We start from the raw sequence: 230,686 nt of genomic DNA, 5'->3' as shown, positions 1-230,686 counted from the left end.
CGCTCCAAGCCTGGCCGGATTCCAAACGGAATCAAGCCGTTAATCCAGTCTACGGCTTCCGCGTAAGAACGCAGAGGGTTAGTTATGTCGTCTTGCATAAGAGAACCTGCTCCTTTTATTGGGGGGTGGTACCCTCCCAAACCCTCCCTAGAAGGGAGGGCCCCAAGGGCTTCGCCCTCTGGACACCCGAAATTTTCGGCGGGGGGGCGGGGGTGGTGATCACCTGATCTACTACGGCGTGTGAGCCGCTTGTCACCCCCGTTGGGGGTACGCTTTACTTTGGGTGCTCCTGCTGTAGAGGGCGCCCCCGGTTGTGCTTCTTTCTGCTACGACCTGCCTAGAGCGCTCTCCCTGCGGGAATCGCTGCTCCTTCGGTGCAGGGCGTTTGGGGCGCCTCTTGTTGTGCTTCTTCCTGCTACAGCCTGCTGGGGGCGCTCTCCCTTCGGGAGTCGCTGCTCCTTCGGTGCAGGGCGCTTGGGGCGACCCGGTTGGGCTTCTTCCTGCTACGGCCTGCCTAGAGCGCTCTCCCTTCGGGAGTCGCTGCTCCTTTGGTGCAGGGCACTTGGGGTGACCCGGTTGGGCTTCTTTCTGTACGGCCTGCCTAGAGCGTTCTCCCTGCGGGAGTCGCTGCTCCTTCGGTGCAGAGCACTTGGGCGCCCTAGGTTGGGCTTCTTCCTGCTACGGCCTGCCTAGAGCGCTCTCCCTTTCGGGAGTCGCTGCTCCTTCGGTGCAGGGCGCTTGGGGTATCAGCTCTGGGAGTTATCCCTTCAACTCTTCGATGCGGGCCTGCACTTTGGCGCGCTTCTCGGAGTAGTCCTGCATCTTCGCTTTTTCCTCTTCGATCACCTTGGCCGGAGCCTTGGCAACGAAGCCTGCGTTACCCAGCTTCTTCTCTACACGCTCGACCTCTTTGGTCAAGTGCTCATATTCTTTTTGCAAGCGGGCAATTTCTTGTCCGATATCAATTAATCCGGCCAGCGGGAAGTACAGCTCCGCCCCGGTTACAATAGCACTCATCGCTTTATCCGGTGCTGTCGCATCCATGGAGATAGAGAACTCCGAAGTGTTGCAGAATCTGCGGATGTAATTCTCATTGCGCTGAATGATTCCATTCGCTTTCTCAGAGCTTGGCTTCACGATCAGTTCAACCTTCTTGCTCATAGGAACATTCACCTCGGCCCGTACGTTTCGTACCGCACGGATCAAGTCAATCAGCAGGTTCATCTCTTCTACGGCATCCGGAGCTTCCAACGCGGCGTCGTATTTAGGCCACTCCGCCAGAGTGATGGTTTCGCCCTGATGCGGCAGATGCTGCCAGATCTCTTCAGAAATAAACGGCATGAACGGGTGAATCAGGCGCTGCGTGCGGTCAAGCACATAAGCAAGAACGGATTGGGTCTTGCTTTTCGCTGCCGCATCTTCCCCATACAGGGACAGCTTCGCGAATTCAATGTACCAATCACACAGATCATCCCAGATAAAGTTATACAGCAGGCGGCCCGTTTCCCCGAATTCATAGGAATCGATAAGCCGGGTAATATCACGGGCGGTTTCATTGAAGCGGTGCAGTATCCACCGGTCCGCGGTGCTCAGGTCGCCGCTGATATCGATATCCTCATATTGTACGCCTTCAAGATTCATAAGCGCAAAACGGGAAGCATTCCAGATCTTGTTGGCGAAGTTGCGCGCCTGCTCCACCTTTTCCCAGCGGAAGCGCAAATCCTGCCCTGGTGTGCTGCCGGTTGAGACCATGTAGCGCATAGCATCAGCGCCGTATTTCTCGATAACCTCCAGCGGATCAACGCCGTTGCCCAGCGACTTGGACATCTTGCGTCCCTCGCTGTCGCGGACCAGACCATGAATCAGCACGTCCTTGAACGGCTTCTGTCCAGTAAATTCAAGAGCGGTGAAGATCATCCGGGCTACCCAGAAATAAATAATGTCATACCCAGTTACGAGTACGCTCGTTGGGAAGAAGCGTTTGAAATCCTCACTTTCCGTATCCGGCCAGCCAAGCGTGGAGAACGGCCACAGCCCCGAGCTGAACCAGGTATCCAGCACGTCTTCATCCTGGCGCCATTCTTCGCCCTCAGGAGCTTCAGTACCTACGTACAGTTCCCCGGTAGTCTCATGATACCAAGCCGGAATCCGGTGCCCCCACCAAAGCTGGCGGGAAATACACCAGTCACGGATGTTCTCAATCCAGTGCAGATATATTTTCTCGAAACGGTCCGGCACGAACTGCACACCGTCCCCTGATTTTTGAGCTTTGATCGCTTCCACAGCCAAAGGCTCCATCTTCACGAACCACTGAGTGGATAAATACGGCTCAACCACTACACCTGTCCGCTCGCTATGTCCCACTTGATGTACATGATCCTCGATCCGAATAAGCACCCCTAGCTCCTTCAGATCATTCACAATCTGCTTGCGGCACTCGCTGCGATCAAGTCCTTGATACTTGGCTGCCGCCTCATTCATCTTGCCGCTCTCATCCATAACCGTAATCTGGGGCAGATCATGACGGAGGCCCACCTCAAAGTCATTCGGATCGTGAGCCGGTGTGATCTTCACAGCCCCGCTTCCGAATTCCTTCTCGACATACTCATCCCCAATGATTGGGATTTCCCGGCCCACGATTGGCAGCACCAGATATTGGCCGATTAGATGGGCATACCGTTCATCCTCTGGATGAACCGCCACAGCCGTATCTCCCAGCATCGTTTCAGGACGGGTAGTCGCAACTGTAATATGGCCGCTTCCATCTTTCAACGGATACTGAAGGTGGTACAAATGACCGTTTACCTCTTTATAATCCACTTCAATATCCGAAAGCGCCGTACGGGCTGCCGGGTCCCAGTTAATAATGCGTTTGCCGCGGTAGATTAAGCCCTTATTATACAGCTTAACGAATACCTCACGAACCGCCTTGGACAATCCTTCATCAAGGGTAAAACGCTCGCGTGAATAGTCCAACGAGAAGCCCATTTTGGCCCACTGCTCATGAATCGTTTCCGCATACTGGTCCTTCCATTCCCATACCTTCTCCAGGAACTTCTCCCGGCCCAGATCATATCGGGTAACCCCGTTCTCCCTAAGCTTTTGTTCGACCTTAGTCTGTGTGGCAATCCCGGCATGGTCTGTGCCCGGAAGCCAGAGTGCATCATAACCCTGCATGCGTTTGGTCCGGATCATAATGTCTTGGAGTGTAAAATCAAGCGCATGTCCAATATGCAGCATACCGGTTACGTTAGGCGGCGGGATTACAATAGTGAACGGTTCCGCATCCTTGCGCTCTCCAGCCTTAAAATAGTTCCCTTCCTTCCAATAACGGTACCACTTCTCCTCAGCGGATTTTGGATCATACGTCGTCGGCATGTTTACCGGGGACGACTCTTGGTTAATTTCTGACATTACACATACCTCCAATAATTTAGGGGTAATTGGTCATCATTAAGATTTTTTCTACAATTATTCCCAATTAACGCCTGGAATAGGTGAAAAAACAAAAAAAGCCCTTCGTCTCAAAGGACGAAAGGCTTTGACTTTCGCGGTACCACCTTTGTTTCGCAAAAACAGGTTTCCAATAGCAGGGGATTCCGATAGAATTTGCGACACTCATACAGATAACGGCTGTGACCGGTCCATTCTAACACAAGAGCTGCTCAAATGGACGACTCCCGGGCGACTTCGGTCAGCTGCAACCTGCGAAACCTCACAGCAACAGTAATTCCGCTCTCTGAAGGGCACTCTGCCTACTATTCCCGTTCCATGTCTTTAAGCTTTGATCCCTATAATAATAACGTGGATAACAGAGTTAGTCAATAATAGGCGTTTTACATACTTTTTCCTCAGACCGCAGCTAAGCCCCTGCGCGGGGCACAGGGGCTTAGTGAAACTCCAAACAATTAAGGGATATATAGAATTTGCCCTTCCTCCAGGCTCTGTTCAGAGAGCCGGTTATACAGCAAAAGCTCACGGGGATTGATCTGATAGCGGTCGGCAATCACATCAATCGTCTCCTCCCTTTGCACGATCACAAGCTTCACCTGCCGGAAAGGAGTCTGGTCCTGAACATTGGAAATAAACAGACTTTTCCAGCGGACGTCTTCCCTGTCCTCCTTGTATTCTGTCCCCGTATCCTGCTGTGCTTCTTCCACAACTTCGGCTTCTTTTGGAGGCCGGCTGGATTGTAAAAGAGAGCTTAAAGGCACAGACTCCTGCACATCCACTTGGGGAGTTTTTTTGCTGCCAAGGGCAATTTTGAGCTCGGGCTTTTCTTCAACTGGTGCTTGGATCTCCGCATCAGCTGGAACAGCTTCCCCTGATGTAGGCTCCTGTACCTGATCGAGGTACTCTTCGGCGGTATAGATGCGGTCCCCTTCCTCCGGCGCTGCCGGGGCAGAAGCAGGCTGCTCAAACTGCCATACGGCAGCAGGTTCGGCAGCTGAGTCTTCGCCGTTTGGTTTGGCTGCCACCGGTTTGGCCGCTACCGGTTGAGCTGCTGGCTCTTCAGCGTCTTGTTTGGCTGCCACCGGTTCATCCGCTGACTCCACTTTGGAGGAAATTCGCTCCCCGGCCAGACTCTCCTGGGTACGGGGTTGTTCCACATTCCAGGTAATATCCTTCGCTTGGGGTTGTTCCACATTCCAAGCAATATCCTTCGCTTGTGTTACATTTTCCTCGGATTCCTTGTCCGCCCATTCGGAGTCCGCTGAGGCTGTAAAAGCCTCCTTCTCTTGAACAGATACCGGCTCAACCGGATTCTGTTCCTGAATCTCCGGAAGCGACCAATAAGTCTCGGCTGCTGGTTCAGAGAACACAGGAACTGAAGGTTCGGACTGACCAGGTTCCTGAGCGGCGAACGTCTCCTGCTCCTCCCGGCCTGCTTCGTGATGTGCGGTATACTCCTCATCGCTCCATGCCCCAGCACCAGAGACAAAAGCAACCGTCTCAATGCCTCTCAGAGATAACACACCGGTGATATTAAGGCTATGGGTTCCGAGCACATCCACATCGAAATTCTCAATTTCCACTGTGATATCTTCCAGACGGTTCACCCGGCTCAGAGGAATCGTAATTTCTACCGGAATCAAATGAGAGAGCTCCTGCGTCTCACCTTCCCCACGATACAATCCGGTTACATGCAGATGTCCACGGAGCGCCGCATATTCATTACCTGGAATGACTTGAATTTTCGGAAGGATTTCCAGTTCAACCAACTCTTGAATACCGGCCGTCTCTTCCGCCAAGTGCACTCGTTCGTAAATATCAAACCTCAATCCATAGGATTGGTCCGTCAACGGTATAACCTCCTTTTTACGCATATCCAAACAAGGTTTCATTACTCGTTTAATCTATATGCTTCAAAAAGGAGAGCATGCCATTCTTTTTGTGGTCCGTACAGTTTTTACAGCCGGGGATTCCCAGAGAGCTTGTGATATAAATCTACAAACTGTTTTGGCCACGGGTCCTGAATCACCAGCTGCTCACCGGTCAAAGGGTGGGGAAAAGTAAGGCTCTCCCCATGCAGAGCCTGATAGCTCGTAAATGTATTGCTCCCTCCGTAGAGGGTATCACCAACCAAAGGATGGCCAATATAGCTCATATGAACCCGGATTTGATGCGTTCTGCCGGTCTCCAGCTCAAGACGGACCAAGCTGAAAGAACCAAAAGACTCCGCCCGTATCACCCGGGTAACCGCAGGCTTCCCACCGGGGGATACCCTCTGACGCTTAGCATGGTGCCGGTCCCTGCCAATTGGCGCGTCAATCCGGTGAATAGAAGGGTCCAAGATTCCTTCCACAATTGCAGCGTAAGTCCTGTCAATTCCTTTCGCACGCATGGACTCGTCCAGGATCAGCTGGGCATATTCGTTCTTGGCATACAGTACCGGTCCGGAAGTAAACTCATCCAGACGATGGATATGACGTACAGCAGCTTGTTCCCCTTGCCCCGCGTAATGGGCAGCCACTAGGTTGGCCAGCGTGAGTCCCTGTCCGTCCCCAGCCGGATGAACCTTCAGGCCAACCGGCTTATGCACAACAAGACAGTAATCATCTTCATACAGCACATTTAATTCATCCCAGTGAGGCTCAAATCCGTAGTCCCTTTTCGGAAACAAGCGTACCCGAATCCGGTCGCCTGCGACTTTAATTTCGTCATTCTGCTTAAGCCGAAACAGAAGTTTGGAGGGCACCTGAAGCGTGCCCTCCAACCATCCAATTGCTGCGGTATATGGATCTTGATCCGTCTGCCCTACTTTGCCGGGCATAAGCTCCAGCCACTCGCCGCGTTTTACCGCACTGCCTTTGTAGCTCATAGCTTCTGCAGCGCACGGCGGTTGGCTTCAATGGTGGCGTCGATATCTTCCTCCGTATGAACGCCGGATACAAACATCCCTTCAAATTGGGAAGGAGGAACGCTGATACCTTCGTCGATCATAGCGGCGAAATACTTGTTGAATTTGTTCAGGTCACTTGTCTTGGCTGTGTCGTAATTTGTTACTTTCTCTTCGGTAAAGAAAGGACACACCATCGATCCCACACGGTTAACCGAGATTGCAACTCCCCGCTCCTTGGCATTCTGCAGTAGTCCTGCCTCAAGCCTTGCTGACAGAGCTTCAAGGCGCTCATACACTTCAGGTGTCAGCAGGGACAAGGTCGTATATCCCGCGGTCATAGCCAGCGGATTCCCACTTAGCGTGCCTGCCTGGTAGATTGGTCCGGTCGGAGCAATCTGCTCCATGATCTCCCTTTTGCCGCCATACGCGCCAACAGGAAGGCCGCCACCGATAACCTTGCCTAGACAGGTTAAGTCCGGAGTAATACCGAAACGTCCTTGGGCACAGTTCATATGCACACGGAACCCGGTCATAACCTCATCAAAGATCAGCAGGCTGCCATACTTGCTTGTGATCTCCCGCAGGCCTTCCAGGAATCCGGGAAGAGGCGGAACCACGCCCATGTTTCCAGCTACAGGCTCCACAATTATACCGGCAATTTCCTCCCCGAATTTCTCAAACGCCAGCTTCACGGAATCCAGGTCGTTATAAGGCACAGTGATGGTATTAGCTGCAACCCCTTCGGGAACTCCCGGGCTGTCCGGCAGCCCCAGGGTCGCCACTCCAGATCCAGCTTTAATCAGCAGGCTGTCCGCATGGCCATGATAGGAGCCTTCGAACTTCATGATTTTGTTGCGGCCTGTGTACCCGCGGGCAAGCCGGATCGCACTCATGGTCGCTTCGGTTCCCGAACTCACCATACGCACGATATCGATGGACGGAACCCGTTCCGCCACGAGCTTGGCCATTTCCGTTTCCAGCAGCGTTGGAGCCCCAAAACTTGTTCCTTTGGCAGCAGCCGCCTGAACGGCCTTAACGACCTCAGGATGGGCATGTCCCATAATCAATGGACCCCATGAGCCGACATAGTCAATAAAGGTGTTACCGTCAATATCATAGACGCGTGGGCCTTCGCCGTGATCAATATAGATGGGGGTCAATCCGACAGATTTAAAGGCACGAACCGGACTGTTCACACCGCCCGGAATATATTTTTTAGCCTGATCAAAAGCCTCCCGTGACCGTTCATCATTACGAACAGAGGAATTTGTACTCATTAAAAGACACTCCCTACCTGATAATTTGTGAGATCAGCTTGTTCAGTTACCCTCGCGCAGCCAGCGCGCCATATCTTTGGCAAAATACGTGATAATGATATCAGCTCCCGCACGCTTCATGCCTAGCAGCATCTCGGTGACAATCGCTTTCTCATTGATCCAGCCCTGAAGGGCTGCCGCTTTCACCATAGAGTACTCACCGCTCACATTGTACGCTACAAGCGGAAGGTCAAACTGCTCACGCAGCAGGCGGATCACATCCATAAAGGCCAAGGCCGGCTTGACCATCAGCATGTCCGCCCCCTCTTGAACATCGGATTCGGCCTCGCGAAGAGCTTCACGGACATTAGCCGGGTCCATCTGGTAAGTCTTGCGGTCCCCGAATTGCGGAGCAGAATCAGCCGCTTCACGGAACGGTCCGTAAAATGCGGAAGCATACTTCACCGAATAAGACATAATCGGCACGTTCTGGAATCCGGCTTCATCCAGCCCTTGGCGAATGGCATGTACGAAGCCATCCATCATATTGGAAGGAGCAATAATGTCAGCTCCCGCTCGGGCTTGGGATACTGCCGTACGTGTCAGCAGCTCAAGCGACTCGTCATTGAGCACATCTCCGTGCACATGACCATCCCGCTCAAACGTATGAACCATTCCGCAATGACCATGGTCTGTGAACTCACACAGGCAGGTATCTGCAACAACCAGCATATCTGGATATAAAGACTTGATTACCCTTGTAGCTTCCTGTACAATCCCGCTCTCTTCGAAAGCCGAGGTGCCCACAGGGTCCTTTTCCGAAGGGATACCAAACAGCAGCACGGCGGAAATCCCCAGGTCCACAATCTCCTTCAGTTCATCCTTTAAGGTATCCAGGGAGAAATGGTATACCCCAGGCATGGAACTGATCTCATTTTTCACTCCGGTACCATAAGTCACAAAGATCGGTTGGATGAAGTCATCCACCGTAAGTACTGTTTCGCGGACCAATCCGCGAATAGCCGCATTCTGCCGCAGGCGGCGATGCCTAACAATTGGAAATGCCATAATAAAGCTGCCTCCTTGTTCTCTGTAGCTAATAAGTCATTCACAACTTGACTTCAATTTTTCTAACTTCCATTGGCACAAGGCCTCAACAAGACTATCCAATGTGGACTCTTCAGCCAGAACGGAAACTTTCAAGCCTGCTTCTTCAGCCGTCTTGGCAGTGACCGGCCCGATGCACGCGATTGCGGAGTCTTTCAAAGTCTCCGCCGGGTCCTCAATCCCCATCCGTTTAAGAATATCGAGCAGATTTCTTACTGTGGAAGAGCTGGTGAAGGTAACCGCGTGGATTTTGCCTTTTTCAATCAGCTTAAGAAGCTCATCGTCGTCCTCACCAGTAGGAACGGTCTCATACAGAACAGCTTCCGTCACCTCAAGCCCCTTTGACTTCAAAAACTCAGGAAGCCATGCCCGGGCCAGATTGCCTCTCGGAAGAAGTACGGTCTGCCCAGGCTTTAGAAGCTCATCGTACGCCTCGGCCAACCCTTCCGCCTGAAAACGCTCAGGGAGAGCCTCGGCACGAAGCCCTCTGCGCCCCAGCTCCTCTTTAGTCGCCGGGCCCACAGCAACAATCCTTGCTTTATGAAGGGCACGGATATCCAGACCCAGCCGGTTCAAATGCTCAAAGAAGTATTCGACCCCATTCACACTGGTAAAGAACACCCAGTTATACTTGTGAAGCTCGCCAAGAGCCTCTGAGACCGCCTGAAGAGCGGCCGGCTCCTTCGGAATTCGGGTCTCTATGACGGGGAACTCATAGGGTTCACCGCCAAGATCCTGGATCTGCTCAACCAGGCGGCTCGCCTGAGCCCTGGATCTGGTGACAAGAACTCTGGTGCCGAACAGTGGCAAGGCTTCCGCCCACTTCAATTGGTCACGCTGAAGCACGACCTCACCAACCACAATGACCGCAGGAGGCTTGAAGCCGGACTCCAGCACCTTCTCTTCAATATCCGCCAACGTTCCGATTAAAGTAGCCTGCTCGGCCCTTGTTCCCCATCGGATCAAAGCAACAGGCGTATCAGGCGAACGTCCGTACTTGACCAGCTGGCGGCTGATATATCCGATCTTCGCCACACCCATCATAAAAATAAGCGTTCCCGTGGCGTTCGTTACTTTATCCCATTGGATTGAATGATCCAGCTTATCGGGACTTTCATGCCCGGTTATAATTGAAAGTGACGAAGCATAGTCCCGGTGTGTAACCGGAATACCCGCATAGGCGGGCACTGAAATAGCCGCGGTAATCCCAGGCACAATCTCATAAAAGATTCCGTTCTTTCTAAGCAGTTCAGCCTCTTCCCCAACCCGGCCAAATATGGTGGGGTCTCCGCCCTTAAGCCGGGTTACGGTCTTCCCTTCCAAAGCCAGGTCGACCAGAAGCTGATTGATGTCTTCCTGCTTCATCGTATGCCGGTCCGTACGTTTGCCGACGTATACCTTCTCGGCTCCCGGCTTCATAGACTTCAACAGACTCGGATTAGCCAATCTGTCGTAGACGACAACATCGGCTTTTTGAATGCATGCAAGACCTTTTACCGTGATCAGCCTGGCATCCCCAGGCCCGGCTCCAACCAGATATACTCTCCCCGCCATGCTTCTCTCATCCCCTAACGTCTGACAATATCTCTTCCGCACCTCTGGATCTTAGCAGGTCGGCCACTTCTTCGCCCAGCCGGTCCGCATCTGTGCCATCTAGGCTTTCTTTAAGAATTACACTTCCATCTGGTGAACCAACCAGTCCGGTGAGCCGGATTCTGTTTCCTCCAGTTTCAGGCTTCGCATCTTCCAATGAGGCAAATGCTCCTATGGGAATCTGGCATCCTCCGTTCAAAGCCCCCAGGAAGCTCCGTTCAGCAGCCACGGTGAGGGCAGTCTCGGGATCATTGTATAAGGAGAGGAGATGTCTGACTTCTTCATCGTCTTCCCGGCATTCAATCCCCAGTGCCCCTTGTCCCACTGCAGGCAGACATACATCCACCGGCAGATACGAAGTGATTCTGTCCTCCCATCCCATCCGGTACAGTCCAGCCGCTGCTAATATAATCGCATCAAAACCTTCGGTCTCTAGCTTCTTCAGCCGGGAGTCGATGTTTCCTCTGATCGCCTCAATCTGAAGATCCGGGCGGTATGCCTTAAGCTGACTGGCCCGGCGCAGGCTGCTTGTTCCTACCTTGGCTCTTTGCGGCAGATCGTCTAAGGTATGACCGTGCTTTGAGATCAAGGCGTCCCTGGGATCTACACGCCTTGGCACCGCGCCGTTCATCAGCCCTTCCGGCAGTTCAGAAGGCATGTCCTTCATACTGTGAACGGCCAGATCAATCTCCTTGTCCAGCATCGCCTGTTCAATTTCTTTTACGAACAATCCCTTACCTCCGACCTTGGAGAGAGTCACATCCAAGATGCGGTCCCCCTTGGTCACAATCTTGCGGATTTCGAATTGAAAAGGGAGGGCGTGCTGGGCACACAGTTCCTTAAGAGCCTCAATAACCTGATCTGTCTGAGTCAGGGCGAGCTGGCTTTGTCTTGTTCCTACTACAATCGTGCGCATGGCATAAGCTCCTTATGTAACAAATTTATGTACCATAACTTCGGATCCAATCCTTGATTTGCTGCTCATTCCACATCTGGAAGCTTCCGCCGCGGATATCATCCAGTATGTTCAATTCAGCTGCGGCCCTAAGCAGCTCATGCCGCCTGCGGACACTGCTGACCTCCCGCTTCACAATGTCTCTGATTCTGCTCAAGAAATCGATATACACCTCATACTCTCCTCCGTATCGGTCTCCAAGCTCCTTTGAAATACTAAGGGCTGCTGCCGGGCCAGCGCCTGATGTGCTTACGGCGATCAGGAGCCCACCGCGCCGGACTACAGCAGGTGAGATAAAATTCCCTCCCTGTCCCGGTCCAGACACATTTACTGGTATATGAAGCTGCCGCGCCTCCTCGGCCACCAATTCGTTGATAGCAGGGAGGTCTGTAGCCGCATACACCAGATCAGCTCCGGCCAGGTCACCTGTGAGATACTCCCTCTTATGCCAAATCAAGCTGCCATTTTGGGCAGCTTGATGAAGCGGCTCGGTAACAGCCGGACTTATGAGTTTGATCGATGCTCCTACGCTGAGCATATATTCGGTTTTCCGCTGAGCCACAGGTCCACCGCCCACAATAACACAGAGAAGCCCTTTGGCCTTGAGCATGATCGGAATATAATGATCCATCTGTCAATCTACCTCCCTGTCCACTGATGAAAGGCCGACCAGGAATTCAGCAGGAAATTGGCAATCGTTACGACATAACCGATGATCGCCCAATTCGCCATCACCTTTCCACTGTACCGCTGCATCCTTCTTCCGGCAAAATATACCGTATAGATGACCAATGCCACGAAAGTGAAGGCAACCTTCATATCTGCCAGCAGCTCCCACCGTTTCTCCGCAACAATAGCAGAGACACCTACAATCAGGGATACGGCCAACAGTGAGGTTCCCCAACGCATAGAAATGTTGATATATTTCTCAAGCGCCTCAAGGCTCGGAAGCCTTCTTACGGTATCGTTCCACTTCTTGCGTTTCAGCTTGCGGTGAAGGAACAAATACATGATCGCAAATACAGCAGACAATGTAAGTGCCGCATAACTCACAACAGCCAGGGCAATATGAAGGCTTATGAGTCCGTTAAAAGTCTGTGAATGGTGAATTGAATAGTCCACCGCCCTGTAACTTAACCGGTTTAGAACAGTCAGCACGAACCCAATCAGACTGATAAGCAGCACTGTGAACTCGGTTCTTTGCCTAAAAGTCAGCACAAATGCGGCCGTTACAAGGCTTAAACAGATCAAAAGCACATAGTTATAATTAGAAAGCAGGATATTGGCGCCATCCTGCCACAGACGTATGCTGATGCTTGCCAGCTGAAGAACAAACACACAAGCAAGAAGCCCTGCGCCCATTCGCTTTGCACTCCCGTTGCGGCGAATGCAATCCGAGAAATAAAACAGAAGGCTCAGGGCATATATATAAATTATCGCGTCATAGATCCCGCTTAGCAGCGCCAAGGCTGATCACCGCCTTAAATGGACACCTGCGCTATTGTGAGCGCTTTGTCCCGAATAGCTCCCTTGGAGGCATTAGACTGTTCCACAATGTCAGCATCCCGCAGGTTGGCTTCTTTGGCCTTAGCTTCTTCCAGCTGCTTTTCCAATGCAAAAATCTGAGTGAACATCTCCAAAGCCTGTTCACCGCGCTTCTCTCCAGCCATTTCCTTGATCCGGTTAATGGGATCATGCATCATTTGATTCACAATGCTCTTTGTGAGGCGGCGTATTACTGTGCGCTGATGTTCATCCAGCTCAGGCAGCTTGTTGAACATGCTCTGCATCGTATCTTCATAGATGGAGGACGATTTCTCCTGGAGAGCCCGGATAATCGGTTTCACTCCAAGTGTCTGCAGCCAATTCGCAAACACATCCATCTCATGGTCAATCATAGCTTCAATCTTAAGCGCCTCAGCACGTCTCATTTCCATATTGCTCTCCACGATTCCTTCCAGATCGTCAATATCATACAGGAATACGTTAGGGAGTTCGGAGATCGAAGGGTCAATATCCCTCGGCACCGCAATATCAATCATAAAGAGCGGACGGGATGGGCGCTTCTTCATGCTCTGGGACACTTGCGACGAGGTCAGCACGTAGCCTTCGGCCCCCGTGGAACTGATAATAATGTCCACGTCCTTAAGCTGGTCCATAGCTTCCTGCATCGTGCAAGGCGTTCCGTTGAACTTGCCGGCCAGTTCCTGTGCGCGGGCAAACGTCCGGTTGGCCACAAGAACCTGTTCGGCACCACTGGAATACAGATGCTTAACTGTAAGCTCGCTCATCTTTCCGGCCCCGAGAATCAACACTTTCTTCCCATAAAAATCACCGAAAATCCGCTTGCCCAGCTCTACAGCCGCATAGCTTACTGAGACCGCGCTCTCCCCGATCGAAGTCTCGGAATGAGCGCGCTTGCTCAGGGTAATTACCTGCTTAAACAGCATATTAAACCAGGTGCCGGTCGCTTTTTCACTTTGAGCCTGCAGGAAAGCCTGTTTAACCTGGCCCAGGATCTGTGTCTCTCCCAGAACCATGGAATCCAGTCCGCAGGCTACCCGGAACAAGTGCCGAATCGCCTGATCATCTTCGTACATATATAAATGCTGGGTGAACTCCTGACGGGAGACCCCAAACCATTGTTCAATAAAGCTGCGGATGAAGTACCCGCACATATGCAGCCGATCCACGACCACATAAATCTCCGTGCGGTTGCAGGTGGCGATAACAACGCCTTCCAATACACTCTTGGTACGTTTCAACTCCGACAGCGCTGCCGGCATATCTTTGTCTGCGAATGTAAAGCGTTCCCTAACCTCCACAGGCGCCGTTCGATAGTTCAACCCGACTACGACGATGTGCATTGCAAGTCCTCCTGCCTTTAAATGAATGAGTAAGTTTAGTATTTCTTACATTGTTAATTATATCACAGTCCATTTCGGCTGCTTTGAGATTTTTATGAATTGTTTATGAAGTTCTCATGTACACGGCGGTCCCATATAGTAAACAGAATAGACAATTATTAAAACAAATAACCATGGAAGAATCCATGGTTACTTCATTGTCCCGCATCAAGTAAAGAATGCGAAGTACATGCAATGTAAATATTAGCGTAAAAGGTTCTGCTCCGGTTAGACCAACTCAGCTTGCTGCTGGAGCTCAGGAGTCTCGACTTTAAGCTCTCCGAGTCCGCGAATCAGCTTCTTGGCATAAGTCTTCTCCGGTTTCAAAATGGACACCAGGTAATCAATGGCGAGCTGTGGATCAACTGTTTCTCCACATGTGTAACAATCAACAGCTGCAAAACCTCTCTCAGGATAAGTATGAATCGAGAGATGGCTCTCTGACAGCATTACAAGGACCGTAGCTCCTTGTGGTTCGAACTGTTTGGCTTGCACCGACAATACGGTTGCACCGCACGCCTCGGCAGCTTCCACCAAGTGAGCCTGCAATAGCTCCGCGTTGTTCAGTACCTCAAAATCGACTCCCCAAGTATCAACAGCAACGTGTCTTCCGAAAGTTGAATATTCCACCTTCCGGTTCCCCCTTCCTAGGAATAAAATGTTTGAAAAATTTCATCCGCTAGGACCTACGTCATTCACTTCCCGAGGGAAAAATCTCTCGTAACATAATGTCCTGAGTGAATCCTGGTTCCTATATTCTTTTCAACGAGATTAAAAATAACATCTATTCAGGACAATTGCAATACTTTTTAGAACTTTATTCAAAAAAAAGACCGCCCATTTTTCAGGGCAGCCTTCCTTAAGCCTCTAATGCAAACAATCGTTGTGTATACAGACGAAGCTGGGTATCAATCTCGTTAATAGAAGGTTCGTCCTTAACCGAGATCCGCAGATCGAGCAGCTCATTGATGCCCCGTTGGATACGATGGATCTCCATCTCCACTTCATTGGAGCGGTACAATCGCTGAAGCTCCTCCACCGTATTCTTGTATTCAAATACAATCTTCGGTGTATCTCCATTATACTCGGTGATCTTGCGTACCCGGCCTTCTTCATAGTGATACATAACCACAAATCCATTATAAATGCGGTTGACGATTCCTGTCCCTTTATAGGCTGCGAACAATCGGCGCATAACATTCGTGATCGGGGGATTTACCAAGCGGAAAGACGCTTCACAGATATAATAACCATCCTTACGATCAAAAGGCAGATGCAGTTCCTCGCCCTGGTCATCTTCCAGGACCACTTCTTGTCCTCCCCCGTCAAGCACCTTAATCCGCTGTCTGACATGAGGATCGCCTATCCTGTGAACAAATTCGGCCATTTGAACTTCCGACAATCGCAAACTGGCTTTAATATACTCTGTGGCTAACCGCTGAGCCATAAAAATCTCCTCAATTCTTTTAATCCTTTGTAGTTAATTATACACTACACATTAAAACAATTGCGCGGTATTCCAATCATGATTTTTCAGCGTATTTTAGAAAAAAACGGAATTTGGCTAGTTAAGAAGCGACAATCCCTTAACATACTCACTTTCCTGCTGAAAGTTCTCCCGTTCCCTCTCATTTTCACCGAATCCACGTTCATCCTACTCAAGGATGGCTGTCTCATCATGCTCCTCTTCCGTCCTGATGTGGCGGCTAATCAGACTCCACAGCTCATCTTTGCCAATCCCTGCTTCAGACGAAAACATAATCAGCTCATCACCCGCCCGCATCACAAGCGCATCCTTAATAATTTTAATGTGCTTCTGCCAACGGCTCTTCGGAATTTTGTCCGCCTTGGTGGCCACAACCCCTACAGGAATATCGTAATGCTTCAGCCAATCGTACATCAGCTCGTCATCTTTGGATGGCGGATGTCTGAGATCAATGACAAGCAGGACGAGCTTCAGCGGCTCCCGGTTTGTCAGGAATTCCTCAATCATTCTGCCCCAGACCTGACGCTGGACCTTCGATACCTTGGCATACCCGTAACCCGGAAAATCCACAAAATATAAAACATCATTAATCCGGTAGTAATTCAGGTGTTGGGTTTTGCCGGGGGTGGAGCTTGTCCGTGCCAGATTCTTCCGGTTGATCATCCGGTTGATCAGCGAGGACTTTCCCACATTGGAACGACCTGCCAGAGCAATCTCTGGCAAGCCGTCTTCAGGATATTGATCAGGCCTCACGGCACTGATGATAAATTCGGAACTTGTTACTTTCATTCGTGTTATTCCTCTCTAATGCACATCACTTTGTTCAATGAGTGCATGCTCCAAGACTTGATCCATATGGGAGACCGGTACGAATTGCACATCGCTCCGCACACTCTCCGGAATATCGGTCAGATCGCGCTCATTGTCTTTGGGCAGCAAAATTTTCTTGTAACCGGCACGGTGTGCCGCGAGCGATTTTTCTTTGAGTCCGCCAATCGGCAGCACTCTGCCGCGAAGGGTGATCTCGCCGGTCATTGCAACATCCTTGGACACATGGCGGTTCGTAAGGGCCGAGATCAGAGCCGTGGCAATCGTAATTCCGGCGGAAGGACCGTCCTTCGGAATGGCTCCTTCCGGAATATGGATGTGAATATCGTTCTTCTCATGAAAGTCGGACGGTATTCCAAGTTCCTTGGCCTTTGATCTGGTATAACTAAAGGCTGCCTGCGCGGATTCCTTCATGACATCCCCTAGTTTACCCGTTAAGGTCAGCTTGCCGGTTCCTGGGACAACAGTCACTTCGATGACCAGGGTCTCGCCGCCAACTTCGGTCCATGCCAAGCCGGTGACCGTACCAATCTGATCTTCAAGCTCAGCCATGCCATACCGGAATTTCGGAGCTCCGAGGTAGTCCTTGATGTCATCAGGCTCGATTACGATGGACTCAATCTCCTCAGAGACGATCCGTTTGGCTGCCTTACGGGCCAAAGCGGCTACCTGCTGCTCCAGATTCCGGACACCAGACTCCCTTGTATACTCCCGGATTGTCCGCAGGAGGGCATCTTCGCCAACCGTCAGCTGCTCAGGCTTAAGCCCATGCTCTTTGCGCTGCTTCGGAAGAAGGTACCGGGTTGCAATCTGAAGCTTCTCAAGCTCGGTGTAACCCGGGATGTAGAGCATTTCCATACGGTCCAGCAGCGGACGCGGGATGTTATGGACAGCGTTAGCTGTTGTCACAAACATAACGTTGGACAGATCAAAGGGAACCTCAATGAAATGATCGCTGAACGTGTTGTTCTGTTCAGGGTCAAGAACCTCCAGCAATGCTGCGGACGGGTCTCCACGGAAATCAGAAGCCATTTTGTCAATTTCGTCAAGCAGGAAGACCGGATTGAGTGTCCCTGCCGTCTTCATCCCTTGGATGATACGGCCCGGCATTGCCCCCACATACGTTCTGCGGTGGCCGCGAATCTCAGCCTCATCCCGCACCCCTCCGAGGGAGATGCGTACGAATTCACGGCCGAGCGACCGGGATATCGAGCGTGCCAGGGATGTTTTCCCCACACCCGGAGGTCCTACCAGACACAGAATAGGCCCTTTCAGCTTCTTAACAAGCTTCTGCACAGCCAGGTATTCAAGAACCCGCTCCTTCGGCTTCTCCAGACCATAGTGATCTTCATCGAGCACCTGCTCGGCCTTTTGCAGATCAAGATCATCCTCGGTTTCTTTGGTCCAAGGCAGGCTCAGCAGCCAATCCACATAGTTGCGGATCACGCCGCCTTCAGCGGAGCTTGCCGGCATTTTCTCAAGGCGGTCAATTTCCTTCTCGACCTTCTCCCGGACCTTCTCAGGCAGCTGCTTCTCCTCCAACTGGGCCCGAAGCTCCTCTACTTCACCGGCACGGCCTTCCTTCTCGCCAAGCTCCTTCTGGATCGCCTTCATCTGCTCACGCAAATAATACTCTTTCTGCGTCTTCTCCATCTGTTTCTTCACACGCTGGCTGATCTTCCGTTCCAGCTCAAGAACTTCCCGTTCATTATTCAAAATATCCAGCAGCTTCTCCAGACGCTTCTGAACATCCACCGTCTCCAGAATATCCTGCTTATCCTTGATCTTAAGGGACAAGTGGCTGGTGATGACATCCGCGAGCCGCCCGGGCTCATCGATATCCGAGACAGCTGCAAGCGTCTCCGGAGTAACCTTCTTGGACAGGTTAATATAATGTTCGAATTGGGTCAGAACTGTGCGCATTAATGCGTCAACTTCCGGATCGGAAGTCTCCTCTTCCGGCAGCTCTTTCGCCATGACCTCATAGTACTCTTCGGTATCCAGGTACTGAATGATTTCAGCCCGCTCCATCCCCTCGACCAGCACACGGATCGTGCCGTTCGGAAGCTTCAGCATTTGGCGGACTTTCGCTACGGTACCGACTCTAAATATGTCTTCCTGGGTTGGCTCTTCAATGTTCACTTCAGATTGAGAACAGAGGAGAATTAAATTATCTTCAACCATCGCTTTTTCCAGTGCCTTTACGGACTTCTCTCGTCCGACGTCCAAATGCAGGACCATGCTGGGATAGACCAGCAGCCCTCGCAGCGGCAGCAAAGGAAACCGACGGCCTTTGCCCGATTTATGGGTTCCCATCGTTGTCGCACCTCCAATGGTTCTCAGCTTAAAATCTAACCTCTGCCTGATGTTATCCCTCAAAAGACTCAGAGTTATCAGGAGATATTATTCCTATTTTAGCAAATGTTACTTTAAAACACCAACGAAGAGCGGCTGCTCTGCAGCCGCTCTATTCATTGCCTGGGACTAGTTATGCGGGGAATCCGCCTGGAAGAAGGAAGCCGCCGGAGGGGAGAATACTTCCCCCGCGACAGTAAGGCCAAAGGTCCTTTCCGCTTCAAGCCCAAACACATGCTGGAATGCTTCCTTCAGCGTTTCTACAGGGATAACTTTGACACCTTCAAGCCCCTCAAACAAGGACTGCCAATTCTCTTTGGGGATAAGCACCGTGGATGCCCCAGCCTGAAAAGCGGCCTCTACCTTAGCAACCACTCCACCAATTGGCTTCACTCTTCCGTGAATGCCGAGCTCTCCAGTCATCGCGATGCGGTTGTCCACAGCAACATGCCGAATAGCTGATGCGATAGCCGTTGCAATAGCGAGCCCAGCCGATGGTCCGTCGATTGGCGTGCCGCCCGGAAAGTTAATGTGCAGATCATAATGAGAAGGGTCAAGCCCAATGCTTTTGAGTACGGTGAGCACATTCTCGACGGAGCCCTTAGCCATGCTCTTACGGCGCAGAGTCCGGTTCCCGCCCCCAATTTCCTCTTCGTCCACAACGCCTGTAATGTTGCAGCTTCCCAAGCCGTTCTCAACCGGAACAGCAGTAGCCTCGATCTCAAGCAGAGTTCCCATGTTAGGTCCGTAGACCGCGAGCCCATTTACGACACCCACCTGCGGATGGGCATATATTTTGCGCTCAGGTCTCGGAACAAGCTGGCTGCTCGTCGCTACCCATTCCAAATCTGAAGCCGAAAGCTGATTGCGTTTCTCCGTCAAAGCCAGTCCTGCAGCCAGCTGCACCATATTCACTGCCTCGCGGCCATTCGTAGCGAACTTCTTAATCACTTCAATAGCCTCCGGACAAGGCTCGAGCCCAATTCTCTTCACAGCATCCCCGGCAATCTGAGAAATTTCCTCCGGCAGCAGCGGACGGAAGAACACTTCCATACAGCGCGATCTGAGCGCTGGTGGCAGCTCCTGCGGTGAACGTGTGGTTGCCCCGACAAGCCGGAAGTCAGCCGGAAGACCATTTTGAAATATATCATGGATGTAAGCCGGCGTTCCGTTGTCCTCGGAGTTATAATATGCGCTTTCCAGGAATACTTTCCTGTCCTCGAGCACCTTAAGCAGCTTGTTAATTTGGACCGGGTGAAGCTCTCCTATTTCATCTATAAAAAGAATCCCGCCATGAGCCTTGGTCACCGCGCCGGGCTTGGGTTGAGGAATACCGGCAACCCCCATCGCGCCAGCCCCTTGATAAATCGGGTCATGCACCGATCCGATCAATGGATCTGCTATGCCCCGTTCATCAAATCGCGCTGTGGTTGCATCGATTTCCGTGAATTTGGCATCGGACCTGAAGGGGGACAGCGGATTCTTCTTCGCTTCTTCCATAACAACCCGGGCTGCGGCCGTCTTCCCAACGCCAGGCGGTCCATAAATAATGACATGCTGGGGATTGGCACTGCATAGGGCCGCTTTGAGTGCTTTAAGGCCATCCTTCTGACCGACAATGTCGCTCATGGTCGCAGGCCGGGCACGTTCCGCAAGAGGCTTTGTCAAGGATACCGCCCGCAGCTTGCGCAGCTTATCCATCTCCTTACGGGATTCGCGGTCCACTGCGCTGCGATTCCCCTTCTGGCTGCGGAGCAGGTTCCAAAAATATATCCCGATAACTACAGCAAAAAACAACTGTACCGCCATAATAATGACACTCAAATCCATGTTGACCATACCTCCCATTTTGTGAACCTATTACATGGTAGTATAGCCTTTTTGCCCGAGGGTAAACGCCGCAGACTAGGTTTTTTCGGGAAGTGTGTATTTTGCCCTATACATGAAAAAGCCGCAGCCGGATGCACATATCCGGTGCGGCGTATTCCTATCTCAAGCTGTGCTCTTTGCGGCCCGGGATTTCACCGGTAGCTTCAAACACCTCGACAATATGATCGATTTCCTTCTTAAGCTCAGTCAGCAGTTCTGCTTCCGGGACTTTACGGATCATCTCTCCATAACGGAAAAGCATGCCCTCACCACGGGCGCCTGCAATTCCAATATCAGCTTCCCGTGCCTCACCAGGGCCATTCACAGCACACCCAAGTACTGAAACTTTGATTGGCACTTTGATCTTCGATATATATTCCTCTACCTCGTTAGCGATGGAGAATAGATCGATATCAAGCCGCCCGCAGGTCGGACAGGAGACCAAAGTCGCCGCATTGGAGATCAGGCTGAACGTCTTAAGCAGCTCACGCGCAACCTTAACTTCCTCAACCGGGTCCGCGCTGAGCGAGATACGAAGGGTGGAACCAATGCCCATCGACAGCAGGGCACCGATACCCGCGGCACTTTTGACAGTACCCGAGAACAAGGTTCCCGCTTCGGTGATTCCAAGATGCAGTGGATACGGGATTACCTCTGCTGCTTTAGAGTATGCGGCAATCGCCATAGGAACATCCGAAGCCTTAAGCGATACGATGATATCGTGGAAATCCAGCTCCTCGAGAATCCCGATATGATACAGTGCGCTTTCAACCATTGCTTCAGGTGTAGGATATCCGTATTTCTCAAGCAGGTGGTTCTCCAGCGAGCCCGCATTTACACCGATACGAATTGGAATGCCACGTTCCTTACAAGCTTTCACAACAGCTTCTACCTTCTCACGGCGGCCAATATTCCCCGGATTGATACGAACTTTGTCAATCCCGTTCTCAATCGCCTGCAGTGCCAGCTTATAGTTGAAATGAATATCCGCTACGAGAGGAATATGAATTTGCTTCTTAATCTCTTTGATTGCAGCAGCTGCTTCTTCATTATTCACTGTTACACGGACGAGCTGACAGCCTGCTTCTTCAAGACGTAAAATTTCAGCTACTGTGGCCTTCACATCTGCAGTTTTAGTTGTGCACATACTTTGAATGAGCACTTCGTTGCTGCCGCCAATCGTCAGATTGCCTACCTTAACCGGCCGTGTATCTTGTCTCAAGAATGTCATTTTCAGGTCTCTCCCATAACGCCAAACTCCACCCGCAGTTGGCATCTATAAAGCCAAAACGGGTGGAGACTCAGCATATATTTAGTCGAGCACTTGCAGCTTTGCTTTAGGCGCTCTCTTCTTGTTTATTGTTCTTTTGAACTTGAAGTTCAGGAATAACCTTCTCTTCAACCACTTTCTCCGTAATTACGCAGGTCGTGATATCATCGCGTGAAGGCACTTCATACATGACATCCAGCATAATTCCTTCGATAATGGCGCGAAGACCACGGGCACCTGTATTACGCTTAATCGCTTCGCGGGCGATCGCTTCAAGCGCCTTCGGTTCGAATTCAAGCTTCACATTGTCAAGCTCAAGCAGCTTCTGGTACTGCTTCACCAAAGCATTCTTTGGCTCAGCAAGAATCCGCACAAGCGTCTTCTCATCCAGCGGCTCCAAGGTAGAGATTACTGGAAGACGGCCTACAAATTCTGGAATCAAGCCGAACTTCAGCAGATCCTCTGGAAGAACCATACCGAGGTATTCGCCTGGCTTCAGGTCCTTTTGCCCGTCTGCCGCAGCATTAAAGCCAATCACTTTCTTACCTACGCGGCGTTTGATCATTTGCTCCAGGCCGTCAAAGGCACCACCGCAAATGAACAGGATATTTGTTGTATCGATTTGGATAAATTCCTGATGCGGGTGCTTACGTCCACCTTGTGGAGGAACAGAAGCTACCGTGCCTTCAAGAATTTTAAGAAGGGCTTGCTGAACCCCTTCACCAGATACGTCGCGTGTAATGGATGGGTTCTCGGATTTGCGGGCTACTTTATCAATTTCGTCGATATAAATAATTCCGCGCTCCGCCTTCTCCACATCATAATCTGCGGCTTGAATCAGCTTCAGAAGGATGTTCTCGACATCTTCCCCTACATATCCTGCTTCAGTCAAGGAAGTCGCATCCGCAATCGCAAAAGGAACGTTCAGAATCTTGGCCATAGTTTGAGCCAACAAAGTTTTACCTGAACCTGTAGGACCCAGAAGCAGTATGTTACTCTTCTGAAGCTCAACATCTTCAATCTTACTTTGGGTATTTACACGTTTGTAGTGGTTATATACGGCAACGGAGAGGGATTTCTTAGCTTGATCCTGACCAATAACATACTGGTCGAGAATGTCACGAATTTCACGAGGTTTCGGAATTTCCTTAAGATCCAACTCCTCTTCATGACCGAGTTCTTCCTCTACAATCTCCGTGCAAAGCTCGATACATTCATCGCATATATAAACGCCTGGTCCGGCTACAAGTTTGCGTACTTGCTCTTGTGACTTACCACAAAAAGAACATTTGAGTTGTCCTTTTTCTTCGTTAAATTTGAACATATATGGTATACACCCCTTTAAGATTTAATGGGTTTGGTAATGACCTGGTCAATAATCCCGTATGCCTTGGCTTCCTCTGCGCTCATGAAGAAATCGCGGTCTGTATCCCGTTCAATCTTATCAAGGGTTTGACCGGTGCGTTCCAGATATATTTGATTAACCTTCTGTTTGGTCTTAATAATCCATTCTGCGTGAATCTTAATATCTGACGCTTGGCCCTGCACTCCACCAAGTGGTTGATGAATCATTACTTCACTGTTCGGCAGCGCAAAACGCTTGCCTGGAGCCCCTGCCGTAAGAAGCAATGAGCCCATACTCGCAGCCATGCCCACACAGATCGTAGACACATCCGGCTTAATGTACTGCATTGTATCATATATACCCATACCCGCTGTAATAGAACCACCAGGAGAATTGATGTATAAATGGATGTCCTTCTCAGGATCTTCAGCAGCCAAAAACAAAAGCTGGGCAATCACAAGATTCGCAACCTCATCATCAATTGCATTACTGAGAAAGATAATACGATCTTTAAGAAGTCTCGAATAAATATCGTAAGATCGTTCTCCGCGACTCGTTTGCTCAATAACCATAGGTACGATACTCATACGACCAACCTCTTTTCTCCTACGCATTATCCATACAGATGGAAAGAAACACACTTTACCATTCTGTAAGTTACATTTTCTATTTTACCATGTTCCAGGGTCCCTGTCATTTTTCATGCAGGAGCTTTGTAATATGGAAGAATATGTATCTCCCTCATGTGAAAAATAAGGCACGCATTTTACAATACGTGCCTTAGTTTATTCTTCTAGCTAGTACCGCTTATTCAAATACTAGAACCGCTTATATGTCGGAGAGTAATTACTCTTCGGAAGCTTCTTCTTTCACTTCTTCTTTAGCTTTTTTCGATTCTTTTTTTGTTTCTTTCTTGGTGTCAGCAGCCGGCTTCAGCTGATCAGCCGGAACTTCCTTGCTGTTCTCAAGAAGGAATTGAATCGTTTTGCGAAGCAGAACCTCTTCACGCATGCTGCCCAAAGAACCGTTAGCCGCAAGAATGTCGCGGATTTCTTCAGGGGTACGTTTGTAAGTTTCAGCCATTGTGTTCAATTCTTCATTCAGCTCGTCCTCAGTAACCTCAATCTTCTCTTCTTTGGCGATTTGCTCAAGAACCAGGTTGTTGCGAACGCGTTTCTCAGCGTCACCTTCCATTTGTTCTTGCAGCTCAGTCAGCGATTGTCCAGAGAAGCTCAGGAACATTTCAAGGTTCATACCTTGAGTGCGGAGACGGTTGTCGAAATCGCGAACCATGTTCTGTACTTCGCCTTGAACCATGGATCTTGGAATTTCAACTTCCGCATTTTCGCCAACCTTGTCCACCAGGTAAGTTTCACGAGCAGCTTCGTTCTCCTTAGCTTTGCGGTCTGCAAGCTGTTTCTTCAGATCTTCCTTGAACTCGTCAAGTGTATCGAATTCGCTGACATCTTTCGCGAACTCATCGTCAAGCTCAGGAAGCTGCTTGCGCTTGATTTCGTGAACTTTCACTTTAAACACAGCTTCTTTACCCGCAAGCTCTTCTGCATGATAAGTCTCAGGGAAAGTTACCACAACATCTTTGAAGTCGCCTGTTGCCAGACCAACCACTTGGTCTTCAAAGCCAGGAATGAAAGTGTTGCTGCCTAGCTCAAGAGAATAACGCTCGGACTTACCGCCTTCAAACGGAACTCCATCCACAGATCCGTCAAAGTCGATTACGACAGTATCGCCGTTCTGTGCAGCTTCTTCGTCGATAACAACAAGCTCAGCATGACGCTGCTGCAGACGCTCAAGCTCTTGGCTTAACTCTTCTTCAGTCACTTCCACGCTTTCAGCGGCTACTTCGATGCCTTTGTAATCGCCAAGCTTAACTTCAGGCTTAACGGTTACTTTAGCTTTGAATTTGAAAGGTTGTCCCTTTCCGAATTGCTCAACATCCACTTCAGGACGGTCTACCGGAAAAATATCCGTTTGCTCAACAGCTTCGGTATATACTTCAGGGAGCAAAATATCGATCGCGTCTTGGTAGAGGCTTTCAACCCCGTAACGCGCTTCGAAAATCGGCCGTGGCACTTTACCTTTGCGGAATCCAGGTACGTTTGCTTTCTTTACTACTTTGTTAAAAGCTTTATCCAGTGCAGCAGATACACGATCCGCATCCACTTCGACCTCGAGAACGCCGAGGTTCTTCTCTATTTTTTCCCAAGTTGCTTTCATTTTATGCTTTCCCCTCCAAAATAAGTTCACATAAATTGAATCCTGATATGTATCCGGCTTCAATATGATTTATATATTACTTTCGTTCATAACTCGAACAACCATTACATTATAAACAACAATACAGCTTTTTACAAGTGTTCCAAGGCTGGTCGTAACAGGAAAAACCGCCTCGTCCCCCTTCATCTGCCCTGAGCGGTGCCGACAAACTGTTTCATGGATCGGTATGCCTGCTCAAAACGGAGGCGGAGCGAGTCCGTAATTCCGTATGCGGCTCTAATATCCTGATCACTGTTTCCATCGGGCAGGCTTTCAGAAATCGTTTGATGAAGGGCCGCAGCCCAAATATCGGCCGTGCTGTCCTCTTCCTCCAGAATCGAATTGTAATCGCGGGTTCCATATACCCCCATTACAAATTGGAACCAGAACTCCTCGGCAAAGTAAAACAAGGTTGGGTTATGAACCTGTGCCTGGTCGCCAAGCCGTTCTAAGATCCGGTGTACCTGCTGCGGGAAATCCGCTGATTTGAGTGGGACCGTATCAATCTCAATATCCACCTGCTCTTGGCCACGGAAGAAAACAGCACTACCCTGGCCCCCTCTGCGGCGAAGCGTCTGCAAAATATGAAACTGAATCAGCGGGTGGGTGCCGCGGCGGTCAAGCCAGCTGTGCAGCGCGCCGTCAATTTCCGGCATATCGATATAAGCAAGCTGTTCAAGAGCGAGGAGCGAGTGCTCGGATACAGGGCTCTCCATAGCGGCCTTCAGCAGCTTATGCCCGTAGTCCTTATCCATGGCAAGCTTGGCTTCGATATGCTGCCGGGCTAAGGTTTCCTCATCCTCTGGCTCAAGCTCCGGAGCCTTCCCTGCCACTGAAGCGGGAAAGGCGTCTCTCAGCCAACCGAGCAGTGCCCCCCACTCGTCATACTGCCGCTGCTCTTGGCCTTGACATTGAAGCAAGAACTCCAGCAGTTCACCTGCCTCACCATATCTTTCGGTTTCGAGCATTCGTGTTAATTCCATTTGATAAAAGTCGAGTGTCTTGGGAAACAGTACCACGTTATCCCTTCCGTCGGGTCCATGCGTGTTAATAAATGTCCCTCCTAACCTCCGTGCGTAATTATCCGTTGATTATAGCACAGTGAAGCGCAAGATGAAAAAATGGAGGCCTAAAAAAGCAATATTTTTTACTTGCTTAGTAACCCGGCATGTGATAAAATCATTTTTGCTTGAAATTTTTACATTGTGTCCCAGTAGCTCAGCTGGATAGAGCAACGGCCTTCTAAGCCGTCGGTCGGGGGTTCGAATCCCTCCTGGGACGTTAGCAAAAGCTCTCCTATTGGAGAGCTTTTTTGCGTCCCTTAGCGAGGGATTGGAACCCCCGGAAGGGGGTTCGTCGAAGCTAAGACCCTTAAGCCGATTGGCTAGGGGCTGCGCGGAGTCTCGAGCGCAGCGAGAGTATCCCTCCTGGGACGTCACAAAAGTCTCTCCAAAACTGGAGAGATTTTTTTTCGTCCCTTGGTAGAGGGATTGGAACCCCCGGAAGGGGGTTCGTCGAAGCTAAGCCCCTCAGGCCGATTGGCCAGGGGCTGCGCGGAGTCTCGAGCGCAGCGAGAGTATCCCTCCTGGGACGTCAGCAAAGGCCCTCCACAAGGAGAGCCTTTATCATCTTATACCGTCTCAGTTAACAAATTGAGAAACTGGGCCGCGCGCGGGCTTCGAGGATTCTCCAACACATCCTTGGGCGGGCCCTCCTCAATGATTCGGCCTTTATCCACCATGATCACCCAGTCTGCTACCTCTGCAGCGAACTTCATCTCATGCGTTACCACGATCATGGTCATTCCCCCGGCCGCAAGGCTCTTCATTACCCGCAGCACCTCGCCAACCAGCTCTGGATCAAGCGCCGAGGTCGGCTCATCAAACAGCAGGACCTCCGGGTCCATAGCCATGGCCCTAGCTATGCCCACCCGCTGCTGCTGCCCTCCTGACAGCTGATGAGGATAGGAATCCGCCTTATCCCCGAGCCCCACTTTAACCAGCATCTCCAGCGCATATGCCCTGGCTTCAGATTTGCTTTTCCCCTTAACCGTAACCTGAGCTTCCATTACATTCTCGAGGGCAGTCATATGAGGGAACAGGTTATAAGACTGAAACACCATACCGCTCTGCCCGCGCAGCTTGAGGATCTGATCCCGTTTCAGCTTGCTTCCTCCCTTGAACTCCAAGGTCACTCCGCCGATGCGCAGAAAGCCTTCGTCCGGCTGCTCCAGCAGATTAAAACAGCGCAAAAGCGTGGTTTTGCCTGATCCTGAAGGGCCGATAATAACCAGCACCTTCCCCTTCTCCAACTTCAGATCAATCCCTTTAAGCACCTCCAGGGAGCCGAACGATTTGTGCAAATTGCGGACCTCGATCATCGTTCCACCTCCTTACCTCGCTGAGAAACGATCAAGCCGCTTCTCCAAATAATTTTGCAGACTGGACAGTATAGTGCTTAAAGCCAAATAGAAAAGACCCGCCTCACAATAAAGCAGCAAAGGCTCAAAGGTGGTGGCCACAATCTGCTGCGCAGTTCTGAACATCTCCACATACGTAATGCTCGCAGCCAAGGAGGTGTCCTTGACCAAGCTGATGAACGAGTTGGCCAGCGGAGGCACGGAAACCCGGGCCGCTTGGGGCAGCACAATTCTTCTCAGAGCCTGAAGCCGCGTCATGCCAAGTGAATAGGCTGCTTCCCATTGCCCCTTATGAATGGAAAGAATGGCCGCTCTTACAATTTCCGACCCATAAGCCCCCACACTGAGCGAGAACCCGATCACTGCAGCATAAAAGGGGTCCAGAGTCACACCTATCGACGGCAGCCCAAAAAAGATAATAAATAACTGCACCAAAAGCGGGGTTCCCCGGATAATCCATACATAGAATCTTGCGATCAGATTGAGAATCTTCCACTGAGACAACCTCGCGAGTGCGGTCAATATGGCAAGCAGCAGACCGATAGCAAAGGAGATCAGGGTCAGGGGAACGGTAAAAGCCACCGCTGACTTCAGCAGCGGCAGCAGGGAATCTATAAATATTTGCAGTTTGCGGTCATCCATAAGGCAGACATCCAATCTGTTAGTTCAACTGTTTATTTTGAAACGTCTTCTCCAAAATATTTCTGGGATATCTTCAGGTAAGTGCCGTCGCTCTTCATATCCGCCAACGCTTTGTTAACTGCAGCGACAAGATCGTCAGCGCCTTTGCTGAACAAGCCCGCGCTTTGCGAAGCATTGCTTGACGTATCCACAACCTTGATCGGAACATCCGGCTTCTGCTTTTTAAAATCAAGATAGGACAACTGGTCGTTCACGGTTGCGTCAATCCGTTTGGAGGTCAGCAAATCGATTGCCTGGTTGAAGCCTTCAACAGCTACAATCTCCGCTCCATTATCTTTGGCAATCTGGGTCAGATTGCTTGTAAGGGATTGTCCTGATTTCTTGCCTTTCAGATCTGCAAATTTCTTGATATCCGTATTATCTTTTCCGACGATCAGTACAGCTCTAGACACGATGTAAAGGTCTGTAAAAAGGTACTTCTGCTTACGCTCGTCCGTCATGGACACTTCATTAAATACTGTGTCAAAACGCTTGGCATCCAAACCAGCGATCAGACTGTCCCACTGGGTCTCCACGAATTGCGGCTGAACCCCGAGCCGTTTGCTTACTTCCTCAGCAATCTCTACATCAAATCCGGTCAATTTCCCGCTTGGATCGTGGAATGTGAATGGCGCATAGGTGCCTTCTGTTCCGATTCTAAGCTTTCCGCTGGCTTTTACAGCTTCTAAGGCGGTCTGCGTTTTTGTCCCTGTTGATGTATTCCCTTGCCCTGGAGCTGCCGAATTGTTTTTATTGTTATTGCCACAGGCAGCGGCCACCATGGACACGATAAGCACCATGATCAGCAGGCTTAATTTTCTCTTTGTCATAAGATAACCCCTATCCTAATTGTTGTACTTCCACAAAAGCGTCCTTGGTTGTGTTCTTGATGATCCATTGAATGGATACGATTAATCCATGCATTTCACCCACGATTCCTATTAAATTTCTTTAAGCATCTCTGGATTTATGTGGTAAAATGGACTGCGTCAGGGAACTACTTTATCTTCTGTAACTCCCCAAGAAAACATTCCTCTGAAGCTAAAAACATACCTGTTCGTGTTCGAGTTGAGTTGGGCGCTTGACAGCTGTACAATATTATTTAGTTGGTATCCAACAATTGGAGGAGGAGAACCATGTCAATTTATGATTTCAAAGTTACTACCATAGACGGCACAGAAACTACCCTAAGCGAATATAAAGGCAAAACGTTGCTGATCGTTAACACAGCCAGCGGCTGCGGGCTAACCCCGCATTATAAGGGGCTGCAGCATTTATACGAAACTTACAAGGATCAAGGCCTTGTGGTGTTAGGCTTCCCATCCAACCAGTTCGCAGGCCAGGAGCCTGGGACCAATGAAGAGATCAAGCAATTCTGTGAGCTGAATTATCAGGTCACCTTCCCTCTTTTCGCCAAAATAGATGTAAAGGGTGAGCATGCCCATCCACTGTTCGTACATTTGGTTGAGAACACCCCGGCCCCTTACCATACCGGAGATATTGAGTGGAACTTCGTTAAATTCCTGGTGAACCGGGATGGAGAAGTGGTTAAACAGTTCAGCGCACGCACCGAACCGGAGGCCATTGAAGCTGATATCAAGAAAGTCCTGGCCGAATAGATCGGACTAGCCTTGCCACCGTCAAAAAAACACAAAAAACCAACCTCTTAAGCCCCCAGGCTCAAAAGGTTGGTTTTTTAATTGGCTAATTACTGTTCTTATGCTTACCGCTTCATCTTCCGGTTATTGAACCAAAGCGGCACACGGAACAGCAGGTTGATAAATAGAACTACAAAGACGAGCACAGCGGCGGATTTATCCGCGATTTGTCTAGCATCTTCAACAATCGCTTCAGATTGCACGTACCACAGATGAACGGCAAGCGTCTCACCCGGCGAGAACAGGTTGAAATCCCACATTTCCCCGGAGGTGCTCAGCCCCGCTGTCAAAATAATAACGGCGGACTCCCCGAATGCGCGGCCTGCTACCAAGCAAATACCGGTGATGATCGCATGCAGGGACACAGGCAGTACCACCGTGCGGATGGTCTGGAACTTGGTTGTCCCAAGCGCATAAGAAGCGTTGCGAAGATCGGAAGGAACGGCCCTTACCGCTTCCTCCGTTACCCGGGCCAAGGTAGGAAGATTCAAGAATGCCAAGCTGACAGAAGCCCCGAGAATCGTCAGACCAATATCGAAGTACTCTGCAAAAATAGCCAAGCCCAGCATTCCGAAAACGATGGACGGTACGGAGGACAAAGTCTCCACACACATCCGCAGCGCTTCCGTGAATTTATTCTTGGGGGCGTACTCGGCCATATAAATCCCTGAGCCTACGCCAATCGGAATCGATATGATCAGAGACAGGATCAAGATGTAGAACGAGTTGAACAGGACCGGACCGATCCCTCCGCCTACATCAATCTCTTCTGGCAGCTTGGTTAGAAATTCCAGATTAATGCCCGGCAGCCCTTTGCTGAGAATCGTATACAGCAGCCAGAAGATAAACAGGAGGATACATGCGCCAAGCGCATAGAAGAGGCCTGTAGCCGCTTTATCCCATACCAGCGCCCGTTTATTCTTGCGTGTAGGTGTGAAACTGCTCATGCGGCCTCGTCTCCTCTCTTCTTGCTGATTAAGCGGATAATTAAGATCAAACCAAACGAAATAACCAGCAGAAGGAAGGCCATCATGTGAAGGGCATAGTTCCAGGTCGAATCAAATTCGACGTTGGAAATCTGCATCACAATATTACTCGTTAACACCGAAGCTGGGGTGAAGAGCGATTTAGCCAGCTGCGAAGTATTCCCAATAACCATGACTACGGCCATGGTCTCACCGATCGCCCGGGTCATGCCCAGAATAATCGCCGCGGCAATCCCCCGGCCTGCGGCCGGAAGAACAACCCTCATGATCACCTGAAGCCGGGTGGAACCTAGAGCATAGGCTGCTTCACGGTATTTTTTGGGCACAGCGCTGATGGCATCGTCACTGATCCGGCTTACTGTCGGCAGAATCATAATCGTCAATACCAGTGAAGCAGCTAGCAACCCGTCCCCAAGGTTTTCTCCGCTTACACTGCGTATGATTGGAATCAGAACCGTGAGTCCCAAATAACCGTAAACAATAGACGGAATTCCGACCAGCAGGTCGAGAATTGGGCGTATGAACGATTTCAGCCATTTAGGCGCTATTTCGGCAATCAGAATCGCCATGCCAATGGACAGCGGAACAGCAAACAGCAGCGTGAGTGCAGTCAACGAAAATGTATTTACGATAAATGAGGCTGCACCAAATTCCCCTTCTTCCGGGGTCCAGTCAAATGACAGGAAGAACTGTGACAGTGAAATCTCGTTAAAGGTCAGAAATGCGGTTTTGCCAATAAAGAAAATGACCAGGGCCAGCACAAAGCAAAGCGCAAGGATGCTGAATAAAAAATAATATTTAAATAGTCCATTGGTTATCCGGACTCTGGTGCCACGGCTCCGCTTCCATCTGGATGGATGGGCAGGCTGCTTCTTCATGGCCCCCTGTTGCGCCGGTAAATCGTGAACTGGCGTACTCATCGTGTTCTGGTTCCTCCCATACAGCAACCAGCCCCATTGCGGGGCTGGCCGGTTAGCATTTACAAATAAATTGTGATAACTTCAAAATTATTTCATAGCGGAAATCGGAATGAATTTAAGCTTTTTCAGTGAACCTTCTTGGAACTTTTTGCTTTGTACATAATCAATGAACGCCTTAGTAGCACCCGTTGGCTGGCCTTTAGTCATGTAATAACCGTAAGACCATACTTTATAAGTTCCTTTGATTACGTTCTCTGTAGTAGCAGCCACACCGTTGTGTTTAACAGCTTTCAAATCGCCGCTTACATATACCAAATCGATGTATCCGATCGCATTCGGAGTTGTGGAAACCGCTGTTTTCATATCTCCGCTTGAACCTACTTCTTTATAGTTCTTAGCTTTCTTTACGATGTCTCCACCGCCAAGAGCTTTGGCTTGATAGTTAACACGTGTTCCGGAACCGAATGCGCGCGTGATCACCACGATGTCTGCGTCGCTTCCGCCAACGTCTTTCCAGTTGGTGATTTTGCCGCTGAAGATTCCTTTAAGCTGCTCTGTAGTCAGGTTATCCACACCAACGTTTTTGTTAACTACTGTAGCAAATGGAATCACAGCTACTTTGTTGGCTACCTGTCCAGCAAAAGCCTTGAATCCAGGAACGTCTGTGCTGGCATCCCAGTCACAGGCACCGATTTGTGCGATCCCTTTATTTACAGCTTGAGGTCCTGTAACGGAACCTTTACCGGAAGCGGCGATTTTCACCTTCGGATTTAAACGTTGGAATTCTTTAGCTGCTTGCAGGGAAAGTGGTAGAAGCGCAGTGGAACCGTTAATTGTAATTTTGCCAGATACCGAACCTGCGGCTTGCACAGATGATCCTACACCTGCGGAAGACAGAATGAACGCGGCAGCTACAGCTACCAAAGAGATTTTTTTAAATAATTTCATGATTGAATTACTCCTCTCGAATTTAAATTACTTAGTCAGCTCAGTGCCTTTACCGCCTTGAACCATAACCACTTTACCGCCGCTGATCACAGCGATTTTACCGTCTTTGGAAACAGCTACTTCTGTAATGCCTTCTGGACTGCTGTACAGTTCTGTTTTTGCGCCGTTAGCAACTTCAAACAGCTGTGAGCTTCCGTCTGCCTTGATTCCAGCTACAAGCAGTTTGCCTTCTTTTGTAACCAGATCGAAGTTCACATCGATATCCGCAACCAGATCGGTTGTTTTGGAGCCATCAGCGGAAATGCTCTTAAGAACACTGTTTACGTCTTTGCCATCCGGGTCAGCACTGATATAAACAAGACTTCCGTCAGACAGGAATGAAGGCAGAAGTTTATTGTCTGTTCCTTTAGTCAGCTGTACCGGTTTAGCACCTTTAGTAACCAGATCCAGGGAATAGAGCTGGGCTCCGGCACCCGTGTAGTCAATTGTAAGAGAGTCCTCTGTGCTGTCCGCATCGTTCTTGGCAACACCTGTTACGTTAACGAAATAAGCGATTTTCTTATCGTCATTCGTTACTTGGAGGTCGGATTTGTTCTCCACTTTATCGGCAAGGACTTCGGTAATTTTGCCGCTGTCCAGCGTTATGTAGGAAATCTTCTCCTGCTTATCTCCTTGAATGAAGTACAGCTTCTTGCCGTCTGCAGACCAGGTCAAATCCGTCTTAACCGAAGTATCGGAACCTACAGGATTCACATGCCCCGTGCCAAGATCGTAAACAAACAATTGGCCGTTCTCATCTGTGAAAGCACCCAGCTTGTGATCCGGAGATACTACTGCATTTGCAGCTCCTTCGTTGGAGTTGAACACTTGGGACGGGGTCCCGAGGGACGTATTAATTTTGAAGACTTGTGGAACTTCCCCATCTTCTTTGGTTACAAGAAGGTTGCTCTGCTCATCAAAGATCGGAGCCGTAAAGCTTCCTTCAAGCCGTTTCATTTTGTATACTCCGCCGCCAGATACACTCTCGGCACCCAGAGCATCCAACGTAGGACCTAGCTCGACATAAATATTGCCATCCTGCAGCTTCGGAGCTACCGTAAATTCCTGGGAGGCGCCATCCACCTGCAAGCTCTTGATGTTAGGTTTAATGGTTACGTTGTGATAACCGTATAGATCGTTCAGCACTACGCTGCCATTATCCAGCTTCAAGCCAGCACCCAGCGCGTCAGCCAGATCACGGACAGAGTAAAGCTTGGTTCCATTTACTTCGATAGCTCTCAGGACAGCGTTCTCGCCATCAACTGTAAGCCCTGAATTAATCACCTTGAATTTAGCTGCTGTTTGTTTTGTTGCCGCCGGCTTAGCCGGTTTTTTGTCGGCTGCAGCCCCTGCAGTTCCTGCCGCCAAAGCGGAGGTTACAACTGCGGAAGCAACCAGCATACTGAATACTTTACTCTTCTTCATCAGCTCACCCTTTTCCTAATACATAAGTGCTATAGTGTCATTTTCGTATAAGATTGTTAAACCAATTCAGCTAGTTTGTAATGTATTGTTAAAATATTGAAAAAACTAATGTGGATTTAGGAAATTTGACCCGTGTCCTGCGAAATATACTTAAAATATGATATATAAATATTTTCAAAGTTTAAAAGAAGGCAAATTTTAGCTATAATTAAAAGGCATACCGAAATTGCGGAGGTCATATGAGCGATAATAATAGAAAGGAACCGTTCAGATACTCTATGGAAGTTCCCATGAGTTGCTGGATTCGGATTTCCGAGATCAATGGAACGACCTTAAACAGCAGACTGGCAGAAGTGGACCTTATCGATATCAGCAAAGGCGGATGTAGAATCCGGACACAGCTTGACCTGCATGCCTCATCCAATCTCATTAAAGGGATGTTGCGCCTTAAACTGAGCGAGGAGGAGTATGAATTCGAGGCCCAGATCCGCTGGCAGCGTCAAATTGAGCCCCCTTTCTTCCACTACGGCTTATCCCTCCACTTAGAGGATACTGAGAAGGAAAAGATCAATGCCGAGCTAAGGGCCCTTGCCGGTGCCCGAAAAATAAAAGTGTTGTAAGAAATGAATGGACTGCCTCCTGGCAGTCTTTTTAATTTTCACATTTACAAGGAAGATGGACTTCGTTATACTCAAAATAAAAGTGAGTACTCACTCATTATCCGAGGAGAGTGTAATTATGTGCAATTCAACTTCGGTTATTACGGCCACGGATGTAGGCAAAAGCTTCGGCCCCAAAGTCGTCCTGGACAGCATTTCGCTTCAAGTAAACGAGTCAGAAACCTTCGGGCTCCTTGGGCCCTCCGGCTCCGGGAAGACCACCTTGGTCAAGCTGTTCACGGGGACGCTTGAGGCTACCCAGGGGGAAATCCGGGTGCTTGGCACGCGAATGCCAAAGCTGTCACTTCTTCATCAAATCGGTTATATGGCTCAGGCCGACGCCCTGTATACCGAGCTTACCGCGAAGGAGAATCTGGAGTTTTTCGGATCGCTTTACGGTCTTAGAGGCGCACAGTTAAAAAAACGGATTCTTGAAGTGATTGAAATTGTGGCTCTGGGGGATCATCTGTCCAAGGAGGTGCACCAATACTCTGGAGGCATGAAACGGCGCTTGTCCCTGGCTTGTGCCCTGCTCCATAACCCTAAAGTTTTGATTTTGGATGAACCTACCGTTGGGATCGACCCCGTTCTGCGGCAGTCGATTTGGAGTGAGCTGAAGAACCTGAGCAATCAAGGGACGACCATCGTGTTAACCACCCATGTTATGGATGAAGCTGAGAAATGCGACCGCCTTGGCATGATCCGAGAGGGCCGGCTGCTTGCTGTGGATACACCGGAAGCCTTGATGGAACAGACTGGCTCGGCTTCTATCGAAGAGGCATTTATCTATTATGGAGGTCATCAATCATGAGAACATGGGCTGTTGTCATCCGGATTCTAAGACAATTCCGCCGGGATAAACGCACATTGGCTTTAATGCTGATCGCACCGTTATTTGTCCTGACCCTCATGAACCTTGTCTTTAACGGCAAGGAGTATAAGCCTAATCTTGGACTTCTGAACATACATCAGGTACATGGACTGGACACAAGTCTAAAGGCAGAAGGGGCAGTGACCTATACCTTCAGCAGTCTGAATGAGGCACAGGATGCTCTGGAACAGCGGAAAATCGATGCGCTAATTACATTAAATGGGCCAATTCCTCACATTGAGCTTGAAGGCAGTGATCCATCGATTAACCGGGCCGTGCTTCAGACCACACAGAAAGCGGCCAGCCATCTGCTGAAAGACAGCCCTTCCTTCAATCCCGTCATCACCTACCTGCACGGATCGGCCGATATGACAAGCATCGATCAGTTCGGGCCTATTCTGATCGGCTTTTTCATCTTCTTTTTCGTATTCCTGATTGCAGGTGTATCCTTCCTCAGAGAACGAACAACTGGAACTCTGGAGCGTCTGCTGTCTACCCCGCTGAAGCGCTGGGAGATTGTGCTCGGTTATGTAGCCGGGTATGGAATTTTCACGATAGTTCAAGCTCTGTTGATCTCCTGGTACTGCATTCAAGTGCTTGGGATTATGATGGTAGGTTCGTTTGGTTGGGTTCTTCTGCTGACCCTGCTGATGTCACTGACAGCCCTTACGCTTGGAACCCTTATCTCCGCTTACGCAAACAACGAGCTGCAGATGATTCAATTCATCCCCATTATTATTGTGCCGCAGCTGTTCTTATCAGGTCTCTTCCCTTTGGATACGCTGCCCGAGTGGCTGAAGAAGCTTGAAGTCATTATGCCGCTTGCGTATGGGGCCAAGGGACTCAGTGATGTAATGATCCGGGGCAAAGGATGGGATGCTATCGCTTCGGATGTCATTGTACTGGCAGCCTTCTCGATTACCTTCATCCTGCTTAATATTCTCGCCCTGCGCAAATACCGCAAAATTTAAGCCTGATATGAAATATGATAGAATACAAAGAATGATCCAACCCATTTTGCACAGGAGGGTGACTTATCATGCCGCAGCCGTCTGAGCCGCTTGAGCCATGGCTGGAAGAACTACTCCAATCCGGGGAAGGGCGGAAGCTTACCGCCAAGCAGCTGAAAATTCTGGAGTCGGCCGTAGAGGTTTTTGCAGAGAAGGGTTATGCCGCCGCATCCACAAGTGAGATCGCCCAGATGGCCGGAGTCGCTGAAGGAACCATCTTCCGCCACTATAAGACCAAGAAAGAGCTTCTTCTGTCCATTGTGACCCCTATGATGGGCAAGCTGCTTGCTCCATTCATACTTAACAATTTCAACGAGGTCTTGGAGCAGGATTATCCCACATTTGAGGACTTTCTAAGAGCGGTGCTTCACAACAGGCTGGCTTTCGCCCGCAAGCACCTCAAAATTATTAAGATTCTTCTGCAAGAAATTCCGTTCCAGCCTGCCCTAAAGGAACAGTTCATAGAGCACATTGGCGTCAAAATTTATGACCGCTTTGAATTAGTGATCAAGCATTTCCAAGATAAAGGCGAGTTGATCGAGGTTCCCTCCTTCACCGCTATCCGCTTTACCGCTTCCTCAGCCGTTGGTCTGTTTGTCATGCACCTTATGCTCGCTCCCGATATGCCTTGGGATGAGGAGAAGGAAATTGAGATGACCATCCAGTTGATCATGCACGGACTTGCTGCCAAATAGCAGGATACAAGTTTCATATACTTTTTCCACAATTCTCCCATTAGGCTCTCATAAACCCTTGATAAGATGAAATCAATCTTATGAAGGAGTGATAAACATGTTGAATTGGAAAAAGAGTCTAGTGTCCATCCTTACGGTAGTGAGCCTTGCAGGAGGTGGAGCTGCCAGTGCATTTGCGAACCCTGCGCCTGCTGCCAAGCCTGCTGTTAAAGCGACTCCGGCCGTCACAGTAAAAACCGGGGTTAAAACCACTGCTAAGAAGCAGACCGAGACCAAGAAGGCTTCCAAAACAACAGCGGCAGCCAATAAGTCGGCTGTGAAAGCTTCAGCCAAAAAAACGGCGGCTAAACCAGCCGTTAAACCGGCAGTGAAGAAAGGCACCAAAAAAGCGCCAGCTAAAAAAACTCATGCCGTGACAAAACATCATGCGAAACATCATATCAAACACAAACATCATCATAAAGCTGTTAAAAAAGCTCATCATAAAAAATCTGTAAGCAAGGCTCCAGCTAAAAAGAGCACAAAAAAATAAGCTGAGATCACGGGAGGGTAAATCAGCCTTCCCGTTTTTCTTTGTTTTTGCTAAATTAGTACAAGAATAAGGTTTTTTCTGGAAGAGGGGATTCTTAGCAGTGACACATATATTTGTAGTGGATGATGATCCTTCCATCCTTCGCCTGATCTCGGAGTATTTAAGGAAAGAAAACTTTGAGGTGACGGAGTATGCGGATGGCCAAAACCTGGTTGAGCAGGTGCGGCTCGGACGGCCGGACTTTCTGATTCTTGATATTATGATGCCGGGGGTTAACGGTTTGACGCTGCTGACGGAGCTGCGGACTTTTACTGAAATGCCAATCATTATGGTCTCGGCCCGGGGGGATGAAATGGACCGGATTATCGGTCTGGAACTGGGCTGCAACGATTTCTTGTCTAAACCCTTTAACCCGCGTGAGCTTGTTGGCCGGGTGAAATCGATGCTCAGGCTGGTAAGACTGGGCTCAGATCAGGATAGTGGAGCCGCTGCCAAGCTGGTCCATGCCGGAAATTTGCAGGTAAACGAAGAATACCGCAAAGTATCAGTTAATGAGGCCGAGATGGCGTTAACCTCAAGAGAGTATGAGCTGCTGATTTTTTTTGCCAAGCATCTGGAAAGGCCGTTTACCCGCGAGCAGCTGATTCAGCAGGTGTGGCATTTTGACTATCTGGGGGATGTCCGGGTGGTGGATGACCTGGTAAAACGGCTGCGGAAGAAGCTGGTGGAATCCGGAGCGACTTTTCAAATTGATACACTTTGGGGATTCGGCTATAAAGCCCAGGTCAAAACCGGATGAGATCACTCCGCGGACGGCTGCTGTTCTCTCTGATTGCCGGGATGTTCATTACCGTGGGCATCACGGTGTTTTTATTTGTCCAGCTCATTCACAGCCTTACGATTGATCAGGCAAAGACCGAGCTTCACAGTCAAATTGACAAAGCCATTCAAATTCTGGATGACGGCGATATCCATGACATTGATGATAAGGACTTAAAGCTGAAATTCAAGGACAGGCTGTACTATGCCGACTTTTTTATTTTGAATGAGCAGCACAAGATTGTTGCCGCAAGTGACGCCAAAAGGATCAACGCTGTAATTCATGTCCCTCTGGAGAAGGAAGACGGAATTATGGAGCTGGACCACCGCAAAATGCTTTATGCGACCAAGACCCTCGATGAGGATGAGAAGCTGCAAATCGTGGTGTTCGCTCCTCTCTCCTCACTTCGTACGATTGTCGGCCAGCTGCTGGGTACCACCATTATCGCGATCCTGGGCAGCTTCCTATTTGTGTTAGGGATCGGCCTGCTCGCCATCTGGAAAACGACCCGGCCGCTCAAAAAGCTGACTGCGGCTGTAAGCCAATATGAGCCTTACCGTTCTCACCATCCGGTCCTGCCCAAGGCTGACCGCACTGAAATTGGCGAACTTATTGACACCTTTCAGGAGATGTCGGAACGGATTAACAAGCACCACGGCTACCAGATCGAGTTTCTTCAAAATGTGTCCCACGAGCTCCGTACCCCGCTTATGTCCATTCAGGGCTACGCCTTGGCCATTAAGGATCAGGTGGTTACGGTGGACCAGGGTCTGGACGTCATTCATAAAGAGGCCCAGCGGATGGTTCATATGGTAGAGCGGCTGCTGCAGCTCTCCAAGCTTGAATATGTAGAGGATGTCTGGACATTCAGCCAGGAGGATCTCAGAAATATGGCCGAACAGGCGGTAGATCTTCTTACCCCTGCTGCGTCGGAGAAGGGAATTACCCTGAGCATAACGGGAAGCTCCTCCATTAACACGCTTCTCCCTGCGGAACAGATATTTCAAGTACTGCTCAACCTGCTTCAAAATGCGGTCCGGTATGCACGCAGCCAGGTCGTCATCGAGCTTAATGCCGGGCCAGCCGGAAGCAGCTCCGAGTCCCTCCTGCAAAAAAGTTGGAGCTTTCACATCGACGATGACGGGGAGGGTGTGGCGGAGAAAGATTGCGAAGCGATCTTTGAGCGCTTCTATAAAGGGCGCGAGGGCGTTACCGGCTTAGGGCTGGCCATCTGCCGCCAAATTGCAGAGCGGCTGGGCTCGACCATGAGCTGCGAGCGTTCCGCTCTCGGCGGCGCACGCTTCAGCTTTGTGTACCGGGCGGAGTAATGCCGGGGAGGGGAACTCCGCTCTGCCCCCGGCCATCCGGCCCAGGGGACCTTGCTCCGACGAACCCCCACCGGGGGTTCAAATCCCTCTACTAAGGGACGTAAAAAAGCTCCCTTAATTGGGAGCTTACTTTTAACGTCCCAGGAGGGATTCGAACCCCCGACCGACGGCTTAGAAGGCCGTTGCTCTATCCAGCTGAGCTACTGGGACATATGTATAACAACCTGCTGCGGTGAAGCTAGAAAAAAACGATGCGTTATTTATTATAACGCATCTTGGAAGAATGTCAAAGGGATTTTTTTGAGGAACCTCAACAATAGGATATAACCTCAAATACTTTGGTCCGCAAATGGGTAATATACTGGCAAGTCCTCTATATTAAGGAGCGTGATCGCATATGCGGCCTGTCCTGGCTTCGCTTTCCTACTTCAGCATTTTCTTTGCTCCCTTTCTGCTGCCTGTGGTAGTGTGGTTTGTCAGCAATGACGCCTATGTCCGGAGGCATGCGGGAAAGGCCCTATTTTCCCACATCTTCCCGATACTTGCGGCAATCCCCATGTTTTATTTTATGTTCACGGCTCAACATCCCGCCTCTATCCTGCTGTATATTATTCTCTTCGCCGTGATCTACTTCGGCTCGTTTCTCTACAATATTGTCCAAGGAATTCGCGTGCTGTCCAATGGCGGCTGGCCGGAGCCTTATTAAAATACTTGCAACCGCAAAAACACCTCCTATTTATAAAGAAGGTGTTTTTGTTATATGGATGGATCGACTAACGCTTTGTTCTTTCCGTCTATCCCTCAGCCGGCAGCGCCTGCTCCAGCTGGGTCAGGATGCTGCCCGATTGCAAGAGGCTCTTTCGGAACTGTTCTCTTTGCAGCGGCGCATCCAGTTCCCCTGCATCCCCGAAATTTTCCTCCGCAATTTCTTCATAGGCATTATGCAAATTGTTGTTATACCAATCGATCGCGAGATCCGATTCGTTACGCACCATGCGGATTATTTCGAAATCCTGGCCATCTGGGGTTCTCGCGATAAAGGCCAGTAAACCGGGTTCATGCTGGGACGCCAGGTTAATTTCGATTTCTGCACATGGCTTTCCATTATATTCTGTCATTCTTGTCAATTTGGCATTTTTAATCTCATACATGTCTATCGCTCCTTATTAAGCAAGTTATAGTTCTCCATGCAGCAGACGGCCCTGCTCCATCTGGTTTCGGGTAGCCGGAGACCCCAAGCGGTAGATCTCCCCAAATACCCGATTTAAAGAATCCGAGTATGCCGCGTTAACTCTGCCTTCTGGTGAATCCGGCCAAGGATAGACATAACTCATGAAGCTATCCTCCTCGGCCTCCTGAACTGAAGACAGCCGTCTTCTCAACTCTTCCGCCTCCTCCGGTTCCGCTTCAATTACCCATTCGTAGGATGCCGCCTTGGGGTCTTCCAATACCGAGCGGCCCTGAACCGATACATAAAACGTCTTTTTCACGACCAAGCTCCTTTCATGCTTCCACAGCATAGTTTTCCATAAAGGACAGACATTTTATGCCCTTGTTCGGCATAATTTGTTATCACCAGCGGAGAACCATATAGATGAGAGAAAAGATTAGAGAGGATGGATCCATACATGTGCGGAATTACCGGTTTTATCGAATGGAATCGTGATTTGACCCAGGATTCGGCCCTTCTGCTCACCATGACCGAAACGCTGGGCAAAAGAGGGCCCGACGCAGGCGGAACCTGGATTTCCGGTCCCTGCGCTTTTGGCCACCGGAGGCTGAGTGTCATGGACCCGGCCAATGGGGCGCAGCCCATGGTGATTGAGGAGGAGAATCATGTCTATACCATCGTCTACAACGGGGAAATATATAATGCCCCCGAGCTTAAGCAGGCTCTTCAGCAGCGCGGATATCACTTCCGCACACAATGTGATACTGAGGTGTTGCTGCAAGCTTATATCGAATGGGGGCCTGACTGCGTCTATAAGCTGAATGGGATTTTTGCCTTTGCCATTTGGGACAGTGTAAGGGAGCATATATTTCTGGCCAGGGATCGGCTGGGGGTTAAGCCCTTATTCTACAGCGAAATAGACGGGGCACTAATCTTTGGCTCCGAACCCAAAGCGATTCTGGAACATCCAAAAGTAGAGCCGGTAGTAGACGCGGAGGGACTGGCGGAAGTATTTGTTGTTGGACCCGCCCGCACACCTGGCCATGGGGTGTATACACAGCTAAAGGAACTGCGGCCCGGCCACGCCATGATTTTCAGCCGAAGCGGTCTCCGCAAATATACGTACTGGCAGCTCGAAAGCTACCAACACGAAGACGATGTCGACACCACCGCCTCCAAGCTGCGGGAGCTGCTCCGGGATACAGCCGAACGGCAGCTTTTGTCCGATGTGCCCGTGTGCACTCTGCTCTCAGGGGGACTCGATTCAAGTGCCCTGACGGCGCTTGCGGTGGATTATTACAATCGGAGCGGACAGGGTCAGCTTCATACCTATTCCGTGGATTATGTGGATAACGACAAGTATTTCCAGGAGCACAGCTATCAGCCTGGTGCGGATGCTCCATGGATTCAGAGAATGATTGACGAACTCGGTACACAGCATCACTGGATTCACTTTGATACGCCTGAGCTTGTCGAGGCGCTTAACGCATCCACTGAGGCCCGGGATCTGCCGGGCATGGCCGACGTGGACTCCTCCCTCTATCTGTTCAGCCGGGAAATCAAAAAGAATGCAACCGTAGCCCTTTCTGGAGAGGCGGCCGATGAGATCTTTGGCGGGTACCCGTGGTTTCACCGGGAAGAGCTTCTGAATTCGGGAACCTTCCCATGGTCCGTTGCCACCGATCTTCGTTCCGACCTGCTTGCACCAGAAATCAAGGATTGGATTAGACCCGAAGAATATATCCATGACCGTTACCAGGATGCGGTCAACGAAGTGCCCAAACTGGCCACAGAGACGGGGAGAGAGGCCCGGATGCGGATCATGTCCTACTTGAATATCACCCGCTTCATGCCTACACTGCTCGACCGCAAGGATAGAATGAGCATGGCGGCCAGTCTGGAGGTCCGTGTTCCTTTCTGTGACCACCGGTTGGTTCAATACGTGTGGAATATCCCTTGGGAGACCAAAACGGCTGGAGACAGGGAGAAGGGCATCCTCCGCAAAGCCCTGGAAGGAGTTCTCCCCCAAGATGTGCTGTACCGCAAGAAAAGCCCTTACCCCAAAACACACAATCCGGCTTATTTAAATATGGTCAGGCAGCAGGTTCTGAACATATTAGATGATAGTTCTTCCCCGATCCTTCCTTTAATCAACAGCACTAAAATACGAGAAATCGCTGCATCTCCAGAGGCTTCATCAAATCTTCCCTGGTTCGGGCAGCTGATGTCCGGTCCCCAGCTGTTTGCTTATCTGACCCAGGTAAACCATTGGCTCAAAACGTACAAAGTGACTATTCGTTAGGCTGCTTGGCAGCAGCACATCCGATCAGCCAAATTAGCATAATAGATATAAACTATAAGCTTGATATCATTTATATATTTCATGTATAACTTCCACTGTGCCATAATGGGGCTATCCCATTTAAGGAGCTGCATGCCCATGAGTTCAGTAAACACGTGGAAGCCCGATTCTTATGATTCGAAACTTGCTTTTGTCTCGGAGTATGGAAAAAGTCTTGTTGAGCTTTTAAACCCGAAAAAGAACGAATTAATTCTTGATCTTGGCTGCGGCACTGGAGATTTGACCTATGAGATCAGCCAATCCGGTGCCGAGGTTTCAGGTGTTGATTACTCGGAAGCTATGATCGAGACGGCCCGCAGGAAATACCCCCAGCTTGCATTTCAGGTGGGAAATGGGGAGACCCTGAGCGATGATACATCTTATGACGCGGTATTCTCCAATGCGGCCCTGCACTGGATGAAGGATGCCGCGGGTGTCGTTCGCTCTGTTCATAGAGTTCTTAAGCAAGATGGGAGATTTGTTGCTGAATTCGGGGGAAAAGGAAACGTGAATACGATCCTCCAGGCCATCTATGAGGTCCTGGGCAATGAATACAGCCTGGATGCAACCAAACTCAATCCCTGGTACTTCCCCAGTATTGGTGAATACTCTTCCCTGCTGGAATCCGAAGGTTTCCGAGTCGAGTACGCGCGGCTTTATGAACGCCCTACCCAGCTGCCGGATGGGCAGGAGGGATTAGCGAGCTGGCTCGCGAACTTTGGCGGTGATTTCTTCCAACAGTTCTCAGCGGCGGATCAGTCCGCAATCTACGCCAAGCTTAAAGCGAAGCTGATTCCCAAGCTGTGGAGAGACGGCTCTCTGTATGCAGATTACGTAAGGCTTACGGTAGTAGCGATCAAAAACAGCTGATATGCCTCAAGTCTGAGCCATCCGTATAGCCTGAGCTTGTTGCAGGCTGCTGCTATCAAACAAGATTATGGATATCTCAACCTTGGCTATGCAGGCATATTATCTTTATTGGCTTTAGAGTTAAACAAGATTATGGATACCTCAACCTCCTGATGGATGTCGGTAGAATAACAATAGGGCGGCTCCTTTCAAAAAGGAACCGCCCTTATTTTTGCCGTCGGGTGAAATTATTACTGGTTGTGGTCTTTAAGTTTTATTGGGATAAGCCCAATTTCTCCTGAAGCTGGCGCAGTGCTGCGCCCCGGTGACTGATGGCCTGCTTCTCTTGTATGGTCAGCTGGGCCATTGACTTCTCGTAAGCCGGCAGGTAGAACAGAGGATCATACCCGAACCCGCCGCTGCCGGCCGGCTCAGCCATAATCATGCCTTCCACGGAGCCTTCAGCTTCCGTAAACTCACCTGTAGCGGGATCATACAGCGCCAAGTGGCATACAAAGCGGGCTGGGCTGAGCAGCGGCTGCTCGGTGTCCTGCCCTTCCGAAAGCTTCTCCAGCTCACGGATAAGCTTCTCATTATTCTCCTGATCTGTGGCATTCTCGCCCGCATACCGTGCCGAGTATACTCCAGGAGCCCCTTCAAGCTTATCTACACATAAGCCGGAATCGTCAGCGAGCACCGGCTTGCCAAGCGCATCTCCAACAGTCTTAGCTTTCTTGCGGGCATTAGCCGCAAACGTATCCCCGTCCTCCACCACCTCAGGAAGCTCGGGATAATCATACATGCTCCGCACCGTCCCGAGAGCGGACAGCGCGTGAGCGAACTCCTTCACTTTTCCTTGATTCTTGGTGGCTACGATGATCACTTTATCCAGGCCTGCCGTCATACCTTCTTCCCTGCCTGTCCTGAGCCAATCTTCAAGGCAATCGGCCCAAGCACTTCCTGCTGCTGAGCGATCATTTCACGGATTCCCTGCTCGGCCAGCTCCATCATGCCGTTCATTTCTTCGCGGGAGAATGGGCTCTCCTCACCGGTTCCCTGGATCTCCACAAATTTACCTTCCCCGGTCATGACCACATTCATATCAACCTTCGCTTTGGAATCTTCCTCATAGTTCAAATCCAGCAGTAGCTCTTCGCCAACTACTCCTACACTAACCGAGGCCAGGTAGTCCGTAACCGGAAATACCGGAAGGTTATGCTTCTGGGCAAGCTTGTTCACAGCCATGGACAAGGCTATGAAAGCCCCTGTTATGGACGTTGTGCGTGTTCCGCCATCCGCCTGAATGACATCGCAATCCACGATAACTGTGCGCTCACCAAGAGCCTGAAGATTCACAACTGATCTCAGCGCACGGCCAATCAGACGCTGAATCTCCATCGTTCTCCCGCTCAGCTTGCCACGGGCAGATTCACGCTGGTTCCGCGTCTGTGTTGCCCTTGGAAGCATGGAATACTCGGCCGTAACCCAGCCCCGCCCCTGTCCTTTCATAAAAGGAGGGACCTTCTCTTCAACCGTTGCTGTGCACAGTACCTTCGTGTCACCGACTTCGATAAATACGGAGCCCTCCGCATATTTATTAGGGTTTACCGTCAAATTCATGGGCCTGCGCTCATCTGCCAGGCGTCCGTTTATTCTCATAACCATGTGCCTCCTACATTTCATCCTGTCTAATCTTCCCCTATTTTACCAAAGTGATCCCCCAAAAGCACCCTAAGGGTCATTTTCGCTCCAGAATAAAAAAAGGAGCCTCCATCAGCAGGCCCCGAAACCGTATTAAATTGGGATGTTATTGATCAGCTCTGGCCGGGATACAGGCTCGCTGTACTTCTGATCGTCATCACCAACCACATCCTTGCTCCCGTTCATCCAAATTCTAACCTTATCACTTGGCGCGTTCTCCGTTACGGTCAGCACAAGGGACTGAAGGAACTCTGACGGAACCTTCTCACCCGACTGAAACATATCATCCTTGAGAGATACGGTAACCACCCCATCCTTGGCGGTCTCCACAGAGTCAATAGAGGTATTCGCGGTCAGCACCTGCTGCAGGCCGTCTCCCTGTACCGGACCCTGGATCAATTGGCTAAGAGCCGCTTTGACCGTATCCTCTCCTGCAGGAACAAGTCTCGTTACAGGCACAAAATAAGGGACACCCTGTTTCGTAACTGCGGAGAAGTATACGGTTACTGGGCTTGTCTGGGATACTGCTGCTCCTGCAGTCAATTCAAGATTGATCCCAACCGTACGGTTGAGCGGCTGGCTGAGCGGCGTATGACCTACCGGCATTTCTGTCAGCTTCTGCCCGTCCACCCACAGTTGAACATTCTGAACGTCCGGATCTCCGGTCAAAGTCCAGGTTATAGCCTCCAGAATTTTGCGCTCATCCTTCGTGTCATACTTGGCAAAAGGCTTCGTAAACTCAACAACCGCCAGCTTCTGTTTTTTGTCCACAGAGACCTGGGTGACCTCAGTCCCTTTAGGAAGCACTCCGGTGAACCCTTGCGGGAACGAAGACGCATAAGCACCATCCTGAACGAGAGACTCCATCAGTCTGTTCAGCTTGCCCTCCTTGCCTCCTTGGGGAAGATTTAACGTTACCGGGGCAAGCATCCCCTGTTCATTCTTGAGATACACGGTAGCATGCTCCGTGTTGGCCGGGCTTGTCTTGCCTAAGCTTGTCTTACTGGCCGGATCAACCGTCTGCAGCATTTGGGATTCCACATCGGCTGGCGGAGGATCAATTTGTGCCGCACCTTGCGATCCGAAGAGACCGCACCCCGATAATAATAAAGGGATTGCCACGAGGCCAACAGCAGCGGAGGTCTTTACTTTTGGTAATGATTTCATAGGTTTTTCGTTCCTCCCTAACATTTTCTAACGGTTTGTATTACTATATATACGAGCCCCCCACTGGGAAAATAACTAGAATTTGCGGGAAATGGACACACTGCACATAACACACACGGACTGAATATGTTAGGAGTTGAGGTGAAGGTCATGGAACATTCGAAAATCCCTTACAGCTTGAACAGTAAAAAAGTGGCCGACGCCACAAGAGTGTGGCTTGATAAGCGGGGCGTCAAAATTGAGGAGATTGCCGAGCTTGTCATGCTGCTCCAGCAGAAGTACTATCCTGATCTGACCATGGAAGAATGCATCCATAATGTGGAGCAGGTGCTGACGAAGAGAGAAGTCCAAAATGCCGTACTCACCGGTATCCAGCTGGATATTCTGGCGGAGCAGGGCCTGCTCATCCCTGAGCTTCAGGATATGATCTCTAATGATGAAGGATTATATGGGGTGGACGAAATCCTCGCCTTCTCCATCGTCAATGTGTATGGGAGCATTGGTTTTACCAATTATGGATATGTGGATAAGCTGAAGCCCGGCGTGCTTGAGCGCCTAAATGACAAATCCTTAGGACCGGTTCATACGTTCCTTGATGATATTGTCGGTGCGATTGCAGCTTCAGCCAGCAGCCGGATTGCCCACCGCAAGCAAGCCGAACGCGAAATTGAAAAGGGCGAAGAATCCGCAGATCAAGCCAAATAGACACAGCAAAAGAAGGGTGTTCCCGGCTGCCACAGCATGGCAGTTGGAGAACACCCTTCTTTTATACTAAGTTGAACTATTGATCTACAAGTCAGATTTACTTCACATTGCTCCCAAATACAAGCACATTGCTGAGCGGCCGTCCAGCCTGAGTAAGCACCTTGCCGCCAGCATAAAGCGCGGAAGAGGCGCCTCCGTCAAGGTTCATGGCCTGCTTCGCTCCAAGTGCTTTCATAATTCCGGCCCATTGCTGCATGGTCGCTCCCTGTACGGTCGCAAGCAGAACAGAGCCGTCTGGCATAATGGCAATGCCGCTCCGGGCGGCAGCGCTTGTCAGGATTTTCGGATCATTGAAGCCTTCCGCTTTGGCGTTCAGCTCAACTCTGCCGTCATGCACAAGGCGGGGCCCCGCCCCAACCGCAGTCACAACGTTCTCCCAAGGGATAGAGTTGCCCTTGGCGTCTTTGTAGACCAGCTTCTCCTCAACCGAATTCCCCACGTGGAACCGGTCAGAGCTCTTTTTCTCAGTTCCTGTGAATACGAGCACATAACCATCCTTCGGAATCAGGCTGTTTGCATTTACTTCTTTCTTGGTAACTTTGCCGTTCACAATAGTAACGGCGATTCCGCCTGTGAACCCAACCCGGCTGCCCCGGTCCGGCGTGTATTTAATAATCGTGCTCGCCCCATCTGCAGGTGTCCGGTTCATAAACACGGCATACCACCCCATCGAATTGCCCTTATCATCCGTAACCTTACCTGTAAGAGAATGATACAGGGAAGACATGAGCGCTGTCCCATCCATCAGAAAGCCTATCGTCGTTCCATAACCGCCGAAATGAGCCGTGCGGCCTTGAATAATAAAAGCTCCATAAGGATCAGCCGGACCTCCATAAGCATTGAAGAAGGCACCGTTAATCGCAGCCTCCGCGTGATAATTTTTGACGATGCTGGTGAATGCCTCCGTCTGTCCTACCTGACGCTTGGCCAGACCGAGAGTTACCGGAGTACCTTTAGGAACGGATACGGTCTGAACGGTAAAGGTTCTTCCTCCCACCTTCACCTTGTTTACCGAAGATTTGATCACCGCTTTGGCTTCTGCCGGCTGTATGCCAATGCTCCAAGTCACCGCCAATAGAACCGCAAGGGCTGTAATAAAACCTTTAAACCAAGTTAATGTATGATTGCCTGATCCTGATCTCATCTAACTGATTGCAACTCCCATCCATGAACAGATACTTTTCATTTCCAGCTCTTCAAATTTTGAAGCGATTACGGCATGATTAAGCTCAAGCAGACAGTCTTCGATCGGACAAGCCAATTCGACGTCACACTTGATCGTGGCCAGTTCCCTGGACAGGTGCAGCATCTCCAAGTCCGTCTCAATTTTGGTCCGGACTCCCTTGGAAAGGTTGTCCAGATTGGCAAGAATACCTTCAACATCATGATACTCCTGCACCAGCTTAATCGCAGTCTTCTCCCCGATCCCGCGCACTCCCGGATAATTGTCGCTAGGATCGCCCATCAGTCCCTTAACGTCTATAATCTGACGTGGGGTCAGCTGTCTCTCTTCCATCAAGCTCTCAGGCGTATATACCATGTAGTTGCCATGGCCCTTCTTCATAATAATTACGCTTGTACATTCATTAACAAGCTGCAGCATATCATGGTCTCCGGTCAGCACCAGCACATTCATATCCCCACAATAGATCGAGGCCAGGGTGCCGATGCAGTCATCCGCCTCATATCCTGGCGCACTGACATTCGGAATTCCGAGGCTGTCCATCACCTCCCGGATCACGGCAAACTGGGGAATGAGCTCATCAGGAGCATCGGAACGATTCCCTTTGTACGCGGCGAACTGCTCCGTCCTGAAGGTCTTGCTTCCCAAATCCCAACAGCAGGCCACATGGGTAGGAGAGAACTTCTCCACCGCATCCCAGAAATACCGCATGAATCCGTATATCGCATTCGTGGGCAGGCCGGCTTTGGTCCGCCGGATATAACCGCTGGCTGCCGAGGCATAATAAGCCCGGAACATCAGTGCCATACCGTCTACCAGCAATAAAGTTTCTCTTCCACTAGTCAAATTTCTCTCTCCTTAATTGCTTCCTGGCCCAGCATAATCAAACTGGGCGTATATACTTCAGTATATCATACAAGCAGCAGGTGTTCGATGGCTATTGTTGACTCCATACATCTTGATAGGCAGCCTCTTTGAAGCCCACCGTTACTTTCTTCCCGTCAGTTACGACAGGTCTCTTAATCAACCGGCCGTTCGATGCGAGAAGGGCAATTTGCTCCTCTTTCGATAGCGAAGGCAGCTTGTCCTTTAAAGCCATTTCTTTGTATACCTCGCCGCTAGTATTGAAAAATTTCTTGACCTCAAGTCCGCTCAGTTTAATAAGTGATGCCAGTTCCTTCTCACTAGGAGGCGCATCAAAGATATGATGCAGCTCCAGTTCGTGGCCTGCCGATTGCAGCCATTTCACCGCATTGCGGCAAGTCCCGCACTTGGGATATTGATAAACGGTAAGTTTACTCATGATGAACCTCCTGTTTCTTAACATATATTGAATAGTTTAATATCCAGGTTCGGCATTTGAAGCCGGTAAGTGTCGCCTGGATCGCTGCTCTATTAGGATTAATTTTTTTATCCCGTGGCACCATCGGGCAGCATGGACAAATGCTATTTCTTCACCGGAGACATTTAACGCTCTTGTTCAGACCGGTCTCGTGTTAATTCCGTAATAAGCCTGGTTATATCCTCAGGCAGCGGGGCTTCAAACAGCATGTCTTGCCCTGTTAGCGGATGCTTTAGGCCAAGCTCGGCAGCATGAAGTGCCTGCCTGCCCATCATGTTATCCAGCATGCCTGAGGCCTCCCGCTTATCTTCAGAGAAAGTATCCCAGTCAGGGTGAACATACATCTTATCGCCAATTAACGGACAACCGATTGAAGACATATGAACCCGGATCTGGTGGGTTCTGCCCGTGCCGAGCCGGATTTCCACCAGGGATGCGTCCCGGAACTGCATAGTTGTCTTATAAAAGGTAAGGGCCGGGTATCCCGATGAAGTGACAATCCTCCGATGCGGCTCGAGCGGGTCGCGGTCAATTGGTCCATCCAGCTTGCCTTCCAAGGGGTCAGGAACACCATGAACAAGGGCTTTGTACCGTTTGGTTACCTGCCCGGCAATCAGCTGCTCGGAAATATGCTGATGGACATAAGCGTTCTTGGCAATCGCCAACACACCACTGGTCTCTTGGTCCAGCCTGTGTATCGGCCGGAACCGGAATTTCTGGTTGCGCTCCTTCCAGTAGTGGACTACCCCATTGGCCAAGGTCTCCGTGTAATGTCCATGTGTTGGATGAACAATAATCCCTGGGGCTTTGTTAACCACAAGCAGCGCTTCATCCTCGAACAGAATGTCAAAAGGAATAGGCTGAGGCAGAATATCATCCGACTCCTCCTGCTGCATACGTATCGCAACAAGATCTCCTTCTTGAACAGGTACACTGATGTACACACGCTTCCCGTTGAGCGTGATTCCCTGTTCAGTAAGCTTGATTTTGGACATGAGCTTGCGCGACACACCCAATCTCCGCTGCAGCACGGTCTTCAGCAGCATCCCGCTGTCCGCTGCCTTTACTTCATAAATGATCGGATCATAATAAGTTGTCATCAGCCACGGAACACCTTTGCACTTCGTTCATATTCTATATCGGACAAGTTCATTCTGGCATTAGCCGTACGTGCAGCAGAGAAGAAGAAATCAGAGAGACGGTTCAAATATCGGATGACCTCCGGATTGATCTCATGTGTGGCACCCAAAGAGACTGTACGTCGTTCCGCACGCCGGCAGACAGTACGGCAGATATGCAGTGTTGAAGCAAGCGGGGTTCCCCCTGGCAGGATAAACCGCTCCAGCTTCGGGTTCTCCTCCTCATATTGGTCAATCCACTTCTCCAAAGCCACAACCATCGGCGCAGTCACCTTATACCGCCTCTCACTTAAGTTTACAAATGCCAGATCTGAACCACAATCGAACAATTCATGCTGGATCTGAAGCAGATGCTGTCTCATATCAGCAAACTGCTTGGAATCAGCCTGACTAATCGCCTGTCCTACAAAGCAGTTCAACTCATCTATAGTCCCGTAAGCCTCGATCCGCTCATCATCTTTCATCACCCGGCCGCCAATAACAGACGTTTTGCCTTCGTCCCCTGTTCGTGTATATATGGACATTCCCGAATACCTCCTATTAATCGTAGTAGCACAGTCCCGAAAAAAGGAGACCCTCTGGAGGATCTCCTTTAATAAGTGTACATTATTATTTCTTATTACTCTTCATAAATTCATTGATCTTCAAATCAAGAAGACTGCTAACCTCAATCACAATATCTGAGGTGAATGATTGCTCTTGCAGGAAGAGTCTTTCCATTTGGTTTCGGAGGACCAGGATTTCATCTTCCAAGGAGCCGGAATCTGATGAAGCGGGGCTATTCTCTTCCGTTGTCCATGATTCATCTTTATCGTCTTCGGCAATATAATATCCGTATTGGTTAGACAGGCTGTAATCTCCGCTCCGCACCCTTTGATCCCTCCTTGTAAAGTTGGAAGTCAGGCCTCATTACCACGAAATGTCATGTTTGGTCTCTTCCAAAGCAAAATTATACCATGGAAAGTCTTCAATAATCAATTAGATCATGAAAAATTTGTTAATTATCCCTGTTTCAGCTTATTCACGAATTCGCCCATTCGATGAATCGCCTCATTCAGCTGGGCTACCGACGTAGCATAAGAGCATCTTAGGAAGCCCTCTCCACCAAGCCCGAACACATTTCCGGGCACGGCAGCAACCTTGGCTTCAACAAGCAGACGCTGTGCGAATTCATCGGATGAGAGCCCTGTGGAAGCAACGCTTGGGAAAGCATAAAAGGCCCCTTGCGGTTCATGGCAATCCAATCCGATATCCCGGAGCCCTTGAACTACGAGTCTTCGGCGCTGATTGTAGGAATCAATCATGCGGTCCTTTTCCTCGAGCCCGTTCGTCAGTGCTTCCAATGCTGCCACCTGGCCCATAACCGGCGCACACATTACCGTGTATTGGTGAATTTTGAGCATCGCGTAGATAAGATCCGGGTGTCCGCAAGCATACCCCATCCGCCATCCTGTCATGGCAAAGGCTTTTGAGAACCCGTTAACCAGAATGGTGCGGTCCTTCATTCCTGGAATTGAAGCAAAGCTCACGTGCTTCTGCCCATAAGTAAGCTCAGAATATATCTCGTCTGATATTACGATCAAATCGTGTTCCTCGACGATCTTAGCAATTGGCAGCCAGTCCTCATAGGTCATAATGCCGCCGGTCGGATTGCTCGGATAATTAAGGATCAGCACCTTGGTCTTTGGTGTAATCTTGGCTGACAGATTGTCGGCCATCAGCTTGAAGTTATCCTTAGCGAAGGTCTCTACCTCGACAGGAATACCACCGCCAATTGCGGTAATCGGAGAATAAGAGATGTAACAAGGAGCTGGGACCAAAATTTCATCGCCCGGTGAGATAAGCGCCCGAAGTGCCAAATCAATAGCCTCGCTTGCCCCTACCGTAACGAGAATCTCATCTTTGGGTTCATAAGCAACTTCATAATTATCATACAAGTATAACGCAATAGCTTCGCGTAATTCCGGCGTACCTGAGTTCGAGGTGTAGCTGGTATATCCTCTTTCAAGGGCATATACCGTAGCTTCGCGAACATGCCATGGAGTAATAAAATCCGGCTCGCCCACGCCAAGTGTAATAATATCTTTGTTCCCGCTTGCTAAATCGAAGAATTTCCGGATTCCTGAGGGCTGAATTTCCTGCACCCGGGGTGCCAAGTACGAGTTCATCGACTTGCCCACTGCCTGCTCTGATCTCTGACCTGGTTTTGATATCATGACATGACTTCCTTTACGGCGAAATCACAAGGCGGTGATCTTCTTCATGATCTTCAAAGATAATCCCGTCCTGTTTATATTTTTTGAGAATAAAATGAGTCTTGGTAGACAGTACTGAGTCAAGCGGAGACAGCTTGTCAGAAACAAAGCTCGCCACTTCCTTCAGGTTCCGTCCCTCAACTTCAACTAGTAAATCGTAAGCACCCGACATCAAATATACCGATTTGACCTGAGGGAATAAATAGACTCGCTCGGCGATGGCTTCAAAGCCCCGCCCACGCTCAGGTGTAATTTGAACCTCGATCAATGCCGTTACTTTCTCGTCATCAATCTTGCTTGAATTTACCACGGTCGCATATTTAACAATGACATGATCTTCTTCTAGCTCATGAATCGCCGTCTTCACTTCTTCCAATGAGGCTCCTAGAAGAGTTGCAAGCAGTTCAGGATTGCGTCTCGCATCCTCTCTAAGAAGATCCAGCACTTTCAGCTTCAGTTCATTCAACGCTTTCATTTCATACCTCCAGTGCCTGTTTTCCCGCAATAACTACCCAAGTGGAGCAGCCGGGAAATCAGAAGTTCGTTGTATCTATATTACATGATTTTATGGCTCCTGCAAACAAAAACCGTCCTTCCGTGTAAGGTTTCACGGCAAGGACGGCGCTTGGAAAGTCTTTCCTACCAAGGGTTTGTGCCTGGCAGTTAACTGAGGGGCGTTACATTGGGTTGATGCTGCATCACGTTAGACTGTTGTAATGATGAGCCTATCTGGATGCCACTTTGCTGGGCGAACTGCTGGATTTTCTGCTGGGTTTGGGCTGCATGCTGCACCAGCTTGTCTACCTCTTGACGCGGCGCATGTGGGGGAGCCTGGTAAGAGCTGTTCTGCTGCATTAATTGATATAGTTCTCCTTGCAGACGAAGAGTGCTGTCCGTAAGCTGAGAGAACATTTGACGGACAGATGGACAGGCAGACTCTGTGGTCGCCGTAGTATACTCACGGGCCGTTCTTCTAAGGTCCGCCAGAATCGTATTCAGGATATCCTGTTCGGGTAAATTCACCTGATTGGTCACGGTTAGGTCCTCCTTAATTATTGGGTCTGAGAAGGGGCTACATTCTGATGTGCTTTAAGAGATTCCTCCAGCATGGAAAGATGCTTCTGATGCGTTTGAATATACTGGTTCAGCGCCTGCTGTACCTGATTACTGTGAGATACAGCCGCAGCGGCTACACTTTGCTTAATCAGAAGGTCCTCATTCATGATGGAGTCGGCAATATAATTGAGTTCCTTGGTTGTGAGCGGCTGGAGATTGCTTTGATTCATATGTGATCTATCCCTCCTGCTGTATGTTTTTGCAATCATAGTATGACCTGAACCCTCCTGTTTATACGAATAAAGCCCCGCTCAGAATCCTGAGCAGGGCATAATCTTTCTAGGCTTGTTTGCCACTTTCCGTGATAGTGCGTATAAATTGAAGCCTGTCCTCCTCAGCCAGGAACCGGCTGACCGAGAAACAGGAGGAACACACATATACATTAAGGGTGTACGGCATCTGTAAAAGAGTCCCCTTCTGGGCAGCAGATTGAGTTCCATCTACCTGCTCCTGTCCTGCAAGAACCATATATTCCCGGCAGTGCGGGCATTCAGGAACCTCATCCTGCGAATCCAGTATCCGCTCTACCGCCGACTCGTATTCCAGCAGGTCAGCACCCGCCTCGGCAAATGAATGGATACGTCTTACCGTTCCCAAATCGCCGCCATCCTGCTCGTCCCAGAAACCAAGGGGATCCCGGCTATCCTCAAGGTCTTCGTCCTGCTCCTGCTCTTCATCCTCCCCAAGGTTAATCTGAAGGGTACGGTAACCTTTCAGTTCGTTCTGGCAGTGTGGACACTCTTCCTCAGGTCCGATTTCCTCATCCCATACAATCTCGGTCTGACACCAAGGACATACAGTAGTTTCCATAATCACAAGTTCCTTCTTTCAACAAAATTTAAGAGCGCATTAAAAAGATAATACCCGCTATTATAAAAAGCACTGCGGCTGCAAACAATACGCGGACCAAATTTTTGATCATATGTCCTCCGTTAGCGATATACGTGTATTCAGGGCAAATCTCATTATTTCAGACTAGCTCCAATCACAAACGATAACGAGACCGATATTCCGAGAGCAATGATTCCCACCGCCCGGTTATCCTCAGCGATCTCACGATCAATCCGGAATACAGGGGTTACGAATTCAAAGAGAAGGTACGAGACGAACAGCAGCGCTGTCCCAATGCTGGACCAGATCATGAAATCATAGATGGAACCATAGGAGGCCGCATACCGGAAGATGTTGCATATTCCGAAGATTTTGCCTGCCGTCGCAAGCGCAGCCGCCATGTTCCCCCGTTTGATCTCCTCCCAGCACCGGTAGCGGGCCGCCAGTTCGAAACAAGATAGAAATACGATCAGCTCCAAAATAGCTACCGAGAACAAGCCCAAGGTCATCCCTATAGGATGCTCCAGCAGCGGATCAACGGATTCCAACAACACGCATTCTCCTCTATCGTTATTTCAATTCGGCTACGGTTACCCCGGTGCCTCCCTCGCTGTAATCTCCTGTACGATAGCTCTTTACGTTCTTATGCTTACGAAGATATTCCTGAATGCCGGTGCGCAGAATTCCCGTGCCCTTGCCATGAATAATGTACACCTGCCCAAGGTTACTGAGAAATGCTTCATCAATGAACCGGTCGGCTTCCATTAACGCTTCTTCCAGATTCGCACCTCTGAGATCCAGCTCGGTACGTGTCCGGTCGTCACGTGTCCTCTTAAGCGTTGTGACCGTGCGCTGCTGCACCGCTGCGGCAGGCGCCTGCTGAATCAGCTCCAGATCGTCCAGCGACACCTTCATCTTCATGATGCCGAGCTGAACCACAGCCTCTTTACCGGAAAGTTCAACCACATGCCCTCTCTGATTCAGGCTGTGTACCTTAACCTCATCGCCAGGTTCAATGGAGCGTGCCTGCTTGGCTGCCTTACGCACAGCGGCGGCCTTCTTGCGCTTCGCAGGTTCGGCTTCATCGAGCTGCTTACGGGCGGCGATCAGCTTATGCTCCTTGACCGAGGCCCCTTCCTCAAGCGCAAGCTTCCGCAGATCATCGATAATCTTCTCAGCTTCACTTCTAGCCTTGTCAATGATTGCCCGGGCATCTTCCTCCGCCTTCTCGATGCGCCGGTCCCGCTGCTGCTCCAGCTTCTCAAGCTCTTCTTCGTGACGGCTGCGAAGCGCCTCCATCTCCTTGCGGAGCCTCTCGGCCTTCTCACGCTCCTGTTCGGCGGTAAGCCGGTTCTCTTCCAATGAAGCAATCATATGCTCCACGCGAAGATCCTCTTCCTTGACTTCGCCACGTGCGAATTCCAGGATGCTCGAAGGCAGTCCGAGGCGCTCCGCGATGGCAAACGCATTGCTTCGCCCTGGAACCCCGATCAGCAGGCGGTATGTTGGGCTTAACGTATTCACATCAAACTCCATGCTTGCATTGATGACTCCCTTGCGCTCATAGGCATAGGCCTTGAGTTCGCTGTAGTGGGTGGTGGCGACCATACGGCATCCAAGAGCATGAATATGCTCCAGGATGGCCACTGCCAACGCGGAGCCTTCGGCAGGGTCTGTTCCGGCTCCCACCTCGTCCAGAAGCACCAAGCTTTTAGGTGTCATTTTGCGAAGAATCGAAATAATATTGGTCATATGGCTGGAGAACGTACTCAGATTCTGTTCAATGCTCTGCTCGTCGCCGATATCCGCGTAAATGGCATCGAACACACACAGCTGGCTTCCATCTTCAGCTGGGACGAACAAGCCGGACATCGCCATCAGGCTGAGCAGACCAATCGTCTTCAGGGTTACCGTTTTCCCACCTGTATTGGGACCTGTCACAATAATGGAAGAGTACTGATTGCCAAGCTCCACTTCGATAGGAACCACTTTATCCATCGCAATCAATGGATGACGGCCTTTCTTCAGCTTCATAAAGCCGCGGTCATTCATCATCGGAAGTGTGCCTTTAACTTCACGGGCAAGGCGGGCTTTGGCAAAAATAAAATCGAGCTGGCCCAGCACATCACAGTCGTACTCCAGGAGTTCTGTCTGCTCGCCTACAAGAGCGGTCAGCTTCTGAAGAATCACTTCGATCTCCCGCTCTTCACGCAGCCGCGTCTCCCGCAGCTTGTTGTTCATGGCTACGATGGACTCTGGCTCTATGAACAAGGTAGCCCCGGAGCCGGATTGGTCATGCACAATCCCGCCGAAATGAGCGCGGTATTCCGCCTTAACCGGAATAACAAACCGGTCTCCCCGGATCGTAATCAGCTGATCCTGAAGCATTTTGGATACTGACGTGGAACGGATCATGGCATCCAGCTTCTCCCGGATTCTGACCTCGCCCCCACGAAGCTCCCGCCGGATCTGAGCCAGCTCCGGACTCGCCGAATCCATCACTTCGGCGCTCTCATTAATGCACAGCTTGATTGCATTCTCGAGCGGCTTCTGTTCGCTGAGCTCAGTGCATAAATTGTACAAGAGAGGCACTTCGTCCTCCTCGTGGATGGCCAGGATGTACCGTTTCAGACGTCGTGCCCCATAAAGCGTGGTAGAGATCCCCAGCAGCTCATGCGGATTTAAGGTTCCGCCAATACGGGCACGCTTAACCGGCATCGTAATGTCGACAATTCCACCAAAAGGAGGTGCTCCCTTCAGCCGGTCTATCTTGAAGGCTTCATCTGTAGCCTGTAGAAGCTGCTTGACATCTTCAAGCCGGGTAACCGGTCTCAGCTTGCCGGCACGCTCCTTCCCAAGTTGGGTTTGGGCAAAGCCCGTCAATTTATCTATAATTTTCTGATATTCTAGGGTATGCAGAATTTTCTCGTCCAAGGACGTTCACAACTCCTCTCGGGTATGCATATATTATAAACGATCTGCTGCGCTTAACGCCATTTCATACGCCAGTTCAAGTGTAGCCCAGACACATAAACTTAAACTTGCGTGTATATCCTAAAGCCGGAGATTAAGACTGATTCTTAGGAAGGAGGCTCATTTTCACATGCGTTTCTTGGGACATCTCATCCGTTTTATTGTATCCGCCTTGGTATTAATGTTTGTAGGCTGGCTGGTTCCGAACTTTACGGTAGGCGGATTTGGAAGCGCGCTGCTGCTGGCTGTAGCCATTGCCTTGATCGGATGGGTCATTGAACTCGTGGTTGGAACCAAGGTTACCCCTTTTGGACGCGGCATCGTTGGCTTCCTTACCAGCGCGCTTGTCATCTGGCTTGCGCAGTTCGTTATTCCGCACGTCTCGGTAACCATTATCGGCGCTTTGCTCGCAGCTCTGGTTATCGGCATTATTGACCTGTTCACCCCGCTGGCAACGCCATTCAATGACTCACGCCGGGCTTAAGCCCCTGCACTCATCAAAGGAGGCCCTCAGTTCATAACTGGGGCCTCCTTTTGATCGTTGACCTTTCACTAGTCTGCAGACTCATACAGCACAACCTTATTCTTCCCCGAGCGCTTGGCCTGGTATAAGGCATCATCCGTGTTGCGGAACAAAGTCTCCTTGCCCGAACCTGGCCTATAGCTGCACAGGCCAATACTTACAGTCACAGGATGCGCCCGGCTATGCGTTAACGGCAGGTCCTCAATCGCCTTGCGAATCTGCTCGGCTTCCTCTGCCGCTTGCCTTGCGGATGTGTCAGTAAAAATCACCGCAAACTCCTCCCCGCCATAACGGGCTGCAAAATTATTCGGGCTCAGCAGCTCAGTAATACATCCTGCCACATCCTTCAGAACCACATCTCCAACCCAATGGCCATACGTATCGTTGACCTTTTTGAAATTATCAATGTCCAAGAGGGCCAGATGAAGCGGCACACCGTTCGTATCGCAGTGCAGGATCAGATTCTCCAAATACTCATGGAAGGTTTTATGGTTATACAAGCCGGTCAGAGCATCCATCTTGAGCAGCTTGTCTGAGATCGCTTTCTCAACAATCAGTTTCTGTTCGGATTTGACCAGAGACTCCATGCTGCTTCGCAGCTCCTGAGAGCGCTCCAGAATCGCTCGTCCAACCAATACCCCAAGCAGTATATAAATGACAGCCATGCCAAAGCCTAACCAGTCTATCCTTGGGTTATTAGAATGGGCGGATAAATACGTCAAACTGAGAAACAGAATGCTGGAAAGGCCCGATATATACAGGACTGCACGGCTGAAGTGTACCAAAGCAAGCAATACAGGCAGAATGAGGATAATTTCCGCTCCATTCACAAACGGAAACAGATCGTAGAATCCAAGGTAGCTGATTACAAGTCCGGAGACGAGCACCAGATTATGTGAATATCTATAATTCAATCTTAACCATACTTCTGTCCCGGCAAGGAACAGAACAATTAAGAAATCGGATACAAGATAAGGCAGGTCAAATGTGGATACATAGGTCTCAGGGGAGAAGAAAGCATGTCCGGAACTGGGCAGTAAGCATTGGGCAGTCAGTAATGCCAGGAACGAAGCCCAATATCCATTCATCAATCTTCGGTTCCAGGACAATCTGACTCTGTGCTGTTTACGACCACTGATGAGAATCCCCTACTTTGATGTGTTTTGAAAAAATTATATCTCTTAATCCTCCGCCATGTCCAGCTTACTAATTTTTTGAGTCAAACTGTACCAAATGAAGCTCCGGCAGGCACATCCGAAGTTCACGAATCCTTCAAACCCTAACTGTCCGTCTAGTGCCGATTTGTATTATGATATTGTAATAGAATATTGCTAAGAAAAGGGGATAATGATGAAAAAGACTATTGCACTTGTGCTCTCATCGGTGCTGCTTGTAATACTCTCCGCCTGCGGTGCTGCAAAGGACAGCAGTAACTCGCAAGGGGAGACCAATGTAACTCCAAAAGCGGAGCTTGTGATTAAAGCCTCAAATTATAAATTCGACCAACAGGTCTACCATTTGAAGAAAGATGTTCCGGTTAAGATTGTATTCGAGAATGAACAGGGAAATCATGGTGTTCTGATTCCTAAACTGAACCTTCAGCTGGACAGTGAGCATAAATCCGCTGTGGTTACTCCGAAGGAGACCGGTGAAATTGAAATAGCCTGCTCTGTTATGTGCGGGACCGGTCACAGTCAAATGATTTCCAAGATTGTGGTAGAATAACTAACTCACTAGCTCTGAGCTTCATTCCTTATTAATGAAGTTCGTCACAGAAGCAAGTAAGCTTACAGCATAGTAAATGGACTTTTTTGCAAAAAAAGTAAGCAAAGCGTCAGTCCAAGGGGGTGCCCTTGGGCTGGCGCTTTGTTAATTAAGACGTAGTTTTATTCCCCGCCATAGCCGGTTGGCCTGTGCCACAATCGTTTTTCGAATGGCCCCTTTCTTACATTCTCACGGGGTAGATGGCAGCGCTAAGGTGGTTGTTGTGCTACCGGTCAGACGCCATTTCTGCCGAGAGGAACCAGGGACAACCTCTCCAAGCTCCAGCTTCGTTCCCTCTTCGGAGACTTCCAAAGCTTTGCCGTTATGTGCGGAGAGTATTGTTACTGTTCCATCGGCGTTCTCTGATTTAGTCCAGCGCTGGTTGTCAAATCCAAGGTAGTTATACAGCTGAATCCGATTCTGTCCAGTATCGAGATCCAAAGCTCTGTCTCCCGTGTTTCTGATGGTATAAGTTCCATCACCAACAGGCACAAAAACCCATACCTGATTTGCAGAATTAGCATCATCATCCATAACAGTTACGGGCGCACCGTTAGTTGAACTTCCATAGTATAGGGATTTGCCTGAGTTCTCATTCTTGATATGCACCTTAGCAAGATCTGCATCGGATGTATGAGTCGCCATGACATTCTGGTAATACGCCTGTCCTCCAAACACATTAACCCCGAAATGTCCCTCGGCGAATGTCCCATCCTTCAAGTCCATAACCCGTTCCCCATCAAGATCGATCTGAAGATGAGGACCATCTGCTACGATCTTCACATGATACCTTCTCTCACTCTGAATAAACCGGCTCACTTTGGCAAGCACCTGGCGTTCCTCAAACCGGCCTTCTACTTTATAAAACAATCGGATAGATTTCATATTTGGATCTAAATTAAAGTAATATCCGCTATTCCCATCCGCACTGGCCCTGAATAGGATTGACCCTGCCCCGCCGTTCTTGGCCAGTGTCATGTCCGCTTCATAAGTGAAGTTTCCTGCTCTCTCGGCTGCCATATAATTGGCATCACTGGTATAGCTGCCGCGAATCCCCTCAGGTGTTAATGTCCACAGCGAGGAGGAAGGCTGCGGCTTCCATCCGGTAAGATTCGTCTTGAACTCTCCGCTGCTTACGGTAATACGGGTGATCCCGGTAATCGCTTGGCTTGAAGCGGCCGTAATTGCAGCTTCTCCCGCCGCGACTGCCCGGATTACAGCAGTTTCATTGTCTGAAGAAATAATCTGTATCACATTCGGGTTACTTGACTTCCAGGTGAGCGGCTCTTTCACTCCCTTGGATTTCTCTAAACTGGCAAATAAAGTTGTTGTTTGTCCGCTTGTCAGTTCCATTTCTGGACGGTCCATTATAACCCTGGGAGCAGATGATTCGGTAACCCTCCAGATATTATCCAGCGCATGCACCTTCAGAGAGATGACTTTCACAGCACCACCCTTAGTAAAAAAACTCATTCCTCTTCGGGCTGAATCCGGCAGAATGACATCAGAGATTACAACTTCTCCATCCTTGCCGAAGACTTCTACCGAGGATTCATCCACGAATATACGCATGTTCACCTGATTACCAGATGGGACAAGCGGTGCTTCATGAAACGTGGTGAACAGATTAGAGAAATCCGTTGCTCCAGATGCTGACCGGTCTACATACATCTTTTGCTTGTCTTTGTTATAACCAACTACAGTACGTTGATCTCCACCTGTTCGTAGATTAAATCCGAACTCTGAGGCAGCATCCTGTTCGGGCAGTTGGATGACGGCCTCGATTTCATAAGCGCCTGAGCCCACGCCTTCAAGCAGGTTCTCCTGTGCTTCTGTAACTATACGATTCTTGACGGTGGCAAGAGGCTTACGAAGCGGAGTTAATTCAGCTATCGGCGTCTGAACCAGCCGGATTCCCGAGTCCGTTGATTTCAATGATAGTTCTCTTGGGATCGTTAATTCCCCTTTCCAAGGAGTCGTAGGGAAGCTGAATGGATAATCCCAGTTCGTCATCCAGGCCATCATGATCCTGCGGCCTCCAGGAGCATCCGAGAAAGACATCGAAGCGTAAAATTCTTTGCCCCAATCTACTTTTAATACCTTCCCGGCAGGATTATCATTCTTAAACTTTCCGTCCGCCGTAAGATCGCCAATAAAATACTCCGCATCCGAGCCGCCCGTCTTTGGATTCGCTCCCGTGCTGATCATCAATACCCACTTGCGGGCTCCATTCCCATCCACCGGAAGCTGAAAAAGGTCAGGGCATTCCCAAATTCCGCCGCGGACATACTCTCCATAACCGAAGCTGTCCGTGAAGGTCCAGTCGATTAGATTGTTGGAGGTGAAGAATCGAATGTGATCCCCGCCGGATACAACCATGATCCAACGATTATTGGCCTCATCACGTACAACTTTCGGATCCCGGAAATCCCATCCACCCGGGTCGACCCCATTCTTGCCGGGATTCTGAATAACAATGGGGTGTTCCTGCGAATAGGCCCATGTTCGGCCTGCATCTGTACTGTAGGCCAGTCCGATCTTTTGGTTCCCATTCTGCATGTCAGGTGTATAAGAAGTATAATAAGCAATCAAGCCTTTTCCGCCTGTATTAGTGAACAGTCCAGAGGCATTGGTTAGATCCGCAACAGCAGATCCAGACCAAACATGGCCTAGATCATTCCAGGCCAGAGCAATCGGGAGCCTTTTCCAATGAATCATGTCCTTGCTAACTGCATGGGCCCATTGTCCGCCATCCTGGTGAAATAAATGGTATTCTCCTTCATAATATACCAGGCCATTGGGGTCACTTGCCGATCCCCTTGCTGGGGAATAATGATACTGCGGGCGGTATCTCTCGGTATAATAATCAGACGCCTGCGTCAGATAGACGTCTTGAAAATAAGCGGTGCCTTGATTAACAATCATTCCAGAATTACCGCCCGTATAGCTCTTATCTCTAATATCAATTGCTGCGGGTGTATAGCCGTCCATAAATATCTGTATATGATCGCCCGAGGCATTAACCTCAAGATGATGCTTGCTGCCACGCTCTCCAGGATACAGGCGTGCAGACTTGCTAACGATCGTGCCATTAGCCTTCATTAAGAGAACTTGGATCTGGTCTCCCTGACCCACAATAGAAGCTACATATCCTGTTGAACCATCCTTATTCGCCCTGAATAATAGCCCCGCGTTGGTATTTGAAGATCCAGCATGAAGCGTGACATCTCCCTCCATCTCAAAATCATTTGCTGTGGTGCCATAGACTTTTACGGCCTTTTCCCCGCTCTGGGCTGTTGCTTTGTATCCCTTTAAATGTGGCAGCCACTCCCCATGTGTCAAGATCTCATTATTCAGGTTGGTGTGCAGGTCACTGACCTGAATATTCTGAAATAATGCGGAGCCATTCCGCACATGCAGTCCCAGAAAGCCTGTGGAATAAGCCTTATCCTTAACATCAATAATTGGTTTATAATTCGCCCCCCAATATACCTTCAGATTAGATTCTTCCGCTTTGACTTTTAGGTGATAAATCTCTCCTTGCTTCAGTTCGACTTTACGTTCTTCGTTTAGCCTTCCAGCTCCCTCATTTGTGTCTTGCAATATGAGCAGTCCGGCACTTGGAACAATTTGCAGCATATAGGACGATTGCCCATTATTATTGGAGCGAAAAACCAAGCTGGCATCCGCCTTTATGTCTTTGACCATCACATCGGCTTCATAAATGAAATCCTCTGATTTCGTGGCAGAGATAGCCCTCACGTTATCATCGGAATTAGAAGTTAACAGAATTCCCTCAGGGCTGTCGCTCATCCTGCCCCCTCCCGCAACGTGCCAATCCGCAAGATTCGTATTTGTATTGGTTACGCTTACAATAGATTGTTTAGCCATGGGTGATCCCTCCTTTAACTGCTCTGCTTCAGCATAAGCGTCAACAGGAATTATGATGGAGATGATCATTATTGCGGCTAACAGTGGTTTCAATGCTGAATAAGCCTGTTGTTTCATAATTTATCCCTCTCCCCGCTTAGCAAACATGAATATCACTATTAATACTTTGCCATGAAAACTTGCAGCTTCATCAGCCAGAATATTGTCACATACGAATCACCTCCTTGCCCTGTCGAATTGAAGAAGTTTAAAACATAACTCATTTAAAACGATGTATTCAATTTCCATTTAATTTAACATTTAGTTTGCATTTTAGATTTCAATTCAGTTTACATTTTTAATTACAAAAGTAAACAAACAGTGTTTACTACCGAAGTATACGCTTACATTATAGGGGTGTCAATCACTTTTGAATTCAAATGAGACAACCACTAGACAGCGGATAAGTATAGATATGTCGATATCTATGCACATTTTTGTGTTACTATATTGACTAGCAGCTGATAAAAAAGCACAAACTGCTTTTATTAAAGGAGTAAATGATATGGCAGAGAAAGTAACCATTCAGGATATCGCTAATGCCCTTGGATTATCCCGAAATACGGTATCCAAAGCGCTTAATAACCACCCTCAAATTCCAGAGCAAACGAGGGATAAAATCATTCAAAAAGCGGCAGACCTTAAATACAAAAACTACTCCAAACTCAAAATGGGAAATATCGCTCTGCTAACCAGGGGGGATATCAATACGATCAGCTTTTACTCCGAGACGATTCGGGGGATTGAAACAAGTCTGAGTGCAGATGGCTACAATTTGATTCTGACTCTGGTGAAACCAGAGGATATCCGATCAGGCATCCTGCCAGCCAACGTACATCAGTCAAATCTTGACGGGATCATCAGCGTTGAAATTTTTGATAAACCTTATATGCAAAAAGTACTGAACACGGGTATTCCTACGGTTTTTATTGATTCACTGCCCAATTCCCTGTTCGAACTCCACAAATACGACGTCATAATGGTGGAAAATGAATTGGCAACTTATCAGCTTACCCAGTTATTGATAGAGCACGGCCATCAGAATATCGGTTTTATTGGAGACGCAGCTCATTGCAGAAGCTTTTATGAACGCTGGCTTGGCTTCACTCGCGCCCTATCCCATAGCGGCTTGGGCGACTGTAGTGAATTCAGTATCCAGCTTGAAGATACAAATCCTTATTTGTCCGTGGATTGGATGACCTCACAAATTAAAGCTTTGAATAAACTGCCTACGGCCTTTGTGTGTGCAAACGACGATATTGCCATCAGTGTAATCCGTTCTCTTAAAAGTCTTGGGTATAACATTCCGGCTGACATTGAAGTTACAGGTTTTGACGATATTCCAAATTCCGCAATAATTGAACCAGCCCTAACTACTGTCCATACCTACCCTTATGAATTGGGTAAACGTGTTGTCGAATCGCTATTGAACAGAATTGACCAGCCTGATCGGCATAACGAAACAGTATATCTGGAGACATGCCTGGTATGGCGGGAGTCAACAAAGTAACTTTCGAAGAACACAGCAAAGCGCCAGCCCAGGGATAACCCCTTGAACTGGCGCTCTGCCTACTTTTTTTGCAAAAAAACGTCCATTCTGCTGTAAGATGGCTTGCTCTTGAGACGACTTCGTTTATATGCTGATACTAACAGGCAGACAAGGAATAGTCATCGACTATGCATTTCCAATCCCATGTTCGGATGTCCTCGAACTAGGGTTTAGGCATAATCAATTGTCTCATGAAGTGTCCTTTATATTACACTTTCATATCCAGAAGGAACTGCTCACCCAGGCAGCCTTCTATGTCTGGTCCTGTTCAATCAGCTCAATCCATTCATTGTATTCCGCCTGGAGCTTGGCATACTCATCCTTCAGTCTTCCATGCTCCTCCTGAATCGCCTGCATACGTTCACGCTCCATCTCGCGTTCTGTGCTGAGCAGTCTGTATTCATGTGAGATCAGTTCAAACTGTCCGCCGATTTCCTCGAGTTGAGCGGCAAGTGCGTCCTTCTCCTGAGTCAATTTCGACTTCTCTTCTGTGGCAACGTTTAATGAATCTCCTGCCGCGGCACACTGCTGCTGCCAATCTTCAAGCTGCTGCTGAAGCACGGATTCCGCTTCACGGAGCGCATTATAGCTTTCCTCAGCACTTTCACAGCGGATCTGCCATTCAAGCTCACGATTCTCCGCTTCCTCCAGAGCTTTCTTCGCGTTCTGAACCTGCTCCCGGCTCTCCCGAAGGCTCATCTGAAGTTCCTCAAACTGCTTCTTCAGCTGCCCCGCTTCCTCTTGAAGAGCCTGTTGTTCCTCTTCCGATTCCAACTCCCGCTGAATCAGACTCTCATGGGCCTCTTCCAGCTCATGATATTTCTTATGCAGCCCGTCAAGCTCATCTTGAAGCTGCTGCCGGTCTTTACCATGCTTATCAAGCTGGTCCTTCAACGACTCAACTTCATCTTGTGAAATCTTGAGCCCCTGTTCCAAAGCCTCATTATGCTCTGCAGCCTCCAGCAGCTCAATTTCAAGCCGGTTGATCTGCTCATGCCGCTTCTCGGCAAGCTTACGCAAAGCCTCAGCTTCCTCCATGGTCTTGGCTGAATCCGCTTGCAGCTTGTCTTCGCGCGCTTTGGCCGCTTGAAGCGACTGCTGCAGCCCGTTCAGCTTGCTCTGGACAGCCTTTGAAGCTTCAAGCGAATCGTTAAGCTGCTTCTCAAGATGGGCATTCTGCTCCTTGGTCCGCTTCGACTCCGCAGTCAGCTGCTCTTCCCGACGGAGTGATTGTTTATGCTGCTCATTCAGCTTGGAGAGATTCTCACGTTCCCTGCCCAGATTGAGCTCCGCGGCTTTAAGCTTCTCTTCCAAAGTGCTGTTGTTCCCGCGCTCTTCACGGAGCTGCTTCTCTAACTCCTGAATGCGTGACGCCTGTTTGGTCATTTCGCTCTCTTGAACCTTTAGGGCTTCACCCGCAGTCTTCAATGATTCCTCCAAACTTGTCTTCTCCGTCTGGAGACGGCTGAAGGATTCCTGAAGTGTGCCCAGCTTAATCTGCTGTTCACTATACTGGGTTCCTTGATCATCCAGCTTCTGTTCAAGCATTCTCTTCTGCTCGGTCAAGGCTGCAAGTTCTCTCTCCAAGGCTTCAAGCTTATGGACTTCCTCTGCCATATGTACGGCCGCTAAAACAGCGATACGGGGAATATCCAAATAGGCGTGCGCTCTGGCGATCGCATGCATACGATCATTAACTTGACGGGCCACCTGCTTCATATAATCAGCACTGCTGCCAACAATTTTATAAGAAGTTCCGTAAATCTCCACGGTAACACTGGTTTTGTCGGGTTTAGTCAAAGCGAGTTACCTCCTTCAATTCTTATGCCTGATCCTGTTGTATGAATTGTACAAAAGTCACATGAAATCTTCATGTAATGGGGAATGAATCAACATAGTTACTCTTCAACTCAATCCATTATACAAGATTCGATGTGACTTCTGTAATTTCCTTCTATTTTCTAAGTTCTGCGGCAAGAGTTTGTTCAAGGACTTCCAGAACACGATCATGAACGGTGGTAATGTCCTCTTCGGTCAGGGTACGCTCCTTGTGAAGGTACACCATGGAAATAGCCACACTCTTCTTGTTGTGACCAAGCTTGCTACCTGTGAACACGTCAAAGACTTGAACAGACGCCAGTAGTTCTCCGGCAGCCGATTGAATTGCCTTGATCAGAGCGCCTGCTTCAACATCAGCATCCACCACAACAGCGATATCCCTTTCCACGGAAGGGAATCTAGGCAGCTCCCGGTATTCAATCGTGCTGTCTGAGTACTGATACAGCGGAGCTAGAAGCAGTTCGGCCACGTAAGTATCATCCAGATCCTTCTGACGCTGCACATCAGGGTGCAGCTGTCCGATGACACCTATGCGGATCTTCTCCCCACCGGCCTCTAGATAGATAGAAGCCGAACGGCCCGGATGGAAGCCGCTTGGCCGGTCCGCCACGTAAGCAACCTTCTCTTTGAGTCCTAGATATTCAGTCACACTCTCTACCGCACCCTTGAGATCAAAAAAGTCTACCTTGTCGGCAGTGATATTCCACTGCTTCTCCTGACGGAGACCGGTTAATAAGAAACCAAGCACCGGAAGCTCTTTAGGCTGTCTGGTTAACTGTTCTTCCTCGGTCCAGAACACACTTCCGATCTCAAATACAGCAAGATTATCCTGTTTGCGGTTACGGTTGTAAGCGGCGATATCCATCAGCTGCGGCAAAGTGCTCGTGCGGAGAATGCTGCGGTCTTCGCTCATCGGCATCGCCAGCTTCAATCCCCGGCTGCCGCCTGAAAGATCCGGGAACAGCCCGATGGACGACTCATGGGTGAAGGAATAGCTGATGACTTCCTGCCAGCCGCCATGAGTGAGCAAATTCCGCAAGCTCCGGCGAAGGAATTGTTCCTTCGTATAGGCCCCCGGTGTCGTCGGTCCTTCAATTGCCGTGGTAGGAATATTGGCGTACCCATGAAGACGGGCAACCTCTTCAATCAAATCCACATCACGGGTAATATCCCCTCTGCGTGTTGGCACCAGAACTTCAATTTCACCGCTTCGCTCGGCACTTTCGAAATTCAGCCGATTGAAGATGGTCTTCACTTCAAGCATAGAAATGTCTGTTCCCAGATATCCGTTCAGCTTGTTCAGCGATAGCACAATTCTTTTCTCTTCAGAAGTGCGGACAACAGACTCAACAATTCCTTGGTGTACTGTTCCACCGGCGTATACTGCAATCAGTGACGCGGCGCGGTTAAGCGCTGGAATGACGCGGCTTGGGTCCACTTCTTTCTCAAACCGCAGGGACGCTTCGGAACGAAGTCCTAATTGACGTGAAGTCTTACGCACCGACCCGCCATCGAAATAAGCGGACTCTAGAACAATGTTCACGGTTGCATCTGTAACCTCGGAATTCAATCCACCCATTACACCGGCAAGGCCAACAGGTTTGTCTTCCCCGTCCGTAATCAGCAGGGCTCCAGCCTCAAGCTTGCGCTCCTGCCCATCTAGCGTTACCAGCGTCTCTCCTTGAACTGCCTGGCGTACGCCGATCGAGCCTCCAGCGATTTGATCCGCATCAAAAGCATGCAGCGGCTGGCCGTATTCCATCATGACATAGTTCGTGATATCTACAATGTTATTAATCGGGCGAACTCCAGCTGCAGCAAGACGGTTCTGCATCCACTGAGGGGACGGCCCAATCTTTACGTTTGAAAAATATCGTACCGCATAGTGGTGGCACAAATCAGGTGCCTCCACATGGACCTGGATATGGCTGCTGGCCGGCTCCGCCACTTCAATCAGCTTCTTCTCCGGCTCAGGAATCTTCACTTCCCGTCCAAGGATCGCTCCAACCTCGTAAGCAGCCCCTAGCATGCTGAGGCAGTCAGAACGGTTCGGCGTGAGATCGAAATCAAGAATCTCATCATCCAATCCGAGAACGCCGTTGATCGAAACACCGATCTCCGTGTCTTCCGGCAGGACAAGAATCCCTTCCTGCTGCTCCTTGGGAACAAATTTCTCATTCAAGCCGAGCTCTTTCGCAGAGCAGATCATACCTTGGGAAGCCACGCCGCGCAGCTTGGCTTTCTTGATTTCAAGACCGCCTGGAAGCTTGGCGCCCACCAGTGCGACAGGAACCTTTTGACCGGCATCCACATTCTTCGCCCCGCAGACAATCTGCAGATCTTCTCCTTGTCCCGCATCGATCACACACACATTAAGCTTATCCGCATCCGGATGTTTCTCTTTGCTCTTCACATACCCGACAACAACCTGGCTTACCCCTGGGCTTCTCTTCTCTACGGAATCAATCTCAATCCCCGAGCGGGTAATCTGCTCAGCCAATTCCTCCGCTACCACATTCTCCAAAGATATATAGTCAGACAACCATTCGGTTGATACTTTCATGAATATGTCCCTTCCCTTCGCTAATTAATATCGAGCAAACTGCTGCAGGAACCGCAGATCATTGCTGTAGAAATGACGAATATCATCAATGCCGTATTTCAAAATCGCAATGCGTTCCACGCCCATACCGAATGCAAAGCCCGTATACTCCTCCGGATCATAACCGCCCATCTCAAGCACTCTTGGGTGAACCATACCACAGCCCAGAATTTCCAGCCAGCCTGTCTGTTTGCACATCCGGCAGCCTGAACCGCCACACTTCACACAGGTGACATCCACTTCCGCACTCGGCTCGGTGAACGGGAAGAAGCTTGGACGAAGGCGGATTTGCGTGTTGGAGCCAAACATCTCCCGAGTGAACTGGAGCAGAGTCCCTTTCAGGTCGCTCATGCGAATTCCCTTGCCAATCACCAGTCCTTCAATCTGGTTGAATTGGAACGAGTGTGTTGCGTCGTCATCGTCGCGGCGGTATACCTTGCCCGGGCAAATGACTTTGACCGGTACTTCACCCTTCATCGCTTCCATGGTCCGAACCTGAACCGGGGAAGTCTGGGTCCGCATCAGGATGTCCTCTGTGATGTAGAAGGAATCCTGCATATCCCGCGCCGGATGGTTCTTCGGCAGGTTGAGAGCTTCGAAGTTGTAATAGTCCGTCTCCACCTCTGGTCCCTCTGCAATACGGTAACCCAGACCGATGAAGATATCCTCGATCTCTTGAATTACTTTATTCAGCGGATGAACGCCGCCTTGGCGGAGCGGACGTCCAGGCAGAGTAACATCCACCTTCTCGGAGGCTAACTTCAGCTCCGTCTCTTTCTCCTGGAAATGCTGCTGCTTGCGCTCGATAACTTCCTCAATTGCAGCCCGAACCACATTGCCCACCTGGCCAATTACTGGACGCTCCTCCGCGCTTAGAGAACCCATGCCCCGAAGTATTTCGGTTAATGCTCCTTTCTTTCCTAGATACTTCACCCGCAGATCATTCAGCTGTACCGCATCCGCAACATTCTTCAACTGCTCTAACGCTTCCGCTTTCAACGATTCCAAACGTTCTTTCATGTATGACCCTCCTTCGATATTTGAACCCACGTATCCATTCTCATGTATCCTAAGGCGTATTCGCACCTGTATAGGACAACAAAAAAAGGCCTTCTCTCCCGTAAGGGACGAAAAGACCGTGGTACCACCCTTGTTAGATCCATAACCTCACCCTGCTAAGCCATTATGACTTACAGATATGAAGATATTTCACTCACTCTTTCGAAATAACGGTTCGTCGGCCGGCAGCCTCTAATGTGTGAACCCTAAGGTTCCGGTTCAAGGCGCTGCTCCGGAGTGAACTTCAGACAGCCTGATTCTGTAGGAACGCTCTCAATCTGCGGCGCTCCCTCCCTGTATAGAGGCACTGCTTACTCTTCTCCATCATCGCATTTTCATGTCATGAATCACGGACCTTAAGCTAAGAACAAGCCGATCCATATGTTATGTTCAATATTATATGCAAAAGATGTGCATATTGGCAAGTCGAATCTGCCTGTATGCTTTGGTTTCCCACAAGGGTATGTTATGGTTAATGATATTTACAGAAAAAGGAGCCCACAGCTATGAATGGAACAGAACGCAAGAACATTATTCCGGGACGTACCGTGGACATCGTGCTTAAGAAGGATCAGCGCACCGGGCAGCTTACCCGGGGTGTTGTGAAGGACATTCTAACTAATTCTCCTACCCATCCGCATGGAATCAAAGTCCGCTTGGAAGACGGTCAGGTAGGCAGGGTTAAGACAGTGCATGTGTAGCCCCAAAAGGTGATAGCAGCGGACAAATATTAACATTACGAGCGTTGGATTTGAAAGAGGACGGCTGAATTCAAGAAGTCTGGGAGCAACAGCGACCTTAAAGAACATTTCACACGTCTGCCTTACGTGTAAATCATTAATTCAACTTATAACTTCAAACAACAAAGCAGAGCTCCATTTGGAAGCTCTGCTTTTGTTCTTTGAAGATCTATTCTGATTATCTCTTGCCCGGATCGTACGGCTGTCCCAGGGCTGATGGTGCGGAGGAACGCCCTACCGCAGCAACGAGTACGATAATGGTCAGCACATATGGAAGCATATAAATAAATTCCATCGGAATGTGGCTCGACCAGGAGAACAGCGTAACATAACTACGGATCGCTTGAGAGAAGCCGAAGAACGCAGCCGCTCCAAACGCTCCAATTGGATTCCATTTCCCGAAGATCATCGCAGCGATCGCGATAAAACCTTGACCAGAAATGGTGTTATGCGCAAAAGTACTGGTTGTTGTCAAAGTAACTGTGGCTCCCCCAAGGGCAGCCAGCGCACCACTGATCATCACGCCGATGTAGCGCATCCGGCGGACGTTGATCCCTACGGTATCTGCCGCACTTGGATGCTCACCAACAGAACGAAGACGAAGCCCAAATGGAGTTTTGTAAAGCACATAATAAGCCACGAATACCAGAATAATGGCTAGATACGTGGTTGGGTAGTTATTGAACAACCCTTCTCCGATAATTGGGATCTGAGACAGACCAGGGATCGGATACTTGCTTACAACCTTTAGCAGCGGAGTCTCCCCGTTGCCGTTGAAGATCAGCTTAACGAGATACAGTGTACTACCGGCCGCAAGAAAGTTAATTACAATCCCGCTGATAATCTGGTCTGCCTTGAAAGTAATCGAAGCCAAAGCATGAATGAGTGAGGCGATAATCCCGGTGATAATAGCTGCGATCAAGCCCACCCAAGGAGCACCTGCCCCCATGCCAGCTTGGTCCGCATAATAAGTTGCGATCGCTGCTGAGAAGGCCCCGAAGGTCATTAGACCCTCAATACCGATATTGGTTACCCCTGAACGCTCTGAGAAGATGCCGCCCAAGGCTGCAAAAATAAGCGCCGTTGAAAATACAAGCGTTGTATTTACAAGTTGGCCTAATGTAGTTACCCAATCCATTTACAACACCTTCTCTTTCTTGCGTTTGGAGTAAAGAGGTTTAAGCACCCAGCGTACGATGCCTTGTGCGGCAATAAAGAAGATGATGGAACCTATTACGATACGGATCAATTCCGGCGGCACTCCTGCGCCGAAGCTCATTCCGGCAGATCCGTAGGTCAGAATCCCGAACAAAGAGCCTCCAAGCAGAATACCAAACGGATGATTCATACCGATCAGAGCAACCGCAATTCCGTCAAAACCAATCCCCGGTGAACCTGACATAATCGACTGATAGTGGAACACGCCCAGTACTTGAACGGCTCCAGCCAGACCAGCGAAAATACCACTGATAAACATAGCCTTTACTACGTTACGGCCAACGTTCATACCTGCGTAATCAGCCGCATTCGGGTTATGACCAACTGCACGCAGTTCGTAACCCTGCTTGCTCTTCCACATGAAATAGTAGAAGAACACAGAAGCCAGTACGGCAAGCAGCATCCCCCAGTGCATACGGGCATCATTGAAGAAGTTAACCAGACTTGGGATAGAGATAGAAGCCGTAGATTGAATCTCTTCGGAGTGGTCCATTCCTTCTGGAAGCATAAATGCATTTACAATGTAGTTCCCCAAATACAAAGCCGTCCAGTTCAGCATGATAGTGGTGATAACCTCGTTCACACCCCGCTTCGCTTTCAGATATCCGGCAATGGCCGCCCATAAGCCGCCGCACAGGGCACCAGCAATAAGTGCAAGCGGAGCATGGATGATTGAAGGAAGCCCTGTTACCTTTACACCCACAAAAGTTGCAGCCGTCATGCCGACAATAAATTGTCCTTCCCCACCGATATTAAATAAACCGGCACGGAATGCGAAAGCCACAGCAAGACCCGTTAGAATGAGCGGTGTAATTTCACGCAGCGTCTCCCCGAAATCATACAAATTCCCAAATACCTGTTCGAACAGGGACTGATAAGCAAGCAGCGGATCATAACCGCCCACAAGCATAATAATGGCTCCAACGATCAGACCAAACACAATGGCAACCAGAGGAATAACGATGCTTCCAGTAAATATCTTGTACAATTTACTCATGTGCCTTACCTCCTGCTGTGCTGCCCGCCATCATAAGACCAAGCTCCTGGTCATTGGTGGATTCCGGGTACACTTCGCCGACGATCTTCCCTTCGTAAATAACCACAATGCGGTCCGAAACGTTCATGATCTCGTCCAGTTCAAAAGATATCAAAAGTACGGCCTTACCTTGATCCCGCTGGGCAATCAATTGGCGCTGTACGAATTCAATCGCTCCGACATCAAGTCCGCGTGTTGGCTGTGCGGCAATCAGCAGGTCCGGGTTCTTATCTATTTCCCGGGCTATAATTGCTTTCTGCTGGTTACCACCTGACAAGGATCTTGCAAGTGTGTCCATACTCGGCGTACGAACGTCAAATTGCTCAATCAGGCGAGAAGCCTGCTTTCCAATGGCGTCATAATTCAAGAAGCCCTTCTTGTTATAAGGTTCTTTGTAATAAGTCTCCAGAACCAGATTCTCCTTCATAGAGAAGTCAAGAACAAGCCCGTGTTTGTGACGGTCCTCCGGTATATGGGAAACACCACTTTCAATAACCTTTCTTGGCGGCTGGTTCGTGATGTCTTTATCCAAAATTTTGATGGTCCCACTGTCCACCTTGCGAAGGCCTGTGATCGCTTCGATCAATTCACTTTGACCGTTTCCGTCTACTCCAGCCACACCCAGAATCTCACCTGCTCTGAGGTTCAGGCTGAGTCCATTAAGAACAGGAACTCCATCCTTGCTCTTGGCTGAAATATTATCAATCGTAAGCACATTCTCTTTAGGCTCAGCAGGCTTCTTCTCAACTTTAAAGGTTACGTTTCTTCCGACCATCTTCTCTGCCAATTCCTGCGGACTTGACTCGAAAGTCTTCACCGTATCAATAACCTTGCCCCGTCTGATGATGGTAACCACATTAGAAATCTGCATAATTTCTTTAAGCTTATGTGTAATCAAAATGATGGATTTGCCTTCATTCACCAGCCGGCGCATGATCTCCATAAGTTCGGAAATTTCTTGGGGTGTCAGAACCGCAGTAGGTTCGTCGAAAATAAGAATATCCGCACCACGGTACAACGTCTTAAGAATCTCAACACGCTGCTGCATACCCACGGAGATATCGTGGATCTTGGCGTTTGGATTTACTTTAAGTCCATATTGTTCCGAGAGAGCTTTAATTTTGGCTGCTGCTGTCTTATAGTCCAGATTCAATCCCTTGCGAGGTTCCATTCCCAAAATGATATTTTCAGTGACGGTAAACGGTTCCACAAGCTTGAAATGCTGATGCACCATCCCGATCCCAAGATCGATGGCTTTGTTAGGATTATCAATAAGCACAGGCTGACCATTCATTTCAATGCTGCCTTCATCTGGTTGGTACAACCCGAACACAATGTTCATCAGGGTAGATTTACCGGCACCATTCTCACCTAATAGTGCATGAATTTCACCTTTGTTAAGCTTTAAACTGATGGAGTCATTAGCTACGATACCGGGAAACCGTTTGGTAATTCCCTTAAGCTCCAGAACAGGAGTCGCTGCTGACATGAGATCACCCTTCTCATAAAGATAGTCTGGACAGGACTTTGAAATACCTTGTTTAACAAGGGAACAAGGCTAGTTAAATAACCAGCCTTGCTCTATAAATATAGCCTATATTACATTTAAGCGAAACTCGAAAATTGTGGATAGCGCAATTAGCAAATCTTACTTCTCAGGAACTTTGATTTCTCCGCTGATAATTTTTTCTTTGTACTCGTCAACAATTTTAAGCACGTCAGCAGGAACTGTTTTGCTGGAAGTATCGGCGATACCTACACCATTGTCTTTCAGGGTAAGAGTTTCATGACCACCCTTAAAGGTGCCGTCAATTACTTCTTGGCTCACACGTTTTACAGCTTCGTCAACCCGCTTAACCATGGAAGTCAGAGTTACGTCCGGGAATTCAATGGATTGGTCTTTGTCCACACCGATTACCCATACTTTCTGACCACTCTTCGCACGTCCAAGGGCTTCGTTAAATACGCCTGTACCAGTACCACCGGCAGCTTGGAAAATGATATCCGCGCCATCGTTGTACAGAGTTGCAGCCGCAGTCTTACCAAGATCCGGCTTGTCAAATGCGCCAGTGAAGTTATTGGTTACAACTGCGTTTGGATTTACCGCTTTAACACCGGCCGCAAAACCAGCAGCGAAACGTTCGATTACCGGAAGCTTAACGCCGCCGACAAATCCGATTTTATTAGTTTTTGTCATTTTACCAGCTACTACACCAACCAGGAAGCTACCTTCATGCTCAGCAAAAGTTACGGATTTAACGTTAGGCTGATCTACTTCCGCGTCAATAATCGCAAGCTTTGCATCTTTATTTTGTTTAGCTACGCTGCCAACAGCATCAGCCAAGCTCATCCCGATACCCCAAGTCAAAGCATATTTGCCTTTAACGAATTTATTCAGGTTTGTATTGTAGTCGTCAGCTTTAGTACTTTGAAGATACTCTACAGCTACCCCTTTTTCAGCTTTCATCTGCTGCAGACCTTCCCAAGCAGATTGGTTAAACGATTTGTCGTTTACCCCGCCCACATCGGTAACCATACCGATTTTGACCTCGGATTTGCCACCTTCAGTACCCGCGTTGCTGTTTGATTCACTTTTTTTGTTGCCGCATCCTGCAAGCACTACAGTAAGAGCCAGCAGCATGACCATCGACAATTTAAAAGTCTTTTTCATGTTTATAATCCCCCTTAGAAATGTAAAGCATGGTCTGTCGACCAAATTATACAATTAAAACGAAATTAAATCCACACATTAATGAACGAAGGTCAATAAATTTACGGATTTGACATAATGTTAGCGTTTCATCTTTGAAATCTGACTTGCTATGTTCGTTTAATGCGTGTATTCCACCTCTTCTGCTCAGTTTTACTAAATATAGTATCTCCATAAATCGGAGAAAAACAACACTTTTTCGACATAAAAAAAAGGCCCTTCCCTATAGGAAGAACCTGGTCGTTTGTGTATGGAGCGGGTGATGGGAATCGAACCCACGCTATTAGCTTGGAAGGCTAAAGTTCTACCATTGAACTACACCCGCAAAATGATCATGGTCGGGACGACACGATTTGAACATGCGACCCCCTGGTCCCAAACCAGGTGCTCTACCAAGCTGAGCTACGTCCCGTCATCTTGCACTATATTTCGTAAAGACAAAAATAAATATATCATCTTACGGTTAATTTTGCAACTGTTTTTTATGATTTACATAAAATCAATTCAAACAGGCCAAGCAAGATTTACTTTCTTGGCCCTTTTCTTTATCCGGCTGATCTGCTCAGGAAGCGCTTCTCAATCTCCGATGCTGCCGTAGGTTTGCTAAATAAATACCCTTGCCCATCGTGACACCGCTGCTGCTTCAGAAATTCCAGCTGCTCCTGGTTCTCCACGCCCTCAGCCGTCACCTTCAGCTTGAGGTGATGCGCCATGGAAGTGATTGTGGACACAATCGCCGCATCATTGTTGTCCTCCATAACTTCCTTAACAAAGGACCGGTCAATCTTTAAGCGATCAATAGGCAGGCTTTTTAAATAATGAAGCGAGCTATACCCTGTACCAAAATCATCAATACTGATATGTACTCCCAGCTCCTTCAGGCGCTGAAGCTGCTCAAACGCCGCTTCCTTATCAAAGGTCATACTTTCTGTTATTTCGAGCTCCAGATATTCGGGAGCAAGTCCAATCTCCTCAAGCATCATGCCGATATGCTCAGACAAATGAGATTGGCGGAACTGTCTCATGGAGAGATTCACCGAGATGCAGATTGGCTCATACCCTTGAAGCTGCCACTTCTTATTCTGCCTGCAGGCCGTCTGAAGAACCCAGTCTCCAAGCGGTACGATCAATCCACTCTCCTCAGCCAGCGGGATAAATTCAGCTGGCGAGATCACTCCACGGACCGGATGATTCCAACGAACAAGGGCTTCCAGACCAACAATCTTGCCGCTGTCCAAATGAATCTGCGGCTGAAACTCGAGGTAGAACTCCTGCCTTTCAATTCCTTTGCGCAAATCGTTCTCCAACTTGAAACGCGACTGGGCATGGAGCTGCATAAATGGGGTATACCGGCTGAATTCAATACCCTGTTCCTTAGCATTATGCACGGCCATGTCCGCATTCTGAAGAAGCTGGTCCGCAGAGCTGCCGTCGCCCGGAAATACAGCCAGTCCCAAGCTTACGGACACATGATATTCCGAATTATCAATAAGAAGCGAAGACTCCATCGAGACAAGCAGCTGGTCCATTCGATCTTGAATATCATCAATGCTGGAAGCTCCGCCAACAATCAGGGCGAATTCATCCTCTCCCATACGGAACACCTCCTCGGTTGAGGTGCAGAGCCGGCTGAGTCTCTCACCCATTAAACATAGAAGCCGGTCCCCAGCAGAATAACCGAGTGAGTCATTGATCGCTTTAAACCGGTTAATATTCACGACAATCACTGCAGCCGGAATCCCTGTGCCGGAGGCCCTCTCGATTTGGTTCTGGAGTGTTATTTTCAATTTGTGGCGGTTTGGAAGTCCAGTTAAATCATCATAGAAAGCCAGATGTTTGATCTTCGCCTCAGCTGCCTGCTGATAGCGCAGGGGTTCCTCAACGGTGAGCTTATACACCCCTTTAAGCACAAAGTAGTAAGCCATCATCATGAACGCTTCCCCGGTTAAATGCCGCATTCCCAGCACCTCCGGCTCAGCCAGGAATATCAAATAATGCCCCATCATCATAAAAATTAATGCAGTAATTACTGATAATACCGAAACCGAACGTTCAACTCTGTTCTTGTACAGAATAGCAGTAAATGAAGCGGCATACGCAATCATGATGCCCACACTCACCAACATCATCCACGGATTCGATGGCGAAGCGGGCAGCAGCTCAGGAAGATTGTCCTGGAAAGAATACACTGCATAAAGGCCCCCGGTCAGTACAATTGCCGAAAGGGCAGCCGTTAGAAATTTATGTTTACGTGAGACTTCTTCGTCATTCCCGTTGAAGATAATAAGTATACCAACAGCGCTGAGTCCATGGGAAATCAGCGTGAGCCAGACCAACGTATTCAATTGCAAACCCATGTCCTTCAAAAAGTCCATATTGCCATAGGCAGGCATTCTAAGCAGACTGATTAGACCAAGCGCCCCGAATAGCACCGAACTATACAGCCTGATTCTGGACAGCCTGTCCGTAAACAGCATCCAGCCTTGAATAAAGATCGCGAAGCAGAACGCCCCCGCAAAGAATAGGGCAATAACGTGAAGATTCCCGAACCATTCGTAAGATTCCCTGCTGTATACTGAAGCTGGAATCATTCCCGCCCAGACCAAGATGACAAAACCTATCAACCACTGATATATTGTCATCTTCTCTGCTGTTCTGATCCGCATTGCTATTCCGACCCCCAGATGTAAAATCTATGTTTCTCATAAAATTCCACATCTTTCGCGGTTATCCTTCTTTTTTGACAAAAAAAACCGGAAGCTTCTCGCCTCCGGTTTCTTCTATAGTTATGATTTTTTCTCAAAGCTGACTTCAGGTGTCGTCAATTTGTCATAGAAGCCAACAACCTTGTCTTTATCTGCCGAGGCTCTGATCGCCATTGCAGAACGTGGATGCTCGTCCAGGGTCCCGGTGATCATGTAAGGGATCAAGTAACCCCATTCTTCTTTTTCACGCAGCGGAATAAGAAGGTTCTCAAGGACTTCCAGCACAGGGCGGAGTTTATAATGGGTATTCTTCAGATGTGTAACGAGCAGTTCAGTCGGACAGTTCCCGGCGGCGCGGCCCATTCCATACACGGAAGCATCCAAGAACTCAACGCCGTTCTGGGCAGCCACCAAAGTATTAGAGAAAGCAAGCTGCATATTGTTATGGGTATGAACCCCAAGCTTCTTGGTCGGGAGGTAGGTCTTGAATTTCTGTACGAGGTATTCCATATCCTTGTAATCAAGGCTTCCGTAAGAGTCTACGATGTATACCACATCTACAACACTTTCATTAATCATCTCAAATGCTTCCATCAACTCATTCTCCATGACATTGGACAGGGCCATAATGTTCAGAGTCGTTTCGTATCCTCTGTCATGGAAGGTCTGTACAAGCTGAAGCGCTTTGTCCACGTCTTTAATGTAACAAGCCACACGGATCAGGTCCAGCATGCTCTCCGAGCGCGGCAAAATATCATTCTCATCCACACGGCCGATATCCACCAGTGCAGACAGCTTGGTTGTACCTTTTTGCGGGATCACTTCCCGAAGGAACTCGTCGTTCAGGAAACGCCAAGGACCTGCCGAATCTGCGCCTGTCAATAATTTAGGCGAGTTTTTATATCCAATTTCCATATAGTCAACGCCAGCTTCATTCAGCCCCTTGTACAGCTGCTGAACAAACTCAACACTGAAATCCCAGTTGTTCACGAGACCGCCGTCTCTAATTGTGCAATCGACAATTTTACAATGATTCGTCTTCATCCGCAAAGTTACCTTCTCTCATCTGTTTTACTATCCATCTTACTTGAAGCCAAAAGCAAATGTAAAGGCAATATCCAAGATATTTAGAGCAAATGAACCACATTTCCCACTTCTAGGCTTGGATAAACGCTTTAAATCCCTAAAATGTTCAAATGAGCATAAGAAAAAGCACCTTTGGGTGCTCATCTTGACAGCATTTTGCATAGGATGTTCATGTTATAACTCAGTTTTAAACCTGCCGCTTAATGGAAGCGATACCATAAAAACCGTGCCCTCTCCCTTCATGCTATCGACCGAGATGGTTCCGCCATGGTTTTTAATAATTTTGTAGCTGACGGACAGTCCAAGCCCTGTGCCTTTCTCCTTGGTTGTAAAGAAAGGATCAAAGAGCCGGGTTAGCAGGGTCTTGTCCATTCCGTTACCGTTGTCCTTAATAGAAATGTTCACATAGTTTCCTTCCTGCTTTGCACCTATTTCAATCATTCCCGCATGATCGCCTTCAACCTCTTCGATAGCGTCCATGGCGTTCTTGATAATATTTAAAATAACCTGCTTGATCTGTTTAACATCAATAGAGACAAACAGCTCTTCGCTGATATGATGAAGCCGCATTTCACAGCCCATCATCAAAGCCTCACTTTCTGTAAGCAGCAGTGTATCCTTTAATAAGGAAGATACACAGACAACCGTCTTCTGGGGGGCGGAAGGCTTAGAGGAGTTAAGAAATTCATGTATGATGTCGTTCGCCCGGTCAATCTCCATCAATATAATGCGGGCATATTCATCCTTGCCCAGTTGGAGAAGATGGGGACGCAGAAGCTGAATAAAGCCGCGTATAGCTGTAAGAGGATTACGAATTTCATGAGCGATTGCAGCCGAAATCTTCCCAAGCATGGCCAGCTTGTCATTCTGATAAGCCGTCTGCTCGATTTGCTTGTAATCGGAAACGTCCTTCACGCTGAGGAGAAAATCCCCATCCATTTGATCGCCATAGGTAACCGTAATGAGCCAGTGGCGTCCATATTCATCAATCAATTCGTGATACTTGCGCCGGTGAAATATCGTCTCCCTGTAGATTCTGACGATCTTCTTCTGCTTAAACCTGCTTAAGTAAGGATGACGCAAAAGCTGAAGCAGATTGCAGCCAATCAGAGACTGACGGGGAAGCTCAAGCAGCTTAGCCATTTGAACATTAATGAATGTTAAGACACCCTCGCTGTCGAACAAGAGAATACCACTGTCAAGATGCTGCAGTACGTTCTCATACTTGTTTTTGACAAGCTCAGTTGATTGAAATGCCTGAACGGATTGAAGCAAAGTTTCTTGAAACTCACTCAACAAGTTGATCCCCCCTTTTCTGACTAATGATGTACCTGCCTATTCCGACAATATTCCATCATCCATATGGAATGAACTTAACGATGCCTGATTCCCATGTGCTGTGATTGAAAGCTGAAGGCTATGTAGTCCATATGTTATTCAATCCATATTGCGAAAGAAGTTAGAACTTGAGTTCTGCCGCCAGGGCTCTCCCTCGGCCCATTCAATCTTAAGCTTGTACAGCTTGGAAAAACTTAGAAATCCGCTATATTTATCATATTAACTAAGTCAAAACTCGTCAATCAGAAAAAGTGTCGAAAAAGGTGGGATATGCGCATATTGAGCCATTTTCAAAAAAAAGAAATAAGACCCTCGCTTAATTGAATGAAGCCAAAAAAACTCGAACCAAAAAGGCCCGAGTTTCTTAAAATGTTATTATATATCTATTTATCAGGGCCATAACCTGAAGCTATCTGGTGCTGCCCTTGCTTTTTTTATTCAGCAGCTTGGTCCGTCTTTGACTCATAACCGCAAGCCGCTTCTTCAATTCGCTTTCCCACTTCTCATCCTGGATCTGCTTCGCCACCGTCAATAAGTCCAGGGACATATCAATCTGGCTCTGCACAATATCAAGCGGGTCCTCGCTCTCATAATTGACACAGTTTCCGAAGATCGTTTCCTCATCTTCCATCACAAAATCCTGGAAATCAACTTCGGCTGCCCCATCATCATGCGCATATTCAGCCAGAATCTCATACTCGTTCTCTACTTTATAATGAACCTCCACCCGGTGGCAGACCGGACAGAAGAGCAGGGGAACATTATGGACTTGCGTACGATAATGTTTCAATGTACCTTTCGTTCCAACCATACTCGCTCCACAGCAAAAACTCATTCCCCTTCACCTTCCTTAATTAGGTTCAATTATGAAGCGCTTTATTCATTTTGGATTCCTATAACGTATTCGGTAACTGGATTGTAAATTCCTCTTCCTACTGAGAAAATATAAAATATTGAGGAAATAGTCCCGGTATATGGGATAAAAAGCCCCCTGGCTGGCGCTTAAGCACCATAAGGGGGCCTTCTCATAACATGTCCAAATCTAAAAAATTAAACGTTCAGGTTTTTGTCGCCTGGTTTCCAGTTCATCGCGCACAATCCGCCGGATTGCAGAGCTTGAAGCACACGAAGTGTCTCATCAACACTGCGTCCCACATCGTTGTGGTTAACCACTTGGTACTTCAGTTCGCCTTCTGGATCGATGATGAACAAGCCGCGAAGCGCTACGCCTTCTTCTTCGATCAGAATACCATAATCACGGGCAACACTCTTCGTAATATCAGCAGCAAGCGGGAAGTTCAATTGTCCCAGACCGTTGCTGTCCTTAGGTGTGTTGATCCAAGCTTTATGGCTGTGCACAGAGTCTGTGCTGGCACCAAGAACTTCTGTATCCAGTGCTTTGAACTGCTCATAAGCTTCGCTCAAAGCTGTGATTTCAGTCGGGCATACAAATGTGAAATCGAGTGGATAGAAGAAGAATACCAACCATTTACCGCGGTAATCCGTCAATTTTGCACGACTAAATTCTTTACCGTCTCCTGTTACGATTTCAAGATCAAAATCCGGAGCGGGTTTACCTACCAAACGTTCTGCCATGATTAAAATCCTCCTTTAAAATATGTAAGAAAACAAGCCGAAGCTGTTCTCCCTATGAACTATTGCAATTCCAAATCTACATTACAAATGGTATCATCCGAAAAATGCAAAGTCAAGATTAGAAGGATTTCTTTTTTATAATTATTATAAACAAAGTCAATTTAGCGAACTTTTCATTGATTATTTTTTCATTGCCGCAACGATTAAATCGCCCATTGCCGTTGTGCTGATCGCCTGACTCTTGTCTACGGCAATATCTCCAGTACGGTGTCCTGCATCCAGCACCTCTGCAACCGCCGCTTCAATCGCATCTGCCGCGTCGGCATAACCAAAGGTTAAGCGGAACATCAAGGCGACAGAGAGGATCGTAGCTATCGGGTTGGCCACATTCTGTCCGGCAATGTCAGGCGCTGAGCCGTGAACCGGTTCGTACAAACCGAAGCTGCCTTCCCCCATCGAAGCCGATGACAGCATTCCGATGGACCCGGTCAGCATCGCGGCTTCGTCACTGAGAATATCTCCGAACATGTTCTCGGTGACAATAACGTCAAAGCTTGACGGACGTCTGAGCAGCTGCATCGCACAGTTGTCAACAAGCACATGCTCCAGTTCCACATCCGGATAATCCGGAGCTACACGGATTACAACTTCGCGCCATAAACGAGAGGTTTCCAGCACGTTGGCTTTGTCCACTGAAGCCAGCTTTTTGCGGCGCTTCTGGGCGATTTCGAAAGCCTGCCGCACAATACGCTCCACTTCAGAGACGTTATAAGCGCAAGTATCCACAGCTTCCTGACCGTTCTCAGTTTCACGGCGGAACTTCTCACCGAAGTAAATCCCGCCAGTCAGCTCACGGACAACCATTAAGTCCGTACCTTCAAGAACTTCAGGCTTCAAGGTGGAAGCATCCTTCAGGCAGTCGAACACGACTGCTGGACGCAGATTGGAGAACAGACCAAGCGCCTTGCGAATGCCCAGCAATCCTGTCTCAGGGCGAAGCTCCTTCGGATTAGAATCCCATTTCGGTCCACCTACCGCACCAAGCAGTACCGCATCTGCGGATTTGCATATTTCCAGCGTCTCCTGTGGCAGCGGAGTCCCTTTCTCATCAATGGCAATTCCTCCGAACAGCGCATGTTCAGTTTCGAATTGATATCCGAACAGCTCCTCCGTACGCTTCAACACTTTTTCCGCTTCCGCTACAACCTCAGGTCCGATGCCGTCCCCAGCAATAACCGCAATTTTTTTTACATCTGCCATAATTGTACACTCCTTTTTATCTGCTTCAGTCCATTTTACATTCTCATTCTGTTGTAACATATCCGGCATGGTTAGACTAAGATATAGAATCTATGAACTCAATAGGTTATGGCTATAAGCCTGACAGAGCGATATAGAAAAGAGACCCTGTATAGCAGATCAACTGCCTTCAGAGTCTCCGGATATTTTACAGCATCACTTTAATATTATTTCTTGATCCAATGCATCAGACCGCGAAGTTCCGCACCCACAACTTCAATCGGATGATTCGCCTCATTGCGGCGGGTAGCTGTAAGGAATGCACGGTTAGATTGGTTCTCAAGGATAAAGTCGCGGGCAAATTTACCTTGTTGAATGTCAGAAAGTACGGCTTTCATTGCTTTCTTCGTCTCTTCAGTCACAACGCGAGGACCTGTTACATAATCACCGTATTCCGCTGTGTTGGAGATCGAGTCGCGCATAGTTGCAAGCCCACCTTCATAGATCAGGTCAACAATCAGCTTGAGTTCATGGAGGCACTCGAAGTAAGCCATTTCAGGGGCATATCCAGCTTCAGTCAAAGTTTCGAAGCCTGCTTTAATCAAGGCACTTACACCACCGCAAAGAACAGCTTGTTCACCGAACAAATCGGTTTCAGTTTCTTCACGGAACGAAGTTTCGATAACTCCTGCACGGGTACAGCCGATGCCTTTCGCATAAGCGAGTCCGATTTCTTTGGCTTGTCCAGTAGCATCCTGATGAACCGCGATAAGACCAGGTACACCAAAGCCATCTACATAAGTGCGGCGAACCATGTGGCCTGGGGATTTAGGTGCCACAAGCAGGACATCATTGTCTTTAGAAGGTACGATTTGACCGAAATGTACGTTAAATCCGTGTGCGAACAGAAGCGCTGCACCTTTTTTCAGGTTAGGAGCAATTTCGCTATTGTACACAGAAGCCTGTGTTTCATCCGGCATCAGAATTTGCACGACATCCGCACGGCGGGTTGCTTCTGCAACGGACAGTACTTCAAAACCGTCTTCTTTAGCTTTATCAAAAGACTTACCTTCACGAAGACCCACGACTACGTTCAATCCGCTTTCACGCAAGTTTTGCGCATGGGCATGCCCTTGGCTGCCGTATCCGATGATTGCAATGGTTTTCCCTTTCAACACGCTAAGCTCTGCATCTTGTTCATAGTACAATGTTACTGCCATATTCGTTTGTCCTCCTAAAAATTTATTGGTCGATGCCCTGAAGATCGCAAGATGCCTCCAGATCACCGCCGAGTGTACTAACCCTCCACATAATGAACGGGTGTTTCAAAGAATTACCGACAGTGCCCTTTTGGTAGCTCTCTCAAACCCCCGCTCATTAGGGCGGGTCTATGACTATCGTTAAGGTTAATATGAATTACGCATTGCCGCGAGTCATTGCGGTTACCCCTGTCCGGGATAATTCGCGTATTCCGTACGGCTCAAGAAGTTGAATCATAGCATCAATCTTCTCGGTATCGCCCACTACCTGAACCATCAGGCTGTGGGTTCCGATATCTACAACCGCCGCACGGAAGGTCTCAACGAGACCCATAATTTCAGGCCGGTCAGAAGGCTCCGACTTCACCTTGATTAAGGCTAATTCCCTGGCTACCATCGGTTTGGAACTCAAATTCACAACTTTAATAACATCAATCAGCTTGTAAAGCTGCTTCTCAATCTGTTCAAGGGTTTTATCGTCACCATGGGTTACGATGACCATGCGCGATAATCCTTTTTCTTCAGATTGGCCTACAGTAATGCTCTCAATATTGAAGCCCCTGCGTCCGAACAATCCCGATACCCGCTGCAGCACACCCGGCTGGTCATTCACTAATACCGCAATGGCATGATTCTTAGTCATCGTCATCATTCGCTATCCCCCATCAACATTTGATCAATGGCGGAACCCTGCGTAACCATCGGGTACACATTCTCCCCTTTGCGTACCACGAACTCAACCAATACCGGTCCTGGAGTCTCCAGGGCTTCCTGCCATACTTTCTTCGCGTCTTCCTTGTTCGTTGCCCGGAGCCCTTTTACTCCGTAGGCTTCGGCAAGCTTCACAAAGTCAGGGCTTCCCTCAAGATCAATGTGACTGTAACGATTCTCATAGATCAATTCCTGCCATTGGCGTACCATACCCAGTACCTGGTTATTGATAACTACAATTTTCACCGGGATATTGTTAATGGCACAGATGGCAAGCTCCTGGGAACACATCTGCATGCCGCCGTCGCCGTTGATCGAAATAACCAGGCGTTCAGGATGTGCCATTTGGGCCCCAATTGCTGAAGGGAATCCGAATCCCATTGTTCCAAGTCCCCCTGAGGTGATCCAGGAACGCGGTTGATTGAACTTATAGTACTGGGCTGACCACATCTGATGCTGACCTACATCAGTCGTTACAATCGCTTGACCATGAGTCGTTTCGTTCAAATGCTCGATGACCCATTGCGGCTTGAGCTCTTCATCGGAATCAATGTATTTCAGAGGTTTCTCCAGCTTGCGCTTGGCGGTTAGCTCTCTCCAGGCATCCGCTTTCTCCGCATATACCGGATTCTGGTTCAGCAATTCAAGTACGGTCTTCGCATCTCCGACGATCGGAATATCCGTTGGCACGTTCTTGCCAATTTCAGCTGGATCAATGTCGATATGCACGATCTTGGCATGTGGTGCGAAACCGCCCAGTGCCCCGGTAACCCGGTCATCAAAGCGGGCGCCGATATTAATCAGCAGGTCCGATTCTTGAATCCCGTGGTTCGCCGTATAGGTTCCGTGCATCCCCGGCATTCCCATCCAGAGCTCGTGCCCGCTTGGGAACGCTCCAAGTCCAAGCAATGTGGTTGTAATTGGAATTCCTGTGTTATTCACGAATTCGTACAAGGCTTCATGCCCTCCGGAGTAGATTACACCGCCTCCGGCGAGAATGACTGGACGCTCCGCTTCGCGGATCGCAGCTTGGAGCTTCTCCAGCTGCAGACGATTTGGCGTTACTGTTGGGTTATAGCCGCGAAGGTCAAGAGCTTCGCCTGGCTTGAACAGTGTCTTGGCTGCCGAGACATCCTTCGGGATATCAATCAGCACCGGACCTTTGCGGCCTGTATTTGCAATGTGGAAGGCCTCATGGATAACCCGCGGCAGATCCTCCACATCTCTGACCAAGTAGCTGTGCTTCGTAATCGGCATGGTAATTCCCGTAATGTCCGCTTCCTGGAAAGCATCGGTTCCGATTAAGGTTGTGGCCACGTTTCCGGTGATGACAACCAGTGGAACGGAGTCCATATAAGCTGTGGCTATACCGGTTACCAGGTTGGTTGCCCCTGGTCCCGATGTAGCGATACAGACACCGACTTTCCCGCTTGCCCGGGCATAACCGTCAGCTGCATGAATCGCACCCTGCTCATGTCTTGTCAGCAAATGGTGGAAGTCCTTAAAGCCATATAGCGCATCGTAAATATATAACACGGCGCCGCCCGGATATCCGAAGACACATTCGACGCCCTCGAGCAGCAAGCTTCTGAGCAATATCTCCGAACCTGTAATGACTTCCGGTTTCATCCATTTCTCACGTAATTCATCTGTCGACCGCATCTCTGGAATTCGAGCGTTCATCAGTCATCCTCCTCTCAAAATTACCATCCAATCATTTCAAAACTTATACAACAAAAAAACCTTCCATCCCTCAAAACAGACTGCTGTTTTTGAGGGACGAAAGGTTATCGCTTCCGTGGTACCACCCATGTTCACCCGGATCTTCACAAATCCAGGCCTTGGCGGGTATAGGATTTCTCCCTACCCATGGTCCGTAACGTAGACCTTACGATTCTCCCTAATAACTTCTTCTTCACCACGCGCGTGGTTGTTTACCGGTAAGAAGAACTTTTCAGGAGAACAGCTCAGAGGTGAGCTCGTTATTAAGGGATAATGGTGGTGGTCTCAGCAAATCCATCCACTCTCTGATCAAAAGAGCCCCTAACACTTCGTCCTCATCATTGCCGATTGCGTTTCGCGTTTACCGCGTTAAAATGTTTAGAAACATTATATGACTCATCCCTGGCATAGTCAACACTTTTTCCAAAAGGGGCACTCTATGCCTTCGGAACCCCTTTTAGTCCTCTCCCATATGATAGAGTAGAACACTCGAAATTATGTACGGTGAGGAGGAGAATTTCAAGTGATCCGATATCGCAGACCGAAGCAGGACGATCCGGTCATATTCCGGCTCATCGAAAGCGAGCTTGTCCCTTATTCCCACTTATCTCCAGAGGGTCTCGAATCTGTAAGAAAAGACTTGCCCAAAAGGCTGACCCGCGGTGTAACCTTGGTAGTCTCGCCTTATTACGAGGCTGATCCTGTTGCCTTTGTGCATTTTATGATCCATGGGGAGCTTTTATACGTAGACATGATGGCCGTTGCTCCCGCGGAGCAGCGCAAGCGGTATGGCAAATCGCTGCTCGCTCAGGCTGAGGGATACGCCGCTTCACGCGGGTGCAAACGGGCCAAAGTCATGGTAGATGCCGGGAATGAACGAGCCATGCGCTTTTACCTCAAAGCCGGTTATGAAACAACACGGTTCATTCCCGTGTCACTCTGCTATGAAATGATCAAACGGCTTTAGGCTGAATTAGAAAATAAAAGGGTTGCCGTATCCGTAGCCCCCGTAAGGGTAAGGCCCATAACCGCCGTATCCATATCCTCCATACCCACCATAGGCATAAGGTGCAGTTCCAATAGCAAGCAGATCAAACAAGGCTAATGGAATAATCGCTTTGGTGTGAACTGTTTTCCCTTTTCTCGGTGCCAAGATGAGTCTGCTGCCGCTAATTTTCACAAGCTTCCCTGTAACCATACTGCCATCCTTCTTATAAGCAACGATCGTTTTGCCCACCAGCTTCTGGGCTTCCTTCTTCATCGCAGATGTACTCATGTATTCCCCTCCTCCAAATGTCTTCCCCTAATCATATTCCAGGGTAGGTTAGACCGCCTGTACCTTTGTCTTGGAGAAAAGAAAAACAGGCACCCCGAAATGGGGCGCCTGTTCGTGTTCAAAGCGCAAACTTACGCGTTGATTTTTTCTTTAGCCACAGCAGCCAAAGAGTTGAATGCTGTAAGGTCATTCACAGCAAGATCTGCAAGGATCTTACGGTTGATGTTCACATCAGCCAGTTTAAGACCGTGCATCAATTTGCTGTAAGACAGACCGTTCATGCGAGCAGCCGCGTTAATACGCACGATCCACAGTTTGCGGAAGTCGCGTTTCTTTTGACGACGGTCACGGTATGCATACAGGAATGATTTCATTACCTGTTCTTTAGCAGTTTTAAAAATACGGTGTTTCGAACCAAAATAGCCTTTAGCAAGCTTCAATACTTTTTTATGACGACGACGAACGACGAATCCGCCTTTTACTCTTGCCATATCAAATACCTCCCAGAAAGTTGTTTACTACTTCAGATTAGCCAAACCTTGTTTCAAACGGTTAACGTCACCGGAATACATTACAGGGCTGCCGGCCAATACACGTTTAGCGCGTTTGGACTTGTGCGAAAGCAAGTGATTGCGGTTTGCTTTGTAGCGTTTCACTTTACCGGTTCCAGTAATTTTGAAGCGGCCTTTAAGGCTGCTGTGAGTTTTCATTTTAGGCATGGTACTTCCCCCTTATAGGTTGTAAGCTTACGCTTAGTTTTTCGGTGCCAAAATCATGATCATGCTGCGGCCTTCCAATTTTGGCAGACGCTCAACGGTAGATAGCTCAGTAACTTCTTCCTTGACACGGTCCAAAATCTTCTTACCGATATCGGCATGGGTGATCTCACGGCCACGGAAACGCACAGAGCATTTCACTTTGTCGCCGTCTTTCAAGAATTTGATCACATTACGCAGCTTCGTCTGATAGTCGTGTTCCTCGATATTCGCACGGAACCAGACTTCTTTGATATCGACGATTTTCTGATTCTTACGAGCTTCTTTCTCTTTCTTCTGTGTTTCGTAACGGAACTTGCCGTAGTCCATAATCCGGCATACCGGAGGTTTGGCTGTCGGCGCCACATTTACCAAATCCAGATTCAGATCGATGGCCATCTGCAAAGCTTCACGAATCGGCTTGATTCCGATCTGCTCACCTTCCGCACCAACCAAACGAACTTCTTTCGCCCGTATTTCATCATTGATCAAATGTTCCTTACTGATAATTCTCCACCTCCAAATGGTCTGTTGCCATAATGTCTTGACCTGAAATAAGCAAATTAAAAGGGATACAGGTTATCACCCGCATCCCATATTGATCATCAATTCTTCATGAACATTCACATTCATAAATCATCGGATCAAAACCAGCCAACCGAAGTCAGTCAGGTGAGAAGCCAGGGCCTCTGCTTGCAATCCAAAAAGCTTGCTAACAGCAATACTTGATTAATATACCATACCCGCACTAACAGGTCAAGTCACTATCCAAATAAAAAACAGGGATAAATTATCCCTGTTTGCTCTGAACCTCTTCCAGACGCACAACCCGTGTATGCTCCGTATGGCTCCACTGTTTGTTGTTCTGTGTGAAGAACGCGTAGAACGTGATTGGCCACCAGGAAATCAGATAAATCGGGAAGAGTACCAAGTACATATAAACTTTCTTGAAGGTAATCTTCTCCAAAATCATGGCAGACAAAAATAAAAACACGTTTGCGGCGATTGCCAACAGCGATACCCAGAATGGAAGGTAGCTGTACATCGTTGTGAAATGCGGCCCTTTAAACAAAGACTGATCCGCCCATACAAAAGCCGTGAGCAGGAATGTCAACAGCACGATATACACGTTAACAGCATAAAGCGCCATGTCGAACTTGGTCATGCTTCTTTCCTTGATGCTCTTCCACAACATCGGGAAGAAATAACGGCGGGCAACCGTGAAGTGGCCCTGCATCCAACGCAGACGTTGGCGTGCGGAGGCCTTGAACGTCAGCGGCTTCTCATCGAACAGCTTGGCGTCATAGTTGAACACTGGATAAATCCCTCTGCTTGCACAGCGCATCGTGAACTCCAAGTCCTCAACCAGGCTTGTTGCTCCCCAACCGATCTCTTTAAGCAGCTCTGTTTCGAAACACATTCCGGTTCCGCCTAGGAAGTTAGCCATACCCAAATTGTGGCGCGGAAGCTGCCACAACCGGTTAACGTACCAATAGGATACGCCGTAAGCCGCAGTAACCCAGGAATCCTCTGGATTCTTGGTGTCGATATAACCTTGAATGACGCGGGCACCGGAGCAAAGATCGTTATTCATTTCGTTCAGGAAGTCAGGATGGGCCAGATTGTCCGCATCAAACATCACAACAGCATCGTATTGTCGCGGCATCTTCCACAGTTCCTTCAGCATCCATTCAATCGCGTACCCTTTCCCCCGAAGATTCGGGTTGGTACGCACACAAGCGTTCATATTGTGACTGCGGACAATATTAGCCGTGCCGTCCGTACAGTTGTCACAAATTACGAACACATCATACAGCTCTTTCGGATAATTAAGCAGCTTGAGGTTCTCCATAAGCGCTCCGACAACCTGCTCCTCATTATGTGCCGCAACCAGTACGGCGAAGGATTTGGTTGGAGGAAACTGCTGCTTTTTCTTTTTCTTGTACATGCCAAACAAAGAGAACACGAATTGATACACACCAATGACTGCAAGAATAATCTGCAGTGCAACAAGAATGGCATCCAACATGATTCCCTGGTACCCCCCTTTTAACCCTCATGAAATTAAACTACGTTTTCTCTCTACATTTCTTTTGTTATTCGCAGTTTTTCTAATGACCCTTTAAATATTCAACTGGTAACTAAAAGCCCGGTCCATTTGTTCATGGTTATTTATTTTATTCTGGAACAAATAGTCAGACATAAAGATTCTCTACGAATTCACGCCATTTGTCAAAAGGCTAATTTCACTTCTTCCGTTAAATTTTGCCCAAAAGAATGAATATATTAGGGTACAGGTGTACCTCGTCCTCGATTTCATAGCGGTTAGGTCTTATTTTCATCCGTTTTCCCGTTTTTTATTTCCCTTAAGCCCCCCTTTGCTAAAATAATCGTAAAATACAAGGTTATATTAAAACAAACGAGAAAAAGCAGGGAAAAGTTTACGGAAATCCTGTTAACTTTTTAAACTTTTTTGATATCATTTGAATCATTGTAGTTGGTTAATACCCTATAAGTCAAAAAAAGGCCATACTGGAACAGAAAATAAACAAACTAAACTTGAAATGACCGCAGAATAAAAATATGATTATTCTATCCTGAAAATAACGGCAATCTGCTGCTTCGGGTTGTTCAGACCAGCTGGTTATATGGATTAGAAATTCCATAAGTATAAGAAAGCTTTGGGCTGTTAATTAACAAGCCCATCCAAGCGGAGGGATTGTATGCAGCGATTTCTTATGAAAATGAAGCACCTCGATCAGCGGTTATTTGTCGGAATTAATACTGGTCTGCATGGAAGCTTCCTTAATTTCTGGTTATATTATCTGACTCATATGGGCGGAGCCACCTTTACCATTTCGGCGACGGTGCTGCTGTGGATCTTCGCTCCCGATCCATGGAAGCACACGGCACTCATCGCCGCTGTATCCTTGGCGGTCAGTCATATTCCAGTAGCCATAGCTAAAAAGACTTATCCAAGGGTAAGGCCCTATTTGACTCTTCCCGGTACCCATACGTTTCGTGATCCGCTTACGGACCACTCATTCCCATCAGGCCATACAACAGCTATTTTCTCGGTTACCATGCCGTTTATGATCATGGAGCCCATGTCGGCCTTTTTCCTGGCTCCTATTGCCATGCTGGTAGGCCTGTCCCGGATTTATCTGGGTCTACACTACCCTTCCGACGTATTGGCCGGAGCTGTAATCGGGACCGGGGTCGCATTTGGGACGGTTGCATTATGGCCGTAAAGGGGATATTGTTAAGTTAATGGTAAAACCTTGCAGGAAAAGGTGAAACTAACGTGCAAAAACAAAGAGTACTGCTTTTATCCGAAGGGTTTGGCGCGGGTCATACACAAGCTGCCTATGCGCTCTCAAGCAGTCTGCGCAAAGTATCGCCTCATGTGCAGACCAAGGTGCTGGAGCTTGGAAGCTTTCTGAACCCCAGAATGGCTCCATTAATTATCACAGCGTATAAGAAGACGCTGAGTTCCCAGCCACGGCTGGTCCGGATGATGTACCGGAGCAATTATAAGAAATCATTAAACCGATTGACGACGCTCGCACTGCATCGGATATTTTATACCCATACGACAGAGCTAATCCGGCAGATCCATCCCAATGTGATCGTCTGCACGCATCCGATTCCAAGCGCAGTAATCTCACGCATGAAGCGCCTTGGCCTGGATGTGCCCTTGTGCACTGTAATTACTGATTACGATGCTCACGGGACCTGGGTCAGTCGTGAAGTGGACTGTTATCTGGTATCGACAAGCCAGGTGAAGGACAGGCTCCTGGAACGCGGAGTGGATGAATCCAAAATCCGGATCACCGGCATTCCTGTACACCCGAGCTTCTGGGAACGCCATCACAGCAAGGAGGATATTCGGGCCAGATTCGGACTCACAGGCATGCCAACCGTCCTTGTGATGGGTGGAGGCTGGGGTTTTATGAAGGATGAGGCGGTCAATACGCTCCTCGCCAGCTACCGTGAGCAGATTCAGCTTATTTTCTGTTTCGGAAGCAATAAGAAGTCCCTTCAGAAGATGCAGGAGGACCCCCGTTTCGATCATCCGAATATCCATCTCATGGGCTTTACTAAGGAAATTGACAAGCTTATGGAAGTCTCGGACCTGCTCATTACGAAGCCGGGCGGGATGACCTGCTCCGAGGGCTTGGCCAAAGGGATACCGATGCTGTTCCACAAGCCGCTACCTGGTCAAGAGGAGGAGAATTCACAGTACTTTGCTTCTCAAGGCTGGGGGACGCCAATCACAGGACTTGAAGTGATTACAGATTGGGTGACCCAGCTTACCGAGCATTATGATGAGGTTCAGAAGAAGCGCCAACAAGTTATCGAACAGATTAATTGTTATCATCCTATGCAAAGTGCACAAGCCATCATAGACTTGCTCGAACAAAAAGAAAGGGCTGTTCATTAGTCACATTGACTAAGAGCAGCCCTTCTCTTTATGTTGTTAACTTGTTTTAAAAGAGTTCCATCTTGTGTTCATGATAATTGCGGAGAGCCTCACTCCCCACCATAACCTCACAGCGGTAAATATTCATGCCTTGGGAGACAAATTTCGTCTCATATTCGGTCATCACATGAGCTTCGTTGATGCCTTCCCGATGCAGGCTCAGGGAAATATTGCTCATCTGCAGCCCGGTTGCCGCAAATGAATTGAGTGAGAACTCAAACAGCGTAAGGGAGTCCGTCTTGAAATGAATTTCCCCCTTCTCATTCAGCACCGTACGATACTTATCAAGAAAACGCGGATGTGTCAGACGTCGGCGCCCGTGCCGTGATTTCGGCCATGGATCACTGAAATTCAAGTAAATCCGCTCTACCTCTCCGGGTGCAAAAAACTCTTCCAGGGATTCGATGTTCCCCAAAGCCAGCTTTACGTTGGACGGCTTCTCAACACCCTGCTCCATCCAAATCCCGCGCGCCTTCTCACTGGCCCGCCGGATCAGTTCATCATACATATCCATCCCTATAAAATTGCAATCCGGATATTTCACACTCATTCCGCTGATAAATTGACCTTTTCCCATTCCAAGCTCAATATAAACCGGATGATCATTGCCGAACCATTCCGCCCAGCGACCTTTATATTCCCGTGGATCCAGGGTGATCATATCCTGCTGGGATTCGAGGTTCTCCCTGATTCCTTTTCTTCCGCGTAAACGCATCTCATTCCTCCGTCTTTATCCTGTGTCGCTCTATGGACACTGAACATTTGATACTCCTGCATTATTGTGCCTAAGATTGTCCCAAAAGTAAAGTCCATTCCGGGATGAAATGGAAGAAGGAATCTTCGTCCGCTGGAAACGGTCAAAGATTCCTTCTTCACTATATTTGGAATTGGGGTCCAACGATCCTTAAGATCCGCTTGCAGGCAGATCCACTACATATCTAGGACTTTCATTATGAATCATAGTCCGTCAGCGCTTTGACTCGATAAATCAATTACTGACTGATATTAAAATATCACAATAGCTAGATGAATTCAACAAACCACGGCCGAGTTCCCCTTTTTTTGTGTTTTTTGGTACAATGTAACCTAAGAAAAACAGCTTGCTGCCTAGAGCTTAATCCCAATTAACCAAAGGAGTTACCATGGGTATACAAATGCCGTCTCCCCCTGTTACATGGGGAGATAAAAGATTTCATACATGGAATACAGAAATGCGTGAGGTTTTCGAAGGAAAAGTGTTTAAAGTAATGCTGGATGCCGGCTTCACCTGTCCGAACCGCGACGGATCGATCGCTAAAGGCGGCTGCACCTTCTGCAGTGCCAGAGGTTCCGGCGATTTCGCCGGCAGCCGCCGGGATGATCTGGTTACACAGTTCAATACGATCCGTGACAAGCAGCATCTCAAATGGCCCAGCGCCAAATATATCGGTTACTTCCAAGCCTACACCAACACCTATGCTCCTGTAGAGGAGCTACGTGAGTATTACGAGGTCATCCTACAGCAGCCCGGGGTCGTGGGCTTGTCCATTGCCACGCGTCCTGACTGCCTGCCTGACGATGTCATTGAGTACCTGGCTGAATTGAACGAGAGAACCTACCTCTGGGTGGAGATGGGGCTTCAGACCATCCATGAGGCAACTTCAGAGCTAATTAACCGGGCCCATGATACGAAATGTTATTTAGAGGCGGTCGAGAAGCTGCGCAAACACAACATCCGGGTGTGCACCCATATTATCTATGGGCTTCCGCAGGAAACCCATGAGATGATGCTGGAGACCGGCCGTGCTGTGGCGAAGATGGATGTTCAGGGAATTAAGATCCATCTCCTTCACCTTATGCGGAAGACGCCGATGGTGAAGCAGTATGAGGCTGGTCTGCTGCGCTTTTTGGAACAGGACGAGTACGTCAAGCTGATCGCAGACACCCTCGAATTCCTGCCTCCCGAAATGATTGTTCACCGGCTCACTGGCGATGCGCCGCGTGATCTGCTGATTGGCCCGATGTGGAGCCTTAAGAAATGGGAAGTTCTGAATGCGATTGACCGTGAGCTTAAGAACCGGGATTCCTGGCAGGGAAAATTCTGGAGGGGGAACTAAGGTGGGCTTCTTATCCGTACTCAGCATGGCTCATCAGCTTGTCGCCGCCCGTCTCCAGCCGGGCGAGGCTGCCATTGACGCGACTGCAGGCACAGGAGCCGACACCCTATTCCTCGCGGCAGCCTGCGGTCGGCGTGGACAGGTGTTCAGCTTCGATGTTCAGGCTGCGGCCCTGGAACTGACCCGGCAGCGGCTGGCGAAGCAGGAAGAGGCCAAGTTGGCCCCAGCCAAACTGCTGCACTGCGGGCATGAGCAGATGCGGGAGGCTCTGCCTGCCTCTCTTCACGGGAAGGTAGGCGCGGTTATGTTCAACCTCGGGTATCTCCCGGCAGAGGGTGCTGATCCGGCCCTAATCACCCAGACCTCCAGTACGCTGACGGCCCTGGGTGAGGCTCTGGATCTGCTCCGGCCAAAGGGAATTATCACCGCAGTGCTTTATCCCGGGCACCCTGGTGGAGCTGCTGAGGCGGCAGCCGTAGAGGACTGGGCCGCTGCTCTGCCGGTATCCACGGCCCAGTCCATAGTTTACCGCCAGCTTCAGAATTCTGCGTCTCCTTATCTGGTTGCCATCGAGAAGAAATAACATGAAATTTTAAATTATAACCTACTTACCTACGAAATGAGGCCAGTTCCATGAGTGTACACAAAATTGAGCATATTGGAATCCGCGTGTCTGTACTTGAAGATTCCATTGAATTTTATAAACGGGTGTTAGGACTTAAACTCTTGAATACTGTTGGGGAAGTCGGGGACGATTTTCGTCTGGCTTTTCTATCTTTTCCCGGACAGACCAGTGTGGAAATTGAGCTTATTTACCTGAAGGACGCTCCAGAACTCGCCAGTGAAGGACGTGTTCATCATTTGGCGTTCACTGTGAGCCATATCGATAGCGAATACGCCCGTATTGCGGAGTTGGGACTGTCCGGCAGAGATGCGGAGATCAAATCCTTACCCAACGGCAGCCGATATTTCTTCTTTAACGGGCCTGACGGGGAACGAATTGAATTTTTTGAACCTGCGCGCATATCCTGAGCATACTATATAGCTGTAAAGGAGGACGGTTCTTATGGAGTCGCATCACTTCGACATGCTTAGCTCGGACGGAAAATATATTTACATCTATAACTGGTTCCCATCTCCCTCAGAGTGGGAAGGCCCCCCTCGCGGTGTCGTTCAGATTGCTCACGGCATGGCCGAAACAGCCAGGCGTTATGAACGTCTTGCCAGAGCTCTGACCACTCAGGGCTATGTAGTTTATGCGAACGATCACCGCGGACACGGGCGGACCGCAGGCACCCATGAAGAGCTCGGCAGGCCTGGCACAGATGGCTTTAATGCCATGGTGAATGACATGATTCTGCTGGGAGCCATAATTAAGGATAAGCATCCCGAGACTCCACTGCTGCTGCTTGGCCACAGCATGGGCTCCTTTCTGACCCAGAAGGTGATGTACACATGGCCAGATCCTTATGCCGCCTTTATGCTGTCGGGCACCTGCGGCAAAAGGGGGATGCTGCAGTTCGGCGAGCAGGTCGCAAGGATGCAGATCGCCCTGCAGGGGGAAAGGCATCCCAGCTTGCTGCTGAATGCACTCGTGTTCGGCGGTTACAACCGTACATTCCGGCCCGTTCGGACAGCCTTCGACTGGTTGTCACGCGATGATGGGGAAGTTGATAAATATATTGCAGATCCGGAATGTGGCGTAATCAGCAGCGCAGGGTTCTTCCGGGATTTCTTCCGGCTCCTGCAGGAAATACACACCCCTTCCCGGATGGAGAGAATCCCCAAAGACAAACCCGTCTATCTGTTCAGCGGCGAGGAAGATCCGGTTGGGATGAAAGGCGATGGTGTCCGACTTCTGCACAGGCGTTACCAGGAGCTTGGACTTCAGGACGTGGAATGCAGACTGTATCCGGGAGCAAGACACGAGATCCTGAACGAGATCAACCGGGACGAGGTTACCGCTCATCTGATCGATTGGATGAACCAGCGGATTCCCCTGCCGGAATCGGCCCGGCCCGATCCCGTTTCGACTGCTGTTGAAGACAACAGCCCGTGACGAGTTTCCCCCTGTTCTCAAGCCTCCTTGTTTAGTCTCAGAAGAGGCTTGAACAAGAGAGAAATTAAATTGCGCGGTGATCCTTTTCCGACATTTCATCGGAGAAAGACGCCGTTTTTTTATACAACAAACACATTAATGCTTCAAAGGCAACCTTCCTTAAGCCTAATGTCTATTCCTTAGAGTCTGCTCAATGGCCTGTTTCATGAGAAGCCCTGCCCTATTCCATGAGAACCTAAGCACATCCCTCCTGCCACGGCGTCCCATTTCCTTACATAACTGCGGATGCTGATAGGCGTACCGCATCTGTCTTCTCAAGCTGCTGATACTCGGCTCGGCCCATTGCTGCCCTCTTCCTACGAACAGGGAACGAAATTGGCGCGAGATCGAATGCCTGCTGTTCATGCTGTGCACAGGACTTCTTAACTGGTATGGAATCAGGAATGAATTTCCGGGTGTTAAAAAGTCCATATGTCCCCCCCAACCTGTTGCGATGACCGGCACACCGCTGGCCAAAGATTCAAGAAATGGCAGCCCCACTCCTTCCCCACGTGTCGGAAGAACAAACACCTGGCCGAGTCTGTATAACCCCCGAATTTGACCGGAGCTTAAGTGCTTTCCAATAACCACAACTGGAGCCGTTGGCTTGCGGATTCCGAGTGTTTCTTTATATCGCATAATTCTATTCTTAATCCAGCTCTCATCTTCATAAGGAGAGTATCCATTCGTCTTAATGACGAGCAGCACCCGATCAGAAGCGGAGAATTCCTCCCAATAAGCCCGCAATAGCCCTTCGGGATTCTTCCGGTGTTGAAAGCCGAATACCGACACAAAGGTAAATCTCCCGACAGCTTGCGGTATAGGCAGCTTGCGGCCGCCTGGAGCATACTCTTTGGTATTTACCCCATGAGGAACAATATAGATTGGTATTTTCACACCGCTGTTCTTCAAAGCCTGTTTATTTTGAACTGAGGGTACACAGATGGCATCAAATTTATTGATGTTTGGAAGCCAATGGGCAGGTATTTTCGTGGTTTCCCAGACCGTGTTTAGTATAATCCGGTCATACCGGGCTCTTTCTTTCTTAAAATTAATCATGCTCGGAGGAAAGTGATAGATCAGGACCTTTCTTTTGTTATTAAGTTTATGGGCAATGCTCCCGCCGCCCCTGTCTATCGAGAGCTCCACCCCCTGCCGTCTTAAAGCGTGGGCATAGGCTCTGCTGGCAATACCAAGCCCACTGGCTTTGTATACGGGACCTTTCCACACTACTTGATATCCGTTTTCTATGGACATGACTCCAGCTCCATTTATCCGTGTTTTTGGAATATCGTATTCAGGAGTTGGTAGAACGGTTTGGGTCTTCTGAAGCAGGGGTGTACTCTTCTCTATTAGCAGGCAAAAAAGGCATTACCATGAGCAAGTCCTGTTAAGGAATGCTCTTGATAATGCCACTGTGACTTGTTTCATTCATCGTTAAAGTGAATCATTTCAACTTCAAAATCTCTCCGGTGTTAACCCTGAAGTGTGAATGAGCCGGATGCGGCTGCTTACACCGGACTCTCAACCAGCGGGACAGTATAAACTTCTGGAATCTCCGCTTCATTCTGTTGGTACAGTACGACCAGCAGGTGCTTCACATCATCCAGATACAGGTCAGATACCGGCTCCCCACTCAGCACACGATGCAGCGGAAAGCTGATCTCTTCGACCACCGCATATTTTTGAAGATCGCGCTCTTCCATATGAAGGCTTGCGAAATTTCCGGACACCTTGTCGGCTTGCTCGATCAAGGTTCTGAAATGCAGGCTTCTGCGGTCCTTATCCACCACACTCTCCCACCAAATTTTGCGCGGCTTGTATTTATGACCAAGGAAGTAATCCAACTGCATGAGCCCCTTGACCACATCTGGACGCTTCAGTCCCCGTTCTTTCAGGAAAGCCTGGAGCCTTGTGAACAAATCCTCCAGTTGGTGGCCGATTCTCTGCCACCCCTGAGCATCCCAATAGTTCCCGAAGTCCTGGAAGAAGTCAAACGGGGAATCGAACTCATGCTTCATCAGGTAAGTGAGCGTATGATCCAGCCGGTGCGCATTCCAGTATTTCTCCAGCACATCCTCCAGCCGCTTCAGTCTTACAATATCCGAGAACGGCAGCACATCATTGCCCAGGATTTCATAAGGGGCATGGTCCATGTAAGTATAGTTATACTTGCTGGCATCATTTCTGAGCCCGGTTCCCCGGAGCATCTTGAGGAATCCGAGTTGAAGCTCTTCCGGCCCCAGAGCAAACACATCGTTGAACGTTTTGCGGAAAGAATCATAATTCTCCTCTGGCAGTCCTGCGATCAGGTCCAGATGCTGATCGATCTTGCCGCTGTTCTTGATAGTTGTTACCGTACGCGTCAGCTTGGTGAAATTCTGCCGCCGCTTGACCAGTTCGTTGGTATCGTCGTTGGTCGACTGCACTCCGATCTCAAATCTGAAAATTCCCGGAGGCGCATTCTCCGCCAAATATTCCAGCACCTCAGGCCGCATAATATCAGCCGTGATCTCGAATTGGAACACACATCCTTGATGGTTCTCAATTAGAAATTGGAACATTTCCATGGCGTAGGCCCGGTTAATGTTAAAGGTGCGATCCAGGAATTTGATGATCTTAGCCCCGTTGGCTATTAAATACAGGATATCTGATTTCACCCGCTCAATGTCGTAATAGCGGACACCGACCTCGATGCTGGACAAGCAGAACTGACAGTTGAATGGACAGCCCCGGCTCGTCTCGAAGTAGACAATTCTTTTACTCAAGTTTGGGATATCCTCTGGGAAACGGTGAGGGGAAGGCAGGGTATTCAGATCACTCTTCGGATGTCCGGGCATAATCACTACTTCATGCTCCTTGCGGTAAGCGATGCCGTAGACAAAATGAAACTTGCGTTCCCCGCTTAGCTCCTGCAGAAGGCGGTGGAACACCTCTTCCCCCTCCCCCATCACGATGAAGTCCACATGAGGCGAGCGCTTCATCCAGTACTCTGTGTCATAGGACACTTCAGGCCCGCCTAGAACAATGGTCGTCTGAGGCATGACCTTCTTTAACATCTCGACCACCTTCAGCGTCTCTTCAATGTTCCAGATATAACAGGAGAAGCCGACGACATCCGGTTTCTTATTGAACAAGTCCGACACAATGTTCATCGCCGGGTCCTTGATGGTGTATTCGGCAAGTCCGATATCGAATTCATGGCCGCTGTATGCCTTCAGCAGGCGGATGGCCAGTGAAGTATGAATGTACTTGGCATTCAGCGTGGATAGAATTACTTTCATGATTCACGACCTTCTTTTGGATTTGAAAAAAGAGGGACCTCGCACGACCGCTGCGGCTGCCGACCATCTGTGGGCTATAATCCACCGCTGCGGCTGCGGATCATCCTTCCGATCGCTGTTCCTCCCTGATTCCTGGATTGTATCACCATTGTGGGAATCCGGGAGCAAAGGCGAACGCTTCGCTTCTTCAAGACGATTCCGCTTCCTCCGCTGCTGTGGTGCGTAGCTGGTACGGCAGCGAACGGACTACGTTACCGGGCTACCGTTGCCAGTCTTCTTATGTCTATAGCCAGACTGTGGCTACCGGTCACCTGTGGCCTATGGCCCGCCGTTGCGGCTGCCGACCATCTGTGGCTATAGTCTACCGCTGCGGCTGCGGATCATCCTTCCGATCGCTGTTCCTCCCGGATTCCTGGATTGTATCACCAGTGTGGGAATCCGGGAGCAAAGGCGAACGCTTCGCTTCTTCAGGACGATTCCGCCTCCTCCGCTGCTGTGGTGCGTAGCTGGTACGGCAGCGGCCGCCCAGTACCACACGGCCGCTAAGGCTACGTCATCGCTCCGCTTCCTCCGCTGGTGTTGCAGTCGGTCGCTTGGGCGCTAAGCCCAAAGCTGCGGTTGCGAACAGCCTATATCCCACAGTCCACCGCTGCGGCTGCGGATCATCCTTACGATCGCTGTTCCTCCCGGATTCCAGGATTGTATCCTTCAGGGTAGGAATCCGGGAGCAAAGGCGAACACTTCGCTTCTCCAGGACGATTCCGCCTCCTCCGCTGATGTACGTGCATGGTACGGCAGCGGCCGCTCAGTGTACCGCACGGCCGCTAAGGCTACGTCATCGCTCCGCTTCCTCCGCTGATGTGGCAGCCTGTCGTTTGGGCGCTATAGCCCAACGCTGAAACTAGAACTCCACATCATCCATCTCCGGCACGCTGCCCTGATTCTGGAAGAATTCCAGAAAGGGCCGTCCGTATTTCTTATATTTCAGTTCACCGACACCCTTGATCCGCAGCATAGCCGACTCCGTCTGCGGGCAGACGACGCTCATCTCACGAAGGGTCGCGTCATTAAATATGATATAAGACGGCACTTTCTCCTGCTGGGCCAGATCACGGCGAATCAATCGCAGCTGCTCGAACACGGTCTCGTTGACGGCAGATGGCCCCGTATCATAGGACTGGCCTCTCCGCCGGCCAGCCCCGGAAGCAGCTGAAGCCGAAGGCAGCGGAGCCCGCATCATCACTTGATGTTTGCCCTTAAGCACATCCGCCGCAACTGGCTCAAGGCGGACGACAGGGTATTGTCCTTCAGAAAGGGACAAGTAGCCATCGGCCACAAACGTGTTGATCAGCTCGGAGATCTCCTTTTCGGTCCGGGTGCGCATCATGCCATAGGTTGGAAGGCTGTCGAACCCGTATTGAAGCACCTTTTTATTCTGCGAACCTTTGAGCACCGAGGCCACCATGGAGACACCGAACCTCTCCCGCATCCGGAAGATACAGGAAAACACAACCTGGGCGTCCACGGTCATATCCGTGAGTTCACGTTCATCCCGGCAGGAACTGCAAATTCCACATGGCTTCTGATCATGCTTCTCACCGAAATATTCCAGCATCGCAAATCTTAAGCAGCGGTTGGAATAACAATACTCCACCATCTGCTGCAGCTTCCGATAATCGTTGCGTTTGCGGTCCCCCTCCTGAGGATTCTGCTCAATCAGGAACTTCTGGGTCATAATGTCCTGAGCGCTGAACAGGAGAATGCACTCGCTCGGCTCACCGTCCCGTCCTGCACGGCCAGCCTCCTGGACATAAGCCTCCATATTTTTAGGCATATTATAGTGAATTACATACCTGACGTTGGACTTGTCAATCCCCATGCCAAAAGCATTCGTGGCCACCATCACCCGGATGTCGTCATACAGAAATGCTTCCTGGTTCTCGGCGCGTTCTTCGTCAGACAAACCTGCATGATATCGGCCAGCGGCAATGCCTGCACGGCGAAGACGTTCATACAGGTCATCCACATCCTTGCGGGTCGCGGCATAAATAATGCCGGATTGTGAAGCATGGGCTTCGGCATAGTTCATAACATACTCTCGCTTGTTCTCGCCGCGCAGGACAGACATCGCCAGATTATCGCGCCCAAGCCCGGTGACGAATACCTCCGGCTCCCGCAGTCTGAGCAGCCGCATCATATCATCCATAACCTCAGGAGTGGCGGTTGCTGTAAAAGCAGCCAGAATCGGGCGGCTTGGAAGAGCCGATACAAAAGGTGCTACAGCCAGATAGCTCGTCCGGAAATCATGTCCCCACTGGGATACACAGTGCGCCTCATCCACGGCCACACACGAAATCGGCAGCTCCGCCATTTCCGTCTGGAACCAATCCAGTTCAAGCCGTTCGGGTGCCACGTAGAGAAGCTTTAATTCTCCCCTTCTGGCGGCTCTGATCCGGTCATTCACTTCTCTGCCGCTAAGCGTACTGTTGATATATGCAGCCGATATCCCCATACTGGTCAAAGCATCCACCTGGTCCTTCATCAGCGAAATCAGCGGGGATACGACCAGAGTCAGTCCCGGCAGCAGCAGCGCGGGAATCTGATAACAAATCGATTTACCGCCCCCGGTGGGCATAATACCCAGCGTATCATTTCCCTGCAGCAGGCTCTCTACAATTTTTTTCTGTCCTTCACGGAAATCCGGATACCCGTAGTATTTCTGCAGTACTTCCCGGGCTTCTTCTATTGTGAAAATATCTGTATTCATATTCATAATCTCCTTACTCTACTCGAGCAAAACCTTCCGTCAACAACCCTGCCCTGTTAGTTTACCGGGGTTTGTCTAATACGGCAACCGCCGGATCATTGACCTTGGCGTGATATAAAGGTTATCATCGGTCTTAGAACAAGGATCTCCGTCAAATGCAGGAACTTTCATACGGTTCCACGCTTGCCGGTACGGATTATCAGGAGGCACGAACGTGAAGAAAAAAAGCTACAGCAATGGCCGAACCACCAAAATAAGCAGTCCCCCCAAACCACGGATTCATACGGTAAAGGAGCAGACGGAGCTGCTGCCCTTCTTGATCGAGACGCTGCGTCATTTAAGCAGAAACTCGGTTAAGTCCATTCTGGCACGCGGCCAGGTTACCGTGAACAGTGAGCCGGTCACCGCCTACAACTACCGGCTTGAACCCGGTTATATTGTCTCGATTCACCCGGATAAGGTAACCTCCTCTGCCCCGCTTGTTGGGATGACGATACTTTATGAAGACGAGCATATTATTGTAATCCAGAAGGAACACGGACTGCTATCGGTGTCGGCCGGACAAGAGAATGAAATTACGGCTTACCGCCAGCTCATGAGCCATGTCCGCCAGAGCGACCCGGGCAACCGGATCTTCATCGTACACCGCTTGGACCGGGATACCTCGGGAGTCATGCTGTTTGCCAAAAGCGAGAAGGTTCAGCAAACACTGCAGAACGGATGGCAGGATATTGTGAAGGAACGGTCCTATGTCGCGCTTGTCGATGGCGAGGTGAAGAAACAGGAGGGGACGATCAGCTCATGGCTTAAGGAGAGCAGCACGCTAAAGATGTACTCCAGCCCCTATCCGAACGACGGTCAGCATGCGGTTACGCATTATAAGAAGCTGCAGTCGAACATGTGGTTCTCCCTGCTTGAAGTACATCTTGAGACCGGAAGAAAGAACCAGATTCGCGTACACATGGAAGATATCGGTCACCCGGTTGCGGGAGACAAGAAATACGGCTCCAAATCCAAAGAAATCGGCAGACTGGGTCTGCATGCGCGGATACTGGCTTTTGAACACCCGGTAACGGGGGAGATTATTCGCTTTGAAACGGACATCCCCAAGGTATTTATGAAACCGTTCAAGACAGCCCCTTCCAAATAAAACCCGATCTGCCGATAGTATGATCAGGGGAGGTGCGAGTATGGATATCGCGGCAGCAGCTACAGCCATGAGCCAGTCAGCCTTGTCACAGGCCGTCGGCATTAAAGTGCTGAACATGGCCAAGAACCAGGCTGAAACTCAGGCTCAGAACATGGTGCAAATGATTCAGAAAAGCATGGATCCAAACCTGGGGAGACAATTGGACATTTCCATTTAACTCCTTGCCCGCATGGCTGACGCCTGCGGGTCTTTTTTATGCTGCGGCCTGGTGGCGCTCTTGAGTTCTTGTTACCTTGTTAACGATGTGAATAATCGGGTAAACATTTATAAGACTAGGACAATTCAGATCAGGTAATAATTTAGTTATTATTGCAGACTTAAGGAGAAATGACGAATGAAACTAACTCCCGAGCAGGCGGTTCAGCTGCATGGTTTTAACAATTTGACGAAATCGCTCAGCTTTAATATGTATGATATCTGTTATACCAAAACAACCGAGGAACGGGATGCATACATCGAGTATGTCGATGAGCAGTATAACGCCGACCGCCTTACAGCTATTTTAAAATCCGTATCTGAAATTATTGGGGCGAATATTCTCAATATTGCCAAGCAGGATTACATTCCACAAGGGGCCAGTGTGACGATGCTGGTGTCGGAAGGCCCAGTGGCCGAGATGGATACCGAGACGTTTGATGAGACGCCGGGGCCGCTTCCTGACTCGGTGGTGATGCATTTGGACAAAAGCCACATAACAGTCCATACCTATCCGGAATCCCACCCGGACGAGGGGATTTCCACCTTCCGCGCGGATATCGATGTATCCACGTGCGGGGAGATCTCTCCGCTTAAAGCGCTGAATTATCTGATCCACTCTTTTGAGCCGGATATGATGACCATGGACTACCGGGTACGCGGCTTCACCCGCGATATCAACGGCCGGAAGCTGTTCATCGACCATGACATCAGCTCCATTCAGAACTACATCCCTGAGAAGGACAAGAAACTGTATGACATGATTGACGTTAATGTATATCAGGAAAATATTTTCCATACCAAGTGCAAGCTCAAGGCATTTGATCTGGACAATTATTTATTCGGATATACCAAGGAGAAACTGAGCCCTGAAGAACAGGCTTCCATAACGGAGAGGTTGAAAGTAGAAATGGACGAAATCTACTATGGTAAAAATATGAAGCGCGGCTCCATCTATATAAAATGAGCTTATGAAGGTTAACATTTAGGTTAATTCTAAAGTTCATTTTATATAGCCTAAGAGACTAGTAAATCGCCTTTTCGTGTACACCCCTATTGACCCTACACTCAATTTGGTGTAATTTGGATAAAATATGACAACAGCGTTGACCAAGATCATGAGCTTCGGATACCGGCCGCTTCAGAGAGGAAGCCCACAGGCTGAAAGACTTCCCGTCACGGACCGTTGCTCCCTGCCTTGGAAGCTGCAGCGCCATAATCCGCTGCCGGTGAACACCGTTACCTGTTTAAGGATTAGACCGGAGGAATTATCATCCGGCTGATTTAATTAGGGTGGTACCACGAGCGCATTCGTCCCTTGACGAGTGGGCTCTTTTTGTTGTCTTTTGACATCGAATCAAGAAAGGAGAAGAAACAATGAAACAAAGCCGACTGCTGATGCCTACCTTGAGAGAGGCTCCAGCCGATGCGGAAGCTCAAAGCCACCGCCTGCTGCTTCGGGCAGGCTTCATCCGCCAACTAGCCTCAGGAGTGTACACGTACCTTCCACTGGGCTGGCGTGTCCTTCAGAAAGCATCCGCTATTGTCCGTGAAGAGATGAACCTTGCGGGAGCCCAGGAGCTGCTGATGCCAGCGATGCAGCCTGCCGAGCTGTGGAAGAAGTCCGGCCGGTATGAGGTTTACGGGCCTGAGCTTATCCGGCTGGAAGACCGCCATGGACGGGAATTCGCCCTTGGCCCTACCCACGAGGAGGTCATTACCGCACTGGTCAGAGACGAGACTAGCTCCTACAGACAGCTGCCTCTAACTCTGTACCAAATCCAGACTAAATTCAGAGATGAGCGACGCCCGCGGTTCGGGCTTCTTAGGGGAAGGGAATTTCTCATGAAGGATGCCTACTCCTTCGATACCGATTGGGATGGCCTGGATGCGAGCTACTGGGCTATGCATGCAGCTTATACCCGGATCTTCACCAGGTGCGGCCTCGATTTCAGATCGGTTCACGCCGACGCCGGGGCGATTGGCGGAGAAGGAGAAACTCATGAATTTATGGCTCTGGCCGATATCGGGGAGGACACCATAGCGGTATGCCCTGTCGGCGACTATGCGGCCAATCTGGAGAAAGCAGGACACAAGGAAGTGGAGCTTCGCCTTGAAGCCGCGTTGGAGGTAAGGGAAAATCAGCCTGCTCCAGAACTTATATCCACGCCGGATGTGCATACGATCGAAGAGCTAACCTCATTTACCGGACTTCCGGCGAACCAGATCATCAAAACCTTAATCTATCTGATTGACGGCAAACCAACTGCGGTGCTTGTCCGCGGGGATCATGAGGTCAATGAGATTAAAGTGAAGAATTACATGAAGGCGGAGACCGTCGAGCTCGCAGATACCAAGACAGTACTCGAAATTACCGGGGCACCCGTTGGTTTTGCCGGACCGGTTGGGCTTCATATTCCCCTGCTGATTGACAGCGACGTGGCCCGTATGGATACGGCCATGACCGGTGCCAATCAAGCAGATTATCATCTTAGCGGAGTCCGGCCGGGGGTCGACTTCCCTTTACAGGATGCCCCTGATCTGCGGAATGTCAATGAGGGGGATCCTTGTCCGCATTGCGGCCAGCCGATGTCTCTGGTCAAGGGAATTGAGATCGGTCATGTCTTCAAGCTCGGAACCAAATACAGCGATGCGCTCGGGGCTGTATTCTCCGATGCTTCAGGACAGGAGAACCGAATGGTCATGGGCTGTTACGGCATCGGTATCTCCCGCCTCCTGTCCGCTGTGGCCGAACAGCATCATGACGGGAACGGACTAATATGGCCGTCCTCACTCGCCCCTTATCAGGTGCATCTTGTTCCACTCTCGCTCAAGGATGAGGCCCAATTTTCCCTGGTGACCGAGCTTTACGAGCAGCTAACAAGCCTTGGAATCGAGGTGCTTCTTGATGACCGGGATGAGCGTGCCGGTATAAAATTCAAGGACTCCGACCTCATCGGCATTCCCGTGCGCATCGTGATCGGCAAGATGGCCAAGGATGGCCTGATCGAATGGAAAGAGCGCTGCAAGCCTGAAGCAGAGGTGCTAAGCGTGGAAGACGCCGTGTCCAGATTGACGGAACACCACAGGCAATAAGAAAACGGCGGCTGCCCACAACATATCATCAGGGGGGGAGAACTCTTATTTCCATCTTCGCCCCCCCTATTTATGTTGAGTTGGTTTTATAAAATGAAAAGACACCCTTTTAAAGGTGTCTTTTCAAAAATACTTCACTCTTTACGGTTTTGGGTTAATCTACCATAGACAAATGTTATAGAGGCAACAACATAAAATGCTAATAAAAAGTACTTAATAATAGTATAATCAGAGTTTCCATTTGATAAATTCGTCAATATCATCATAACTGCAATAATAGAGATCCCTGCATTTTCTTTGTTATATTTCTTGAGTTTGTATTTAAAAGTTCTAAATACCAAAAGAATAAGGACCAGGCTGTATATCATAACCAATGAAATATCCATATTTATCCTCAATATTTTATAAATAATCGACTAAGCATTCACACATTCCTTTTAAGTTACATACTTGAGTTACTTGAGATATAATTATATGCTTTCTCAACGTTTGAATGTGCATCATTATAGTTGTCCACAAATGAGATCGGAATTATCCGACCTCATTTTTCAACGTGTCACTCTCCTAAATATTTCAAGACCCAATGCAGGAGCGCCGAGCGACTCTCGATTTTCACTTTCTTCATCGTCCCCCACTGCACGCCGCGACTCATATTGTTGGGAAGGTCTTAATGTGGTCTCCGCTACTCTCTGTAGTCCCTTAAATGTTGTATCACCATTTTTAAAGTACATCCCTTGCTTCACCAGGCCGAAATCTATCATCTTACGGCTTCACCAACCGGTTCGTCAAGCTCCCAAGCCCCTCGATTTCCACGGTAACGGTATCTCCGTCCCGCAGCCAGACACGCTCCGATTCCGGTAGGCCCATGACCACACCTTCCGGCGTTCCGGTGAGGATTAAATCCCCGGGCTCCAGCGTCATATGCCTGGAAATATAGCTTATTATCTCATCACAGTGGAAAATCATATCCGAGGTGTTCGAGCTCTGTCTTACTTCCCCATTGACGAGCGTGCGGATCTCCAGCTTGTTGGGACTCGGTACTTCTTCAGCGGTTACCAAATAAGGGCCGCACGGCGCGAACCCGTCACAGGATTTTCCCAGCAGCCATTGGGAGCTTCGGAATTGCAAATCTCGGGCGGACAGGTCATTCGTGCAGCAGTAGCCGAACACAGCGGATAATGCATCCTCTTTGGATATATTTCGCACCTTGCGTCCGATCACAATCCCGAGCTCTGCCTCATAATCCACCTGCCGGGATTCTGCCGGCAGTTCAATATCTTCCTTATGAGCGGCTAGCGCATTGGAAAATTTGCTGAACAGCAGAGGCTCTTCAGGCGGATTCATGCCCGATTCCTCGGCATGCCTCCGGTAATTGAGCCCGATGCAAATTATTTTGCGGGAATTAGGCACACATGGCGCGTATCTGATTTGTTCTTCATGAAGGAACTGGACATCTCCCGAGTGAATCAGGCCTTCTGCATAAGCTTTGATAGCCTGAACCTCTTGTTCCCCCGCGGTCAATAGCCTGTCCATGTCAAAGCGGGAGGACACATCCAGCATGCCCCTTTCTGTCATAACACCAAGACATAATTGTTGTTCTCTGTAAAAATTAACAAGCTTCATTCAACCACTCCTCCCACTCAAGATCTGCCTTATATTCATAGTCCTATACTTATAGCCTTATCCTAGAACTCCATTCCTCAAAAAGCAAACGGCACCCATTTCTTTCTACCTTCAAATTCACGGAAATGTGTTATAATAGGGCAGCGCACTGCGCCAACTGAAGACAGTCCATGCGGCAAGTCCCGCATGGGAGAGGTTCGCGAACTCCCTCTATAAAAAACTAAGGTAGCCCTTTCTTATCGATTTGAAGATGGGCTTGTTTTTTTGCGATGCCAGTTCAAGAACTCTCTCTCTTCGTATGGGTAGATGACAAGGTCATTTGCCGCAAATTTCTGAAGATAGAGAGGTTTTTTTATGCTCAAAAATGAAAAAGCAGTTGTTGTATTCAGCGGCGGTCAGGACAGCACAACGTGCCTCTTCTGGGCCCTGAAGCAGTTCGGTGAAGTGGAGACCGTAACCTTTGACTACGGACAGCGTCACAAGCTGGAGATTGAATGTGCCCGGGCCATCGCAGATGAGCTCGGTGTGAAGAACACCGTACTGGACATGAGTCTCTTAAACCAGCTGGCCCCGAACGCGCTGACCCGCGATGATATCGAGATTACAGAGCAGGAAGGCAGCCTGCCCAGCACGTTTGTGGAGGGCCGCAATCACCTGTTCCTGAGCTTTGCTGCGGTCAAAGCCAAGACATCCGGAGCAAGGCACCTGGTTACCGGGGTCTGCGAGACCGATTTCAGCGGATATCCCGACTGCCGGGACACTTTTGTCAAGTCGCTGAACGTCACCTTGAACCTGGCGATGGACTACAACTTTGTCATTCATACCCCGCTGATGTGGCTGGACAAAGCCGAAACCTGGGCCTTGGCTGATGAGCTGTCAGCCTTTGATTTCGTGCGGGAGAAGACGCTCACTTGCTATAACGGGATTATCGGCCACGGCTGCGGGGAATGTCCCGCCTGCAAGCTAAGACAAGCGGGCCTGGACAAATTCCTTATGTCCCGCCAAGGGGGCGACTGCATATGAGCCGCACACCTGGGGAATTCCGCATTGTGGACAAGCTGCAAAAGCTGGGGGATGACATCCAGCCGAAGCAATTGAAATACCATAACCGCCGGGTTCTGGTGAGCAAGGAATTTACTTTTGACGCTGCGCATCATCTGCATGCATATGAGGGCAAGTGCAAGAACCTGCACGGCCATACCTATAAAGCAGTCATCGGAATCAGCGCGCGCCCGAATGACATCGGCCTTACCGCTGATTTCGGACTGATCAAAGATATATGGAAATCCCGGATCGAGACCTACCTAGATCACAGATATTTGAACGAGACTCTGCCCCCAATGAACACGACGGCTGAGAACATGGTCGTATGGCTGTTCGAACAAATGGAGGAAGCGCTGGCCTCTGAAGAGGTCAAACCGCTAATTCATGAGGGGCGTACGGAATTTATCCGCCTGTATGAGACCCCCACAAGTTATGCCGAAGCCAGACGGGAGTGGATGACAGGTGAATAGTTCAGCTAATAGGAATACACCTGATATTCCCGTGTTGGAAATTTTTGGTCCAACCGTTCAAGGTGAGGGTATGGTGATTGGCCAAAAGACCATGTTCGTGCGCACGGCAGGGTGCGACTACCGGTGCGCCTGGTGCGACTCGGCCTTCACTTGGGATGGCAGTGCCAAAGACCAGATCAAACGGATGAGCCCTGAGCAAATTTGGGCGGAGCTGCAGCGCATTGGAGGAGACCGGTTCTCCCATGTGACTCTGTCAGGAGGCAATCCCGCGCTGCTGCCCCAGCTCGGAGGGCTCGTTACCCTGCTGAATAGGAGCGGCATCCGACTGGCCGTAGAAACGCAAGGCTCAAGATGGCAGGACTGGCTGGCGGAGATTGAAGAGGTCACCCTCTCTCCCAAGCCGCCAAGCTCGGGAATGACAACCGATTGGGACCAGCTGGATTTGATCGTCGCCCGGCTAAAATCAAGACCTGAGGGTTACTCTTACAGCCTGAAGGTAGTTATTTTTGATCAGGCAGATCTGGATTATGCCACGCGCGTTCATGCCCGCTATCCCGATACGGTGATGTATCTGCAGGTTGGGAATCCTGATGTTCAGCGGATGGATATCACAGCCCATGCCTCCGATTTGCTTGCCCGGTATGAACAGTTGATTGAAGACGTTGTTCAATCTTCGGAGTTAAACAATGTCCGGGTGCTCCCTCAGCTGCACGCATTAGTATGGGGCAACAAGCGCGGGGTCTAGCTTTCACGCGGACAGACAGTCAACATAGAGTGGTCAATAATAGATTGGTTGATAGAGGGGGGACACAAGTAAGTAAAATGATTCGGAAGAAGCTGAAAGCTTTTAAAAGAAAAATGCATCCGAAGAATGTGCTGACAATCGCTTGTAACAAGGTTCCTGCTTACAAATTCAATCAAAGATAATTCAGCCCACAAAACATCAGGCAATAGGGCGAAATGACATTTCAAGCCGCTTGCTTTCTATGACATTAACCAGAATAAATATACCGGAGGAATCAATTATGGCTGGAAGACAACCTAATGAAATGGAAGATTTGACGTTGCTCGGCAACCAGGGGACCAAGTACGTGTTTCAATATGCGCCGGAGGTGCTGGAAAGCTTCGAGAACAAACATGCTTACCGGGATTATTTCGTGAAATTCAACTTCCCCGAGTTCACCAGCCTGTGCCCGATTACGGGCCAACCGGACTTCGCCACGCTCCACATCAGCTATATCCCGGACATCAAGATGGTAGAGAGCAAGTCGCTGAAGCTGTATTTGTTCAGCTTCCGCAATCATGGTGATTTCCATGAAGACTGCATAAACATCATTATGAATGATCTGATCAAGCTGATGGACCCCAAATACATTGAGGTATGGGGAAAATTCACCCCGCGCGGAGGAATCTCCATTGATCCATACTGCAACTACGGCCGGCCAGGCACCAACTATGAACAGATGGCTGAGCACCGGATGCTGAACCATGACATGTATCCAGAAAAGATTGACAACCGTTAGACAAGACAACCGGCACATGTTGTGCTGTTCAACTTATATGCTGCTCCTTCTTCAGGAGCAGCATTAATATTTTTAGACGTGAAGGCTGCACATAATCATTGAATGATCCTGATAAGTTAACGATTCCGTCCTTTGTTCATAACAGATGATGAAACTCCCGCATCAGGTATAAGGGTGCTGTCGCATCAATAAACCTTATGAATGACATCCTCGAAGTCTGGATCCTGCATCTCTATATCGTCCAGCTCTCCCCACTTGCCCAACTCCTTAACAATGTCCAGTGTATTTATCTCCCGCCGATTCACCTCAATCGAGACGGTTTGATCAATAACACGGGTCACCCGAATTTGGGCGGACTCCGCACCGCATGAATCCGCCACATACGACTCGGGAATTTGAAACGGTCCCCGGAAGGTGACCGTAATCAAGGTCGGCAATCCAATGGTGTCGCGCAGCGAGCGAACCGTCCCGTCATAAGACAGCTCCCCGTTGTTAATGACCATCACCCGGCTGCACAGCTGCTCTATATCGTCCATGTCATGGGTGGTCAGCAGAATCGTTTTGCCGAACTCCTCATTGATCAACTTCAGAAACTGGCGGATGTTGCGCTTCGCATTGACATCCAGGCCGATCGTCGGCTCATCAAGGAACAGCACGTCTGGATCGTGCAGCATGGCGGCCGCAAGGTCGGCGCGCATGCGCTGACCAAGCGACAGCTTGCGCACAGGCGTGTCCCAGAACGTCTGTAAATCCAGCAGTTCTGTAAATTGACGGAGTCTCCCCGCTTTGTCCGCCTGGCCAACGCCGTACATTTCGGCCAGAATATCAAAGGAATCCTTAACTGGCAGGTCCCACCACAGCTGACTGCGCTGACCGAACACAACTCCCAGCCTCTTCACAACAGAACGCCGCTCCTGATGCGGATTCATACCCGCGATGGTCACCCGGCCTGAGGTTGGATGCAGAATGCCGGTCAGCATTTTGATAGTCGTCGATTTGCCAGCCCCATTCGGGCCAATATAACCAACGAATTCACCCTGCTCCACCTGAAAGCTAATCCCCCGAACCGCCTCCTTAATCCGGTATTCCCTTGAGAACAGGGTCCTGAGTCCAGAGAAGCGCCCTTCCTTTACAACAGCAGTTTTAAACGACTTGCGTATATCATGAACTTCGATCAAGATGTTCGCTCCTTCCTTAACTGCCCGTACTTTGATACTTGGTCAAGCCGAACTGCCAAAATTTCAGGCTGATTGCAAGACATCCAAGCGCAGCGGCGGCCAACGCCGGTAGCACCCAGACTCCGAGCTCCCCCCGAAGTATGTACAGAGACGGGACATAGTTGACCAGACCAACAGGAATAACAATCAGCAAAATCGAAGACATCCACTTTGGATACAACGTTAACGGGTATTGGGCAGCGGTCCTTGCGGCATCCTCCGTCAGGTTCTGCAGCTCACTAGTTCTGGTTGTCCAGAAGCCGAAGGTTGCAGTGGCAAGGCCGATCGAGAACAAAATGACGGCACCCGTCACGATGATATACAGTGATTGCGGCACAGCGCTCCAGCCGACTTGGCCGCTCACCATCATGCCATGGAGCGACCACCACAGCAGAAACCCGCCCTGAAGCACTTCACCCAGCATGATCCTGAATTTCTGCGGCATCAGTGCCAGCAGAACCGGCAGCGGGCGCGTAAGCAGCTGGTCAAGTTCGCCGTTCACCAAATAATTCTCCAGATGGTGCACTTCATCGGCAAATGTCCGGTACAACGTCTTGGATAGTGTGATTACCGCAAACAGATAACCGATCTCGTGCATTGACCAGCCCTGAATGGCACCGAATTTATGGAGCACAATCGCGACCATCAGAAATTCCGAGATTTGAATCAATGCGGCCAGGAAGGAAGCGAGCACAAAATTGAATTTGTACTGCATGCGGCTCTTGATGCTTGTTCGAATCAATAACCCATATAAAGACAGCCAGGATTTCACGGTCATCCTCCCTGCACCTCCACTTTCCGCCTTAAAAATCCAGTCGCCAGCAGACAGGTTAGTGTGAGCAGCGCGCACCAAAACAGCGTTCCCCACAAATAGGAGGCTTCACCAGAGCCTAAATATAATTTTGTCGGTACATACAGGAGGTAGGGATACGGAGACCACCAGGCAATGGTCTGCAGCCAGCCCGGCAGCCATTCGATGGGAATAAAGAAGCCTGCAAGGAGATTAATCATCGCGTGGTTGCCCCAATATAACCAGGATGATTCAGTAGTCCACAGTGCGGATGCGCCGATGAGATAATTCATGCAAATCGATAGATAGGCAGCACCAGCCAGGGCAAGAGCAACAAACAGGAGCTCCGACACCTTTCCGGGGAGCTTCAGGGAGAATACCACGTAATACACAAGGTAGATCGGGATCGATTTGTAGACGAATTGGTAAGCGATCTGACCCCATTCTTTGGCCATCATGTGGCTGAACAGATGGACCGGACGCATTAAATCCAAGGAAATATGGCCCGTTCTGACGGCTTGGGGAATGCCGAGGCCATTGGTAATGAAGCTGGAGATCCAGAGCGCGGCTTGAGTAAAGGAGATATAGTTCACCATCCCCTGCGTTCCGTACTCTCCAAGCGAGTAATCCGAACCTAGTCCGATCCAGATACACGCATACATGAAGCCGAACATCGCACTGGCGATATTGTGCACCATGTGGGCTCCGCGGTATTGCAAATTGCGGGCGTAGGCTTTGGAAGCCAAAGTGAAATAAAGCATGCAGCACCTCCGATAAGCTTATTAGACGGCGGACCCGTCCACTTCAGACAAGGCGAAAATGAAAGAAGGACAATATCATACCAGATCATTCCAGATTAGGGCAACCTTTTTTTGCCTTCTTGTAGATGGAACGGTACCTTAGGCCCAGGGCATTCGTTCACTCTTCCTCCTACGGTTTCTTCATCTGACCGCATAGTTCTACGCGGGAGAACAGCTTCTGCTAGGGAAGTGGCGAAATTAACGGTAACGATGAAATTTGGGGTAATATGAAGGGAGACTTGTGTTCATTTTTGTTATGTTTCATAGAAAGGAGCCCTGAAATGACGACAACAACCAAACCTAAAATTTTCATTGCGAGACCCATTCCTCCCGAAGTAGAGCAATATCTGGCCCAGCACTGCACCTATACCAAATGGAGCGGGGACAAACCGGCCTCCTTAGAGGAAATTATAGAGCATATTTCTGATGTGGACGGCCTGCTGACCACCGGTGGCAGGATTAATGCTGAGCTGCTGGATCACGCCCCCAACCTGAAGGTGGTTAGCACAATGAGCGTGGGCTACAACAATTTTGACATTGAGGAAATGAAGCGGCGTGGGATCAAGGGGACCAACACACCCGACGTGCTGAACGACACCGTGGCCGACCTGATTCTCTCCATGATGCTGTCGGTTGCACGCCGCGTGCCTGAGATGGACAAGTACATCCGGGAAGGGAACTGGAAACGCGGTGACAACGAGAGCTTGTTCGGCCTGGATGTTCATCACAAAACACTTGGTATTATCGGGATGGGAAGCATCGGACGCGCTGTTGCACACAGGGCGAAGCATGGCTTCGGAATGGATATTCTCTACCATAACCGCCACCGGAGCGAGCAGGCCGAGCAGGATTATGGCGCGGTGTACTCCAGTATGGATGAGCTGCTGGGCAGCTCCGACTTCATCGTTCTGATGACCCCACTCACGGAGGAGACCCGCCATATGATCGGTGAAGCGGAATTTGCCAAGATGAAGCGGACGGCCATCTTCATCAATGCTTCCCGGGGACAGACCGTGGATGAAGAAGCTTTGATCCAGGCACTGCAGAACGGGGTCATCTACGGAGCGGGACTGGACGTATTCGAGAAGGAGCCGATAGATCCTTCGAACCCGCTGCTGAAGATGTCCAATGTCGTGCTGCTTCCCCATATCGGCTCTGCAACTGAGAAGACGCGCACCGATATGGCGATGCGGGCCGCCGAGAATTTGGTCCGTGTTCTTCAGGGCGAATCACCGGCTGGACTCGTTAAGGAGCTGCGGGACGTATAATCAGGAGCAGGGTACGGATCAGATCAAACTTGTACTTTCACACTAAAGAGCGGCATCGGCGTATTAAATACGCTAATGCCGCTCTTTGGGTGGATCTCCGTCATGCAGGCCACACGGTGATTGGGAGCTGCGCGCAGTAATGGTTTTATTTTTCACTCAAAGTCTACTTTGTATTTCTTCTCGGTTGATGAGGTATGCTTGCTGGCTTCCATGTCCTTCTCTTCCATCTGCTCTTCAGTCAAATCTTCCATCGGAATGGAGTCCACCGTCTGTTCACTCTCGAACCGGTCAAACAGGCTTTCACGCTCCGTTTCGTACTGCTCGGCATGATCCATGCCGGAAGGGCCATGATCCGGTCTATTGTTATTCTCCACGTTTCTCACCTCGTTACCGTTATTATTCCCTTTATACCGTCATCCGGGCATTTTTAAACATGATGGTCCTTAAATGGTGCCGATCTATGATTTCTCTTAGAATAAGCCACCCACCCAAGTATTCTGCCGCCCATAAATTTGATATTAGGCAGGTGTCGTGAGCAGTTCGGGTTATCGTCCATAGACTGGTGTTGTATTACATTTACCCAGGGAGGTTAACCATGGAGACTGATCATAAAGAAATATGCTGGAGACTGATGTATCAATATGTTGGAATTAATACAACAGATGGTCGCTCTTACGATGGATTCATTACCCATGTTGATAATGAGTATGTCACGCTTGCTGTTCCAACTGGCGAAATGATTCAGGAAATGCGTGGCATGCCCGCACAGGAATCAACCTATAGACAATTTGGTTTCTATCCAGGCTTTTTTCCCCGTCGTCGTTTCCTGCAGCGCCGTATTCCTTTTCCCATTGCTTCAATATTCCTGCTTCCATTCTTCATATAATCCAAAAACCTTCATAATTACAAACCAAAGCCGGACCCTATGCTGGATCCGGCCTCTTATCAATGGAGTCCTATTTTCATTGACTTTTACTCGTCTTGTGATTTTTCTTTGGATTTGAACGAAGCTGTGCCTGTCTATTCCCGTTCTCTCCAGCGATAACTTCCACGTTCAGGCGCTGCAGCGCCTCCAGCCATTCCTGAGGACAAGCTTCATCCGTTATTATCATCGAAATGTCCTCGATGGCTGATATTCTGGCAAACGCCGTAACTCCAAACTTGGAATGGTCCGCAACCAATATGGATTCTTCCGCGCGTTTCATCATTTTCCTCGAAACCCCGGCTTCGTCCGGATCGAAATCGGTGATCCCATCCGACAGCGATATCCCTCCCGCCGAAATGAAGGCCTTGTTCACCTTGAACTGATCCAGCAGTTCATATACCATCGGGCCTGTGGCTGCCTGATACTTTGCATTGATTTCTCCTCCTGCAAAGATAACCTTACCCCTGAACTCCTTCAACGCGAAGTTAAGAATTGGAACTGAATTCGTAATGACCGTTACATGGGAACGATCCTTCAACTGCTTAATGATTTCAATTGTGGTCGTTCCATTATCCAGAAGAATCGTCTCTCCGTCATGAATCAGCGACGCCGCGAGCTTGCCGATTACCTGCTTTTCCCCGAAGTGCATACGCGACCGCTTAAAGAAAGCGGGCTCGGTTTGTTCGGAACGGGCCAGTACCGCGCCTCCGTATACTTTGCGCAGCTTCCCCTCCTTTTCGAGCCTGTCCAGATCCCTGCGAATCGTCTCCATGGATACATTGAACGACATGGCCAGCGCATGCACTTGAACCTTTCCTTCCGTGCCAAGTTGGGCAAGGATGGTCTCTCTGCGTTCTTCATGGGATAAAGACATTTTGAATCTCCTCCAAGCCCAATAAGGATTGTGTTTTCATGTGTTTTTATGTGATTTTGTGTTATTAAGGCAAGTTTATAGATTGGATTTTCTCTTGTCAACCTAATAATATTCACCTTTCCCGTTTAAATTGACCAAATCTATTGACGGATTTGAAGGGCAGAGATACAATCACTTAAAACAACATGAAACAACATAAAACAACAGACAACCACGCGAAACCACGTTGCCAAAATGAGGAGGAACGAATATGAGCCAGCAGTTGGCATTCCGGGAAGATGGAACCTTTACTATCGTTCAGTTTACGGACCTGCACTGGAAGGACGGGCAAGAGAAAGATCTGCGCACCCGTGCGCTAATGGAACAAATACTGGATATAGAGCAGCCGGATCTTGCTGTGTTTACCGGCGATGTCATTTACATCGGGAAGGTTTCCGGCGGAGGGCCGGAGTGCGAGTCTCCGGAACACGCCTTCCGCGAGGCCGTCCGGGCGGTAGAAGACCGCGGAATCCCTTGGGCTTTCGTCTTTGGCAATCATGACACGGAACAGCGGATTACCCGGGAAGAGCTATTGCAGGTTGCCCTAAAGCATCGGCATACGGTGACTAAGTCCGGTCCGAAACATCTACCTGGCAGCAACTACACCCTTCAGATCGCTGACCAGGAGGGCAGTCCGGCGGCGAATCTTTATTTTCTCGACTCCGGCAGTTATTCCACGAACCCCAGCGTCCAGGGCTATGACTGGATAAAACGGGAACAAATCAACTGGCTCACCGCCGAATCGGACCGCTTGGGCTCGGGGAGAAAAGGAAGCAAACTGCCTGCGCTTGCCTTTTTCCATATCCCTCTTCCTGAATATAAAGAGGTTTGGGACACCCAAATCTGCTATGGGCATAAACAGGAGCAGGTGTGCAGTCCAGCCGTCAATTCCGGCATGTTTGCGGCACTGCTCGAAATGGGCGATGTTATCGGAACGTTCTGCGGGCATGACCATATCAACGACTATATGGGGAACCTATACGGCATCTCACTTTGTTACGGAAGGGCAAGCGGCTTCAATACCTACGGCAAAGAGGGGTTCCCCCGCGGCGCCCGCTTGATCAGGCTTACTCAGGACAAGCCGGGCTTCGAAACCTGGCTTCGTCTTGAGGACGGCACACCCATAATGGAACAGCCAGCTCATTCCCCAGAGAGAGACCAATAACCAATACCATCAAGAATGGAATGAAAACGTAAATGCTACTCCCCATACTTCTCGTTGTCGCTTCCGGCATGGCCCATGCTGTCTGGAATCTGTTCACCAAACAAAGCAGGAACAAAAGCGTCTTTCTGTGGTCGATCATGATGCTGCCCACAATTTTGCTCCTGCCTTCTTTGATTCAGGAGCTGGGGCTCCAATCCTTGTCTGCCGAAGCTTACGCCTTGATGGCTTTGTCCGCGGTACTGCAAGCCCTGTACTCCTGGCTGTTGTCCCAAGCCTACGAGCTTGGAGACCTTTCGCAAGTCTATCCGGTCATGCGCGGCGCCAGCACTTTACTGGTTCCATTGGTTGGAGTCATTCTCCTGAAGGAATCGCTCTCTGGAGCCGGATGGTTCGGAATAGGCCTGATGCTGTGCGGATTCTTGGTACATGCCGGAATGGGGACCCGGAAGCACGATTTATCGGTCCGGCTGCAAGAGATTAAACCTTTTTTTATGGCGCTCGGGATCGGCGCCTGCATCACCTGTTATGTATTCGTTGACAAGTTAAATTTGCAGCATATTTCCCCTTTGGCCCTCCTAGAGGTAACCAATATTGGTTTTGTAGCCGGCCTTACGCCACAGGTCTTGCTCTCCGGCGAGCTTCGTGCGGAATGGAAGGCTAACTGGCGGACGATGCTGCTCGGTGCCGTGTTGAACCCAGGCTCTTATCTGCTCTTCCTGTTCGCCATGCAGCAAGCGCCCATGGCACATATCGGCCCGCTGCGGGAGACAGGGACTGTCTTTGCCACATTGCTAGGGGTGCTCTTGCTTAAAGAAAAACAAGGAACACAGCGGATTATTGGCTCCGTGGTCATTGCCGGTGGAATTCTGATTGTAGGAATGTGGGGGTGACTCCCAATATAAATTCCGGTACATAAAAAGGTACCCATACACTAAACACTCTTTCAAGTGTCCAGTGTATGGGTACCTGTGTAATTACTCCTGCCTTCTTATCTATTCGTCTTCCAGGATCGGGGTGCTGCCCCGTTCATTCAGCCTTTCGGCGCACGCATCCTCGTACACCCTTTTCAGCCATCCGAGCTCGGTCTTAGCATGCTCGTATCTCCCCGCCATCAGATGAAGGACACTGCGGGATACGGTGCCGATATGCTCCTCATACACCTGGTACAAATAATTCACCTGATGCTCGGCCTCCTCCACTCTGCTCTGCAGAATAGAGGCAATTTTCTTCTGATCGCCTTTTCCGGCAAAAGCGAGCGCAATATACAAGGAATGATAGACCGGCTCAATCTCCTGAAACTTGCTGAGCAGCAGTTTCTCGAAATAATCCCTGCCCTGATCTGTAATCCGGTAGACGGTCTTATCCGGCCGGTTATCACTCTTAATCACTTCCACCGCTTCGATATATTCCTGCTTGGCCATCTGATCCACTGCATAGTACAGGGAACCAATTTGAATCTTGGCGCTCTGGTCGAAGGCACGGTCCCGCATAATCAAACGCATCTCATAAGGATGCATATCCCGCTCAAGAAGCAGTCCAAGAACCGCCAGCTTGATCGACATGATCCAGTCACTCCCCTCGCAAGTCTACTCGGTTTGTCTTGCCGTCTTAGCCTTCACAGACACTCTGTCCTTAGGCATAAGCAGCACGCAGATTACGGCACAGCCAACGGGAATCAGCGTCCACATAAATGTGTGAGCGATGGAAGAGGACATGGCTTCGGTAATCTTATGCAGGACCGGTTCGGGAATCAGCTTCCGGTTCTCTGGAGTCAGCGCTTCCTGAGGATTCCCAAAGTTGGTTGCCCCGGCAGAAGATCCGCCGAAGGCTGACGTCATTTTCTCCGAGAAGGCGTTGCGCTGGATAATTCCGAAGATCGTAATCCCAAGTGTCATGCCAAGAGAACGGAGAAAAGAGTTCGTCGAAGTCGCAGAACCGCGCTGACGCATGTCAAAGTGGTGGATCGCCGCCATACTCAGGACAGAGAACGAGAACCCTACACCGAATCCGGTCAGAATCGTAAACAAGGTCATGATCAAACGGGAGGTATCTGGCGATAAAGTGCTAAGCAGAACAGTGCCTGCCAGGAAGCATACCACAGAGATCATCATAATGTTCCTGAATGAGGTTCTTGTGGTGAGCAGGCCACCCACCTGTGAGCCGGCGACCGAACCGATCATCATCGGCATCAGGATCAGGCCCGAATTCGTGGCTGAGCCTCCAAATACACCTTGAACAAAGATCGGAATATACACAGTAGCTACAATAAACACCGAGCCGTAGAAAAAGGCAACGAGGTTGCTCGTCGCAAACAGGCGGTTGCTCAGCATTTTGAACGAGATAATAGGCTCAGAGGCCACCCGCTCTATCATAATAAACACCACGAACAGCACCGCAAACCCCGCGAATAACCCAATAATCTGTAGAGAATCCCAAGCATATTCCTTGCCGCCAAGCTCCAGGGCGAACATCAGGCACACGACAGCTCCAACTAAAGTTGCCGCCCCGCCCCAATCAATTCGCTGCTTGGAGTGGGACATCGATTCTTTATAGTATGCAGCGATCAGAATCAAGGAAATGATTCCGAGCGGCACGTTGATATAGAATACCCAGTTCCATCCAAGGCTCTCCGTGATAAATGCCCCGAGCAGCGGGCCAAATATACTGGACATGCCAAATACGGCACCGAACAGCCCTGTTGTTTTGCCGCGCGATTCCGGCGGGAAGATATCAAATATAATCGTAAACGCAATCGGCATCAATGCACCGCCGCCAATCCCCTGAATGGCCCGGAATATACTCAACTGCACGATGCTGCCAGCCATTCCGCACAGCATGGAGCCGACCAGAAATACAATCAGGCCGAAAATAAAAAATCGCTTCCTTCCGTACATATCGGACAACTTGCCGAATATCGGTGTTCCGGCCATAACCGTAACCATATAAGCCGAGGTCACCCAAATAAACTGTTCCATTCCACCAAGCTCGGAAACGATGGTGCCCATAGCCGTAGTCACAATGGTGTTATCCATCGCCGACATTAGAATAGCCAGAAGCAGGCCGGCTACAATAAACCTGGTATTCCGCTTACTACTCTCAATCATAAGATCTGTACTCCTCTTAACTTATTCAAATTTGAATACTTATTTACATTAATTATATTCAAATTAGAATAATTTGCAATATCCCTTTTTCTGATTAATCGGTAAAAAACAGCTATAACCTAACTTTATTTGATCTGTATCCGGAACCTCTTTGATTTACGTTTTTAATACTGTATAATTATGGAAAAGGAGGCTGATAATTATGCCAGCTGCTGTTATGATTGGCCTTGCCGTTGTTCTTCTAGGTGCCTTTATACTCATGGTGCGTGTTCAATATGGTTACATTACAGAGCTTAGGAAGCTTAAGCATAAGACCGGGGCCGAGCAGAATGCTTACTATGAGAACCTATCTTATGAGGAGGAACAGCTCCATTTCAGTATGCAGGGCGGATTCTGGCCAGCTGCTGCGGTGGCTTCGTTCATCTACAAACTAAGGCACAGCAAAGCATAATCTACTGGGGAATACGGTGCCCGCTGAGGGCGCCTTTTTTGTTTTGTGTGATATGATATAAAGACTCACATACTAGAAAGGAAGTACTGCTATGAACTCTAAATGGTCTCAACTGGCACGCCACATGCAGGATAACGGGGTACAGACCCTTCTGATTACGGACCCTAAACATATTTATTATCTGACCGGTTTTCTGAGCGAGCCGCATGAGCGCTTTCTCGCCGCTGCAATGACGTTAGGCCAGGAGCCTGTTCTCATCGTTCCCGCGCTTGATGAGGAAGCCGCACGTGCGGCTTCGGATACCATGCATGTGTATACCCACGAAGATACAGATAATCCGTATCTTGTGCTGAGCCAGGCTTTGAAGGGCTCCGCAGGAACCATTGCCCTAGAGAAGAATCATTTGTCCGTCACCAGATTTGAAGCGCTTCAGGAGCATCTGACCTTTGCCCGTTACCGGGATATCGGCCCTTGGCTTCAGGATATGCGGGTGCGCAAATCTCCTGAAGAGATCATAAAGATTAAACATGCGGTCGATCTTATTGAAAAGGTGCTGCAAGAGGGAGTATCCAAGGTACGCGAAGGCGTCACCGAGAATGAGCTGGTGGCGGAGATTGAATACCAGATTCGCCGCTTGGGCGCGGACGGACCTTCCTTCGATTCGATGGTCTTGTTCGGGGAGAAGACCGCACTTCCGCATGGGGTGCCCGGCACAAGAGCACTGAAGCACGGCGATATGGTCATGTTCGATATCGGGGTGTATGCGGATGGCTACGCATCAGATATTACCCGGACCTTTTCCTTTGGGGAGCCATCTCCTGAACTGGTCCGGGTCTACAATACCGTGCTTGAGGCCAACGAAGCGGCCATCCGGGCGATCAAACCCGGAGTGTCCTTCGCTTCCATTGATCTGGCGGCCCGCCGTGTGATTGAGGATGCGGGATACGGTCCATATTTCATGCACCGTCTCGGACATGGACTTGGCATCGATGTTCATGAGTATCCTTCCATCCACAACCAGAATGAGGATCATCTGCAGGAGGGCAACGTGTTCACGGTAGAGCCAGGAGTGTACATACCAAATCTGGGTGGTGTCCGTATTGAGGATGATATCCGTGTCACAGCGGATGGAGTGGAGGTCCTCACCTCCTATCCGAAGAATTTGACGATTCTGGAATAGCCGTCTTCTCAAGAGAATCCTCTAAATAATTAGCAAAAGCCTTATTCCTATGGTCAACAGGGAATAAGGCTTTTGTTTGGGTCTGAACGAGTATATATGGTTTTGGGCGCAGTTTACAGTTTGCACTTTGCCTTCTTCTAGCTCGCGCTTTTTAGAAGAGCTGCCTCATCCTCCGGATGTTTGAAATTGCGGGCGATATATAGAAACGGTGTGCCCACCGCAGTTAATACAAATTTGGCAATGTACGTAGTGAACAAAATTTCCAACCATTCGGTCAGACTGTACAGGCCCGCAAAAGCGATTGTACAAAAAATCAACGTATCCACAAAAGAACTGACCATCGTGCTCCCGTTGTTACGAATCCAAAGCTGATTCCGATCCGGGTAAAACTTACGGATCCAGGCATAGAGCTGCACATCCAGGAACTGGCTGATGAAATAAGCCGTCAGACTCCCGAGCGCCAGCCTTGGCAGCAGGCCGAACAGAGTCTGCATTGCGGGCTGGGCGATATCCCCCTTCTGCGGTTCAAAGACCAGCACCATCTGCATAATAACAGTGGTCATAATGAGTGTGAAGAAGCCGAACCAGACGGCCTTCCGGGCTTCCTCGCGGCCAAATTTCTCATTGAGCAAGTCACTGGTCATATACAAACTGACGTACATCGTGTTCCCAAGGGTCATCACGATACCGAACATATCGATCGTCTTGGCCACCTGGATATTGGCGACAACCGTGGCCACTCCAATCCAGGCGTAAAGCCCTTTTCTGCCAAAGAACTTGTAGCAAATCAAAAAGAACGTGAAGTTCACAAGAACGAACAACACACCCCAGCTAAAATTGAACATCTGTCTCTTCCTTCCTAGTTTTGGTTACGCGGGATGGTTACGAACCGCGGCTGGTCTGCAAGTCAACCTCCGACTTCCGACACAGCAAATCCTACTCTAGCATAACCTTGTCCGGTTATGCCACACTTTATTTTCCAGAGACTTTAGACATCCCGTCGCTTGACTGCTTCCGCAGCCCGGCAATCTCATATATCCGCTCTAAATTGAGGTGCTCCCTTGCAGCCGCAGCCAACCGGTCGAAAGCCCGTTCCTTCCGCTCCGCCGTGTAGAAGGTGAAGTCAACAGGTTCCAACCCCTTCTTCACCCGAATCCCATTAAGCCAAGCCCGCCGCCAATTGTCATTCTCAAACACACCGTGCAAATAGGTTCCCATCACGGTGCCGTCCTCGCTTATCGCTCCCTCAAGCCAACTTACCGCACCCTCTATCCAACGCTTGTCCGAAGGGGAACTGGCATCCGACAGCTCGAACAGCGGTCTTGGGCTGTATTCTTCACACCACCGGGTGTCTCCCATATGAATTTCATAGCCCTCCACCCGCACAGCGGACTCATCGGTACACAAGCTGTGCAGCTGATCAGGCAGGACATAACCGCTTACTCGTGTTGTCCTCTTCTCCGCTTGGAATACCGTATCCACCGGCAGCCAGCCAAGCCCCTCAGTCTGTCCCGCCATGGCGGAATCATAAGCTTCAGGATCGGTAATGGATCTACCGAGCATTTGGTATCCTCCGCAGATTCCCACCAGCCTTGTCTCCGGTTTCCGCATCGCAAGGGCAATAGCCTTGTCCAAGCCTTGATCCCTGAGAAACCCGAGGTCTGCAATCGTGTTCTTGCTGCCGGGCAGAATAATCACATCAGGTATTCCCAATTCCTCGGCACGGGATACATAACGAAGACTTACATCCTCTTCAGCTCCCAGCGGATCAAAATCCGTAAAGTTCGAAATCCTCGGATAACGGATCACCGCAATGTCAATGTGCCTGCCTATCGCCGCAACCGGGTAGCTGTCCAGCACCACCGAGTCCTCCGCCTCGATCTCAAGATCAGGCAGAAAGGGGAGCACGCCGAGAACCGGAATCCCCGTCCGCTCTTCCAGCCAGTCCAGCCCCGGCTTCAGAAGCGCAAGGTCTCCCCTGAACTTGTTGATGATAAAGCCCCGAACCCGGGCTCGTTCAGACCGGGTAAGCAGCTCCAAGGTGCCTACAAGAAACGCAAATACCCCACCGCGGTCAATATCGGCAACCAGCAGGACCGGGGCATCAGCCCAACCCGCCAGGTTCATATTGACGATGTCCCTATCCTTCAGATTAATCTCTGCCGGACTCCCGGCCCCCTCCATAACCACGATGTCAAAGCGGGAACGCAATCTTGCAAGCGCATCCAGAACAACCGGCTTCGCTGTGGGCAGGAATTCGCTGCGGTAGGCCGCTGCGCTCATGTGGGAGAGGGGCCGACCGTGAACAACCACTTGGGAATGCATATCCCCCGTCGGTTTAATCAGAATCGGATTCATGTCCGTAACCGCAGGAATCCCGCAGGCCTCAGCCTGCACCCCCTGGGCTCTTCCGATCTCTAGTCCATCTGGAGTGACATAAGAATTTAGCGCCATATTCTGTGACTTAAAGGGAGCTACACGAAAGCCATCCTGCTTAAAAATCCGGCAGAGCGCAGTGGTTATCACACTCTTGCCTACATCGGAAGCCGTTCCCTGCAGCATGAGAACGGCCCCCTCCGGTTGCACCTCGTTGCTATTCATGTTGAAGCCCTCCACTCTACCTGGATTTTTAATGGGTCACCCCGGTTACGATTAACAAGAGCAGCACTTCAAGCCCCTCATTCAGGGCTCCATAGACATCCCCAGTGAGCCCGCCAAGCTTGCGGCTGATTCGGGAAGAGACGTACGTCCCTACACTCCATGCCGCAAGAGGCAGAACAATCCAGAGGATACCTAGCTTGATCCAACCTGAGCCTGAGCTTGAACCTGAACCTAAATCTAAATCTAAACCAGCACCGTAACCAATGAATACACACAGCCCGAGACCAGCAGCCGACAAGACCAATGCCCAGAGGCCCGCCAGCAGGGCGGATTTGTAACGCATGCCGCCAAATCTTCCCGCAAGCCCCTCAGGCCCTCTGGCCTGGGGCCAAGCTGCCATGGCATAAACCATGAACCAGCGGCTCCACAAAGGAGCGGTAAGCAGCGCCGCCGGGAGAGCAGCCTGCTCAAGCAGCGAAGCGATGAGCGCGGTCTTGAGCAGCAGCAGCAGCACACAGGCAATCACGCCCATCGCTCCAACCCGGCTGTCTTTCATAATCTCAAGCATCTTGTCCCTTGACCGGTAGCTGAGCAGCCCGTCTGCCGTATCCATCCAGCCGTCCAGATGCAGTCCTCCGGTAAGGTACACCCACACAATCAGCACGATGACAGCAGATACAAGCCCGGGAAGCACCTGTGCCAGCAGACATGAGATCAAGCTCAGCACAACACCGATCGCCGCACCTACCATGGGGTAATACCTGGTACTGCGTTTAAGCAGTTCCGGGGTGAAATCAAGCTCTGTTCTTACCGGGAACCGTGACAAAAATTGAAAAGCGGCCAGGAATGCATGACCCCGGCCCCTCATATCAGGTACTCCCTGCTCTTCAATTCCACAGGAATTCCCACCGTAACCAGGAACACCTGGTCTGAAATTTCCGCCGCCTTGCGGTTCAGCCGTCCCGCCAGATCTCTGTATGCGCGTCCAAGCGGGTATTCGGGGACAATCCCGCTGCCCACCTCATTGGTGACCATAGCCAGATTACCCGGATAACGTTTTGCCGCCAGTATCAGGCGTTCGATCTCATCCTCAACCCCTTCCGCATAGTCCGGGGTGTCCCATTTGGCCAACAATACATTGGACAGCCACAGGGTTAGACAATCCACCAGAACAGCGGGCGCCCCATCCGGTGCCTGACTAAGCTCTTCCAACAGATCAGGGAGTTTCAGCGGCTCCTCCATAGTTGTCCAATCATAACCGCCTTCCAGACGCTGCTGCCTGTGGAGACCGACCCGCTCACGCATTTCCTCGTCGAAAATTTGTGCGGTCGCCACGTATACGGCGGATTGCGCCTGTTTCATCACCCATTTCTCGGCAAAAGCGCTTTTCCCGCTGCGGGCTCCGCCTGTAATGAGCGCAATCATGACGGCAAATCCTCTTCCGCACCCGAGATGCCAGCACTTTCAAAGGTCGCCATTTCAGCAGGGATCCGGCAGGCGGCATCGATCAAATGAAGAGCAAGCACCCCGCCGGTTCCTTCACCCAAACGCATCCCCAGATCCAGCATGGGCACAAGTCCAAGCTCACGAAGCAGAAGGGCATGTCCTTGCTCTCCAGAAACATGAGACGCGATCATATAATCCAGGGACTCCGGCGCTAACCTTGCAGCGACCAACGCCGCCGCAGTAGAGATAAATCCGTCAATGACAACGGGAACACGGCTTGCTGCACATTTCAAAATGACTCCGGCAAGTCCGGCGATTTCAAGTCCACCCACCTTCGCAAGCACATCCAGCGGATCGGAAGGGTCCGGTTTATTTAACTCGATTGCCCTCTGTACAATAACCCCTTTATGCCTTAAGCGCTCGTCATTCAGTCCGGTGCCCCGGCCTACGCTCTCAAGCGGAGTTATTCCCGTCAGGGCGCTCATTACCGCAGAGCTTGCTGTTGTATTGCCAATCCCCATTTCTCCGGTTACAAACAGGTTGACGCCCCGGCTCATAGCCTCAGCCACCAAATCAGCCCCGACAAGGATCGCCTTCTCCGCTTCCTCCCGGCTCATGGCAGGGCCGGCTACCATGTTGTCCGTTCCGTATTTAATTTTGCGCTTCAAGAGTCCAAGGTGTCCGATATCCCCGTTCACCCCAATATCCACGCACATTACTTCCGCATGGGCCTGCCTTGCCAGAACATTCACCGCCGCCCCGCCTTCAAGAAAATTCAAAACCATCTGCTGCGTCACCTCAGCCGGAAAAGCACTGACACCTTCCTCACAGACACCATGATCCGCAGCCATAACCACAACCGCCCGGTTAGTATAAGATGGTAGGACTGTACCGCTAATCCCGGCAAGGCGGGCAGCCAGTTCCTCCAGCTTGCCGAGACTTCCCGGCGGTTTGGTCAGGCTGTCTAATCTTCTCTGTGCAGCTTGTACTGCAGAACTATCCGGAGGCGAGATAGGCCCGATTCGATCAAGAATGGTATGACTCATACTACGTACTGCTCCTTTCAGTCCTTCATTCCTAATTAATATAATATAACGGGCTGGACACCCATTCCATTATTACCCAAGTGGGAAACATTCTATATAAAATGAACTTATGAAGGTTACCCTTTAGGGGCGCTGCGATGCCGAGTGTTCTTACAGATTTGCTCCATCCTCAGCGGCTGGCTGCTCTCCACGTCTAAGCATGACCTGCGGTACGCCGGTATCCGGATGGGCAGTCACCGCAGACTGCACTTGGAAGACCTCGTGGATCGTCTCCGGTGTCAGCAGTTCCTCAGGGGTTCCGACGGCTGCCGCCGCCCCATCCTGCAGAACAAGCAGCCGGTCACAGTACAGGGAGGCCAGATTCAGATCGTGCATGACGGCGATAACCGTCACCTCTTCCTCCTGGCGCCACTGGGCCACAAGCTCCATGAATTGAAGCTGATAACGAATATCCAGATAAGTCGTAGGCTCATCCAGCAGCAGCACACGCGGCTGCTGAGCCATGACCTTGCCCAAGGCCACCCGCTGCCGCTGTCCACCGCTAAGCTCATTAACAGGACGATCTGCTAAAGAGTCAAGATCCAGCCGATGCATAATTCTCTTTATGACAGCTTCGGTATCCTTGCTTTGATCCCGGCCAAGCCAATCCAGAAACGGGAATCTTCCCATCTCAATAATGTCCTTGACCGGATACGCGATACTAGGAATGCCATCCTGCTGAAGCACCGCGAGCTTGCGGGCAAGCTCCTTGCGTCCGTAGGCCTCCACCTTCCGGCCATCCACCACGATTTCACCCTCATCAATTCCCTCAACCCCGGAAATCGTATGCAGCAGCGTCGTCTTGCCGCTGCCGTTAGGCCCAATGACACCAAGAAACTCCCCTTGAGACACGCTGAAATTGATCTGATTCAGCACCTTCCTGCTTCCCCGGCGCTTCGTTAACCCTCTGACCTCAATCATGCTCATAACGCACCACCTTCCTGAAGATGAGCCCGGCGCTTCTTGTTGCGATACAGCAGTAGGGCGAAGAAAGGGGCACCGACAAATGCGGTCACGATGCCCAAAGGAATCTCGGTCTGTCCCAGGATCGTACGGGCGATGAGATCGCTCCACATCAGGAATACACCGCCGCATATTGCCGATAAGGGAACGATCAGCCGGTAATCCGGTCCGGTGATCAAGCGGATCATATGAGGCACAACCAGGCCCACGAACCCGATTACACCAGCCACAGACACCGAAGCCGCCGTAAGCAGGGTAGCCACGGCCAGCATAACCAGCTTCGTGCGCTCCACATCAAGGCCTGAATGTGCGGCCTGACGTTCCCCAAGCGCGAACAGATTCAGCCTGCGGGCCCCGCTCCATATGATCAGGAGTCCAATCACCAAATACGGCAAAAGGATGGCCGTATACGACCATCCACGAAGACTCAGGCTTCCCATTGTCCAATATAAAATTTCATTGACCGTCTTCTTCGACATCGCGGTTAGAAAGGCCACCACCGCACCAAGAAATGACTGCATCACCACGCCTGAGAGGATCAGACTTTCAGTTGGAATCTTGCCCTTTTCCCTGGCCAGAACCAGCACCACCCACAAGGTGAGGATGCCTGTCATGAAAGCAACGGCAGGCAGTGTGAAAATTCCAATCAACGAGAACTGCCAACCGAAGAAGATCAGCACAGCCGCCCCGACGGAAGCCCCCGAAGATACCCCCAAGGTAAACGGGTCCGCAAGAGGATTGCGAAGCACTCCTTGAAAGGCTGCGCCCGCCAGAGAGAGCGACGATCCCACGATCAACCCAAGCAGTACGCGGGGTAGACGCACATTGAGTACAATCTGCTCCGAGGCCGTCGTCCAGTCCGGGGTAATGAAGCTGCCGACATAAGGAATCCGGTGCAGCAGAATACGTGCAATTTCCATCAGCGGCAGGGAAACCGAGCCGGTGCCCACACAAATCAGCAGGGTGAGGACCAGCAAAATCAGACTGGCCCCGGTATATCCCGCTAATCTTTTACTCATTTTATCAGATCCGGATAAATCGCTTTGGCTACTTCAAGCAGACCTTGGGTTACACGAGGCCCCGGACGGCTCAGCAGGTTGTCATCCATACCGACAATGCGGTTGTCTTTAACTGCCTTGATTTGATCCCATCCGCTGCGGCCTTTAATAATATCAGCCAATGTCTTCTTGTTCTCATCCACAACGCTCTTAGCATAGAGAATCACATCCGGATTAGCCTTGATAATGTTCTCTTCATTGATCTGCTGCCAGCCTGTCAGATCACCAGCCACGTTGACGCCGCCCGACAAGGTGATCATCTCATCCATAAACTCGCCTTTACCCACGGTATATCCTGGTGAGAATTCGATATACACTTTCTTTTTCTGTTCTGGGGTTAGACTTTTCACGGCGTCGGTCACCTGCTGAAGCTCCTTGTGCATCTGCTCGGTTACCTTTTTGGCTTCAGCCTGGTGATCCGTAATTTGACCGTAGGTTTCAATGTCGCCTATTACAGCATCAATGGTTTTCGGATTAAACTGGAACACCTTGATTTTAAGATCACGCAGCTTCTTAATAGTCTCGGCATTGGTCAGACCAGCCACAAACACCACATCCGGCTGAGCCGCCACGATGGTCTCCACATTGACATCCATTCCGCCCATCTTAGGCTTCGATTTAGCCGCTTCCGGATAATCATCGAAATCCGTCACACCCACAATTTCCTTGTCCAGACCGATCGAGAACAGTGCTTCAGTCTCGGACGGGGCAAGGGATACGATTTTGGCCGGTGCCTTGTCAAAGGTTACCTCTTCTCCAGTCGCATCCTTCAGCTTCAGTGGATAAACCGTCTTCAGCGCGTCCTGCTGCTCAGGAGCTTTCGTCTCCTGCTTAGCCGGCTCCTGTGTCTGCGTTCCTGCCGTGTCCTTATTGCCGCAGCCTGCTGTTACCGCGAGCGCCAGTGCAAGCAGCCATACGGCCCCTAACTTGTTCCATTTCTTCATTGTTTGTCTCTCTCCCCTTCTTAACCTGAAATTAGAAACCACCTTATTACCCCCGAATAGCGAACCTAATCAGCGATGAGTCTTACCGACCGCAGCAAAAGAAAGACCTGATCCTATGGATCAGGTCTACGTCTACGAAAGATTACCCGGCAGCTTCCATCTCACACCAAATCCATGTGAACAGCTATACCGCAGCAATATGTATTTCGACAGAACGTTGTCCCTTCCTCGGAGGACCGCTTGTGAATCTGTAAGGCAGGTCTCCTGACTTCCGGGTTGAATGACGATGGCCCGCCTTCCCATACTTTCACAGTACAGTGGCTAATGATTGGGCTCGTCCCCGGTTACAGTGGCGGGACCGTGCCGGATTTGCACCGGCTTCCCTTTTAACCCCGGATTGGCAAAATGGATACAGCCTATACGGGGACCTTACAGAGCTTGGTTATTCGCTTCATAAAGGTGAATCTACTCCTCTGGATTATAGGGGAAAACATCCTGTCGTACAACCTGTAATTGTTCATCCAGGCCGTTATCAGCAGCTTTATGCGACAATTTTCTGAAATACCGATAATAATACCCTGGAAGTCACTCTGAATAAACAGAGACCACGTTCCCGAGTTAGCTTTAAGTCTCCAGCTGCGTCCGAAGCCTGACAACATGCCCGGTCCCCAGATTTCCATCCCAGAATCCGGTTCCTGGCATCAGCAGCGTGCGCATCAGACGGATTACACCGCCGTGGGTCACAACTAACACTCTAGCTTTTGGTACAGACTCATCCTGGCTGGGCTTATTTCCTGGTTAGCTGTAAGTCTCCAGCTGCGTCCGAAGCCTGACAACATCCCCGGTCCCCAGATTTCCATCCCAAAATCCGGTTCCCGGCATCAGCAGTGTGCGCATCAGGCGGATTACACCGCCGTGGGTCACAACTAATACTCTAGCTTTTGGTACAGACTCATCCTGGCTGGGCTTATTTCCTGAATACGTATCTGAGGACTGCACACTTCCCCGGCGTGTTGAGTTCGCCATCGTTAGACCTGGCTCGGTTCCTCTAGTTGTATCAGGGTCAAGTTCATTACCAGTACCAGGGCCAGTAGCAGTACCAGGGCCAGTACCAATATCAATATCAGTATCAGCACCAGCAGCAGTTACAGTGTCAGTAACAGCTATAGTGTTTGTGTCCGCGTCCGTGTCTGTTACAATTTTAGTTTCAGTGTCAGGGCCAGTTCCGTCAGCTCTATGAGCTGCCTCCCGCAGGTCTGCCGCACAAACCAGTTCTTCCGTTAGTGCAGCAATGTCCCGGCATGCCGAGGATACCCTGGCATAGAACTGGTTCCATGATTCACCGCCAGGAGGCGTGTGCCGATCCGGTGCATCCAGCCAGCTTCGATACAGCGGTAGATCCTTCAACTGCTCATAAGTCTTGCCTTCCCACAGCCCAAAGTCCATCTCCCGCAGCCGCGCATCGTACCTGGCAATCGAAATTAAATCAGGACGCACCCGAATCAGGGTCTCCTGGCAGCGTACAAGGTCGCTGCAGAAGACGGCTTCATACGCCTCATCGGCCAGCTCTTTGGCCGTCAGCTCCAGCTCCGCTTTACTCCCTGGGAGCAGCTCTAAATCCGTAGAACCCAGATAACGCTGTTCTGCGTTCCAACGCGTGCGGCCATGACGCACCAGCACCCATTCCACCAATGACGTCACATCCAGCCTCCTTCCACCAAGGCAAGCACAATAGCAGCGGCAAGCACGCTGACGTTTGACACCCACATCAGCATGGCAGCCGTCTTCGGGATATCATCCGGGGCGAGCTCACGGGTCTTGTCTCCCATGTAGGCACGGAATGAGCTTACTCCATGATAAACATTCTCCCCGCCCAGCCGCACGCCAAGCGAGCCGGCCACCGCCGACTCGGGATAACCGCTGTTCGGACTGGGATGTGCCGAGGCATCCCGTCGTACTGTGCGGTACGCCCGCCCAGCATCCAGCTTCATTGCCCATGCCGATACGATCAGCAGCAGGGCTGTGAGCCTGGCGGGGATATAATTAGCAACATCATCCAGCCGGGCTGAAGCCCACCCAAGATGAATATATTTGTCGTTCTTGTACCCGACCATGGAATCGAGTGTATTCACGGCCCGGTAGGCCATCGCCAGTGGAGCGCCGCCGATAGCGGCATAGAAGAGCGGGGATATAACGCCATCTACGATGTTCTCGGCTACGGTCTCCACAGCTCCCCGTACAATATCGGGGGAGTCCAGATGTGCGGTATCCCGGCCGACAATCATGCCGAGCGACCGGCGGGCTGCCGGAAGATCGCCCTCCTTAAGGCAGCGGTACACCTCCATGCCCGCGTCCTTCAGGCCTTTCGCGGCGACCGTTGTCGCGATCAGCCACACTTCCGCGGCAGCGGCCAGCCACGGACTGATCTTGGCCAACAGCCAGATCAGTCCCCAGGTCAGCGCGAAGGCGCCTCCCGCGACGAGCAGCGGCAGCAGCACGCCCGCCGCCTTGAAGCGGCGCGGCTGTACATGGCGGCGGATGGCCGCCTCGATCCGCGTAATAGCCCGTCCCATCCCTACAACGGGATGGGGAATGGACCGCGGATCGCCAACCAGCCGGTCGACCACATAGGCGGCCGGCAGCACCCACCAGGCGCTCACCGCCGGACTCCCGCGGCGGCAAGCGCCTCCTGCACCGCACCGTAGACGAGGCAGCCGATCCGGCCGCCGATGTTCGTTGCGGTGCCTGCGTACGGGTGCAGCAGCCCGTACGCGGGGGACTGGCTGACGCCGAGTATAACGGCGTCAGTGGTGGTGCCCGTTGCCGGAAGGCCGTTCTCGGCATCGGCAACGCCCAGGTCGGCGAGGGCGGCCGCCTTCGCCTCTGTGGCTGTGATGATCGCGTTCACCATCGCGGCCGGTGTCATCCGGCCGTCCACTGCGATCATCAGGTTGATCGTTCCCGGGACATAGTCCGCCGGGAACGTGGTGCGCGGCGAACCCGCACGGGCGCCGTTGGACACGCCCGCCGTGGCGCACACAAGCACGGAGGCCTCGTCGTGCTTCTCCTCAGCCACCGCTGCATGCTGGAGCCGGACGGCCGTCAACAGTCCGGCCGTCCCCTCCAGCGGGTAACCCCACGTCTGGAGCAGCGCTCTGATATCGCGCTCCGGATCGTCGCAGCGGTAGAACCGGTCAACATAAATGTTGACCATGCGCTGCAAGCGGACCATCCCTCCTCCGTAAACGGCGCTGGCCAGCGCATCCGCCTCCTCAGGCAGATGCAGGGCGAGATGCCGTTCCCCTCGGGACAATCTTAGTCCGGGGTATGCGGTGGATTCATATACAGCGCCGGATGAATCTGTATGTATAAATGGCGTACTCATTGTTCCCCTCCATGTTTGCTTACTGTAACATTTCCGAAGCAAATTTTTTTACAGATTGCATTCTGTTTCTGTGAATCCTCAAATTGTCCTACCTGCAGAGCTTCTCCATTCGCTGAATGGGATAAATCTGTTTCTTCACGCCATTTCCATCGAAATGACGGAGATTAAGTGTACGTACGATTCACCCATTCAGGACGCTACTCATCTTCGCTTAAGTTCAAGCTTGTCGCACTGTCAGGCTTCGCCTTGAAGCACCCCGCCAAGATGATGCAGCAGCTGCTCATTATCCTGCCGGCTCTTGACCGCAACCCGGATATCTCCTGCTTCAAGTCCCGGATACATCGCACAGCTGCGGACCAGGATTCCCCGCTGTCCCAGCGCATCCTGCATCCGTCCGGCTGTCCAACCAAAGGGCAGACGGACAAGAAGAAAGTTAGCCTCTCCCGGCCAGGTTCGGCAGCCCAGCTTATTCAGCTCCCCGAGCAAGTATTGACGCTCCTTAGCAATAAGGGACATCGTAGCCTGTTCATACTCTTTTCCACTGGTTATCGCCAGTTCTCCTGCAGTGAGTGCGAGCTGATTGACACTCCAAGTCACCTGCTTGCCGCTGATCTTACGGATCAGTTCGGGATGGGCGACCCCGTATCCGAGCCTGAGCCCGGGGATGGCATAAAATTTGGTCATCGACCGGACTAGAATAAGCCTCGGATACTTCCCGATTTCCGGAAGCAGCGTCGCCCTTGCTTCAGGCTCTATGAAATCGATAAAAGCCTCATCCACCACCAGATAAGTCCCTTCCCGTTCTGCCACATCAGCGAACCTGCGGACCAGCTGGATACAGTATTGAACCCCGTTCGGATTATTGGGCTGCCCCAGGAAGACCAGATCCGATCTGCGGATCAGCTGCTCCATTTCGAGCGGATCAGCGTGAAACTGATGGTCCGCACTCCCTGTCACCGATTCAATACTGGCCCCGAACTGTGCGGCAAGAGCCGCATATTCCGAGAAGCAGGGCACCACAATGCCCACCGTCTTGGGCTGAATGGCAAGAAGAAGCAGCGCCATTGTCTCGGCCGCGCCATTGCCAATAGACAGCCAATCCTCATCCAGGTTGAGCCGGTCTGCCAGTTTAGTCTTGAATCCACGATGACCCGGATCGGGATAACGCACTATCGAGCCAAGCTCAGCCATGAGACCCTCTATTAGCCCGGGCGGTGGACCAAGCGGGTTAATGTTGCTGCTGAAATCCGTGAACTCGTCCAGTTTTCTGCCATATTTTACAGCAGCGGTCTCCAGATCGCCCCCGTGTCCGTATACCTCAAGCATGCTCCAACCTCCAACTTTTCCAAATTTGCAAGTCGTATCTGATCCGCTATATAAAATGAACTTTAGGATGTACCGATTTCAGCGGAGAGGACAAGTGATGCTGAAGAAGCGGAGTGTCCGCCTTTGTCTTTCGAAATGCCTCTACTTGGATATCTAGTTCAAGCATTTCGGAGACCACAGGGGTCGTAAGAACACTCGGCCTCGCAGCGCCCCTAAAGGGTAACCTTCATAAGTTCATTTTATATAGTGTGAGTTGATCCCATTATGCCGCGAGCCTTCTTCCCCCGTCAATAAGTGCCAAAATCCTTTGGTTTCCCACATAATTGCGTTACAATAAGAAAGTAAGTAACAAGAAATATTTATTAGATCAGATATGGAGGACAAGAGAGCGATGCTGTTCATTGATAATCAAGGCATTACCGATGCCGCAATCAACCTCGCTATTGAGGAGTACGCCCTCAGGCACCTGCCTGCGGACGAGACTTACCTGCTGTTCTATATTAATGCGCCATCCGTCATTATTGGCAAACACCAGAACACGATTGAGGAGATCAACGCAGAGTATATCCGGGACAACGGGGTAAAAGTGGTTCGCCGGCTCTCAGGCGGAGGGGCGGTTTATCACGACCTCGGCAACCTTAATTTCAGCTTTATTACGAAGGACGACGGTCAGTCCTTCCATAATTTCCGCAAATTTACCCAGCCAGTGGTCGAGGCCCTTCACCAGCTTGGTGTTAAGGCTGAACTGACCGGCCGCAACGACCTTCAGGTCGGCGAGCAGAAAATTTCCGGCAACGCACAGTTCTCAACCCGGGGCCGGATGTTCAGCCACGGCACGCTGATGTTCGATCTGAACCTGGATCACGTTCAGGCCTCTCTGCATGCGAACCCGGAGAAATTTAAGTCCAAGAGCACCAAGTCGGTTCGCAGCCGGGTTGCCAATATATCTGACTTCCTGGACAAGAAAATTACGATTGAGGAATTCCGCTCCGAGCTTCTTCGCCATATCTTTGATATGGAAGTGGACCAGGTTCCCCGGTATGAGCTTACCGAAGAGGATTGGAAGAAGATCCATGAAATTTCCAAAGAGCGTTACCAGAACTGGGACTGGAACTACGGACTATCCCCTGAAAGCAACGTGAAGCACGCCAAGAAATTCCCGGCGGGCATTATCGATCTGCGCATGGACATTAAGGACGGCAAGATTGAGGAAATTAAAATTTACGGTGATTTCTTCGGTGTAGGTGATGTGGCGGATATCGAGAACAAGCTGCGGGGTCTGCGGTACGAAGAGAATGAAGTTCGCGAGGCTTTGGCTGATGTGGACATCAAACATTATTTCGGCAATGTTGAGCTAGGGGACTTCGTCGGTCTGGTCTTCCTGGAAGAATAGGCGGCACAGGTTATGCTAAAACGTTCACAGTGGGCTGATTTAAGCCTCCTGCTGGTCGCGTTCATGTGGGGCTGTACCTTCCTGATTGTCCAATCGGCAGTTGGGGCTCTTCCGCCGCTCGCTTTCAATGCGGTCCGGTTCATCGGGGCTGCTGTTCTGCTGGTCTTGATCACACTCGTATTTTACCGGAAGCAGTGGCGACAGACCTCTTGGAAAATGCTGCTTCACGGTTCTATTCTAGGCATATTTCTGTTTGGCGGGTATGCCTTCCAGACGATCGGCCTGCTGTATACCACCACCTCCAATGCCGGATTTATCACCGGATTGTCCGTAGTGATCGTTCCGTTCCTGGCAGCACTGCTGCTGAGACACAGATTGTCGAGAATAAGTCTGATCAGCGCGCTTCTGGCGGCAGCCGGCCTGTACCTGCTAACCTTCTCGGGAGGCGGATTCACGCTTAACCGCGGGGACAGTCTCGTTCTGCTCTGTGCTTTTGCCTTTGCGCTTCACATCAGTTTTACGGGGATCTATGCCCCGCGCTACCCTGCACTGCCGCTGGCTGCTGTACAAATGGCGGTAACCGGTCTGCTCAGCCTGGTCTTCTCCCTCTTCACCGAGAATCTGGGGCCGCTCAGCCAGCTGAGCGATATGATCATGCAGCCTGAAGTGCTAATTGCGCTGCTGGTGTCCATTGGGCCGACAAGCGCCTTTGCTTTTTGGATTCAGACAGTAAGCCAGCAGCACACCACCCCGTCAAGGGTAGCAGTCATCTTCGCAACTGAGCCGGTATTCGCCGCTCTGACCGGTGTTCTGTTCGCCGGTGAGCACTTAGGATGGTCCGCGGTGCTGGGCTGTGTTTGTATTTTGACCGGAATGATTGCTTCTGAGTTACAGCCTGGGACGCCGTCTCCCCAGCCCGATACCCCAGATACATGCATCACAGACAATAAAGAGATCAGCGCATAATCTTAACAGGACAACAAGCGCTGTTATAAGGAGAGAAAATCATATGCCTAACTACAAACTGATTGCTATTGATATCGACGATACGCTGATTAATGACGACAAGGAAGTAACCCCAGGAACCCAGAAAGCGCTGGAGGACGCCGTAGCGGCAGGTGTAGTTGTCACCTTGGCCACCGGACGGGCTTACGCTTCAGCCCACAAAATTGCCCGCCAGACCGGGCTTAATGTGCCTATTATCACGTATCAAGGCGCACTCGTGAAGAATCTGATGGATGAGAAAGTCCTGTATGAGCGCTACATGCCCGTGGATGCGGCACGTAAGCTTTTTCAATATTGTATCCAGCACAATCTTCATCTGCAGACTTACATCGATGATAAGCTGTACGCCCGTGAGCTGAATCAGAAACTGATTGATTATACCGAACTCAACAAAACCGAGTATCACATTGAGCCTGACTTCGAGAAGCTGGTTTCCCAGCCTACTCCGAAAATGCTGATTATCGACGATCCGGATTATCTGGACGAGCTGATCCCTATATTCCGTGAGCTGCTGGGAGATGGCGTTCATATCACGAAATCCAAACCATATTTCCTCGAATTCATGCACAAAGAGGGCACCAAGGGGGCCGCTTTGACTTTCCTCGCTGAACATTTTGGATGTGACCTGTCTGAGACTATCGCAATCGGGGACTCCTGGAATGACCATGAAATGCTGGAGGCCGCCGGTCTCGGCGTGGCTATGGGGAACGCCATAGCACCGCTGAAGGAGCTTGCAGATTACGTAACAGCCACCAATAACGAAGATGGGGTTAAAGAAGTGATTGAGAAGTTCGTGCTTGCGAACCAGTAATAATATCGTGCTTAATTGCAAAATGGCTGGCCTATTTCTCCAATAGGACAGCCATTTCTGTATGAGCGAGCCGGACATGCTTGGGAAGCCCGTAATCCCGCTCTATATCAATATCATGCGACATATGGGTAAATACCGTCTGTTTAGGCTTTAGGTCCGAAAGAAGCTCAAGTGCTTCTGTCATATCATAAACCGAACGGGTATGAAACGGAGCTTCTTCTTTATAGAAGCTTGTTCCAAGAACCAGAAGATCCAGTCCCCGCATCAGGATCTTATCCTCTGGCGGAAGTGCGATCGCATCCGAACAGTAACACCAGCTAAGCCCATTCTTCTCCAGTCGGTAAGCATAGGAGTAGCCGTTCTTCCCGTGGAACACCTTCCAGCCTTGGATACGCCATCCGGCAAGTGTAAGTCCATCATCAATTTCATGGAAATCAACATGTCCTCCAAGCCAAGGATACTGTCTCAAAATAAGCTCTATCACTTCACGGGGCGCATACAGCTGCCCTCTGTATTCCAGCCATCTACAAGCATCCGTCCACTCCGGCAGACCGCCAATATGATCAAAGTGAGCGTGCGTGATGACAATATGCCGGACAAAGCGCAGCTTCCGCTGCTCCATTTGAGTCCGCCAATCCGGACCGCAGTCTATCAGAAAGGACTCTTCACCGGCATCCACTAAGACTGAGGAACGATAACGTCTGTTCGCACCCGCTGCCCTTGCCTCCTCACAGACCGCACATTCACAGTACACCCGGGGTACTCCCATAGCGTCGCCGGTTCCCCAAAATTTAAGCTGATCTCCCACAATCCCCGCTCCTCTCATCTACCATCTATCATCTATCATCTTTCATCTATATCCGTTGACATCATCCGCTTATTTCACTGCTCGCACCCGCTTATTAAATCACTGTTTCTAATTATAGTCCACATAGGAAAACACAACAAGAAAGCTTCCTAAGCACGGCATGACATCATGTCCAAGAATATTCCAATACGTTCAACATAGGTCCCTTCCGATTCTGTAAGCGATATGTAACTGGACTCTCAAATGTACTGATAGAGAAGTATATATGAGTACAAGGCACAAAAAGGCACCCCGAATAATATCGGGGTGCCCTCTTATATTGCCGATACTGATCTACAACAGTTCAAGCATCGTTTTGATTTTGGAGTTAAGCTGGAGCGTGTTCAGGATCAGCTGTAATGCATCAGCTCTCGCAGCAGTTCCGTACGGATTCAGCTTGCCATCCCCGCTGCCTTTAATAATTCCCGCTTCAGCGGCCATTTGAATCGGGTCAGTGTTCGCTCCATCCCCGCTATGTGCCGCTCCTTGCAGGTTTACAATCCTTGACAAGATCACAACCATTTCTTCACGGGTGATTGCGTTATTCGGCTTGAAGGTTCCATCACCACTACCATTAATGATACCGGCCTGTGTAAAATCTATGATAGCATCTTCCGCCCAATGTCCCTTCACATCCTTCAGTGCAACCTGCTTCGTCCCTCCTACATCGAATATACGGGAGAGGATGGCAACGAACTCGCCCCGGGACATGTTTTGGTTCGGTCTGATTGTCTTGTCCTCATAGCCTTTAATAATGTTCAGCTTCGTGAAAATATCGATCGTTTGCTCGGCCCAATGATTTTTAATGTCAACAGGCTTGAATGCAGACCCTTGATTTTTCAGAGCCGCATTGACTTTGGATTCCAGTGCCTCTGTGACACTAAAACCGGGATTGAACACATCTTTCTTGAAAATCTCCTCACCCGGTACCGGAACAGGTGTCGGTGCTGGCGTTGGTACCGGTGTTGGTGTTGGCACTGGCGATGGAATCGGTGTCGGTGTTGGCGCCGGAGCCGGTGTTGGTGTCGGTGTAGGGTCCGGCGTTGGCGTCGGTACCGGATCTGGTGTCGGCGTTGGTGTTGGCGATCCACCCTCGCCTACAACATGGATATATGGTTTAGAAGTTGTACTGGCACCAAACAATGTATCGCCGCTGTATTCAGCGGTCAATGGGTGATCTCCCACCGTGAGATCGCTGGTGGAATAATCAACAAACGTATATCCATTTGAAATCCCAAGCGGCTTCACCGGAAGCTCGGCCAGCTTCGTTGTTCCATCCTTAATAATAACCGTCCCGTGCACATCTCCAGAAGTACTCGGATTGGAAGCGATCTTCACCCTAATCTCTACCTTTTGGCCAGGTTTGGACGAATTGGGAGAACTCGTGACCGTAGTTACCGTCGGTCTTAGTTGAGGTGTGTTATCCACCACCTTCACATTAACGTGCTGCACTACCGCTGCGGATGTGCTGCCATCGTATTTCAGATCCCCGCCGTAAACGGCTGTAATCGTGTGGTCGCCGGCACTCAGGCTGCTTGTAGAGTAGCTGGCAATACCCGAAGCATTCAGTTCCGTCTCATTCAGCAGTTTGTCTCCCTCTTTGAATTGCACATTTCCTGACGGGATTCCGTCCACTTCTGTTCCTGTAACCGTAGCGGTAAACGTAACCTGCTGGTTCTCTGTTGACGGATTTGCAGAGCTGGCCAAAGTAATACTGCTGTTTAACAGCTCATGCGGGTTATACTTCATCAGCGATAATTTACCCATCTCCGCATAATCCATAAAAGCAACGAACGGGGTACCGTTGTTATCAATTGCGAGTGAAGTATCTTCAACATGAGCTGGCGCAAATCCCGGCTTGCCCACAGTTTCCCATGCTGTACCGTTGTACTTCATAACGGTAGCTTTGTTATCAGCATCGGCAAAATCCGAATAAGCCGCATAAGGCGTGTCGCCATTAAACGCAAAGGATAGCGAGGCTGTCTCTCCCGTGGAGAAACCGGGCTGACCTACACTCTCCCATTCTGTACCGTTGAACTTTATAAGAGTTGCCTTACCATAGCCTTGCGGGTTGGCATAGGCTCCGTCTGAATACATGACATAAGGTATACCGTCTTTAATACGTAAATTAATGGCTCCCTTATTCCCTGTACCAGCCATACCTGCAGTAAAGCCTTCCGCTCCGAGGGGTTTCCATATATTGTTATCTTCATCATACTTCATAACCGTTAATTTGCCATCATGAGCAAGATCCGAGTATGCCACATAGGGTATGCCATGATCAACAGCAATCGCAGGGGGGACGGTTATGGAACCCGCGGAGAAGCCACCATTGCCTACTTCAACCCAGTCGTCTCCTTCGAGCTTCTTTACAGTAGCTTTGTTTTCTCTGGAATTCGAAAAATCACCTAGTAAAATATAGGGAGTGCCCTTATCAACAGCCATCTGCGCGTAACTACCTTCAAACGCAGGTCCCAGACTCTCCCATGTCGTTCCGTTGAACTTTTTCACTACCTTTTTATATTGGTTGTGTTGATCTACATACATAATATACGGCGTGCCGTGATCCAGAACCATTTTGACAATAGAAGACCGGTTGCTTGAAATCGAATCGTTGCCTAGTTCCTCCCACTGCCCATTAACAAGCTTCGCTACCGTAACCAAGCCCGTATCTAAATTATCAAAAGCAACATACGGTATACCGCCTATAGTATTACTCAGGTCACCAGTTGATGCATCATTGTCAGTATCTAACGTATCGTCTGTAGATACTGTATTGTCAATAGCCAGCGTGATGTAGTCCCCTTTGTTAACTGTGCTGGCACCGACTTTCTCCCACCCAGTACCCACAATAGCCGCACTTACATGCAGTGGGTTGGCCACCGTGAATAATAGTACTATTAAAGAAAGAACAACAATTGAAACCGACTTCATTACACTTCTCATATAATCCTCCCACTTATGTCTATCTTGATGTGTTCATGATGCTCCAGACTGCTGCTGACAGTAACCTTCCTTAAGTAGATGATTATACGCTCATGTTGAAATTGCCCCTTTTGTAGGTAAGATGCCTTATACCATTTTTATATCGGAATTCTAGTAATATATTGTTAGCTAATAAAACATCTTCACATAAAAAGAAAAAGTGATTTGATCCACGTGATAATCCTATAGTTATCCTACTGAAAAATACAAAAAACCGAAGACTTAATCTTCGGTTATAGTTGTAATATTCTTTTAGCAGAGCATGAATCATGCCGCATTTTCACCCAGGACTTATTAATCCTAAATAATCACCGTCAGTGGATCCAGCTTAAAGCGGTTCTCGGCCACCCAGCTCGTATGCTGATTATACAAATATGCCCGGTGAACCAGCACCCGGACCTCTTGTCCGGTATGCAGCGTCTCCTTCTCCAAAGAGCGGTACGTAATAAGCCGATGCCCGCCTACCTCCACCTCGACCAGCCACTGGCTGCCCCGGAAGTGCAGATGCTTCACAACACCGCTGTCTGTAGCGGACAGCACCTGGAATTCATGCTCGGTGCCTACCTCGATATATTCGGGTCGGATAAGCGCCTTCGTATCCCCGTCCTTGGCCGCTTCATCAAACCCCTTCAGCTCGGCAGCGTTCTCCACCAGGGTAGATTCGCCAATAAACTTCGCCACGAACGGAGTCGAAGGCTCCTTATAGATGTCCCACGGCGTACCCTTCTGTTCCAGCTTGCCTTGGCTGATAATCATGATCTCGTCCGCAACTTCAATAGCCTCATCCTGGTCATGCGTAACAAAGATCGAGGTAATTCCCACACGCTCAATGAGCTCCCGCAGCCACGCGCGCAGCTCCTGACGGATCTTGGCGTCAATGGCCGCAAACGGTTCATCCAGCAGCAGCAGCTGAGGCTCAGGGGCAAGCGCCCGGGCAAAAGCCACACGCTGCCTCTGCCCACCAGAGAGCTGGTGCGGATAGCGCTGCTCAAAGCCTTTCAGCCCGGTTAGCTCCACCAATTCCATCACTCTATTGCGGATTGCTTCCTTACCTGCCTTCTTAACCTTCAAGCCGAAGGCAATATTATCAAATACCGTCATATGCTTAAATAAGGCATAGTTCTGGAATACAAAACCGATGCCGCGTTCCTGGGGAGTCAACCGGTTAACCTGTTTCCCATGGAACAGAATCTCACCCGAATCGGGATTCTCAAGCCCCGCAAGCATCCGGAGAATTGAGGTTTTACCGCCCCCGCTGGGGCCCAGCAGACCGATTAACTGGCCCTTCTCAATATTAAAGCTTACATCCTTAACCGCATGAAAAGACCCGAAGTGTTTATCCAAATGCTTGACTTCCACATGCATGAGTGGCTCACATCCCTTCCTTACTTGGCATTGGCTTTAGATTATATCTATCTAGAGACTTAATTGATCGCTGAATTCTCATCAAATTACTTGGTTTTATGCTTAGCCTTAACTTTACCAAACATCCGCTTACATCGTCAATCGTTTCATTTCAATGTCTGCACAAATATTTATTTATCCTCTTAGAAGAGTTTTAGTTTTTTTGCAAAAAAATATGAAAACATGTTTAAACCTAGCAAGTTTTTGTTAATGATAGAAGAGAAAGTTACTAATGGCTCTTGCATATTTTATTTTTAACGACATATTGCCGGATATGACATTCATACAGTAAAATTAGACTAGAACTTATTACCCATACTACCTGCAAGGAATGATGAACATGGAACTTTTAACAAGCAATTGTCCTAAATGCGGGTCTGTATATCGAAAAAATGTCCGGAACTTGTGCCCTTCCTGCACAGCAAAGCTGGATGCCGAACTCTCGCTTTGTCTGGACCTGCTCTGGAAATACCCGTCTTGTTCCACCGAGGAATTAATTCAACATTCGAACATAAATAAATCCGTCATTATTCAGTTCATTAAGGAAGGAAAGCTTCCTAAGAGCTATCGTAATCTTACTTATCCGTGCGAATGCTGCGGCGCTTCCATCCGTTACAACCGCTTATGCAGCAGCTGCTCCGTCACCTTCAAGGAAGCAGCCGTGCAGCTAAGCCCGAAATTTGTTCTGACACCCGGTACAGGCTTTATGATGAACCGGATATGATCTAAATCTTACAGCTTGCGAGAAGCCTTACGGCTTCTTTTTTCATACCATCCCTACGAAAGGCGGTATTAACTATGCTTAAAACATTGGAATTAAGTACAGTCCGGCGTGATGAAATGAGGGATATTACCCGGGAGGTCAGTGCCGTGGTGAGCGAAAGCGCCGTACGACAAGGAATTGCCATCATTTATTGTCCCCACACTACAGCAGGAATCGCCATTAATGAGAATGCCGACCCGGATGTGAAGCATGATGTGTTAATGAGGATGGATGAGGTATACCCTTGGGAGCATCCTAAATACCGGCATGCTGAAGGCAATACGGCCTCGCACTTAAAGTCCATTACCGCAGGCCCTTCCCAGACGGTGATTATTCACGAGGGGAGGCTGCTTCTGGGAAGATGGCAGGGGATTTACTTCTGTGAGTTCGACGGGCCAAGGCACCGTCAGTTCTATGTAAAGATCTGCGAAGGGTAAATTCTTCCGAGTATGAAACATAAATTGCCCCCAAGACGGCTCTTAAGCATGGAGCTTCTGGGGGTGCTTTTATATGGTATTTTTCTTAATGCTGACTTCCTTCTTAAAATTCTTGCTCACCAAACCGCTCGATAATGGCTTTTTCAACAAGGTCTTCAACTTCCCCGCCGTGACTATAGCTTGCATAGTGATTACGAAGCAAATCAACCCGATCTATATTTTTACATAACGAAGCAGCTTCTACTTGCTTGCTAAGAATACTGTATGTAGCAATAGCCTTGAGTTCGTTGTCACTGAAATAGGTTCGAAACGCCGCTTCATATCCTCTGATCTCCATAGTATCTGCGTGTTTGGTAATGAGCTCCAGGGTAGTGGAAACCAAATTAATATAAGGTATGAACCAATAAGCGGCGCCGAGAAGAAATTCATCATATTCTTCATCCGGCTCCGTCTCTCTTCTTCGTGTGTAAAATACATATAAGCAGCATCAATCACGACATTTAACGCAGATTCGTGTGATCCGGATTGCTGGATCTTCTCGATCCGACTCATGAACTGGGAAAATTGCCGATCAAATCCAGCCTCGTTGCTAGATTGAATGGTGAAATAGATCGTAGCAATGGACACCAGCAGGACAAAAGCAGTGAAAAGCACATTTAAAGCCCCAAATGTATCCCCAAAAGTTCCACTGCTACCCCAGTCGCCAAAAAAACTGTAGGCCAGAATACCATATATGACAATGAGAAATAAGAAGATTAAACCTAGAATGAGAAAGGTTTTACCGATGAGTTTCTTTTTATCCAAGTACGTAATTTTCATTAGCTATCTACCTCTTTTTAAGTTCAAACACAAAACTATGATGATTCACAGCTAGAATGAGTCAATTAGGTAAAGTGGGAAAGCAAAAATAAATACGTCAATGTGACGCTGCATTAAATACTATGACTTAGCATTTTGACATGAGCAATGGCAGCTGGCTGTACATCTTCAAAAGCAAGATGATCCTGAATGTAGAATGAGATAAATCCATGGAGCCCCAAGAACATACTCAAAGGGACAGACGTATGCCGGGCGAGCGGATGATCCTCCTCTGTCATATACTTGATTACAATGGAAGAGAAGCGTTCAAAGCATTTGGACTGCTCGGCGCGGCAGTAAGATAGAATCTCCTCGTCCCGCAGCATAAACATAATTTCATACTGATGTGGATGCTCCAATCCAAACTTAATGAATTCCAACATAAGCTGTTCTACTTTGGTTAGCCCCTCAATCCCGGGACTGCTCATAACCTGGCGGAACAACAAATCCACATGATTAAAGTCCTGAACAACAATCGCATAAAATAATTCGGCTTTCTCCTTGAAATGGTAATACAGCGAACCATGGCTGTACCCCAGATGCTGTCCGATGCTGCGCATCGAAATAGCGCGGTATCCCTTCGTAATGAACAGATGCCTGGCGGCATCCATAATCCTCTCCCTCGACAACTCCTGTTCCACAGCTCTTCTTGCCATTCGCATTATTCCCCTTCGATAAAGTAAATCCTCTCACCTTCTGTTATAACGGATTGCCCCTGGGTCAGATCCGTCATCCAAGCGGTGAAACCTTCCGCCTCCGGCTCCTCAGGCAGGCACAATAAAGTGACCTTATCCGCGAATGAGGACTGCCCGGTACGGATAGCACGATTTCTCAGCTCGTTCTCAATCTTGCCAAGCCACGTATAATCGACTTCCACGTACACTTCCCGGTGAAGAACCCGGGTAATCGGCTGTCCCGCTTCGATAGCTGCAACAGCTCCATCCGTATACGCGCGAATCAGCCCCCCAGCCCCGAGCATAATTCCGCCAAAATAACGTGTAACCACTATAGCGACATTCTTCAGGCCTTGATTACGGATGACCTCAAGGATTGGCTTGCCAGCTGTTCCGCTTGGTTCCCCGTCATCAGACTGCTTCTGAATTTCATCCCGCTCGCCAATCATATAAGCCGAGCAGTTATGGGTCGCATTCCAATGTTCTTTTTTGATACGTTCAATAAATGCTATAGCTTCCTGCTCTGTCTCAACGGGCATAACATGACCAATAAATCTTGATTTCTTAATAGCAATTTCTTTGTTCCCGGATTCCCGGACTGTTCGGTAACGATCTAACATAACTCAACCTTCCAGACTTAAAATGATGTGCCAAGAGCAGTCCGGCCAAGTGGCGAACTGCTCCTAGTGCACATATAACCCTATGTGGGGATGTAACTGTTTATTCGGAGAGCCTTGCTTCCAGCTCGGCTTTCTCTTTCTCATAACCTGGTTTGCCTAGAAGAGCAAACATGTTCTTCTTATAAGCCTCAACGCCCGGCTGGTCAAACGGGTTAACGCCCAGCAGGTATCCGCTGATTCCGCAGGCTTTCTCGAAGAAATACACGAGATAACCGAAGGAGTAAGGCGAGAAGTCAGGTACGTTCACGATCAGGTTTGGCACCTGTCCGTCCGTATGCGCAAGCAGGGTGCCTTGGAACGCCTTTTTATTTACAAAATCCAGCGTCTTGCCAGTCAGGAAGTTCAATCCGTCGAGGTCATCCGGATCAGACTCGATCGTAATGTGATGATCCACATCTGTTACCTGGATTACAGTTTCAAAAATGTTACGGTTCCCCTCTTGGATAAACTGCCCCATGGAGTGCAGATCAGTAGAGAAGTCAACGGAAGCTGGGAAGATTCCTTTGTAGTCCTTACCTTCACTTTCCCCATACAGCTGCTTCCACCACTCGGATACGAAATGCAGGGAAGGCTCGTAGTTCACCAGGATCTCGGTCACTTTGCCTTTGCGGTACAAGGCATTACGAACTGCAGCATACTGGTAGCTGGCATTCTCAGCCAGGTTCGGGTTGCTGAATTCTTTGGATGCGTCTGCAGCACCTTGAAGAATCTGCTCTACGTCAATACCCGCAGCAGCAATCGGCAGAAGACCTACCGCTGTAAGTACGGAGTAACGGCCACCGACATCATCAGGAATCACAAAAGTCTCGTAGCCTTCCTCGTCAGCCAGCTTCTTCAGAGCGCCTTTGGCACGGTCTGTTGTAGCATAAATGCGCTTGCGCGCTTCTTCCTTGCCGTACTTCTTCTCCAGTGCAGCACGGAAGATGCGGAAGGCGATAGCCGGTTCCGTAGTCGTACCGGATTTGGAAATGACGTTAACAGAGAAATCCTTGCCTTCGATCAGATCCAGCAGGTGAGTCACATACGTGGAGCTGATGTTGTTGCCCGCAAAGAAAATCTGCGGAGTCTTACGCTTGTCCTGCGGCAGCGTGTTATAGAACGAATGGGACAAGGCTTCGATTGCAGCACGCGCTCCCAAATAAGAACCGCCGATGCCGATAACGATCAGCACTTCAGAGTCATTCTGAATTTTGCTGGCCGCTTTGCGGATGCGGGCGAACTCTTCTTTGTCATATTCAGTCGGCAGGTTGATCCAGCCCAGGAAATCTGAACCGGCACCTGTTCCTTTATGTAACTGTTCATGAGCCAGACGAACAGGCTCAGCCAAATTGTCAATCTCGTGTTGACCAACGAACGTAAGGGCTTTACTGTAATCAAAAGTTACTTTTTTTGACATGACGAAAACAACCTCCCGTATATTTGTGTATGGGTTAAACCGCCTATCCAAGAAACAACTTAAACCTAGAATACTGTATAATCCCAGTCAAAACAAGGGCACATTGTACACTGCCCCCCTGCTGCGTGTTAAAATAGTAGCGGTACAACAATTCGACAATAGAAGGTGAATGTTTCATGAAGAAAATTGGCTTTATCGGTCTGGGCACAATGGGTACGCCTATGGTCTCCAATCTTTTGAAAAAAGGGTACCCAGTTACCGTATATAACCGCACTGCCTCCAAAGCTGAAGATTTGGTGAAGGAAGGCGCGAAAGCTGTCTCCACCCCGCGCGAGGCCGCCGAGAACAACGATGTCGTGATTACCATGGTCAGCGATGACAACTCAATCGTGGACGTCTATGAAGGCGAGCAGGGGCTTCTTAAAGGCCTTCATCAAGGCAGCGTGGTCATTGACTGCAGCACCATCTCCCCATCCTTGTCCAAGAAGCTGGCCGGTCAAATTGGCGAGCTGGGGGGTTCCTTCCTGGATGCGCCAGTAACCGGAAGCTCTCCGGCGGCAGTGAGCGGAACGCTGGTGTTCATGGTTGGTGGCCCGGCTGATGTGCTTAAGGCAGTGATGGACATCTTCGATACCCTGGGCAAAAAAGTGCTGCATATGGGCGACAACGGCACCGGCTCCGTAGCGAAGCTGGCCCATAACACCATGGTCGGCATCAACAACCTGGCTTTGGCCGAAGGCTTCGCCATCGCTTCCAAGTCCGGTCTCCCGGCGGACGCGTTCCTGGAACTGGTTCAACTCGGCTCTGCGGGCAGCAAGGCCGCCGAACTGAAGGGCCAGAAAATCATTGACCATGATTTCAGCAACCAGTTCTCCCTGCAGCTCATGCTGAAGGACCTGAAACTCGCTTCGTCCCTGACCGATGGCGCCTCCATCCCTTCCCCGATGCTCAACCTGGCCAAGAGCTTGTTCCAGGCCGGTCAGACCCAGGGCTACGGCGAGGAGGACCTCTCCGCCGTCGTGAAGATCTATGAGACTTGGATCGGCCAGACCATCGCCGGCAAGAAGCTGTAAGGCAGGGGATAAAGCCAACGACCAATTCTTAGGGAGTTAATACTAGAAGAGTGAGCCATATTATCTTGGCCCTCTTCTTTTTTTATATCCGCATATCCCGCTAGGGACAGCGCCTCCAAGCCAGGACATTCTCAGTACAATCGAAGCCGCTCTTTGCGCTAGTCTTTATTCTGTAATGAAACCCCACCCAACTGAAAGCGGGTCCCGCAGGGACAGCAAGCGTTCCTTAGTCTCTACCAGCTAAGTTCCGCCTGTCTACCACCTATCGCCCCCTTTCGGGTGTCCAGAGGGCAAAGCCCTTGGGACCCTCCCTTCCAGGGAAGATTTGGGTGGGTCCCCCCCAAGCGCATCCCGCAGGGACAGCGCCTCCCAGCCAGGACAATCTCAGTACAATCGAAGCCGCTCATTGCGCTAGTCTTATTCTGTAACCAGACCCCACCCAACTGAAAGCGGGTCCCGCAGGGACGACAAGCGATCCTTAGTCTCTACCTGCTAAGTTCCGCCTGTCTACCACCTATTGCCCCCTTTCGGGTGTCCAGAGGGCAAAGCCATTGGGACCCCCCCTTCCAGGGAGGGTTTGGGTGGGTCCCCCCAACGACAACAAGCGGCTTCTAGTACCAAACATTCTCAGTACAATCGAAGCCGCTCTTTGCGCTAGTCTTTATTCCGTAACGAAACCCCACCCAACTGAAAGCGGGTCCCGCAGGGACGGCAAGCGTTCCTTAGTCTCTACCAGCTAAGTTCCGCCTGTCTACCACCTATCGCCCCCTTTCGGGTGTCCAGAGGGCAAAGCCCTTGGGGCCCTCCTTTCTAGGGAGGGTTTGGGTGGGTCCTCCCAACAACAACAAGCGGCTTCTAGTACCAAACATTCTCAGTACAATCGAAGCCGCTCATTGCGCTAGTCTTTATTCTGTAACCAAACCCCACCCAACTGAAAGCGGGTCCCGCAGGGACGACAAGCGATCCTTAGTCTCTACCTGCTAAGTTCCGCCTGTCTACCACCTATCGCCCCCTTTCGGGTGTCCAGAGGGCAAAGCCCTTGGGGCCCTCCCTTCTAGGGAGGGTTTGGGTGGGTCCCCCCAACGACAACAAGCGGCTTCTAGTACCAAACAATCTCAGTACAATCGAAGCCGCTCATTGCGCTTGTCTTTATTCTGTAACCTGACCCAACCCAATTGAAAGCGGGTCCCGCAGGGACGGCAAGCGTTCCTTAGCCTATCCCCAGCTAAGTTCCGCCTGTCTACCACCTATCGCCCCCTTTCGGGGTGTCCAGAGGGCAAAGCCCTTGGGGCCCTCCCTTCTAGGGAGGGTTTGGGTGGGTTTAAGAAAGGTTGGGTGGGTCATTATCTCACTTTCTCATTATCTATACGAACACACGTAATCCGTAACTTTCGTCACTTCAAGCTTGAACTTGCGACCGGCGGGAACCGTGAACTCGCCCTGACCGTTGATTTCTCTCCACTCGGTCTCATCCGGGAGAAGAACCTTCAGATCCCCGGATTGAATCTGCATAACCTCTTCCGTATCTGTGCCAAATTCGTAGGAGCCTGGCAGCATGATCCCCAAGGTGATCTTGCTTCCGTCCTCCAGATATACAGACCGGCTTGTAACTTTTCCATCAAAATAAATATTGGCAGCTAGATCTACGGTAACATTTTTGAATTGCGGCATCGTGGTCCGTTTCCCCTTTTCGGTCGATTTTCGCTAGATTACAGCTGAGCTTTTACGTGTTTTACAACGTTCTCAACGGTGAAGCCATACTCAGCAATCACTTTGTCCCCAGGTGCGGATGCGCCGAAGGTGTGGATGCCGATAACGGAACCTTTCTCACCTACATAACGCTCCCAACCGAATGGATGAGCCATTTCAATGGCAACGCGGGCTTTAACATCCGGAAGAATAACAGAATCCTTGTAAGCCTGATCCTGCTTGTCGAACAGATCCCAGCTTGGCAAGCTGATGACGCGCACTTCAATGCCTTCTTCGGCCAGAGCGGCTTGAGCTTTAACTGCAAGCTGTACCTCAGAACCCGTAGCGATAAGCTGTGCGACCGGCTTGCCGTTCTTAGCATCGGATACCACATAACCACCGCGCTTCACGCCTTCGCGTGCTAGCTCAGCTGTATTTTCAAGGATAGGAAGGTTCTGACGTGTAAGCACAAGCGCAACCGGATTGTTCTTGTTCTCTACAGTATAAGCCCATGCAGCGGAAGTCTCGTTGCCATCGGCAGGACGAATTACCGTCAGATTAGGGATGATGCGGATCGAAGCAAGCTGCTCGATTGGTTCATGCGTAGGACCATCCTCACCAACCGCAATACTGTCATGAGTAAGCACATAAGTAACCGGCAGACCCATGATCGCAGCCAGACGGACAGCTGGACGCAGGTAATCGGTAAATACGAAGAATGTACCTCCAAAAATCTTCAGTCCACCGTGCAGAGCGATCCCGTTCATAGCTGCAGCCATACCAAACTCACGAACGCCGAAGTATACGTTACGGCCATCGTAGCTGTTCGGAGTGAGAACAGGAAGGCCTTTAAGGTGGGTCATCGTGGAGCTCTCAAGGTCAGCGGAGCCGCCCAGAAGCTGTGGAACCCCTTTGACTAGACCATTAAGTGCGTTACCAGAAGCTACGCGGGTCGAAAGAGCCTTGTCTTCAGACGAATATTTAGGAAGCTCAGCATCCCAGCCAGATGGAAGCTCGCCAGCAATAGCCTTCTCGAATTGTGCAGCCAGTTCAGGGAATTCCGCTTTGTATTTGGCGAACTGCTCGTCCCAAGCCTTGTTCGCTTCAATACCGCGTTTCTTCACTTCTGCAAAATGCTGACGCACCTCTTCTGGTACATAGAAGTCTTCTTCGTAAACCCATTTGTAGAATTCCTTGGTCAGTTTGGTCTCTTCAGCACCCAGTGGAGAACCATGGGTACCGCCGTGGCCGCCTTTACCTTGTTTGTTAGGGCTTCCGTAACCAATAACGGTCTTAACTTCAATCAGGGTAGGACGCGATGTATCCTTTTTCCCTTCTTCAATTGCAGCAGCAATAGCACTCAGATCATTACCGTCCTTAACCAGCAGAGTCTGCCAGCCATAGGCATCAAAGCGTTGTCTCACATTCTCGGAGAAGCTTAAGCTCGTCTCTCCATCCAGAGAAATATCATTGGAGTCGTACAGGAAGATCAATTTGCCCAGCTTCAGATGTCCTGCAAGAGAGGCTGCCTCGGCGGAAACGCCCTCCATCAGGTCACCGTCACCGCAAATGCCGTAAGTATAGTGATCAACCACTTTGAAATCTCCGCGGTTGTAAGTTGCAGCTAGATGCTCTTCAGCAAGAGCCATACCTACGGCCATGGCAATCCCTTGTCCAAGCGGCCCGGTAGTAGCGTCAACACCAGCTGTATGTCCGAACTCAGGGTGACCAGGAGTCTTACTTCCCCACTGGCGGAACTGCTTAAGATCGTCCAAAGACAGATCGTAACCGCTCAGGTGCAGCAAGCTGTACAGAAGCATCGAACCGTGCCCTGCAGACAGCACAAAACGGTCGCGGTTAATCCATGTCGGATGGTCAGGGTTGTGATTCATAGTTTTGGCAAACAGCTGATAGCCCATAGGAGCGGATCCCATCGGCATTCCCGGGTGACCGGAGTTTGCTTTCTCAATTGCATCGATTGACAGCGTACGGATTGTGGCAATTGACAAGTTATCGATTACGTTGTTGTCAGAAATTTCTTTGATTTCATCAGACATTGCTTTGTTTCCTCCTCAAGGGTCTGTAAATAGTTTGATAAAAGATCAAACGACACGCTCAAAATGAAAAAGTCATTTTGACTTATTTATGCATTGTACCACAAATTGAGGGTCAATTTCTAGCTCGCCCGTCCATAATTTGATCAAGAGACAAAATCTTACTTCATTACAACTTCCCTAACTATAGTTAAACTATGCGAGGAATGCGCAAACACGCCCGTAAACGCAAAAAAGCACCCAAAGCCATCTTAAGGACTAATCCTGAACGATCGGCTTTGGGTGCTTATATATCTCAACAATCCGTGATGCTTGTGGATTAATTGAACACAACGGTCTTGTTCTGATGGACCAGAATCCGGTCCTCAATATGCCACTTCACCGCACGGGCCAGAACCACCCGCTCGATAGTCCGGCCGATACGCTTGAGTTCACTTACGTTATCCCGGTGGCTAACGCGCTGTACGTCCTGCTCGATAATCGGACCTCCGTCCAGCTCCTCGGTTACATAGTGAGCTGTGGCTCCGATAATCTTCACACCCCGGTCATAGGCCTGAGCGTACGGCTTGCCGCCAACAAACGCCGGAAGGAAGGAATGGTGAATGTTGATGATCCGGTTCCGATACGGCTGAATGAGCGCTGGCGAGACGATCTGCATGTATCTGGCAAGCACAATCAGGTCCACATTCCCATCCAGCAGCTCAAGCTGGCGCTGCTCTGCTTCCTTCTTCGTATCTGGTGTAACTGGAATATGATGATAAGGAATCCCGAAGGATTCGACGTATTCTCTCATATCCGGATGATTGCTGATCACCATGGAAATTTCCGCATCCAGATCTCCGGCCTGCCATTGCCACAACAGCTCAACCAGACAGTGATCCTCCTTGGAAACAAGGATAGCTAATTTCTTCTTATTCTTAAGCGGAAAAATGTTCCACTCCATTTCGAACTTGTCCGCGATCTCCTGGAAATCTCCTTTGATCTCCGCCAATCTGCTGCCCAGATCCTCCAAATCAAACTCAACTCGCATGAAGAACATGCCGCCCTCAGGGTCCATCGTATACTGGTCTGACTGAACGATATTTGCCCCATGTTGATGGAGAAAGTGGGATACCGCCGCCACAATCCCCGGCCCGTCCGGACAAGAAATAAGCATCCGTGCGCGATTTTGTTCGTATTCCTTCACAGGCCGCAGACCTGCTTTTACATGTGTGTCTTTCATTACCTAGAAATCCTCCTTAAGTTAACCCTGCACCGTAAGCTCGTTCATGGCGAGCCAAGCAATAATCCGCTGATTAATCTGTTCCTCGGATAGCTCTGGGAACAAGCCTGCTTCCACTACCAGATCATATAACCGCTCCAGCGGCTCGCGCGGATCGGCTTTCTTCGCCTTGGCGTCGTTCTTCAGCAGCTCCCAGGTGCTGAGAATGAAAGCCCGGGGATAAATCTCCTGCTTGCTGAAGAAAGAGTGAAGCTGCTCTACTTCGGTCAGGAAGCTCTCTCCGAACCGCTCAGCCACATTACCACGTAGAAGTGCGATTTCCACTTCATACATCGGACGCTGGGTTTTGGCATCCTTACCAATCCAAGGCGTCTCCAGAATAAATGGGCGTCCTTGGAGCTTCTCATGGTGAACCACACGTTTGATCGCTTCAAATCCGATCCACCCAGAGCCGATTGGCGTGTGACGGTCCTTCGCAGCACCTATAGGGTTCTTGCTGTCATTGATATGCACGACGGCAAGGCGGTCCAGGCCGATAATCCGGTCGAACTCCTCAAGAACACCGTCCAAGTTATTAACAATATCATAACCCGCATCATGAATATGACAGGTATCCAGACAAATCGTCAAGCGCTCCTTGTGCTCGACCTGCTCGATAATCCGGGCAATCTCTTCAAAAGTTCGGCCAATCTCCGTTCCTTTGCCGGCCATGGTCTCAAGGGCTATGCTGACATCCGTCTCATCCGTGCCATTCAGAACCTCATTCAATCCGGCTGCAATCCGGTCGATTCCATAATCGGCATCCTTGTCCGTAAACGCGCCGGGATGAAGAACGATATTCCTTACACCCAAGGCATGAGTCCGGCGGATTTCTTCCTGAAGGAAGTCAACCGCGAGCTGATACGTGCTCTCCTTATATGAACCCAAATTAATAATATAAGGCGCATGTACAACAATTTCTTCAATATTGGCGGCTGCCATTGCCGCTTTCCCCTCTTCAATAAAAAGAGATTCGACAGGTTTACGCCGCGTGTTCTGGGGAGCGCCTGTGTATATCATGAACGAGCTGGAGCCATATGATGCGGCCTCGCCGGTAGCTGTCAGCAGCCCTTTGGTTGATAACGATACATGGGAACCGATTTTTAGCACTTGCCTATTTCCCCCTTAATATTCAACTTGATTCAGTATATTTTATCGTGAATATCAAAGACAGGCAACAAACTATATTTTCATAAATTACGTATCTGCAATAGAATCTTAAGCCTTCTTTAATATTTTCTTTAAAGTTATTTAAATTCCGCTCCCTATAATGAAAATCAATTAAATTATGAGTCTATATAAAACGAACTTGTGAAGGTTCTCCTTTAGGGGCGCTGCGATGCCGAGTATTTTTACGACCACGGTGGTCTCCGAAATCCTCGAACTAGATATCCAAGTAGGGGCATTTCGGAGACAAAGGCGGACGCTCCGCTTCTTCAGAATAACTCGGGATCGAAGCTGAGATCGGTACATTCTAAAGTTCATTTTATATATCTTCTAATAATGAGACGGGAGATTATTCTATTATGCAGAAAAAAACAGTTGTTGTACTCTTTGGCGGGACCTCCACAGAATACGGAGTATCTTTACAATCCGCAGCATCAGTTATCGATCATCTGGACCGTTCCAAATATGAATTGATGCTGATCGGGATTACACGGGAGGGAGCGTGGCTGAGGTTCCCTGGCAGCACGGATCAAATCCGTCAGGACACCTGGCACACCCATCCTGGCTGTATCCCAGCTTTCATTTCCCCAAGCAGACAAGCTTCGGGTATCGTGGAATTCATCGGAACTGAATACCGGATTATTCCTGTTGATGTCGTGTTTCCTGTTCTGCACGGCAAATACGGAGAGGATGGAACCCTGCAAGGGCTGCTGGAGCTGTCAGGAATTCCTTTTGTAGGCTGCGATACACTCTCATCAGCGATAGGAATGGACAAAGGAATTGCGAGCCAGCTTGTCAGGGCGACCGGGATTGAAACGGCAGCTTCGGTGACGGTGCTTGAAGGCGACGATCTTCATAAGGCAATAGACAATGCGGAGAAGCTGGGTTATCCGGTATATATCAAACCAGCGAAGTCCGGTTCGTCATTCGGGATAACGAAAGCCTATAACAACGCAGAACTTAAAGATGGTATCAAGTTAGCTTTCCAGCATGACCGCAAGGTGGTTATTGAGCAAAATGTGGAAGGTTTCGAGGTAGGCTGCGCTGTGCTGGGTTATACCGATCCGCTCATTGCCGAGGTAGACGAGATCGAGCTGAGGGGTGATTTTTTCAATTATGAAGAGAAGTACTCCTTAAAAACTTCCAAAATTCATCTGCCCGCAAGAATATCACCGAGTACAGCCAAGCAGGTGAAGGAAACTGCCCTCCGGATATATCAAGCATTAGGATGTAAAGGCCTTGCACGAGTGGATCTGTTCCTAACCGGTGATGGACGGATTCTCTTTAATGAAGTCAACACAATGCCCGGCTTCACGGCAGCGAGCCGATATCCAAATATGATGCGACACAGCGATATTTCGTACCCAGAGCTTATGGACAAGCTGATCCAGCTTGCCCTTGATGAGGAGGCAGTACAATGATCCTTAGACTGGAGCCTGGGATGATTCATCAAGGACCCCTTGTACTCGTGAATCAGAAATATCCAGTAACAAGCAGTTCTGATGCTGCCCAGCTCGTCCCTACGACCGGTATTAAGCAGGCAAGCAGCGAAGAAGAGAATACGAGTCTTGAAATGACCTGTATGGAGCAGCTTGGACAATTATTAACAGCATGCCAGGCCGGTGATCAGATCGGCATCGTTAGCGGGTATCGTACGGCAGACCAGCAATCGAACATTTACGAACAGTCATTATCGGAATATGGACTTGAGTTTACATCCCGCTATGTGGCGCGCCCGAATGAAAGTGAGCACCAGACCGGCCTAGCTGTAGACGTTGGATTGTTAGGCACCGAGGTGGATTATTTGTGTCCTGCCTTCCCTAGTCTGGGGGTATGTGCTTCATTTAAAAAGCTGGCTCCGGAATATGGATTTGTCCAGCGTTACAAGAAAGAGAAAGAATCCTTGACGCAAATCGCGCATGAACCCTGGCATTACAGATATGTAGGCGTTCCGCACGCTTTGCTTATGGAACAGTACGAAATGTGCCTGGAAGAGTATCACGAGTATATCAAAAGATTCACTTATCAGGGGTCGCATCTGTATATGAATGTTAATGGTTCTCTAGTAGAAATGTATTTTGTGGAGGAAGGCAGCGGGGACCAGGCCGTCCCTATTCCATCTGGTGCATCCTACACATGCTCCGGAAATAACATGGATGGCTATATCGTGACGATATTCCATCAACAAGGGAAGTTGGCCGGATGAGTCGGCGGAGCACATTATCCACAGACCCCTTTTACCTAATCAACACCTCTGCAACAACAGCAAATCAGACACGCACTTCTCCGCACCGGGCCTGGGCTGAGATAAACCTGTCCCATCTCCGGCATAATGTGTCCGAGATTAAGCGGATCATCCCAGGCTCATGCGGCATCATAGCGGTCGTCAAAGCCAATGCCTATGGTCATGGGGCTGTAGAAATTGCCCGCTGCTTGAACGGGATCGGGATTACCCGGTTTGCCGTCGCCGAAATTAATGAGGCGATTCTTCTAAGAGAGCGCGGGGTGTACGGCGATATTTTAATCTTGGGTTATACTGCCCCGGAGCGTGCACCCGAGCTCGCACGCTACAAGCTGATACAGACTATAGTGAACCTGGAGCATGCTGAGTCCCTTGAGTCGCGCGGCATCCACCTTGATGTTCATATCAAAATTGATACGGGTATGAATAGATTAGGGGAGCCTTCAGAGAATCTGGAATCGATACGGCGGTGTTATCAGTTCGCTCATCTGCGGGTAACCGGAACATTTAGCCATCTGGCAGAATCTCCTGGTTTGTCGCGAGAGGAAATTCACTTCACCAACCTTCAAGTGAAAAAGTTCAACCGAGTAATCGACACCCTCAAGGCATCCGGTCTCGATCCGGGACTTGTTCATATCCAGAGCAGCTACGGAATTCTCAATTATCCTGGTTTGATTTATGACCTTGTCCGTCCGGGCATTGCCTTGTATGGCCTGCTGAGCTCTGAAGAGGATCGGGTCACCGTTCAGATAAATCTGCGGCCGGTCATTTCTCTAAAAGCCTCCGTGACACAAGTGAAGGAAGTGCCTGCTCGCGCCCATATCGGATATGGACATGCCTTCATTGCCCCGTCCAAGATGAAGATTGCCGTCATTTCCTTGGGTTACGCAGACGGCATTCCAAGGGCCTTGTCTGAGCAGGGCGGTTACGTGCTGATCCGTGGTCAGAGGGCGGCTATCATTGGCGGCATCTGTATGGATCAATTTATGGTAGATGTCACTTCGATAACTGACGTGGGTCAAGGAGATACAGCTACGATTATTGGACAAGATGGGAAGGAAGTCATTACAGCTGGGCAAATTGCCAGACGCTGTGGGACGGTGACCAATGAGATTTTGAGCCGGTTAGGAGATCGAGTGGAAAGAGTGTATAACACTTGAGACTTATCTGGCGACGAGGCAGCTACAATGAATGTTGGGAAAAGAGACAACGGAAGCCCAGACTTATTTTGCAGGTTCAAGGCTCCCGTTGTTTTCGTTATAAGAGATCCGATGTATTTCTAAGACAAGTAGGATTATGCATACATATGAGGAAGATTCCCTCAGTAGTCTTTTGTAGTGTTATACCAAGTCAAGATTAAATGCTTCATCAGCTCCCCCATCTCGCGGGTGCGAAAGGAAGGTTGACCGTTCGATGATATCTTATATGGATTTCACGTCCCCTTCGGTCCAATACGCTTACGATCTCCGAAATAATCTTATGTTCAAGAAAGATGATCAGAATTTCATCAACGCCTTATCCATCCATCAGTTGAACACTCTGGGCAATGTGTCTTTGCTTGACATCTACCTGAGCCAATCCAATGTGGTTGAGCCCCACACTCACCAGAATGCCTCTGAGCTTGTTTATTGCATTTCAGGAGCCGCCGTCGTCTCTCTCATAAATCCCTTCACCAAACAGCTTATCAATATCCCCATCAGCCCTGGTCAGGTTGCCAATGTGCCGCAAGGATGGTGGCATTATGAAATTGCCACTGTGGACCACACCCATCTTCTGGCCATCTTCGATGCCCCGGTCCCCGAATTTATTGGCGGCTCTGACCTGCTGCGTTTGACCCCGGCCAGTGTTTTGGCCCATACCTACTGTCTTGATAGTAGACTGGTTGCAGATGTACTGGCTCCCATCACGGACACGGTTGTCATTGGCCCTCCTGCCAACTGCAGCCCTGCTGCCTCTGATCAGAGAGATCACGTGCAGAGAGATCACATGCAGAGGAATCACGTGCAGAGGAATCACGTGCAGAGCGAGGTTAGGGCTCCGGTACAAGATAACAGCGCACAGGGGAATCACTCCCAAGACGGCGAAGGCTACCCGCCGGCCTATCTTCCACAACAGTATATCGGCAACGGCTGGCGGTACCCGGGCCTATAGGTTGCCGTTCATCATGGTTTCCCTTCTGTCTGTCCCAGTTCAAAAGACAGGCCTGATAACTCTCTTTAAGCTCCAATCCAAAGCGTATTTCCTCCTAAACGGAGGGAAAATACGCTTTTTGTTCGTTTCTAGTTCGCTCATATTCGTGTGCCAGTGCGGCTGGATAACCTCCCTGATGAAGAGGAACATTTTATAATCCGGTCTGGATAGCGAGAACTAGACTAGAAAGGCATCGGTCTCATCTTTTTCCACATTCCTTCGGGGTCTGATATCGAATTTCCGCTGGAAATAAGGTATAATTTCAAATAACTTAACTGTGATCTTTGTACTTGCATGATTTAAGAATGACTGGATGAGGTGAAACAATAGATGTATCTCTGGAACACATTCCTGTTCGCAGCGTCAGACGCCCCTAGCTGGTTTATGAATTCCATTGTATTCTGGGGCTTCATTATGCTTGGAGCCATGACTATTGGCGGGTTCTTTATGTTCCGCAAATTTATGAAAGTGCTGCCAAAGGAAGACGGAATGTCCAAGCTGGATTGGCAGAACTACTGGGTTGAGAAGAGCCGTCCGCTTTGGACGGATGAGACTAAAGCTTTTCTCGACATGCTGGTCTCCCCGGTTCCTCAAGCTTTCCGGGATATCGCCAAGCATTCCATTGCCGCCGAAATTGGCAAGATTGCGGTCGAGAGCGGTGCATCTGAAGTCACACGTGATCACTGTATTAAAGGTTACATTGTCGCCACACCTAAGAGAGATAATAAATTTCTGATCAAATTCCTGAAGAAAAATGAAATTGACTATACCCCGTATCAGCATTTGATGAACAAATAAGCTGTTTGAATCACCAACCCGCCTGATGGTCTGCCGCCCTGGCGGGTTATTTTATTAGAGATGTCTTGGAAAAGAGGAATTGAGATGAAAATGGCTATCTGTGGAGGCACCGGGTTTATCGGCAGTGCATTGGCTGATTATTGGCTGGAGAAAGGTCACGAGATTACCGTAGTCACTCGGAAAATCAAACCTGAATCTTACACAGCCGGGACTTCAAACTCCCCTCGCTTAATAACCTGGAAGGAGCTTGCGGACTCGCCAGAGCACCTTGAAGGCTTGGATGCGCTGGTCAATCTGGCGGGTTCCTCGCTCAATCAGCGGTGGACATCAGCAGGCAAACAGCGGATTCTTGAATCCCGGCTGAAATCCGTACAGGCAGTCGCGGAGTTAATCCGCCGGCTCAAGAGCAAGCCGTCTGTCGTCATTCAGGGTTCAGCCATCGGCATTTATGGAACATCCCTAACCGCCGAATATGATGAGAACAGCCGAACTTCTCCCACAGACTTCTTGTCTGAAGTGACGACGCAGTGGGAGCAGGCATCCCAGGCGCTGCAGATGGGCGGTGTGCGGGTAGTGAATCTTCGGACCGGCGTGGTGCTTGGACGCAGCGGCGGTGCTTTTCCGTTAATGTCTCTGCCTTTCCGGTTAGGCTTTGGCGGGAGAGTGGGCACGGGACAGCAGTGGATGTCCTGGATTCATCTGATGGACATCGTGCGCCTGATTGATTTCTGTGTGATGAATCCGGATCTTCATGGACCTGTTAATGCCGTAAGCCCTTTTCCGGTAACCAATGAAACCTTCGGTAGAACTCTGGCGAGGGTATATCACCGGCCATATTGGTTCCCCCTTCCGGCATTTCTGCTTAAACTAGCTCTCGGCGAGCAGTCGACCCTGCTTCTGGATGGGCAGCGGGTAATTCCCCTTAAGGCGGAGGAAGCGGGTTTCACATTTAAATATCCCCACCTACAGCAAGCTTTAGAAGAAATCAGAAGCAGGATATAACCTGTTTTTCCCAATAATAAAGATGATGATGTGTGAAAATAAAAAATCCCCTCTGTAACAGGGTGAACTGCGACCACTAACGGGTCACTGTTCAAGGAAGGATTCCCGGTCATGCCGGGTCCAATTCCTTCATCTGTTACGTAGGGGATTCTTTAGCGTTTATCTAAATTAACGGGCAGTCCAGCCTCCGTCAATGACAAGCTGAGTTCCTGTAACAAAAGCGGACTCGTCAGAGGCCAGGTAAAGAACACCGTAAGCAATATCTTCCGGCCTTCCCATACGTGGTAGTAGAGTGCCTGCCTTGAGGCCTTTCATAGCTTCTTCAGTAACCGCCTTCTCGACCATCGGAGTCATAATGACACCGGGGTGAACCGAGTTCACACGAATGGAGTCTTTGGCAAGCTCCATTGCGGCAGTTTTGGAGATCAATGTCACTGCCCCCTTGGAAGCCGAATAGCCATTGGTTCCACTCATGGCTACAAGGCCTGCAATCGAGGAAATATTCACAATCGAACCGCTTCCTAATTTGCGCATCTCAGGTACTACAGCCTGCATACCCAGCATTGTGCCTGTAAGATTGATCTCCAGAATTTTGTTCCAGCCAGCCATATCGAATTGGTCAAAACCTTGAGCGGTCGTGATTCCCGCATTGTTCACAAGCACATTAACTCTACCGAAGTGTTCCACCGCTTGGGCAACCACGTTCTTCCAGTCTTCTTCGGAGGCTACGTTATGCTTAACCCCAATGGCTTCTCCCCCGTTATCCTTGATCTCTTGAACAATCGCATGAAGTTGATCTATTTGAAGGTCGGTAGCTACGATCTTAGCCCCTTCTTTAGCGAACATCCTGGCTTCTTCTGCCCCTTGGCCCATGGCAGCCCCTGTAATAATGACAACCTTGTCTGCTAAACGTCCCATAACCTAATCACCTTTTCTGTTGAGATTGTTAGTCATTGCTATAATCTATGAAATCACGAGTTCCGGCTAAACATTAAGAGGTTTCAGTCTCTGTATGTCCTTCGGAACAAAACATAAATGCTTCACATCTCTAATCATGACTAAAAAATAAATCATTGTCAATTAGTTTGATAATTTAATATTTGAATATTAAATATTTTCTCGCTAAAATTATTTCATCAGTTGCATCGATCCCTTTAAGCCCGATTATTGGGTGATTTACCCATAAAAAATCACCCCTGTCTTTTCCGAGAATTAGGGTGAATTAACTCCGCATGCAACGAATTAGGACTATGGGAGACGCTAGCAGGATCCGAAGGTATTGTGGCAGCTTACCTTAGCTCTGACATCATATTAATTTTTCAGCTTTAAGAGGAAAGGTTCGGCTTATCTCAGCCGGCTATCAGAGTTAGCCCTCAGGCTAAGAGACTGCCTACCCCGGCCTTGTTGCTTAACTTGAGGGCCATTGTGCGTTTTTCCGCCTAATGACACGTTGATAATCATTATACAACGCCACACCACGTGCTGGGATCTTCGTGTAGTATGAAATTATGTTCTGCACAACCTAAAACTGGTTGTTGAAATGGAAAACGTATCCCCGTACTCAAGCGGATACTCCTTATACGGCGCAACAAGCGTATCATTGAGCTTCGTCCCATTTCTTGAGCCAAGATCTCTCATGCTCCATCTTCCTTCAAGAAGGTTAAGCTCAAGATGGGCACGGGAAGTCCCGACCGTCGTCTCGACATACTGGGCAACCTCCTCAGAACGGCCAATAACAAAGTTCACCCCCGTCAGCATAATCCTGTCGGCGGCGGAGCTCCCCTCCTCTATTCTTTCCAGGTAGGGTGTCCGTGAGGGATTCGCATTCCCTCCCATCTCGCTGAGCAGAACGGTAGCTTGTCTGGATGGTGTCAGCATTTCCGTCTTTGGACTCTGATCACGACGTAAATACTCTTCATTCCTCAAGCTGTCAAAATCAACAACATCCCAATGATCTTCAGAATTGTGAGACGAGGTTTGTCCTCTTCTTATGTCAATCCCCGTCCCACCCGATCCACCTGTTAATACCCGTGGAACTTCCGAATTCCATCCCTCTGCCAATTTGTTTTGTCTGTCTGGAAATCTCAGTAAGTTCGAACTTGATAGATTTATACTCGATCGAACCGGACTTGCTTGACTTATAGAAGGAGCAGACTTCATGGAGCTTTCTAATCCTGCGTCACCGGTCAAATAATTGTCATTCCATCTCCACTTGGACTCGTCCCATTCCCCCTCCGACTTAGAAGCATCTTGCTTACTGGCCCTGCTCTTATTCAGGAACTCTTCCAGGTTCCATTTGTTACTGCGGTTATCCCGCTTATTATCCCGATCGTCGGCTCCATTGGATTCAGCCAAACCCATTTGTCCCCAGCTTAAGTTATCCACCGGCTGTTCCCCTCCTCCTTCACCAACAATCTTCATTAGAGGAGAACGCCTGCTTAACAGCCAGGCCGTACCTGCTGCCAAAATCACAGTGATCGCTGTACTAACAGATAAGCCTGTTGGTCCTGGGCTGTCCACATAAGCCAACTTCCACGTTAATGCGGCAAGCAGTCCCGCTCCAAGCCAACAATATGTTCGCAGCTTGGACGGTATTGGACCACCCGGAATTAGGCCACCCGGTATTGATCCATCCTGATCCTCCATTCCATAACCGGGTTCTGCCGGTTCATACGGAAGTCTGGAGTTCGATTGTATACTGGGGAGGATGCGTTTCCTCCCTGATGAATTAAGACCAGACTCCTCATGCATCACATCCCTGGCTCCCCCGCCATCCGATTTTTTGTCTGAGTAAAACTCTGGAGCGCCAGCTGCGAAAGCATTTGTTCGCTTATGTGGCATTCCCTCAGCGGGTAAGCTCTCGTCCCCTGCAAGAAGCTCGCGCAGCAGCTTTCTAAATCCTGCAAACGAGAACAGATCGCTTCCACACAGCTGCATCATTTGCTGGACTCCATTTCCTTCAAGCACGGACACCGACGTAATCAGCTTTGTGATCAGAGACAAAAGCCTGGATTGCACAGACTCGGGAGCCAGTTCTTCCTTAAGCGGCAGATAGGTAAAATACAGCTTGCCCATACCCATGGAGCCATCCATGAAAATATAATCCTCATGCAGCCAATAATTCGATGGCTGAAGCATATACATCTTGCACTCATCCAAAGCATTAACCAACTGAAGGAGCAGCACATACAGTTCAAGCATGCTGATCTTCTCACTCTTCATACACTGGGACAGCCTCCGTTTCCCGGTGATGTCATAATACAGGCTGACTGTAAGGTCGATCTCTTTAATATCAAGCTTCAACAAATGCGGTACAGACGCCGACGTGATCATCCCGCATTGAACCCGGTTAAGCTGACCGGGGAGCATCCTCTCCTTACAGGTAAGGACCATATAAGTTCCTCCGCTGCGCACAAAATCGGTCTGAAAAACTGGCAACTCATAACCCCCTTCCGCACGTTTTTTTGATTACATATACCAATAAGCCACCATTACTCCCGGGATAACCGCCAGCATAAAAGGAAAACTCAGCATCTCCTTCTCCTGTACCCTGACAGGGCCGGTGCTCCGCATAACCAGGGCGCCAAATACGCTGTTGGCCAAGGCTCTCAACCTAGCAAGCGACTCCCGTCTCCAAATCAAAATGACTATGCCAATAATCCCCGCAAAAATGATAGAGTAGACAAGCGAGTAGAAGGTAAAGCCCGCCCCCATCCAAGCCCCAATTCCGCCAAACAGCTTCACATCTCCGCCGCCTACCGCGCCAGTCCAGTACAAAATAAGCATTATTCCAAACCCTGTAACAGCCCCAAGAATTCCAGTCCATAAGCCCGACCAGCCCCCGGCCCAAATTTGATACATAAATCCGGCGCATGCCGCCGACACCGTTATTTTATTTGGAATTATCATAGATCGTATGTCTGTAATAAAGGCGGCTGCCAAAAACACCAAACACCCTGCAAATGCAATATCCACTTAAAAATTCTCCTTCACACTTATGGAGTTTTGTCCTTTCCCGCTACCCGAAAGCTATCCGTAGTCTTGGCCCCTTCCTCTGTCTCAAGCTCAAATGTCCAGATGCCATGTGTCGTATTCCCAGACACCAGCCATTTCCACTCCAGATGACCTGAAGAGTCAGCCGTGGATTCTCCGAGATATTTCGCGATACTCTGACCGCTTTTGTAATACACGGTAAGAGTCACCTTAGTGCCGGGTTTCGCCTGTGCCCGGATGATGGCTTGATTCCCGGTATACGCGGGATCCGGTTTAGACAAGACAAGGGCGGGACTACCTGTGTGATTTCCATCTCCCCCTTGGTCTTTGCCGGCTTCCTGCTCATGGGTATCCCCGATCCAGAGCCGCTCTACCGCTTTGGACTGAAGCACTATTTTATTCTTGGTAAATGGGACTTTGATCGGCAGCTCATAGCTGATTTCCAATCCAAAGTACGGATTCGCACCGCTCTTCAGATCGGGCACAATCACCTGGCTCACATGCAGCCGCTCTTCATCCAGGATAGTCCCATCCATGAAAGGATGGATCAGCGGCTTCACCACAGGATCCAGCAGTGCCTCGGACAGTTGGTTCTTGAGATCCTGAAGCGGCTCATCTCCCCGGGCGGCGGCATCCTTAATCCAATCCGAGAAAGGGGGCTGCATTTGAGAGGTGAATTTGGCCGCCCACTCGGACAAAGAAACCTTTGGCATTTGCAGATTCACCTTCCCAGCGGTTCCTCCCTCCTTATCCTTGACCGACTGAACAGCCAAAGCAATGGGATACATGGACGATGATACCTGCTTGACTACATTGGAGACCACCGTCTGCATCTGTGTGGAGATTACCGTCATCTGAACCATATAGATCAGAAAAAAAACAAGTAAAAGAAAGACTGGTAAAACCAATGAAGCCTCCAGCACAATGCTGCCGTGGGCATGGTGCCGCCAATTAATACGAGAAGTCAGCTTTCTTAACAGCATAATACCGGTTCCCTTCCACTCTTCCTTCTGAAGCTCCCGCCACATTCAAAGCTTTGGCAACACCAGGCAGGAACCAAAGCGGCATAGCCATAGTGACCTCGCTTGAAATATAGGTTTTGCGGTCTGCAGGATTAATTCCAGTGTTAAGCCGGATTACCGCAAGCATTCTCGAGAACCTTGAGTCACTCTGTCCGTGAAGCAGCATAAAGATTCTCAAGTAGTCTCTGTAGGACAGCTCTACCTTGAAATAATCGCTGAGGGGAATACTCCCTTTCTCACACATCGTCACCATATCCATAATTGCATGCTCAATCCCATACAGTAGGGCAAGCGCAAGGATGAGCAGAGGGTTTCCAGCTGAGCTTTTCTTAATAAAACCCTCCATGGTTCTGACCGCCAGTCTCGCCGAGAATATTTCACCATAGGCCGCGGCCAGATTTCCTCCTGGATTATGAAATCCGTACAGGATGTACTCGATCTCCTGATGCTGTGGACTAAGCTGATCGCCTAGCTCATCCAAGGCCCCCTTGTTCCCCTTTACAGCTTCCTTGAGCCGGGTGACATCGAAATGCTTAAAATAATCGGCCGCATATTCCGTTTGCAGGCAGTTATCAGTGATTCCACTGAGTAAAGAGGACATCGAGCCATACAGTCCATCCATTTGTTCCATGGATTGTTTCCCGTTCGAATAAGGGCTGGAATCCTTAAGATGGTTGTTCTCCGTACTATCTGAATTCTTCCTATTTAATTGCAAAATCGTCTTATAGTAACTCTCAAGTGTATTGAACTGCTGTTGGTTGGAATCCATTTTGTCTTTCAATGCCGCTAACTGCTTAAGGATGTTTCCTGCTTCTTTGAGCTTGGATTTGGATTCGCTTTCCACCTTCTTGCGGGCCTCGTCATAGCTTCGGTACGATTGGAGCTGCTTGTCCTCTTGATCCAGCAGGCTGCCTGAATCACAGTATTTCAGCATGTACGCATCTCCTGCCTGGGAAGCCGCGATAACCACACTCTTAACGGGTGCTGAATTCCCACTCGTGGCGGAGAGCAGCATGCTCATCTTCGAGACCAGCTCATTTACACGTGAGCTGAAACTATCAAAATCAGCCTGCTGCCGCACTATATTTTCTTTTAACTGATTCAGAAGATCATCAGTCAGCAGAAGCTTATGGGTCTGTTCCCGGATCTTCCGGATTTCCCCGCTTCCGTTTGTCTCATCCTGCGCATCTGAGCCGACCCGGTTGTATCCGTCGTCTGCAGAACGGTTCTCCGAATTCTGAATAACTTGCTTCATCTGATCATTGATCTGCCTCGCTTCTTCTACAAGCTGTACGGCTTCGGGAAGCAGAGAACTGTGCTTCTGAGCGGCAGTCTGCTGACCTCTGGTTATGTGATTAAATACTTGGGTGGTTCCAGCCTCATAACGGAAAATTTCAGCATCATAAACTCTTTCCAGTGGCAGTCTCTGACTGTCCTCATCAGATTTGGCCTTATAATCATTGAGCTGGGCAGCCGCATCACCCGCAGTTGAAATGCTTCCGCCCAATGACTGGTCTTGTATGCTAGAAGCGCCTCTATGCAGAATCCATGGAAAGAGCTCTTTCACCGCCAAAGATGAAGTCCGTTGATGATGAAGCAGCTGATCCAGCTTCCGCTCCCTCTCATCGTAGAGCTTCTGCAGCTTGCCCAGCAGATCCACCGTATTTGACGCTTCTTTCATGACCTTGGACATCGGCTTGAACTTGTTCATAATCTCAATGGTAAAGTTAATCGGCGCCTTATATTTCATTTGTTCACGCACCTGTTGAGAGAACACCGGATACATACCTAAGGGACGTTCCAGTGTAATTGCGGAGCTGTCTACCTTCGATTTCAAAATAGCCAGATCGTCACTGCGCTCAAGCAGACTTGCCTGATCCTTCATGACTTTGGACATAATGTAATTCTCATCCGTCTCCCCGTAGGCAAACAATCCATACTGCTCCATAAGAACCGGATCATATGCGGAGAGCACGGAGCGCACAGCAGCATGTGTGATCTGCTCACTTTGTGCCTGCAGGGCCGACATTCTGGAATAATCTATAAACACAGATACAAAAGCAAATACAAAGGCAAAAATAATAATTAAAAAGACAGTTACCGCCCCGCGTTCGGAGCGCTCCTTGTTAAACATGTCAGCCCTCCCACAGGCCAAAAGTAGTTGTATAGATTAAAAAGCTTATACAGGTAAGCTTCACTTCCCATACTGCTTCAACGCTGCTCCCGCTTCCTTGGGGCTTGCCCCGGACCCTGTGCCGCTTTTGAACCTGGCCGCATAATATCTGCCTAGATCAACCGTACGAATCCATTCCGTCGGCTCCACCACATAGGACGAAGATTGTCCAAGCTGCATTAAATCCCTGCCCATTGCCCGCTCCAGCGGCTTCAGACGAACCAGCCTGTCCACCGATACCGTCACCTTTCTGAATAACAAATTCCGGTTGTAAGCCATAGTTCCATGTATCGCATCCGGAATCTCCTGGCCGATGCGGCTGAGCTTCACCGCGGGGAGGGAATCCCCGGAATCACCAGAGGGCAGTTGGATACTCGCTGTTTCCTCGGCCCCTGCCCAGCCGAAAAGCGTCTGCAGCATCACGTCATCCTTCAACCTCCAATAAAGAGGATCTGACTTACCTGTCTCAACAGCACCGCTTCTTGAATTCTTGAAGCTGTTGTCCCAGGTGTAAGCCGCCCGCTCAGCGGCAGCAGCAGATGTCATTTGCAAAATCGAGGTCTGATACAGGTATAAGCAGAAGAACAGGAGCAGCATCGTGGACATGAGTACGACAGGCATAACCAAGGAAGACTCCAGCGTGAAGCTTCCCCTATTGTCCCTGGTGAACGCTCTTGTCATTTTCCGTCCATGAACTCGTTTGTTTTGGAGTTAGCCTTAGACAACAGGTTCTTCACAATATTGGACAGCTCATTTCTAAAAATCACCGCAATAATCACGATCACGGCAATAATGAGAATGATCTCAAGCATTCCCAGCCCTTTCTCATCCTTCCACAGCTTTTTCATTTGTCCTTGCATGGTCGTTAACATTTCGAATTCCCCCTGATTTTTAATTTAGTTCGTCCTAGTTCTCTCCCTCAGCCCACAGTCCACAGTCCAAAGTCCACGATTCACGATTCACAGTCCGCAATTCACAACCACCAATCCATAATCTATCCCCTACAAACCCATAGCCATAAAAGCCGGGGTTCCCACCAAAATTACAATGATCAAGAACAACAGCACCATAGGGAATACAAGCTTGGAAGATGCCTGTTCTCCTCTCGTGCGGCTGACCGCCTTCCGCTTCTCCCACAAGGAGTGGGACAAATCCCGCAAAGACAGCGCGAAATCACTTCCTCCGCGGCGGAAATTGAGCAGGACCGCCGTTGTAAAAGCCGACACCTCCTGAATCCCACAGCGTTTGCTGAAGCTCTCCAGAGCCTGCTGAAATGAATAACCACTCTCCACCTCACGTGTCACTTGGGATAACTCACGGTATAAGGGGTGAGATGTCTCATCCTGTTTCCGGCCAACACACTGCTGAATAGCCCGTTGAACAGTCTCCCCTGCACCCACAAGCAAAATTAGTTTGTTCAGCAGTTCCGGGAGTTCGAGGATGATATCTTGCTCCCGCCGAACCACCTTTTTATGAAGCTCAGCGATCAATACGGCAGGAATGACAACAGCCAGCATCACCCCTATACCAAATCCGGCGGAATCCCCTTCCATAAGAATGGCGAGTAAGCAGCCGCTGGTGAGAAGAATCCATGAGTAGGACAGCATCTCAGCCAGAAAGATCAACGTGTAATCTCCTACCCTACGCTCACCTGTCATCTTTTGAACCGAACGCTGCACCTTGAAGAAGAACATTGGAAAGCGCAACGTAAACCTGCTCTTCTCCAGCAAAAGCAGCATGGGCGGGGCCAGCCTCTGCAATCTGAGCCCATCCATCCGCAGTTGTTGGCAGTTCCGGTAAGTGCCTGCCGCACGATAATACAGCAGCACCCAACTAATGATTAGAGCAGCTAAGATCATTATCCAAATCACCAATTTTGCACGCCTCCTATATCCGGATGCTCATGATTTTATTGATCAGCCAGAAGCACCCGGCGAACATCAGCAGTGCAATCCCGGAGATAACCAGGCCGAACCCACTATATAGCGGCTGCATATAATCAGGGGATGAGACATTCATGAATAAAAGGAAAAACACAGGAGCCCCCAGAAGCGCTCTCGATTCAAACCGCTTCTGGGCTATCATGACCGAGATCTCCTGGCTAATATCCAGCTTCTCGCTAATGATTGAAGAGGTCCGCCTTACGATCTCCACCAGATCCCCGCCTGTTCTTTTACAGGTGGTGAATACATCCGCGAAATTCGTAATATCTTCAATTCCCGCCCGGTTGCTGAAGTCCTGGAGCGCTTCCTCGATCGGCTGTCCGTACTCCATGCGGGTGCAGATGATGTGCAGTTCTTGTATAAGATCGTTGCGCGCATCAGGATACAGCAGCCGCAAATCCGCGATGGCTTCCCGGAAGCCGTTCTCGACAGAACGGCCAGCCGCCAGAGAGGAAGAAAGCGAATAGAGCGCTTGCTTGAAATGCAGCGTCAGGGCGCTCCTTCTCCGGGCTAGGAGGTGTCTGCCCCAGTATTTGGGGGTATACAACCCTGCTAACCCCACCCCAAGAGCCAAATACCAGGTTTGAAAAAATATATATCCTATCAAATACATCACGAACCCGCCAGCAAGAATGCTGCTCAATCGTTGACGGGGTGTAAGCACCATAACTTTATAGTCCGGCAGGGCCGGGGTTGAGACTGCGGTTGGAGCCTTAGCCGGATTGGACCATCCTTGCTGCCTCATAAGCCATCCTCCCTCCGCTGTGCTGTTCAACCTTGAAACCGGCCATACTCAGCTTAGCCGTATGCTGCAGGGAGCTTCCTGTAGAGACAAGCCCTCCCACAATTCTCCCGTTCTCTTCTCCGACTTCCTCAAAAATATAGAGGGGATTCAACACGACTTCTCCATCCTTCATCCCGATCACCTCACAGATCTCGGTCACCCGTCTGGAACGGTCTCTCATCCTCGACAGATGCACAAAGATATCTATTGCCGAGCTGATCTGCTGGCGTACCACCTGGATAGGCAGATCAGCTCCGCTCAACACCATCGTCTCAAGCCTGCTGATCATATCTGCAGTGCTGTTCGAATGCCCAGTTGAAAGTGAACCGTCATGGCCGGTGTTCATCGCCTGCAGCATATCCAGAGCCTCATGGCCGCGCACTTCCCCGACCACAATCCGGTTGGGCCGCATCCGCAGGGAAGAGCGGATCAGATCTCTAACCGAAATTTCCCCTTTGCCTTCCGTATTGGAATTGCGTGTCTCCAATGAGACCAGATTAGGCACCGTAGTGATTTGCAGCTCTGCGGAATCCTCAATGGTAATGACCCGTTCTTCGGCCGGGATGTACTGTGATAAAGCATTCAGGAAAGTTGTTTTACCCGAGCCCGTACCCCCGCTGACAAAAATATTGTATTTGCTGCGGACCAAATCCTTCAGCAGCAGAGAGGCCTCTTCGCTAAGCGAGCCTGTGGCCACAATATCGTCCATGGTCATCGGCTTCTCCGGAAACTTGCGGATCGTAAGCGTTGGCCCTTTGAGTGCCACAGGAGGCAGTACCACATTGACCCTGGACCCATCCTTAAGGCGCGCATCCACAATTGGCGAAGATTCATTCACAACCCGGTTCACGCCGGACACAATCAGCTGGATAATATCCTCCAGCCTTTCCCTGGATTCAAACTTCAGATCAAGACGGCTCACTTGTCCTTGTCTCTCCACAAAAATCTCCTGGTCGCTGTTAATCATAATCTCCGTTATCGTCTTATCCTCCACCAGCGGCTGAAGCACATCCAGCCCGCGGAAAGAGTCATAGATCCGCCGGATAAGCCTTCTTTTCTCAGCTGCCGTAAATTCCTGCACCTGCTCATTAAGCAGAATCCGGCGTTCAATATGACTCTGCAGCTCCTCGTCACTCATGCTCGAGGTTACATCCAGACTCGCACGGATTTCGCTTCGCAGCTGATTGAACCATGCGCCGGTCACCATGCCCTTCCTCCGGCAGAATCAGGATCAGCACCGGCCCTTTGTGTAATGTGCCGGCAGAGCTTCATCATGTCGCGCTGGTAGTCAGGAGTATGCAGCACAGCTTCCCATGATGTCTTCTGCTTCCACGCAGGAATATAGGGCAGCGTTCGATAGCTCACAATCTGCTCAAGCGGCATGCTGTGAACCCGTGTCCCCAGACTCCGGTTGATGGTGAACACGGATTTATGCAGCAGCCGGGAATGCAAATCCGCATTTGTTCGCTCCAGATGCTGCAGCCAGCGCTCTGTCCTTTGGACCGGATCGATCTCATCCACAGTCAGCCAGACCAATTGGTCGCAGAAGTCGAGCACTGCTTCCGTCCGGCCGCATGGATAGCTGTCCGTATCCACAACAATAAAGTCATAACCTCCGCTGGCTGACAAATATTCAAGCAAGTTCACCGTGCTCTCTCTGTCCAATTCAAGCAGTTCATACAAATTAGTCAGAGGTTCGAATACCTCTGCCTGCAGCAAGGAGTCCCTGCTGACATATCCGGCTAACGAACCAGCAAGCGGCTCTCCTCTATCCGCAGATGACTGCAGATCGTAGAGAAGACGGGCTAGTCCCGGCCCCTCACCTCCAAATCTCGCCGCACTTCCCGGCAGAGGACCGCTCACCGTCTCCAGATTTAGATACATCACGCGGTAGCCTTCAGCGCTAAGCTGCTTCACCAAATGCAGGGCCACGGTAGTCTTGCCGCTTCCGCCAGTCACCGAATAGACCCCGATAACCGCCGTACTGCCATCTGAGGAATGTACAAGCTCATTTCCCCTGCTGCTCACTGAAGCCAGAACAGAAGTCAGCAGCTCATGAAGCGGCTGGTATTTGTACACATGATTCTCCCCGTCCCTAAGCTCTTGATTACCCTCCACTAAATACAGAACGGTCACAGTCCGGCCTCCAGGCGGGTTCCATGCATCTAAGAACTGTGATTCCGCCAACACCACATCCGGACGGTCGTCTAACATGGACATCCGCTGCAAGAATGCGTCGGGTTTGCTGAAAGCCATCACTTTCATCCTGTCGTTGAAGCTGCTGGTATTGACATAATGCAGAAACGGCTCAATATAACATTCATCCTGCACGGCCAGCACTACCCTTACAGGAACCATCACTTCATCCCCCTTCGGAAAACGCAAAAAAGCACCGTCCAATAGCCGGTAATTCGGCTGTTGAACGGTGCTTCCGTTTCCGTTGTTCCTTATTTTTACAGTTAGAATAACATACCTGTCCAAGCGTAGCAAGTCCCAATATATGAATATAACTAAGAAATCAATCCAGAAAGCGGTCCCGGATTTCCCGGGTTGGAATCATACAGGCTTCGTCCTTCCCGAACCAGCGGTAACGGTTGCGGGCAATCAAGTTATACATAGCATCTCGCAGAATCCGGGGAACCATGATCAACAAATAGAAGAGCGGCCAAGGAAAAGGCAGCAGCCGGGCAAGCCGGAGAGCTGCTGTAGACCGGGTATAATAACGCCCCTCCTCAATCAGAACGAAGGTGTTAAAGGAAGCCGGAGATAGTCCACCCTGTGAGAGCAGCCTCTGCCCAGACGCTGACTGCATCGAGCAAAACCTGAGATGCGCCTTCTTGTCCCGCTTGATCAGAAACTTTGTTACCCCCTGACACAGATGGCACACGCCGTCTATCAGAACCACAGGCTTCTCCTGCAATTCTTCCGGAGATTGACTCATCACGTTCATCCCCTTAACTCATGGAATCCGTTTAACTAAGTGCCAAATTATACAGATAATTGGTTAAAAGTATAAGGAATATAATAATAAGCATACGCTACTTATATAAAAAAGGCACGGGTTAGCCCCGTACCTCGTTTTATGTGCTTAAAGCTGTGTGTTTAGTTCGCTTCTGCCTTCTCCAAGTATTTGCCTTCGGCAATTTGGTTTCCAATGTCCGCAGTAAAGTTATCCATGCATTTGCATATAAAATCTTTGCGGCAAACTGGACACGGATTCTTCTGAAGACGGCTGATGTTGGTAAGCTTCCACTCGGGATAGCGATGATAGAACACTCGGCACTCAGTTCCATCGACCATTTTGACAATAAATTCGTACAAGCCATCCTTCTTGTTGCTGCTGGCTTCGGTCACGTTCTCAACAATTGGTCTGTAAGACAATGCTCATCACCCGTTCATTCAAATTTCGATCATTTTTGTACTTAGACATATTAAATAATTTTGGGCGGCATGTCAACTAAGCGTGATACTGTGCATCAGATGAACGTATAAGCCGTCAGGTAGCCGCAGTGACCTAAATTGCGCATGAGGCAAGTAGCCTTTTAACCAAGGGTGGCATACATATGAATATCGGTCAAAAGCCTGGTCAAAAATTCGACAGTACAAAAAATATTTTTTTCAGATAAAGCGTTTCCACCAAAAAGTTTCCCTAGACAAAAACTATTGTAGGTGTACAATATTGGTGAAAGATAAAATCATCAAAACCAAATTTACTAATAAAGGTGTGAATTCCTATGGAAGAGATTCAAGAAAATATAGCCGGAAGGCTGCCTGGCTGGAGATCTCAGCAGGGGCTCCCGTCACTTCCGGAGGCGCACCGCTCCCTTCGGATTCCCAAGAACGCCAACTGGTTCAAGAAGTTCCTGGCATTTGCAGGTCCTGGATACATGGTGGCCGTCGGATATATGGATCCCGGCAACTGGGCTACAGATATTGAAGGCGGGTCCCGGTTCGGATATACGCTGCTTGCCGTAATTCTAATCTCGAATCTGATGGCAGTGCTCCTTCAGTCGCTTGCCGGCAAGCTTGGCATTGTGACAGGAAGGGACTTGGCTCAAGCCTGCAGGGACAGCTATTCAAAGCCCGTTGTGTACCTGCTCTGGATTCTCTGTGAGCTTGCCATCGCTGCATGCGATCTTGCTGAGGTTATCGGCACTGCTATTGCGCTCAACCTGCTGTTCGGCCTGCCCTTGATCTACGGTGTGATTATCACCGCGGTGGATGTGCTGCTTATATTAATTCTGCAGAACAAGGGATTCCGGTTTCTTGAGATGCTCATCATCGTGCTTATTGCCACGATTGCCGTCTGCTTCGGAATTGACCTGTTCCTGACAGGTCCCGATATGGGAAGCGTGCTTAGCGGGTACATCCCAAGCAGTGAGATCATCAGCAATCCGCAAATGCTGTATGTCGCCATTGCCATACTGGGGGCTACCGTCATGCCGCATAATCTGTACTTGCACTCCTCCATCGTTCAGACGCGCCAGTTCGACCAGTCACAGATAGGGAAACGCCAAGCGATTAAATATATGACGTGGGACTCCACAATTGCTTTGACCTTTGCTCTATTTATCAACTCAGCGATCCTGATCGTATCTGCGGCCGCTTTTCATTCCAGTGGGCTAACGGAGGTTACAGACATCGGGGATGCTTACCACCTTTTGACACCTATTGTGGGAACTACGCTTGGAAGTGTGATGTTTGCAGTAGCTTTGCTCGCTTCAGGACAGAACTCAACGTTAACAGGTACACTTGCGGGTCAGATCGTCATGGAAGGATTCATCAACCTTCGGCTGAAGCCTTGGCTCCGGCGTCTGATCACCAGGCTGATCGCCATAGTGCCGGCTGTCATTGTTACCGCTCTGTACGGTGATTCCGGAGTACAGGACTTGTTGATCTTCAGTCAGGTCATCTTGTCCCTGCAGCTGCCATTTGCAGTGGTTCCGCTTGTGAAATTCACCGGCAGCAAGACTAAAATGGGCGAATTCGCCAACAAGACATGGATTAACATTCTGGCCTGGACAGTTACAGCCATTATTATTGCACTTAACTTATTCCTGCTTATTCAGACTATTTCCTAATTGCAGCATTTTCATTCAGCTTCCATAGATCACAGAGGGAAAAGAATACTTAGTTCAAATCGCCAGCATTAGCGATAGGCGGCATCCGACTAAGTTAACCTCTCGTGTGCTATGGAAGCTTTTTTTATTAACGCAAAAAAAGAACAGCCTCTCTGTTCAACAGAGCGACTGTTCTCTTATTTAGCTGTTATGCGGTCGAGAGGACTCGAACCTCCACGGGTATACACCCACTACCCCCTCAAGATAGCGTGTCTGCCATTCCACCACGACCGCTCGTGGGTTGAATCACTATTTTTCAAGCGAACATTTTATATTATATAGATACAGAGCTGAATTGTAAAGTGGAAATTAATCACTTATTAAAAAATATAAAACCGCCCCGGCCCCCATCGGTAAATAAACATTAATGTAATAACGAAAAAAGATCCCATTACGGGATCTCTCTTGCTCTATGCGGTCGAGAGGACTCGAACCTCCACGGGCGTACGCCCACTACCCCCTCAAGATAGCGTGTCTGCCATTCCACCACGACCGCATATAAAGTTAAATGGTGAGCCATGAAGGACTCGAACCTTCGACACCCTGATTAAAAGTCAGGTGCTCTACCAACTGAGCTAATGGCTCTCAATTTGAACAGGCGAACTCTGATGGGTTCTCATCCCCAAATCGGAGTGTTAAAGAAAGTGACCCGTAGGGGATACTCGTTCTGCGAACGAGACTGCGATGTAATCCTACCGAAGCGAATGCTCCGACGAACCCTGATGGGTTCTCATCCCCACTTGAAGCTGTTTAATGAAAGTGGTGACCCGTAGGGGATTCGAACCCCTGTTACCTCCGTGAAAGGGAGGTGTCTTAACCCCTTGACCAACGGGCCATGCTTGATGATGTCTTCAATGTGACAACAAAAATGAGTATATCAAAAACAAAACAAGCTGACAAGCACTTTTTTTAATTTTTTATACACACTCTCCCCTGCCCCAGAGTGACTGGATAAACCTAGATTTGGTGGAAATAATAGTGCAGCCGAGACTGAATATCATAAGGAGTGAAAACATTGAATCCAGATTCCAGCAATGAGGCACGTGATCCGTTAGAAATGACTCTGACCGACCGACAAGGACATCCGATAACTGACAATCAGAATGTACGTACCGTCGGCAGCCGAGGACCAGTAACCTTGGAGAATTATCATTTCCTTGAGAAAATATCCCACTTCGACCGTGGCAAAATCCCCGAACGGGTCGTGCATGCCCGTGGAGCCGGTGCCCACGGTTACTTTGAGACATATGGCAAGGTTGGCGATGAGCCAGTTGCTAAATATACACGCGCCAAGCTCTTCCAGGAGCCAGGCAAAACAACACCTGTATTTGTGCGTTTCTCTACAGTGATCCACGGGGGACATTCCTCCGAAACGCTGCGTGATCCGCGGGGTTTTGCCATTAAATTTTATACGGAGGATGGGAACTGGGACCTGGTAGGCAACAATCTGAAAATTTTCTTTATCCGTGATCCCCTTAAGTTTCCCGATATGGTACAGGCCTTCCGTCCGGACCCGGTGACCAATCTGAATGATCCTGAGCGGATGTTTGATTTCCTCTCCCAAAGCCCGGAAGCCACCCACATGTTTACTTTCATGTTCTCCCCATGGGGAATCCCTGCAAATTATCGTCAGATGCAAGGCTCAGGGGTAAACACCTACAAGTGGGTTAATCAGGAAGGCGAGGCCGTACTGGTCAAATACCATTGGGAACCACTGAAGCAGGGCATCAAGAACCTTCTTCAACAGGAAGCCGATGAAATACAATCCAAAACGACAGAGCACGCAACTCAAGACTTATATGAGGCTATTGAACGCGGTGATTATCCCGAGTGGGAATTAAATGTACAGATTATGAGTGATGACGAGCATCCTGAGCTCGACTTCGACCCGCTTGACCCCACCAAGCTATGGCCAACCGACAAGTTCCCTTTTCTTCCGGTAGGTAAGCTGGTCCTGAACAAGAATCCCCAGGATTATTTCAGTGAGGTGGAGCAGGCCGCTTTTGGTACCGGCGTACTTGTGGACGGGCTGGATTTCTCCGATGATAAATTGCTGCAGGGACGCACCTTCTCCTACTCTGATACTCAAAGACACCGGGTTGGCACCAACTATCTCCAACTGCCGATTAACGCGCCGCGTAAAGCCGTGGCCACGAATCAAAGAGGCGGACAGATGCAGTACCATGTGGACTTAGCTCCAGGTCAGAACCCGCATGTCAATTACGAGCCGTCCTCCCTTGGCGGATTAATTGAAGCTCCCAAGAAGGGCAAGGACCATGAACCAAGATACAACGACAGGCTTACCCGGCAAAAGATTGAACGTCCCAATGATTTCGGTCAAGCCGGCGAAACATATAGACAATTTGAGCCTTGGGAACAAGATGAGCTCATCCGCAATCTTGTAGCCAATCTACAGCTGTGCAAGCCCCACATCCAGAACCAGATGATCCAATACTTCACCGAAGCAGATCAGGAGTATGGCCGCCGTGTGGCTGACGGGTTAGAAGCGGTGCGGGGCCAAGATACTAGCGGACGATTGAGCACAGAAGCCGCGGATCAGGCCGTGCAGCAGGCTGAACAGGAAGGCCATCAGGCAGAGCCGTACTAACCATGTGACTTCACCGGACACGAAGAGGCCTCACGGATACTATGAAGAGACAGCGCGAACACTACAAAATGAATACACAAACACTAAGAGGCTGTACAGACACTACAAAGTGACAGCACAGCATTATAAAAAGGCCACTTTCCTTAAGAAGTGGCCTTTTGTGTACACTATACGCACCATGAGAGCTTTTCTTAAGCCTGCGGCCTTAATCTCACCACTCTACACACAACAAAAACGGGGACTTCTGGTTATCAGAAGTCCCCGTGTCATTATTAGAATTATGGCGGAGAGAGAGGGATTCGAACCCTCGCACCACTTACGCAGTCTAACCCCTTAGCAGAGGGTCCCCTTATAGCCACTTGGGTATCTCTCCAAATAAAAATGGCTCCCCGAACAGGACTCGAACCTGTGACAACTCGATTAACAGTCGAGTGCTCTACCAACTGAGCTATCAGGGAACAATATTGTATATACCAATTAATTTATCATGTCAGCGCATCCAAGTCAAGTTCACCTAATGAATTTCGTGTTTGTAAATATTGGGTACCTCCAATAACATGGAAAGACCCGGCCGCTTGGCCAGGTCTTTGGATTGGAAACATCAGGAATCCTTTCTGTGGCGATCCAGCCCGATAATCATAATGATGAGCACCAGCAGTTGAATGAGCAGTTCAGCACTCATGTGCCTCGCCTCCATGCCGCTTAATACTCCTTCGGACCGGCTCTCCTCTCCCCAGGTTAGTTCCTTTTACGTTCCCGTTTCTATGTATATGTCAGACATGCCCACTTATGATTACGAAGTTATGTATAAATAAAAAGAACCATCATCTCCACCTGCGGAAATCCGGTTCTTGTGTTTGATCAAAGATTTAATTTCCTGTTTAGTCTTTGTCTTCCTTGTTCTCATATCCGCAAAAGCAAACGGGCTGCGACCTGCTTCCGGATTCCGTCTTCCTTCCCGGGCCAGCTTATCCCGGTGCTTCTTAGCACTTGATTTCGCCAATGCAATCCTCTCCTTCAGTTGTATTAACTCCAGTATAACAGAAATCAGATGTGTCCATCTGATCAAATTACTCCCATCTTCAAGCTGCCTGAGCATCGGCCGCACCGGTATCGCTTCGGGTCCACTTTGCGTTTACGGAAATATTCCATTTCGCACTGGGTGCACACTAGCTTGTAGCGATATGGCAGCGTTCTGCGGCCTGAATTCCCCGGCAGGGACTGGCAGTAGCGGCTTCCATCCACTTGCCTAAGCAGCATCTTGAAATCCGCATCCTTGTGCTGGTAACCTCTGCCTGCCAGGTGAAGATGATAGTGGCACAGTTCATGTTTAATGATCTTCTCCACTTCCTCTGGGCCAAAAGCTTCAAGCTGATGCGGGTTAATCTCAATATCATGCGTTCGCATGAAGTATCTTCCGCCCGTGGTTTTTAGTCTGGAATTAAATGAGGCCTTGTGCCGAAACGGCACGCCGAAGCTGGCAAGAGATATTCTTTCCACCCAATCTTGAAGCTCTTGATTCGTCAACTTGGATTCTCCTTTCGGACCTTGAGGCAGGTCAGCAATGCACACTTGAATTTTAACTTCTTGTTACGCTACACTGTCAAGTAGGAATCACTTGGAGGGAGCACACCGATCTATGCCGACTATGCGATATGTCATTTTACAATTAAATCATGAATTGCAGTTCGTGGAAATGCCAGCCGATTATGCCTACCAGCTCAGCGCGCTGAACCTCAGATTGCACAAGGAAATCGCCAAGCTGACCGCAGCTAGCGTTCCCGCACTTCCTAGAGCTGTAGCAGAATGTGACCGGCTCGACCTACTAGAAGAAACCCATCACATTACCGGAGGCTTAGCGTACATTTATGCACTTGAAGCTGCTTTCTCCGCGATTGAGGAGTCCAGCTATCCTCTGATTTCCCTGCTTACGGAAATCCGTGCGCTTCAGGCTCAGCTTGAGCAATGGTATGAGGAGGAAGCCGAACAGCTTCTATAATTCATAACCGGCGCAAAATACGGTGGGACCTGCACACTTCCGGGCTTTTCCCCATATGCTAAGCATATTAACAGGGAATCGACAGGAGGGTGAGCCTTTTGCCTAAATGGCTCTGCAATCAAATCATGCGTGCATTTAACAAAAAGGACCGTCGTCAGATCCGGCTGCTGAATGAATGCTGGTTCTTCTATTACAACCGCTCTGATAACAACCCCAAAGCAGGTCAGCTGTGATCATCAAGACAGAAGCTATCCAAAGCCCTCAGGGCAGCGGATAGCTTCTTTTCGTATTTACGGGGAATACAGAACCAAGAAAAAAACTGTAATCCATAAGAAACTGGCCAGACACACATCATATTTTCATTCAGAGAATGCAAGGGCCTACGCTGAATTTATGTTCAGGCATTGAGAGGGGATATATAGGGGGGTACGAGAAAAGCTGCCCCAACAACCGCTTGGACAGCTTCTTTTAACAAAGATATGTATCTTAGCAACTTTTACGTTGTATACTTCTTCGGCAGCTCAAGTTCCCGCAGATCGTCAACAATGATTTTCACCCTGAATATTTTGGAATTAACAATAATTGCATCTTCATATATAAGTGGTCGGATCGTCGCTCCGCTAACATAGTCCTTAGTAAAGAGCTGATATTCCGGGTTACTTTGCAGTTCTTTGATAAACCCTGCTATCTCCGTGTTCTTGTTGGTTTCGTACAAATCAAGCTCTGTAGTTATGCTTCGTATAGGTTCTAGAAGTTCCATAATCTCATCAGAGCTCGATACGCTGTTGATATGTGCCGATATGTTGCCAAGCTCATCCTGAAAACTTTGGACCAAATCCACCGCCTTTTTCTCTGCTTCCGCCTCCTTCAACCTGCCGCTGACCAAGGAACTCTCTTTCAGCTTGAGTACTTGCTCGTACGTCTGAATAGCCTGTTCCAATTTCCCCTGTGTAAAATACGCCTCTCCCTTCTTGTAAAGCTCATCGGCTTGCCTATCCGCCTTACTCTCACAGCCTGTTAGCAGACCTGTGATCAGCACAGCTGTCGTTACCCATGAACCTACCCTCTTCAGCATGTAATTATCCCCTTCAACCTAACTCAAAAATGGTCACACATGGACCATAGTATCCGTTTCCTCCAAAAAAATCCATATAAAAAGAACGAACCCGGTCGCGGATTCGTTCTTGTTTTAATTAATTCTTCTCAGGGTCGCGCATCGTCAAGCCTACGCGGCCTTTTTTCGCATCCACATTCAGCACCCATACCGTGACGTTGTCTCCTACCGAGACCACATCCATCGGATGCTTCACATACCCGCTGCTCAGCTGGGAAATGTGAACCAATCCATCACTCTTGATGCCGATGTCCACAAAAGCTCCGAAGTCGATCACGTTGCGCACCGTTCCTTGAAGCTTCATGCCTGGCGCAAGATCCTCGATCTTCAGGACGTCCGTCCGGAAGATCGGCAGGGGCAGCTCCTCGCGGGGATCGCGGCCAGGACGCTGAAGGCTGTCGATAATATCCTTCAGCGTTGGCACACCCACGCCAAGGCTCTCAGCCATCTTCTCGACCTCAAGACTGGTAAGCCGCGCCGCTGCTTCCTTAGAACCCAGCTGCCCAGGTTCAATCTGGAGCTCCTTAAGCAGCCGGTTCACCACAGTGTATGATTCCGGGTGGATCGGTGTACTGTCGAGCGGGTCAGTACCTCCTGGAATCCGCATGAAGCCTACACACTGCTCGAACGTCTTCGCCCCAAGCCGCGGCACCTTCTGAAGCTGCTTGCGGCTGGTGAATTTTCCGTTCTCCTCCCGGAACTTCACAATATTCTTGGCCGTGGTCGCATTGACCCCGGACACGTAGGACAGCAGGGACGGCGAGGCTGTGTTCACATCCACGCCAACATGGTTAACGGCAGACTCCACCACCGCTTTAAGGCTCTCCTCCAGATGCTTCTGGGAGACATCATGCTGGTACTGACCAACGCCGATCGCCTTAGGGTCAATCTTGACGAGCTCAGCAAGCGGGTCCTGCAGCCTGCGGGCGATCGAGACCGCGCTGCGCTCGGCGACGTCAAGATCCGGGAACTCCTCGGCCGCGAGCTTCGATGCGGAGTAGACGCTTGCTCCGGCCTCGCTGACGATCAGGTAAGCGAGGTCCCGGTCCCCGCGTTCGGCGATAACCTCGGCGACGAACTGCTCGGTCTCGCGCGAAGCGGTGCCGTTGCCGATTACAATGAGCTCGATGCCGTAGGTATCGATCAGCTCATTGAATTTGGCCGCAGCTTCGCGCTTCTTGTTGTGCGGCGGTGTCGGATAGGTCACCGCCACCTCCAGCAGCTTGCCGGTGTCATCAATCGCGGCAAGCTTGCAGCCTGTCCGGTAGGCGGGGTCCACGCCCAGGACCATCTTGCCCTTCACCGGCGGCTGCAGCAGCAGGCTGCGCAGGTTGCCGGAGAAGATCGAGATGGCCTGATTCTCGGCCTTCTCGGTCAATTCGGCTCTGACTTCGCGCTCAATAGATGGCGCGATCAGACGCTTGTAGGCATCCTCAATCACGGCATGAAGCGAGGCTTCCACCGGAGAGGAGCCTTTAATAATCTGGCCGGCCATATACTTGTGGACCGGTTCAGCCGGAACGTCCAGCGAGACCTTCAGCACGTTCTCGCGCTCCCCGCGGTTGATAGCCAGAATCCGGTGCGGCGGCATTTTCTTCGCCAGCTCCCGGTAGCTGTAGTACATTTCATATACGGATTCCTGCTCCGCATCCTTAGCCACAGAGTCAATCATGCCGTGATCCAGCGTATACCGACGCACCCAGGCCCGGATCGCCGCATCATCCGCCAGCATTTCGGCCACGATATCCATTGCGCCCTGAGCCGCTTCTTCGGCAGATTCCACACCCTTGTCCGCATTGATGTAATTGGCAGCTTCCTTAAGCAGATCGCCATTCTTCGGCTGGGAGAGCAGCCACTCCGCGAGTGGCTCAAGCCCTTTCTCCTTGGCTACGCTTGCGCGGGTTTTCCGCTTTTGCCGATATGGACGGTACAGGTCCTCCACTTCCTGCAGCTTGGCTGCCTGCTCGATGGCGGATGCCAGCTCCTTCGTGAGTTTGCCCTGCTCCTCAATAATCCGGATCACTTCACGCTTGCGCTCCTCAAGCCCCCGAAGGTACGCGGCCCGCTCTTCAATATCCCGAAGCTGGTTCTCGTCCAGTTCCCCGGTCATTTCCTTCCGGTACCTTGCGATGAAGGGAATCGTATTCCCCTCGCCAAGCAAATCTATGGTCGTGCGTATTTGTTTGACGGAAATTTGCAGTTCCTTCGCAATTTGCTTGACGATGCGTTCCTGCTCTTCCGCAAGTGTCTCCTGTGGTGCTGCTTCCATCACAATTCCCTTCTCAGACAAATCCAATCCCTCTTTCTCTTCCTATATGTAACTTATTATCACAAACTTCAGCCTATATTGCCAGCAACCTGATACCCAAATAAAAAATGCGCCTAAGTCTCCTTGGCGCACCTCTTATCATTATCTGTTAAAGTTTAGAAATCAATCAGTCCCACACTGATAAGCAGTGACTCATCCACCTTCTTCATGGTTTCTTCATCGAGGTGGGTGATTTTGTCGGTCAATCTCTGCTTGTCAATGGTCCGTATCTGCTCCAGCAGAATAACGGAATCCCGGTCAAAGCCATGCGTAGCTGCATCAATCTCAACATGCGTAGGCAGCTTTGCTTTTTGAATTTGAGCCGTGATGGCAGCAACAATGGCCGTTGGGCTAAAACGGTTCCCAATATCGTTCTGGATAATAAGCACCGGTCTTACCCCTCCCTGCTCGGAACCGACAACAGGCGAGAGATCGGCAAAAAATACATCACCGCGCTTTACGATCAATGTTCACACCCCGCTTACTAGCCGATCCAGAGTGCTGTCCGCATCTTCCTCCGCATGAAACGCTTCAGAGGCCATGGTCAGGTTAATCTTCGCCATTTCCATATAACCGCGCTGCATGGACTCCCGGATGTAACGCTTCTTCCGTTCGTTCAAATAGAGCTTCATTGCCTGCCTAATCAGTTCACTGCGGTTGGAATTCTCCAGCGCAACGATGCCATCCACTTCCTGCAGGAGATAATCCGGCAAGCTGATCATGATTCTTTTCGTGTTCTGCATATTGGCCAATTACTTACACCCCCACAAACCTTTCGACCTTACTCCCTAGGACAAGTATATCATTATCCGAGGAAATTTATACAAAGGAATATATGCTCCCTGTATATCAAGTATGCTGCATTCCATTATAAACGAAAAACAACTATGGCGTACATAGCATTTGCCAATTTCCAGATACTTGTTATATTCGGGAGATTTCGCCTAATTCCTTCATAACGGTAAAAAAATTTGGAGCGTAAATCAGCTCAGTCCTGATTCAAGCAGCGGATTTACAACGAGCTCCACAGATCCGGAGCGCATGTAAAACCTTGGTATGCGATGAGCCAGCATGCAGATGATCTCATAGTGAATGGTACCGAGCGCGGAAGCCAGCTCGTCGGCGGCTATGGTCTCTCCGCCCTGACTGCCGATAAGGACAACCTCTTCTCCGGCTTGGATTTCCTCTGCCATCCCGGCAAAAGACTGCAATGATACCATACACTGGTCCATACAAATCGTTCCCACGACAGGCACGCGGCGTCCGCGGATTAGAACCTGCGCTTTGCCTGTAAGCATACGGGAGTAGCCGTCCGCATACCCGATGGGCAGCGTGCCTATTCTCTCTTCGCTTACGGTTGTGTAACGGATGCCATAACTGATGCCCGAATGCGCGGGCAGTGTCTTCACAAATACAATCTGAGTTTTCAGCGTCAATACCGGGCTGAGCTTCACCTTCGACTGTCCGACTTCAGCTGACGGATAAAGTCCGTATATCGAAATGCCTATACGAACCATATCGCAGGAAATCTGCGGCATATCTACAGCAACAGCACTATTACCCGTATGTATAATCGGGATTTGATAACCGTGATCCCTCAGCGCCTCACATGCGCCCTGAAAACGTCGGTACTGCTCCAGTGTATAGGTCTTATCTTCCTCGTCTGCCGTTGCAAAGTGGGTGAACATGCCCTCCACTTCGACATGCGGAACGGCCATGGTATCGCGGATGAACTGCATCAGCTTCTCTCCTGGCAGGAGTCCAAGCCGCCCCATTCCGGAGTCCACCTTAATGTGGACCTTCAGCTTGCCCCGGATGCCTGAGGAGCTCAATTCCTGAATGGCCTCCAGCACTTCATCACTGAACAAGGTTATTGTTACATCGTTCTCCCAAGCAGTACGCACTCCGTGCGGGGGCACATATCCAAGCACCAGAATCGGCATACGAACACCTGCCTGCCGAAGCTCCAAAGCTTCATCCAGAAACGCCACACTCAAATAATCGGCGCCCAGGCGCTCCATCTCCTTGGCAACCTGGACAGCACCATGACCATAAGCATTAGCTTTGACACAGGCCAGAAGCTTCATACCTTCCGGCAGCGCCTGACGAAACGCCTTATAATTGGCCTCGAGTGCGTCCAAATTAATCTCAGCTCGGGTGGGTCGATAGTTTACTTGCAATGAGGTCACCTTCTCTAAAGTTTGAAAAATCCACTCCTGTAATAAACTAATGTTATCGGTCCGGGAAGTGGCTGTCAATTGCGATAGAGAAACCTTTTTATGCAAATAAATCCGCCCTGCCTGTAGAGAACATGTACCTGCCATACCGCGTCCGGCAGAAAAAAAGACAGCGGATAGACGGTGTGCCAAGAGGGAGCTTAAACTCCGACCGGCAGCCGTTATCCGCCTATCCCCTATTATTTACCCGATTGTTCCTGCATAGAAGCGGCAACTTTTATCATTTCGTTCACCGGCAGGTTATCACTGGTCAGATTAAATTCCAGTCCGTCCACTGTCCAAATCAGAGTCTGAGTCGCCTGGTCAGCGCCGGTCAAATAGCCTACTGTGAAACCAAGATCAACCATTTTGCCCCCAGCTGCCAGGGAGACCGCCTTATCAAGAGCTCTCGCTTCGGTCAGCGTATATTGATAGGTTCCGTCATAACGGAGCAGGACGGCACTGTTCATACTTCCTTCCACAACCTTCTCTTCTTTCTTCGAGACGCCTTCAGGCATATAAGTTGGCATAATGACCCCGAATGTCTCGTCTAGAGCAGGCGCTTTGGAAGTTTCCTTCCCATCCGCTCCTTCCCCATCCTTTGCTGCCTCCCCATCCTTAACCGCACTCTGTCCCTCGCCAGGCACCTTCTCCACAAGCTGTCCATTCTCATCCACTTCGAGTACCGTCCCCTTGGAATTTGGAGTTGAAGCATTCAAATTTTGCTGCATATCAAAGGACTTCTTATCAAAAGCCGCATCAAATTTGAACTTGTCGAACTTGACCTCCACGACCACATTCGCATTGGAATCCGAGACCTGTACCTGCTCTGGCGCATAATTCTTTTTGCTGAGCCAAATTTTCTGGCGGACCAGAGTCTGGGTGTTATAATTCGCTGCCACATCAAATACATAACTGTTCTTATCCGCTACAAATTGGCGGGATGTATCATTCAAGATACTGCGTACAAGAGTCTGATAGAGGTACACCTGCCCCTGATTCTCAGGCCAGTCGCTTTGGAAACGGAAGCTCTTGCCGAGACTTGGAGTAAGGACGTACACCCCCTGGTCGTTGCGCAGAACGATCTGAGTGATGTCCTTCTGGGCGTTCGTCAGCGCAATCCGGTAATAAGATGGGTTCTGATACCATACTTCCACCCGGTATTCCTGGGGCTTGTCACCCGTGTGAAGGGTCATCGTCCCCGAACCTTCATAACTCTCCATCTTGGTCACGACCTGATCCAGGTCCTTGACAACATCAGCGGAATCCTTCTTTCCGCAAGCGGCCAGCAGCATGCTGAAAGCTATCACAATGGTAAGCACCCATGTGATTCGACGCATGGTATCATCCCCTTAGCACATATGAATTTTCCTAATCTTGATACATGTCTATGAGGGAACTTGGACGATTATGCGGACATGTTTGACAAGCTGGAACAAGGCCATCGGGTATAGAAAAAGAGGCCCCGGAAGGGCCTCTTCATATCAAACGGGTGGCTTAAATTAGGCCTCCGCCGCTAATTTAAGATCAAGCTGGACGGGAAGCTGTTCGAACAGACGCAAAAAACGTCTCTACTATGCGCTGTGTACTCTCAATCAACTGCTGTCCCAATTATGATGTGGGTGTGCAGACACGAACAGACTGATCTTCATAAGATAAGCCTGGCTTACATCGCAGCCCCGGATTTGCCCGAGGCCTTAGAAGCCCGCCTAGTCCGTGGGGCAATCTGCACACCCACAAGCCATTTGCCTATTGGAAGACGGGCTAGGGCCCATGTAAACATGCAGCACATGGCCAGACACAACACGGCAGCTGCCAACGTTCTAACCGCAGCACCGGACCCTGCAAACAAACTGCCTTCAACGATGTAAGCCAGACGAAGCACTCCTGCATGCATGAGATAAGCCCCGTACGAGAGCATACCGACCCCGGTCAAGACCCGCAGCACGATCGGATGGGCTCCCGCCTTCAGGGCTGTGGCCACCCGGTACAGGACAAAGATTGAGCTGGTCAAATAGATGACCATCAGCGGCTGCAGCAGGGCGACTCCGCCAAAACTGATCTGGATCCCGTCATCCTTCTGGAACCCCTGAACCAGGTAGTAGAAGAAATAAGCGGACATTCCTATGAAAACAGGCCAGTAAACGCCTTGTCCCCGCCGCACCCATCGCTGCCAATATGGCACGTTCATCCCTGCTGCCGCACCAAGCAGGAAATAGAATAGATAATACAGCACATTCCGGTCCGCGTAGGTGGTGAAGAGCGGTGTAAACACCGGAATATCCAGCTTGGTGAACATTCCGGATATGATGCCAATCAGCGGCATAAGCCCAAGATAGGCAGCTCCAGCTGCAGCTACAGCATAAGGGCGGGTTCCCGGCCGCAGCCGGCCGGCCCCCTTCACAACGATCCGCCGGAAGAGCGGGAAGAGCAAATAGAACTGTATCATCATGAACACATACCACAGGTGATAACTGGATTTCCCTGTCACGAGGCGCTCTGCCGCTGCGAGAATTTCGCCAAACACTGCACCGGGCACAGCATGGTTCAGGACCATATAGAAGAGGGACCATATTAGAAATGGAATCCCGATATCCTTAAGTCTTTTACTCAAAAATGACCTGTAGACCAGCTCTCCATCATAATTATAGAACAGGACCATTCCCGTTATGAAGATAAACACCGGGACCGCGAACTTGGACAGAATGACAAGCAGTGCAAGCAATGTTCCGTCCGCAAGCTGGACACCGGGAAGGTAGCCATAATGAGCAACGGCATGCTGGAACACGACACCTATAAATGCGATTGCCCGGAGCAGTTCAATTTCCGGGATTCTCTCTTTACTTTTATGAGCCATGCCTCTCTCCTAATCTGATTAAATTTATTATTACTTAAAAATCATTAATCTATCATAACCCTGTAGAACCCGCAAATGGGAATCTATCACTCCGGGAGTAGGGGTGTAAGCATGAGATTAAAGCCATTTGTCTAACAACACGGCCCTCACTGGACTTTAGTCGAGTAGACAAAAAATCAACTATTGTGATTTATTATAGATAATGGAAGTTTTTACGGGACGGAGATGTAAGACTCGTTCTATTATGAGAGAGGGGAAACAAAATATGAAAAGTAAGAAACGGCTGCTCCTTAAAGAGTTCGCCACCGATTCAAGAGTACTGTTCATTTCATTTATGCTTGTCGTCTATACTGCTGTCACGGTGATCACACCGTATAGTCCCTTGATGTGGATTGCCCTGCCTGGAGGGCTGCTGGTCTTCTTCATCACGGAATACGTCTCCCACCGCTACATTCTGCATGGGTGGTTATCAAAAATGATGCCTAAAGCGCATGAGGGGCACGACAAACACCATGAGAATCCCCAAGATTTCGAAAATATGCTGACCCCCAATACATACAATGTGCCTGTACATCTTCTGTTCTGGGTTATCTTCTGCCTGGCCTTGCAAAGCATTCATCTCGGCAGTGCGCTGATGGTTGGCGTAGCTCTCTACCATCTGCTCTATGAGTGGGTGCATTATGTCTCCCACCGTCCGATTACGCCGCGGACCCGCTGGGGAAAATGGATGAAGAAATATCACCTGCTGCATCATTTTAAAGACGAGAAGTATTATTTCGGCGTGACAAATCCGGCGCTGGATATGATGCTTGGAACAGACCAGTCCCCGGCTGGTCCGTCTGAGAAAACAATCGCAGCCAAGGATTGATCTGAGATGCTGCAGCTGTAAAATTCATGCTTATCACAAAAAAGCAGATCTGCTCTTTCGGGCAGTCTGCTTTTTCTTATATTCATTCAGACTTCCTTGACTTCTCATTGACGAATGACAAGTCTGTTGATTATGCTGATAAAGATATTTGTCAGCAGGGAAAGGAACATGCGATTTGGCACAGCTATACTTCAAGTACGGCGCTATGAACAGCGGCAAGTCCATTGAAATTCTTAAGGTGGCTCACAATTATGAGGAGCAGAACAAGCCGGTGCTGATCTTCACCCCGGCCATCGATACGAGGGATAAGATCGGATTCGTGTCCTCCCGGATCGGCATGCAGCGGGAAGCGATACCGATCTATGATGATACCGATATTTTCAGCATGGTGAAGAATCACAAGCCCAAGCCCTACTGTGTTCTGGTGGATGAATGCCAATTTCTGAAGAAAGAGTGCATTCAGCAGCTTGCCCGCATCGTGGATGAGCTGGATGTTCCCGTAATGGGCTTCGGGCTGAAGAATGACTTTCAGAACCGGCTGTTCGAGGGCAGTGAACAGATGCTGATCTATGCGGACAAGCTGGAAGAAATGAAGACGATCTGCTGGTTCTGTGAACGCAAGGCCACCATGAACCTTCGTGTCGAGAACGGCAAGCCCGTGTATAACGGGGAGCAGATTCAAATCGGGGGAAACGAGGCTTATTATCCGGTATGCCGGAGATGCCATGCGAATCCACCGCTGTAATCCCAAAGAACCCGCCGAGCCCGGTGGGTTCTTCCTATTTTAATCCAGATCATAAATCGTTCCGACCTTGAGGCCGTACAATTCATTGTAGATTTTCTCGGCGTACGCGTCGGTCATGCCGGCGATATAATCCACAATCATGTGCTCCCAGGTCCAGATCGGGTGCTCCCGCTTCTGGTCCTCGTCAAAGCGCCGCAGCCAGTCCCCCGGAATGATGGATTTGGAGGTGTGTGGATCGAGGAAGGCGTCCCACAGCCGCTTAATGATCCATGCACTCCGCTTCTGAAGCCGCTGCACCCGCAGATCGCGGATCATGGTCACCCAGGCGAAGCTCTTCAGCACGCTGACGGTTCTCAGCATGTCCTCATCCTCCTCGCCATTCTTGACAAAGGTCACCTGCTGCCAGTTCCCGTCCGGAATCACCCCAAGGCTTCCCACAAACAGGCTGACCCAGTAAGCTTTGACCTCACGCCGGGTACGGGACTTGTCATAACCGCAGATCGGCAGCTTCTCGTTCCAGACTCTCAGGAAAGCCGTCAGCACCTCTTCAGCTTTCGCACGGATTCGCTCGTCATCCCAGCCCTGCCAGCAAGGGTCTTCCAAGGTGTTGACCTTCTCCACGATCAGCTGCTGAATGTGCGGGTCCTGCATGAAATGCTCATGCACCTCAATCTTGCCCGCCTTGATCCCGTCCTCCAGATCATGCGCCGAATAAGCGATATCATCACAGAGGTCCATGAGCTGGGCCTCCAGCGTCTTCTTGCCCTGTGGAATTCCCCACAGGCTGCGGATCTCCGAGATATACTGCCACTCATGCTTGTACATGCCCTTCGGGTTCTGGGTACCCGGAAAAGGATATTTGTTCGTCCCGAGCAGGACGGCATCCGACAAATTCAGCCCGTCGATATTCTCCCGCTTCTCCAGAAACATAATCAGCCGGAAGTTATGGGCGTTCCCTTCAAAATGCTCGTACTTCAGTCTCAGCTTCCGGCGGATCTCCTCTTCATCCCGGCGGGCTGCCCCGCCGCGCTTCAGCTCCTGCTGAACCTTCTCCTCAATCAGCCCGTTCAACAGGCTGGCAAGCACTTCCTCCCCTTTATGGCCGAAGGGCGGATGTCCGAAGTCGTGGCTAATCGCCGCACACTCCACCACCTCCGGATCAATGATCAGCCCAGGGTTTCCGGCTCTTGCCGTATCAATGCCGGGATAAGACCGGATCAGGCTTTTGGCGGCCTCTCTAGCAATCTGGGCAACTTCCAGCGAATGGGTCAATCGCGTACGGTAATAATCCCCGGTTCCGGCCCCGAACACCTGGGATTTCCCCTGCAGCCGGCGGAACGTTGGGGAGTGAATGAGACGTGAATAGTCCCGTTCATAAGCAGCGCGCGCATGCTCCTGTCCGATGTTATCCGGATACTGCCTATGTTGTCTTAATCCGTTAATGTCCATAAATTCAAGCCACTCCTAGTCTTTGAAACTGTAGGTTCAGTAAATGATTTGTTCTATTGTACTTACTGTTCCTATTCGAAGTCAAAAGGATTCTGGGGCCCTGCCGACTGCTCTGTCAGGTGATGCAAGGCGCCATGCAGCCCATGCAGCTCCCTGGGAGCTTCACACCGCCCCGCCTTGTCCCGTCTTCATTCAGATCCGAGTCTTCGTTCGCATCCCAAAGCCCTTTTATGATATGTTTATCCATAACCGTACTTGTAAAGGAGATTTCATCATGACGATCCGCAGACCTCTGCTGACCGAACAGGACTTTCAGGAAGCGATGGACCGGCAGTCCCGCATCCGTGTATTCAAGGATGACCACCTGGTGGAATCCGGCAGCGTTATCATCCGGTTCGACGAGCAGACAATCATCGTACAGTCCAGTGTCAGCGACCTCGCCTACTATTCACGCAAGGACTGCCAGTTCTTCGAGGTCAGGAAGTAGATTGTGGGATGGTCCAAGCCTGGGAGCCCGTGAATTATGCGGGGGAAGTAAGCTTGAGACGACACCATCTGACCCCGCGCGAGGATAGGCGGCAGCCATCTTCCTACGGCACAGCTGTGCAAGGCCTGCCACAAGATGATCCACGCCCTGTGCACGAACCGGGATCTGATTATACTAGGACTCATCACAATTCCCGCTTTACAGCAGGATATACCGCAATCGCGCATACCTGGGATGGATTGGCAAGCAGCCCGCAGGCGCCGAGCCGCGGGTGTAGAAGTCCGCGCGGGTGCGCGGGCGTAAGAAGTAACCCTTATGAGGAGGAGATCAGATGTCTACGATTGTTGCAAAAAACTGGCTGCTCGCCCGGCTGTATGACCACGATCTTGTCATCGTGGACTGCCGCTTCCAGCTTGACAAGCCGGAAGCCGGACGGCAGGCCTATGAAGCCGGGCATATTCCCGGCGCCGTCTACCTTGATCTGGAGGCGGACTTGTCCGGTCCCGTAGGACCGCACGGCGGACGCCATCCGCTGCCGGACATGGAGCAGCTCGCACAGCGGCTCGGTGAGGCCGGGATTGGCCCGGACTCCAGAGTTGTCGCCTATGACGACCAGGGCGGCATGTACGCGGCAAGGCTGTGGTGGCTGCTTCGTTATGCGGGGCACGAGCATGTCCATGTGCTCGGGGAAGGCTTCTCCGCCTGGCAGGCGGCGGGCTATCCGGTTACCGCCGAGACGCGGGTGGTCATTCCGCAGACGTTCGTGGCCCATCCGCAGCGTAAGCTGTGGGCCGACGTCAGCGAGGTCCACGAAGCCTCTGCCGCCGGGGATGCCGGCGCGCTGCTGGTGGATTCGCGCGAAGCGAAGCGCTACATCGGCGAGGAGGAGCCGATGGATGCCCGCGCAGGGCATATTCCCGGCGCGGCGAACCGCTTCTGGAAGGGCGTGCTGGATGAGCACGGCGCCTGGAAGAGCGCAGAGCAGCTCAGGGAGTATTACCCCGACATCATCCAGGCCGCGGAAGCTGGCCGGGATGTGATCGTCTACTGCGGCTCGGGTGTCAGCGCCTGTCCGAACGTGCTGGCCCTGCATGAGCTGGGGCTTACGAAGGTGAAGCTGTACCCGGGAAGCTGGAGCGACTGGATTTCGTATCCGGAGAATCCGGTGGCGACGGGAGAAGAGTAAGAGCCGAGAGGCCGCGTCGGACGCGGGTTTGGGGGCTGTGACAGGTGGTGAGCAAGTGACCTGTTGCAGCCATCTTTGTTCTTCTTTGCAAACAATTTGCAAACATGAAGTCGGCGAAAGCAGTTGTAGGAACCTCGGAGACAACCACAGTCCAGCAGTCGGGTCAGGTGGTTGTTGAGTAAGTGGAAAGATCAAAAGCATTATTCAGCCACAACCCCTGTAAGGTCAAAAGCGAGCGCTTAGCTTTTAAGAAGATTGATTATTTATTATTGTGTTTTCTTGTTGTCACTTCACTGCCACCTGCTGTCACTGTGGTGGCAGTTCCGCGCACTCCTTTTCTGCGGCTCCGAGCTTCAGTTTTGTCACGCTGTCACCTGTTGTCCCCTGTTCCGGGCTACTTGTTGTTATGCTACCTTGTTCTTCGGTTCACATCTTTCCCTCCGGGTGACAACGTGACAAAACTTGTTTCGCTGAAGTAGGCGGCGGCTTCCGTCCACTGCCACCGCCGTGACAACAAGTGGCAGTCAACCGGGACAAAGGTATGCCCAAGTGCCTGCCACGAATTTTGGTGATGTGCTGCTTATGGTGACAAAGGAAATCAGGACACTAATAATATCTTTTCCGCGGTTTCCTTATCAATCGATTTGTAATCCCAAATGAACTCATTTACTCCTTGGTTAGTCCCTCCAAGTGCTTCAAGTATTCTATCGAAACTATTTATATTCTCGATTATGAACTCAATGTCCGGCAACCATTCTGCCTTTGATTGTATATATTCAAGAACAAATTGAGGTGTGATATTAAAATATTCCTTAGGTAAATCAGAATCATCGGGATCATCATACACACAAGGATCATGGATAATCTGACTTAATTTATCTTTGAAATACTCATGTATAATAAAAATAAAGTAAAAGGTTGTATCTTTTCTTAAATCCTCACAGCTATGTGCCCAAGTTAAGGCGTCGAATAGTATTTGAAATTCCGTAATGGCTTCAAGTTTCATTCCTTGAAATAACATATTTAATGTTTGCCAGTTGTTTTGCATTTCGAGGCTTCTGACCTCTGGGTATCTAAGAAAGCATAGAATCAAGATGTCAGAGAAGCAATTGTGCAGTCCATATTCTTCGTTTAGTTTGTGCATGAAATGAATGATATTGTACCTGGTTTCATTATTTACATCGACAATCACATCAAACCAAAGTCCAAGGGACTGACCATGAACAGCAAAGTCATCAGTGAGCAAATAACGTAGATGATTGTTACATATGTTGGATCTAGAAATAATTTTAGTGTATGCATTTATCTCCTGTTCATTTCTTGATTCTAATGCATATATAAATTTTCCTACTTGGGTTTTGGTTACAAGTATCACGTTTTCTGCTTTATCAGTCGACTTAAAGTGTACGTCGTAAACGAGTCGTTGTAAAAAGTCAGAAATCTTCTCAGTAATATCGTCACCATCAAAGTCTGAAAGACTAATTGGTATAATCCCAATATTTTGAAACAAAGTGCTCATTATTTTATCCGATTCAGATAGTAAAATGAATGATTTAGGTTTCTCAAATTCATTTACCGTCTTCATCATGTTTTTCAACTTGTACCAAATATATCGAATATTTAAGTCGGAAAAACTATATCCCATAAAAAGAATACTTCTTCCAATGAGGTCCGACCGTAACTTTATGTCTATGGGAGATTCAAATTCTAATCTATTAAAATAGTCGGATTCAGTAAGGACTATGGTTTTTTCATATTCAAAAGAACCATGAAACTTGACTATTTGAGTAGAGGTATTCGATATTGACTTTACAATATCTCTTGTTGTAACTACTTGCTGATAGGGTAAACCTAGCTCCTTATATGTATTTTCTATTAAGTTGTCGTAGTTAGTTGTGTAAATAATTGGTGCACCCAGACTCACCAGATGTAAGTGCAGATCTGATTCTGTGATATCTATAGAATATCGGTTGAATAATCGTTCAATCTCTGCTCGGATCGGACCAATCTCATTACCATTAATAATCTTTAAGTATTCAGCAACTCTAAGCAAGTCAATATTATCTGAAGCGTCATACGTATCTACATCAAAATGCTCAAGAAGATGCTCTATGAGTTCATACCAAGACGGGAAACCACAAGATTTGGAAAACCCTGCTCCGATAAAAGGAATAACTCGTTTATCTTTGAAAGATTGTATTAGCTCATTTAATGGAGTCATAAAACTTCCTCCTTGACCAATGAATAGTTATGTAATATATTTTACCATATTGTGCGAGTATACAGTGAGGGAGATTAAGCCGCTGTTTATAGACAGCGGCTTAAATAATGGAAGTCTGCTCTAACACCTAGTCGATATTAAGAGATGTTAATGACTTGTGGGTATTTCACCTACAGTTGGCTGTTCTTGCTTTATCCCCCTTGATAGGTCGATTGCTGCTTGTTTGATATTGGCATCCGACTGTAGTTCTTCAACGAAGTCGAAAATCTCCCTAACTTCTTCCCAATTGAACGCGGTATAACGCCCACCCGCAACGCGGTAACCTTGTGGAGCAAGTACTAGTCCGTCACCGCCATTTGTTTGAGCATTCTGGAAGTAGCTCATTATGATCGGCATCAGCATCTTTTCATCGTACTTGTTCTTAATGCCTATACTATGGAGCGTTTGGATTGCATCTGCGATCTTAATGAGCAATACTTTACGGCCACGGACTTCTGCTTTCCGTTCGCCATCTTTACCATATACGTCTTTCTTATCAGCGTTTGGCTGATATACCATCACTGTCTTTCCGATTCCGAATATGTTCCCCTTGCTGTTACCGTGGGTGTTCCCACAATACGCAAAATCGTTAAGGAACTGCCAAAGCTCATCGACTTTGTTGCCGAGTGTTGCCTCTGCATGCTCGACTATTGTATCAACAACATCATGGATTTCTTCCTCGAAATAATGGCAGTTCAATCCATGCTCATCAGCCAGCTTCTTGAAGTAGTACAAACCAAGCGATACAACAGCATAGTTACCAATCTCACGTTCCTTTAATTGCGGGTACTTCGCTGCAATCATTTGTTTGCTTTTCTCGTATACGGCTAATACATCGACTGTATCCTGTCTCGCGCACCAAAGAAGATAGCCTGTCCAAAAGCGCTTGTCTTCTATGTTGTTGAGTAGGTGATAGGTTTCTTTCGCTACCTTTGAACCCTTTGACTTAAGGAAGTTCACATCCACATTGACAGGAACAACACGCTCGGCAATGGCTTGATCGGATGTGCCCATCTGACCAATAAAGATGATCGCGTTCCGGTAATCAAATCTTCTTGTGCTTAAGTCTTTTTGTCCTTTTGAAGAATACCCCCGGTTATATGACTCCCGTAATAGACGTTCTACCGAGTTGCGTTGCGTCTGTACCCATTCATGAGGCCGGAATTCATCAAAAGGGACGGGGATATGATAGCTCGTACCTATCGCTTGACTGTTTGCGAATTGCGTACCGAAGTTAGCGATCTCCGAACTCGCTCCGTAGCCCATGAATGACATCAATGTACTGATTAGCCCAGTTTTCCCTCCTCCGTTTACACCGCTAACCGCCAGATGTGGAAAGCCGCCCAGGTTCCCGTCTGTCCGAATAATCGTCTCGAAAGGTAACGACATGAGCCAGCCCAGTATGGTTATCATGGTTGATCGCTTATGGAGCGACAGAACATTCTCGGTGAAGAGTGGTAGTACAAAATGCTTCCACGAGTCCGCATCATAGCCTAGTCCTTGTAGCTTCATAATCTCTGGGATGCTTACGACTTCATCACGGACATATACCATATCAGGCTGTTCGTCTCCGCGACTGTTATATACCTTCTGCGGGTAACGACGACGGCTTCACCTGAATCCAAACGCTCTATTCCTATTGTGTTTATGCCTGTACGCTCAGTGGCAGCAGCTTCAAAGAACAGGTACTCTCCAAGTTGCCCAATCTCTTGATCGGAACCATAAACAAAAGCACCGTGCACCTTCTTCTCTCGAAGTATTTCGCGCAGACTCGAAGCGGTATAGAAGTTATAGGAACGCAGTTCTACGGTTGATCGAGCTTCTTTTCCTGATACACGATGTTTGCTAATAATCACGAACACGCCAAATCTTCGGTTGTGACTTGCTCCTCTAATGTCTCCGTTTCATAAAGGACAATATATATCGGACGAATTGTAAAGTTCGTAATTCTGCCGATGCCTTTTGCTCGAATCGCATACATCCCATCAGCTTGCTCCGATATGACGGATTGAGCATTGGGTAACAACATTTGTTATGGCTGCCTTAACTGCTTTTTGACTTGATCGGATAGGCGCTTCATCTGCGAGTAGCTTTTGTCCGGATAGAGATCTTCGTTATAGGTCAAGGTGTAGCCGTCGATTACCTTTTGCATGAACGCTTCTTTGGCTGACTCGTCAATTTCCGTTCGGGTTATCAGGACATCAACATAGATTTCTGTGAACCTACGGATTTTGTCCGTGTCGTGAGTGTGATAGATTCTTCGTCTAATGTTCTCGGGTGGAAGATCGCGGTTGCCCATGATATATTTCTTGAATCCTTCTTCGGTAGTTATATCGATTGGTTCATTTGGTTCCTGTTCAGCCTCTCCTAACAAATCTTCTATATTCAATGCACATTCCTCCTCTTCGTTTATCAGCGTCTCTAACAGATTGCTTGCCGCTGGGTGCTGTTGTAAAATGACGGTATAATTCATTAAGGTTAAGCGGTACATGAGAGAGGCAACCGATTCCTAGATCTGGTGTCTCTCTTTTCTTGTGTCGGGCGGGTCTATAGGCTTCACTCCCCGAGGCTCAACTCGACCGACAGCTACGTAGCTCTAGGTGCAGGGGTAGCCGCTTGGGTCGGTAAGGCATTCTACACGCTCTGCTTGGAGGTGAGCAAGGCCCTTCGGCAGAAGCGCCCGCGCCGTGTCTCGCGATATCCCGTCTGTTTCGACCTTTGTTGACCAATAATTGACGACTGGATTATTTGCGTGTTTTCTGGTATTAGGGGTAGACCGTTTGGGTTCTGTTACTGCTGCAAGATAGGGTGGCTGCTTGGGTTTGAACTCAGCCACAACCTGTGAATGCGGCAAACATCGTAACGGAAAAACAGGGGTTGTCTAGCTTCGACCCAAACGGTTGTTGGTAACCGCTTAGGTGAGCCAACAAGAACAGTAGCTAAAAAACATGAGCCTTTTCGCTTTTCACGAAGCGGAAGGCTCTTTTTTGCGGCTAAATTTGAGTATACGTAGGAGGTAGATCGGATGAGAGGTTGTATCGAAGCGTGGTAACAAGTGGTCGTGGGTAGTCGAGATCGGGAAGAACAGCGAGGGTAAGCGTCGGCAGAAGTCTAAGGGAGGGTACGAAACCAAAGCTGATGCAGAGAAGGCACTCGCTAAGGTATTACACGAATTAAATACCGATACTTATATCGAGCCGACCAAGGACGACGTGGCGACATTCTTTACGTCGTGGTTGGCACAGAAGCAGATGAATATTCGTCCCGGCACGTATAAGACGTATCGGTGGCTGGTCAACTATCATATCATTCCACAGCTTGGTCAGATCAAGATGGTCAACGTGTCACCGCAACATCTGGTGAGCATGTACGAGCGGCTTGGAAGCGGCGAAAAGCGATTGTCTCCACAAACGATCAACCACGTTCATAAGATTTTGCACGATGCGCTGGAGACTGCAGTCAAATGGGAACTGCTAGTTAAGAATGTTGCTCGACTGGTGAAGCCGCCACAGATACCTAAGAGTCAAACGAAGACTTGGACGGACGAGGAATTAATGCAGTTTTTGGATTTCACGAAGAACAGCCGATATCACATCATCTTTTTGCTAGCAGCGACAACAGGTATGAGACGTGGCGAGGTTCTCGGAGTGAAGTGGGAGGACATAGACCTGACAACAGGGAAGCTATCGGTGCCGGTCATATACTCGCGGCAGTGTCGGTCACATCTTTCAGGAACCCAAGACTGCCGCTGGTATCCGAACGATTGTTTTACCTCAGCAGACAGTCGAAGCCCTCAAGAAACATCGCCTCGTGCTTGAAGAAGACCGGCAGAAGGCTGAGAAGAACGGAACGGAGTACAACGATCATGGCTTGGTTGTGCAGACGAGAAACGGATTCCCGGTCAGCCCGTACTTTTTAGAAACGCGTTGGTTGGACTTGCTCCGGAAGTCTGGTCTGCCAAAAATCAGGTTACATGACCTCCGGCACACGCACGCGAGTCTGTTGCTCAAGGCGGGGATACACCCGAAGGCTGTTTCAGAGCGGCTGGGTCACTCTTCGATTATGATAACGCTCGATAGGTATTCGCACCTGTTCCCGACACTTCAGCAAGAAGCAGCAGAAAAAATTGACAACTTACTACGGAGGCAATAGTCTTGATATATAAAAAATAACATTTGGTGAGATAATGAAGCTCTATTTAAGCTCAATGTATATTCATGATAAAATCCAAACATTTGATGAATTAGTCAATAAAGTCCCTCCCCGTTATATTGAACTATTCCTTGATACAAATCTTTGTATCTTGTTAAGAGATTTTTATCGAGAGCCTCAAAGTATTGTAAATAGGCCTGATAATATCTGGGATACATTACGTGATCTGCTTAAGTATATTGAAATCCATGACTTGATTGTTGATTATTCTTTGGGAATCGAAGAAGCCTGCCGTAATAAGAATGACTTCTCTATTAACAGGGTTAAAGTGCAAGAGATGACCTCATGTATTGGCGGACTTTTTTCATTAAGTTATTTTGAAATGTTAGAACATAGCAAGCTAATAAAATTTACCCCACCCGTTAAAGATACAAGTAGCCTGAAGGACTCAAAATTAGATAGTCTTGAGAGTAATAGCTCCTTTCAGAGTCTTCTATTCGTAAACTATTCTAGTTTGTTAAAGCTGTTAATATTAGACAAGCAAACCAACAAGACAACTGTCGAGAAAATGATTGAGTACGTCGATTTTTTAGATAATGGTGTAAACCTTGTAGGGGGAGCAAATTTACTCTTTGGATACCATTATTTTGGAGGAAGCAGTGAAGTCAAAAAACTTATTCACAAACTAGGAAGGGATATTAGCAAGGCGTTACATGCAATATGGAATGCTTCCATAGATCTCACATTTCCAACTCTAGTAAGTCAGACTTTTGGAAAGAACAACACTGTTCCTATATTTGTTACTGCTGACGAAAAGTTATATCAAGTTTTCGATTCAATGAAAATGAGGGTTATGATTCGTGATGGTACAACCGACGTACTCCCTCCGTTTATTGAAATAAACCTAAGGGAAGCAGGCTGGAGCAACAGCGACTTTAATATTATCGATAGATACGTCGATCGAATTCAACATAAGAGAAAGATGCATTTTATAGAAAATAAATTCAACAAAGAAGATTTGCTAGATTCGCTTAGGGTACTGTGCTTTAAGTTGGAAAATGAAATCAAAGGGATCTGGTGATTGAAACCATTTGCTTCAGCAGCAACCGTCCGTTCTTGATCCTTTGTCACCATAAGCAGCACATCACCAAAATTCGTGGCAGTCACTTGGGCATACCTTTGTCCCGGTTGACTGCCACTTGTTGTCACGGCGGTGGCAGTGGACGGAAGCCGCCGCCTACGTTCAGCGAAACAAGTTTTGTCACGTTGTCACCCGGAGGGAAAGATGTGAACCGAAGAACAAGGTAGCATAACAACAAGTAGCCCGGAACAGGGGGCAACAGGTGACAGTGTGACAAAACTGAAGCTCGGAGCCGCAGAAAAGGAGTGCGCGGAACTGCCACCACAGTGACAGTAGGTGACAGCAGGTGGCAGTGAAGTGACAACAAGAAAACACTAATAAATAATTAATCCTCTTAAAAGCTAAGCGCTCGCTTTTGACCTTACAGGGGTTGTGGCTGAATAATGCTTTTGATCTTTCCACTTACTCAACAACCACCTGACCCGACTGCTGGACTGTGGTTGTCTCCGAGGTTCCTACAACTGCTTTCGCCGACTTCATGTTTGCAAATTGTTTGCAAAGAAGCACAAAGAGGGCCGCGACAGGTCACTTGATCCCAACCTGTTGCAGCCCCCAAACTCGCGTCCGACGCGGCCTCTCAGCTCTTACTCTTCCCTCGTCTCGATCGGATTCTCCGGATACGAAAACCAGTCGCTCCAGCTTCTTATCCCCCACGAATCCCCATTCTTGAATAGTTCCAACGTCAAAAAGTAGGGGTTCCGATCAGCGCGGCGGGAATACCTCGGAGGACATGCAAGCATCCATGTGCAACGACCTCCCTTGGCTACGCTTGGGAGGACTTGTGGAGCAAGAAGCTCGTGGAGGACGGGGCTGGCGGAACAATATGGTTTGAGCCAAGGAAAGCCATCCACCTGTGGCTGGACCAAGCCGAACGGAACGCCAACAAAAGACCAAGTGAAGCAAGGTAGAACCCGGAGGGTGGATGGGCTGGGTTGTGGACGGATGACGGCTGTTTGCAACTTGTTGATTGTTGTTTGCAAGTCTATTTATATATTGCAACTCTTTAATTGGTGACCGTATAATAAAAGCATCCAAATCGTGGAAGGGACTGGAATTGCTGTGATTCATGAAAGTAAAGAAGTTTCTAAAATAGAAGTAACCGATATCGAATTGACATTCAGTGATATATATGAGAAACCTTATTTCCCTAAGGAGCATGCCGAAGAAATACAGCGCGCGAATGCTCTGATCATTCCATATGATGAAGGTTTCCGTGATCATAATAACCCACTTTTCCCTGAAGAATCTGTGGTGTTCTTTCAATACGTTCAGGATGCTTCAAATGGTACTGAGGTTACCTTTGATATTTGCGCTTCAGATGAACAGTTTCATGAGCTGGAACTCCACGCTGACCTTATAAACATACCGAATATCATAATGACTGTTGTCGCTTTTCCTATTGTTACTGGGCTGATAACTAACTATCTATACGATAAAATGAAGTCTCGACGAACTGACCTAAAAGTCAAGGTGAATCTAATTGTGGAGACAGAGGGGAAATCGAAAAGAATTTCATATGAAGGCGACGCTGACAAATTTGAATCGACAATAAAAGCAATTAATCTCTTGGACGAGTAGGTCATTGGTATGGATATATTAGCTATTAAAGATTATTTGCATAATTTTCGGGGCACCGTTCTCAATGAAGATATCCCCACCCATCTCAAATCACTAAAGGCTATTGAAGTATCTCAAAACAATCAGTCTGCAGCAAAAGAAATTTGGTGCATTGAACAAGTCTATAAAGTAATTCGAGGATACTTATCTGCCTTTCGGAATTTGCAAGAAAAGAAACATTTTGATGCGTGGCTAGCTTTTGATCGTACCGACATAGAACTATCCTTCCTCAGAAAGCATTTGGACTTCCAAGATAATAATTTTCATTTGCCATTCTATGATAAGATGATTTTTCAGTATCAAAAGTTGTTTCCATACCAATATTTTATGAGTCGCGAGATGATTGTAAAACGGGCTAGCTGCTCAATATGCGGAGCTACCGTTTCTTTAAGGAGACCTTGCGGTCACCGGATTGGGGAGATCTATAACGGAGAGCAATGCGGTCGTATTATTCAGGATGCTGAATTTCTGGCTATAGCAATTGTGACAAACCCCTTTGATAAGTATACGGTGCTTTTCCCTCAAGGTATGGAATATAACTACTCAATGCTAGACACTCTGTTAACTCAGATTTCCGGTCCATACGATGATTGGAATCTTGACTTTCTAAAGGAACGAAAGAAAGAATTCATTGGGGTGGGTCGCAATCAACTTTGCCCCTGTAACTCTGGAAAGAAATATAAGATGTGTTGTCATGGTACTGACAATGAACTTTTTGACCACCATCGTATCACTGTTCAAACAAGTACCCCTAGAAACAACATACCGATGTTCTCCGTGCACACTTGGAAGTAGTTTAATTTGGTTATAGAAAATGTCCATAAGTTAACTTGTTAAAGTGAAGCCGATGAAAATATAATTTATGTATAATACTCAACTAATCAGCCGCCATTACCTTGGCGGTTTTTTTGCATCCATTTTGAGAGGAGTGATTCATATGCTCACGGCAACCACAACAAGCGAACGGTTGACTTATGCTCCGATTACCTTACAGCATCCGCTTGATTACTACTTCACTCTGTTTCTCCGAGCCAAGAAAACGGAAGGATTGAAGCCTCGAACGATTACCGACCACGAAAGTCACTATCGGTACCTACAACGTTGGTTGGTCGATCAGTATCCAACGCTCAAGCTGGAAGAACTGACTGCTGACCACGTTCGCCAGTACGTCGGGCATATGCTGACCGAACAAGCATTGTACTCCGGACACCCAACGTTGCAGAGCCACAACACAGCCAAAGGCTTGTCTCCGGCCACAGTAAACATCCGAGCCCGAACGCTCAAATGTTTCCTTCGGTTCCTCCACGATGAAGGATACCTGAAAGCCGACCTTGCCTCCCGTGTTAAGCTACAAAAGGTCAAAGAGGACACTATCGGAGCTTTCGAGAAGGAGCAAGTGCTGCAACTGCTTGCTGCACCAAACCAACGGACGTACCTTGGTTTCCGCGACTATGCTCTACTCATCTTGCTTTTCGACACCGGACTTCGGATCAACGAGGCATTGAGTCTGACCGTGGACGATCTGAACGGTGTCGACAGAACGATTACTGTCCGTGCCAACATTGCCAAGAACGGTACGTCGCGCTCTGTACCTATAAGTAATCGTACTGCCGAGCTTCTCGCCGCGCTTGCCCAAGAAAACCAAAAGCAGTTTGCCAGCCGATGCTCTTCCAGCTGTTTCTCTCGAACAACGGCAAGCCTTTGACGTACAACCAGGCATACGAACGCATCCGTTTTCATGGCGAAAACGCAGATATCACTGGCGTTCGTGTCTCTCCGCACACGTTCCGGCACACGTTCGTCAAGCTGTACCTCATGAACGGCGGCGACCTTTTTTCGTTGCAAAAGATACTCGGTCACCACGATATTTCCATGGTACGGAAGTACGTCCAATTGAACAACCGCGATCTGCAAGAGCAACACGCGCAAAACAGCCCACTCGTCGGCATGTAACCAGTTCAGGTGCAGAGGTGTTGAAACGCGCCAAAACGAGCCTAATCCAAACCTATATGCAGAACCATAATAATCGCGATTCAACGTATAGATCCTTTGAGCTTTTCGTGATGATCTTCTTGAGCTTGTGTGCCTAAGTACCTTCAGATAGTGCTGTGCGGGGCATAATGGCTAACATTGTCTGGTAATTATTCGCGATAATAATAGATATTTCGGGAAAACGTTGGAGAGGTTACAACGGCAGCCACAGTTTTTGTCCATGCCGGAAAAACCACCGCGTCAGGTGTTTCGCTCAACGAACAGCGGCAAAAGGGACTGACGCGGCAAGTTCTCCGTTTTTCGGAGCCGCTTTGCTGATGTTGCGTCAGTCTGCCTTAAGTCCACGAACCAAATCCTCTACTTCTGGTTTAACGTGCCCTCACTAATGGTTCCGACTTAAATTCCCGATATCCCCACTCCGCAGGGTTTTCTTTTAGCTTACCATCCATTGACTTCGCGTTATCAGATATGTAATTTGCTGCTTTCTCGTAGTCCTTGTTCCGAATAGCGGTTAGATAATCGTTGATCGCCTCTTCCGTTTTCTGTTGGACCTTAGCCTCTTCCTGCTTCTTCTGTCCCCATTGTAGGGGCTGTTCTCCGACAATCTTCTTATCATCATTTCGAGTAAATGATCCGACAATGAATGCCAATATAACAATTACAACTGCCCCCGCCATGAGAAGTAGCTTTTTCCTATCCGATTGCTTGGCCTCCCTTCCCTGTGTAGCCTGTTCGTTCTTACTGGCTTGTCCCTTCTGTTCTTGATTCATCCATATTCTCCTTCGCAATATAATATTGAAAAAATTCCATTAAAACATGAAGGCTTACTCTTCGACAATTATCGTGCCTTTTATGTCCAAAAGTATTGTATTGAAAAATAGTGTCGGAAAGTATTATACAGAAAACATGCATGTTTTAGTATTATAAATAATTTTGATACGATTAAACCTATTACTTCGTACCTGTCGCTTGTCTACACTCCAAGTATGGGGTGTTGCGAAGATGTCGGATACAATATTGAAATTGGTTGGAGGTAAGATCAGAGAACTGCGTAAAGAGCGGGGCTTGTCACAGGAAGAGCTTGGCGAACGCGCCGGATTTCACTTTTCGTACGTCGGAGGTCTGGAACGCGGGGAGCGGAACGTTTCGCTGGCGAATCTGGCGAAGGTTGCTGAAACTCTTGGCGTTGACACAGGTGAGTTGTTCGGGTACGTACGGGACTATGACAAACCGCTGACGGAGAAGGAGAAAACGTTGCAAGAAGCGTTTTTCCTGCTGCTGAACAGGGATGAGAAAGAAATCCAAATGGCGATCAACGTTTTGACGGAGGTTTTCAAAACATATGCGCCGAAGTAACCGTAAACAGCGAAAGCCGCCTAACCTGAGTGCAGAAAGGGCGGCTTTCTGTTGTTTGGGTAGGAGGCTGCGATGATCCGTAAACTCGACCAGAGTACAGACAGCCTCCAGCGGGACAAACCCGTGAAAAGATAAAACCCAGGTGAACCATGCCCTTGAATTTTATAGGGCATTGTATGAGATGTTTGGTCGGCCTGTCAAGGTAGGTATGATCGTCGTTTTCGGTGAGGTTCGACAGATATCAATTAGCTACAGCCGTCATCCGTCCACAACCCAGCCCATCCACCCTCCGGGTGCTACCTTGCTTCACTGGGCCTTTTGTTGGCGTTCCGTTCGGCTTGACCCAGCCACAGGTGGATGACTTGCCCCGGCTCAAACCAAACTGTTCCGCCAGCCCCGTCCTCACGAGCTTCTTGCTCCACAAGTCCTCCCAAGCGTAGCCAAGGGAGGTCGTTGCACATAGGCGCTGGCATATCCTCCGAGGCATTCCCGCCGCGCTGATTGGAACCCCCACCTTTTGCCTTTGGAACATTCCGAGCATGGGGGTTCGTGGGGGAGTAAGAAGCTGGAGCGACTGGATTTCGTATCCGGAGAATCCGGTGGCTACTGGTGAGGAATAACGTGGAAGAACCCGCGCTGGGCGCGGGTTCTTTTTGTTAGGACTAAGGTGGTGTACCCCCGGTCACCATACTCTGAGATATTCCTAGTCTACGAAAAGTCAACAAGAAGAGTGAGTTAATCTATGTGTACTTTGTCTTGAGCGCACCTCCCATGGGGCAGTCGCCATGACATGCTTTTATATAACAGAAAGGGAGCCCCAAGGCTCCCACTGAGTCAAGAACAGACCATAGTAATCAACTTTCGATCAACAAAGGATCCCCTGATAAACATGCCAAAAATACAATTAAAGGGAGGATAGCCCTTCAATCAATTTCACTGCTGTCGCTGTCAGCCGGAACAAATTCCAGAATGTCTCCCGGCTGACAGTCTAGAATTTCACAGATCGATTCCAGGGTGGAGAACCGGATCGCCTTCACTTTCCCCGTCTTTAGATTGGACAGGTTGACGTTCGAGATCCCTACCTTGTCGGCCAGGTCATTCAATTTCATTTTTTTGTCGGCCAGAACCCTGTCCAGACGTATAATAATCGGCACTCTCATCAATCTCCATTCTCATAAAGTCGAATCATGCTCTTCCTGCAGAAGAGCGCCATATTTGAAAATCTCGGAGACGAACAGCACTAGTATGCCGATGATAATTCCGATTAAAGAGATACCACCCAGATTGATTGAAAAGAGGTGAGTAACGAACAGGCAGATCAGAATATTGAGAATGAGCTTCGCCAGCAAAGAATACAGGATAACAACGATTCCCAGCCTTTTCAGACGGGCGGCATTCGCTAGGCTAAATGGGCTGCTTCCGCTAAGTATGCTTCCTATTATATAGCGAATCTGGCCGATCGAGTAGATGTAGGCACAGAAAACGAGCGTGACATTGGTCAAGCTGACGACCAGATAAGCGTTCTTGGCATGGAACATGCTTGGATTTATCGCTTGAAAATAAGTGAAAGGCACCATGACGCTCTTCGTCACCGTATCCGATAACGGTACTGAAAAGAACCAGTGCGCGATTCCCTTCTCTGCATGGAATATCTCCGGAGGCTTTAATCCGATCCATAGATTGAAACAGACGAATGCAATGAGCAGCCCGATTCCTCCCCAGTATCCGATCATAAGTGCAATGTGCATTCTGTTGAAGCCAGGTTTGGCTTTGAATTCTATTCCGTTCATACGCAATCTCCTTTTCATGTGAACTTACAACATATACTAAATGATCAATTAATGAAATGCAATAAATATTTAATGATAAACGTTAATTATAGCCATTGGTGACAGAGCTGCTCAAAATAAGCTGCTGTCAAAAGAAAATGAAGTTCTAGACTGAAAAATAAAGTGTTAGACTGACAATGCTACATTAAGCTAACGGGCAGGATAGTTTAATACTAAATTAAACTTTACCAACATTTTGGACAGCCCTTCGTACAATAATTATATTAAGTCAACTACAAAAACGTTTGTAAACCAGAGGGGGATATAATTGAATGACCTAGATTATGCGGTACTAAATAATATTGTATGGTGCGGGATTGTTAGTGAGACACACGGATTAACTCAAATTTCAAGTGAACGTATTTGGGGACTGCATTCTAAAGCACCCGAACTATACCCTGATCTCATTACTTCAAGTAGGCAGGCCACAAGTGATGAAGTTAATACCCTTATTGGAAATAGAGAAGTATTCAGTATTAAAGATAGTTTTGCTAATCTCAATATGGTGCCATACGGTTTTAAAGTATTATTTGATGCAGAATGGATTCGTCATGACCCGGTTGCTGGCGGTGTTCCTGTTCACACGGAATGGGCCGTCGTATCAACCGAGGAAGATTTAGCAAAGTGGACTTACGCAAGCGGATTGCAAAACATAATAAAACCAAAGCTATTAGAGCATAAAGATGTGAAGATCTTTTTACACGAGTACAATGGTGAGCTATCAGGATTTATTGCTAACTTGAGTGCCGATGCAATAGGGATATCGAATGTATTTTCAAACGGCAATATAAAAGTTTGGTCAGATATTGCCCCAATTATTTCAAGGTATTTCCCTGGGATGAAAATGGTTGGATATGAAAAAGGTGATGGTCTTACGGCAGCTCTCATTTCGGGGTGGACAACAATAGGTCCGCTTCGTGTTTGGATCAAATCACATGATTGATTTTGATTTAGTTACAGGGGATGAATCGAACGTATCCGGTTTATTCTTCGTACTTATTTATGAATCATAAACATGATAACATCGGGTTGAAAGAGGTAAGCTCGCGAATAGAAGCTGTTTACGGGCAGTTGGAGCGACTAGATCGGTGGCAATGAGAATCCGGTGGCTACTGGGAGGGATAAATATGACGGATGACCAAAGCAGCAGGGATATTTTTCGAGAGTGCTGCTCCAGGATAGCTGCGGCTTGCGAGTCCTACGAATTCAAATATAATAAATTCAAAAGGAAAATGATTAAGCATGTGGGCCCCCTCACCTTCAGGAAAGACTATGAAGCTTATCAACGTGATGGCAGGGTGCAAGCACGATCGCATTTCGCAAATTGATTCCTTTTATGGTGGAAAGGAAGCCTATAATTTATGAAGACAATGATGGATAGATTATTGCACTCCCCTGGAAGAGAGCCTTATTTCACCCGCTCGATGATGACAGGAACCTCACTTCATACTTGATGTGGGTGCAACAATTGGAGCCGGAAGCGAACTCGATTTAATCATTTATATTGTGAAACAAGTCAAAACCAGTCAAGCAATCATTGTGTGGATGGTTTTTAGCAATTTGGCTTTGGGGGCTGCAACAGATTGCCCGGTGGGCAGACGTTGCGCTCTTTTCAGTGTTTTCGGTCAACATCTTGGAAACAAGAGACAGCATCGGCAGTAGGAACGCATAGGTTCAGGGGGGAGAATTGGCGATGAGTGAAAAAAAACCTATATATGCGTCTAACCTCGTCATTAGAAGCGCAGACGTTGACGACGTTGGCGCGCTTTGCGACATCTTTCGCCGTGCGTCACTGACCGTCGAGAGCAACCGCAACCTCATCACTACTCATCCAGAGTGGCTCGTATGGGATCACGCGATGCTGCCGTTCGTGCGTGTCGCTGTTGTTGACGGGCGTGTCGTCGGCTTTGCATCGGCACGTCCTGTCGACGACTTCCTCGAACTCGAGGATCTGTTTACTGATCCTGACTGGATGCGCCAAGGCATCGCGAGTAACTTGGTCGAAGACATTACGCAGCGCGGTGTGCGTGTAGAGGTGACCGCCAACCCGGACGCGATCGGATTTTACGAATCCGTTGGCTTCGTCACCAGTGGCGTCGTCAACACAGAGGGTGGGCCGGCGCCGCGAATGCACCTCGATGTCACGCGCCTCCGACCTTAAAAATCATTAGAGCTATAGAACTAGGTCAAATCAGATATCAAAAATACTTAGATGGTATCCTGATTTGTCGCAGTTTGGAATACCATTCATGTGGGGGCTGTTTATGCTGGAGAACTATGCACAAGATATTCTATATGAGCTATGAGAGCCAAGTACGCGTAAGGAAACATTTCGAGATTTTTTGAATAACACAATAAACTTACAATATAACCAGTATTTGTGCATGGAGACTTCGGCGCGGAAATATATTGATCGATCATCATCTTCCGAAAATTACTGGCGTAATTGATTTTGGCGGATCGCATGTAGGTGATCCCAAGGACCAATCCTTCTCCACCGGAGAAATCTTCACTCTTGTTCTCTTCCAATTGGTATATTATTGCTTGTATCACTGAAAATTCGAGCGATTGGAGGAATTATCTTGTCAAACGAAATAACGCCATACCAGGACAGTGATCACGATACATTAGTTGATATTTGGTATCGGGCCGTGTGTCTTACCCATACATTTTTGACGGAAACGGACATCCATTTTTATCGTGGTATAGTTCAAAACGGGGCATTAAGAGAAGTTGAGATCTGGGTAAGCAGAAATGAAAATAAAGAACCGACTGGGTTTATTGGGCTCGTGGGAACCAAGATTGAAATGCTGTTCGTAGATCCGGAATACCACGGAATGGGGATAGGCAGCCGATTAATAACGTATGCCCAAAAATTAAAAGGAGACACTCTCGAAGTTGATGTTAATGAGCAAAACGATGGGGCATGCGCGTTCTACAGACGGTTTGGTTTTGTACAGATTGGGCGCTCGGAATTAGACGGTTCGGGCAAACCGTTTCCCCTGCTTCACCTTGAATACAGATCAATATAAAGTTAAGCAAATATCTGACGTTAGGCCGCAACTAATGCGGATTTGAAGGGCTGTGACAGATTGCCGGTGGGCAGGCTGGTGCAGCCTCTTTGGCGTTCTCGTTCAGGTCCGCAGCTTGCAGACGGGACCACTTAAGAAGCTGCAAGCTCTTGGAGCGAATACGGACAACTTACTTGTAAAGATACCTTCACAGTTTTTATTAATAAGACAAAAGATGACATATTTGATGGTCTATATTTGGAGAGTAATCCTAAAAAAAGGAGTGACAGATCATGAAACCTCTAAATGGAAAAGTGGCTTTGGTTGCTGGCGCAACACGCGGGGCTGGCAGAGGAATAGCTATTGAACTAGGTGCGGCTGGGGCTACGGTATACGTAACAGGGCGCACGACACGAACAAGGCGTTCTGAATATAACCGTCCTGAAACTATCGAAGAAACTGCCGAGCTTGTAACGAATGCGGGTGGTCATGGTATAGCCGTTCAAGTGGATCATCTGGATCCTGATCAGGTTCAGGCTTTGATTGCCCGCATTGAAAATGAACATGGACGATTGGACATCCTGGTGAACGATGTGTGGGGCGGTGAACATTTGACCGAGTGGAATGTGCCTGTGTGGGAACATTCCCTTGAACGGGGATTTCGTCAGCTTAGGCTTGCGGTTGACACGCATATCATTACAAGCCACTATGCTCTCCCCTTGTTAATCCGGAACAAGAACGGATTGGTCATTGAGGTAACGGACGGCACGGCAGAATATAATGATAAGAACTACCGTTTATCGCTGTTCTACAATCTGGCAAAAAACTCCGTAATCGATATGGCTAAATCTCTTGCCCATGAGCTTTCCCCTTATGATTGCACAGCTGTAGCGGTGACTCCAGGCTGGATGCGTTCTGAAATCATGCTCGATCACTTTGGTGTTAAGGAGGAGAACTGGCGCGATGCGATTGTGAAGGAGCCTCATTTTGCGATATCGGAATCGCCCCGGTTTGTAGGACGTGCGGTTGCCGCATTAGCTGCAGATCCGGAAGCTGCAAGGTGGAACGGACACTCTGTTTCAAGCGGTCAGCTTGCACAAGAGTACAACTTCTATGATATTGACGGCTCACAACCAGATTGTTGGCGATATATAGTAGAAGTGCAGGATGCAGGCCTACCCGCAAATGTTACCGGCTACAGGTAACATCTATAGATTGAATGGCTGGATGCGCCTCCCCTTCTGTTATCCGTTCCCTCCACTGCCTTTCCACTTTCAAATTTGACTATAAATATTAATTCCTTTCTGTTCATCTGAAATTCAAGGTACCATTATATTGAAAAAGTGTACCAATAATAGGAGGGACAGTCATGGGAGAGATATTTAAAGTTGATTCTGAAGAGGATATAAAGAAAGCCATGATTCGGTCAAAGAATGCCGTTTTGAAGGCGCTGCAAAACTACGACTTGGATTGGGAACAAATCCGGTTTAATCAACTTTCAGATACTTGTACATTTATAATTCAGACAAGTAACGATGGGAATTTTCTACTACGCATTCATTCAGGAATGAATAACGAAGAGATAAATTCCGAAATCGTTTGGCTGGATGCATTAAATGAGAAGAGTAAGCTTACCCTCCCTAAGGGAGTGTTAGACCGCTATGGGTCAAGAACCGTAACCGTTGACCAAGAGAATGGTTCTCACGTTTACGCTACATTAATGCGCTGGGTCGAGGGCGAGCATGAAAGTGGGGAATTATCTGAAGACCAAGTTTATAAGGAAGGAATTCTCTTGGCAAACCTCCATCAAGTGTCACAGCAATTTGAGGCCCCCTCTAATTTCACACGCCCTGTATGGGGTGAGCAAAGCTTTAGACAGTCAATAGAGCGTTTGGCGCAATATTATGATGGATTCTTGACAGACGCAGAGTTTTCCTTGTACCAGTCAGCGGCGGAGAAGGTACTCTCCAAGATTAAAGAACTTCGTGAGGATAAAGAAAGTTACGGGTTAATTCATGGTGATCTGCACCAAGGAAACATTGTTTTTTATAAAGGGGAGCCTCGCCCTATCGATTTTGGAAGATGTGGGTTTGGATATTTCCTATATGATATAGCCCAAACCATCTTGGGGCTGTATCCCGCTCAAAGGGAGCTAGTAATTAAAGGCTACCAAAGCATTAGAGAGCTTGGAGATGAATGGCTTCCCGTGTTGGAGACCTTTACCGTAATGGTAATGATCGAAAATTATTGCCATCACGCTCCTGATCCAAGAGAAACACAGGGACTTATGGAAGAACAGCCCTACGCACAAGCTATAATAAAAAGTTACTTACAGGGAGCACCATTTTTATTTAATACATTGAAGATCTAAAGGTCTGGGCTTCAAACAGGCTGTCAACAAGCTGCAAGCAGTAGTGCTGCAGCCTGTTCTAGCCCTTTCCCCCATACGGAGTGCTGTCTTGCTGCACCTGGTCTTCTTTGCCGGAACTGCGTTTGGTTTGAACCCACTCATAGGACCAATCCCATAATAGGAACTAGGCGTTTGTATTCGTTGACAAGAACAAAGAAACAAGAATACAATCTAATTAGTTAAACATTAAACTACATACCCGGAGGTTGGAAGATGCGTAATCTTCAGCGTTATGTGTCTCAGCAGCCGCTAGAGGTGGAAGCTTTTTTTGCCATGGTGGACACCACGGCTGAGCTTGTCAGCATATCGGAGAAATATTGGTCCTCGCAGGGAATCAACGGAGCGCGAATCCGCATTCTGGTCGAGATCGCCAAGGCTGGCGGTTCTATCCTCCCTTCCGATCTGGCAGCCCGGATTGGGGTAACAAAGGCCAATATTAGCGTGCTGCTTGGGCCGCTGGAACAGAAGGGCTATATTCGAAGCATCAGTGTTCCGGATGATGGCCGCAAGCGCAAAATTCTGCTTTCCAAGGATGGAGAGAAGCTGCTTCTGGATGTACTGCCAGGAAATCGGGCCGCCATTACAAAGCGGATGGAGAGCTTGGATGCGAACGAGTTACAGCTGCTGCTGTCGCTTCTGGGCAAGTTGCAGCTAAGGAAGGAGTAACTTCTTCCTGTGCCTATATAGTTAAATGTTTAACCATTTATAACGCGAAAGGATTGATCCTATGAAAATCGCACTAACCGGCTCAACTGGCAATTTGGGATGCCTGATTCTGAAGCAATTACTCCTTCGATGCCGCGCACAGGACCTGATCCTTAGCGTCCGCCAGCCTCATTCAACGAATGGATATAGAGATCCGAATCTGGACGTACGGTACGGCGACTACGATATAACAGAATCGCTCGAACCCTCATTCCGCGGTGCTGACAAGCTGATGATGATATCCTCCCCTTGTATGGACGATACCGTTCGTCTAAGACAGCATCTCTCCGTTGTTGAAGCTGCCCGTCAAGCTGGGATCAATCATATTGTCTATACCAGTATTTTTTCCCCGGAAAAGGGACGCCTGCCTGTCCACCAGCTTCATCTGGATACGGAGCAGGCCATACAGGAATCAAAGATTCCCTATACCATTCTGCGAAATGCTTATTATACAGACATTGTGAATTTCCTGGGTATCCGGGAAGCAGCCACGAGTGGGATCTTGCTCAGTCCTCCGGGGAATTGGACCTTTAATACCGCCTCCCGTTGGGACTTGGCCCAAGCCGCCGCAACCGTGCTTACCGAGGAAGGGCATGAGTATCAGACCTATGAGCTGACCCCAACACGGACTTGGAATCTGAAGGACCTGGCAAGGTCTATCACTGAAGTTACAGGCAGACAAGTGGTTCACTGTACGGACAACGTTTATCAAAATAACATCTACCAGATGCTGCCGTATTCCGATATGCAATCCGTATCCAATGACTTGGCCAAGCTGGTCGGGAAGCCGTTTCGCACTGTTACAGACGAAGTGAGAGACATATTCGGATAGACGTGAGCTTCTAAGATCTATATATTTTGGAATCATTCAAGAATAGGAAACCGCGAGAGAGCAAGAAGCAGAATCGACTGGATCTCGTTTAGGATAATAATTTAAAATATTCGCTAACTAACTCACGAAATTCCAAGGCAGCCCGCGAAATATACCGGCCTTTGTTCCACAATAGGGCGATCTCCCGTACCAACTCCTGATCTTCTACTTGGAGATAGTGAATCTGCTCCCGCGAGTTCCTTGCTGTACCAGGCATAAAGGCAATGCCGATTCCAGCCTCCACAAGAGAGCTAAGCCTGGCAGGTTCATCTCCCTCGTAGACATACCTGGGTACAAATCCAACTGACTGACACACAGAATCGACCAAATCCCGAGTTCCATAACCCTTCCTTACTCCAACAAACCATTCATCCTTTAGCTCCGTTAAGGATACGCTGTCTCGGTCAGCAAGCCAATGTCCGTGTGGAACCGCTACGAGGATGGGATCAACGAACATAACCTGGCATTCAATGTCCTCCCCCTGTATCGGAGGTGAGGACAAGCAGAAATCGACCTCACCCTGATGGAGAAGTGTAACCATTTCGTGCGTGGTAAGCATTTGCACATGGAAATGGATATTAGGCATCTTCTTCCGGAACTCTCGAAGAATGCCAGGCAGCATGCTTGCCGTGGTTACCGCCAATTCGAGTGCGCTAGGCTCCTGGCTGGACAAATCCCTAATCTCCTGCCTCCCTTGCTCGAGTTCAAACAGAGCTCTCTCGGCACGGCGAAGAAACCTGCTTCCGAACTCATTCAAGCGGAGTCCCCTTCCTGTCCGATCGAATAGAGTTGCTCCCAGGTCCTCCTCCAGACGCTGAATGGTTTTGCTCAGCGACGACTGCGTAACGTGCAAACTCTGTGCAGCTTCAGTCATATGCTCCAATCGGGCAACCGTCACAAAATATTGCAGCTGAAGAAGCTCCATTCCCCACCCTCCAATCATTACTTCTAGTCAATAAAATCATAACATGAAATGCGTTGGAGTAAATGATTGGTTTCAAGTACGATATCTTTAAAACACTTCGGGGGGAACTCATAAATGAATGCTCGCAGCTGGTGGTTGATGATTGCCGTTGGACTCGGAATACTCTTGAACCCATTAAACTCTTCCATGGTTTCTGTTGCTATTCCAAGGCTGCAACACGTGTTTCAGCTTGATTTTACCGCGATTTCATGGATTATTTTTTCTTTCTACATCGCGAGTGCTATCGCTCAACCTGTTATGGGGAAGGCCAGTGATTTATTTGGCCGGAGGAAAATATTCCTTGCAGGACTGGTGATATCCTTCGCTTCCTCTTTCCTCGCTCCATTATCACCAAACTTCGGATGGCTTATCGTGTTCCGCATTGTGCAATCGATCGGAACAAGTATGATGATTGCCGTTGGCATGGCCATTGTACGAATTCATATTACAGAGAAACAAGCAACCGCCCTGGCTGTTCTGTCCATCTTCCTCTCCGGGGCGGCAGCCATTGGGCCATTTGCCGGAGGGATTTTGATTCAGTGGTGGGATTGGCATGCCATCTTTATTGTCAACATTCCGTTTGTGATCGCAAGCTTCCTGTTAGCATGGAAGATGATTCCCAAGGATGAACCCGCAGTATCCGCTACACGCGGCATTTCACTTCGCAAATGGTTAGGTCTGATTGATGCGTCAGGTATTTTGCTCTTCGCAGTAGGACTTGTTACCCTGCTCGTTGGCCTGCTGTCAGCCAAATCGTCCGGACATATCTCATTATGGAATATTACCGCCGTGTTGGTTGGCCTTTTGGCCCTTGGGGCTTTCATAAGACACGAGCTGCGAACGGCATCTCCATTTGTTCCTTTACGTACATTTGCCAAATATCCGGCCATGACTTGGGTCAATATTCAGTACGTGCTCGTTAATTTGCTTTTTTATGCTCTCTTTTTCGGGATACCTTCCTATTTGCAAATGGTACGCCATATCAGCGAGTTCCATACAGGCATTCTTATGCTGGCCTTAGGACTGAGCTCGATCGTGGCTTCCCCGATAGCTGGACGATGGGTGGATAAATCAGGACCCCGGCCCGCACTCTTGGTATCCGCCATTCTTATGACGCTCGGTTCCGTGTGGCTCGTGATGTTAAATCAAACCTCACCGGTCATCAGTGTATGCCTGGCATTAGTCGCCTTCGGTTTTAGCAACGGGCTGAACGCGGTTGGGATGCAGGCAGCCTTGTTTAAGAGTTCGCCAAAAGAAATAACAGGTGTGGCCTCCGGATTGTTTAACACATCAAGATATCTGGGGACGATCCTGTCCTCATTGCTGACAGGTATTATTATGGGAGGAACTTTCAGCTTCAGTGGGTTTCGGCTGCTTGGTGTGATCCTCACGATCATAGCTTTGACTCTGGTCTTCATGAATCTCCGGCGTCAGGAATCGGGACAACCGCAAGAATCTTAGGTTTTCTTTACTCTAAGTTCATTTTATATAATAAATTTATTCAAAAAGTCCGGGAGCAACAGCGGTCCTAAAGGACATTTCACACGGCTGCCTTACTTGTAAATCAATAGTTCAACTTCTACAAATAACCTGTTGAAATGTATCTGTATCTAAAAATAGCGACGCGAGGAGTAAAATCCCCGCGCCGCCATTCTCACATTTTTAAGATGCTCTCCACTGACATTGCTCAGCTTACCAGTTGTTCCCTGACACTCTAGTGATGGTGAAGCCCGGAGACTGCTTTTCGCCGTAAATGGCTGTGACACCAGGGTTGTTCACCTTGACATTGGTAAAGCTCGCTGCTCCGACGGCTGGCCCTTGCCCATCTTCCGCTTTGACAACAAGCTTGATGCCGTATCGGGTAGGGTTGTTGATGGTGATGTTCTCAAGGCGGACATTCTGCATCGGGAGCTTCTCCGGATATTTGGATTGGAACATCAATCCATAGTACACCGGATTATTGATATCCACGTTCTTCACCAGAATATTCTTAAAGTCCCTGTCTCCGCCGTGGAACCAGATGGCTCCAAAATTCTGATAATCGTTGATCTTGTCGTCGGCCCCGTTACTGGTCCAGAAATCCCCACCCGTACGATCCAGAGTGACCCCGTCGATGACGGTATCCTGATCGCCGAAGCCGAGTGTGTTATAACCGAAGCTTAAGCTGCTAATGGTTACGCCCGGATAAGTCAGCGTATCCGCGCCATACAAATTCTGGAACAGGTTGTCTTTGCCGCCGTAGACAGCAAAGGCAGCTGCCCTTCTCACGTTGGTGGCAGTAAGGTTGGTATATTTGTTGCCCACGTTGTAGGAGCCGCCCGCGTCAATCGCGCTGAACAATGCGAAAGAGTCGTCACCCGTTCCACGGGCATAGTTGTTGTCAATGATGTTGTAGGATGAACCGTTAGTCATATTGATTCCATCCGCGAACATGTTTTTGATCCGGTTGTTCTTGAACGTATTGTACGAAGAGTTCACTCCCCAATACAGGCAGATAAAATGCTCGGCCCAGACGTTCTCGATCGTGACATTCTTCATCCCATTCCCATCAATGAATTTGCCGGGTCCGTCCTGCCGGTATACGTAGTTGCCCCATGCGGACAAGTTCTTGATGGTGGTGCCGTTCGCGTCAGAGCCAATATTAAAGCCGACATCGGTATTCGTCTGGTCTTGCGGTGCGACAAGCTTGGTGTGCCATGGACCTGCACCGATGATCTCAGTGGCCCGGCCGTACAGGTATATCTTGGACGGGATGGTCCATTGGCCCGCCGGAATGAAGATCCCTTTCTTGGCCGGATCCTGCCGGAATTCGGTCAGGGCCTGCTCGATGGATTTTGAAGCCGATACCTGAACATATTTGCTTGGGTCGGGGTTCGAAGCGGCTGGTGCAACGTTCTCCGTCTCGATCATATCCACATAAATCCAAGGAACGTCCCCGGCATCTTTTTGAATTCGGATTTTAGTTCCCTTAGGGTAGACTTGATCCAGCATAAGCTGAGAATCCTCATAGAGCCAGTAGGCTTTGGACCCCGAATTATCATAGCCCAGCCGTCCAAGCGTGGAAGGTGTTGCATATACATAAGAGTACTTAGAGGTTACGTTAAAGTTCCCTTTATCCACGCCGTCCGCATAAATGCTTATTGTTCCGGAGGTATTCTCGGCAACAGCATTACGGAGAACGAACGCGTTGGCAGATGAGGTCAGCGTGAACTCCACATATTCTCCGGCGGCATCCAGATACACGGCCGAACGGCCGGAAGCTTCACCAGCGAAATCGCCTGGTGTAAAATTCGGGGCCAGCTTCGTTCCATTGGTGCCGTTGCCCGATGCCTCGGCTTCTAAGATCGTAAACGGCATGTTGGCCCCCCGCCCGGAATACAAGCTGGATGTGCTGACATTATTGGCTTGCTTGGCAGCCACTTCGTTCGCATCAACTTCAACCGTTGTCGTTACTGTATAACTGCCGTTAACCGCCGTCCATGTGCCTACGTTGACATTGGCCGATGCTCCCGCCGCCAGAGCTCCGTTGTAGGAGCCTTTAAACGTCTGAACAGTGGCTCCTCCTGCATTCTTCAGCTCAACCGTAATGCCGTGGGCGCCGCTCGCAGAAGCCATGGTTCCCTGATTCTTGAGATTCACCGTAAAGGTGACCGTATTCCCGGCGCTTGGATTGTTTGGTGTCCATGCAGCCGTTCCAATCAAGTCAGAGCTTTGGACCTGGCCAATAACCAGCGGTGAAGGATGAGTATAGCTGTTATTGGTGTCGTCCATCTCCGCGACCGTATTATCCTCATCCACCTTCGCCGTCACGCTGTAAGAGCCGGCATTCTTAGGGTTAATGCTCGTGGAGACATTCGACGATGCTCCTGCAGCGATGGCGCCTACAGAAGCTGTCCCGGCGAGGGTGCCTCCAAGGTAGAAGTTCACCTCCGTTGCAGGTGAAGCCACAGAGCCGATATTCCGGACAGTGGCGTTAAGCGTAACCGGATGGGTCTCGTCTGGGGAAGACGGAGACCAAGAGATGCCAGTTACCGTCAGGTCCGGGTTAGGCGCAGGCTTGCCGATAACTTGGAACTCGGCAACTTGACCGCCAGGAGCTCCGGAGTTCGTTGTAAACCGGAGCTGCACACTGCTCGCTGCTGCGTTCACGGGAATGGTCACCGTATTTTTGGAAGCCGGGTTGAACGTATAAGAAGCGGCAGAGACCAGATTCTTAAAGACTGATGAATTTTGCTCATGCCCGAGTACTTGAATTGTCTGTGTACGGGTGGCCCATTCACTGGAAGGATTCAGCTTGATAATGACGGAGCTGACATCAGCATTGGCTCCGAGATCCACCGTGAGCGTGCTCGGCTGACCATTGCCTTCCCAATACGTGTTCGTATCGTTATCATTGGCGTTAGCTGCCACAAAAGTGAATGTCGATGATGAGGCCGTAATTGGCTTGCCAACAGCCAGATTCGTTCCATTATCGCTGCCTGAACCGGTCCGCGTTACGGAATTGCTTGGCGGGGAAGCGTTGCCCGCAGCGTCCTTCGCGATGACATAGTAGGTTACCGTTTCGCTCGAAGGCTGCTGGTCGGTGAACTGAAGGGTTGAACCGTTCACACTCCCGCGAAGCCGGTTGTTCGCGTAGATGTCATATCCGGTAACGCCGACATTATCAGCTGCCGCATTCCAAGTCAGATGGATTGTACCCGGATTAGGCTGCGTAAAGCTCAGGTTTGCCGGGGCTGTCGGAGGCTGATTATCAGCAGTGCCGGATGAACCATAGACTTCCAGCTCAGAAACCTGTGCGGCAGGCCAACCTGTGTTGGCGGTCACATGGACCCGCACGTAGCGTGCGCTGGCTGGGGCAAAGTCGATGGATACCGTATTCTTGGCGCCCGGATCAAACGTGTAGCTGGAAGAAGTCTTAAGATTCGAGAAGCTTGTTCCGTTCGTGCTTCCCTGTACGGATAAGGTCTGCGACCGGCTCTCCCATCCGGACGGCAGCTTCAGCACGACTTGGCTGATTTGAGCCGCAGTGCCAAGGTCGACCTGAACCCATTGTGGGAAGGCATTGTTGGTGCTTTCCCAATACGTATCCGGGTTGCCGTCCGTTACATTGGAAGAAGTGTATACGTCGGCATGGCCGGATTCGGCTGCCGCTTTGCCCGCCGCAAGATTCGGCTTGCCGTCGGCACGGGCAACAGGATTAGGGAATCCGATAGGTGAGAGGAGCATTCCTGCGATCATTGTCACGATACAAATCCAGGCGGTGACACGTCTTTGGCTTTTCACGTTTTACATTTCTCCCTTCAGAATAAATGTTTCCTCGAAACCGTAGATCTGGCACAGCTATAAACACCCGCTTGGGCCCTCTAGTACAAGCATGTAAGCGGTGTCAAAAAACCCTGCAATTCCCTCCTTTTCTGTGCAGGTACAATGTGAGCCGCAACTTGATCATAATCAGGAACCATTTACAAATATAGGAGTATTTTTAAGATTTTCGTGTGCGTGTCTATGGACTTACGGCACATTACAAAAAGGCAGCTCTTCTGCATAATTGCAAAAGAACTGCCTTTAGTTATGAGCTCGCTTATATGAATAGGCGCCTATAAAGACGCGGCCTCTTCACGGGAAGGCTTCGCCTGGAACACCCACCAGCGGCTTCCCGCAAAGTTAAACACCAACCCTACCAGGGTTGATACTCCCTTGCTAATCCACAGCGGAGCTCCGATCTGCTCGTGTACAAGCAGCATACAGACTGAGGTGATCCCCAAAGTCAGCAGATTCAGAATAATAAAGCGAATGAGCTCCTTCGAGGACGTCTTCTGCTGTTTAAATGTCCACTTACGGTTCATCAGGAAGCTGTTCATCACCCCGCACCCGTAAGCCACTACCTGCGCCACCAGCCAAGGAAGATGACACCAGGTTAACAAAGTGAATACTGCAACGTCTACACCTGTATTCACAAGACCTACAAGGCCAAAGACCACAATGGCACGCAGAGACTCTCGAGCCGCATAAGACTTCATAAGGACCCTCACCTTCTATCCTCTATACATCATATTCCATCTTCTGGCGTGCCTTGGCAATGAAGTCAAGTGGTGTCGGAACCTCGTCAGGCGTATACTGGGCAGCTCCGATTGTAAGCTTCATGTCCAGTTTATACTTGTTTGAGAATTCAACCGTGTTGAATGATTCCACTTTTTCTTTCAGACGATCCACCACGATCTTGGCACTGTCTTGATCGGTGAACAGCAGCAGTCCCCAGGTAGGCCGTTCCGCATTCAGCATATACAAAGAATCGTTGAGACGAATGCTGGTCTCACTCATTCTCGAAATGTCGTAAATCATCTCCGTCATCTGGGCCTCACTGATCATCCGGCTCAGCTCATCCCAGTGTTTAACCGTCATGACAAGCAGGGTTAACGGAATTTTGTACCGGTTGGAAAGCGCCATGAAGATGGTAGCATCACTTTGAAAGGAGCGGCTGTTCTTCAAATTCGTACGTTCATCCAATGTTGCAAGCGTAGCATTCCTCTTCTGAAGCTGGTCCGCATCTTGCTGCAGACGCCGGTTCGAGAAGGTCAGCAGAGCAATGATCGCCGTTAATAGAGGTGTCATAACCAGCCAGTAGTAATTATAGGCCTGCAGAGGCTGCCCTACGATAACGGTTTGATAAATCGTATACGTTCCATATCCGAAAATAAAAACAATGTTCAGAATCAGACCTGCGGTAAGCCCGGTGAAATAAGTGATAATCGCAATCAGAAATGAGACATTAAGCAGAATCATATTGATCAGATAGTGATTCGGATCGCCTGCCGTAAACAGGATATGGACAAAACAGAGGACAAACAGCAGCAAAAATGCCGCATCAGACATTAAACTGCTCTGATAGCGTTTCATCACTCTTCACCTGCTTTCTTCCTGTACTTGCGAATCAGGAATATCAGTGAAACGACAACCAGAATGAAGGTAAGTGCCAGTGCCACAATAAAAGCGAGCACGTCTCCGCGTTCGGTAATCTGCTCCACCAAGCCGCTTCCTTCCTGCTGGACTTCTTTCTTGAAGCGGAAGGCTTTCGTGTTTCCATCTACATCCGTCACCACGCCATCCCCATATACTTTCCACTTCATACTATCGCTCGACAGCAGATTCGATGCCAGGAAGCTGGTCTTGGAGCTTGGCCCAGTCACTGCAAGCCAGCCGTAGCCTTGATTATAAGGCGATTCCATCAGCTGCAGCGTCCCAATCCGCTTGCCATAGTTCTCCTCAATGCTCATCTTCTCATTGGATACAAATCTTTCCCCATCCTGGCTGTATTGAAAGAACAGTTTATTGTTATGCTTTTGCAGCCAAGGATTATCCTTGAATGAGCCGACAGAGATAAGATTGTAATGCTGCATCTTCGAGTCTGCGGGAAGTTCCTGATTCTTGTAGAACGTCACCTGGCCAGTATTGGCTTCCGCGTACTTGCCAAGCAGGTGGAACAGGCTTCCAACCGTAAGGTAATCGTAGGAATCCATCTTGTCCGGAACAAGCACAGCAATTTGGTTAAAGCTTGCATCGCGGAGGAACGGATTCGGATAGCTGTTGAACAACATGTCCGTACGGTCCTTGGTATTCAACTGCAGCAGAGAATCCTTGGTAATATAAGCCCATGGCATCTGATCCTGAAGCTCGATACAGCCCGCACTTTTCAGCTCCAGATCAAATGCTGCTGTAACTGTTATACTGCCCGTGCTTCCCAGGTTCTTCGGAATGGTCAGCGTAAGCTCGTCCTGATTGGATAATTCCTTTGTAAGCTTCTTGCTGCCGATAGGCGTATCGTTAATCAGGATGGTGACAAGGGAACGGTCAAAATCCAGGTTGTCTGAATACCGGAAATTCAGACTGATTTTGCTTGATTCCGCAATAGACCGGTTGGCCGGAAGAGAGACGAAGTAGCTCTTCTCCTGATGCATCATGCCGGTCAGCTTATCTCCGGTCTCTGTAAGCGTGACATCACGGCTCACATTAATGGCCGGGGTCTCGACATTCGTATTCTGATCGATCCACTTCTCAGGACCATCCACCTGGCTTACCAGTGACACGTTGCCAACAAAACGCCCTGCCTTCTTGAGCATAAGCGGATCATCCGAGGTCACAATAAGCGCAGACTGTGAACCTGCATTTACCATGCGGATGAGCGCCTTATCATGCACATCC

213 protein-coding genes, 10 tRNA genes, 2 riboswitches and 1 other annotated feature (2 of these 226 cut by a window edge) are annotated in these 230,686 nt (G+C 49.4%); of the genes, 73 read left to right on the top strand and 150 right to left on the bottom strand.

The genetic code is table 11. The annotated features are described in order from the left end of the window. From BN6628_RS06520 to BN6628_RS06420, 21 genes are all read right to left on the bottom strand, one after another. On the bottom strand, positions 1 to 98 hold the start of the coding sequence (locus BN6628_RS06520) for a bifunctional folylpolyglutamate synthase/dihydrofolate synthase (RefSeq protein ID WP_068615741.1). The gene continues 1,267 nt to the left of window position 1, outside the view; 98 of the gene's 1,365 nt are visible here — the first part of the coding sequence; its start codon is at positions 96 to 98; its stop codon lies beyond the left edge, outside the window. A gap of 661 nt (positions 99 to 759) precedes the next feature. Then, positions 760 to 3,414 (bottom strand): valine--tRNA ligase, encoded by a 2,655-nt coding sequence (locus tag BN6628_RS06515; RefSeq protein WP_068615739.1) that lies wholly within the window; start codon positions 3,412 to 3,414, stop codon positions 760 to 762. A gap of 110 nt (positions 3,415 to 3,524) precedes the next feature. Next, positions 3,525 to 3,781, bottom strand: a binding site (T-box leader). A 127-nt stretch (positions 3,782 to 3,908) separates the two neighbouring features. Further along, on the bottom strand, positions 3,909 to 5,303 hold the full coding sequence (locus tag BN6628_RS06510) for a LysM peptidoglycan-binding domain-containing protein (protein WP_157692463.1): 1,395 nt from the start codon (positions 5,301 to 5,303) through the stop codon (positions 3,909 to 3,911). Positions 5,304 to 5,410: 107 nt separating this feature from the next. Then, positions 5,411 to 6,322 carry an RluA family pseudouridine synthase gene (locus BN6628_RS06505; RefSeq protein ID WP_068615737.1) on the bottom strand — a complete coding sequence of 304 codons (912 nt, stop codon included), beginning with the start codon at positions 6,320 to 6,322 and terminating at the stop codon, positions 5,411 to 5,413. Continuing rightward, complete coding sequence (gene hemL, locus BN6628_RS06500) at positions 6,319 to 7,620, bottom strand: glutamate-1-semialdehyde 2,1-aminomutase (RefSeq protein ID WP_068615735.1); 1,302 nt, start codon at positions 7,618 to 7,620, stop codon at positions 6,319 to 6,321. The genes BN6628_RS06505 and hemL overlap by 4 nt, the downstream gene beginning before the upstream one ends. 42 nt (positions 7,621 to 7,662) lie before the next feature. Then, positions 7,663 to 8,667, bottom strand: coding sequence for a porphobilinogen synthase (hemB, locus tag BN6628_RS06495; protein ID WP_068615734.1), 1,005 nt, complete (start codon positions 8,665 to 8,667; stop codon positions 7,663 to 7,665). Positions 8,668 to 8,703: 36 nt separating this feature from the next. Next, a complete protein-coding gene (gene cobA, locus BN6628_RS06490) occupies positions 8,704 to 10,260 on the bottom strand; it encodes a uroporphyrinogen-III C-methyltransferase (RefSeq protein ID WP_068615732.1) in 1,557 nt (518 codons plus the stop codon). Positions 10,261 to 10,267: 7 nt separating this feature from the next. Further along, positions 10,268 to 11,215 (bottom strand): hydroxymethylbilane synthase, encoded by a 948-nt coding sequence (gene hemC / locus BN6628_RS06485; RefSeq protein ID WP_068615730.1) that lies wholly within the window; start codon positions 11,213 to 11,215, stop codon positions 10,268 to 10,270. Between the two features lie 25 nt (positions 11,216 to 11,240). Beyond that, a complete protein-coding gene (locus BN6628_RS06480) occupies positions 11,241 to 11,885 on the bottom strand; it encodes a precorrin-2 dehydrogenase/sirohydrochlorin ferrochelatase family protein (RefSeq protein WP_068615727.1) in 645 nt (214 codons plus the stop codon). A gap of 8 nt (positions 11,886 to 11,893) precedes the next feature. Then, positions 11,894 to 12,616, bottom strand: coding sequence for a cytochrome c biogenesis protein CcsA (ccsA, locus tag BN6628_RS06475; protein WP_235847591.1), 723 nt, complete (start codon positions 12,614 to 12,616; stop codon positions 11,894 to 11,896). Between the two features lie 119 nt (positions 12,617 to 12,735). After that, positions 12,736 to 14,121 carry a glutamyl-tRNA reductase gene (gene hemA / locus BN6628_RS06470; RefSeq protein WP_068615725.1) on the bottom strand — a complete coding sequence of 462 codons (1,386 nt, stop codon included), beginning with the start codon at positions 14,119 to 14,121 and terminating at the stop codon, positions 12,736 to 12,738. A gap of 267 nt (positions 14,122 to 14,388) precedes the next feature. After that, the gene (gene speD / locus BN6628_RS06465; RefSeq protein ID WP_068615724.1) at positions 14,389 to 14,790 is read right to left on the bottom strand and encodes an adenosylmethionine decarboxylase; all 402 of its coding nucleotides are present in this window, start codon (positions 14,788 to 14,790) and stop codon (positions 14,389 to 14,391) included. A 229-nt stretch (positions 14,791 to 15,019) separates the two neighbouring features. Beyond that, on the bottom strand, positions 15,020 to 15,607 hold the full coding sequence (locus BN6628_RS06460; protein ID WP_068615721.1) for a non-ribosomal peptide synthetase module: 588 nt from the start codon (positions 15,605 to 15,607) through the stop codon (positions 15,020 to 15,022). 207 nt (positions 15,608 to 15,814) lie between these two features. Continuing rightward, entirely contained in the window at positions 15,815 to 16,435 is a 621-nt protein-coding gene (gene yihA, locus BN6628_RS06455) for a ribosome biogenesis GTP-binding protein YihA/YsxC (protein ID WP_068615719.1), read from the bottom strand. 15 nt (positions 16,436 to 16,450) lie between these two features. Then, complete coding sequence (gene lon, locus BN6628_RS06450; RefSeq protein WP_068615717.1) at positions 16,451 to 18,790, bottom strand: endopeptidase La; 2,340 nt, start codon at positions 18,788 to 18,790, stop codon at positions 16,451 to 16,453. A gap of 168 nt (positions 18,791 to 18,958) precedes the next feature. Continuing rightward, positions 18,959 to 20,659 (bottom strand): ATP-dependent protease LonB, encoded by a 1,701-nt coding sequence (lonB, locus tag BN6628_RS06445; RefSeq protein ID WP_068615715.1) that lies wholly within the window; start codon positions 20,657 to 20,659, stop codon positions 18,959 to 18,961. A gap of 157 nt (positions 20,660 to 20,816) precedes the next feature. Further along, positions 20,817 to 21,929, bottom strand: coding sequence for a flavodoxin-dependent (E)-4-hydroxy-3-methylbut-2-enyl-diphosphate synthase (gene ispG, locus BN6628_RS06440; protein WP_068615713.1), 1,113 nt, complete (start codon positions 21,927 to 21,929; stop codon positions 20,817 to 20,819). Between the two features lie 106 nt (positions 21,930 to 22,035). Further along, the gene (gene clpX, locus BN6628_RS06435) at positions 22,036 to 23,292 is read right to left on the bottom strand and encodes an ATP-dependent protease ATP-binding subunit ClpX (RefSeq protein WP_068615711.1); all 1,257 of its coding nucleotides are present in this window, start codon (positions 23,290 to 23,292) and stop codon (positions 22,036 to 22,038) included. Between the two features lie 17 nt (positions 23,293 to 23,309). Beyond that, complete coding sequence (gene clpP, locus BN6628_RS06430; RefSeq protein ID WP_068615707.1) at positions 23,310 to 23,900, bottom strand: ATP-dependent Clp endopeptidase proteolytic subunit ClpP; 591 nt, start codon at positions 23,898 to 23,900, stop codon at positions 23,310 to 23,312. Positions 23,901 to 24,159: 259 nt separating this feature from the next. Further along, positions 24,160 to 25,548, bottom strand: a complete 1,389-nt coding sequence (gene tig / locus BN6628_RS06425) for a trigger factor (protein ID WP_068615705.1) — start codon at positions 25,546 to 25,548, stop codon at positions 24,160 to 24,162. A 182-nt stretch (positions 25,549 to 25,730) separates the two neighbouring features. Further along, the gene (locus BN6628_RS06420) at positions 25,731 to 26,555 is read right to left on the bottom strand and encodes a hypothetical protein (protein WP_235847590.1); all 825 of its coding nucleotides are present in this window, start codon (positions 26,553 to 26,555) and stop codon (positions 25,731 to 25,733) included. A 239-nt stretch (positions 26,556 to 26,794) separates the two neighbouring features. Between BN6628_RS06420 and BN6628_RS06415 the strand changes: the two genes are divergently transcribed. Beyond that, positions 26,795 to 26,868: transfer RNA gene (locus BN6628_RS06415), tRNA-Arg, on the top strand. A 349-nt stretch (positions 26,869 to 27,217) separates the two neighbouring features. On the opposite strand, the gene BN6628_RS06410 is transcribed toward BN6628_RS06415, so the two are convergent. Genes BN6628_RS06410 through BN6628_RS06400 form a run of 3 tightly spaced genes read right to left on the bottom strand, consistent with a single transcriptional unit; the run spans position 27,218 to position 29,517 of the window. Then, positions 27,218 to 27,967, bottom strand: a complete 750-nt coding sequence (locus BN6628_RS06410; protein ID WP_068615699.1) for an amino acid ABC transporter ATP-binding protein — start codon at positions 27,965 to 27,967, stop codon at positions 27,218 to 27,220. 12 nt (positions 27,968 to 27,979) lie between these two features. Continuing rightward, a complete protein-coding gene (locus tag BN6628_RS06405; RefSeq protein ID WP_068615698.1) occupies positions 27,980 to 28,648 on the bottom strand; it encodes an amino acid ABC transporter permease in 669 nt (222 codons plus the stop codon). 32 nt (positions 28,649 to 28,680) lie between these two features. Further along, entirely contained in the window at positions 28,681 to 29,517 is an 837-nt protein-coding gene (locus tag BN6628_RS06400; RefSeq protein WP_068615697.1) for an amino acid ABC transporter substrate-binding protein, read from the bottom strand. 306 nt (positions 29,518 to 29,823) lie between these two features. On the opposite strand from BN6628_RS06400, the gene BN6628_RS06395 reads away from it, so the two are divergent. Further along, positions 29,824 to 30,306, top strand: coding sequence for a glutathione peroxidase (locus tag BN6628_RS06395; RefSeq protein ID WP_068615696.1), 483 nt, complete (start codon positions 29,824 to 29,826; stop codon positions 30,304 to 30,306). Positions 30,307 to 30,410: 104 nt separating this feature from the next. Here BN6628_RS06395 and pstA read toward each other — a convergent pair whose 3' ends face one another. From pstA to BN6628_RS06375, 4 genes are all read right to left on the bottom strand, one after another. Further along, entirely contained in the window at positions 30,411 to 31,292 is an 882-nt protein-coding gene (gene pstA / locus BN6628_RS06390; protein WP_068615695.1) for a phosphate ABC transporter permease PstA, read from the bottom strand. Beyond that, positions 31,289 to 32,251, bottom strand: coding sequence for a phosphate ABC transporter permease subunit PstC (gene pstC / locus BN6628_RS06385; RefSeq protein ID WP_068615694.1), 963 nt, complete (start codon positions 32,249 to 32,251; stop codon positions 31,289 to 31,291). The genes pstA and pstC overlap by 4 nt, the downstream gene beginning before the upstream one ends. A gap of 87 nt (positions 32,252 to 32,338) precedes the next feature. Continuing rightward, complete coding sequence (locus BN6628_RS06380) at positions 32,339 to 33,199, bottom strand: phosphate ABC transporter substrate-binding protein (protein ID WP_068615692.1); 861 nt, start codon at positions 33,197 to 33,199, stop codon at positions 32,339 to 32,341. A 27-nt stretch (positions 33,200 to 33,226) separates the two neighbouring features. After that, positions 33,227 to 34,663 (bottom strand): stalk domain-containing protein, encoded by a 1,437-nt coding sequence (locus BN6628_RS06375; protein ID WP_068615690.1) that lies wholly within the window; start codon positions 34,661 to 34,663, stop codon positions 33,227 to 33,229. A gap of 239 nt (positions 34,664 to 34,902) precedes the next feature. On the opposite strand from BN6628_RS06375, the gene BN6628_RS06370 reads away from it, so the two are divergent. The 7 genes from BN6628_RS06370 to BN6628_RS06340 all read left to right on the top strand — a co-directional run bounded on the left by BN6628_RS06370 (position 34,903) and on the right by BN6628_RS06340 (position 40,578). Next, positions 34,903 to 35,283 (top strand): PilZ domain-containing protein, encoded by a 381-nt coding sequence (locus tag BN6628_RS06370; RefSeq protein ID WP_068615688.1) that lies wholly within the window; start codon positions 34,903 to 34,905, stop codon positions 35,281 to 35,283. 118 nt (positions 35,284 to 35,401) lie between these two features. Next, positions 35,402 to 36,133: an ABC transporter ATP-binding protein gene (locus BN6628_RS06365; RefSeq protein ID WP_068615683.1), complete on the top strand. Its 732-nt coding sequence runs from the start codon at positions 35,402 to 35,404 to the stop codon at positions 36,131 to 36,133. Next, positions 36,130 to 37,164, top strand: a complete 1,035-nt coding sequence (locus BN6628_RS06360) for an ABC transporter permease (protein ID WP_068615680.1) — start codon at positions 36,130 to 36,132, stop codon at positions 37,162 to 37,164. Before BN6628_RS06365 ends, BN6628_RS06360 begins: the two co-directional genes overlap by 4 nt. Before the next feature lie 68 nt (positions 37,165 to 37,232). After that, positions 37,233 to 37,898, top strand: coding sequence for a TetR/AcrR family transcriptional regulator (locus tag BN6628_RS06355; protein WP_068615679.1), 666 nt, complete (start codon positions 37,233 to 37,235; stop codon positions 37,896 to 37,898). Between the two features lie 97 nt (positions 37,899 to 37,995). Further along, positions 37,996 to 38,430, top strand: a complete 435-nt coding sequence (locus BN6628_RS06350) for a hypothetical protein (RefSeq protein ID WP_068615677.1) — start codon at positions 37,996 to 37,998, stop codon at positions 38,428 to 38,430. 100 nt (positions 38,431 to 38,530) lie between these two features. Further along, complete coding sequence (locus tag BN6628_RS06345; protein WP_068615675.1) at positions 38,531 to 39,229, top strand: response regulator transcription factor; 699 nt, start codon at positions 38,531 to 38,533, stop codon at positions 39,227 to 39,229. Further along, positions 39,226 to 40,578: a sensor histidine kinase gene (locus BN6628_RS06340; RefSeq protein WP_068615674.1), complete on the top strand. Its 1,353-nt coding sequence runs from the start codon at positions 39,226 to 39,228 to the stop codon at positions 40,576 to 40,578. Before BN6628_RS06345 ends, BN6628_RS06340 begins: the two co-directional genes overlap by 4 nt. Before the next feature lie 136 nt (positions 40,579 to 40,714). Here BN6628_RS06340 and BN6628_RS06335 read toward each other — a convergent pair. Then, positions 40,715 to 40,788: transfer RNA gene (locus BN6628_RS06335), tRNA-Arg, on the bottom strand. Positions 40,789 to 40,975: 187 nt separating this feature from the next. Between BN6628_RS06335 and BN6628_RS06330 the strand changes: the two genes are divergently transcribed. Further along, on the top strand, positions 40,976 to 41,284 hold the full coding sequence (locus BN6628_RS06330) for a magnetosome magnetite crystal formation protein family (RefSeq protein WP_068615672.1): 309 nt from the start codon (positions 40,976 to 40,978) through the stop codon (positions 41,282 to 41,284). A gap of 88 nt (positions 41,285 to 41,372) precedes the next feature. Here the strand turns inward: BN6628_RS06330 and BN6628_RS06325 are convergent, their stop codons facing one another. Both BN6628_RS06325 and BN6628_RS06320 read right to left on the bottom strand, forming a co-directional pair. Then, positions 41,373 to 41,729, bottom strand: a complete 357-nt coding sequence (locus BN6628_RS06325; RefSeq protein WP_068615670.1) for a hypothetical protein — start codon at positions 41,727 to 41,729, stop codon at positions 41,373 to 41,375. A 24-nt stretch (positions 41,730 to 41,753) separates the two neighbouring features. Next, on the bottom strand, positions 41,754 to 42,068 hold the full coding sequence (locus BN6628_RS06320; RefSeq protein ID WP_235847589.1) for a hypothetical protein: 315 nt from the start codon (positions 42,066 to 42,068) through the stop codon (positions 41,754 to 41,756). A gap of 138 nt (positions 42,069 to 42,206) precedes the next feature. Between BN6628_RS06320 and asnB the strand changes: the two genes are divergently transcribed. Beyond that, positions 42,207 to 44,051, top strand: a complete 1,845-nt coding sequence (asnB, locus tag BN6628_RS06315) for an asparagine synthase (glutamine-hydrolyzing) (protein WP_068615665.1) — start codon at positions 42,207 to 42,209, stop codon at positions 44,049 to 44,051. 138 nt (positions 44,052 to 44,189) lie between these two features. Further along, entirely contained in the window at positions 44,190 to 44,960 is a 771-nt protein-coding gene (locus BN6628_RS06310; RefSeq protein WP_068615663.1) for a class I SAM-dependent methyltransferase, read from the top strand. A 253-nt stretch (positions 44,961 to 45,213) separates the two neighbouring features. Here BN6628_RS06310 and BN6628_RS06305 read toward each other — a convergent pair whose 3' ends face one another. The 3 genes from BN6628_RS06305 to BN6628_RS06295 all read right to left on the bottom strand — a co-directional run bounded on the left by BN6628_RS06305 (position 45,214) and on the right by BN6628_RS06295 (position 47,807). After that, complete coding sequence (locus BN6628_RS06305; protein ID WP_068615661.1) at positions 45,214 to 45,843, bottom strand: XTP/dITP diphosphatase; 630 nt, start codon at positions 45,841 to 45,843, stop codon at positions 45,214 to 45,216. After that, positions 45,840 to 46,598, bottom strand: a complete 759-nt coding sequence (rph, locus tag BN6628_RS06300) for a ribonuclease PH (protein ID WP_068615659.1) — start codon at positions 46,596 to 46,598, stop codon at positions 45,840 to 45,842. The genes BN6628_RS06305 and rph overlap by 4 nt, the downstream gene beginning before the upstream one ends. 135 nt (positions 46,599 to 46,733) lie before the next feature. Then, entirely contained in the window at positions 46,734 to 47,807 is a 1,074-nt protein-coding gene (locus tag BN6628_RS06295) for a GerMN domain-containing protein (RefSeq protein WP_068615657.1), read from the bottom strand. Positions 47,808 to 47,957: 150 nt separating this feature from the next. Between BN6628_RS06295 and BN6628_RS06290 the strand changes: the two genes are divergently transcribed. Next, positions 47,958 to 48,512, top strand: coding sequence for a phosphatidylglycerophosphatase A family protein (locus tag BN6628_RS06290; protein WP_068615655.1), 555 nt, complete (start codon positions 47,958 to 47,960; stop codon positions 48,510 to 48,512). A 97-nt stretch (positions 48,513 to 48,609) separates the two neighbouring features. Here BN6628_RS06290 and BN6628_RS06285 read toward each other — a convergent pair whose 3' ends face one another. From BN6628_RS06285 to BN6628_RS06225, 13 genes are all read right to left on the bottom strand, one after another. Next, entirely contained in the window at positions 48,610 to 49,716 is a 1,107-nt protein-coding gene (locus BN6628_RS06285; RefSeq protein ID WP_068615653.1) for a phosphodiester glycosidase family protein, read from the bottom strand. Further along, positions 49,717 to 50,601 (bottom strand): 5'-3' exonuclease, encoded by an 885-nt coding sequence (locus tag BN6628_RS06280; RefSeq protein WP_082926814.1) that lies wholly within the window; start codon positions 50,599 to 50,601, stop codon positions 49,717 to 49,719. Between the two features lie 91 nt (positions 50,602 to 50,692). Next, the gene (locus BN6628_RS06275; protein ID WP_068615651.1) at positions 50,693 to 51,058 is read right to left on the bottom strand and encodes an arsenate reductase family protein; all 366 of its coding nucleotides are present in this window, start codon (positions 51,056 to 51,058) and stop codon (positions 50,693 to 50,695) included. Between the two features lie 164 nt (positions 51,059 to 51,222). After that, on the bottom strand, positions 51,223 to 52,197 hold the full coding sequence (locus tag BN6628_RS06270; RefSeq protein ID WP_187386114.1) for an RluA family pseudouridine synthase: 975 nt from the start codon (positions 52,195 to 52,197) through the stop codon (positions 51,223 to 51,225). Further along, positions 52,197 to 52,760 carry a cob(I)yrinic acid a,c-diamide adenosyltransferase gene (locus BN6628_RS06265; RefSeq protein WP_068615647.1) on the bottom strand — a complete coding sequence of 188 codons (564 nt, stop codon included), beginning with the start codon at positions 52,758 to 52,760 and terminating at the stop codon, positions 52,197 to 52,199. The genes BN6628_RS06270 and BN6628_RS06265 overlap by 1 nt, the downstream gene beginning before the upstream one ends. An 85-nt stretch (positions 52,761 to 52,845) precedes the next feature. Next, positions 52,846 to 53,106 carry an aspartyl-phosphate phosphatase Spo0E family protein gene (locus BN6628_RS06260; protein WP_068615645.1) on the bottom strand — a complete coding sequence of 87 codons (261 nt, stop codon included), beginning with the start codon at positions 53,104 to 53,106 and terminating at the stop codon, positions 52,846 to 52,848. Between the two features lie 131 nt (positions 53,107 to 53,237). Further along, on the bottom strand, positions 53,238 to 54,452 hold the full coding sequence (locus tag BN6628_RS06255) for an aminotransferase class I/II-fold pyridoxal phosphate-dependent enzyme (RefSeq protein WP_187386113.1): 1,215 nt from the start codon (positions 54,450 to 54,452) through the stop codon (positions 53,238 to 53,240). A gap of 13 nt (positions 54,453 to 54,465) precedes the next feature. After that, positions 54,466 to 54,966, bottom strand: coding sequence for an Lrp/AsnC family transcriptional regulator (locus BN6628_RS06250; protein ID WP_068615643.1), 501 nt, complete (start codon positions 54,964 to 54,966; stop codon positions 54,466 to 54,468). 188 nt (positions 54,967 to 55,154) lie between these two features. Beyond that, on the bottom strand, positions 55,155 to 55,526 hold the full coding sequence (locus BN6628_RS06245; protein WP_082926813.1) for a spore coat protein: 372 nt from the start codon (positions 55,524 to 55,526) through the stop codon (positions 55,155 to 55,157). A 17-nt stretch (positions 55,527 to 55,543) separates the two neighbouring features. Further along, complete coding sequence (locus BN6628_RS06240) at positions 55,544 to 55,777, bottom strand: hypothetical protein (protein ID WP_068615636.1); 234 nt, start codon at positions 55,775 to 55,777, stop codon at positions 55,544 to 55,546. Positions 55,778 to 55,886: 109 nt separating this feature from the next. After that, positions 55,887 to 56,417 carry a hypothetical protein gene (locus tag BN6628_RS06235; RefSeq protein WP_187386112.1) on the bottom strand — a complete coding sequence of 177 codons (531 nt, stop codon included), beginning with the start codon at positions 56,415 to 56,417 and terminating at the stop codon, positions 55,887 to 55,889. A 155-nt stretch (positions 56,418 to 56,572) separates the two neighbouring features. Continuing rightward, a complete protein-coding gene (locus BN6628_RS06230) occupies positions 56,573 to 56,947 on the bottom strand; it encodes a DUF350 domain-containing protein (protein WP_068622036.1) in 375 nt (124 codons plus the stop codon). Between the two features lie 61 nt (positions 56,948 to 57,008). Then, positions 57,009 to 59,372 carry an endonuclease MutS2 gene (locus tag BN6628_RS06225; RefSeq protein ID WP_068615634.1) on the bottom strand — a complete coding sequence of 788 codons (2,364 nt, stop codon included), beginning with the start codon at positions 59,370 to 59,372 and terminating at the stop codon, positions 57,009 to 57,011. A gap of 169 nt (positions 59,373 to 59,541) precedes the next feature. On the opposite strand from BN6628_RS06225, the gene BN6628_RS06220 reads away from it, so the two are divergent. After that, complete coding sequence (locus BN6628_RS06220; protein ID WP_068615632.1) at positions 59,542 to 59,895, top strand: phage holin family protein; 354 nt, start codon at positions 59,542 to 59,544, stop codon at positions 59,893 to 59,895. Between the two features lie 68 nt (positions 59,896 to 59,963). On the opposite strand, the gene BN6628_RS06215 is transcribed toward BN6628_RS06220, so the two are convergent. Further along, on the bottom strand, positions 59,964 to 61,022 hold the full coding sequence (locus tag BN6628_RS06215; RefSeq protein ID WP_068615630.1) for a GGDEF domain-containing protein: 1,059 nt from the start codon (positions 61,020 to 61,022) through the stop codon (positions 59,964 to 59,966). 262 nt (positions 61,023 to 61,284) lie between these two features. On the opposite strand from BN6628_RS06215, the gene BN6628_RS06210 reads away from it, so the two are divergent. Next, entirely contained in the window at positions 61,285 to 61,659 is a 375-nt protein-coding gene (locus BN6628_RS06210; RefSeq protein WP_068615624.1) for a cupredoxin domain-containing protein, read from the top strand. A 228-nt stretch (positions 61,660 to 61,887) separates the two neighbouring features. Here the strand turns inward: BN6628_RS06210 and BN6628_RS06205 are convergent, their stop codons facing one another. After that, positions 61,888 to 65,589, bottom strand: coding sequence for a GH32 C-terminal domain-containing protein (locus BN6628_RS06205; RefSeq protein WP_235847587.1), 3,702 nt, complete (start codon positions 65,587 to 65,589; stop codon positions 61,888 to 61,890). Between the two features lie 544 nt (positions 65,590 to 66,133). On the opposite strand from BN6628_RS06205, the gene BN6628_RS06200 reads away from it, so the two are divergent. Further along, positions 66,134 to 67,138, top strand: coding sequence for a LacI family DNA-binding transcriptional regulator (locus tag BN6628_RS06200; RefSeq protein ID WP_068615619.1), 1,005 nt, complete (start codon positions 66,134 to 66,136; stop codon positions 67,136 to 67,138). A 291-nt stretch (positions 67,139 to 67,429) separates the two neighbouring features. Here the strand turns inward: BN6628_RS06200 and zapA are convergent, their stop codons facing one another. The 3 genes from zapA to pheS all read right to left on the bottom strand — a co-directional run bounded on the left by zapA (position 67,430) and on the right by pheS (position 72,638). Beyond that, on the bottom strand, positions 67,430 to 68,977 hold the full coding sequence (gene zapA / locus BN6628_RS06195) for a cell division protein ZapA (RefSeq protein ID WP_068615616.1): 1,548 nt from the start codon (positions 68,975 to 68,977) through the stop codon (positions 67,430 to 67,432). 154 nt (positions 68,978 to 69,131) lie between these two features. After that, complete coding sequence (pheT, locus tag BN6628_RS06190; RefSeq protein ID WP_068615613.1) at positions 69,132 to 71,579, bottom strand: phenylalanine--tRNA ligase subunit beta; 2,448 nt, start codon at positions 71,577 to 71,579, stop codon at positions 69,132 to 69,134. Positions 71,580 to 71,603: 24 nt separating this feature from the next. After that, positions 71,604 to 72,638: a phenylalanine--tRNA ligase subunit alpha gene (pheS, locus tag BN6628_RS06185; RefSeq protein WP_068615607.1), complete on the bottom strand. Its 1,035-nt coding sequence runs from the start codon at positions 72,636 to 72,638 to the stop codon at positions 71,604 to 71,606. A 545-nt stretch (positions 72,639 to 73,183) separates the two neighbouring features. Here pheS and BN6628_RS06180 point away from each other — a divergent pair. Then, complete coding sequence (locus BN6628_RS06180) at positions 73,184 to 73,378, top strand: YwbE family protein (protein WP_068615605.1); 195 nt, start codon at positions 73,184 to 73,186, stop codon at positions 73,376 to 73,378. A 217-nt stretch (positions 73,379 to 73,595) separates the two neighbouring features. Here BN6628_RS06180 and BN6628_RS06175 read toward each other — a convergent pair whose 3' ends face one another. The 15 genes from BN6628_RS06175 to ilvB all read right to left on the bottom strand — a co-directional run bounded on the left by BN6628_RS06175 (position 73,596) and on the right by ilvB (position 89,998). Next, complete coding sequence (locus BN6628_RS06175) at positions 73,596 to 74,555, bottom strand: ABC transporter permease (RefSeq protein WP_068615603.1); 960 nt, start codon at positions 74,553 to 74,555, stop codon at positions 73,596 to 73,598. Continuing rightward, positions 74,556 to 75,632, bottom strand: a complete 1,077-nt coding sequence (locus tag BN6628_RS06170; protein WP_068615601.1) for an ABC transporter permease — start codon at positions 75,630 to 75,632, stop codon at positions 74,556 to 74,558. It lies immediately after the preceding gene. Continuing rightward, positions 75,625 to 77,160 (bottom strand): ABC transporter ATP-binding protein, encoded by a 1,536-nt coding sequence (locus BN6628_RS06165; protein WP_068615599.1) that lies wholly within the window; start codon positions 77,158 to 77,160, stop codon positions 75,625 to 75,627. Before BN6628_RS06165 ends, BN6628_RS06170 begins: the two co-directional genes overlap by 8 nt. Positions 77,161 to 77,319: 159 nt before the next feature. Beyond that, positions 77,320 to 78,342 (bottom strand): BMP family lipoprotein, encoded by a 1,023-nt coding sequence (locus tag BN6628_RS06160; protein ID WP_068615597.1) that lies wholly within the window; start codon positions 78,340 to 78,342, stop codon positions 77,320 to 77,322. Positions 78,343 to 78,632: 290 nt separating this feature from the next. Beyond that, positions 78,633 to 78,706 (bottom strand) — tRNA-Gly (locus tag BN6628_RS06155). A 10-nt stretch (positions 78,707 to 78,716) separates the two neighbouring features. Then, positions 78,717 to 78,793 (bottom strand) — tRNA-Pro (locus tag BN6628_RS06150). A gap of 133 nt (positions 78,794 to 78,926) precedes the next feature. Then, entirely contained in the window at positions 78,927 to 81,047 is a 2,121-nt protein-coding gene (locus tag BN6628_RS06145) for a putative bifunctional diguanylate cyclase/phosphodiesterase (RefSeq protein ID WP_068615595.1), read from the bottom strand. Positions 81,048 to 81,167: 120 nt separating this feature from the next. After that, on the bottom strand, positions 81,168 to 82,130 hold the full coding sequence (locus BN6628_RS06140) for an aldolase catalytic domain-containing protein (RefSeq protein WP_068615593.1): 963 nt from the start codon (positions 82,128 to 82,130) through the stop codon (positions 81,168 to 81,170). 216 nt (positions 82,131 to 82,346) lie between these two features. Then, entirely contained in the window at positions 82,347 to 83,471 is a 1,125-nt protein-coding gene (locus BN6628_RS06135) for an ATP-binding protein (protein ID WP_068615591.1), read from the bottom strand. A gap of 448 nt (positions 83,472 to 83,919) precedes the next feature. Beyond that, entirely contained in the window at positions 83,920 to 84,345 is a 426-nt protein-coding gene (locus tag BN6628_RS06130) for a hypothetical protein (RefSeq protein WP_068615589.1), read from the bottom strand. A gap of 215 nt (positions 84,346 to 84,560) precedes the next feature. After that, entirely contained in the window at positions 84,561 to 85,106 is a 546-nt protein-coding gene (locus tag BN6628_RS06125) for a peroxiredoxin (RefSeq protein WP_068615587.1), read from the bottom strand. A gap of 180 nt (positions 85,107 to 85,286) precedes the next feature. Further along, positions 85,287 to 86,366, bottom strand: a complete 1,080-nt coding sequence (leuB, locus tag BN6628_RS06120; RefSeq protein ID WP_068615585.1) for a 3-isopropylmalate dehydrogenase — start codon at positions 86,364 to 86,366, stop codon at positions 85,287 to 85,289. Between the two features lie 206 nt (positions 86,367 to 86,572). Then, on the bottom strand, positions 86,573 to 87,565 hold the full coding sequence (gene ilvC / locus BN6628_RS06115; RefSeq protein ID WP_068615583.1) for a ketol-acid reductoisomerase: 993 nt from the start codon (positions 87,563 to 87,565) through the stop codon (positions 86,573 to 86,575). 196 nt (positions 87,566 to 87,761) lie between these two features. Further along, entirely contained in the window at positions 87,762 to 88,247 is a 486-nt protein-coding gene (gene ilvN, locus BN6628_RS06110) for an acetolactate synthase small subunit (protein WP_068622033.1), read from the bottom strand. Between the two features lie 5 nt (positions 88,248 to 88,252). Continuing rightward, positions 88,253 to 89,998, bottom strand: a complete 1,746-nt coding sequence (ilvB, locus tag BN6628_RS06105; protein WP_068615581.1) for a biosynthetic-type acetolactate synthase large subunit — start codon at positions 89,996 to 89,998, stop codon at positions 88,253 to 88,255. 562 nt (positions 89,999 to 90,560) lie between these two features. On the opposite strand from ilvB, the gene BN6628_RS06100 reads away from it, so the two are divergent. After that, the gene (locus BN6628_RS06100; protein WP_068615579.1) at positions 90,561 to 91,004 is read left to right on the top strand and encodes a GNAT family N-acetyltransferase; all 444 of its coding nucleotides are present in this window, start codon (positions 90,561 to 90,563) and stop codon (positions 91,002 to 91,004) included. A gap of 6 nt (positions 91,005 to 91,010) precedes the next feature. Here BN6628_RS06100 and BN6628_RS06095 read toward each other — a convergent pair whose 3' ends face one another. The 5 genes from BN6628_RS06095 to BN6628_RS06075 form a co-directional block, all read right to left on the bottom strand. Continuing rightward, entirely contained in the window at positions 91,011 to 91,313 is a 303-nt protein-coding gene (locus tag BN6628_RS06095) for a hypothetical protein (protein WP_068615577.1), read from the bottom strand. Between the two features lie 131 nt (positions 91,314 to 91,444). Then, positions 91,445 to 91,804 (bottom strand): 50S ribosomal protein L20, encoded by a 360-nt coding sequence (gene rplT, locus BN6628_RS06090; RefSeq protein ID WP_068615575.1) that lies wholly within the window; start codon positions 91,802 to 91,804, stop codon positions 91,445 to 91,447. A 27-nt stretch (positions 91,805 to 91,831) separates the two neighbouring features. Then, complete coding sequence (gene rpmI / locus BN6628_RS06085) at positions 91,832 to 92,032, bottom strand: 50S ribosomal protein L35 (RefSeq protein ID WP_068615574.1); 201 nt, start codon at positions 92,030 to 92,032, stop codon at positions 91,832 to 91,834. A gap of 33 nt (positions 92,033 to 92,065) precedes the next feature. Then, the gene (gene infC, locus BN6628_RS06080) at positions 92,066 to 92,560 is read right to left on the bottom strand and encodes a translation initiation factor IF-3 (protein WP_068615573.1); all 495 of its coding nucleotides are present in this window, start codon (positions 92,558 to 92,560) and stop codon (positions 92,066 to 92,068) included. Positions 92,561 to 92,858: 298 nt separating this feature from the next. Beyond that, positions 92,859 to 94,097: a glycosyltransferase family 2 protein gene (locus BN6628_RS06075; RefSeq protein ID WP_068615568.1), complete on the bottom strand. Its 1,239-nt coding sequence runs from the start codon at positions 94,095 to 94,097 to the stop codon at positions 92,859 to 92,861. A 694-nt stretch (positions 94,098 to 94,791) separates the two neighbouring features. On the opposite strand from BN6628_RS06075, the gene BN6628_RS06070 reads away from it, so the two are divergent. After that, positions 94,792 to 95,319 carry a phosphatase PAP2 family protein gene (locus BN6628_RS06070; RefSeq protein ID WP_068615567.1) on the top strand — a complete coding sequence of 176 codons (528 nt, stop codon included), beginning with the start codon at positions 94,792 to 94,794 and terminating at the stop codon, positions 95,317 to 95,319. Positions 95,320 to 95,372: 53 nt separating this feature from the next. Next, on the top strand, positions 95,373 to 96,512 hold the full coding sequence (locus tag BN6628_RS06065; RefSeq protein ID WP_068615566.1) for an MGDG synthase family glycosyltransferase: 1,140 nt from the start codon (positions 95,373 to 95,375) through the stop codon (positions 96,510 to 96,512). A gap of 46 nt (positions 96,513 to 96,558) precedes the next feature. Here BN6628_RS06065 and trmB read toward each other — a convergent pair whose 3' ends face one another. Beyond that, positions 96,559 to 97,266, bottom strand: a complete 708-nt coding sequence (gene trmB, locus BN6628_RS06060; protein ID WP_068615565.1) for a tRNA (guanosine(46)-N7)-methyltransferase TrmB — start codon at positions 97,264 to 97,266, stop codon at positions 96,559 to 96,561. A 427-nt stretch (positions 97,267 to 97,693) separates the two neighbouring features. Between trmB and BN6628_RS06055 the strand changes: the two genes are divergently transcribed. Genes BN6628_RS06055 through BN6628_RS06040 form a run of 4 tightly spaced genes read left to right on the top strand, consistent with a single transcriptional unit; the run spans position 97,694 to position 100,706 of the window. Next, positions 97,694 to 98,647: a tRNA modification radical SAM protein MnmL/YtqA gene (locus BN6628_RS06055; protein WP_068615562.1), complete on the top strand. Its 954-nt coding sequence runs from the start codon at positions 97,694 to 97,696 to the stop codon at positions 98,645 to 98,647. 1 nt (position 98,648) lies between these two features. Further along, the gene (locus tag BN6628_RS06050) at positions 98,649 to 99,230 is read left to right on the top strand and encodes a tRNA 5-(aminomethyl)-2-thiouridylate-methyltransferase MnmM (protein WP_068615561.1); all 582 of its coding nucleotides are present in this window, start codon (positions 98,649 to 98,651) and stop codon (positions 99,228 to 99,230) included. Between the two features lie 50 nt (positions 99,231 to 99,280). Further along, positions 99,281 to 99,679, top strand: a complete 399-nt coding sequence (locus tag BN6628_RS06045) for a VOC family protein (RefSeq protein WP_068615556.1) — start codon at positions 99,281 to 99,283, stop codon at positions 99,677 to 99,679. Positions 99,680 to 99,713: 34 nt separating this feature from the next. Continuing rightward, positions 99,714 to 100,706: an alpha/beta hydrolase gene (locus tag BN6628_RS06040; protein ID WP_068615550.1), complete on the top strand. Its 993-nt coding sequence runs from the start codon at positions 99,714 to 99,716 to the stop codon at positions 100,704 to 100,706. Between the two features lie 165 nt (positions 100,707 to 100,871). Here BN6628_RS06040 and BN6628_RS06035 read toward each other — a convergent pair whose 3' ends face one another. From BN6628_RS06035 to recQ, 3 genes are all read right to left on the bottom strand, one after another. Further along, a complete protein-coding gene (locus tag BN6628_RS06035; protein ID WP_068615548.1) occupies positions 100,872 to 102,002 on the bottom strand; it encodes a glycosyltransferase family 4 protein in 1,131 nt (376 codons plus the stop codon). A 254-nt stretch (positions 102,003 to 102,256) separates the two neighbouring features. Further along, complete coding sequence (locus BN6628_RS06030; protein ID WP_068615546.1) at positions 102,257 to 104,029, bottom strand: B12-binding domain-containing radical SAM protein; 1,773 nt, start codon at positions 104,027 to 104,029, stop codon at positions 102,257 to 102,259. Positions 104,030 to 104,930: 901 nt separating this feature from the next. Then, the gene (gene recQ / locus BN6628_RS06025) at positions 104,931 to 106,796 is read right to left on the bottom strand and encodes a DNA helicase RecQ (RefSeq protein ID WP_068615544.1); all 1,866 of its coding nucleotides are present in this window, start codon (positions 106,794 to 106,796) and stop codon (positions 104,931 to 104,933) included. A gap of 214 nt (positions 106,797 to 107,010) precedes the next feature. Between recQ and BN6628_RS06020 the strand changes: the two genes are divergently transcribed. The 4 genes from BN6628_RS06020 (at position 107,011) to BN6628_RS06000 (ending at position 111,297) form a co-directional block, all read left to right on the top strand. Then, entirely contained in the window at positions 107,011 to 107,946 is a 936-nt protein-coding gene (locus BN6628_RS06020; RefSeq protein WP_068615542.1) for an RluA family pseudouridine synthase, read from the top strand. Between the two features lie 40 nt (positions 107,947 to 107,986). Then, positions 107,987 to 108,163, top strand: coding sequence for a YjfB family protein (locus BN6628_RS06015; protein WP_068615540.1), 177 nt, complete (start codon positions 107,987 to 107,989; stop codon positions 108,161 to 108,163). Between the two features lie 177 nt (positions 108,164 to 108,340). Beyond that, positions 108,341 to 109,168 carry an adenosylmethionine decarboxylase gene (gene speD / locus BN6628_RS06010; RefSeq protein ID WP_068615538.1) on the top strand — a complete coding sequence of 276 codons (828 nt, stop codon included), beginning with the start codon at positions 108,341 to 108,343 and terminating at the stop codon, positions 109,166 to 109,168. 410 nt (positions 109,169 to 109,578) lie between these two features. Further along, on the top strand, positions 109,579 to 111,297 hold the full coding sequence (locus BN6628_RS06000; RefSeq protein ID WP_068615534.1) for a proline--tRNA ligase: 1,719 nt from the start codon (positions 109,579 to 109,581) through the stop codon (positions 111,295 to 111,297). A gap of 762 nt (positions 111,298 to 112,059) precedes the next feature. Here the strand turns inward: BN6628_RS06000 and BN6628_RS05985 are convergent. Further along, positions 112,060 to 112,920, bottom strand: a complete 861-nt coding sequence (locus BN6628_RS05985) for a fumarylacetoacetate hydrolase family protein (RefSeq protein WP_068615529.1) — start codon at positions 112,918 to 112,920, stop codon at positions 112,060 to 112,062. A gap of 186 nt (positions 112,921 to 113,106) precedes the next feature. Continuing rightward, positions 113,107 to 113,150: riboswitch (PreQ1 riboswitch) on the top strand. A 124-nt stretch (positions 113,151 to 113,274) separates the two neighbouring features. Between BN6628_RS05985 and queC the strand changes: the two genes are divergently transcribed. The 4 genes from queC to queF all read left to right on the top strand — a co-directional run bounded on the left by queC (position 113,275) and on the right by queF (position 115,957). Beyond that, entirely contained in the window at positions 113,275 to 113,943 is a 669-nt protein-coding gene (gene queC, locus BN6628_RS05980) for a 7-cyano-7-deazaguanine synthase QueC (RefSeq protein ID WP_068615527.1), read from the top strand. Beyond that, a complete protein-coding gene (queD, locus tag BN6628_RS05975; RefSeq protein ID WP_068615526.1) occupies positions 113,940 to 114,434 on the top strand; it encodes a 6-carboxytetrahydropterin synthase QueD in 495 nt (164 codons plus the stop codon). Before queC ends, queD begins: the two co-directional genes overlap by 4 nt. Next, positions 114,427 to 115,179 carry a 7-carboxy-7-deazaguanine synthase QueE gene (queE, locus tag BN6628_RS05970; RefSeq protein ID WP_068615524.1) on the top strand — a complete coding sequence of 251 codons (753 nt, stop codon included), beginning with the start codon at positions 114,427 to 114,429 and terminating at the stop codon, positions 115,177 to 115,179. The genes queD and queE overlap by 8 nt, the downstream gene beginning before the upstream one ends. A gap of 280 nt (positions 115,180 to 115,459) precedes the next feature. Further along, positions 115,460 to 115,957, top strand: a complete 498-nt coding sequence (queF, locus tag BN6628_RS05965; protein ID WP_068615523.1) for a preQ(1) synthase — start codon at positions 115,460 to 115,462, stop codon at positions 115,955 to 115,957. A gap of 185 nt (positions 115,958 to 116,142) precedes the next feature. Here queF and BN6628_RS05960 read toward each other — a convergent pair whose 3' ends face one another. From BN6628_RS05960 to BN6628_RS05950, 3 genes are read right to left on the bottom strand one after another with little or no spacing between them, the layout of a single operon-like run. Continuing rightward, complete coding sequence (locus tag BN6628_RS05960; protein WP_068615522.1) at positions 116,143 to 117,135, bottom strand: ABC transporter ATP-binding protein; 993 nt, start codon at positions 117,133 to 117,135, stop codon at positions 116,143 to 116,145. 16 nt (positions 117,136 to 117,151) lie between these two features. Then, the gene (locus BN6628_RS05955; protein ID WP_068615521.1) at positions 117,152 to 117,952 is read right to left on the bottom strand and encodes an ABC transporter permease; all 801 of its coding nucleotides are present in this window, start codon (positions 117,950 to 117,952) and stop codon (positions 117,152 to 117,154) included. After that, the gene (locus BN6628_RS05950; protein WP_068615518.1) at positions 117,949 to 118,725 is read right to left on the bottom strand and encodes an ABC transporter permease; all 777 of its coding nucleotides are present in this window, start codon (positions 118,723 to 118,725) and stop codon (positions 117,949 to 117,951) included. The genes BN6628_RS05955 and BN6628_RS05950 overlap by 4 nt, the downstream gene beginning before the upstream one ends. Before the next feature lie 320 nt (positions 118,726 to 119,045). Here BN6628_RS05950 and BN6628_RS05945 point away from each other — a divergent pair, with 320 nt between their 5' ends. Beyond that, positions 119,046 to 120,032 (top strand): 2-hydroxyacid dehydrogenase, encoded by a 987-nt coding sequence (locus tag BN6628_RS05945; RefSeq protein ID WP_068615516.1) that lies wholly within the window; start codon positions 119,046 to 119,048, stop codon positions 120,030 to 120,032. Between the two features lie 152 nt (positions 120,033 to 120,184). Here the strand turns inward: BN6628_RS05945 and BN6628_RS05940 are convergent, their stop codons facing one another. Next, positions 120,185 to 120,367, bottom strand: a complete 183-nt coding sequence (locus BN6628_RS05940; RefSeq protein WP_068622032.1) for a hypothetical protein — start codon at positions 120,365 to 120,367, stop codon at positions 120,185 to 120,187. A gap of 260 nt (positions 120,368 to 120,627) precedes the next feature. Here BN6628_RS05940 and BN6628_RS05935 point away from each other — a divergent pair, with 260 nt between their 5' ends. Continuing rightward, positions 120,628 to 120,918, top strand: a complete 291-nt coding sequence (locus BN6628_RS05935; RefSeq protein WP_068615514.1) for a phosphatidylinositol kinase — start codon at positions 120,628 to 120,630, stop codon at positions 120,916 to 120,918. A gap of 76 nt (positions 120,919 to 120,994) precedes the next feature. On the opposite strand, the gene BN6628_RS05930 is transcribed toward BN6628_RS05935, so the two are convergent. Further along, positions 120,995 to 121,831: a DeoR/GlpR family DNA-binding transcription regulator gene (locus BN6628_RS05930; protein ID WP_068615512.1), complete on the bottom strand. Its 837-nt coding sequence runs from the start codon at positions 121,829 to 121,831 to the stop codon at positions 120,995 to 120,997. Positions 121,832 to 122,081: 250 nt separating this feature from the next. Here BN6628_RS05930 and BN6628_RS05925 point away from each other — a divergent pair, with 250 nt between their 5' ends. Together BN6628_RS05925 and BN6628_RS05920 are read left to right on the top strand one after the other, a co-directional pair. Continuing rightward, a complete protein-coding gene (locus tag BN6628_RS05925) occupies positions 122,082 to 123,035 on the top strand; it encodes a metallophosphoesterase family protein (RefSeq protein WP_068615510.1) in 954 nt (317 codons plus the stop codon). Between the two features lie 32 nt (positions 123,036 to 123,067). After that, positions 123,068 to 123,925, top strand: a complete 858-nt coding sequence (locus tag BN6628_RS05920) for an SMR family transporter (RefSeq protein WP_068615508.1) — start codon at positions 123,068 to 123,070, stop codon at positions 123,923 to 123,925. A gap of 102 nt (positions 123,926 to 124,027) precedes the next feature. On the opposite strand, the gene BN6628_RS05915 is transcribed toward BN6628_RS05920, so the two are convergent. Continuing rightward, complete coding sequence (locus tag BN6628_RS05915; RefSeq protein ID WP_068615506.1) at positions 124,028 to 124,597, bottom strand: PadR family transcriptional regulator; 570 nt, start codon at positions 124,595 to 124,597, stop codon at positions 124,028 to 124,030. A 24-nt stretch (positions 124,598 to 124,621) separates the two neighbouring features. Beyond that, entirely contained in the window at positions 124,622 to 126,139 is a 1,518-nt protein-coding gene (locus tag BN6628_RS05910) for an MDR family MFS transporter (RefSeq protein ID WP_089153536.1), read from the bottom strand. 202 nt (positions 126,140 to 126,341) lie between these two features. Here BN6628_RS05910 and BN6628_RS05905 point away from each other — a divergent pair, with 202 nt between their 5' ends. Together BN6628_RS05905 and BN6628_RS05900 are read left to right on the top strand one after the other, a co-directional pair. Further along, positions 126,342 to 126,590 (top strand): DUF3949 domain-containing protein, encoded by a 249-nt coding sequence (locus BN6628_RS05905; RefSeq protein ID WP_068615504.1) that lies wholly within the window; start codon positions 126,342 to 126,344, stop codon positions 126,588 to 126,590. Between the two features lie 91 nt (positions 126,591 to 126,681). Then, positions 126,682 to 127,770: a M24 family metallopeptidase gene (locus tag BN6628_RS05900; RefSeq protein ID WP_068615502.1), complete on the top strand. Its 1,089-nt coding sequence runs from the start codon at positions 126,682 to 126,684 to the stop codon at positions 127,768 to 127,770. A gap of 137 nt (positions 127,771 to 127,907) precedes the next feature. Here the strand turns inward: BN6628_RS05900 and BN6628_RS05895 are convergent, their stop codons facing one another. The 12 genes from BN6628_RS05895 to BN6628_RS05840 all read right to left on the bottom strand — a co-directional run bounded on the left by BN6628_RS05895 (position 127,908) and on the right by BN6628_RS05840 (position 140,578). Beyond that, positions 127,908 to 128,615, bottom strand: coding sequence for a queuosine precursor transporter (locus BN6628_RS05895; protein WP_068615500.1), 708 nt, complete (start codon positions 128,613 to 128,615; stop codon positions 127,908 to 127,910). A 127-nt stretch (positions 128,616 to 128,742) separates the two neighbouring features. Further along, positions 128,743 to 130,371: a cobyric acid synthase gene (locus BN6628_RS05890; RefSeq protein WP_068615498.1), complete on the bottom strand. Its 1,629-nt coding sequence runs from the start codon at positions 130,369 to 130,371 to the stop codon at positions 128,743 to 128,745. A 28-nt stretch (positions 130,372 to 130,399) separates the two neighbouring features. Next, complete coding sequence (gene cobS, locus BN6628_RS05885) at positions 130,400 to 131,239, bottom strand: adenosylcobinamide-GDP ribazoletransferase (protein ID WP_068615497.1); 840 nt, start codon at positions 131,237 to 131,239, stop codon at positions 130,400 to 130,402. Then, positions 131,236 to 131,796, bottom strand: coding sequence for a bifunctional adenosylcobinamide kinase/adenosylcobinamide-phosphate guanylyltransferase (gene cobU, locus BN6628_RS05880; RefSeq protein WP_068615495.1), 561 nt, complete (start codon positions 131,794 to 131,796; stop codon positions 131,236 to 131,238). Before cobU ends, cobS begins: the two co-directional genes overlap by 4 nt. Further along, a complete protein-coding gene (gene cobT / locus BN6628_RS05875) occupies positions 131,793 to 132,863 on the bottom strand; it encodes a nicotinate-nucleotide--dimethylbenzimidazole phosphoribosyltransferase (protein WP_068615493.1) in 1,071 nt (356 codons plus the stop codon). Before cobT ends, cobU begins: the two co-directional genes overlap by 4 nt. A 150-nt stretch (positions 132,864 to 133,013) precedes the next feature. Continuing rightward, positions 133,014 to 133,823 carry an ABC transporter ATP-binding protein gene (locus BN6628_RS05870; RefSeq protein WP_082927087.1) on the bottom strand — a complete coding sequence of 270 codons (810 nt, stop codon included), beginning with the start codon at positions 133,821 to 133,823 and terminating at the stop codon, positions 133,014 to 133,016. 2 nt (positions 133,824 to 133,825) lie between these two features. Next, positions 133,826 to 134,884, bottom strand: coding sequence for a FecCD family ABC transporter permease (locus tag BN6628_RS05865; protein ID WP_068615488.1), 1,059 nt, complete (start codon positions 134,882 to 134,884; stop codon positions 133,826 to 133,828). Further along, positions 134,881 to 135,867, bottom strand: coding sequence for an ABC transporter substrate-binding protein (locus BN6628_RS05860; RefSeq protein ID WP_068615486.1), 987 nt, complete (start codon positions 135,865 to 135,867; stop codon positions 134,881 to 134,883). The genes BN6628_RS05865 and BN6628_RS05860 overlap by 4 nt, the downstream gene beginning before the upstream one ends. A 237-nt stretch (positions 135,868 to 136,104) precedes the next feature. Beyond that, positions 136,105 to 136,314, bottom strand: a riboswitch (cobalamin riboswitch). A 351-nt stretch (positions 136,315 to 136,665) separates the two neighbouring features. After that, on the bottom strand, positions 136,666 to 137,568 hold the full coding sequence (locus tag BN6628_RS05855; RefSeq protein WP_068615484.1) for a histidine phosphatase family protein: 903 nt from the start codon (positions 137,566 to 137,568) through the stop codon (positions 136,666 to 136,668). Then, positions 137,565 to 138,527, bottom strand: a complete 963-nt coding sequence (gene cbiB / locus BN6628_RS05850; protein WP_068615482.1) for an adenosylcobinamide-phosphate synthase CbiB — start codon at positions 138,525 to 138,527, stop codon at positions 137,565 to 137,567. The genes BN6628_RS05855 and cbiB overlap by 4 nt, the downstream gene beginning before the upstream one ends. Beyond that, complete coding sequence (locus tag BN6628_RS05845; protein ID WP_262363164.1) at positions 138,524 to 139,180, bottom strand: adenosylcobinamide amidohydrolase; 657 nt, start codon at positions 139,178 to 139,180, stop codon at positions 138,524 to 138,526. Before BN6628_RS05845 ends, cbiB begins: the two co-directional genes overlap by 4 nt. A gap of 306 nt (positions 139,181 to 139,486) precedes the next feature. After that, a complete protein-coding gene (locus BN6628_RS05840) occupies positions 139,487 to 140,578 on the bottom strand; it encodes a pyridoxal phosphate-dependent aminotransferase (RefSeq protein WP_068615478.1) in 1,092 nt (363 codons plus the stop codon). A gap of 391 nt (positions 140,579 to 140,969) precedes the next feature. Between BN6628_RS05840 and BN6628_RS05835 the strand changes: the two genes are divergently transcribed. From BN6628_RS05835 to BN6628_RS05825, 3 genes are read left to right on the top strand one after another with little or no spacing between them, the layout of a single operon-like run. Further along, positions 140,970 to 141,971 carry a lipoate--protein ligase gene (locus tag BN6628_RS05835; protein WP_068615476.1) on the top strand — a complete coding sequence of 334 codons (1,002 nt, stop codon included), beginning with the start codon at positions 140,970 to 140,972 and terminating at the stop codon, positions 141,969 to 141,971. A gap of 12 nt (positions 141,972 to 141,983) precedes the next feature. Further along, positions 141,984 to 142,937: a DMT family transporter gene (locus BN6628_RS05830; protein WP_068615474.1), complete on the top strand. Its 954-nt coding sequence runs from the start codon at positions 141,984 to 141,986 to the stop codon at positions 142,935 to 142,937. A gap of 43 nt (positions 142,938 to 142,980) precedes the next feature. Beyond that, positions 142,981 to 143,787 carry a Cof-type HAD-IIB family hydrolase gene (locus BN6628_RS05825; protein WP_068615472.1) on the top strand — a complete coding sequence of 269 codons (807 nt, stop codon included), beginning with the start codon at positions 142,981 to 142,983 and terminating at the stop codon, positions 143,785 to 143,787. Positions 143,788 to 143,818: 31 nt separating this feature from the next. Here the strand turns inward: BN6628_RS05825 and BN6628_RS05820 are convergent, their stop codons facing one another. The 3 genes from BN6628_RS05820 to BN6628_RS05810 all read right to left on the bottom strand — a co-directional run bounded on the left by BN6628_RS05820 (position 143,819) and on the right by BN6628_RS05810 (position 148,984). After that, entirely contained in the window at positions 143,819 to 144,613 is a 795-nt protein-coding gene (locus BN6628_RS05820; protein ID WP_068615470.1) for an MBL fold metallo-hydrolase, read from the bottom strand. 315 nt (positions 144,614 to 144,928) lie between these two features. Beyond that, a complete protein-coding gene (locus tag BN6628_RS05815) occupies positions 144,929 to 147,580 on the bottom strand; it encodes an Ig-like domain repeat protein (RefSeq protein ID WP_068615468.1) in 2,652 nt (883 codons plus the stop codon). A gap of 339 nt (positions 147,581 to 147,919) precedes the next feature. Then, a complete protein-coding gene (locus tag BN6628_RS05810; protein WP_068615466.1) occupies positions 147,920 to 148,984 on the bottom strand; it encodes a sulfate/molybdate ABC transporter ATP-binding protein in 1,065 nt (354 codons plus the stop codon). An 837-nt stretch (positions 148,985 to 149,821) separates the two neighbouring features. On the opposite strand from BN6628_RS05810, the gene BN6628_RS05800 reads away from it, so the two are divergent. Beyond that, positions 149,822 to 150,223: a secondary thiamine-phosphate synthase enzyme YjbQ gene (locus BN6628_RS05800; RefSeq protein WP_068615462.1), complete on the top strand. Its 402-nt coding sequence runs from the start codon at positions 149,822 to 149,824 to the stop codon at positions 150,221 to 150,223. 240 nt (positions 150,224 to 150,463) lie between these two features. Here the strand turns inward: BN6628_RS05800 and BN6628_RS05795 are convergent, their stop codons facing one another. The 4 genes from BN6628_RS05795 to BN6628_RS05780 form a co-directional block, all read right to left on the bottom strand. Beyond that, entirely contained in the window at positions 150,464 to 151,042 is a 579-nt protein-coding gene (locus BN6628_RS05795; protein ID WP_068615460.1) for a hypothetical protein, read from the bottom strand. Between the two features lie 113 nt (positions 151,043 to 151,155). Beyond that, the gene (locus BN6628_RS05790; protein ID WP_068615458.1) at positions 151,156 to 151,737 is read right to left on the bottom strand and encodes a TetR/AcrR family transcriptional regulator; all 582 of its coding nucleotides are present in this window, start codon (positions 151,735 to 151,737) and stop codon (positions 151,156 to 151,158) included. Between the two features lie 5 nt (positions 151,738 to 151,742). Further along, positions 151,743 to 152,375 (bottom strand): YigZ family protein, encoded by a 633-nt coding sequence (locus tag BN6628_RS05785; protein ID WP_068615456.1) that lies wholly within the window; start codon positions 152,373 to 152,375, stop codon positions 151,743 to 151,745. Between the two features lie 100 nt (positions 152,376 to 152,475). Then, a complete protein-coding gene (locus tag BN6628_RS05780) occupies positions 152,476 to 153,831 on the bottom strand; it encodes a glucose-6-phosphate isomerase (protein ID WP_068615454.1) in 1,356 nt (451 codons plus the stop codon). 176 nt (positions 153,832 to 154,007) lie between these two features. Here BN6628_RS05780 and BN6628_RS05775 point away from each other — a divergent pair, with 176 nt between their 5' ends. Further along, positions 154,008 to 154,904 (top strand): NAD(P)-dependent oxidoreductase, encoded by an 897-nt coding sequence (locus BN6628_RS05775; RefSeq protein WP_068615452.1) that lies wholly within the window; start codon positions 154,008 to 154,010, stop codon positions 154,902 to 154,904. A gap of 1,359 nt (positions 154,905 to 156,263) precedes the next feature. On the opposite strand, the gene ppnP is transcribed toward BN6628_RS05775, so the two are convergent. The 4 genes from ppnP to BN6628_RS05755 form a co-directional block, all read right to left on the bottom strand. Next, positions 156,264 to 156,575, bottom strand: coding sequence for a pyrimidine/purine nucleoside phosphorylase (ppnP, locus tag BN6628_RS05770; protein WP_068615450.1), 312 nt, complete (start codon positions 156,573 to 156,575; stop codon positions 156,264 to 156,266). 38 nt (positions 156,576 to 156,613) lie between these two features. Next, positions 156,614 to 158,650 carry a transketolase gene (gene tkt / locus BN6628_RS05765; RefSeq protein WP_068615448.1) on the bottom strand — a complete coding sequence of 679 codons (2,037 nt, stop codon included), beginning with the start codon at positions 158,648 to 158,650 and terminating at the stop codon, positions 156,614 to 156,616. A gap of 316 nt (positions 158,651 to 158,966) precedes the next feature. Next, positions 158,967 to 159,869 (bottom strand): formyltetrahydrofolate deformylase, encoded by a 903-nt coding sequence (gene purU / locus BN6628_RS05760; RefSeq protein WP_068615446.1) that lies wholly within the window; start codon positions 159,867 to 159,869, stop codon positions 158,967 to 158,969. A 21-nt stretch (positions 159,870 to 159,890) separates the two neighbouring features. Next, the gene (locus tag BN6628_RS05755; protein ID WP_068615444.1) at positions 159,891 to 161,018 is read right to left on the bottom strand and encodes a deoxyribonuclease IV; all 1,128 of its coding nucleotides are present in this window, start codon (positions 161,016 to 161,018) and stop codon (positions 159,891 to 159,893) included. Between the two features lie 416 nt (positions 161,019 to 161,434). Here BN6628_RS05755 and vanG point away from each other — a divergent pair, with 416 nt between their 5' ends. The 6 genes from vanG (at position 161,435) to BN6628_RS05725 (ending at position 167,307) form a co-directional block, all read left to right on the top strand. Then, positions 161,435 to 162,496, top strand: a complete 1,062-nt coding sequence (vanG, locus tag BN6628_RS05750) for a D-alanine--D-serine ligase VanG (protein ID WP_068615443.1) — start codon at positions 161,435 to 161,437, stop codon at positions 162,494 to 162,496. After that, positions 162,493 to 163,281 (top strand): D-alanyl-D-alanine carboxypeptidase family protein, encoded by a 789-nt coding sequence (locus BN6628_RS05745; RefSeq protein WP_068615441.1) that lies wholly within the window; start codon positions 162,493 to 162,495, stop codon positions 163,279 to 163,281. Before vanG ends, BN6628_RS05745 begins: the two co-directional genes overlap by 4 nt. After that, positions 163,278 to 164,477, top strand: a complete 1,200-nt coding sequence (gene vanT / locus BN6628_RS05740) for a serine racemase VanT catalytic subunit (RefSeq protein WP_082926810.1) — start codon at positions 163,278 to 163,280, stop codon at positions 164,475 to 164,477. The genes BN6628_RS05745 and vanT overlap by 4 nt, the downstream gene beginning before the upstream one ends. 253 nt (positions 164,478 to 164,730) lie before the next feature. Continuing rightward, positions 164,731 to 165,468, top strand: coding sequence for a cupin domain-containing protein (locus BN6628_RS05735; RefSeq protein WP_235847586.1), 738 nt, complete (start codon positions 164,731 to 164,733; stop codon positions 165,466 to 165,468). Positions 165,469 to 165,837: 369 nt separating this feature from the next. Beyond that, a complete protein-coding gene (locus BN6628_RS05730; RefSeq protein WP_068615439.1) occupies positions 165,838 to 166,305 on the top strand; it encodes a DUF2621 domain-containing protein in 468 nt (155 codons plus the stop codon). Between the two features lie 84 nt (positions 166,306 to 166,389). Beyond that, entirely contained in the window at positions 166,390 to 167,307 is a 918-nt protein-coding gene (locus BN6628_RS05725) for a TIGR01777 family oxidoreductase (RefSeq protein ID WP_068615437.1), read from the top strand. A 168-nt stretch (positions 167,308 to 167,475) separates the two neighbouring features. On the opposite strand, the gene BN6628_RS05720 is transcribed toward BN6628_RS05725, so the two are convergent. From BN6628_RS05720 to BN6628_RS05660, 13 genes are all read right to left on the bottom strand, one after another. Beyond that, a complete protein-coding gene (locus tag BN6628_RS05720) occupies positions 167,476 to 168,225 on the bottom strand; it encodes an SDR family NAD(P)-dependent oxidoreductase (RefSeq protein WP_068615436.1) in 750 nt (249 codons plus the stop codon). A 588-nt stretch (positions 168,226 to 168,813) separates the two neighbouring features. Continuing rightward, on the bottom strand, positions 168,814 to 170,745 hold the full coding sequence (locus tag BN6628_RS05715) for a DUF6382 domain-containing protein (protein ID WP_068615434.1): 1,932 nt from the start codon (positions 170,743 to 170,745) through the stop codon (positions 168,814 to 168,816). A 30-nt stretch (positions 170,746 to 170,775) separates the two neighbouring features. Next, entirely contained in the window at positions 170,776 to 171,282 is a 507-nt protein-coding gene (locus BN6628_RS05710; RefSeq protein ID WP_068615432.1) for an A24 family peptidase, read from the bottom strand. A gap of 20 nt (positions 171,283 to 171,302) precedes the next feature. Next, complete coding sequence (locus BN6628_RS05705) at positions 171,303 to 172,283, bottom strand: pilus assembly protein (RefSeq protein ID WP_068622025.1); 981 nt, start codon at positions 172,281 to 172,283, stop codon at positions 171,303 to 171,305. Then, the gene (locus tag BN6628_RS05700; protein WP_068615430.1) at positions 172,252 to 174,456 is read right to left on the bottom strand and encodes a DUF5702 domain-containing protein; all 2,205 of its coding nucleotides are present in this window, start codon (positions 174,454 to 174,456) and stop codon (positions 172,252 to 172,254) included. Before BN6628_RS05700 ends, BN6628_RS05705 begins: the two co-directional genes overlap by 32 nt. A gap of 60 nt (positions 174,457 to 174,516) precedes the next feature. Further along, a complete protein-coding gene (locus tag BN6628_RS05695) occupies positions 174,517 to 175,176 on the bottom strand; it encodes a TadE/TadG family type IV pilus assembly protein (protein WP_068615429.1) in 660 nt (219 codons plus the stop codon). Further along, positions 175,173 to 175,367, bottom strand: a complete 195-nt coding sequence (locus BN6628_RS05690) for a Flp1 family type IVb pilin (RefSeq protein WP_068615427.1) — start codon at positions 175,365 to 175,367, stop codon at positions 175,173 to 175,175. Before BN6628_RS05690 ends, BN6628_RS05695 begins: the two co-directional genes overlap by 4 nt. Before the next feature lie 129 nt (positions 175,368 to 175,496). Next, positions 175,497 to 176,369, bottom strand: a complete 873-nt coding sequence (locus BN6628_RS05685) for a type II secretion system F family protein (RefSeq protein WP_068615425.1) — start codon at positions 176,367 to 176,369, stop codon at positions 175,497 to 175,499. Between the two features lie 13 nt (positions 176,370 to 176,382). Then, a complete protein-coding gene (locus BN6628_RS05680) occupies positions 176,383 to 177,183 on the bottom strand; it encodes a type II secretion system F family protein (RefSeq protein ID WP_068615423.1) in 801 nt (266 codons plus the stop codon). Next, positions 177,152 to 178,429 (bottom strand): TadA family conjugal transfer-associated ATPase, encoded by a 1,278-nt coding sequence (locus tag BN6628_RS05675; RefSeq protein WP_068615421.1) that lies wholly within the window; start codon positions 178,427 to 178,429, stop codon positions 177,152 to 177,154. Before BN6628_RS05675 ends, BN6628_RS05680 begins: the two co-directional genes overlap by 32 nt. Further along, positions 178,423 to 179,580, bottom strand: coding sequence for a nucleotide-binding protein (locus BN6628_RS05670; RefSeq protein WP_068615419.1), 1,158 nt, complete (start codon positions 179,578 to 179,580; stop codon positions 178,423 to 178,425). Before BN6628_RS05670 ends, BN6628_RS05675 begins: the two co-directional genes overlap by 7 nt. A gap of 160 nt (positions 179,581 to 179,740) precedes the next feature. Beyond that, positions 179,741 to 180,163, bottom strand: a complete 423-nt coding sequence (locus tag BN6628_RS05665) for a thiol-disulfide oxidoreductase DCC family protein (protein WP_068615418.1) — start codon at positions 180,161 to 180,163, stop codon at positions 179,741 to 179,743. Positions 180,164 to 180,324: 161 nt separating this feature from the next. Then, positions 180,325 to 180,603, bottom strand: a complete 279-nt coding sequence (locus BN6628_RS05660; RefSeq protein WP_068615416.1) for a hypothetical protein — start codon at positions 180,601 to 180,603, stop codon at positions 180,325 to 180,327. Between the two features lie 353 nt (positions 180,604 to 180,956). On the opposite strand from BN6628_RS05660, the gene BN6628_RS05655 reads away from it, so the two are divergent. Further along, positions 180,957 to 182,303, top strand: coding sequence for an Nramp family divalent metal transporter (locus BN6628_RS05655; RefSeq protein ID WP_082926809.1), 1,347 nt, complete (start codon positions 180,957 to 180,959; stop codon positions 182,301 to 182,303). A gap of 190 nt (positions 182,304 to 182,493) precedes the next feature. On the opposite strand, the gene BN6628_RS05650 is transcribed toward BN6628_RS05655, so the two are convergent. The 4 genes from BN6628_RS05650 to BN6628_RS05630 all read right to left on the bottom strand — a co-directional run bounded on the left by BN6628_RS05650 (position 182,494) and on the right by BN6628_RS05630 (position 183,177). Next, a tRNA-Leu gene (locus BN6628_RS05650) sits at positions 182,494 to 182,576 on the bottom strand. Between the two features lie 179 nt (positions 182,577 to 182,755). Next, positions 182,756 to 182,838 (bottom strand) — tRNA-Leu (locus BN6628_RS05645). A gap of 13 nt (positions 182,839 to 182,851) precedes the next feature. Continuing rightward, positions 182,852 to 182,927 (bottom strand) — tRNA-Lys (locus BN6628_RS05640). A 175-nt stretch (positions 182,928 to 183,102) separates the two neighbouring features. Continuing rightward, positions 183,103 to 183,177 (bottom strand) — tRNA-Glu (locus BN6628_RS05630). A gap of 222 nt (positions 183,178 to 183,399) precedes the next feature. Here BN6628_RS05630 and BN6628_RS05625 point away from each other — a divergent pair. Beyond that, complete coding sequence (locus BN6628_RS05625) at positions 183,400 to 184,950, top strand: catalase (RefSeq protein ID WP_082927084.1); 1,551 nt, start codon at positions 183,400 to 183,402, stop codon at positions 184,948 to 184,950. A gap of 281 nt (positions 184,951 to 185,231) precedes the next feature. Here the strand turns inward: BN6628_RS05625 and BN6628_RS05620 are convergent. The 4 genes from BN6628_RS05620 to BN6628_RS05605 form a co-directional block, all read right to left on the bottom strand. Then, positions 185,232 to 185,323, bottom strand: a tRNA-Ser gene (locus BN6628_RS05620). Between the two features lie 9 nt (positions 185,324 to 185,332). Further along, a tRNA-Asn gene (locus BN6628_RS05615) sits at positions 185,333 to 185,408 on the bottom strand. A gap of 335 nt (positions 185,409 to 185,743) precedes the next feature. Beyond that, the gene (locus tag BN6628_RS05610; protein WP_068615410.1) at positions 185,744 to 185,953 is read right to left on the bottom strand and encodes a hypothetical protein; all 210 of its coding nucleotides are present in this window, start codon (positions 185,951 to 185,953) and stop codon (positions 185,744 to 185,746) included. A 62-nt stretch (positions 185,954 to 186,015) separates the two neighbouring features. Beyond that, complete coding sequence (locus BN6628_RS05605) at positions 186,016 to 186,477, bottom strand: SprT family protein (protein ID WP_068615408.1); 462 nt, start codon at positions 186,475 to 186,477, stop codon at positions 186,016 to 186,018. Positions 186,478 to 186,589: 112 nt separating this feature from the next. On the opposite strand from BN6628_RS05605, the gene BN6628_RS05600 reads away from it, so the two are divergent. Beyond that, positions 186,590 to 186,949 carry a hydrolase/acyltransferase gene (locus BN6628_RS05600; RefSeq protein WP_068615406.1) on the top strand — a complete coding sequence of 120 codons (360 nt, stop codon included), beginning with the start codon at positions 186,590 to 186,592 and terminating at the stop codon, positions 186,947 to 186,949. Positions 186,950 to 187,047: 98 nt separating this feature from the next. Next, the gene (cmpA, locus tag BN6628_RS25895) at positions 187,048 to 187,182 is read left to right on the top strand and encodes a cortex morphogenetic protein CmpA (protein WP_089153535.1); all 135 of its coding nucleotides are present in this window, start codon (positions 187,048 to 187,050) and stop codon (positions 187,180 to 187,182) included. A gap of 263 nt (positions 187,183 to 187,445) precedes the next feature. Here cmpA and BN6628_RS05595 read toward each other — a convergent pair whose 3' ends face one another. From BN6628_RS05595 to BN6628_RS05565, 7 genes are all read right to left on the bottom strand, one after another. After that, positions 187,446 to 188,024: an outer membrane protein assembly factor BamD gene (locus tag BN6628_RS05595; RefSeq protein WP_068615403.1), complete on the bottom strand. Its 579-nt coding sequence runs from the start codon at positions 188,022 to 188,024 to the stop codon at positions 187,446 to 187,448. Positions 188,025 to 188,142: 118 nt separating this feature from the next. Further along, positions 188,143 to 190,332: a Tex family protein gene (locus BN6628_RS05590; RefSeq protein ID WP_068622022.1), complete on the bottom strand. Its 2,190-nt coding sequence runs from the start codon at positions 190,330 to 190,332 to the stop codon at positions 188,143 to 188,145. Positions 190,333 to 190,487: 155 nt separating this feature from the next. Beyond that, on the bottom strand, positions 190,488 to 190,838 hold the full coding sequence (locus BN6628_RS05585) for a type II toxin-antitoxin system PemK/MazF family toxin (RefSeq protein WP_068615401.1): 351 nt from the start codon (positions 190,836 to 190,838) through the stop codon (positions 190,488 to 190,490). A 3-nt stretch (positions 190,839 to 190,841) separates the two neighbouring features. Beyond that, on the bottom strand, positions 190,842 to 191,123 hold the full coding sequence (locus BN6628_RS05580; protein WP_068615399.1) for a CopG family ribbon-helix-helix protein: 282 nt from the start codon (positions 191,121 to 191,123) through the stop codon (positions 190,842 to 190,844). Positions 191,124 to 191,354: 231 nt separating this feature from the next. Further along, complete coding sequence (gene alr / locus BN6628_RS05575; RefSeq protein ID WP_068615397.1) at positions 191,355 to 192,551, bottom strand: alanine racemase; 1,197 nt, start codon at positions 192,549 to 192,551, stop codon at positions 191,355 to 191,357. Between the two features lie 236 nt (positions 192,552 to 192,787). Then, positions 192,788 to 193,927 (bottom strand): LolA family protein, encoded by a 1,140-nt coding sequence (locus BN6628_RS05570; protein WP_068615395.1) that lies wholly within the window; start codon positions 193,925 to 193,927, stop codon positions 192,788 to 192,790. Between the two features lie 326 nt (positions 193,928 to 194,253). Continuing rightward, positions 194,254 to 195,444, bottom strand: a complete 1,191-nt coding sequence (locus BN6628_RS05565) for an acyltransferase (RefSeq protein WP_068615393.1) — start codon at positions 195,442 to 195,444, stop codon at positions 194,254 to 194,256. A 265-nt stretch (positions 195,445 to 195,709) separates the two neighbouring features. Between BN6628_RS05565 and BN6628_RS05560 the strand changes: the two genes are divergently transcribed. Together BN6628_RS05560 and BN6628_RS05555 are read left to right on the top strand one after the other, a co-directional pair. Next, the gene (locus BN6628_RS05560) at positions 195,710 to 196,312 is read left to right on the top strand and encodes a sterol desaturase family protein (RefSeq protein ID WP_068615391.1); all 603 of its coding nucleotides are present in this window, start codon (positions 195,710 to 195,712) and stop codon (positions 196,310 to 196,312) included. A 175-nt stretch (positions 196,313 to 196,487) separates the two neighbouring features. After that, the gene (locus BN6628_RS05555) at positions 196,488 to 197,057 is read left to right on the top strand and encodes a thymidine kinase (RefSeq protein WP_068615388.1); all 570 of its coding nucleotides are present in this window, start codon (positions 196,488 to 196,490) and stop codon (positions 197,055 to 197,057) included. 39 nt (positions 197,058 to 197,096) lie between these two features. Here the strand turns inward: BN6628_RS05555 and BN6628_RS05550 are convergent, their stop codons facing one another. Beyond that, entirely contained in the window at positions 197,097 to 198,506 is a 1,410-nt protein-coding gene (locus BN6628_RS05550; RefSeq protein WP_068615386.1) for a deoxyguanosinetriphosphate triphosphohydrolase family protein, read from the bottom strand. A gap of 274 nt (positions 198,507 to 198,780) precedes the next feature. Between BN6628_RS05550 and BN6628_RS05545 the strand changes: the two genes are divergently transcribed. Continuing rightward, on the top strand, positions 198,781 to 198,993 hold the full coding sequence (locus tag BN6628_RS05545) for a hypothetical protein (protein ID WP_068615384.1): 213 nt from the start codon (positions 198,781 to 198,783) through the stop codon (positions 198,991 to 198,993). A 331-nt stretch (positions 198,994 to 199,324) separates the two neighbouring features. Continuing rightward, positions 199,325 to 200,179: a sulfurtransferase gene (locus tag BN6628_RS05540; protein ID WP_068615382.1), complete on the top strand. Its 855-nt coding sequence runs from the start codon at positions 199,325 to 199,327 to the stop codon at positions 200,177 to 200,179. A gap of 598 nt (positions 200,180 to 200,777) precedes the next feature. On the opposite strand, the gene BN6628_RS05535 is transcribed toward BN6628_RS05540, so the two are convergent. The 4 genes from BN6628_RS05535 to BN6628_RS05520 all read right to left on the bottom strand — a co-directional run bounded on the left by BN6628_RS05535 (position 200,778) and on the right by BN6628_RS05520 (position 204,828). Further along, positions 200,778 to 202,400 carry an SIR2 family protein gene (locus BN6628_RS05535; RefSeq protein WP_068615380.1) on the bottom strand — a complete coding sequence of 541 codons (1,623 nt, stop codon included), beginning with the start codon at positions 202,398 to 202,400 and terminating at the stop codon, positions 200,778 to 200,780. 147 nt (positions 202,401 to 202,547) lie between these two features. Then, positions 202,548 to 203,993 carry a hypothetical protein gene (locus BN6628_RS05530; protein ID WP_068615378.1) on the bottom strand — a complete coding sequence of 482 codons (1,446 nt, stop codon included), beginning with the start codon at positions 203,991 to 203,993 and terminating at the stop codon, positions 202,548 to 202,550. Further along, the gene (locus BN6628_RS05525) at positions 203,966 to 204,301 is read right to left on the bottom strand and encodes a hypothetical protein (RefSeq protein WP_148449262.1); all 336 of its coding nucleotides are present in this window, start codon (positions 204,299 to 204,301) and stop codon (positions 203,966 to 203,968) included. The genes BN6628_RS05530 and BN6628_RS05525 overlap by 28 nt, the downstream gene beginning before the upstream one ends. Positions 204,302 to 204,471: 170 nt before the next feature. Then, positions 204,472 to 204,828, bottom strand: coding sequence for a hypothetical protein (locus BN6628_RS05520; protein WP_068615375.1), 357 nt, complete (start codon positions 204,826 to 204,828; stop codon positions 204,472 to 204,474). Between the two features lie 685 nt (positions 204,829 to 205,513). Between BN6628_RS05520 and BN6628_RS25510 the strand changes: the two genes are divergently transcribed. The 7 genes from BN6628_RS25510 to BN6628_RS26800 all read left to right on the top strand — a co-directional run bounded on the left by BN6628_RS25510 (position 205,514) and on the right by BN6628_RS26800 (position 211,302). Beyond that, positions 205,514 to 206,257 carry a site-specific integrase gene (locus BN6628_RS25510; RefSeq protein WP_235847712.1) on the top strand — a complete coding sequence of 248 codons (744 nt, stop codon included), beginning with the start codon at positions 205,514 to 205,516 and terminating at the stop codon, positions 206,255 to 206,257. Next, positions 206,250 to 206,591, top strand: coding sequence for a site-specific integrase (locus BN6628_RS26575; RefSeq protein ID WP_235847584.1), 342 nt, complete (start codon positions 206,250 to 206,252; stop codon positions 206,589 to 206,591). Before BN6628_RS25510 ends, BN6628_RS26575 begins: the two co-directional genes overlap by 8 nt. Before the next feature lie 34 nt (positions 206,592 to 206,625). Continuing rightward, positions 206,626 to 207,672 carry a hypothetical protein gene (locus BN6628_RS05505; RefSeq protein ID WP_068615368.1) on the top strand — a complete coding sequence of 349 codons (1,047 nt, stop codon included), beginning with the start codon at positions 206,626 to 206,628 and terminating at the stop codon, positions 207,670 to 207,672. 1,098 nt (positions 207,673 to 208,770) lie between these two features. Further along, positions 208,771 to 209,310 (top strand): hypothetical protein, encoded by a 540-nt coding sequence (locus tag BN6628_RS05500; RefSeq protein ID WP_235847583.1) that lies wholly within the window; start codon positions 208,771 to 208,773, stop codon positions 209,308 to 209,310. 9 nt (positions 209,311 to 209,319) lie between these two features. Further along, the gene (locus BN6628_RS05495) at positions 209,320 to 210,144 is read left to right on the top strand and encodes a YecA family protein (protein WP_068615364.1); all 825 of its coding nucleotides are present in this window, start codon (positions 209,320 to 209,322) and stop codon (positions 210,142 to 210,144) included. Between the two features lie 142 nt (positions 210,145 to 210,286). Then, a complete protein-coding gene (locus BN6628_RS05490; protein WP_068615362.1) occupies positions 210,287 to 211,054 on the top strand; it encodes a tyrosine-type recombinase/integrase in 768 nt (255 codons plus the stop codon). Further along, the gene (locus tag BN6628_RS26800) at positions 211,012 to 211,302 is read left to right on the top strand and encodes a tyrosine-type recombinase/integrase (RefSeq protein ID WP_068615359.1); all 291 of its coding nucleotides are present in this window, start codon (positions 211,012 to 211,014) and stop codon (positions 211,300 to 211,302) included. The genes BN6628_RS05490 and BN6628_RS26800 overlap by 43 nt, the downstream gene beginning before the upstream one ends. Before the next feature lie 407 nt (positions 211,303 to 211,709). On the opposite strand, the gene BN6628_RS05480 is transcribed toward BN6628_RS26800, so the two are convergent. Continuing rightward, the gene (locus tag BN6628_RS05480) at positions 211,710 to 212,111 is read right to left on the bottom strand and encodes a hypothetical protein (protein ID WP_068615357.1); all 402 of its coding nucleotides are present in this window, start codon (positions 212,109 to 212,111) and stop codon (positions 211,710 to 211,712) included. A 232-nt stretch (positions 212,112 to 212,343) separates the two neighbouring features. Here BN6628_RS05480 and BN6628_RS05475 point away from each other — a divergent pair, with 232 nt between their 5' ends. Next, positions 212,344 to 212,697: a helix-turn-helix domain-containing protein gene (locus tag BN6628_RS05475; protein WP_068615355.1), complete on the top strand. Its 354-nt coding sequence runs from the start codon at positions 212,344 to 212,346 to the stop codon at positions 212,695 to 212,697. A gap of 296 nt (positions 212,698 to 212,993) precedes the next feature. On the opposite strand, the gene BN6628_RS26795 is transcribed toward BN6628_RS05475, so the two are convergent. The 3 genes from BN6628_RS26795 to BN6628_RS05465 all read right to left on the bottom strand — a co-directional run bounded on the left by BN6628_RS26795 (position 212,994) and on the right by BN6628_RS05465 (position 214,487). Further along, a complete protein-coding gene (locus BN6628_RS26795) occupies positions 212,994 to 213,119 on the bottom strand; it encodes a hypothetical protein (protein WP_262363146.1) in 126 nt (41 codons plus the stop codon). 501 nt (positions 213,120 to 213,620) lie between these two features. Then, positions 213,621 to 213,851 carry a helix-turn-helix domain-containing protein gene (locus BN6628_RS05470; RefSeq protein WP_068615353.1) on the bottom strand — a complete coding sequence of 77 codons (231 nt, stop codon included), beginning with the start codon at positions 213,849 to 213,851 and terminating at the stop codon, positions 213,621 to 213,623. An 18-nt stretch (positions 213,852 to 213,869) separates the two neighbouring features. Beyond that, positions 213,870 to 214,487, bottom strand: coding sequence for a DUF2975 domain-containing protein (locus BN6628_RS05465; RefSeq protein ID WP_068615350.1), 618 nt, complete (start codon positions 214,485 to 214,487; stop codon positions 213,870 to 213,872). A gap of 307 nt (positions 214,488 to 214,794) precedes the next feature. Here BN6628_RS05465 and BN6628_RS05460 point away from each other — a divergent pair, with 307 nt between their 5' ends. After that, positions 214,795 to 215,469 carry a hypothetical protein gene (locus tag BN6628_RS05460; RefSeq protein ID WP_068615348.1) on the top strand — a complete coding sequence of 225 codons (675 nt, stop codon included), beginning with the start codon at positions 214,795 to 214,797 and terminating at the stop codon, positions 215,467 to 215,469. A gap of 166 nt (positions 215,470 to 215,635) precedes the next feature. Here BN6628_RS05460 and BN6628_RS26790 read toward each other — a convergent pair whose 3' ends face one another. Then, positions 215,636 to 215,770 (bottom strand): hypothetical protein, encoded by a 135-nt coding sequence (locus tag BN6628_RS26790; protein ID WP_262363145.1) that lies wholly within the window; start codon positions 215,768 to 215,770, stop codon positions 215,636 to 215,638. Positions 215,771 to 216,219: 449 nt separating this feature from the next. On the opposite strand from BN6628_RS26790, the gene BN6628_RS05450 reads away from it, so the two are divergent. From BN6628_RS05450 to BN6628_RS05425, 6 genes are all read left to right on the top strand, one after another. Next, positions 216,220 to 216,687: a GNAT family N-acetyltransferase gene (locus BN6628_RS05450; RefSeq protein WP_068615344.1), complete on the top strand. Its 468-nt coding sequence runs from the start codon at positions 216,220 to 216,222 to the stop codon at positions 216,685 to 216,687. Positions 216,688 to 217,108: 421 nt separating this feature from the next. Then, the gene (locus tag BN6628_RS05445; RefSeq protein WP_068615342.1) at positions 217,109 to 217,558 is read left to right on the top strand and encodes a GNAT family N-acetyltransferase; all 450 of its coding nucleotides are present in this window, start codon (positions 217,109 to 217,111) and stop codon (positions 217,556 to 217,558) included. Positions 217,559 to 217,830: 272 nt separating this feature from the next. Further along, a complete protein-coding gene (locus BN6628_RS05440) occupies positions 217,831 to 218,742 on the top strand; it encodes an SDR family oxidoreductase (protein ID WP_068615341.1) in 912 nt (303 codons plus the stop codon). A gap of 164 nt (positions 218,743 to 218,906) precedes the next feature. Then, complete coding sequence (locus BN6628_RS05435; RefSeq protein ID WP_068615339.1) at positions 218,907 to 219,908, top strand: phosphotransferase enzyme family protein; 1,002 nt, start codon at positions 218,907 to 218,909, stop codon at positions 219,906 to 219,908. A gap of 252 nt (positions 219,909 to 220,160) precedes the next feature. Further along, positions 220,161 to 220,613, top strand: a complete 453-nt coding sequence (locus BN6628_RS05430; protein ID WP_068615338.1) for a MarR family winged helix-turn-helix transcriptional regulator — start codon at positions 220,161 to 220,163, stop codon at positions 220,611 to 220,613. Between the two features lie 61 nt (positions 220,614 to 220,674). Continuing rightward, a complete protein-coding gene (locus BN6628_RS05425) occupies positions 220,675 to 221,484 on the top strand; it encodes an NAD(P)H-binding protein (RefSeq protein WP_068615336.1) in 810 nt (269 codons plus the stop codon). Between the two features lie 88 nt (positions 221,485 to 221,572). On the opposite strand, the gene BN6628_RS05420 is transcribed toward BN6628_RS05425, so the two are convergent. Continuing rightward, positions 221,573 to 222,448, bottom strand: coding sequence for a LysR family transcriptional regulator (locus tag BN6628_RS05420; protein ID WP_068615334.1), 876 nt, complete (start codon positions 222,446 to 222,448; stop codon positions 221,573 to 221,575). Between the two features lie 114 nt (positions 222,449 to 222,562). On the opposite strand from BN6628_RS05420, the gene BN6628_RS05415 reads away from it, so the two are divergent. Continuing rightward, complete coding sequence (locus tag BN6628_RS05415; protein ID WP_068615331.1) at positions 222,563 to 223,948, top strand: MFS transporter; 1,386 nt, start codon at positions 222,563 to 222,565, stop codon at positions 223,946 to 223,948. A gap of 231 nt (positions 223,949 to 224,179) precedes the next feature. On the opposite strand, the gene BN6628_RS05410 is transcribed toward BN6628_RS05415, so the two are convergent. The 4 genes from BN6628_RS05410 to BN6628_RS05395 form a co-directional block, all read right to left on the bottom strand. Continuing rightward, the gene (locus BN6628_RS05410) at positions 224,180 to 227,770 is read right to left on the bottom strand and encodes a discoidin domain-containing protein (protein WP_068615329.1); all 3,591 of its coding nucleotides are present in this window, start codon (positions 227,768 to 227,770) and stop codon (positions 224,180 to 224,182) included. A 314-nt stretch (positions 227,771 to 228,084) separates the two neighbouring features. Beyond that, positions 228,085 to 228,507: a GtrA family protein gene (locus BN6628_RS05405; protein ID WP_068615328.1), complete on the bottom strand. Its 423-nt coding sequence runs from the start codon at positions 228,505 to 228,507 to the stop codon at positions 228,085 to 228,087. A gap of 22 nt (positions 228,508 to 228,529) precedes the next feature. Continuing rightward, positions 228,530 to 229,384: a diguanylate cyclase domain-containing protein gene (locus BN6628_RS05400; RefSeq protein ID WP_068615326.1), complete on the bottom strand. Its 855-nt coding sequence runs from the start codon at positions 229,382 to 229,384 to the stop codon at positions 228,530 to 228,532. After that, on the bottom strand, positions 229,384 to 230,686 hold the 3' portion of the coding sequence (locus tag BN6628_RS05395) for a cellulose biosynthesis cyclic di-GMP-binding regulatory protein BcsB (RefSeq protein WP_068615324.1). It continues 779 nt past the right edge of the window; only the last 1,303 of its 2,082 coding nucleotides appear in the window; its start codon lies off the right edge, out of view — the gene reads right to left on this strand; it ends in the stop codon at positions 229,384 to 229,386. Before BN6628_RS05395 ends, BN6628_RS05400 begins: the two co-directional genes overlap by 1 nt.

It is taken from the genome of Paenibacillus tuaregi (assembly GCF_900086655.1).
In the GTDB taxonomy this organism is placed as follows: domain Bacteria; phylum Bacillota; class Bacilli; order Paenibacillales; family Paenibacillaceae; genus Fontibacillus; species Fontibacillus tuaregi.
The sequence above is the reverse complement of the archived record's forward strand: the minus strand, read 5'-3'. Positions and strand labels throughout refer to the sequence as shown.

Coding starts and splice junctions, on each gene's coding strand:
- BN6628_RS06230 (WP_068622036.1), bottom strand. CDS start 56,947: ATGACCTTGGGCTTGTTCTCGGTAGCTATTTTGGAGCTGATCGTATTT.
- BN6628_RS06355 (WP_068615679.1), top strand. CDS start 37,233: ATGCCGCAGCCGTCTGAGCCGCTTGAGCCATGGCTGGAAGAACTACTC.
- BN6628_RS06095 (WP_068615577.1), bottom strand. CDS start 91,313: ATGAGTACATCTGCGATGAAGAAGGAAGCCCAGAAGCTGGTGGGCAAA.
- BN6628_RS05940 (WP_068622032.1), bottom strand. CDS start 120,367: ATGGATCATGCCGAGCAGTACGAAACGGAGCGTGAAAGCCTGTTTGAC.
- BN6628_RS06290 (WP_068615655.1), top strand. CDS start 47,958: ATGGAACATTCGAAAATCCCTTACAGCTTGAACAGTAAAAAAGTGGCC.
- tkt (WP_068615448.1), bottom strand. CDS start 158,650: ATGTCTGATGAAATCAAAGAAATTTCTGACAACAACGTAATCGATAAC.
- BN6628_RS05945 (WP_068615516.1), top strand. CDS start 119,046: ATGACGACAACAACCAAACCTAAAATTTTCATTGCGAGACCCATTCCT.
- BN6628_RS05665 (WP_068615418.1), bottom strand. CDS start 180,163: ATGAGTCAATCTCCGGAAGAATTGCAGGAGAAGCCTGTGGTTCTGATA.
- cobA (WP_068615732.1), bottom strand. CDS start 10,260: ATGGCGGGGAGAGTATATCTGGTTGGAGCCGGGCCTGGGGATGCCAGG.
- BN6628_RS06220 (WP_068615632.1), top strand. CDS start 59,542: ATGCGTTTCTTGGGACATCTCATCCGTTTTATTGTATCCGCCTTGGTA.
- BN6628_RS05465 (WP_068615350.1), bottom strand. CDS start 214,487: ATGAACGGAATAGAATTCAAAGCCAAACCTGGCTTCAACAGAATGCAC.
- BN6628_RS06330 (WP_068615672.1), top strand. CDS start 40,976: ATGCGGCCTGTCCTGGCTTCGCTTTCCTACTTCAGCATTTTCTTTGCT.
- BN6628_RS06285 (WP_068615653.1), bottom strand. CDS start 49,716: ATGAGATCAGGATCAGGCAATCATACATTAACTTGGTTTAAAGGTTTT.
- lon (WP_068615717.1), bottom strand. CDS start 18,790: ATGGGAACCCATAAATCGGGCAAAGGCCGTCGGTTTCCTTTGCTGCCG.
- BN6628_RS06295 (WP_068615657.1), bottom strand. CDS start 47,807: ATGAAATCATTACCAAAAGTAAAGACCTCCGCTGCTGTTGGCCTCGTG.
- hemC (WP_068615730.1), bottom strand. CDS start 11,215: ATGCGCACGATTGTAGTAGGAACAAGACAAAGCCAGCTCGCCCTGACT.
- ppnP (WP_068615450.1), bottom strand. CDS start 156,575: ATGCCGCAATTCAAAAATGTTACCGTAGATCTAGCTGCCAATATTTAT.
- BN6628_RS06340 (WP_068615674.1), top strand. CDS start 39,226: ATGAGATCACTCCGCGGACGGCTGCTGTTCTCTCTGATTGCCGGGATG.
- BN6628_RS06165 (WP_068615599.1), bottom strand. CDS start 77,160: ATGTCAGCAGCGACTCCTGTTCTGGAGCTTAAGGGAATTACCAAACGG.
- BN6628_RS05440 (WP_068615341.1), top strand. CDS start 217,831: ATGAAACCTCTAAATGGAAAAGTGGCTTTGGTTGCTGGCGCAACACGC.
- BN6628_RS06130 (WP_068615589.1), bottom strand. CDS start 84,345: ATGAGTTTTTGCTGTGGAGCGAGTATGGTTGGAACGAAAGGTACATTG.
- BN6628_RS05745 (WP_068615441.1), top strand. CDS start 162,493: ATGATCCTTAGACTGGAGCCTGGGATGATTCATCAAGGACCCCTTGTA.
- BN6628_RS06125 (WP_068615587.1), bottom strand. CDS start 85,106: ATGGCAGAACGTTTGGTAGGTAAACCCGCTCCGGATTTTGATCTTGAA.
- BN6628_RS05420 (WP_068615334.1), bottom strand. CDS start 222,448: ATGGAGCTTCTTCAGCTGCAATATTTTGTGACGGTTGCCCGATTGGAG.
- BN6628_RS05545 (WP_068615384.1), top strand. CDS start 198,781: ATGACGATCCGCAGACCTCTGCTGACCGAACAGGACTTTCAGGAAGCG.
- BN6628_RS05935 (WP_068615514.1), top strand. CDS start 120,628: ATGGAGACTGATCATAAAGAAATATGCTGGAGACTGATGTATCAATAT.
- clpX (WP_068615711.1), bottom strand. CDS start 23,292: ATGTTCAAATTTAACGAAGAAAAAGGACAACTCAAATGTTCTTTTTGT.
- ilvB (WP_068615581.1), bottom strand. CDS start 89,998: ATGAACGCTCGAATTCCAGAGATGCGGTCGACAGATGAATTACGTGAG.
- BN6628_RS05785 (WP_068615456.1), bottom strand. CDS start 152,375: ATGTTAGATCGTTACCGAACAGTCCGGGAATCCGGGAACAAAGAAATT.
- BN6628_RS06200 (WP_068615619.1), top strand. CDS start 66,134: ATGGCAGAGAAAGTAACCATTCAGGATATCGCTAATGCCCTTGGATTA.
- BN6628_RS05625 (WP_082927084.1), top strand. CDS start 183,400: ATGACTCTGACCGACCGACAAGGACATCCGATAACTGACAATCAGAAT.
- BN6628_RS06395 (WP_068615696.1), top strand. CDS start 29,824: ATGTCAATTTATGATTTCAAAGTTACTACCATAGACGGCACAGAAACT.
- BN6628_RS06170 (WP_068615601.1), bottom strand. CDS start 75,632: ATGAGTAAATTGTACAAGATATTTACTGGAAGCATCGTTATTCCTCTG.
- BN6628_RS05670 (WP_068615419.1), bottom strand. CDS start 179,580: ATGGTTCCTGTAAGGGTAGTGCTGGCCGTGCAGGATGAATGTTATATT.
- BN6628_RS06215 (WP_068615630.1), bottom strand. CDS start 61,022: ATGAATGGATATTGGGCTTCGTTCCTGGCATTACTGACTGCCCAATGC.
- BN6628_RS06145 (WP_068615595.1), bottom strand. CDS start 81,047: ATGCGGATCAGAACAGCAGAGAAGATGACAATATATCAGTGGTTGATA.
- BN6628_RS05675 (WP_068615421.1), bottom strand. CDS start 178,429: ATGGTGACCGGCGCATGGTTCAATCAGCTGCGAAGCGAAATCCGTGCG.
- leuB (WP_068615585.1), bottom strand. CDS start 86,366: ATGGCAGATGTAAAAAAAATTGCGGTTATTGCTGGGGACGGCATCGGA.
- trmB (WP_068615565.1), bottom strand. CDS start 97,266: ATGCGTTTACGCGGAAGAAAAGGAATCAGGGAGAACCTCGAATCCCAG.
- BN6628_RS06405 (WP_068615698.1), bottom strand. CDS start 28,648: ATGGATGACCGCAAACTGCAAATATTTATAGATTCCCTGCTGCCGCTG.
- BN6628_RS05480 (WP_068615357.1), bottom strand. CDS start 212,111: ATGAATCAAGAACAGAAGGGACAAGCCAGTAAGAACGAACAGGCTACA.
- BN6628_RS05435 (WP_068615339.1), top strand. CDS start 218,907: ATGGGAGAGATATTTAAAGTTGATTCTGAAGAGGATATAAAGAAAGCC.
- hemB (WP_068615734.1), bottom strand. CDS start 8,667: ATGGCATTTCCAATTGTTAGGCATCGCCGCCTGCGGCAGAATGCGGCT.
- BN6628_RS06365 (WP_068615683.1), top strand. CDS start 35,402: ATGTGCAATTCAACTTCGGTTATTACGGCCACGGATGTAGGCAAAAGC.
- BN6628_RS06015 (WP_068615540.1), top strand. CDS start 107,987: ATGGATATCGCGGCAGCAGCTACAGCCATGAGCCAGTCAGCCTTGTCA.
- vanG (WP_068615443.1), top strand. CDS start 161,435: ATGCAGAAAAAAACAGTTGTTGTACTCTTTGGCGGGACCTCCACAGAA.
- BN6628_RS05835 (WP_068615476.1), top strand. CDS start 140,970: ATGCTGTTCATTGATAATCAAGGCATTACCGATGCCGCAATCAACCTC.
- BN6628_RS05725 (WP_068615437.1), top strand. CDS start 166,390: ATGAAAATGGCTATCTGTGGAGGCACCGGGTTTATCGGCAGTGCATTG.
- BN6628_RS06265 (WP_068615647.1), bottom strand. CDS start 52,760: ATGTCCATATATACACGAACAGGGGACGAAGGCAAAACGTCTGTTATT.
- BN6628_RS05780 (WP_068615454.1), bottom strand. CDS start 153,831: ATGTCAAAAAAAGTAACTTTTGATTACAGTAAAGCCCTTACGTTCGTT.
- rplT (WP_068615575.1), bottom strand. CDS start 91,804: ATGGCAAGAGTAAAAGGCGGATTCGTCGTTCGTCGTCGTCATAAAAAA.
- pheT (WP_068615613.1), bottom strand. CDS start 71,579: ATGAAAGTATCAACCGAATGGTTGTCTGACTATATATCTTTGGAGAAT.
- BN6628_RS05955 (WP_068615521.1), bottom strand. CDS start 117,952: ATGACCGTGAAATCCTGGCTGTCTTTATATGGGTTATTGATTCGAACA.
- BN6628_RS05985 (WP_068615529.1), bottom strand. CDS start 112,920: ATGAAGCTTGTTAATTTTTACAGAGAACAACAATTATGTCTTGGTGTT.
- BN6628_RS05900 (WP_068615502.1), top strand. CDS start 126,682: ATGAACTCTAAATGGTCTCAACTGGCACGCCACATGCAGGATAACGGG.
- BN6628_RS06410 (WP_068615699.1), bottom strand. CDS start 27,967: ATGATCGAGGTCCGCAATTTGCACAAATCGTTCGGCTCCCTGGAGGTG.
- BN6628_RS05910 (WP_089153536.1), bottom strand. CDS start 126,139: ATGATTGAGAGTAGTAAGCGGAATACCAGGTTTATTGTAGCCGGCCTG.
- BN6628_RS05680 (WP_068615423.1), bottom strand. CDS start 177,183: ATGAGGCAGCAAGGATGGTCCAATCCGGCTAAGGCTCCAACCGCAGTC.
- BN6628_RS05430 (WP_068615338.1), top strand. CDS start 220,161: ATGCGTAATCTTCAGCGTTATGTGTCTCAGCAGCCGCTAGAGGTGGAA.
- BN6628_RS05690 (WP_068615427.1), bottom strand. CDS start 175,367: ATGTTAACGACCATGCAAGGACAAATGAAAAAGCTGTGGAAGGATGAG.
- BN6628_RS05865 (WP_068615488.1), bottom strand. CDS start 134,884: ATGAGTAAAAGATTAGCGGGATATACCGGGGCCAGTCTGATTTTGCTG.
- BN6628_RS06305 (WP_068615661.1), bottom strand. CDS start 45,843: ATGACGGCAGGCCTGGATAAAGTGATCATCGTAGCCACCAAGAATCAA.
- BN6628_RS05830 (WP_068615474.1), top strand. CDS start 141,984: ATGCTAAAACGTTCACAGTGGGCTGATTTAAGCCTCCTGCTGGTCGCG.
- BN6628_RS06375 (WP_068615690.1), bottom strand. CDS start 34,663: ATGAAGAAGAGTAAAGTATTCAGTATGCTGGTTGCTTCCGCAGTTGTA.
- pheS (WP_068615607.1), bottom strand. CDS start 72,638: ATGAAAGAACGTTTGGAATCGTTGAAAGCGGAAGCGTTAGAGCAGTTG.
- BN6628_RS05775 (WP_068615452.1), top strand. CDS start 154,008: ATGAAGAAAATTGGCTTTATCGGTCTGGGCACAATGGGTACGCCTATG.
- BN6628_RS06180 (WP_068615605.1), top strand. CDS start 73,184: ATGAATGGAACAGAACGCAAGAACATTATTCCGGGACGTACCGTGGAC.
- BN6628_RS06030 (WP_068615546.1), bottom strand. CDS start 104,029: ATGAAAGTAATTCTATCCACGCTGAATGCCAAGTACATTCATACTTCA.
- BN6628_RS06350 (WP_068615677.1), top strand. CDS start 37,996: ATGTTGAATTGGAAAAAGAGTCTAGTGTCCATCCTTACGGTAGTGAGC.
- ilvN (WP_068622033.1), bottom strand. CDS start 88,247: ATGACTAAGAATCATGCCATTGCGGTATTAGTGAATGACCAGCCGGGT.
- purU (WP_068615446.1), bottom strand. CDS start 159,869: ATGAAAGACACACATGTAAAAGCAGGTCTGCGGCCTGTGAAGGAATAC.
- BN6628_RS05800 (WP_068615462.1), top strand. CDS start 149,822: ATGCTTAAAACATTGGAATTAAGTACAGTCCGGCGTGATGAAATGAGG.
- BN6628_RS06505 (WP_068615737.1), bottom strand. CDS start 6,322: ATGAGCTACAAAGGCAGTGCGGTAAAACGCGGCGAGTGGCTGGAGCTT.
- BN6628_RS05950 (WP_068615518.1), bottom strand. CDS start 118,725: ATGCTTTATTTCACTTTGGCTTCCAAAGCCTACGCCCGCAATTTGCAA.
- hemL (WP_068615735.1), bottom strand. CDS start 7,620: ATGAGTACAAATTCCTCTGTTCGTAATGATGAACGGTCACGGGAGGCT.
- ccsA (WP_235847591.1), bottom strand. CDS start 12,616: ATGGGCGCAGGGCTTCTTGCTTGTGTGTTTGTTCTTCAGCTGGCAAGC.
- BN6628_RS06255 (WP_187386113.1), bottom strand. CDS start 54,452: ATGATATCAAAACCAGGTCAGAGATCAGAGCAGGCAGTGGGCAAGTCG.
- BN6628_RS06205 (WP_235847587.1), bottom strand. CDS start 65,589: ATGGCTAAACAATCTATTGTAAGCGTAACCAATACAAATACGAATCTT.
- BN6628_RS06045 (WP_068615556.1), top strand. CDS start 99,281: ATGAGTGTACACAAAATTGAGCATATTGGAATCCGCGTGTCTGTACTT.
- BN6628_RS05790 (WP_068615458.1), bottom strand. CDS start 151,737: ATGGCAAGAAGAGCTGTGGAACAGGAGTTGTCGAGGGAGAGGATTATG.
- BN6628_RS06480 (WP_068615727.1), bottom strand. CDS start 11,885: ATGGATCATTATATTCCGATCATGCTCAAGGCCAAAGGGCTTCTCTGT.
- BN6628_RS05840 (WP_068615478.1), bottom strand. CDS start 140,578: ATGCTTGAGGTATACGGACACGGGGGCGATCTGGAGACCGCTGCTGTA.
- BN6628_RS05540 (WP_068615382.1), top strand. CDS start 199,325: ATGTCTACGATTGTTGCAAAAAACTGGCTGCTCGCCCGGCTGTATGAC.
- speD (WP_068615538.1), top strand. CDS start 108,341: ATGAAACTAACTCCCGAGCAGGCGGTTCAGCTGCATGGTTTTAACAAT.
- rpmI (WP_068615574.1), bottom strand. CDS start 92,032: ATGCCTAAAATGAAAACTCACAGCAGCCTTAAAGGCCGCTTCAAAATT.
- BN6628_RS06400 (WP_068615697.1), bottom strand. CDS start 29,517: ATGACAAAGAGAAAATTAAGCCTGCTGATCATGGTGCTTATCGTGTCC.
- BN6628_RS05700 (WP_068615430.1), bottom strand. CDS start 174,456: ATGTTTAACAAGGAGCGCTCCGAACGCGGGGCGGTAACTGTCTTTTTA.
- BN6628_RS05570 (WP_068615395.1), bottom strand. CDS start 193,927: ATGCGTCGAATCACATGGGTGCTTACCATTGTGATAGCTTTCAGCATG.
- BN6628_RS06070 (WP_068615567.1), top strand. CDS start 94,792: ATGCAGCGATTTCTTATGAAAATGAAGCACCTCGATCAGCGGTTATTT.
- queD (WP_068615526.1), top strand. CDS start 113,940: ATGAGCCGCACACCTGGGGAATTCCGCATTGTGGACAAGCTGCAAAAG.
- BN6628_RS05600 (WP_068615406.1), top strand. CDS start 186,590: ATGCCGACTATGCGATATGTCATTTTACAATTAAATCATGAATTGCAG.
- BN6628_RS06310 (WP_068615663.1), top strand. CDS start 44,190: ATGAGTTCAGTAAACACGTGGAAGCCCGATTCTTATGATTCGAAACTT.
- BN6628_RS05920 (WP_068615508.1), top strand. CDS start 123,068: ATGCTACTCCCCATACTTCTCGTTGTCGCTTCCGGCATGGCCCATGCT.
- lonB (WP_068615715.1), bottom strand. CDS start 20,659: ATGGATTTGAGTGTCATTATTATGGCGGTACAGTTGTTTTTTGCTGTA.
- BN6628_RS05425 (WP_068615336.1), top strand. CDS start 220,675: ATGAAAATCGCACTAACCGGCTCAACTGGCAATTTGGGATGCCTGATT.
- BN6628_RS06460 (WP_068615721.1), bottom strand. CDS start 15,607: ATGGCTCAGCGGTTAGCCACAGAGTATATTAAAGCCAGTTTGCGATTG.
- cobS (WP_068615497.1), bottom strand. CDS start 131,239: ATGAGGGGCCGGGGTCATGCATTCCTGGCCGCTTTTCAATTTTTGTCA.
- cobT (WP_068615493.1), bottom strand. CDS start 132,863: ATGAGTCATACCATTCTTGATCGAATCGGGCCTATCTCGCCTCCGGAT.
- BN6628_RS05475 (WP_068615355.1), top strand. CDS start 212,344: ATGTCGGATACAATATTGAAATTGGTTGGAGGTAAGATCAGAGAACTG.
- BN6628_RS05400 (WP_068615326.1), bottom strand. CDS start 229,384: ATGAAACGCTATCAGAGCAGTTTAATGTCTGATGCGGCATTTTTGCTG.
- BN6628_RS06035 (WP_068615548.1), bottom strand. CDS start 102,002: ATGTCCATAGAAAACGGATATCAAGTAGTGTGGAAAGGTCCCGTATAC.
- BN6628_RS06370 (WP_068615688.1), top strand. CDS start 34,903: ATGAGCGATAATAATAGAAAGGAACCGTTCAGATACTCTATGGAAGTT.
- BN6628_RS06075 (WP_068615568.1), bottom strand. CDS start 94,097: ATGTTGGATGCCATTCTTGTTGCACTGCAGATTATTCTTGCAGTCATT.
- BN6628_RS06380 (WP_068615692.1), bottom strand. CDS start 33,199: ATGAAATTATTTAAAAAAATCTCTTTGGTAGCTGTAGCTGCCGCGTTC.
- queF (WP_068615523.1), top strand. CDS start 115,460: ATGGCTGGAAGACAACCTAATGAAATGGAAGATTTGACGTTGCTCGGC.
- BN6628_RS06270 (WP_187386114.1), bottom strand. CDS start 52,197: ATGACAACTTATTATGATCCGATCATTTATGAAGTAAAGGCAGCGGAC.
- yihA (WP_068615719.1), bottom strand. CDS start 16,435: ATGAAAGTAACAAGTTCCGAATTTATCATCAGTGCCGTGAGGCCTGAT.
- BN6628_RS05490 (WP_068615362.1), top strand. CDS start 210,287: ATGCTCACGGCAACCACAACAAGCGAACGGTTGACTTATGCTCCGATT.
- BN6628_RS06250 (WP_068615643.1), bottom strand. CDS start 54,966: ATGAAAGCGTTGAATGAACTGAAGCTGAAAGTGCTGGATCTTCTTAGA.
- BN6628_RS26790 (WP_262363145.1), bottom strand. CDS start 215,770: ATGCTTAATCATTTTCCTTTTGAATTTATTATATTTGAATTCGTAGGA.
- BN6628_RS05815 (WP_068615468.1), bottom strand. CDS start 147,580: ATGAGAAGTGTAATGAAGTCGGTTTCAATTGTTGTTCTTTCTTTAATA.
- BN6628_RS06240 (WP_068615636.1), bottom strand. CDS start 55,777: ATGAATCAAAGCAATCTCCAGCCGCTCACAACCAAGGAACTCAATTAT.
- BN6628_RS05415 (WP_068615331.1), top strand. CDS start 222,563: ATGAATGCTCGCAGCTGGTGGTTGATGATTGCCGTTGGACTCGGAATA.
- vanT (WP_082926810.1), top strand. CDS start 163,278: ATGAGTCGGCGGAGCACATTATCCACAGACCCCTTTTACCTAATCAAC.
- BN6628_RS05595 (WP_068615403.1), bottom strand. CDS start 188,024: ATGCTGAAGAGGGTAGGTTCATGGGTAACGACAGCTGTGCTGATCACA.
- BN6628_RS05655 (WP_082926809.1), top strand. CDS start 180,957: ATGGAAGAGATTCAAGAAAATATAGCCGGAAGGCTGCCTGGCTGGAGA.
- BN6628_RS05895 (WP_068615500.1), bottom strand. CDS start 128,615: ATGTTCAATTTTAGCTGGGGTGTGTTGTTCGTTCTTGTGAACTTCACG.
- BN6628_RS05590 (WP_068622022.1), bottom strand. CDS start 190,332: ATGGAAGCAGCACCACAGGAGACACTTGCGGAAGAGCAGGAACGCATC.
- BN6628_RS05860 (WP_068615486.1), bottom strand. CDS start 135,867: ATGAAGAAATGGAACAAGTTAGGGGCCGTATGGCTGCTTGCACTGGCG.
- BN6628_RS06000 (WP_068615534.1), top strand. CDS start 109,579: ATGAAACAAAGCCGACTGCTGATGCCTACCTTGAGAGAGGCTCCAGCC.
- BN6628_RS26800 (WP_068615359.1), top strand. CDS start 211,012: ATGCTCTTCCAGCTGTTTCTCTCGAACAACGGCAAGCCTTTGACGTAC.
- BN6628_RS05505 (WP_068615368.1), top strand. CDS start 206,626: ATGAAGCTCTATTTAAGCTCAATGTATATTCATGATAAAATCCAAACA.
- BN6628_RS06210 (WP_068615624.1), top strand. CDS start 61,285: ATGAAAAAGACTATTGCACTTGTGCTCTCATCGGTGCTGCTTGTAATA.
- BN6628_RS05720 (WP_068615436.1), bottom strand. CDS start 168,225: ATGGGACGTTTAGCAGACAAGGTTGTCATTATTACAGGGGCTGCCATG.
- BN6628_RS05825 (WP_068615472.1), top strand. CDS start 142,981: ATGCCTAACTACAAACTGATTGCTATTGATATCGACGATACGCTGATT.
- BN6628_RS05810 (WP_068615466.1), bottom strand. CDS start 148,984: ATGCATGTGGAAGTCAAGCATTTGGATAAACACTTCGGGTCTTTTCAT.
- clpP (WP_068615707.1), bottom strand. CDS start 23,900: ATGAGTATCGTACCTATGGTTATTGAGCAAACGAGTCGCGGAGAACGA.
- rph (WP_068615659.1), bottom strand. CDS start 46,598: ATGAGAATAAACGGACGCCTGGCAGATGAGCGCAGGCCCATGAATTTG.
- BN6628_RS05560 (WP_068615391.1), top strand. CDS start 195,710: ATGAAAAGTAAGAAACGGCTGCTCCTTAAAGAGTTCGCCACCGATTCA.
- asnB (WP_068615665.1), top strand. CDS start 42,207: ATGTGCGGAATTACCGGTTTTATCGAATGGAATCGTGATTTGACCCAG.
- BN6628_RS05905 (WP_068615504.1), top strand. CDS start 126,342: ATGCCAGCTGCTGTTATGATTGGCCTTGCCGTTGTTCTTCTAGGTGCC.
- BN6628_RS06325 (WP_068615670.1), bottom strand. CDS start 41,729: ATGTATGAGATTAAAAATGCCAAATTGACAAGAATGACAGAATATAAT.
- ilvC (WP_068615583.1), bottom strand. CDS start 87,565: ATGGCAGTAACATTGTACTATGAACAAGATGCAGAGCTTAGCGTGTTG.
- BN6628_RS05915 (WP_068615506.1), bottom strand. CDS start 124,597: ATGTCGATCAAGCTGGCGGTTCTTGGACTGCTTCTTGAGCGGGATATG.
- BN6628_RS06235 (WP_187386112.1), bottom strand. CDS start 56,417: ATGGAAACTACTGTATGTCCTTGGTGTCAGACCGAGATTGTATGGGAT.
- BN6628_RS05870 (WP_082927087.1), bottom strand. CDS start 133,823: ATGATTGAGGTCAGAGGGTTAACGAAGCGCCGGGGAAGCAGGAAGGTG.
- BN6628_RS06160 (WP_068615597.1), bottom strand. CDS start 78,342: ATGAAAAAGACTTTTAAATTGTCGATGGTCATGCTGCTGGCTCTTACT.
- BN6628_RS06360 (WP_068615680.1), top strand. CDS start 36,130: ATGAGAACATGGGCTGTTGTCATCCGGATTCTAAGACAATTCCGCCGG.
- BN6628_RS05820 (WP_068615470.1), bottom strand. CDS start 144,613: ATGAGAGGAGCGGGGATTGTGGGAGATCAGCTTAAATTTTGGGGAACC.
- BN6628_RS05495 (WP_068615364.1), top strand. CDS start 209,320: ATGGATATATTAGCTATTAAAGATTATTTGCATAATTTTCGGGGCACC.
- BN6628_RS06040 (WP_068615550.1), top strand. CDS start 99,714: ATGGAGTCGCATCACTTCGACATGCTTAGCTCGGACGGAAAATATATT.
- BN6628_RS06420 (WP_235847590.1), bottom strand. CDS start 26,555: ATGCTCGAAACCGAAAGATATGGTGAGGCAGGTGAACTGCTGGAGTTC.
- BN6628_RS05405 (WP_068615328.1), bottom strand. CDS start 228,507: ATGAAGTCTTATGCGGCTCGAGAGTCTCTGCGTGCCATTGTGGTCTTT.
- BN6628_RS06140 (WP_068615593.1), bottom strand. CDS start 82,130: ATGAAGACGAATCATTGTAAAATTGTCGATTGCACAATTAGAGACGGC.
- BN6628_RS05695 (WP_068615429.1), bottom strand. CDS start 175,176: ATGACAAGAGCGTTCACCAGGGACAATAGGGGAAGCTTCACGCTGGAG.
- BN6628_RS05530 (WP_068615378.1), bottom strand. CDS start 203,993: ATGGTATATGTCCGTGATGAAGTCGTAAGCATCCCAGAGATTATGAAG.
- hemA (WP_068615725.1), bottom strand. CDS start 14,121: ATGCACATCGTCGTAGTCGGGTTGAACTATCGAACGGCGCCTGTGGAG.
- BN6628_RS05735 (WP_235847586.1), top strand. CDS start 164,731: ATGATATCTTATATGGATTTCACGTCCCCTTCGGTCCAATACGCTTAC.
- ispG (WP_068615713.1), bottom strand. CDS start 21,929: ATGACATTCTTGAGACAAGATACACGGCCGGTTAAGGTAGGCAATCTG.
- tig (WP_068615705.1), bottom strand. CDS start 25,548: ATGAAAGCAACTTGGGAAAAAATAGAGAAGAACCTCGGCGTTCTCGAG.
- BN6628_RS05925 (WP_068615510.1), top strand. CDS start 122,082: ATGAGCCAGCAGTTGGCATTCCGGGAAGATGGAACCTTTACTATCGTT.
- BN6628_RS05705 (WP_068622025.1), bottom strand. CDS start 172,283: ATGCTGTTAAGAAAGCTGACTTCTCGTATTAATTGGCGGCACCATGCC.
- cobU (WP_068615495.1), bottom strand. CDS start 131,796: ATGATTGCGCTCATTACAGGCGGAGCCCGCAGCGGGAAAAGCGCTTTT.
- BN6628_RS06055 (WP_068615562.1), top strand. CDS start 97,694: ATGGGTATACAAATGCCGTCTCCCCCTGTTACATGGGGAGATAAAAGA.
- queC (WP_068615527.1), top strand. CDS start 113,275: ATGCTCAAAAATGAAAAAGCAGTTGTTGTATTCAGCGGCGGTCAGGAC.
- BN6628_RS05795 (WP_068615460.1), bottom strand. CDS start 151,042: ATGAAAATTACGTACTTGGATAAAAAGAAACTCATCGGTAAAACCTTT.
- BN6628_RS05450 (WP_068615344.1), top strand. CDS start 216,220: ATGAGTGAAAAAAAACCTATATATGCGTCTAACCTCGTCATTAGAAGC.
- BN6628_RS05890 (WP_068615498.1), bottom strand. CDS start 130,371: ATGAATAGCAACGAGGTGCAACCGGAGGGGGCCGTTCTCATGCTGCAG.
- pstA (WP_068615695.1), bottom strand. CDS start 31,292: ATGAGCAGTTTCACACCTACACGCAAGAATAAACGGGCGCTGGTATGG.
- BN6628_RS05730 (WP_068615439.1), top strand. CDS start 165,838: ATGTATCTCTGGAACACATTCCTGTTCGCAGCGTCAGACGCCCCTAGC.
- BN6628_RS05550 (WP_068615386.1), bottom strand. CDS start 198,506: ATGGACATTAACGGATTAAGACAACATAGGCAGTATCCGGATAACATC.
- recQ (WP_068615544.1), bottom strand. CDS start 106,796: ATGAATACAGATATTTTCACAATAGAAGAAGCCCGGGAAGTACTGCAG.
- BN6628_RS06175 (WP_068615603.1), bottom strand. CDS start 74,555: ATGGATTGGGTAACTACATTAGGCCAACTTGTAAATACAACGCTTGTA.
- BN6628_RS05535 (WP_068615380.1), bottom strand. CDS start 202,400: ATGACTCCATTAAATGAGCTAATACAATCTTTCAAAGATAAACGAGTT.
- BN6628_RS05565 (WP_068615393.1), bottom strand. CDS start 195,444: ATGGCTCATAAAAGTAAAGAGAGAATCCCGGAAATTGAACTGCTCCGG.
- pstC (WP_068615694.1), bottom strand. CDS start 32,251: ATGAGTACGCCAGTTCACGATTTACCGGCGCAACAGGGGGCCATGAAG.
- BN6628_RS06515 (WP_068615739.1), bottom strand. CDS start 3,414: ATGTCAGAAATTAACCAAGAGTCGTCCCCGGTAAACATGCCGACGACG.
- BN6628_RS06275 (WP_068615651.1), bottom strand. CDS start 51,058: ATGAGTAAACTTACCGTTTATCAATATCCCAAGTGCGGGACTTGCCGC.
- BN6628_RS05930 (WP_068615512.1), bottom strand. CDS start 121,831: ATGTCTTTATCCCATGAAGAACGCAGAGAGACCATCCTTGCCCAACTT.